Here is a 169641-nt window from a genome sequence, read left to right as displayed (position 1 = left end):
CTACTTGCCATTTCGGCAATAGTGTAGGAAAGAGAAAAACCGATTTGGTTAGGGAAGCTTCTTTGTCAGACCTTCGTTTTCGCTCAGGCGCGGCACCGGGCCACTCCCCCTCCCGGCCTCCCACAGGGTACACTTATTGGGAGGCCGGGAGGGGGAGTGGGCCGGTGCCGCGATTTCCCGATAGGGAAGGTCTGACAAAAGATTCCGGAAACCTTTGTCACCCGTCCGACAGACTCTGAGAAGCGGAGAGACTTGACCCAATGATCACCGCCATCCGCGAAATCCGCAAAGCCAAGGGGCTGACCCTGCAGCAGGTCGCCGATCGCTGCGAACCGCCGACGACGGCCCAGACAATCGGCCGGCTGGAGACGGGCACACGCACGGTATCCGTCGACTGGCTGAACCGGATCGCAAAGGCGCTCGATGTCGAAGCCGGCGATCTCGTCACCCTGCCCGAACAGCCCGATCTGCCAGTGGCCGCCATATTAGGCGCGCAAGGCGTCGAAGCGCCGGCGCATATGACGCGGCTGACGCCGCCCCGCCCCGGTGGAGGAACGGTCGCGGTACAGGTGGAGGCAGGTGTCGGAGATTATCGCGCCGGCGACGAGCTATGGTGCGAGCGGATCGCTCCGGACGAATATGCCGGCGCGCTCAACCGCGATGTGCTCGTGCCCCGGCCCGCCGGGCGTTTCCTGTTCGGCCGGCTGATCGGACGCGAAGGCGAGCGAATTCAGATATTGCCGCTCGGCGCGGGCGGCCGGCAGCAGATCGTGAACGATCCGGCATGGATTGGCGTGGCGACCCGGCTCGTGCGAGCCCTCTAGGTCACGCCTTTTGCGAGGTCCGGTGCGCCGTCAGGCGTTGAACAGCATCAGAGCGAGTAGCGCGAAACCGACAGCGACGGCCTGAAGCAGGACGCGGCCTTGCATGGCCTTGTTCTGCGCTCGCGCGCCTTCGCTCGGCCCGTCGCCGGCCAAATCCTCCTTGGTCGTTGCGAGAAAGGCGACGATGCCGCGCACGAAAAAATAGACGGTGCCGCCAATGGCGGCAAAGACGAGCAAAAGCGTAAACCAGAACATGATTGTAATTTCGGTATTCCCGCTACCGCCTGCACCATGACCCATGGTGCATGTCGCCCGGCCCGCGCATCGCTTGCAGCCTGTTCGCCAAGACGCCTATAAACGATCCGGGAGGAAAGAGAGTGCAAGAGCAAGGGAAAGAGGCCGACGCGCCGGTTCCCCTGGAACCCGATCCGGAGCTGATGACGCTGATCGACAACAGCCCTGTCGCATCGGTGATCAGCAATCCCCGGCTGCCCGACAATCCGATCGTCGCCGTGAACGAGAAGTTCATGGAGCTCACCGGTTACGATCGTGACGAGATTATTGGCCGCAATTGCCGCTTTCTCGCCGGGCCGGGTACCGAACCCTGGCTGACCGAGGAAATCCGCCGCGGCGTACGCGAAAAGACCTCTGTGCTCGTCGAGATCCTGAACTACAAAAAGGACGGCACGCCATTCCGCAACGCGGTGCTGGTCGCGCCGATTTACAATCAACAGGACGAACTCGACTATTTCCTCGGTTCGCAGGTCGAAATTCCGGACGGCGCCGCCAATATCTCCACCGCGCGGCGCACGAGCGCGGTCGAGGCGGTGAAAAACCTCTCCGAGCGACAACGCCAGGTGCTGCAATTTGCGGCCAAGGGCCTGCTAAACAAGCAGATCGCCTATGAGCTCGGCGTCACCGAACGGACGGTAAAAATGCATCGCGCGCTCGTCATGGAACGGCTTAACGTCCAAACCGCCGCCGACATGATCCGGGTCGCCGTGGAAGCCGGACTTTAGCCGCGCGCAAACGGAGAACCCGTCGTATGTCCCAAGGGACATGTAGGCGAATCGGCGGCGAAAGAGGATACCAACGATCGTTGCGGTGACTGGCGCTTTTGACTCTGCCACCCTCCCTAACTTGGCTCTGTCCTCCCCAGTGCCGTCATCGCAACATTCTGATCCGATGGAGAGATGGTCCGCTATGTCCCGCCGCAGCGAAAGCATGAAATCTATCGGCGCGGACAATGCGATCGGCATTCGCAGTCTCATCGCCCGCAAGAACGAGAAGCAGAAGCGTCTGCCGCGCTTTTTCTTCAGCAAACGCGGACATATGAATCTCCGCCGCGATGCGTCGCAGCATCGCCGCTTCGCCTATCTCTACGAAGATATGTTGACCTGATGCGTGACGGTCGATCGCACCGCCCCCTCGGTCATGTCTGAAAACGCCCGCACGATAGTGATTTTCGGCGCCGGCGGCACGACTGGCGCGGCCACGGTTGCGATGGCCCGCGATCGCGGTTTGACGGTCCGCGCCGTCGAGCATGAATGGCCGCTCGACGCGCCTGATGGCGAGGCGGTCTCCCACCATAGCGCCGATGTCATGGACGACGATCTTGCCCCGCTCGTCGATAGCGCGGATGCAGTGATCTCTGCGATCGGGCTCAGCATGTCGGTGCGCACTGTCGCCAATCCGCCGCCGCTTTACACGAAAGGCACCGCGAACATCGTGCAGGCGATGCAGAAGACCGGCGTGCGCCGTCTGGCCGTGATTTCGGCGACTTTCGTCGAAGACGCCGATGCCGGGCCGCTCTGGTTCCGCGTCACCGCCATGCCGGCGCTCGCCAATATCTATGCGCAGATGGCACGGATGGAGGCGGAGCTGGCCCGGGCGGAGGGCATCGACTGGACGGCGGCGCGGCCCGGATGGCTCTTGGATCGACCCTATACCGGCGACTATCAGGTGACCGATGAAAAGATCACGCATGGCCTGCTCAGGACGCGCCACGCCGACCTCGCCGATTTCCTGCTGCGCTGCGTGACCGAAGACCTGCATATCGGCGAAACCCCGGCCATCGCGCGTCGCGAGTCCGAGCTCGACGAGAGCCCGCTCGCGCTCAAAAACGAACTGGTCTGATGCAAGCGGCGCGGGCCGCGCGCCAGAAGAGGGCCCTCTGCCCGTCTAACTATCTGAAATTGCGGGAAATGGTGGGCGCTGACAGGCTCGAACTGCCGACCCTCTCGGTGTAAACGAGATGCTCTACCAACTGAGCTAAGCGCCCGCACCAAATGTGCGCCATGCGCCCTGCCAAATCCCGGCGCGCCGCGCAAGCGGAAGATTGCGCCGTGCCGCGATTATCCCGACAGCAAGTCGCCCTTTTGCCGAGCCGCGGCGAACCATCTTTCCAGCGCATGCGCGGCTTCGTCCGACAGTTCGATGAAGACGCGGCGGCCGTCCCGTGGGTCCGATCGGCGCACGAACAGGCCACGATCGGTCATCGTCCGGATCCAGCGCAGTGCCGTTGTCGGCGGAACCGCCGCGGCGATGCACAGGCTCGACACGGCAACCTGACGTCCTTCCAGCCGCGCCGCCATGAGATCGAGCAGCATGTCCCAGGCCGGGTCCGCGAACAGCTCGCGATCGAAGAAGCGTTCGCGCAACCGCCGCATGCGGATCATCGTCCGGATATCGTCCGCCCGCAGCGCCTCGGCCCGCACCGGCTCGGCATGGAAAGCGTGCGGCGCTTCGGCGAGGCGATGATCGTCACCATTGGGCTGGGCGCGTTCATCATGCGACAGTTCTGCAAGCGCGCGGGCAATGCGCCCCGCCTCCTCGCTCAGCCGCCGCAATCGCGCATCGTCGCGCTCGCTGTTGATATCGTGAAACGCGTCCCGCCTGTTCGCCAGCATCAGGCCTAGCGCCGCCGCCTGATCGATCGCCTTGGGCGCGCAGAGCATCGCGATATCGCCATGGGCGATCTGGGCATCGACGATATCGACCAACTCGATCGGTACGGAGATCACGCTGCGATGCCGGCCGGCGCGGGCATTGCCCTCGATCGCCGCCAGCAAGCCATCCAGCATACGCCCATGATCTTCCGACAGATCGACAAGCGCCACGTCAAGCGCAATCTGTTCGCCCATCCGCTCGACAGCGTTTTCCGGTTCGGCCACGCAGACGACGCGCCCGCCAACCGCATCGACGGCGTTCCGACACCGCGCCTGCCCGGCCGGATTGTCCGCGACGATCAGTATCGCAGCGGGCTCCCCCGTGTTCCGCTCGCCGCTCACCGGTTGCGTCATGGCCACTATCTCCGTTCTGCCTATGTTCGCTATATTCGCGCCAAAGCGGACCGAGAAGCCCGGAATGCATCCGTAACGGGGACTACACAGAGCTGGTTTTCAGGTCACTTCGCAGGCGGATTTGGCTCAAGCTTAGGAAAAGCAGTCATTCCATATCTCTGCGCGCGACACGGCAATCCATCCATATCGGAGTCAAAATGGTGGGATCGCGGCCTAAGGCGGCTATTCCGCCGCGAGTATCCAGTCCAGCGCGGCATCGGCGTGCAGCGACGTCGTATCGAATATTGGCAGAACGTTGCTGTTGGTTTTCACGACCATGACGAGCTCGGTGCATCCGAGCACGACGGCCTCGTTTCCGGCTTTCTCCAGATTGGTGATGAAGGTTTTCATCGTGCGCTTCGATTCGACCGGCGCCTCGCCCATTACGAGTTCGTCGAATATGATCCGGTCGATCTCGGCCATACGCTCCGGGTCCGGAATGGCGAGATCGATGCCATGTTCCCGGAGCCGGTCGCGCAGGAAACCCTCGCTCATCGTGAAACGCGTTCCGAACAGAGCGGCACGGCTGATATTCTCGGCGCGCATCGCGGCCGCCGTCACATCTCCGATATGCAGAACGGGAATATCGACCGCATCGGTCAGATAGCCATATAGCTTGTGCATCGTGTTCGAGCAGAGGACGAGGCCCTCGGCGCCGGCATGCTGCAATCGTTGCGCGCTTTCCGCGAGCTGATTTCCCAGCATATCCCAATCGCCGCGATTCTGGGCCTCGGCAATCGGCTCGAAGTCCAGGCTTTCGATCAGCAGATGCGCGCTGTGCCGTCCGCCCAGCCGCTGGCGGACACCGCGATTGATCTTTTCATAATAGATGGCGGTCGAGGCCCAGCTCATCCCGCCGATCAGGCCCAGTGTACGCATACCGAAATCCTTCTTCGTCGGGTCGCCATGGCGACACAACGGCGCATATCCGCAAACGTTCCCTTTTGCGGCACGATTATCGAATTGGGATTAGCCCAGGCTCTTGTTGATTTCCTCGACCATCTTCTTGGCGTCCGACAGCAGCATCATGGTGTTGTCGTTATAGAAGACCTCGTTATCGACGCCGGCATAGCCGACCCCGCCCATCGAGCGCTTGATGAAGAAGACGGTCTTCGCCTTGTCCACGTCGAACACCGGCATGCCATAGATAGGTGAGCTGGAATCCGTCTTCGCGGCCGGGTTTACGACGTCATTGGCGCCGATGATAAAGGCGACATCGGCTTGGCTGAACTCGCTGTTGATGTCTTCGAGCTCGAACACCTCGTCATAGGGCACATTCGCTTCGGCGAGCAGCACATTCATATGGCCAGGCATACGGCCCGCAACCGGGTGGATCGCATATTTGACCGAAACGCCCTCTTCCTTGAGCAGGTCCGCCATCTCCCGCACGACATGCTGGGCCTGGGCAACCGCCATACCGTAACCCGGGATGATGATGATCTTCTCGGCCTGTTTCATCAGGAAGGCCGCGTCGTCCGCCGAGCCGGCCTTCCACGGCCGCTCGACCCGCTCGCCCTTGTCACCGCCCCCGCCGCCATCAGAGCCGAAGCCGCCCGCAATCACAGACAGGAATTTCCGGTTCATCGCCCGGCACATGATGTAACTCAGGATCGCGCCCGAAGAACCGACAAGCGCGCCGGTAATGATCATCGCCGTATTGCCGAGCGTGAAGCCCATCGCGGCGGCCGCCCAGCCTGAATAGCTGTTGAGCATCGAGACGACGACCGGCATGTCAGCCCCGCCGATCGGGATGATCAGCAGGAAGCCAACGGCGAAAGCGAGGATCGTGATCGTCCAGAACAGCCAAGGTGTATCGACGCGCGGCGAACCGACGAAATAGAAATAGACGATCAGTCCAAGAATTACGGCTATCGTACCGAGATTGATGACATGGCGGGCCGGCAGCAGGATCGGCGCACCCGACATATTGCCGTTCAATTTGGCGAAAGCGATGACCGAGCCGCTAAACGTAATCGCGCCGATCGCCGCGCCCAGCCCCATTTCGACCCGGGTAATCGGCAACAACACGCCGGCCGCATCCGCAATCCCAAACGCTCCGGGATTGAGATAAGCAGCCGCGGCCACCAGCACAGCCGCCATACCGACAAGACTGTGGAAACCCGCCACAAGCTGCGGCATCGCCGTCATCGCAATGCGCCGCGCGACGACGAAGCCGATGCTGCCGCCGATTGCGATGGCGATGGCGATCTCGACAAGACCGGCAACCTCATGTGTGACGAGCGTCGTCGCCACGGCGATCACCATGCCGATCATGCCGAAACGGTTGCCCGCCCGGCTAGTTTCGGGCGACGAAAGACCGCGCAGCGCGAGAATGAACAACACGCCGGCGGCGAGATAGGCGAGCGCTACCCAGGCCGGTACATCCTCGCCGATCGTGGCGGCATGGGCCGGGCTAGAGATCGCCAGCAACGGCAGCGCGCCGGCGAGACCGGCGGCAGTACGAAGAAGCGTTTTCACTATTTGCGCTCCTTCTTCTTATACATTGCAAGCATGCGCTCGGTGACGGCGAAACCGCCAAAGATGTTGACTGAGGCGAGGACGACACCGGCCAGACCCAGCCATTTGGCTGCCTCGGCGTCCGCAGCCCCACCAGCAGCCGCAGCAATCAGTGCGCCAACGATGATCACGGACGAAATCGCGTTGGTGACGCTCATCAGCGGCGTATGCAAAGCCGGCGTCACCGACCAGACCACATAATAACCGACGAAACAGGCCAGCACGAAAGTCGAGAGGATTGAGATAAAGTCCATGGTAAGCCCCTAATTCGCCGTTAGCCGTTCGTTGACGACTTCGCCGCCGCGGGTCAGCGTTACGCCCTGCACGATCTCGTCATCTTCGGGGAGAACCGGCTTCTTCGCCTCCTCGTCCCAGAAAGCGCTGAGGAAATTGTAGAGATTGCGCGCGAACAGCGCCGAGGCGTCGGCGGCCAATCTGCCCGGCACGTTGCGGTGACCGACAATCTTCACGCCGTGCTTCTTGACAACCTCACCGGCAACTGCGCCCTCGACATTGCCGCTCTGCTCGACCGCGAGATCGACGATCACGCTGCCCGGCCGCATCGTCGCGATCTGCGCGTCCGAAATCAGCCGCGGCGCGGGCTTGCCCGGGATCAGCGCGGTGGTGATGACCACGTCCTGCTTGGCGATGTGCGAAGAGACCAGTTCGGCCTGCGCCTTTTGATATTCCTCTGACATCTCAGTCGCGTAACCGCCCGTGCCCTCGCCTTCGATGCCCTCGACATCTTCAACGAAAATCGGTTTCGCGCCGAGACTTTCGATCTGCTCCTTCGTCGCCGCCCGAACATCGGTCGCAGACACTTGCGCGCCCAGCCGGCGGGCAGTCGCGATCGCCTGGAGTCCGGCGACGCCGACACCCATCACGAAGCAGCGTGCGGCGGATACCGTTCCCGCAGCCGTCATCATCATCGGAAAGGCGCGGCCATATTCTGCGCAGGCATCGAGCACCGCCTTGTATCCGGCGAGATTCGACTGGCTGGAGAGAATATCCATCGACTGCGCGCGCGTTATCCGCGGCATGAATTCCATGGCGAGAGCGTCCACGCCGGCCTTGGCATAGGCATCAACGCGTTCGCGTTCCCCGAACGGATTCAAGCTGCCGATCAGCCAGACGCCCGATTTGGCGCCGCTCAGGTCGGCAGGATCGGGACCGCGAATACAGAAGATTGCATCGGCATCGGCGATGGCCGAGCTGCGACCGGCAATTGTCGCGCCCGCTTCGGTATAGTCGGCATCGGCGATACCGGCATCGTCGCCAGCGCCCTGCTCGACGGCCATTTCGGCACCGAGATCTATGAATTTCTTAACCGTTTCGGGTGTTGCGGATACGCGCGGTTCGAGCGGATCGGATTCCTTAAGGACAGCGATTTTCAATAGCTTCGCCCCCGATTACGTAACGGCAATGACGGCTGCGATCGTCGCAATGGCCGACAGGATCGTTCCCCATTTCAGCAGCCCCAGAAAGCCTGAATAGGTGCTGTTATGGGCCTTATAGTCCATATCGGGATGGCCATTTTCCTCAGTCATTTATTACCCCTGCGCATTATCGGTAATTGCTCGTGACCCGTGTCTAACCACCGGAACTGCGCGCCTCAAGCGATTTTCGGCATCATTTTTCTGTTGCGGGCGAAAGTCTGGCTGTGCGCCCTCCTTAAGCTGGTTTTTACTCCACTCGCTCTATGGGTGTGGGCTGAATGCGATACGGGGTTTCGAATGCCGACTGACCGGCCGAAAACATTGCTGCTTGTCGACGATGAGCCGGCCCAGGGGCGGCTCATCGCGGCGATAGCCACGCGCACCGGCTGGAAGAGCCTGCGTGCAGAATCGGGCAAGGATGCGATGCTCCTGCTCGATTCGCCGGACGGTAAGACCGTGGATGCGGTCCTCATCGATTATTGGGCGCCGAGCTCCGGCGATGTCGACTTGATCCGCCAAGTCGCCGAGCTCCGGCCGGAACTGCCGATTCTCGTCATCACGGCACAGTCCAAAGTATCGATTGCCGTCGAAGCCATGCGTGCCGGCGCGACCGATTTTCTCGCCAAGCCGATTGCACCGGAGCGGTTGGTCGCCGCGCTCGATGCCGCCACGGAAGGGCAGACCCATCGCGGCGAGCTGCGCCCGCTCAGCGAAAAGGTGTCGCAAACCCTGCCCTTCGACGAGATTGTCGGGTCCGCACCCGAGTTTCGCGCGGCGCTCGCCATCGCCGCCAAAGCGGCGCGGTCCCGCGTTCCCGTACTCATCGATGGCGAGCCGGGCGTGGGCAAGGAAGTGTTCGCGCGCGCCATCCACGCCGCCAGTCCGCGATCGAAGCGCCCGCTCTACACGCTCAATTGCGGCGCCACCGCCGCGAACCTGATCGAGTCCGAACTGTTCGGCCATGAAAAGGGCGCGTTTGCCGGTGCGTTCGAGAAACATGTCGGCAAGCTTGCCGAGGCCGACGGCGCCACGCTGTTCATCGACGAAATCGCGGCCTTGCCGCCGGACGTGCAGGCGAAGCTCGCCCGAACGCTCGAAACAGGTATCATCCGTCCGATCGGCGCCGCGCGCGGGTTCGAAGTTGATGTCCGGCTGATCAGCGGCGCGAATAGTGACCTGCTCGAGCAGGTCGGCGCCGGCAATTTCCGCGAAGACCTTTATTACCGTCTCAACATAGTGGGCCTGACGATCCCGCCGCTGCGCAAACGCTCGGGCGACGTGCCGCCACTCGCCCGGCATCTGTTGGCGCGGATCGCCGGTCAGCCGGGCATGCGTGCGCTCGGCATTACCGACGATGCGCTCGCTATCCTCATGCGCTATGACTGGCCGGGCAATGTCCGCCAGCTGCAGGACACACTGTTCCGCGCCGCGATCGAATGCCAGGGCGCGGCGCTCACATCCGCCGATTTCCCGGAAATCGCGGAGCTTGTCCGCCAATCCGAAACGCAGGGCAATGGCAACACGTCGAGCGTCCACGCCTTTGCCGACGGGCCGGGCGTAGCGCTGTATGAACCGGACGGCAATCTGCGCCCGCTTTCGGATATTGAAGCTGATGTGATCCGCCTTGCCATCGGCCATTATCGCGGCCGGATGACCGAAGTCGCCCGCCGCCTCGGCATCGGCCGCTCGACGCTCTACCGCAAACTATCCGAACTGGGTATCGACAGCGCCGCTTAGTGCGTCGCCGCTTGCCGGTTTTGCCTTCTGTTCAGTAGCTTGAGCGAGGGTCTTCCAGCACCGGGCTGCTAGGTGCGGGCGATTTTACTTTCACGCGTTTGTTACGTTTCTTATATCTGCTTTGGTACTCGCGGCGCTGTTTGGTGACTTCATAGAGCACGATTCCGGATGACGTCCCTAAATTCAGACTTTCGATCATCCCATACATTGGAATGTTCACACACAGCTCGCTGCGCTCAACCGCAAGGTCGCTAATCCCGATGGCTTCGCTACCGAACCATACCGCTAGTTTAGCATGCTTCGTGTAATCGCCCTCATGCAGCACAACATTCTCCCGGCTCTTAATGTGCGGCGAGGTCACGATTGACACAAAATTGTTCTTTTCGAGATGCGCGAGGCACTCACCTGTACTGTCAAATCGCTTCACGAAACTCCACTTGATTGCGGACACGGATGTCTTGGACAGTGACCTTGTTTCGCGCATTTCCTGCCAATCATCGGGTAGAGCTTTTCGAGGATCGACAATATAGACCTTCTCGACGCCTAAGGCGTTTACGTTTCGAACCACTGTTCCGATATTCTTGATATCACTCGGATTTTCAAGAACTGCGATGAGATTCTTGCAGCGATAAGGCTTGATTTGATCAGCACGCTGCCGGGCCGAACTCTTTTGCTGGATTTCCTCGTCAGCACTCACGCTTGTATTCCTCTCAACGGCAATTCGTTCGAGTTTATACCTATAAGCCATGTCGATTGCGATGCGCCACTTACACTGAGCCGCACAAGGGCAGTTAGGTAATAGGTACTAGCGCAGCGTCCCGCAAACCACGCCACACATGGAGCGCCTGTACGCTTTCGGGCACATCGTGGACCCGCAGTAGCTGCACACCCTGCACCGCGCCGAGCGTCACCAGTGCAACCGAACCACCGAGCCGATCCTCGACCGCCGCTTCGTTCGACAGCGCGCCGACAAAGCGTTTGCGGCTCGCGCCGAGCATGATCGGGCAGCCAAGGCCGTGGAAAAGGCTGAGGCCGTTGATGAGCGCCAGATTGTGCTGCACGGCCTTGCCAAACCCGATGCCCGGATCGACGACGATCCGCTCGCGCTCGATCCCCGCCGCCTCCAGCGCCACTATCCGGTCTTCGAGCCAGTCGTAGACCTCGACGAGCGGATCGCGATATTCGGGATCGGCGTGCAGTTCGTTCCCCTTCCCGGCATGGTGCATGATGATCGCCGGACAGTCTGCATTTGCGACGAGCTCAAGCGCGCGGTCGTCGTAGCGCAACGCGCTGACATCGTTGACAATCGCAGCGCCCGCGGCCAGCGCCGCCTCCATCACGGCGGCTTTGCGCGTGTCGATCGAAATCGCCACGCCTGAGGCCGCCAGCTTCTCGATCACGGGTACGACCCGCGCGATCTCATCGCCTTCCCAGACATCCTCGGCGCCCGGGCGGGTCGATTCTCCGCCGACATCGATCAGCGCCGCGCCTTTGGTGCTCATCGCGAAACCGGCATCGGCCGCGCCCTGTGGATCGTCGCTATACTGGCCGCCATCGGAAAAACTGTCCGGCGTGACGTTGAGTATGCCCGCGATCCGCGGCTCATCGAACCGCAGGACGCGCTCGCCCAGTTCGAACGCCGCGCGCGGTGCCGTGACCCGCGCGATCGTCTCCCGCGCGCGCTCCGCCTGTTCGTCCGACAGCGTGGCGAGAAAATCGCCCATGCCATCAATGGTCACAAGGTGCGGCGCAAGACGCTGGCCGCCCTCAACAGCGATGACTTCAAATGCGCTAAACCAGAGCAGTCCGCCCGCAAGCCGTTCGACCTGGCCGTTCAGATCGAACGGCGCATCGACGAAACCGGTCGGACGAAAATAGAGACTGGCGCTCGGCGGAATATCGGTCATGCCTGCTCCTTAGCCGAGCGGAGAGGGAAAGCCACCTGATGACGGAAACTCAGGGAAAATGGGCGAGCCGATATTCGGCGCGCAGATCGTCGATCGACTTCAGCCCATCGTCCGTTTCGAAATGCCAGAAGGTCCAGCCGTTGCAGGACGGTGCACCCTGGAGCAGCGCGCCGAGCTTGTGGATCGACCCCTCTTTGCCGTTCTTGGTGACGAGCGAGCCGTCGACACGGACCTCGGCCTTCCAGCGCCGTTTTGTGTCCATCAGGATCGTGCCGGGCTTCAACATCCCGGTTTCGATCAGTGACCCGAACGGGACCTTGGGCTGGGCAGCATTGGATTTCATGATGGTGAGCGCGGACTCGTCGAGCGGCAGCGCGGCGTCGATCCGCTCGCGCGCCACGCGGCAATAGCGTTTCTCGCGTTCGATACCGAGCCATTTGCGGCCCAGGCGGCGCGCCACAGCGCCCGTCGTGCCCGTGCCGAAAAAGGGATCGAGCACGACATCGCCCGGCTTCGTGCTGGCGAGCATCACGCGATAGAGCAAAGCTTCGGGCTTTTGCGTCGGATGCGCTTTCTTGCCGCCATCCTTGAGTCGTTCCTGCCCCGCGCAGATCGGTATCAGCCAATCCGATCGCATCTGCAGTTCGTCATTGAGCGACTTCATGGTTTTATAGTTGAACATATATTTCGCCTTCTCGCTTTTGGATGCCCAGATCATCGTTTCATGGGCGTTGGTAAAGCGCGTCCCGCGAAAGTTCGGCATCGGATTGGCCTTGCGCCAGACGATATCGTTGAGGATCCAATAGCCTTCATCCTGCAAGGCAGCACCGACCCGGAAGATATTGTGATAGCTGCCGATTACCCAAAGCGTGCCGTTCGGTTTCAGGATACGCCGCGCCTCTTTGAGCCAAGCGCGAGTGAAGGCGTCATAGGCGCCAAAACTGTCGAACTTGTCCCAATCGTCATCGACCGCATCGACCTGGCTGCCTTCCGGCCGATAGAGGTCGCCGCCAAGTTGCAGATTGTAAGGCGGGTCGGCGAAGATCATGTCGATACAGGCATCCGGCAGGGTCGCCATCGCCGAAACGCAATCGTCCTGCAGGATGCGATCCGTCTCGACAGCAACGGGTTTTTTTCGCCGCGCCGCTTTGGTCGTTTTCGTCGTCTCGACTTGCCCTGCAACCGCCATTCGCCATGCCCCTTGCGCAAAGAGACCGGAGCCTGAGTCAGCGCGGCTCCCGGGTCAAGGGCGGTATGGTCGCGAAACAAAATGGAAATATGGTTAACGAAGCGGGAACGAAATGAGTCCGCTACCAGATATGGCCCGTCCGAGGGCGAAATGGACTCAAGATGCTGGGGTGTGGCGGGAAAGACTCAAAGGTCGAGCAATGCCTGCGCAACCGGTCCGAAGCTGCGGCGGTGCAGATCGCATGGGCCGTGAGCGCGCAGCGCGTCGAGATGCACCCTGGTCGGATATCCTTTGTTGCTCGCCCAGCCATAGTGCGGATGGTCCTGGGCGGCCGCGCGCATGATCCGGTCGCGCTCCTCCTTGGCGATAATCGATGCGGCCGAAATGCAGGGGTGCAGAGCATCGCCACCGATCACCGCTTCGGCTGAATAGCCCCAGTCCGGCAGGCGGTTACCGTCGACAAGAACGCGATCCGGAACGGTATCCAGCGCGTCCACCGCCCGCCGCATCGCGACCAATGTCGCCTGCAGAATATTGATGCGATCGATCTCGTCCGGTTCGGCAACACCGACACCGACACGGCATCGTTCGCGGATCAGCGCTTCCAACTCGGACCGGCGGCGCGGGGTGAGCTTTTTGCTATCGTCGAGCCCGTCGATACCGCCCTTACAGAGAATGACGGCCGCGGCGACAACCGGCCCAGCCAAAGGCCCCCTGCCCGCTTCGTCGACGCCGGCGACGATCTGCGTCACGGCCAGAACTCGCCCATTCTTGCAAAGCCGAGCGGGCCATTACCTTTGCCGAGACCCGGGGGCGCTTTCAGCGCCGCGCGGACGAAACCGCGCGCCTGGCTGATCGCGTCGATGGGCGCCATGCCTTGGCCAAGGCCGGTCGCAAGCGCGCTCGACAGGGTGCAGCCCGTGCCATGGCTGTGCGCGGTATCGATGCGGCTCGCCTTCCAGCGATCGACTTTGCCATCCGGCTGCACGAAAATATCAGTGACGAGATCGCCCTCGAGATGCCCGCCCTTGGCGAGAATCATGCAGTCGGCATCGCGCGCCAGCCTGCGGGCTTCGCGCTCCATCTCATAAGCCGAGGCGAGCCGCGACGATGTCAGACGCGCCAGTTCCGGCAGGTTCGGCGTCGTAATCGTCGCCACGCGCATCAGCGCATGAAAACCAGCAATCGTCGCTTCGTCCGCCAGGGTCGAGCCGCTCGTGGCCACCATGACCGGATCGAACACGATCGGCACGTCGATATCGGGCAGTTTCGCGGTCAGCGCGGCCACCAACTCGCTGGCACCGAGCATGCCAATCTTGATCGCGTCGATCCCGATATCGCTCACCACGGAGTCGATCTGGGCCAGAACCAGATCAGGGCTGACCGGCTCGACAGCCTGCACGCCCAGCGTGTTCTGGGCCGTTATCGCCGTGACCGCCGTCATGGCATGGCCCCCGAGCAGCGTAATCGTCTTAACATCGGCCTGGATGCCCGCGCCGCCGCCGCTATCCGATCCCGCTATGGCGAGAATACGGGCCGGCTTCGTCATGCGTTTGCCTTATACTTCCGGTCTGCCGACGTCGGAAAGCGCGCGCGCAATGCCGTCGCGCGCGCCGTGCGCTGCTTCAGACCGACGCTGCAACGCTCGCTATCAGGCCGCAATTCGAGCATCAGGCGGCTGCCTCGACGGCAGCGCAAATATCGTCGACGACGGACTCGATAAGATCCTTATCCTCGCCCTCCGCCATGACTCGGATTAATGGCTCCGTACCCGATTTGCGGATCAGCACGCGGCCGCTTTCGTCAAGCCGCGCCTCGCCCTCCGCGATCGCGGCCTTTACAGGCTCCGCTTCGAGCGGATCGCGGCCATCGTACCGCACATTTTTCAGGAGCTGCGGATAGGGGTCGAACAGGTGGAGCAATTCGCTCGCCGGTTTTCCGCTCGTCACGAGCGCGGCCAGAATCTGAAGCCCCGCGATCAGGCCGTCGCCGGTCGTCGCATAGTCGGTCAGGATGAGATGGCCGGATTGCTCGCCGCCGACATTGCAGCCCTTGGCCCGCATCATCTCCAACACATAGCGATCGCCGACCTTCGCTCGCTCCAGCGCGATCCCCTCGCCATCGAGAAATTTCTCAAGGCCCATATTGGACATCACCGTGGCGACGATCGCATCGCCTTCCAGCTTACCGCGCTTTTTCCAGTCGCTCGCGATCAGCGCCATTAGCTGGTCGCCATCGACAATCTTACCTTTCTCGTCGACCACGATCAGCCGGTCGGCATCCCCATCCAGCGCCAGCCCGATCGCCGCGCCCTCCTCGACGACCGTCCGGCAGAGTTCCTCTGGATAAGTCGAACCGCAATTGTCGTTGATATTCGTGCCGTTAGGCGTGACGCCGAGCGTCACAACTTCCGCGCCCAGTTCCCAGAGCGCAGAGGGGGCGACCTGATAGGCGGCACCATTCGCGCAATCGATTACGATCTTCAGCCCGTCGAGTCGCAACCTCGGCGGAAACGTCCGCTTCGCATCGTTGATATAGCGTCCGCGCGCATCTTCTACCCGCCGCGCGCGCCCGATATTTTCGGCCGATACGACCTTTGGCGGATTTTCAAGCAATGTCTCGATGGCCGCTTCGGCCGTATCCGAGAGCTTGAATCCATCCGGCCCGAACAGCTTGATACCGTTATCGACATAGGGGTTGTGGCTCGCCGAGATCATGACGCCGAGATCGGCGCGCATGCTCTTCACCAGCATCGCAACCGCCGGCGTCGGCATCGGCCCGACCATGATGACGTCCATTCCGACGCTCGTGAATCCGGCTACCAGCGCCGATTCCATCATATAGCCCGAAAGCCGCGTATCCTTGCCGATCACAACCCGGTGCCGATGGTCTCCGCGTAGGAAATGCGCGCCCGCCGCCTGGCCGACCCGCATGGCGATATCGGCGGTCATGGGCGGCGTGTTGGTGAGCCCCCGAATGCCATCAGTGCCGAAATAGCTGCGCGTCACGATATGCGTTCCCAAAAATGATTTCGCTTGTGCCTTCCCTAGCCGCCGCCCATGATCGTGTGAAGCGCGGGGACGAACAGGCGGGGACATTCCGGAATGATTGCATGGCTCGAGACGGCGCTGGCCGATCTCAACGCACTGGTTTTCACCAAAGTCCCGATCTTTGGCGTCGACGTCACGCTGATCGTCATCTGGCTCGCGCTGCCGATGCTCATCTTCACCATCTGGCTCGGCTTCATCAATATCCGCGCCTTCCCCTATGCGCTGCGGATATTGGCGAAGCCCGGGCACAATATCGACGCGCCGGGGCAAATCAGCCAGTTCGGCGCACTGACGACGGCGCTTTCGGGAACTGTCGGTCTCGGCAATATTGCGGGCGTTGCTGTCGCAATCGCGACGGGCGGCCCGGGCGCGGCTTTCTGGATGTTCGTCATCGGCTTTTTCGCGATGACGCTGAAATGCGTCGAGGTGACGCTCGGCCACAAATATCGGGTGGTGAACGATAACGGCACGATCCGCGGCGGCCCGATGTATGCGCTGAAGAACGGGTTGGCGGCGCGGGGCTGGCCGAGAATCGGCCTGATATTGGGCGGCATCTACGCCTTCTTCGCGCTGGGCGGCGCGATCCCGCTGGTCCAGGTCAATCAGAGTTTCGCGCAGGTCGAGAACGTCACCGGCTTCACCAGCGGCGCCGGATATGGCGCGATCCTCGCTGTGCTGGTCGGGCTCGTCGTGATCGGCGGTGTACGCTGGCTCGCCCGGGTTACATCGGTTCTCGTGCCTGGCATGGCGGCCATCTATCTGATCGGCGTATTCGCCATCATCTTTATGAATTTCGGCGAACTGCCCAACGCCATCGCTATAATCGTCGGCGATGCGTTCAGCGGGGAGGCGGCGGCTGGCGGCGTCCTCGGCGCGTTCGTCGTCGGCATGCAGCGCGCGGTCTATTCGAGCGAGGCCGGTGTTGGTTCGGCGGTCATCGCCCATGCGCAGGCGCGCACGCACGAGCCGGCATCGGAAGGCCTGGTCGCGCTGCTCGAACCCTTTATCGACACCGTGATCGTCTGCTCGCTCGGCGCCATCGCCATCGTGCTCGCCGGTACCTATCAAAGCGGGCTCGACGATATTTCGATCACGTCGGCCGCCTTCGCGCAGATTTCGGGCTGGTTCCCGGTACTGCTCGCCATCGCCGTCTTCCTGTTTGCCTATTCTACGCTCTGCGCCTGGGGATTTTACGGTTTGCAAGCATGGGGATATCTTGTGGGCGAAGGCCCGATCCGGAGCATGACGTATAAAATTCTCTACGTCCTGATGCTGCCCATCGGCTCGATCCTACCCGTGCAGGCCGTGTTCGATCTCGTCGACAGCGCCTTTTTCCTCATGGCAATTCCCAACGTGATCGCCATCTATATCTTCGGGCCGGAGATCAAACGCGAGATCACCGGCTATCTGGAACGCCACCGCGCGGCAAAAGAGGAGACCGCACCATGAAGACCCGAACGCTCGGCAAAGACCTGACCATATCGGCGCTCGGCTTGGGCTGCATGCCGATGGCCGGCATCGGCAAGGGCATGTACGGCATGGCCGACGAGACGGAATCGATCGCAACGATCCACCGGGCGATCGATCTGGGCGTGACCTTTTTCGACACCGCCGAAGTCTATGGCCCGCACAAGAATGAGGAACTGCTCGGCCGGGCGATCAAGGGCAAACGCGATGGCCTGGTCATTGCCACCAAGTTCGGCTTCGCCTTCGACGAGACCGGTTTTCGCGGCGTCGATAGTTCGCCCGAGAATGTCCGCAAGGCGTGCGAGGGTTCGCTTATGCGGCTCGGGATCGAAACCATCGATCTCTATTATCAGCACCGCGTCGACCCGAACGTGCCGATCGAGGAGACGGTGGGCGCGATGGCCCGGCTCGTCGAAGAGGGTAAGGTGCGTTATCTCGGCCTTTCCGAAGCCGGTCTTGAGACGATCCGTAAGGCCGCAGCGACTCATCCGATCGCCGCGCTGCAATCGGAATATTCGCTCTGGGAGCGCGATATCGAAGCGGAAATCCTGCCGCTATGCCGCGAACTCGATATCGGTTTCGTGCCCTATTCGCCGCTCGGCCGCGGTTTCCTGACGGGACAGGTAACCTCGCGCGACGATCTGCCAGAGGGCGATTATCGGTTGAACGATCCGCGCTACAGCGAAGAGAATTTCGCGAAGAATATGAAAATCGTAGACGTGGTGAAAATGATCGCCGACGCGCATGGCATCTCGCCCGCACAGATCGCGCTCGCTTGGCTACTCCATCAGGGCGACGATATCGTGCCGATCCCGGGATCGAAACGGCGCGTGACGCTGGAGGATTCGATGGCGGCAGCGGACGTATCGCTAAGTGATGAGGATCTCGCGAAACTCGATGAAGCCGCGCCGGCCGGGCAAACGGCAGGCCCGCGCTATCACGAGCCAATGATGAAGATGGTGCGTATCTAGCCGGTCCAGGCGATCGGGCCGACCGGCATCGCGTGCAGCCAACTCGCGCCGAACCAGAGTAGCCCACCGAAGACCAGCGGTACGACGCCGGGCCATGCGGCACGCAGCGGCACCCGGCCGTCGATAATCGCGCCGAACGGCATGAAGGAGGTCCGCGATTCCCAGCCGCGCCAGGCATCGCCCATCAGCCGTTCTTTCTTCCGGTCCTGCCCCATCGAGCCGAAGAAGGTGAGTATCAGGATGCCCGTGGCGATCACGAGGTTCACGGGACTGCCGCTGAGCGCAATATGCGTGACCGCCCAGACGATGAACGCCCAGTTCATCGGGTGCCGGGTGATCGCGAAAACCCCGGTCACTGGCCGTACGGGCCGCGATTTCGCCGTCGGATCGGGAAAGGCCGGGTTACCGAGAAAGGACCCAGCGAGCAGGATCATCGATATCAGCATCAGGATCGGCGCGCCCCAATCGAAAAACCATGGTGGTGCGATCCAATAGGCCGGCATTGGCGGGACGGACCGTGCGGCCCAGACCATCCAACCCAGGCTGGCCGCCGCGATCAGCGAATAGACGCCCATAAAGACGGTCTCGCCGAGACGTGCGACCATCGGCGCGCGCAGCGGGTGCGACAACAGAAAATGGAAGCCGACAAAGGCTATGGTGGCGACTATCAGCTGTGTCAGCGGGTCCATCGCACTCCTACCATTCATATGCCTGTGGCAATTGCCGTTCTTCGATCGATAGATAGCGATCGCGCAACCGCGTCTGCCGCGAGGTCAAAGGCTGCTCGACGCCGTCGATCAACATCATATCGACATTGGACGTCACCTCAAGCGGGTCGCCGTCCCAGATCACGACATCGGCACGGCGGCCCGGCCGGAGTGAACCTATCTCGCCGCCGAGCCCCATAATCTCAGCCGGATAGGAGCTGATCGCCGCGAAGGCCTCGCCCCAGCTCAGGCCCGTAGCGCCCGGGACATTATTCAGTGCCACGAGGTTGCCCGCATATTGCGCCGAATAACGGATCTGATGTGCGTCATTATCGTCGATCATGCCGATCGCGACCTGCACGCCGGCCGCGCGCATCCGCCCGATATTGGATTGCGTTGCGGCCAATTGCTCGAATTGCGCGGGAAGGTCGTTGAGCGCGGATGCGATTACCGGCACGCCAGCCGCCGCGATCTCATTGGCGACCGTCCAACCTTCGCTGACGCCAACGAGTATCAGGTTCAACCGCGGATAGTTTGCCCGCAAACTGATAACGTTCAGGATATCGCGCGCCTGTTCGACATGGACGATGAGCGGCACGCGCCCTTGCACGACCGGTACAAGCGCCGACGCATCGACGCGGTTCAACAGCGCATCACTCGTCTGGCCGCCATAAGCATTCGGGTTCGCCGCATAGCGGCGAGCCTGATCGAGCGCGTTGCGGACCATCGCGAAACTGGCCGCGCGGCTGCCGCCCGCCCGCGCTGCGCCGCGCTCGCCCAATTCCACGAACTGGAAGGCGCGCGGGCGCATCACGGCGTCCATATCCGCGCCAAGATCGATGATTGCGCCCTGCCCGCCAAAGATGCTGTTGCTCGTACCGGGGGCGACGACGGCGCGCGTTATCCCGCCGGTCCGGTTCGTAGCGATTGCTGCCGAGCGCGGATTGACGGCCGGGGCGATGTCGAGCCCCGCCGAGAAATCCGACCCCGCGGCCACAGTGTCGTTCGTCGGGGCAACGGCGTCGACTTCTACAAGTCCAAGCCGGGTAAACCCGCCCACAATGCCAGGCGACACCCATTTGCCGGTAGCGTCGACAATCTCTGCGCCGGACGGGACCACAACATTGGCGCCCGCCGCCACGACACGGCCATTCCTGACGACCACCGTACCGCCCGGTATCGGTTCAGAACCATCGCCAATGACCAGCGTACCTCCGGTGACCGCCACCGTCTGCGCAGATGCGGGAAGCGCGATCAAAAAAGCTGCGACGAGCGCGATAAGCTTTTTCATCGCACGCTCCCCTCGCCCGGCTGGCCGAGCTCAAAATCGGATATCGGGCGCAGCTGCGGATTGTTCATATCGTAGAGCAAGGCGCCGTCGATCCAGACCATTTGCGGTCGCGAATAGACGCTGAACGGATCGCCGTTCCACAGCACGATATCGGCGCGCTTGCCCGCGACGAGGCTACCGGTTTCGTCGGCGATGCCGAGTGCGCGCGCCGGATTGATCGCCAGCCATTGCCAGGCTTCGGCATCGCTGATCTCGATCCCCGCCCGCCGGCCATCGGCGAGCGCCTTTGCCGCCTCTTGATTCAGCCTTTGTATCTGGTTCTGATCGTCCGAATGCACAATCGCGCAGGCGCCCCCGTTGTGGACCATCGGCACATTTTCGAAGACCGTATCATAGGCCTCCATCTTGAAGCCCCACCAGTCCGCCCACATTGCCGCGCAGATATCATTCTCTCGCAGCAGGTCCGGAATTTTGTAGGCTTCTACGGCATGATGGAAGGTCGAAATCGTATAGCCAAACTCGCGCGCCATATCGATCATGATCGCCATCTCGTCGGCGCGATAGCAGTGGTTATGGACCAGAATTTCGCCATCCATGACACCGGCCAGTGTCTCATGCCGCAAATTGCGCGCCGGGCGGTTGCCGCCATTCTCCCGGTAACTGCGCCATTGGTTGCGATAACGCTCAGCGTCGATCCACGCCTGCCGCGCAACGGCGATATTGGCCATCCGGCTGGCCGGCGTCCGGTTTCGGCTCCCATAAACACGCTTCGGATTCTCGCCACACGCCATCTTCAGGCCATAGGGCGCACCAGGGAATTTCATCTCCTGCATTGTGCGCGACGGCACGTTGCGCAGCGTGACCGTGCGACCACCGAACAGGTTAGCTGAACCGGGCAGGACATTGAGCGTCGTTACCCCGCCATTGGCGAGCGCGCGGCTGAAGCCCGGGTCTTGCGGCCAGATGCTGTGCTCGGTCCAGACGTTCGCGGTGTTGGGGCCGGTAATCTCGTTGCCGTCCTGATGCGCGGCGACGCTTGGGCTCGGATAGTTGCCGAGATGGCTGTGAATATCGATAATGCCCGGCGTCACCCAGAGCCCGGTACCATCGATCACGGTCGCGCCTTCCGGCACATCCAGCGTCTGGCCGATCGCCTGGATTCGCCCATCGGCAAAATAGACCATGCCGTTATCGATCTGGCCGCCCTCGCCATCATAGATCGTCGCGCCGCGAATAACGGTCGGTACGCCCGGATAGGGCTGATAGGTCGACGGAAAAGGATCGGGGTCGAAAACGCTTATCATGCTGCGATCCGGCGCAGCAGGAACACCACTCGCGCTTTCACTACTCGTTGTCGCGCATCCAAAAAGTGCCAGCGTAGCCGCCAGCAGGACGGCGGCTATCCTCATGTCCGCACTTCTCCGCTGGTGTTGACGCCGGCCGCATCGGGCGCGCCCAGTTCGGACTGACCCAGCATATCGTCATCGACACTGTCGTCCTTGAGCGTATCGAGATGCATGAGGCGCTTAACCAGCGGACTGACAAGGACGACGACGAACCCCACACCGACGGCGACCAGTCCCATCGTCCAATAGACCTCCAGCGCCGCCTCTCGGGTCATGTTGCCGCCTTCTCCTTCGCCCATCAGCGAACCGAGGAAACCGGCCACATATTGTCCACCGGCGGTGCCGAAGAAGAAGGCGGCCATCATCAGGCTCGCCATATGTTTGACCGAGAGGCGATTCATCGCGCTGAGGCCAACCGGCGAGAGGCAGAGCTCGCCGGTGGTCGAAAGCAGATAGAACAAGAACAGGAACAGCACCGGAAGAAGGACCACCATTTCGCCTTCGATCTCGCGGCTGATGCTGAAATTATTGGCGCCCCAGACGAGCACGACGAAAGCGAAGCCCATCTGGACGATGCCAAGGCCCATCTTCGCCGGAGTCGAAGGCTCCCTGCCCGAGCGACCGAGCCACTGCCAGAGCACCGCGAACAGCGGCGCGAGCAGGATGATGATGATCGGGTTCAGGGACTGGAAGAAGGTGGTCGGAATGCCGCCGCGATCGACAAAGCGATCAGTGAACAGATTCATCGAGCCGCCCGCTTGCTCGAACAGGCCCCAGAAGAGTGGCATGAGCAAGATGAAGAAGATCATCGCAAATACCCGGTCGCGCGCCTCGTTATCGAGCTTGAACGCCTCCCTCAGAACGTAAAGTAAGAGAATGATACCTGAGCTCAGCAGCAACCATCCGACAAGCGACTGATACTGGATCAGAAGCCAGATCACCGCGACGCCAGCAAAGCCGACACCATAGAGCAGCCATTCGAGATTGACGCCCGCGACCTTCTCTTTGAGTTTCGCGGGGACGGGCGGCTCGCCATTGCCGCGCAGCAGCGCCTTTCCGAATATGAAGACGATCAGGCCAAGCAGCATGCCGATGCCCGCAAGGCCGAAGCCGAGCGCCCAGCTGACCGTCTCGCCGAGATAGGCCGCGATCAGTACGCCCGTCGCCGCGCCGAGGTTAATCCCCATGTAGAAAATCGTATAGGCACCATCGCGGCGGACATCGGTGCGCGGATAAAGCTGCCCGACCAACACCGAGATGTTCGCCTTGAGAAAACCCGATCCCACGATGATAAAAGCCAGAGCGAGCCAGAAGATGTTGAGCGTCGGATCATTTTGGTACCCGGAACCGTCGCCCTCAAAGGCCATGAAGAAGTGCCCCGCGGTGAGCAGGATCGCCCCAAACAGCACCGCCTTGCGTTGGCCGAGATAACGGTCGGCAAGCCAGCCGCCCAACACCGGCGTGATATAGACTAGAGACCCATAGGCCCCGTAAATCAGATTCGCGCTGCCATCAGAATAAAGCCAGTGCTTGACGAGATAGAGCGTGAGCAGCGCGCGCATGCCGTAAAAGGAGAAGCGTTCCCACATCTCCGCGAAGAACAGCATGTAGAGGCCCTTGGGATGCCCCAACACCTCCTCGCGCGGGCGGGTTAGCGCGAACGCGCCCGCAATCAGAAATCCTGCGAGAACCAGCGCCGCAATCAGCGCCGCCCAGTCGGCATAGTTCCACATCGATACTGCTTTTAACTCGGTCAAACTACGCCCCCTCCGAACATGATTTATCAGCCTTGCCGGTCTCTTATGGCGGCGCAGACTAGCGCCGAAATCGTCGCTGTGAAGGGGCTGGCGCATTTACCAGCGGATGCTAGTAGCTTGAGCTATGTTCAACGATCTCTCCTCGCCGCTCGACTTCCTAGCAACGCGCCGCTCAAGCCGGCCGCGCGACATGGTGGAGCCCGGACCCGAACCGGCGGAATTGCAACGGATATTGGAGATCGCCACGCGCACGCCCGATCATGGCAAGCTCGCGCCGTGGCGGTTCGTGGTGGTGGACGCGGCGCTCCGGGCACGCTTCGCCGAAATTCTGCACGCCGCATATCGGATCGACCGGGAACAGCCGGGCAGGCTGGAGATCGAGGCGATAGACCAGTTCGCCTATCAGGCGCCGACGCTTATCGTCGCGCTGCACTCTCCGAAGACATCGAGCAAGATTCCGCTCTGGGAGCAGGAGCTTTCGACCGGCGCGGCCTGTTTCAACCTGATCTCTGCGGCGCACGCCCATGGTTATGTCGGCGGCTGGATCACGGGCTGGGCCGCCTATTCGGACGCCGTGCGCGATGCGTTCGGAGCGGCGCCCGAACGGATCGCGGGCTTCATTTTTCTAGGGACAGCGGGCACGGAACTGACCGAACGGCCGCGGCCCGAATTCGATGCTGTCGTGAGCGATTGGGATGGCGCATAGCGACTAATCGAATAAATTCGCGCAACCCCCTTGACGCGACGCAGTGTTTTACGACACTATAGCGCGATGTCGAAAGCCGAAAAACCCGTCTATCTGAAATTGCGCGAGAAGATCGCCGCGGCGATCCTCGATGGTCACTATGGCGATGGCGATCCCCTCCCCTCGGTCCGCGCCTTCGCCGCCGATGAAGGCGCCAATCCGCTAACCGTCGCAAAAGCCTATCAGACGTTTCAGGACGACGGGATCGTCGTGGTCCGGCGCGGCGTCGGCATGTTCGTCGCCAATGGCGCATCGGAAAAACTGCGCACGCGCGAGCGGGAAAGCTTCCTCAATGAGGAATGGCCGAAGATCGTCCGGCATATCGACCGGCTCGGCCTCGACACCGCCGAACTGCTGGATCGCGAAACCGCCTAGGCGGCAAACGTCTCTTCATCCACTGAATAGAGAATATCGGCCTTAGCCGTCGCCGCGGCCTTGAGCCCGCTGGCTTCCGGCACGATCTGGTCGAGATAGAAGCGCGCGGCGGCAATCTTCATTTTCAGGAAGTCGCTATCGCCTTCGCCTGTATCGAGTTGCGCCTGCGCAATCCGGTTCTGACGCGCCATCAGCCAGCCGCAGGTCGCGACGGACAGCATGGTGAGAAACGGATAGCTCGCCGCGAGCCGGTCATCTACGTCCGCTTCGCCCGATGCAAGCCAATGGACAACAGCTTCGCAATCTGCCGCGAGTGCCGCGAGATGCGGCTCGCCTTCCGCACCGTTCGCAATGTCCGATAGCAGCGATCGCATCGCATCGCCGCCGGCGAGCCCCAATTTGCGGCCGACCAGATCGGCGGCCTGAATGCCGTTCGTGCCCTCATAGATCGGCGCGATGCGGATATCGCGAAAATATTGGGCGGCGCCCGTTTCCTCAACAAAGCCCATGCCGCCATGAACCTGCACGCCAAGGTCGGCGATTTCGCAACCGGCATCGGTGCCATAGGCCTTGGCAAGCGGCGTCAGCACTTCGGACCGCGCCTTGGCCGCTTCATCGCCGAGCGTCGCCGCATCGACCTGCCCGGCGGCGTAATAGACGAGCGCGCGCCCGGCCATGGTCAGCGATTTCATGCGGAGCAGCATGCGCCGCACATCGGGATGACCGACAATCGCGACGGGTTCGCGCGATCCCGAACCCGCGCGCGCCGACTGGATGCGTTCGCGCGCGAAATGTACCGCCCGTTGCGTCGCCCGTTCGCCGATCTGGACGCCCTGTAACCCGACATTGAGCCGCGCATTGTTCATCATCGTGAACATCGCGCGCATACCGCCATTTTCCGGGCCGATCAGCCAGCCATGGCAATCGTCATTATCGCCGAAGGACATGGTGCAGGTCGGCGAAGCGTGAATGCCGAGCTTATGCTCCATCGACACGCAGCGGACATCATTGGCCGCGCCTGGCGCTCCATTGTCATCGAGCCGGTACCGCGGCACGAGAAAGAGCGAGATGCCTTTGGTACCCTCGGGCGCGCCCTGCGTCCGCGCGAGCACCAGATGGATTATGTTGTCGGCGAGATCATGCTCGCCAAAGGTGATGTAAATTTTCTGGCCCTTGATCCGCCAGCTTCCATCGCTTGCCGGTTCGGCTTTGGTTTTGAGTGCGCCGACATCCGAACCGGCCTGCGGTTCGGTGAGGTTCATCGTGCCGCTCCATTCGCCAGTCGAAAGCTTGGGCAGATAGGCGGCCTGCTGCTCGGAACTGCCATGATGGGTCAACGCTTCGATCGCACCGACGCTGAGCATCGGGCAGAGGCTGAATGCCATATTTGCGGAACCCAGCGATTCGAGGATCGCCGCCGCCAGGCTGAACGGCATGCCCTGCCCGCCGAAATCCGCCGGTGCCGCAATGGTGCCCCAGCCGCCTTCGACATAGGCGCGATAGGCCTCACGAAACCCGTCGGGCATCACGACGCCTTGATCCGTCAATTTCGCGCCCAATTCATCGCCGACCCGATTCAGCGGCGCCCATTCGCCCGCCGCAAGCTGACCGGCCCCGTCGAGGATCGCGTCAACCATATCGGCCGAGGCTTCCGCAAAGCGCTCGCTTTCCGCGAGACCGGCAATATTGGCGATATGCTCGAGCACAAAACGCTGTTCGGTAACGGGCGGCACAAAGCTCATAATCACATCCTGATCTTGCGGAGAATCTGCGCGGCCTATAGCCCGGCCGCATGCCGACGCCAAATTCCGCGACAGAGACGGCGATCAAGCCCTTTGATGCGGACACGATCGCCGATGCGGCGGCGCGCATTGCCGCTGGCGAATGCGTCGCGATCCCGACGGAAACCGTATACGGACTCGCGGCGAATGCTACGGACGGCAAGGCGGTGGCCGGCATTTACGCTGCGAAAGGACGACCGTCTTTCAACCCGCTGATCGTGCATGTCGCAACGATGGACGAAGCACGCAAAATTGCCCGTTTCGATTCTGCTGGGGAAAACCTTGCCGCCGCCTTCTGGTCAGGCCCGTTAACGCTGATCCTGCCGCTCGCCGAGAACGCGCCAATCGCCGATCTCGTCACCGCTGGTCTGGATACGGTCGCGATCCGTATCCCGGCTCATCCGGCCATGCAGGCGCTGTTGAAGGCGTCCGGCCTGCCGCTTGCCGCGCCCTCGGCCAATGCCAGCGGCAGTATTAGCCCGACCCGCGCGGAGCATGTCGCACGCAGTCTCCGCGGCAAGATCGGCTTGATCGTGGACGCCGGGCCGACGGGCCATGGTATCGAGTCGACGATCGTCGCGTCCCGCCAACACGGTCTGACGCTACTCCGGCCCGGCCCGATCACGGCCGAGCAGATCGAAACGGCGGCGGGCACGCCGATATCGACCGCCAAATCCGAGACGATCTCCGCGCCCGGACAGCTGGCCAGCCACTACGCACCTTCGAAGCCGCTCCGTCTCGATGCAACCGATGCCGAACCGGACGAGTGGCTGATCGGGTTCGGCGATATCGCGGGCGATTCCTCGCTCAGCCCGTCGGGCGATCTCGTCGAAGCCGCGGCCAATCTTTTCGCCGCACTGCACGAGGCCGATGCGAGCGCCCGACCGCAGATCGCCGTCGCACCGTTGCCAGATAAGGGTATCGGCCAGGCCATCACCGACCGATTGGCTCGGGCAGCCCATCGCGACTAATCGGCCGGCATTGTCCTTCGCCATCAAAGCACTTAGGCTGATGCCAGAGAGTTATTGCAAAGGGGAGCAAGATGGGCATCGTTCAACGGTCCGGGGCCGAATTTCTCGGTACATTCTGGTTGGTTTTCGGCGGATGCGGCAGCGCGATTTTCGCGGCCGCCTTTCCGGAAGTCGGCATCGGCCTGCTCGGCGTATCGCTGGCCTTCGGCCTTACCGTGCTCACCATGGCCTATACGCTCGGTCATATCTCCGGATGCCATCTAAACCCTGCGGTGACGCTCGGCTTGTGCGCAGGCGGCCGGTTTTCTTTCTCTGAAGCCCCTGCCTATATCGTCGCGCAGGTGCTCGGCGCGATTGCGGCCGCTGCCGCGCTCTACACAATCGCAAGCGGCGGACCCGATTATGCGGGCGGCTTGGCGTCGAACGGTTTTGGCGAGCATTCGCCCGGCCAATATACGCTGATGGCGGCGCTGCTGATCGAGATACTGCTGACCGCTTTCTTCCTGTTCATCATCATGGGCGCGACCGACGGACGGGCGCCGGCCGGTTTCGCGCCGATCGCCATCGGCCTCGCGCTAACGCTCATCCATCTGATCAGCATTCCGATCACCAATACGTCGGTCAATCCGGCGCGTAGCACTGGCCCGGCGCTGCTCGAGGGCGGCATCGCGCTCGAACAGCTCTGGCTGTTCTGGCTGGCGCCAATTGTCGGCGGGATTATCGGCGGCGTGATCTACAAGATTCTCGGCAGTGAGAAACCGCCGATCGAGGGCGAAGCCGCCAGCTGATCCGAAGCGTGACCATTTAGCTTACTGCGGACCGCTTCAACCGCGCCTGATAGCTTTTCCGGAATTTCTGGAGCTTGGGCGCGACGACGGCCATGCAATAGGGATTGCGGCTGCCTTCCCGCTCGAAATAGTCCTGGTGATAGTCCTCGGCCTTGTACCAGTCTCCGAGCGGCTCGATCGTGGTGACGACCGGATCGTCCCATTCAGTCGCTGCCTGTTCGATCGCCGCTTCGGCCAGCGCCTTCTGCTCGTCGGAATGCGGGAAGATCGCTGAGCGATATTGCGTTCCGACATCGTTGCCCTGGCGATTGAGCTGGGTGGGATCATGCACGTGAAAGAAGATATCGAGCAGATCGGCATAGCCGACCACGTCGCTGTCAAAAGTCAGGCGCACCGCCTCGGCATGGCCGGTATTCCCAGAGCAGACAGATCGATAGTCGGGATTCGCCGTCTCGCCGCCGATATAGCCACTTTCGACCCGGGATACGCCGATCACATCGGTGAAGACCGCTTCGGTACACCAGAAACAGCCGCCAGCCAGAGTCGCTTCTTCCATCGCCATCGCCAATCTCCTTTGCGCCCGATAGGCAGGAGATAGGCGCGTCAAAGCTGGGATCAAGCCTGCACAGCAGGCGAAGGCTGGCTGGGGCGGCAGGGATCGAACCTGCGAATGGCGGCACCAAAAGCCGCTGCCTTACCACTTGGCCACGCCCCAGCAGCCGCGCGCTTATATAGCGAGCGATTTCGCCAGCGAAACCCCCCTGCGCGCTGGCCATGTTCATGCCCCGAAGCTAAGGCGGGCGGGATCACAGGGAGTGAAGAATGGCTGTCCTCGTCACCGGCGCCGCAGGCTTTATCGGAATGCATCTGTGCCAGCATCTACTCGCGCGCGGCGAGCAGGTCATCGGTATCGACAATCTCAACGATTACTATTCGGTGCAGCTGAAGAAGGATCGGCTGGCGACGTTAGCAGGCGACGCCTTCACATTCGAAAAGGTCGATTTTGCCGATCACGCCGCGCTCGAAGAATCTTTGTCCAGCAAAGAGTTCGACCGGATCGTTCACCTCGGGGCGCAGGCGGGAGTGCGGTACAGCCTGACCAACCCGCGCGCCTATATCGCCGCGAATATCGCCGGCCATCTCAATATGATGGAAATCGCGCGCAACCGGCACACGGCGCATATGGTCTATGCGTCCTCCTCGTCCGTCTATGGCGGCAATGAAAGCTTCCCGTTCCGGGTCGAGGACCGGGTCGACCAGCCGGTATCGCTCTATGCCGCGACGAAGAAATCCGACGAGCTGATGAGCGAGACTTATGCGCATCTCTACCGGATCCCGATGACGGGGCTGCGTTTCTTCACCGTATATGGACCCTGGGGCCGCCCGGACATGGCGATGTGGCTCTTCACCAAGGCGATCCTCGCCGACGAGCCGATCGCGGTGTTCAACCATGGCAAAATGCAGCGCGACTTCACCTATATCGACGATATCATTGCGGGCGTGATCGCGGCGCTCGACAGCCCGCCGGCCGATGACGGCGAGGAAAAGGCGGGCGGCAGCACAAAACCGCACGCGCTTTACAATATCGGCAACAACCGCTCCGAGGAGCTGAGCCATATGATCGACATACTCGAAGATGCGCTGGGCAAGAAAGCGGTGCGCGACCTGCAGCCGATCCAGCCCGGCGATGTGCCGGCGACCGCCGCCGATATCAGCGCGATCCGACGCGATCTCGGCTTCGAACCGACCACGACGATCGAGGACGGTATCCCCAAATTCGTCGATTGGTATCGCGACTATCACGGGATCGCCGGATAAGCGGGCTGGCCGATTGACACTGGTTGACACGGTCCCAGCAAGCCCCCCGCCTTTCCCACCAAAGTTGACAAAGTAGGCACTGCGCGCGGGCCACAGGTGCCGTTTTGTTGCGCAAATGCATCCAACATCGAAAGCGATAGACAGGTTTCAAAGAGCGGTGAGGCCGTAACACGGCCACCGTTCGAAGCTCGCAGACATTTTCCAACTTTTGAACTTTTACCGGCGGAAGGCTGGATCCCCCTCCCCTTGATGGGGAGGGGTTAGGGGTGGGGTGATCTATCGGCTAGCGAAATCCTTTGCGGATGGGTCACCCCCTCCCAACCCTCCCCCATCAAGGGGGAGGGCACAAGATCGCACATTGACGGGCAGTCAGTTTGCAATGTTCGTACCAGGCTCGTCCTGCGGTCAATCCGAGCGCAAACCTTGATGCCGCGCCCGACTTGTTGCATTTTCAGCCCGTGTTTCCAGTGGGAGGGAAATGCCATGGCTAAAGTCGAAGAAGCCCAGGTCGCCCCGGCACGGGTCGCGAAAGACCTGACCATCGCCGATCTGCGTACGGCGATTGCGGCGGGATGGGGCGATTTCAAAGCCCATCCGGCATTCGGCCTGTTTTTCGCGTCCATCTATGTGGCGGCCGGGCTGTTTCTCTATTTCGCGCTGTTCACTCGCGGCGAGATCGCCTGGCTGGTGCCCGCGGCCGCCGGCTTTCCTATTCTCGCACCGTTCATCGCGGTCGGACTTTATGAGGTCAGCCGCCGGCGCGAGGCCGGCATGCCGATGCGCTGGCCCGCGATCCTTGGCGCGCTGCGCGGACGCGGCGGCGATCAGATCACGAGCATGGGCGTGATCGTTTTCGTCGCTTTCGGATTCTGGCTGATGGTCGCGCACGGCATATTCGCGATCTTCCTGGCCGAATCCGGCCTCGCTTCGGAATCCTGGGAACTGTTCCAGACGAGCGCGGGCATCGCGATGCTGATCGTCGGCAGCGCCGTGGGCGGCCTGATGGCCCTCGCCTTCTACTCGATCACGGTAATCAGCCTGCCGATGCTCGTCGATCGCGATGTCGATTTCATCACCGCCATCATTGTAAGCCTTGCCGTTGTGCGCTCGAACACGGTCGTGATGCTGGCCTGGGCCTTCATCATCGCGATCACGCTGTTCATCGCCATGCTGCCAGCGTTTCTCGGGTTGCTGGTAGTACTACCGGTACTCGGGCATGCGACATGGCACCTGTTCCGGCGTTCGGTGAGCAATGCGGGGACCTAGAGAGAAAGGTCGGCATTAACGCAAACGCCTTACTTTCGCTGCCATGTCAGACGTCTCCAGCCATGCGCGCCGGAGAGGGTCTACCGAAATGCTCCTGCATCGCGTTCGACCGGAACAGAAAAATTGTGAATACAATATACATCACTATTTCCCTGCCATAGGCGGCATAGCGTCCGTCATTCGTCATCATATCGAACGTCTGGATTGTACACATCATCGCGAGCATGCCGAAAATCACAGCCATGGCGATGGGGGTCCCCGACCATCTCGTAAAATAGCCGGTCAGATAGACCGCGCCGGAAACAAAGATGATGATGAAATGCACCAGTTGCGTGGCCGGTAGGAAATCAGGATTTTTGAGATCCAGCAAGACGAACCCCGCGTATTCCAGCAGGCCCAGTAAGCCCCAGCCCAGCATGAACAGGGCAGATAGAAGCAGAAAATACCGCATGGCCGTTGAGAGCAGCGCCATATCGAATCTCCAAAAATAGAATCAGCGTTCTAATAGTTGACATGACACACATGCTCTGTCAATAAACTGAACATATATTCTATTTTATGAGACACGGAATCATGGGCAAAAACCCCTGGCAATCGGAACTGCATTGGCGCCGCGAAGGTCAGCAGGACCGGGCGCACAAGACCCAGAATCGCGTCCTCGATGCGGCGGAAACCCTGTTTTTCGAGCAAGGCTATGACGCCACGTCCGTGCAGGATGTCGCCAAGCAGGCGAAATGCTCGATCGGTTCGGTCTATCATCATTTCAGGGATAAAAAGGCGATCGCCCTTGCCCTGTTCGACCGGATGACCCGCGAGTTTGAACTGACCATGCGCGAAGCGATGGATCCGGCGCGGTGGAACGGCGCGGGGATCGCGGATATCCTGCATGAATTCATTGAATTCTCGATCATCAACAACAAGACACGCCCTGGCTTCAAGACGGCCGCGCTGGAGGCTGTCCGGCTAGACCCCTCTTTGGGCGACCATTTCCCGCAAATGCAGCGCAAGGCCAACAAGCAGCTCAAGGCGCTGCTGCTCGCCCGGCGACGGGAAATCGGCCACCCCGATCCGGCTTTTGCCTGCGGCTATGTGCTCGATCTGCTAATCGCGTTGCTACGCGCCCGGTTCGATCCCCATGTGCAGAAGTCGCAACTATCCAGACTTTCGAACAAGAAATTCGCCGAACGGGCGCTGTCGCTTGCCTGTTCCTTCCTCCAGCTTGAACGACAGGAACAGGCCAATCATGCGTGAACCGAGAATCGCCATCGTCACCGGGGCCAATAACGGTATCGGATTTGAAACCGCCATCGGGATGGCGAAGGCAGGCTATCATACCGTGCTCGCCTGCCGCAGCGAGGCCAAGGGCCAGACCGCCATGGCGGACATGAAAAAACGCGTGCCCGACGGACAGTTTACGCTGCTGTTGTTGGATCTCAGCGATTTCGACTCAGTGCGCAGTTTTGCGGCCGCTTTTCGCGAGCAATTCGATCATCTGGACGTGCTGATCAACAATGCCGGGGTTCTGGATTATTCCGGCCGGAAAGCGGGTAACGGGTACGAACTGCAATTGATGACCAATCATCTGGGACACATGTTGCTGACATCGCTGCTGCTAGACATGATGCCCGACATGCGGGAATCGCGCATCGTTTCGCTGAGCAGCGTAGCGCACAGAGGCGCGAAGATTCACTTCGACGACATCCACTGCGAACATGTCGAAGGCGTGGCCGCCTACAGCCAGTCGAAGCTGGCCTGCCTGTTATTCGGTGACGAACTCGATAAAAAATTGCGGGCGGCGGGCCGGGAAATTCTCTCGTTGTCGGTTCATCCGGGTGGATCGGACAGTGGTCTGTTCGACGACATGTCGCGCATGCAATATTATTTGATGAAAATCATCGCCCCCTTGATAACCCACAGCAACGCATCGGCGGCACAGCCCGCACTCCATGCGGCCTTGTCTCCCAATGTGAAGGGCGGCGACTATTATGGCCCGCAGGGATTTAAGGAGCTGCGTGGCAAGGTCGGGCCAGCCGAACGCGATGCATCCGCAAAGGATCCGGCGGCGGCCAGAAGACTCTGGGAGGTGTCGGAAGAGCTGATCGGCGAGAAATTCCGGCTGTAACGGGCTTTTTGCTGGGAGGGCATAGTGTCCGCTCCAAATCGGCAGCGGAGCGCTAAACCAGCCGCGACTAGCTGTTACTGAGCTGCCCCCGCACCAGTTTCGAATAATCGTTCATCAGGTCGAGCGTCATTTCGCCCACCTCGAAATTCCACGGGCCGGCTTCGCGCACGGGCGTCACCTCGGCGGCGCTGCCGGTTAGGAAGAATTGTTCGAAGCTTTCCAGCTCCTCGGGCCAGATATCACGCTCGACGACCTTAATCCCGCGCTTCTTGGCAAGGCCCATCACGGTCTGCCGCGTGATGCCGTTGAGGAAACAATCGGGTGTCGGTGTATGAATGATACCGTCCTGGATGAAAAAGGCATTGGCCCCGGTCGCTTCGGCCACCTGTCCGCGCCAGTCCATCATCAGCGCATCGTCATAGCCGCGATCGGATGCATGATGCTTGGACATGGTGCAGATCATATAGAGCCCGGCCGCCTTGGCATGAACGGGCGCGGTATAGGGCGCAGGTCGCCGCCAGGGCGCTATGTCTAGGCGGATGCCGCGTTCCTTGTTTTGAAAATAATCGCCCCATTCCCAGGCCGCGACGGCGACATGCGTTTTCGTCGCCTGCGCCGCGACGCCCATCTGCTCGGGCCCGCGCCAGGCCACCGGCCGCACATAGGCGTCGACCAGATTGTTGGCGGCGAGCACATCGCGGCAGGCCTGGTCGATCTCTTCGACGCTGTAGGGCATCGGCATGCCGAGAATTTTAGCGGACGTGTGGAGCCGCTCGCTGTGCCGGGTGAGTTCGAAAATTTCGCCGCCATAGGCGCGCTGGCCTTCGAAAACGGACGACGCATAGTGCATCGCATGGGTCAGGATATGGACGTTCGCGCCGCGCCAATCGACGAGCTGGCCGTCGAGCCAGATCTTGCCGTCGCGGTCGTCATAGGGTTGGGGTTCGGCCATCGAAATTGCCTCTTGGATCGGTGTCAGCTGGATATTGCACCCGGTTAGGCGCGCTGCCAAAACGGGTCAATATGGCATCCGATCCGCGCAACCCTTCGTCCGCCGCCTCCCCGCTCTTTCTGCGCGAAGCCGAGATACGGCGCGGGATCGAGCTGCTCTTTTTCGGCCATGCCGAGTTGATGCGCAGCGGCGACGATATTCTCGCCGCCCACGAACTCGGGCGCGCCCATCACCGCGCACTGTATTTTATCGCGCGCAAGCCCGGCCTGGCCGTCGGCGAATTGATGACATTGCTCGGCGTTACGAAGCAATCGCTTGGCCGGACGCTCGGCGATCTCGAGACGCGCGGACTTATCTCGCGGCACAAGGGCCAGCGCGACCGGCGGCAGGTGCTGATCCGGCTGACGCCGTCGGGCGAAGCGCTGGAAGGCGAGCTCTTCGCGGCCTTTCGCGAAAAGATGATTGCCGCCTATCGCGATGCCGGACCGGGCGCGGTGACGGGGTTCTGGGCGGTGCTGGAACAGCTGCTGACCGAGGATATGCGGGACCGGGCGGCCGATCTCTCGCGCCGCGGCGGCTAGGGTCAGGGCCTAGCGCTTCGCCTCTTCCGCCATCTCGCGATTGCGCCGGGTCGCCGCGTCGAGCGTGCGCGCGAGCAAGTCCGCCAGCGCATCGCCATCGTCGAGAATATCGAGACCCTTGCGCGTCGATCCACCCGGGCTGGCGACGCGATCCGCCAAGCGGCCGGGATCCTCGTCCGATGTCGCCGCCAGCTCCGCTGCACCTTGCACGGTCGCAATCGCCAGCCGCTTTGCGATATCCGCGTCCAACCCAAGCGAGGCGCCGCCTTGGGCCAGCCCATCGATAAAGCGGAACAGAAAGGCCGGACCGCTGCCCGACAGAGCGGTCACGACGTCGAACAGCGCTTCGTCCGCGATCCACTCAGCAAGCCCGAGCATAGCCATTAGTTCGGCGACGCTCCGGGCGCGCGGATCGGCGCGATCCTCGGCAAGCAGACCCACCGCGCCCTTGCCGAGCGCGACCGGCGTGTTGGGCATGATTCGCACAATTTGACCCGCTACCGGAAAGGCCGCGCGCAGTGTCTCCAGTTCAACGCCCGCAAGGATCGACAGCAGGATGGTCTCTGCGCCGATCGATGGCCGCAAGCCCGGCGCGATATCGGCCAGCATATGCGGCTTGAAGCCCAGCTGGACCATCGTATCCCCGAAACCCTCGGCCGGCGGCGCGGCGACGAGTTCGACACCATCGGGCAGATCGGGGCCTGCCGGATCGATCACGTGGAATCGCTTGGGGTTTTCTCCGGCGGCCAGCCAGCCGGTCAGCATCGCGCCGGCCATATTACCGCAACCGATTAGCCAGACCGGGCGCCCGGCCATCGCGTCAGGCCTCGCCCGCGGTATCGACGAGCGCGGCTTCGAGCGCCTCTTCGGGCGTCTTGTCGCCCCAGAGCACGAACTGGAAAACGGGATAGAAGCGCTCGCATTCGTCGAGCGCCGCCTCGATCAGCGTTTCGGCCTGTTCGAGCGTCAGCCCTGCTTGACTCGACGTATCGAGCAAGGCCGCATGGCGGAACAGGATCATGCCGGACGCCGCCCAAAGCTCGAAATGGCCGAGCCAGAGCTGTTCATTGATCAGGCCGAATGTCTCATAGACGAGCTGCCGCTTTTCTTCGGGAACACGGATATCGGGCAGCGCGAGAAACTGGAGCACGCGATCTTCGGACCGCCAGACCGCGCGCAGCTCATATTGCGTCCAGCTGCCCTTGACCGCGGCGACGATTTCCTCGTCGCCATTGCGTTCGGACTGCCAGTCATGCGCGGAAAAATACTCCTCGAGAATATCGAGGGGTGCGCTTGCCAGCGATCCTTCGCTATAATCTTCGAGGTTCATCCTGCGCCCGATTCCCGACCATGTGCCATGGCCCGGAGGTGAAGAATCAGCCGCTATCCTGCAAGCGAGCCAGCCAGAAAACTGTGGACGAGCGCGCGACTCGCCGCCCCCGCTTTCTATTTAGAATCGCTGGCCTTTTTCGTTGTTTTTGAGGCAGATGCCTTGCGCTTCGTACTGGTATTGCCAGCTTCGAGCGCGTCGAGCCGGGCTTTCAGAGCGTCCGCTTCGTCGCGCGCCGCGGCCGCCATTTCCTTCACCGCCTCGAACTCTTCCCGGCTCACAAAATCCATGCCGCCGACGAAATCCTTGGCCTTTTCGCGCATCGAAGCTTCCGCCTCTCGCCCGACACCGGCCAGCGTTCCGGCGGCACTGTTCACCATTTTCACGAAATCTTCGATCAGCTTGTTTTCGGTCTGCATAGTCTCTTCCCGGGTGCGTTAATGGTGCAATACAGCTATATCTGGGTGCTCGTTTCGCCCACGACAAGGGTTTCCGCATCGGGGTTCATCCGGTCAATCTCGAAATTGAGCGCCGCGGCGAAACATATCCAGGCGATGTAAGGCAGCATCAGCCCCGCCGCGAGCTTGCGGATGCGCCAGAAAACCAGGGTCGTCGCCACAGCCAGAACCAGCATGAGCAGAATCCACCAGAAGGCGAAGCTCACCTGATGCATGCCGAAGAAGATCGGCGACCAGAGCAGATTGACGATCAGTTGGCCAATGAAGAGCCCGATGGCGAGGCCGCGCAAGCGCGATCCGCGCGCCTGGATTACCATCACCAAAGCGAATGCCATCAGCGCGTAGAGAATCGGCCAGACAATGCCGAACAGATAGGATGGCGGCTGGAAGGGCGGCTTTTCGAGCGCCTCATACCAACTCGTCTGGCCCGAACCGGACAGCGCGCCGGCCAGCGATCCCGCCAGCACGATCAACGGCACCAGCACCAGCGCCCAGCGCAGGAATGACATTCGCAGCTGCCCTTTGGTGGCGATGCCGACCATATTGCGACTCCCGATTACGGCTTTCGTTTCTTCGTTAGCGTCAACGGCCCGTGCTTTCCAACCGTTCCGCACCCACAAGGAATTCGACATTGCCCTGCGGTCCCGTAATGGGACTTGGCGTGATACCCAGGACGCGCCATCCGGCGCTTTCCAGCCAATCCGAAACTTCCCTGCAAACCCGCTCATGAATGGCGGGATCGCGCACCACGCCGCCCTTGCCTACCTCGCCGCGCCCGGCTTCGAATTGCGGCTTGATCAGCGCCACTAGGCGAGCGCCGGGCCGCGCAAATTTTAGCGGCGTTTCTAGCACCTTGGCGAGCGATATGAAGCTTGCGTCGCAGACCACCATGTCGATCGGCTCGGGAAGCTGCTCGGCCGACAGATGGCGCGCATTGGTGCGCTCATGGACGATTACCCGATCATCGTCGCGCAGCTTCCAGGCGAGCTGATTGGTACCCGAATCGACGGCGTAGACGCGCACCGCACCCTGGCTCAGCAGCACATCGGTAAAGCCGCCGGTCGACGACCCGATATCGAGCGCGACAACGCCCTCCCCCGTCCAACCGAAATGTGCCAGACCATGGGCGAGCTTGATTCCCCCGCGCGACACCCAGGGATGATCGCGGCCGCGCACTTCGAGCGGCTGGTCCGGCTTGACCGGCTGGCCCGCTTTCTCGACGCGGCGTTCACCCGAGAAGACCTTGCCGGCGAGAATCAGCGCCTGCGCCTTGGAGCGACTTTCGACGAGCCCGCGCTCGACCAGCGCCTGATCCGCCCGTGATTTGGTCATGGGGTGTCCTCGTCTGCCTTTAGCTTTTTCCTATTGGTTCGCGTCGAGCTTGTCGAAGAGGAGATTCCTTTTGTCAGAATTTTCCTGGCGGAAAATCGCGGCACCGGCCCTCTCCCCCTCCCGACCTCCCACTGAGTGTACCCTGTTTGGGAGGTCGGGAGGGGGAGAGGCCCGGTGCCGCGCTCGACCGCTAGGTCGAGTCTGACAAACAAACTCCCGGTGCCGCGAACTTCCGCAAGGAAGTTTCTGACAAACACGCTCACGATCCTTGTGAACATAATCCATTGCGCTTGCCGACCGTTTCCGGGCAATGGAGCGCCATGAGTTTCCCGGTCAAGACCGATTACCGCCGCTGGCGGCAGAAACAGTATCGCTATTCCCCGCAAGACTTTCTTGCGCTCGATCGCCTGCCCTCTGGCCTGATCCTCATCGAGTATGGTGCGGTCGAACTCGCCATGCTCATCAAGAACCGGCATGCCGAAGCGAGCTTTTTCGGGTTTCACGCCGCGCAGAGCCCGGTCATGCGTCAGCCCGTGCCATATTTTCAGGGCCGCAAGGTCGCGCCCAAGCGGCTGAATCAGATTCTGGTCTGCGATCCCTCACTCTATCTGGATGAGGATGTCCGGGTCGGCTGGTTCTTCGGCAACAAATATTGCAATCTCGTCGAGGAGTTACCGCCGATCATGGACAAGATCGACGCGCTGACCGGCGCGACCCGTCGGTTGCTTTGGGGCAACAGCGCGGGCGGCACGGCCGCTTTGCGCTATGCCCGGGACCAGGATGTCAGCGTCGTCATGAACCCGCAGATCATCCTGCGCAATTTTACCTGGAGCCGGGTTGAGCCTTGGCTGCTCCACGCCTGGGACCTCGACGAATATTGGGAAGGCCGCGATTATGGCGCGCGGCATTGCGACCTGCGCGATACGCCGCCCAAGGGCCGGATCGTCTATTGTCAGAATGAGCATGACGATCATGTCGAGCTGCAGCTCGAGCCGCTCGCGGAGATCCTGGGCGTATCGACCGAGCCGGGCGATGACGGCCGGTTCAAGCTGATCCTCGGCGATTGGGGCAAGGGCCATATTCCGCCACCATCCGAAGTACAGCAGCGGATTGTCGGTGAGGAAGTCGCGCGGATGCTCGGCAAACCGGACGGCCTACTGGCGCGACTGGGGTTTGGGCATTGATCTCTGAACATCAAAAATGTCTTATCTTCAATGCCCTAGGCGTTTACAGTAATCGCTGACACCATCTTCCGGAGTATCCCATGCCTGCCGCCACCGACCGTGAAGCGCTGCTCGCCGTTCACGACAAGGAATATGCCAAACTCATCAAGACCCTGGACAGAATCGATGCGCAAACTGCTTTGCTTGCAGCACCCGATGACGATTGGCGGATCAAGGATATTGTTGCACACCGCGCCCATTGGATCGGGCTGTTCTTCACCTGGTACGACGGCGGTAAGGCCGGCGAAGCCGTTGAAACGCCGGCTCCCGGTTACAAGTGGAACAAGCTCAAATCATACAATGCGATGGTAAAGGACACTTATAGCGGCCTCGATTGGGTCGAGGTGCGCAGGACACTCGGAACGCGGGAGAAGAAATTGCGCGACTTTATCGCGGCTCAGGACGATGCCAAACTCTACACACAGCACCTTTATCCGTGGTTGAACAAGTGGACTTTGGGGCGTTGGGCGGAGGCCTCGGGCGCGAGCGCATTCCGTTCGGCCACAAAAGTTATCCGTTCGATACTACGCAAGGCCGAGCATTAGGGCCCAGCCTATTCTCCGTCCTCATCCTTCTTCTGCATCGCATCGGAAAAGGCGGCGGCGAAGATGCCGGTCGGCATGGCGATCACGCCGATCCCGCTGATCGCGATCAATGCGGCGCAGGCGCGGCCGAGCAGGGTCACCGGATAGACATCGCCATAGCCGATCGTGGTCAGTGTCACGACCGCCCACCACAGCGCGCGCGGCACCGATCCGAAGGCTTCGGGCTGGGCTTCGGCCTCCGCGAAATAGAGTAGGGTCGCGCTGAACAGCATCAGCAGCAGCGCGATGATGACCGCGACCGCGAGTTCGAAGCGGCGCTCGAACAATGCGACCATCACATTGTCGAACGCCCGGCTCATACGGCCCAGCCGAACGACGCGCAAAATCCTGAGAATGCGCGCAAAACGCAACCAGTAGAGGCTTGTCGAGGCCAGCGTCAGGAACAGTGGCAGCAGCGCCAGCAAGTCGATAATCGCCGAGGGCGTCATCATCCAGCGCAGCCGGCCCAGCGGCTTGCCGGCAAAACGCGGGTCCTCTGCGGCTACCCAAAGGCGCAGCAGATATTCGATCAGAAAAATAACCCCGAGAATGAGTTGGATCGTTAGAAATGTATGCGCATAGGGATCGCGGAGCGTCGGCTCGGTCTCGAGCACCGCAACGATCGCGGCCATCACGATCAGGACGGCGATAATGATGTTTACGCGCGATAGCCCTTCGGGCCGCGCCCGGGGTTCGAGATCGTAATAGAAGCGGGACCGGATCGACATCGCCCGCCTTTTGCCTAGGCCCGCTCGCCGAGTTCCTCGACATTGACGCTGTTGTGGCGCAGCGCCTTGAGCACGGTTTCGACGATACCGTCGGCATCGAGGCCGGCCATCGCATATTGCTTGTCGGGCTTGTCCTGATCGATGAATGCGTCAGGCATCCGCATCGTGCGGACGGTAAGACCCGCATCGGTGAGTCCGTCATCGCTGGCCATGGTCAGCACATGCGCGCCAAACCCGCCGACGCTCGCCTCCTCGATGGTGATCGCGACCTCATGACTGGTCAGAAGCTGGCGGATCAGGTCGTCGTCGAGCGGCTTGGCGAAGCGCAGATCGGCGACGGTGGTGCTAAGCCCCATGGCGTCGAGCCGGTCGGCCGCCTTTTTCGCCTCTTCGAGCCGCGCGCCCAAGGACAGGATCGCAACCTTGCTGCCATGCCGCACGATACGGCCCTTGCCGATTTCGAGCTTTTCGGGCGTCTCCGGCAACGGAACGCCGACACCGGCGCCGCGCGGATAGCGCACGGCTATCGGCCCGCTATCATGCTCGACCATGGTATAGACCATATGCGCCAGTTCGGCTTCGTCGGCCGCTGCCATGACGACGAAATTCGGCAATGTCGCCAGATAGGCGAGATCGAAACTGCCGGCATGGGTCGATCCGTCGGCGCCGACGAATCCGGCCCGGTCCATCGCGAACCGCACAGGCAGGTTCTGGATCGCCACATCATGGACGACCTGATCATAGGCGCGTTGCAGGAAGGTCGAATAAATCGCGCAGAAGGGCCGCATACCCTGCGCGGCCAGCCCCGCTGCGAATGTCACCGCATGTTGCTCGGCAATGCCGACATCGAAGGCGCGATCGGGATGCGCAGCGGCGAATTTGTCGACGCCTGTGCCGCTCGGCATGGCCGCTGTAATGGCGCAGATACGGTCGTCCGTCTCGGCAAGCTTGGCGAGCGTCTCGCCGAAGACATTCTGATAGGCAGGCGGACCGCCGCCCGGACCCTTGTCCTGCTTGCCGGTCACGACGTCGAACTTGGCGACGCCATGATATTTGTCGGCCGATTCCTCGGCGAAGGAATAGCCCTTGCCCTTTTTCGTCACGACATGGATCAGGCAAGGGCCTTCCGCCGCATCGCGCACATTTTCGAGCACCGGGATCAGATGATCCATGTCATGCCCGTCGATCGGGCCGACATAATAGAAGCCGAGTTCTTCGAAGAGCGTGCCGCCGGTGACCATGCCGCGCGTATATTCGTCCGCCTTTTTCGCCGTGGTCTGCAACCGCTTGGGCAGCTTCTTCGCGACCTTCTTGGCAATATCGCGCAGGCCCAGAAATTCGCGCGACGATATTAGTCGCGCCAAATAACCAGACAGGCCGCCGACCGGCGGCGCAATCGACATATCATTGTCGTTGAGGATCACGACGAGCCGGTTTCCCGCAGCCTCGGCGTTGTTCATCGCCTCATAGGCCATGCCGGCGCTCATCGCGCCGTCGCCGATTACAGCAATCGCCTTGCCGGGTTTGCCCGCCAGCTTGTTGGCGGTCGCAAAGCCGAGCGCCGCCGAAATCGAGGTCGAGCTGTGTGCGGCACCGAACGGATCATATTCGCTTTCGGACCGCTTGGTGAAGCCGGACAGGCCCCCACCCTGCCGCAGCGTGCGGATGCGTTCGCGGCGGCCGGTAAGGATCTTATGCGGATAGCATTGATGGCCGACATCCCAGACCAGCCGGTCCTCAGGCGTATTGAACACATAATGGATGGCCGCCGTCAGTTCGACGACGCCGAGTCCCGCGCCGAGATGCCCACCGGTCACGGACACGGCGGAAATGACTTCCTGCCGTAACTCGTCCGCGAGCTGAGTCAGCTGTTCGGATTTGAGTTTCCGGAGATCCGCCGGATATTCGACTTGGTCGAGCAACGGGGTATCGGGGCGATCGGACATAGGAAGTGCAACCTTTCTCGATTCGCCGTTCTAATGTCTGGAATCCGTGCTGTCGAACCCGCTAGGCAGTTGAGATCAGCCGCATTCGGCGCACAGGCCGCGCACCTCGATCACCGGACGTTCGGGATTGAACCCCTGCTGCTTGGCTGCCGCGCGCACGCCATCGGCCAGCCTGTCATCATCCAGATGCGTCGTTCCGCCGCAATTATCGCATACGAGAAAGATACAATCGTGCAGACATTCGGGATGCCGGTTCACCATATACGCGTTCTCGCTTTCGATCCGGCGCGCGACATTGGCCGCGGTAAAAAGATCAAGAATTCGGTACACACTGTTCGCCGCGACCCGGCGATCCTGCGCCTTGGACACCGCCTCGGCGATGTCATAGGCCGAGGCCGGGCGTTCGAACGCCGCGAGCGCATCGAAGACGGCGGCGCGCATCTTCGTCCATTGCTCACCGGAAGCCTCAAGCGCCGATCGCGCCGCAGAGACGAGCGCCTCCCCTTCATGGAGTATATGCGTATGATGTGGGTCAGACATATGCGGAAAATACGGCGAATCGGGCGCTTTCGCAATCCCTGTAAGCCTGGTTTATCAGGCTCGATCTGGCGGTCGCCAGCCCATCGCGGACTGATCACTTTTCGAGGCTGCAATATCATGCAGCGGAAAAGCATGTGCCCCGGCACATGTTGGCAATCGGCATAGGGAAGCATATCTGCGCTGCATCATGACGAGTGTTGCCCTGCCCCAACCCAGCGAAACCATCGGACGCCCCAGAGCTATCGCCTGGTGGCTGCTCGGCGTGGCCGCGCTGGTGTTCGTGATGGTCGTCGTCGGCGGGATCACGCGGCTGACCGAATCCGGACTCTCCATGGTGCGCTGGGAGCCGATTTCGGGGATCATACCTCCGCTTAACGCCGAACAATGGGAAGCCGAACTCGAAGCCTATCGCACCTCGCCCGAATACCAACAGATCAATCGCGGCATGTCGATGGCCGAATTCCAGGCGATCTTCTTCTGGGAATATGTCCACCGCGTGCTTGGCCGGCTGATCGGCCTCGCTTTCGCCATCCCGCTCGCCTGGTTCTGGATCAAGAAGGCGATCCCGACCGGCTATCATTTCCGTCTTGTCGCGCTGCTCGCGCTTGGCGGGTTCCAGGGCGCAATCGGCTGGTGGATGGTCGCGAGCGGCCTCGTCGACCGCCCAGATGTCAGCCATATCCGGCTCGCCGTGCATCTGATGACGGCGCTCTTCATTCTCGGCGGGCTCGTCTGGACGGCGCTCGACCTGTTCGCGCTCGATCGCAATGCGGAGGCGCAACCGGCGAGAATGACCGGCTTTTCGCTCGGCGTACTGCTCGTGCTCGCCATCCAGATCATGCTCGGCGCGTTCGTCGCCGGCCTTAAGGCGGGCTACGCCTTCGCGACCTGGCCGCTGATGGGCAACGAGTTCTTCCCGGCCAATACGCCGATGCTGGAAACCGCCTGGCGCAATCTCGTCGACAATCCCATCGTGGTGCAATTCGCGCATCGCTGGTGGGCGGTCGTTACCGTGATCGCGCTCGTCTGGATGGCGCGGAAGGTCCGCAAAGAGCATCGCATGGCTTCGGTCGCGATCCACACTGCCTTCGGCACCCAGTTTCTGCTCGGCATCGCCACGCTGCTCTCGGGCATGAACATCGTGATCGCTACCTCGCATCAGGCGGTGGGCGCACTGGTCGTCATCACCGCCGCATGGGGCGCGCATCTGATCGGCCGGCGGGAACCGGCATGAGCGATATCGCGACCGTCTATGCGGTGTTCGGATCGCGGGACGAAGCCGAGCGGATCGGCCGCGCGATGGTCGAGAAGCGCCTCGCCGCCTGCGTCAATATCCTCGGGCCCGCCAAATCGATCTACCGCTGGGACGGCGATATCGAGACGGCAGAGGAGGTCCCCACGCTATTCAAGACGACCATGGACGCGGCCAACGCGCTGATCGCTGGCATCACGCAAATGCACAGCTATGACGTCCCCGCGGTCTGTCTCTGGCCGATCGCGCGTACGCTCGAAAGCTATGCGGAATGGGTCAATTCGGAGACCGATGATTGAGCGCGGCGTAAGCGATGGTATCATAATACCCGTCAGCAAAGCCCCGCTCTGCTTGACGTAGCGCGCATTAGTCGCCATTAGGCCGCTCGAAACGCCGCTCCTCACGGGGTGGCGTATCTGTTTTTTACGCAAGCCGGGGCGCAGAGCCCCTTATGGAGGTTGAGGCCATGAAGGCGCTCACGAAAACCACCCGCTCGGCGAACAAGACCGAAGTGGAAAAGAAATGGGTGTTGGTCGATGTCGACGGTCTCGTCGTCGGTCGCGCCGCAGCCGAAGTCGCGAAGATTCTGCGCGGCAAGCACAAGCCGATTTTCACGCCGCATGTCGACTGCGGCGACAATGTCATCGTCATCAACGCCGCGAAAGCCCGCTTCACCGGCAACAAGACGACCGACAAGATCTATTACAAGCATACCGGTTATCCGGGCGGCCTGAAGGAAACGACGCCGGAACGGATTTTCGAGGGCAAGTTCCCCGAGCGCGTGTTCCAGAAAGCCGTCGAGCGGATGATCCCGCGTGGCCCGCTGGGCCGTCAGCAGATGCGCAACCTGCGCGTCTTCCCGGGCGCCGAGCATCCGCATGAGGCGCTCAAGCCCGAGACGATCGATCTCGCTTCCCGCAATCGCAAGAATAAGGTGAGCGCATAATGGCCGACAAGAAATCCCTGTCAGATCTCAAAGAGATCACCGAAGCCGCTGAAGCGGAGACCAAGACGGAAGAAAAGCCGGCCGCCGAAGCCGAAGCCGCTGCGGACACGCCTGCGGAAGACACCACTGACTCTGCTGAGGAAGCCGCGCCGCCCGTCGAAGAAACGCCGCTGCGCGAACAGGAGATCGACGATCTCGGCCGCGCCTATGCGACCGGCCGCCGCAAGGATGCCGTTGCGCGCGTCTGGCTGAAGCCGGGCAAGGGTATGATCACGGTCAATGGCCGGGACCAGTCCAAATATTTCGCGCGGCCTTCGCTGCGTCTCATCATCAACCAGCCCTTTGATATCTCGGAGCGGCGCGGCCAGTATGATATCGTCGCTACCGTCAAAGGCGGCGGGCTTTCGGGCCAGGCCGGCGCGGTCAAGCATGGCATCAGCCAGGCGCTCGCCCGGTACGAGCCGAAGCTGCGCGGCACGATGAAGGCCGCCGGGTTCCTGACCCGCGACAGCCGCGTCGTCGAGCGTAAGAAATATGGCCGGGCCAAGGCGCGCAAGAGCTTCCAGTTCTCGAAGCGCTAGGGCGTTCGATCAATTCGACACTTTGGAAAGGCGGTCTTCGGGCCGCCTTTTCTTTTGAGCCACGCCGCGTAGAACTGCGGCATGCTCTATTCCGATCTTGCCGGGCGCTGGGCGCTCGTAACCGGCGCAGCCGATGGCATCGGCTTCGCCCTCGCCCGTTCCTTCGCCGAAGCCGGCGCCAATATCGTCCTGCTCGATATCCGGGATGACGCGCTCGCCGAAGCCGCTGCGAAGCTGGCCGATACGGGCGTATCCGTCCGCACAGAAACCGCCGATGTCAGCGATCGCGATGCGATGATCGCGCTGGCCGATCGACTCGCGGCGGACGATGTCGTCCCATCCATGCTTTGGATCAACGCGGGAGTCGGTGCGGCGGCGAAACTGTCGGACGGCAAGGAAAAGGCGATCCGCTGGGTCTATGATGTAAACCTCTTCGGTACGATCTGGACGGCCCAGGCTTTCGCACCGAAGATGATCGCGCGCGCGGGCCCCGCCCATATCGGCGTGACCGCATCGAGCGCGACATTGGTACCGATAGACGGCCCCTTCCCGCTCTACGCGGCCTCCAAATATGCGACCGCCGCCGTCGGCGAGGCCCTGCTCAACGAAATGCGCGAATATGATATCGGCGTGACGATCCTGTGTCCGGGCCTGCTGAACACCGGCATCTGGAACAGCGGCCGCGCACGGCCCGAACGCTATGGCGGCGAACGGCAACTCGACGACAGCGTTGGCGAGTATTGGCGCAAGGCGATGACGCCGGAGGTGATCGCCGGACCCGTGCGTGAAACGGTCGAGGCCGGCGGCGGCTGGTGCGTCGTCCAGACCGAGGGCGATACGCGCGACAAATTCGAAGCGCGCCATACCGCGCGTGCGGCCCAATGGACGGACCTCTCCCATGATTGACGGCGCTACGGCGGACATCCCCAATTTCGTCACTCATCTCGAATGTTCGAAGACGGGCGAGCGGATCGAAGCGCATACGCTGCAGAATCTGTCATCGGCCGGAGTGCCGATCCTCGTACGCTACGATCTCGATGGCGTCCGCGCGGCACTGACGAAAGACGCGCTCGCAAAGCGCGCGCCCAATTTCTGGCGCTATCGCGAATTGGCGCCGGTGCGCGATGCCGCCAATATCGCATCGCTTGGCGAGGAGATGACGCCGCTGATCCGTCTGCACCGCAGCACCGACGGCCATGCGCTCGTCAAAGATGAAGGCCGCCTGCCGACCGGCTCGTTCAAAGCACGCGGGCTCGCCATGGCGATCGCGATGGCGAAGGAGCTGGGTGTCACCAAGGTTGCGATCCCAACCAACGGCAATGCGGGCGCGGCGACGGCCGCCTATGCGAGCCGGGTCGGCATCGAAAGCTATGTCTTCTGTCCGTCGGACACGCCGCCGATCAACATCCAGGAAACCGAGTTGCAGGGCGCGCGCGTCTGGAAAGTCGACGGGCTGATCAACGATTGCGGCAAGATCGTCGCCGATGGCGAAGCGGAAATGGGATGGTTCAACCTGTCGACGCTCAAAGAGCCCTATCGGATCGAAGGCAAGAAAACGATGGGGCTCGAACTGGCCGAACAGCTGGGCTGGGAGATGCCCGATATCATCTTCTATCCCACCGGCGGCGGCACGGGCCTGATCGGCATGTGGAAGGCGTTTGAGGAACTCGAAGCCATCGGCTTCATCGGATCGAAACGCCCGCGCATGGTGGCCGTGCAGGCGACCGGCTGCGCGCCGATCGTCAAAGCCTATGAGGCCGGCGAGGAGCATGCCGAACTCTGGCAGGATGCGCATACGGTCGCAGCCGGTATCCGCGTGCCCGTGGCGATCGGCGATTTCCTGATCCTGCGCGCGGTCCGCGAGTCCGGTGGCTATGCCGCAGCTGTGGAAGATGAGGCGATCCTCGACGCCCGCGCCCGGATCGGCCGCGAAGACGGGCTCTTGCTCTGCCCCGAAGGCGCGGCGACGGCGGCCGCCTATTTCCAGGCGCTGGAGGACGGCACAGTCGGTAAGGACGAACGCGCCATTCTCTTCAATTGCGGCAATGGCCTTAAATATCCGATGCCCGATGCGGGTGCGCCGCTGGATATCGCGCAGCCAATCGACTGGAACGCCTTGCGCTAGGCGCCCTTGGTTAACGCCTTTTTTACTCGCGGCGCGCTACTTTCACAGCTCGTCAGACGGGGCAGATCATTGGCAGAAGATAGCGCCATATCGACGCAAAAATACTGGTCGGGTAACCCCCGGTTCCTGCTGCGCGAGCTCTTCCGGGTCAGCGCGAAAAGCGGTTCGCTGCGCCATCGCGCTTTTCAGAACCAGATCCGCTCGGCCTCGCGCTCCTACTATGCGCTGCTGCCCGCCGCCCTGATCTTCGCGCCGTTGCTCACCTTTCTCTATGCCGAAACGCCCAATTTCAATCTGGTCGTAGTCGGCGCAACGCTCGTCGCCGGGAGTTCGATCTTCGGCTTGATGAGCTTCTCGCAAAAGCGGATCGAAACCGGGATCGAAAATCCCAAAAAGCTCGCTCTCTTCATCTGCGCCAACGCCTTTGTCGCGGCGATCGGCTGGAGCCTGATGCTGAGCGCGCTTCACACCGGCAGCTCGGCTGAGGAAGCCCGGCTTCTCGTCCTCACGCTGCAGGTCGGCCTGATCAGCACGGGCGCACTGATGTTCATCACCCTGCCCTCGGCGTTCGCGAGTTTCTCGGTGCCTATCGCGATCGACCTGATCATCAATATCGCCCTGCGCGACGCGCTCGGCCATTGGATCATGTTCCCGCTGCTCATCATCCTGATGGTCATGTTGGCGCGGACGGTCGTCGACCAGTCGAGCCAGCTCGTCGCCAATCAGATGGCGATGGAGAAGCTCAGCGAATCCGAAAATGAGCGCAGGGCACTGATCGAGACGGAGAGCCGGCGGCTTGAAGCCGAACGCAAGCGCGAGGTCGACAATGCGCAAGCGCTGCTGGCCGAGCGCGAAAAGATGGCGAAGGAAAAGCATGAAGAGCTGCTGGCGCTGGGTGAGCGATTCAAGCAATCGGTCGTCAAGGTTGCGAATGGTGTCGGCGAAGCGATCGCAATGCTCGACCTCTCTTCGTCGGACCTCGCCCGGCTATCCGGCGAAACCAGCGCGGTTGCTTCCAAGGTATCGGAGCGCGCATCGGGCGCAAACAATGCGGTCCAGCTTGTCGCCAGCGCCGTCCAGCAGCTCGATTCCTCGGTCAGCGAAATCTCCGAGCAGATCGGCAACGGCCTCTCGCTCAACACCATGGTCGCCGAAGCCGCACGCGAGAGCGATACCGCGATGCAGTTGCTGCTCGAACGCACACAGGGGATCGGCAAGATCGTCGCGGCAATCTCCGAAATCGCCGGACAGACCAATCTGCTCGCGCTGAACGCGACGATCGAGGCCGCGCGCGCCGGCGAAGCAGGACGCGGATTCAGCGTCGTCGCGCAAGAGGTGAAGTCGCTTGCGCAGCAGACGACCGACGCCACCGACAATGTCGACCGCCAGTTGCGCGAGATCGACGAAGCCGTGCGGCAGGCGGCCGACGCCATGACCAAGGCGACGCGCGAGATTGGCGGGATCACCGATATGTCGAACTCGATCGCCTCGGCCGTGATGCAGCAGCGCGAAGCGACGCGGAATATCGGCGATAACAGTATTCAAGCCGCACACGATACGGACGATGTGCAGCAGCGGATTCAGCGGGTGGCCGAGGCCGCGCGCAACAGCGGCACATTGAGCGCCGATGTCAGCCGGACAGCCGAAAGCCTGGCTGCCCAGGCCGACGCGCTGCGCGATGCGACAGCCGCATTTCTCGATGAACTGCGCGCCGCCTGACGCGCGGGAAGACTAGCCGGCCGTCGCGGTTTCGAGATCAGCCAGGAACGCCCGGATACGCTCCGCATTCACGCCGATATCGCTCACCCCAACCCGGCTCACCGAACGCATATGGACGATGCTGCCCTCGCCGTCCGGATTGGGCGTGATGCGTAGCACGACATCGTCCTTGAAGCGGTAGATCGACACCGTATCGGTGGCTTCGAGACGCCCGGTCGCGGGATCGGCCGCCGCCAATTCCCAGCCGCGCTCTTCGACAAGCTGTTCGGCCGCCGCCACGGCATCGGGCACCGAAACCGGGACGATGATCGGCTGAATGTCTGCATAGGCCTCTTCGTGCCAGCGCCGCCAACGCGCGGCATTGTCGAGCGCCGCGAGGTCCGCGCGGCCGCCATCCGGGACGACCTCCCGATTATCGGCGCGCAGTGTCAGCGTTTCAAACGCGGGCGGATTGGAGAGATCGGTCGTGATGTCGTGAATCGGCGGGACGGTCGCGGCCTTGCCGAAGCTGTAGGACGCATAGCCGACGAACCCGCCTGCAAGCAGGATCGCGACTAGCGGCCAAAGGATGCGGCGCATATGCTTTCCGATCAGCAGTGCGATAATGCCGATCAGCGCAAGACCGCCGCCGGCCATTGCGGCATAGGTGAGCGGCCGCAGCGAACCGAGGCTAGTCTGCCAGTCCAGCATGCCGGCGCCTGTTGCGAGCGCCATGGCAACTGCGGCGACCGGCGCGCCGATCCCAAGGATCGCGCCGATCCGCGCAATCCAGCTCACAATGGGGTGCGGCGTCCGCATAACCGCTTCGCTCATCTCGTCTCTCCTGCTTGGCGGCTGTCTAGCAGCGGTGGACTGGTAGGCAAAGCGCGTCGGCGACGCCCATGGACAAGCATAACTCATTTTGCCAAAGAGCCGCTCCGGCGCGCGGGTGTAGCTCAATGGTAGAGCAGCAGCTTCCCAAGCTGACGACGAGGGTTCGATTCCCTTCACCCGCTCCAGAACCGCAAATGGCGGCCGAAGTGCCCGTTGCAGCCGGAACGCAAAATCCTCGTTCTTTTCGTGCAGACGGCTGGGCAAGCCCAGCCTGCGGGGTTCGATGCCCTTCACCCACTCCAGATAATCTGTCTTGGCTTTAGTTCCCCAATCAACCTAAGGCTCGGCCATGGACGATCGCCAAGCCAGAGCCGCTACGCGCTTCGTGCTCGCCGCGATTTTCGTCTTTGCCGTCGGCTTCGGGATCATCATGCCCGTGTTACCGCAACTGGTCGTCACGCTGGGCGATACGACGCTGTCCGAAGCCGCGCGGATCGGAGGCTGGCTGATCCTGGTTTACGCCGCGTTCCAGTTTCTCTTCGGCCCGTTGATCGGCAATCTGAGCGACCGGTTCGGCCGGCGCCCCGTACTGCTTCTCTCCATGGCGGGTTTCGGGATCGACTATGCAATCATGGGTTTCGCACCGACGCTGGCCTGGCTGTTCGCCGGGCGGATGATCGCGGGCATGTTCGGCGCGGCGTTCGCCACCGGGTATGCGACCCTATCGGACATTTATGGCGAGGAGGACCGCGCCCGCGTGTTCGGGCTGATCGGGGCGGCCTTCGGGATCGGCTTTATCGTAGGCCCGGCAATCGGCGGGGTCGTTGGCGAATTCGGCACGCGCCTGCCTTTCTTCATCGCCTCCGGGCTGGCCATTGTGACGCTGATATATGGCTTTTTCGCATTTCCGGAGACGCACGCTCCGGAAAATCGCCGGCCGTTCCGCCTCGCGCGTGCCAATCCGCTCGGTGCATTGCTCAAGCTGCGCACGGTGCCGGGCATATTGCCGATCGCCGCGATATTCCTGCTCTGGACGACTGCGATGAATATCTATCCGTCCATCTGGGCCTATTTCACGCAGCTGAGATTCGGTTGGTCGGAAGGGCTGGTCGGCCTCTCGCTGGCCTGGGTCGGCATGCTGATGGCCCTCGTCCAAGCGCTGGCGATCGGCCCGCTGGTCAAGCGGTTCGGCGAGCGGCGAGCGGCGATGATTGGCATAGCGAGCGGCACGACGGGTTTCTTCCTCGTCGCGCTCGTCTCCACCGGCTGGGTGACCTATGCGATCATGGCGGTCACGGCGCTGCACGCGCTGGCCGGACCGTCGCTGATCGCGCTGATGAGCCGCCGCGTTCCGGCCGAGATGCAAGGCGAGCTGCAGGGCTTCAACAGCAGCTTGACCGCTTTGGCCGCCATCGCCGCGCCGCTTATTTTCAATCCTTCGCTTGCTTATTTCACGAGTCCCGAAGCGCCGACGCAATTCGCAGGCGCGCCGTTCGTGATCTCGACATGCATCGGCGCTTTCGCGCTGCTGATGCTGATGGTCTCGCGGCGTTCGACGGCTGCGGCGCCCTAGATCCCGCCGGGCGTTACCGCCTGGCCATTATCCGTCAACGCTTCGCTAAGGGCTGTCACGCATAGTGCAAGGCGATCGGCATCGGTGGAGCGGACGACGAAGTTCGCGCCAACCCGGCCTTCTCGAAAAAACGGATAGCTGCCGATCTGGCAGTCGGGGTGCGCGTCCTCAATCGCGCCTAATATATCGGCGACTTCGCTTTCGGCCGTCCAGCAGCCGATCGTTTCCGAAATCAGCGGATCGCCGCCTTCAAGCTGGCCGGTCAGCGCATCCATCATCTGTTCGGCGATATGCGGGATGCCGGCCATGATGAAGACGTTGCCGTGCCGGATGCCCGGCGCGCCCGACATCCGGTTTTCGATCAGCTCCCCGCCGTCCGGGACGCGCGCCATGCGCAGCCGCGCTTCGGTGAGACCGCCCTTGTCCGCATAATAGCCTTCGAGCATGGCGCGCGCGCGGGGATGGACGATCACGTCCACGCCGAGCGCAGCGGCGACCGCATCAACCGTGATATCGTCATGCGTCGGACCGATCCCGCCGGTCGTGAACAGATAGTCAGTCGACGCGCGGACAGCGTTCACCGCCTCAACGATGCGCTCCAATATGTCGGGCACGATTCGCACCTCGACAAGGCGGATTCCCTGCACATTCAACCACTTCGCAAGTGCAGCAACATTCCGGTCCTGGGTCCGCCCGGACAGGATTTCGTCGCCGATGACGATAAGGCCGGCGCGCCAGATTTTCGTGTTTTCCATGATACAAAGCTTAGCCGCTCGAACGCACTTGCGCAAAGAAACACCGCCTTATGGAAAAGTGTCGCATGATTCACACAGGTGACGAAAAACCGTGCAACATAGGTTGCTGCGGACTCCGCAAATGCGGGCAAATGTAACATTAGTGACATGCCGAGTATGTAGATGGCGTTTCGGAAGATCGATAGCGCACCACAAGTCGTTGTCGATTGGGGTACACATAATTCCATCGGGGATCATCATGCGATTTTTCAAAGCTTTTCTGGCCGCCAGCGCGGCCTCCGTGTCGGTTGCTGGCGTAGTCGCCACCCCTGCTGCGGCGCAGCAAATTACGTCCGGTGTGCAGGGCCGAGTCGTCGACGATGCCGGGAATGCGGTTCCCAATGCATCGGTGTCGGTAACCGATACGCGCACGGGTTCGACGCGCCGGCTGGTAACCGGTTCGGACGGTTCGTTCCGCGCAGGCAACCTTGTCACAGGCGGCCCATACACCGTCACCGCGACAGCGTCGGGCTTTGAAGGGCAAACGGTCGAGAATATCCGGATCAATCTTTCGGGCGATACGTCGCTCGCGTTCGAACTGACGCGCAGCGCACAGGAAGCAACGATCGTCGTTACCGCGGCGCGCGCCAACCTGACTCAGCTCGCACTCGGCCCCGGCAACTCTTTCAACGAGGAAGTGCTCGAAAGCTTTCCGTCGATCACGCGCGACGTTCGCGACCTGATTCGTATCGACCCGCGTGTCAGCCTCGATCGGTCTAACGAGGTTGATCGCATCTCGTGCCTCGGCGGCAATGACCGGTCCAACACTTTCACCGTGGACGGCATCGTTCAGGCCGACGTATTCGGCCTGAACGGCACGCCCTTCGCAGCGCGTAACGCGCTCCCCATTCCATTCGACGCCATCCGCGAAACGTCGATCGAGTTCGCGCCGTTCGATGTCGAATATTCTGGCTTCACCGGCTGCGCCGTCAATGTTGTGACCCAATCGGGTACGAACCGCTTTTCGGGTTCGGCCTTCTTCACCTTCCGTAACGAAGACCTGCGCGGCGATACGGTCGATGGTCAGGACTTCACGCCTGCCGCCTTCGAAGAGAAGCGCTGGGGCGTTACGCTCGGCGGTCCGATCATTCCCGACCGTCTCTTCTTCTTCGGCGCTTATGAGGAAACCGATCTTGGCGACGCCAATGACTTTGGTCCGACCGGCGCCGGCTTCCCGAACGAAGCGGAATTTGTGACCCAAGCTCAGTTCGACGAGTTCCAGCAGATCGCCCAGAATGTTTATGGCATCGATATCGGCGGCTATCCTCGCGCCCTGCCCGAATCGAGCGTACGCTATTTCGGCCGTCTCGACTGGTATGTGAATGACGATCATCGCGTCGAAGCCACCTATCAGCGGCTTGAGGAAACCAATGTCGAATCCGACACGGGCGATCAGGAACTGACCGGTTTCAACAGCTTCGAGGACGAAGGAACGGTTTCCGACTATTATTCGCTGCGTGTCTATTCAGACTGGAGCGACAACTTCTCCACCGAACTGCGCCTCTCGCGATCGGACGTCACGGACGTGCAAGGCCCGGTCGGCGGCGGTGAAGCGCAAGACGGCAACCCGATCCCGCGTCTTTCGGTCGGGGTTGTCGGCCCGTCGCAAAACGGCGTGCTGAGTACGGGGCCCGGTATTTTCCGGTCAGCCAACGCGCTTGAAACGCAAATCGACGTGATGCGCCTCACTGCCAACTGGACGACCGGTGATCACGACATCAAGTTTGGCGCCGAGATCAATGATCTCGAAGTGTTCAACCTGTTCGCCATCAACGCGACCGGTACTCTGTTCTTCCGCAACTTGGATGACTTCCGGAACGGGATCGTCGCAAGTGGCGACTTCTCGAGCGTCTTCGGCGATACCGCTGATAATCTGATTGATGGGAGTCTTAACAGGGACGGAGAGCTCGAGTTTCTCGGCGGCGGCACCATCCGTGCAACGCCCACCGGCGACATCAACGAAGCAGCCGCGCAGTTCAATCGTCGGATATACGCCATCTACGCACAAGATGATTGGCAAGTCACCGATCAGCTCAGCGTGCTGGCGGGCGTTCGCGTGGAGTGGTTCGATGGTAGTGCACCGCGAAACAACCCGGCGTTCCAAGCACGCTACGGTTTCGGTAACAATTTTTCGTTTAGCCAACTCGACCCGATCATTTTGCCGCGCATAGGTATTACCTATGATTTCGATGACTTCGAAGGTCTCATTCGCAACAGTCAGTTGACCGGCGGTGTCGGCGTGTTCTCGGGCGGCGATCCCGTTGTCTATTTCTCCAACGCGTTCTCGAACAACGGCTTCTCCACTGGCGAAGACAATACGTTCGATGGACTGTGCGCAGGCTTCACCAACCCGGACGGTAGTTTCAGTGTTCTGGACGCAAACGGCAATTTCACGGGATTTCCTACCTGCGCCACTCAAGCAGCTTCAGCTCAGGCCGCGGCGGGTGAAGCGGATACGCAATCGACCGATCCGAATTTCGACGTACCGACCGTGTTCCGCGCCAATATCGGATTCTCGACGGAATTCGGCTGGGGCGACGGCTTCTTCGATAACTGGCAGCTGCAATTCGATTACATCTACAGCCACTTCATCGATCCGTTGAATTTCGTCGATCTGTCTCAAACGATTGATTTTCGCCGGGGTCTGAACGGGTTCACCATTGACGGTCGGCCAATATATGCCGCCATCGATCCCAGAGCGACTGACATTGACCCCGACACAGGATTAACGGTTCCGTGTACGGCTCAACTGCAAGGTACTGGTGGGACACCGCCTACATATACGAATGTGAATTTCGCCTGCTTCAACACCCGCCGCGACGACGAGATTCAGCTGACCAATGGCCGGTCCTATGACAGCCATGTCTTCTCCTTCACCATGTCGAAATTGTTCGACCGCGGTGTCTTCACCGAAAATGGCAGCGTGTTCGTGAACTTCGGTTACGCTTTTACGGACTCGAACAACTTCCGAAACAATAACAGCTCGACGGCAACGTCCAGCTTCGATGAATCGGGAGCTTTCGACCGCCAGAACCCGGCGAACTCGACCTCGAACTATGAAACACGGCATCAGTTCACTTTCGCGGTCAACTTCACGGAAGAGTTCATCGACGGCTACGACACGCAGCTCGGTATGTTCTTCAGTGCCCGTTCGGGTCGCCCCTACAGCCTCACCTTCGACGGTGGCGGCGTCTTCAACGATAGTTCGTCGGGTAACGACAACGCGCTAATCTATATCCCCACCGGGGTGGACGATCCGAACGTCTCGCCGCAGTCAACTATGTCTGAAGTTGCCGAACTCGTGAACTTTGCCCAGCAATGGGATTGTGCCCGCGATGCCATCGGTACGACGGTCCGTCGCAACACCTGCCGGGAGGACTGGACCTATGACATGGACATTCGAATCAGTCAGGAAATTCCGGGACCCGGCAGCTGGTTCGGCATTACCCAGGACCGGATCGAATTCTTCGCGGATATCGATAACTTCCTGAACATGCTCGACAGCAGCTGGAACACCTTCAAGACGCGTGGTGCATTCGGTGACGGTCAGGTTGTCGACCTGGTCGATCTCGACGGTATCGACGACGAGGGCCGGTATATAATTTCGGGCTTTAACCCCGATATCGACCAGAACGTCTCGACCTCGGCGTCGGTCTGGCGGATCCAGCTCGGCGTGCGCTACGAGTTCTAGGATGACCGCAGATAACTGCTAGAAGAAAGGGGCCGGTGGCGATCATGCCGCCGGCCTTTTTCATGTGACCAAAGAAGTGGGACGCAAATGACGATGAACCGAACCAAGACCGCCCTATTCGCCGGAATGGGCGCACTGTTGCTCGGCGCATGTACGATGGCTAGCGCGCCGCCTCCGCCGCAAAGCGCTGTCGAAGCGCTGCGGCCCTATTATGCGACGCTGACCGGCGAACTGCCGCGGGCGAACCCCGGCCCAGCCATCGATACGAGCCAGGCGATCAGTCGCATCGCCTTTGGCAGTTGCAACCATCAGCACCGGCACCAGACCATCTGGCCGGTGATCGCCAACCATAACCCCGATCTCTTCCTGATGATCGGCGACAATATCTATGGCGACTATGGATATCGCGGCGAGGCCGATCTCGGCACATTCGCCCATGGCTATCGGCTACAGGCCTCACATCCGGAATTCCGGGCGTTCCGCGAACAGGTCCCGATGCTCGCAAGCTGGGATGATCATGATTTCGGCCCGAACGATTCGGGCGGCAATTTCGCATTCCGCGAACGATCCGAAGATCTGTTCGAGAGCTTCTGGGGGTCGAGCGCGGAAGTGCGCGCCCGCCCTGGCATCTATGACAGTATGGTCGCCGGCCCCGAAGGCCAGCGCATCCAGATCATCATGCTCGACACGCGTTTTTTCCGCGATCCGCTCGTATCCCAACCCTATAGCTATGAACGCCGCCCGCTCGGTCATTATGGCATCACCGACGATCCCGGCGCGACGATGCTTGGCGCGGCGCAATGGGCATGGCTGGAGCAGGAGCTCGCCGAACCGGCCGATCTGCGGCTCATCGTCTCCTCGATCCAGATCCTGACCGACGCGCATAATTACGAGAAATGGGGCAATATGCCGCTAGAACGCGAACGGCTCTACCGCGCGCTCGCCACGCGCAATGGCGGCGGCATGGTGTTCCTGTCGGGCGACCGGCACAGCGGCGCGATCTATCATGGCGAACCCGAAGCGCTCGGCGAAGGGGTGTGGGAACTGACCTCCTCGTCGCTCAACTTCTCCTTTGCATCGGGCGACAATAGCGAGCGCGAACCCGATCCGCTGCGCCGCTCGGGATTCATGTCTGACGAAAATTTCGGCTTCGTCGACATCGACTGGGCGGCCGGGCGGGTAACGCTAGACCTCAAAGCCGCCGACGGCAGCTCGTTGCATGCGGAGACGATAGCGTTTCGCTGAGCCGCTAGCGATACTGTGGCGAAGCGCCTGTGAAAACGCTATATAGCCCCGCATGAACCAGTATCAGACGATAACCGCCGCCGATTCCGTCGCCCGGGACGGCACGATCAAATTGCATGACGCAGCCGGTTTCGAAGGCATGCGCGCCGCCGGGCGCCTCGCTGCCGAGATTCTCGATGCACTTGTGCCGCTGGTCCAGCCCGGCGTGATGACCGAAGAGCTCGACGATTTCGTGTTCGAACGCATGAAGGCGGGCGGCGGCATTCCCGCAACGCTTGGCTATCGCGGCTATACGAAAAGCTCCTGCACCTCGATCAACCATGTGGTCTGCCACGGCATTCCGGGCCCCAAGGCCCTCAAGAAAGGCGATATCGTCAATATCGACGTCACGCCGATCCTCGATGGCTGGCACGGCGATACCAGCCGCATGTTCACGGTTGGCAAGGTGCCGATCAAGGCGCAGCGGCTGATCGATGTGACCTATGAAGCAATGATGCTCGGTATCGCGGAAGTGAAACCCGGCGCGCGGCTGGGCGATGTGTCCAACGCGATCCAGACCTTTGCCGAATCGCACCGCTATGGCGTCGTTCGCGATTTTTGCGGCCATGGCCTTGGCAGGCTGTTTCACGATGCGCCCGAGGTCATCCATGCGGGCCGGGCTGGCACTGGCCCCGAACTCAAGCCCGGCATGTTCTTCACCATCGAACCGATGATCAATATCGGCAAGCCGGGTGTGAAGGTGCTCGAAGACGGCTGGACCGCTGTCACGCGGGACCGGAAGCTGTCGGCACAGTTCGAACATTCCATCGGCGTGACCGAAGACGGCGTCGAGATTTTCACCACGAGCCCGGCAGGGTTGGACAAACCGCCCTACGACTGACCGCGCCGGACGCATAGCAGGATATTTGCAACGCGCCCGATGCTGCGCCAATAAGAAGGCGTATCGGAGGGAGTGACTTATGCGTGCTTGGATCGGACTGGTCATGATACTCGGTCTGGCGGCCTGTTCCGCGGGAGCCGGCGAGACAAACACCGATAGCGCAGCCGAAGGCGCGGCCAAGATTGATGGCGAGTTTCTGATCACCGGCGGCGACGGCAGCGACTGGGCGGCAGCCAGTTACAGTTACTCCGAGCAGCGTTTCAGCCCGCTCGATCAGATTACTACTGAAAACGTTTCCAATCTTGGCATCGCCTGGACCGCCGAACTGCCGGATGCGCGCGCGCAGGAAGCGACACCACTCGTCGTCGATGGCGTCATGTATGTGACCGGCCCTTGGTCCAAAGTCTTCGCTTTCGATGCCAGCAATGGCGAACCGCTCTGGACCTTCGATCCGGAAGTGCCGCGCTCGGTGTTGCAGAACACTTGCTGCGACGCGGTCAATCGCGGCGTCGCCATATGGCGCGGCAAGCTCTATCTGGGCACGCTCGACGGGCGGCTGATCGCGCTTGATGCGATCACCGGCGCGCAGCTCTGGTCCGAACAGACGACCAACCGGGACCGGCCCTACACGATCACCGGCGTCCCGCGCGTCGTGAACAACAAGGTGATCATCGGCAATGGCGGCGCGGAGTTCGGCGTGCGCGGCTATGTCTCGGCCTATGATGCGAACACCGGCGCGCTCGAATGGCGCTTCTACACCGTGCCCAATCCCGATGGCGAAGCCGACAATGCGGCGTCGGACGAAGTACTCCAGACCGCCGCACGCACCTGGTCCGAGGAAGGCCAGTGGCGCGAAACCGGCGGCGGCGGCACCGTCTGGGACTCGATCGTCTACGACCATGAACTGAACCAGCTCTATATCGGCGTCGGCAATGGCAGCCCATGGAATCACGGGACGCGCTCGAACGGCCAGGGGGACAATCTCTTCCTTTCCTCCATCGTCGCGCTCAATCCCGATACCGGCGAATATCTCTGGCACTACCAGCAGACGCCCGGCGAAACCTGGGACTATACGGCGACCCAGTCGATAATCCTCGCCGATCTCGAGCTCGATGGAGAGAGCCGCCCGGTCATCCTGCACGCGCCGAAAAACGGCTTCTTCTTCGTCATCGACCGCGAGACCGGATCGCTGCTGTCCGCCGAACCCTTCGTCGAGGGCGTGAACTGGGCGACGGGCTACGATCTGGCGACCGGCCGGCCGATCGAGAATCCGGAGGCGCGTTTCTACCGCACGGGCGAGATGTTCATCGCCAATCCCGGGCCGATCGGCGCGCATAACTGGCAGCCCATGGCGTTCAGCCCGATGACGGGCCTCGCCTATATCCCGGCCAACATCGTGCCATCGGTCTTCCTCCCGCCAACGACAGACGATCATTCGGCGCTGAGTCCGATCGGCTTCAACACCGGAACCAATATCGAGGACACTGCTCTCCCCCGCGACGAAGCGGCGATGCGCGCGATGATCTCGGCCGTGCGCGGCCAGCTGGTCGCTTGGGACCCGGTCGCGCAGGAAGCGCGCTGGACGATCGATTACGACACGCCCTGGAATGGCGGCATTCTGACGACGGCTGGCAATCTCGTGTTCCAGGGCACGGCGACCGGCCAGTTCAAGGCCTATGCCGCCGATACGGGAGAGGAGCTTTGGTCGATGGACGTCCAGTCCGGCGTGCTCGCCGGCGCCTCGACCTTCCTGATCGACGGCGTACAGCATATCGGCTTCACGACCGGCCGCGGCGGCGCCTTCCAGATCACGGCCGGCGCGGCCGATATCACGGCCGGCCAAGTGCCCAATGTCCCGCGCCTCATCGTCCTCCGGCTCGACGGAACAGGTGTGCTGCCGGCGGCGCCGGATATGGAGCGAGAGCTGCTCGATCCCCCGGCATCGACGGGCACGCCCGAACAGATAGCGCGCGGCGAACAACTCTATCTGCGCTACTGCATGGTCTGTCACGGCGAAGGCGCGGTCGGCGGCGGCATCAACCCGGACATGCGCTTCTCCGGCTATCTGACGAGCGCGGAAGCCTGGCAGGATGTGGTGCGCGGTGGTTCGCTCGCTGAAAACGGGATGCCGAGCTTCACCAGCGTCCTGCCGGCCGAACTGGCCGAGACTATCCGGCTCTATGTCATCGACAAGGCGAGCGAAGATATTGCCCGCCTCCGCGCGCGGCGCGAGGATGCCGAGGGCGAGTCCTAAACGCCCTATCGTTGCACCGGTAACAAGGCTAGCCGCCGTCAGGCGCTGCCGGATCCTCCGGCTCCATATCGTCCTCTTCCGGAAGCTCGTCTTCCGTCATCGCCGGGTCTTCGGGCATTGCCTCGCCAACATCCTCTTCGAGCATATCGGGCGGCGGCATGCCGATATCGTCTACCGGGTCTTCGACGACCGGATCGACGAGTTCGGGCGCCGCATCGAGCGTATCTTCCTCCGCTGTGTCGGCCGTCTCCTGAGCCGGTCCGCACGCGGCGAGCAATAGGCCGAAACTGGCCGGCCAAATCAAATATCGCATGGTATCTATCCTTGAAATGCGCCGCCGGGAGATGGAGCCCGGCGGCGCCTAGGGTGGTCAGGGCCTAGCCCGCTATTGAGGATCGTCCGGCTGGCCGTCGCCATCCTGATCGAAGACATCGGGTCGGCCATCACCGTCCATGTCCCAGCTATCGGCCCGGCCATCGCCGCGCTGATCCCAGGCGTCCGGCGTACCATCGCCATCCGTGTCGATCGTGGGTTCGGGGATCGCCTGTTCTTCGGGCGGCATCGGCTCGCCTTCCGACTGTGCGACCGCCGGGGTGGAGAGAATGGCACCAGCAAAAGCTGCGGCGCCTAACATAGTGAATTTACGCATGTTCAGGTCCTTACTCTATGTCCCCGCCTCTCTAAGCATCGTGGCTTTTCCGCTACGGCATAGGGACTTGGAGACGGACGGACCGGAAAACAGGACGGGCGCGATATCGGGCGCGACCCATCCCGCGCGCGCTTCGATCCGTCTCTGACTCTCTTGGACCCGGGATATGTTCGGCGGTCGAAAATCCCGTTTCCCGCGAGACGATGCCGCTTGCGAGTCGCCCCTCCGCCCGCTTATGTCTGTCGGACAGCATAGGATCGCAGCCAGAGGACATTGCGCGCATGAAAAAGATCGAAGCGATCATCAAACCGTTCAAGCTCGACGAAGTGAAGGAAGCGCTGCACGATGTCGGCGTAACCGGCATGACCGTTACCGAGGCGAAAGGCTTCGGCCGCCAGAAAGGCCATACCGAACTGTATCGCGGCGCCGAATATATCGTCGACTTTCTGCCCAAGGTGAAACTGGAAGCCGTGGTCGATGACGGGCTCGCCGATCGCGTCGTCGAGGCGATCCAGAATGCCGCCCAGACCGGCCGAATCGGCGACGGCAAGATATTCGTATCGACCATCGATCGCGCGATTCGCATCCGCACCGGAGAACAGGATTCCGACGCCGTCTAGCGGTTTATAGCGCAGTGCAAAAAAATTTTGTGCAGATGCGAAGAATAGTATAGGTTTGTTTCTCTGATTCCCAGCGAGAGGAAGGCAAAGTTCCATGACGACCACCGCCAAAGATATTATCAAACGCATCGAGGAAGAAGAGATCGAATGGATCGATCTCAGATTCACCGATCCGAAGGGCAAATGGCAGCATCTGCAAATGTGCTCCGGTGTCATGGACGAAGACGCTCTCGAAGACGGCCTGATGTTCGACGGCTCGTCGATCGCCGGCTGGAAAGCGATCAACGAATCCGACATGATCCTGCGGCCCGATCTCGACGCGGTCTATGAGGACCCCTTCTCCGCCACGCCGATGCTCGCGGTATGCTGCGACATCGTCGAACCCGGCACCGGCGAACTCTATGGCCGGGATCCGCGCTCGACCGCAAAACGCGCCGAAGCTTTCGTGAAGGCATCGGGCGTCGGCGACACCGTCTATGTCGGCCCGGAAGCCGAATTTTTCATGTTCGACGATGTGCGCTTCGAAGACGGCTATGACACCAGCTATTTCAAGATCGACGATATCGAGCTGCCGACCAATTCGGGCCGCGAATATGAGATGGGTAATATGGCCCACCGTCCGCGCGCCAAGGGCGGCTATTTCCCCGTGCCGCCGGTCGACAGCGCCATGGATATCCGCGCCGAGATGGTCTCGACGATGATGGAAATGGGCCTGCCCATGGACAAGCATCATCACGAGGTCGGCGCGGCGCAGCATGAACTCGGCCTCACCTTCGGCTCGCTCGTCGAGACGGCGGATCGCATGCAGGTCTATAAATATGTCGTGCACATGGTCGCCCAGGCCTATGGCAAGACGGCGACCTTCATGCCCAAGCCGATCAAGGAAGATAACGGTTCGGGCATGCATACGCATATGTCGATCTGGGATGGCGACAAGCCGCTCTTCGCCGGCGACGGCTATGCGGGGCTCAGCGAAACCTGCCTCTATTATATCGGCGGCGTGATCAAGCACGCCCGCGCGCTCAACGCCTTCACCAACCCGACGACGAACAGCTACAAGCGCCTCGTCCCGGGCTATGAAGCACCGGTGCTGCTCGCCTATTCGAGCCGCAACCGCTCGGCCTCCTGCCGCATTCCGTACGGCACGGGCGACAAGGCGAAGCGCGTCGAGTTCCGTTTCCCCGACGCGACGGCCAATCCCTATCTCTGCTACTCGGCGCTGCTGATGGCGGGCCTCGACGGAATCGAAAACCGTATCCATCCGGGCGACGCGATGGACAAGAATCTCTACGATCTGCCCCCGGCGGAACTCGAAGGCGTACCGACCGTCTGCGGCTCGCTCCGCGAAGCGCTCGAAGCGCTCGAAGAGGATCACGACTTCCTGACCAAGGGCGACGTCTTCTCGGTCGACCAGATCGAAGGCTATGCCGAGCTCAAATGGGAAGAGAATGACCGCTGGGAAACGACCCCCAGCCCGGTCGAGTTCGACATGTATTATTCGGCCTGATCACCGAACCAATATGCGAAAGGGCTCGGTGGCGACACCGGGCCCTTTTTCTTTTCCGTGTTCTGATCGCTCGAAATTGGCGGCCCGGCGCGGTTTGCGTTGAACCAGCGCCTCCCTTCCCCTATCTTCGTTGCAAAGACGAACCCAAAATCATCGAATCATAGGAGCGGACTGCCATGCACAGCTATCTCAAGCATTATATCAACGGCGAATGGGTGGAGAGCGATGGCGGCACACGCCATGAGGTAATCAACCCGGCCACCGAAGAACCGTGTACGGAAATCACGCTCGGCAGCCAGGCCGATACGGACAAGGCCGTCGCGGCCGCCAAGGAAGCGTTCAAGACCTTCTCCCAGACCAGTGTCGAAGAACGCATCGCGATGCTCGAGCGGATCGCCGAAGAATATAAGAAGCGGATTCCCGACATAGCCAATGTGATGGCCGACGAGATGGGCTGCCCAATCGCCATCGGCAATGCGGCCCAAGGCCCGGCGGGCCTCGGCCATATCGCCAAGGCCGCCGAAGTGCTGAAAGAGTTCGAATGGGAAGAGCAGCTCGGCCCGGCGCGCGTCGTGCATGAGCCGATCGGCGTTGTCGCGATGATCACGCCGTGGAACTGGCCGCTGAACCAGATCACCGCCAAGGTCGCCCCGGCGCTCGCCGCGGGCAATACGATGGTGCTGAAGCCGTCCGAGGAAACGCCAGGCTCAGCCGCCATCTTCGCCGAGATCATGGATGCCGCGGGCGTGCCGGCTGGCGTGTTCAACCTGGTCCAGGGCGACGGCCCGGGCGTCGGCACGATGCTGACCAAGCATGACGATGTCGACATGGTGAGCTTCACCGGCTCGACCCGCGCCGGCATCATCATCGCCAAGAACGCCGCCGACACCGTCAAGCGCGTGCACCAGGAGCTGGGCGGCAAGACGCCGAACATCGTACTCGAAGGCGCGGACCTTTCCGAAGCCGTGCCGAACGGCCTGCAGGGCGTCATCATCAATTCCGGCCAGAGCTGCATCGCGCCGACGCGGATGCTCGTTCATGAATCTCAATATGACGAGGCCGTGCAGATCGCCAAGGGCGTGATGGAAAGCGTGCCGGTCGGCGATCCCAAGGAGATGGGCGGCCATATCGGCCCCGTCGTTAATGCCGCGCAGTATGAAAAAATTCAGGGCCTTATCCAGAAAGGCATGGATGAGGGCGGCAAGGTCGAAACCGGCGGCACGGGCCGTCCGGATGGCGTCAATCAGGGCTTCTACGTCAAACCGACCGTCTTCTCGGACATCACGAGCGACATGACGATCGCACGCGAAGAGATTTTCGGGCCCGTTGTCACGCTGATCAAATATGAGAATGACGACGAGGCGGTCGAGATCGCCAACGACACCGATTACGGCCTCTCGGCCTGTGTCTACGGCCCGGCCGAGGAAGCCAAGAAGTTCACGGGCAAGCTCCGCGCCGGTCTCGTCGGCGTCAATAACTGGGGCCCGATCCCCGACGCGCCGTTTGGCGGCTACAAACAGTCGGGCAATGGCCGCGAAATGGGCAAATATGGCCTGCGCGAATTCATGGAAGTGAAGACGATTATCGGCGAACCCGCCTGATCGGGCGCATCTATCTCAATCGTTAGAAGGGCGGCGGGAGCAATCCTGTCGCCCTTTTTTCTTTCGTCATCCCAGCGAAAGCTGGGATCTCTGGCGGTTTGGCACAGCGTTTGCGGCCTGAGATTCCAGCCTCCGCTGGAATGACGACGCATGGTCAGTCGGTCGGCTCGCGCTCCTTCATGCGAGCCGCCGCTCTCTCCGCAACCTCCCAGCGCGCTTCTTCGATATCAGCCAGCCGCGCAGTCAGCATGGCGACCAGCTCTTCGGACTCGCGGCTCGGATGGCCGCCGTCGAAGGGCGGATCGGGGTCATATTCGATACCGAGCTGGATCAGCCGCGCGACAGGCTCGCCATAGACTTCAGCGACCAGCGAGAGCGCCATATCGATACCCGCTGACACGCCTGCCCCGGTAATCCGGTTGCGGTCGATCACCACGCGCTCGCTGACGGGCTCCGCGCCGAACAGTTTAAGCTGGTCGATCCAGTGCCAATGGCTGGTTGCGCGATAACCATCGAGCAGCCCCGCCGCGGCCAAAACCAGCGAGCCAGTGCAGACTGACGTGACATATTTCGCGCCTTCGGCTTGCTGCCGCAGCCAGCCTAGCACCTCGTCATCTTCCATCAGCGCGGCCTGACCGAAGCCGCCGGGCACGAACAGCAAATCGGCCTGAGGCGCATCGGTAAGGCTGGCGCTTGGCACGATCATCAGACCGTTCACGTCGCACACCGGCTCAGTGTCTTTCCAGACGAGATCGATCTCGGCATCGGGCAGCGCGGCGAACACCTCAAACGGCCCGGTAAAATCGAGCTGGGTCATATTGGGGTAGAGCAGAATAACGATCTTCATGGGCGTCTCCCTGATTGTGCGGTGATGCCCAGGCGAGCGGCTGTCTGAGGTCCGCACTTCCCGATGGTCACCCATCTCGAATCACCAGTCAAGCGGACAGGCCGATCATAACAGCGCTGCGCTCAATAATCCCGGCTGATCTGGATATCGCCACCGACGCGGCCGACGGTGCTGATGCTGGAGAGCAGTGAGAGCCAGCGCGTGATCCGGAATTCGGTTTCCGTCGCCGAATAGCCCTGTCCGTCCGTGATCACCTCGACAAACAATCGCCGTGTCACATAGAAGCCGGCTGCCACGGCCGTGCCGCGATCTTCGGCGGGATCGGCCGGCAGGATGCGCAGCCGATCAAGCCCGATCGCATCGCGCACAGCGTTGATCGGATTGAGGCCGTTACCCCCGCCCTGCAATGACGCGAGCGCTACGCCGAGCTGAATGGCTTCGGGCGCCGACAGATCGGTAATGGACGTCCCGAACAACAGGCGGCTCAGCAATTCGCTCTGTTCGAGCGCGGGAACGCTGGTGAAGGTGATCTCGGGACTGAAGCCCGTACCGCCGATATTGATCGTAGCCTCCAGACCCTCAACATCCGCCTCGGCGACAATGTCGAGCACGGGATCGACAGGCTGGTTGCCATAGAATTCGATCCGGCCACGTTCGAGTTCGAACCGCCTGCCGGCGAATTGATAGCCGCCCCGGATGAGGTTCATCTGACCGAGTATCTGGAACTCGGTGAGCGGCCCGCGCACATCGATATCCGCGTCCCATTCGCTGTCCAGCCCCAGGCCCCTCGCCATGAAGCGGTTGCGCGCGTTCACATCGATATCAAGCGTCCAATCGATCGGTTCGGCCCGGGGGTCGGGATCGTCGATCCGCCGGTTGACCTCGACGACGTTCAATTGCGGGACAACGATGGAAGGAGCGGCTTGGCCCAGCATGAACTCACCGCGGACCATCTCGAATTCGCCGCTGATCGTGCCGACAGGCCGGGCCGCGGCGGTGCCGATTGCCGTGCCCGCGGGTACTTGGAGCTGGATACGGAGCGGGCCAGTGACCTGGGCGGAGATATCGTCGCGGCGCAGCAGCCAGGCCTCATCCGCTCGCAAATCGATGTCCATGCCGAAGCCCGTGGCGAGGCCCAGGTCGAACGCGGCCCGGCCCGATACCGTGCCGCCGCCCGGCGTCGTGCCGGAAAGCTCGGCAAATTCGAGACGCGCATTGCGGAAGGTGCCGGTAGTCGTCACCCCTTCGACGACCGTCCCCGTCAGCGCACTTTCGAGACGCGCATTTTCGGTTTCCAGCGCGCCCGTGATGCGCGGCGTTTCGAGCGTGCCCTTGATATCCATTCGCGCAAGCAACGGGCCGGACAGGCTGAACAGCTCGTTACCCGTTAGCTGCCAGAGCGTCTCCGATGGTCCGTTATAGCGCAGTTCGGCAAGCAGCGGCGCGGTAGCCAGCAGGTCGCCGAAATTGCCGGCGCCCGCGATCGGATCGATCCGCGACTGGAAGCGCAGGATTTCCTCGCCATCGCTTTCCATGATCGCGCGGGTCGCCAGCCGCTCATCCTCAACGCGCACGTTGAGGCCGAAATTAACTGGCCGCGGCCGGAGCGCAAAACCCTCTCGGGTCAGGCTGCGGATGCGGAGCTCCGCATTGGCCGTCGGTACGACTTCGTCAGCCGTCTGGCGATAGCGCAGCGTGCCGGTCGCCATGCCGCCGAGGCCGGTCTCGGGATAGAAGATATCGACCACCGAAAGCGGGATGCTGTCCAGCGTAGTCTCGACCTCGGTAACCGGACCGCCGAAGCGCGCCGCCACGGTCGCGCCGCCGCCAGCATAGCCGATCGTGCTTTCGGGGACGACCCAGCCCTCTTCCTCCTTGCGCAGGACGAGCGGCGTGAGGGTAATCGGTTCGTCGCGGAACGATCCTCCACCTTCGACGGTAATGAGGCCCGGTGCGATCTGCGCGACCGCTTCAAAGTCGAAATCGCGGCCGCGGGCGCCGCCGACATCGAAATCGGCCTCGCCATAGCCATTGTCGATTTGGACCGCCGCGCCGAACCGCGCGAGGGAAATGCCGCGCCTGCGAAAGCCGGTCAGCTCCACGCCAGCCTGTAGCGTGGGTGCCTCGCGCAGCGGACGCCAGCGCAGATCGAGAAGCGCCCGCCGCATCGTCGCGTCGATTTCGCCGCCCAGCCGGGCATTTTCCGCATCGATATCGACGACGACCAGCTGCTCGCCGCCGTCCATCGTCAGTTCTATATCGCCGGTGACGCCCGGACCTTCGAGATCGAGCACGCCGATAATGCCGCCATCGCGAAAAGCGAAGCGTCCTTCGGTCCGCGTGTCGGCAACCAGCAACTCGCCCACATTGACCCCCGCCGGCGCATCGGCGGGCAGCAGGAGCTGACCAACCGATGTAAACGGCCCGGCCATCGAGTTGCCACGCGCCATATAGGAATAGCCATTCGCATTCGGATCGAGCACGGCATCGACATTGGCGATACCCGCCGCAGGAACCGGACTGGCCAGCGTAAGTTCGACGCGCGGCCGTGATGGCTCGCCCCGGGCGGTCAGCGTCACCGGCCCATATTGCGTCTGCTCCCCCGACCCCGCGACCGAAAGCTGGCCATCGCCGTCGAGATAGCCGGAGCCGTCGAACCGCAAGGCCGGCGCGCGGACCTGCATGTTCGAAAAGCTGAAACGGCCGTCCGGCCCATAAGCGATCGCCGTGTCGACCGTCGTCGCGCCGCCGGCTAGCGATTGGAAGAAATCGTTGTCGAGCGTGGGTGTTACGGCACGCGCTTGCCCAGCAATCTGAAAGCCGCCGCCGGGCGCGGGCTGAACCTCTACCCGCGTGCGAATGTCGAAAACACCAAGGCCTGGCAGCGCGAAGCGATCGATAGCGCCATCCCATCCGGCGGCATAATCGCCGCTCGCCAGATCGTAGACGATGGACGCGTCGCCCCGGACACGATCGGACCGCAACCGCAGATCGTCGCCGACAATCTGATCGGCGGTAATCAGCAAGTCGCCGTCGAGCGCGACGTTGCGGACGATCTCAGAGAATGTATCGGGAAGTCCGGTGATCGCGCTCGCCGTTGCACCGACTGGCAATACGAACGGCGGTTCGCCCCAGCGCCCCTCCCCGGCCACGCGCAAATTTTCGAACCCGGTCGTCGCGATAGATGCGCGCGGCGCGGTCAGTTGATAACGGAACCGCGCGCCGTCGAACGGACCGTCCAGACCCAAGTTCATGCGAACATCGGTGCCGCGCATATCGGTGACGAGCGCCGATGGATCGAGCAGCCGGATATCGGCGACGAACCCGTCGAACGCGTTTTCCGCCAGATCGAGCGTCCCCCGCCCCTCGATCAGGGCCGCCGCAGAGCGGATATCGAAATCGCCGGCAAGGCGCCGGTCTTCCAGCGTCGCCCGCGCGGTCAGATTCAGTTCCGGCGCGGTGAGTCGCTGGACGATGCCCGGATCGAACAGCGCGGCCGAGCGCATGACGCCGCCGAGCAGGAAATCGCCGTCGCGCGCTTCGAGATTGAGATCAATCACCCGGGCATCGCCGCTATCGACCTGGGCGCGGCCGTCCCAGCGCTGCCATGTTCCGCTGCCCGCGATATCGACGGCCAGCGACCGTTCGATCCCCGTCAGCCCGGCGAGAATGCCATCTTCCGGCGCATAAAGCTGCATATCGACATCGAAGACGTCGCCATCGGGCTCGGCATCGAGCAGGAGTTCCAGCCGCTCGCCGCCATCCAAAGCATTCGCCCGCGCTTCGATCTGCGCGCGCCCCAGTTGAATATTCGCATTGGCGGCGAGCGAGATATGCTGGCGCTCCCCCGCGATCGCCTCCTCGAAACGGAACCGCTCGATAGCCAGATTGCCCAGATAGATGTCGAAATCGGGCAGGATGGGCTGCTCTTCTTCCGGCGGAATCAGCGCCGGGGCGCGGTGGAGGATGACAAGGTCCGATATCAGGCTGCGAATGTGCAGCTCATTATCGAACGGATACATAAGCGGCTGCCAGTCTACCTCCAGCTCCGGCGCTTCAAAGAAGAGGCCGTCGGGATCGTAGAGCCGCAAATCGGATATCGTCATCTGGCCGTAGATCGATCCGTCGATCCGCCCGATCCGTATGCGCAGACCGTTCGCCGGTTCCAGCGCCTCGATCCGGTCGATGATGAACCTGCGACCGGGCGGCGTATCGAGCGCGAATATCGTAACGATCAGCAGCGCCAATATACCGGTGAAACCGAGCAGCACCCACCGGGTTATCTGGCGGCGGCGCGGTGTTGCCGAAATGAAATCGACATCCTCTTGCCCCTTCTCGACAACCGTCTCCGCCATCAGAAAGCCTGACCGAGCGAGATGTAAATGGCGATGACGGGATCGCCGGGCTGCGGGTTGATCGGCGTGCCGACGTCGAGCCGGATCGGCCCGAAACTGCTATAATAGCGCACACCGAGACCGGCGCCGAAACGCAGATCGCTGAAGTCCGGATAGAGATCGGTATAGATCGCGCCGGCGTCGATAAACGGCACGATGCCGAAACTGCCGAACCGGTAGCGCGCCTCCAGCGCCAGCTCGACTAGGCTGCGCCCGCCGATCGGATCGTTATTCGCATCACGCGGCCCGATCGATTGATAGCCATAGCCGCGCACCGATCCGCCGCCGCCCGCATAGAAACGCCGCGAGGGCGCGATATTGTTGGTCGATGCGCCGGGAATTGCCCCGAGGCGGACGCGGCCCGCCAGTACCGTCGAATCCATCAATTGCAGATAGACGCTGCCGTCGATCTGCACGCGCGCATAGGCGAAGGTGCCATCCTGCAGCGAGAGCTCGGGCGAAACGAAGGCGGACAGCCGGAAACCATCGGTCGGATTGAGGAGGTCCGTCGTGCCGTCATAGCCGAGGCTCAGCGGAATTGCGCCGATGAGAAAGGTCTCGCGCGCACGCAGTCCGGCCATGCCGACGACATCGCGCTCGTCGGATGCGATCAGTTCGAGGCCAGCCGACCAGACCCATCTTTTCTGCCAGAGCTGATTGGATATCCGCTCGATCCCGAATGTCAGGCCCGCCGTGCGCGCATCAAACGCGTCGCGGTTCGTGTTGCCGGCGAACAGTTGAGCGGTGAGGACTTGGTCGCGCGCGAGAAAATTGCTGCGCCGGAAGCTCGCGCTTGCGAACTGTTCGTCGGTGCCGAGTATCCCCCGCAATCTGATGGCGCCCTCGGGCCGGATCAGGTTGCGATGTTCCCAGCCGACTTCGACGCGGGCGCCCTCACCCGTGCTATAGCCGAGCTGGCCCGAAATCGTGCGCGGCGGGGCTGGTTGCATTGCTACGGCGAGATCGACCAGCAACGGGTCCGCATTCTCGACCGGCGTCAGCTCTACCCGCGATACCAGACCGGTCTGGATCAGCGCGCGGCGCAAATCCTCCACCATCATGGTCGAATAGAGTTCGCCGGGTTCGAACCGGGCGATTGTCGCGACATGATCGGCGCCGAAAATCTCGTCTTCGCCTTCGGTCACGCGGATTTCGCCATAGTTGCGCTCGCCGCCCGTTTCGACCGGCACTGTCAACGACGCGACGCGGTTCGCATGATCGATAACGACTCGCTCCTCGCTGACTTCGGCGAAGGGATAGCCGCGATTGCCCAGTTCCGCCGCCAGATTGGTTTCGGCGGCCGTTACCGCGGTGGCGTCGACCGGATCGTCGACCTCCACCGGGAACTGCGCGCGCAGTTCGTCCGTCCGCTCGCCCGCCGCCGCGAGACCGGGCAGCTCAACGCTGTCGAACCGGTAAAGCGGCCCCGCATCGATCTCGAAGACGACCTCGATCCGCTCCCCGCCAGCTTCGCCGGACACTATGGCAGCAACGCCAGCGTCGTAATAGCCGTGCGAGCGCAGCAGTTCGTTGAGCAGATCACGATCGATATCCGCGCGGCGATTGATCTGCGCGACGACGGCCGTGTCGCCATCATTCTCTTTCAGCACGGAGAGCGCGTCGAACTGCGAGCGGATTTCGTCGGCTGCATCGAGGTTATCGATACCGCGTAGGGTGACGGAATAGCGCTGTTCGGTACCGATCGCCGCGGCCGCGCGGCTGCTCGCGGTTTCGGTGTCGGCGACTTCGGACATGTCGGGCCATGCGACGCCGAAATCGGTCATCTCGGTCATCGGCGCCGAAGCGCGAAACTCGTCGCTGCTCTCCAGCGGTTCGAGCTCTTGCGTGGAAAGGGATTCGACCTCGTCCGCCACGTCTTCGGCAATTTCATCGGACGCGGACTGCGCATGGAGTGCGCACGGTGTCCCCAGCGCGCCAAGCAGGAAAAGGGAACAGATACACGCCCTGCCCGATTTAGTCGCGGCCGTCATGGAGCGGCTCGTAGCGCGAAACCCCGGTATGCGCCAATCAAATTGCGCTGAAATTCAACGGCGTGGCGGATGAACCGCACACCGTATCAGTGGCGCGTGGCCTCGTTCTCAGCACTGTCCATCCAATCGACGAGCCGCTCGATCTGGCGCCAGCGGCAGAAATGCACGACATTGCCCTTTTCCCGGCTGCGCGACGCGCGCGCCGCCGCTTCCATGCCCGCATGCGCGCCGAACTCGGCGATAAGGTCAGCGGCATCGAACACAGCCTGACGGTCTTCGAGGTAAAAATTCTCGTACATATGGTGCATATCCTGGAGCGATCACGGGCGCGTATGAGCATCTGCCATTAGGCGAAAAGCCTTTCATATATCGCGCAAAAACAGAGTGAAGATTGGATTAGCCATAGGAACAGGTGACAGAGCCGGGTCGCGCTGCCATAGGGCGGTCATGAATGACAACAGCCGGGAAAACCGCCTCGGCGGCGGAATATTTGTCGCAATCGGACCATTGGCGGGGCTCGGTATCGGTTTCCTTATCGGCGAGCCGGCAATGGGGATAATCGGCGGAATCGTTGCCGGTGCGCTGGCCGCAACGGCGGTTTGGGCGCTGAACCGTTAGGCCCTAGGCAAGCCGCCGCCCCGCCCAGACCACGCGCCCGATCACCTCAAGCGAATCCGGATCGCAATCGGGCCAGTCCGGATAGCCATCATTGTCGCTCTTGATCGTGAAGCGGCGGTTCGCCGGGTTCATGGCGATACGCTTCACCATCAGCGCATTGTCCACGCGCAGCACATAGATGCCATCGCGCAACCGGTCCGCGCCATCGTCACCACTCACCAAAATCTCATCGCCGTCCGACAGGGTCGGCTCCATCGAATCGCCGGACACGGTGATGATCGAGAGCCGGGCCGGGTCGCCACCCGCCAACCGGCGCAGCCAGCGCTCGGGAAAAGCGATGCGCGACAGCTCTTCCTCTTCGCCGGTCAGCGCGCCGGGGCCCGCCGACGCGTTCACGGCATAGTGGCTGACAGCGACCATCTTGCCCGCTGCGCTATCGTCCGAAAAAGGATTTTTCCTTGACGCCTTGCCCGTCGGCGCGCCGAGCAGCTGTTCGTCGATGCCGTAATATTCGGCGAGAATGCGCCGATCTTCCTCGGCAAGCCGCCGCGGCGTGCCACGTTTGATAAATTGCTGGATATAGGCCGCATTTCGGCCGATAAGCCGGGATAGCGCGGCATAATCGTCGCCCCGCTCGCGCGCCAGACGCTCCAACACCTGTTGGGGATTATCTCCATCCATATTGGCACAATAGCAATAGGATTATTCCTAGACAAGTAGGAAATTACCTTTGAGATAGGAAAAAGCTTATCGGTGATTCGCCGGTCAGCATCAAGTTTCAAAGGAGAAAAGGATGAGCCTGCTGATCGAAATCGACCGTTTCTTGCGCAAGACCGATATGCCGCCGACCCGCTTCGGCCGCGAAGCCGTCAACGATCCGCGCCTGGTGTTCGATATCAGGCGGGGGCGCGAATGCGGGGCCAAGGTTCGCGCGCGCATTCTCGCCTATATCGCGGCCCAGATGCAGGCGCGCTCATGACGCGTCCGGTGCTGATTTTCGGGCTGGCCGCACTCGTCCGCGCCCTCGCCGTGCGGGCAGGCGACAGGCCCGTCGTCGACACCATTAGCGCCAAGCCTTGGTCGAGCATCACCTTTACGGGCATGCGGCATCGCTTCGCATTGACGTTCGCGGGAGAGCATGCGGCGGATACCGTCAACCGGCTTTCGCAGAATCTCGACTATGCCGAATTCGATCTCGGACGGTGTATTCTCGTCGATATCGCAATCGTCGAAAGCGATATCGACGACGATCAGGCACGCATCGAGCTCGAAGCGCTGATCCTCGCCAACGACTGATGGCTCAGCCCTGTTTGGCCGCCACTTGCTGTAGTGTATCCAACGCGTCGCGTAGCGCGGCATCGCGGTCTGCAGCCGGCCGCGTCTCGCGTCGCTGCGTCGCCTGCCCGGAAACCTGATCGCCCGTCTCTGCCCGCTGATGCTGCTCGCGCGCCTTTTTGCGCTCGAGCCCAGCCTCCAGCCGATCGACGAGCTTCGTCAGTTCCGTACGGGTATCTTCCGGCAGCGTGAAGCTATCGACCTTCTCCGCCGGAGCCGCTTCCTCCGCAACCGGATCATCGCGTCTCGGCAGCGGCACTTCGAATACGGGTTCGGCTGGCGGCGCCTCTGCTTCGGTTTCGACTGCTTCAAAGTCTTCTGAGTCGCCCGTATCGACATCCTCTACAGTCGCGATAGGCTTCTCTTCCGCAACGATCTCTGCCACCGCGCCAAGGTCCAGTGGTTCATCCGCCACTTCGGCTTCCGACATATCCTGCGGCGCAATATCGACGAGATCTAGCGGCGTGCCGAGATCGTCCTCGGCCATAATCGGCCGGCGATAGGGTGCGTCCGGATGCGCATCGGCCTGGCGCAATGCGCCGGCCCTGCTGCCATAGCGCTCTTGGGTCTCATCGAAATCTTCGGCATGATAGTCGGCCTCGGCCGCGGCGCGCTGTTTGCGGTTCAGAATGAACGACAGGATGACCCAAGCAGCGCTGGTAACGATCAGCGCGGCGACGAGCGCGAACACGATGCGCGCCCGTGCGCCAAGCGGCGGCTGCGCCGCGCCAAGTACGCTCGGCAAACCGGTTTCTACGATAAAAGCTTCGAACCAGGGGTTCGGCGTCATCAGGATCAACGCGGCGACGATCAGTCCCGAAACCGCCGAAGCTGTCGGAATCTTGGGCAGCCGGCCCATCAGTTCCTTGAGCGGAGTGCCGCTCCGGATCGCATCGAGATTCACATTCATAGCCTAAACCGCCTTGCCGGTGAGTTTTTGGTAAACAGGGGCATAACGCGAAATGTTTGACGACCAGTTACGATCGCGTTCGACGAATTCCCGGGCGATTTTCCGTCGTTCGTCCCAAATCTCGCGATTGTCGAACATCTCGGCGAGCGCCGCGGCCAGAGCATCGGGATCGTCGGGCGGGAAGAGTGTGCCCGTGACCCCGTCCTCGATCAGCTCGCGATGCCCGCCGACATCGGACGCGGCAACGAGCCGTTTCTGCGCCATCGCCTCGAGCGGCTTGAGCGGCGTTACAAGATCGGTCAGCCGCATCTTCTTGCGCGGATAGGCGAGAATATCGATCAGGCCGTAATAGCGCTCCACCTCCTGATGCGGCACGCGGCCGGTAAAGCGGATATGATCGGCGACATCGGACTGCGCGGCCTGGTCGCGTAGCGCAGCATCCATCGGCCCGCCGCCAACGAGCAGCAGATGGGCATCGGGCCGCGCCATTACGAGCCGCGGCATAGCGGCGATCAGATCGTCGAGCCCCTCATAATCATAGAAACTACCGACGAAGCCGACCACTTCCTTGCCGGCTAGCCCGAGTGACTGGGCCAGATCGGCATCGGCAGGCGCCGGATCGCCGAACAGCGCCATATCGACGCCGTTCGGCGCGACCATGATCTTGTCACCGCTCACCCCGCGCCGGATGAGATCCTGCCGCAACCCCTCGCAAATCACCGCCACGGCATCCGCCTGGTTGGCGGCATGCGTTTCGAGCATCCGCGTCAGCCAATAGCGCGCGGAATTGACCCGGCCCTTGCCGTTGCCGACAGCGGCATCCTCCCAGAAAGCGCGAATTTCGTAGATCAGGGGCAGCTTACGGCGCCGCGCCACCCGCAGCGCCGCCATCGCGTTCAACACCGGCGAATGGACGTGGAGCTGATCCGGTTTCCACTCCTGCACGACTTCGTCGACACGGTCGGCCAGCAATGCGATTTCGCGCCATTCGCGCATCGGCGTCGTCATCGTCTCGGGCGCTTTGGTGCGATAGAAGGTCAGCCCGTCGACCGTCTCGACGTCAGGCCCGTCCTCCGTGTGGCGCGAGCCAGTGACTCCCGCCACATCCCAGCCATTGGCCAGCTGCGCTTTCAGAATGGCCCGCGTGCGAAAGCTGTAGCCGCTGTGGAGCGGCATCGAATGATCGAGAATATGCAAGATCCGCATGTCCGGCGCTTGCCACAAACTGCTTAACGCGCCGTCAACCGCTACTGTTCTATCAAGAAAAACCAAATTCTGCTGGAGTGCCGGAATGAAGAAGCTCGCTTTGCTCGCCACCTGCCTGACGCTGTCGGCCATCGCCGTCGCACAGCGCCCGGCTCCGTTCGTGATCGCCGAAACGGGCCAGGGTTTCGGGACGCTCAGCGATGCCGTGCGCGCAATCGGCAACGGTTCGGGCACGATCCGCATTGCGCCGGGCCGTTATCGCGATTGCGCGGTGCAGGAAGCCGGCAGTATCGCCTTCGTGGCGGCGGAAGCGGGCACAGTCGTGTTCGACGGCGGTGCATGCGAGGGGAAAGCGACCCTCGTCCTACGCGGGCGCGGCGCTTCGGTGGACGGGCTGACATTCGCCAATATCAGCGTGCCGGACGGCAATGGCGCGGGCATCCGCATCGAAGAGGGCAATCTGGACGTCACCCAGACGCTGTTTACGGATTCTCAGAGCGGCATCCTGTCAGCGAACGACCCGTCTTCGGCGATCCGCATCGATCATTCGACCTTCCGCCGGCTTGGTCGGCGGCCCGACGGGGACGGTGCGCACTCGCTCTATATCGGCTATTATGGCGAGCTGATCGTCACCAATTCGCGCTTCGAACAGGGTCAGGAAGCGCATTATCTGAAGAGCCGCGCGCCCGTCGTGCAGATTCTGAACAACAGTTTCGACGACAGCCGGGGCCGACAGACCAATTATCATATCGATCTTTCGGTCGGTGGCAGCGGCCGGATCGCCGGCAATACCTTCGTGCAAGGCGCAGACAAGGAAAATTACAGCACAATCATCGCCGTCTCGCCCGAGGGCAATGATCACAGCACCCGCAATCTCGTCGTCGAGAACAACCGCGCCTGGGTGGCGCCCGGCTTTCGCTGGGACACTGTTTTCGTGCGGGACTGGGGCGGCGAAAGCATGACGGTGCGCAATAACGATCTCGGCGAACAGATCACCGAATTCGCGCTGCAATAACGCTCAGCCGCGCAGCTTCGATCCGAGCCGCTGCCCAAGATATTCGAGATTGGCGATCCGGCGCATGACGGCGCTATCGCCGATTTCCCCGATCCGGAAGAAGCGCCGCATGATCGGGTAATCGAGATCGATGACCCGTCTCAGATACGCGTCCGTCTCCAGCCCACCATGTTCGTCGCCCATCGGCCCAAGCCGGCGCTGGATGGCATAGCTTCTATGGCGCAGCGCAATGGGCCGCCGCCGCGTCGTCCACTCGCTAAACCGATGCCGAAGACCGGGCGGACCGGAAAAATCATGGCCGTAGCAGGATGGCATGGCCGCCAGCTCTGGATCGATCGCTGCAAGCAACGCGGCTTCGAACCGGCCCGCATTCTTCATGGACAGCGGCAACTTTAGCGCCTGCGCGACGACGAGTTGTTCCAGAAACGGCATCAGATACGCGCCCTGCCGCGCTTCCAGACTGATCTCATGGCCGAACAGCGAACGGCACCGCACGGTCGGGTAGATCCGCTCGACAGCCGCGCGCGGCAATGCGCCGCGATCGCCCTCTCGCCCCAGCCCGGCCAATATCTTGTCTTCGATTCCGCGCAGAAACGCCCTTTCGTCAAAGGTCTCAGTCACATCGCCAAGGCTGTATCGGGCGTAAAATGCGCGGGCGACATCGGCCGCCGTGAAGCGGCCATCCGGCAGGAAAAAGAAGTTGCGAAACACCTCGCCACAACCGCCTGAGACCGACAGCGCGCCATCGGTGTGCCGCTTCTTGCGTGCATGATAATCGGCGCCGTTATCGAAGATGCTGCCGAAGTTCGGCAGGCCATCATGGTCGTAAAAATTGCGCTCGACCTGCGCCGGAAACGCATCAAGCGCGACTTCGCGATACACATCCTTGTCCAGCACATCGACCTCGGTGCCGAGCGCTGCGCAGATTTCGCGCGCGACACGCACATCGCATTCGTCCTCCGCGCCATAGCAGAAGACCGACGGCAAGATGTTCTGTTCTCGCAGCAGCGCAAGCGCGAGGCGCGAGTCCAGACCGCCGGACAATGCGCAGAAAATACGGTCGCCGAAATGCTCGACCCAAGGCCGGACGGCACGGCCAAGCGCCTCTCGCTGCGCCTCGATATGCGCGCCAGTGTCGCGCGAACCGAAACCTTCCTGCATCGGCTTTTCGATCGGGTGCGAAGCTGCGCCGTCTTGGCCGAGTTCGACCACCTCGAAAGGCCCCAGCCGTTTCAGTTCATTGAACACCGTATCATCGCCGATCGGCAGGACATTGAAGACATGTTCGTAAACACCCTGCGGATAGAAACTCAGCTTCGGCAGGCAGGAGACTGCGGCGAGCAGCGATGTCGAGAATATCCGCCGGTCCGCGTCATGGTAGATTTCGAACGCACCGAACCAGTCCGTGAAGAGGAAGGTTTGACCGCTTTTGCGAACGACCATGACGAACTGCCCGCCGACCCGGCTCCAGTCGATCGCCACGGGATCGAGATCCTTGAGTGCGGCTTCGAGCGCCGGTTTGCCGATCTTGCCATCGAAGACAAAACTGCCGGCGAAACCGATAAAATCTTCGCCCGCTTGCAGGAAGTTAACCGGCCCGCCCTGAATATAGGGCGCATGGAGCAATCGCCAGCCGGGTATCGCCAGTTCCTCCATCGCGTCGAAACCCTGCTGTGCGAATTCGGCGCGCGCATCGGCAATCGCCGGCCCGGCGAAGCTCTCATCGTCATTCCGGACCAGAAAAAGCGCGGTCATACAGTGCCCTTAGCGCAGGATATTTAAGATATTACGCATTAGGCTTAATACATCCTCAACTCGGCATGGCTAAGCCCTGAAGGGCCATGATGGAGGGCTTGCGCCGGTAATGATCGATAAGTTCGCGCTCTTGGTGACGCACGGGCTCATGCTGCTTGCGGCATGGCGGCTGTTGTCGCGCCCGGACCTTGACGACGATATGGCGGACAACACACCCAAGCCCAAAAATCTCGATCCGAAGGCTGAGCGACCGTGACCGATCTCGCCTTTGCCGGATTTCTCGCCGCGATGCTTGTGCTCGGTTTGCGCCGCCCGTTCATCTGGGTGCTCGCCTATGCCTATGTCGACATCGTCTCGCCGCATGAGCTTACCTATTATATTTTCGACAGCATCCCGCTCTCACTCGTAGTCGCACCGCTGGCGATCATGGGGTGGCTGATCTTCGACAAGGAAAAGTCGTTCCAAATCAGCACCACGCAATGGCTGATCGGCATGCTTGGGCTATGGTGTGGATTCACGACGCTTTACGCCGAATTTCCGGTCGAAGCGCAGTTCAAATGGGACTGGGTCTGGAAGGGCATGATCTGGGCGATGTTCCTGCCCTTCGTGCTCAGGACGCGGCTGCGCATCGAGGCCTATGTCCTGTTCATGGTTCTGGGGCCGGCGCTCATCATGATCGCGGGTGGCATCAAGACGGTCCTGTCGGGCGGCGGCTACGGCTCGCTCGCCATTATGGTCGATTCCAACAGCGGCATTTACGAAAGCAGTACGGCGGCAACCATCGCGATTGCGATCATCCCGCTGATCCTGTGGGTCGGCCGTTTCAACACCATTTTTCCGCAAGACTGGAAGGTGAAGGTTTTCGCCGGCTGCCTTGTCTTCGCCTGTCTGCTGATCCCGATCGGCACCGAAGCGCGCACCGGCCTCGTCTGTATCGTCGTTCTCGCCGCGCTGATGCTGCGCGACAACAGGCGGCGCTTGCTCTTTATCGGCCTCGCCGGCTTCGGCGCCATCGTCTCCCTGCCCTTCCTGCCGCAAAGCTTCTCCGACCGAATGGGCACGATCTCCACCTATCAGGCGGACATGTCGGCGATGACGCGCATCGCCGTGTGGCGCTGGACACTCGAATATGTGAGCGAGAATCCCACGGGCGGCGGCTTCGGTATCTATCGCGGCAACAATATCCAATACACGACGACCGAGACGCTCGAATCCGCGGGCGCGACCTCGGTACAGCAACGCGTCGTCGTCGACCGGGGCCGCGCCTATCATTCCGCCTATTTCGAAGTGCTTGCGGAACAGGGTTGGATCGGTCTCGCGCTATGGCTCGCCCTGCATGGCATCGGCCTTTTGCGCATGGAAATCGTACGCCGGCGTTACCGGAAGGAGCGCGCGCCACCGGGTTATGAATGGGTGTCGCCGCTCGCCACTGCGCTCCAACATTGTCAGATCATCTATCTGATCGGCGCCCTGTTCATCGCGATCGCATTCCAGCCCTTCCCGCTGATGCTGCTCGCCGTGCAGGCCAGCCTCGACATGTACCTCTCGCGTCTACGGAAACGCGAGGGCTTCAAGCCGGTCGCCGAAGCGCTCAAGGAACCGGGCACGCCGCGCATGGGCAAGCCCTTGCCGGGCAACCTGACATGACGGCCAAACCTGATCTGGCAGCACTGACCGCGCTGCGCGGCATCGCGGCCTGGTATGTGGTGCTGTACCATATACGCACGTCATCGGCCGATTTGCTGCCGCCTTTCCTGCTCGACATCTTTGCAAAGGGCTATCTGGCGGTGGACTTCTTTTTCCTGCTCTCCGGCTTTGTCATCTGGCTCAGCTATCGGGACCGGATTGCCGAAAACGGAATCGCCGCGATACCCGGCTTTCTCGCGCGGCGCTTCGCTCGCATCTATCCATTGCACTTCGTAATCCTGTGCGGTGCCATGGTCTTCGCCCTGGTGCTGGCCGCAACCGGGCGATCCAGCCCAGAAGCCTATCCATGGCAGGAACTGCCGCTGCACCTGCTGCTCATCCAGAATTGGGGATTCACCACGGCGCTAAGCTGGAACGATCCGGCCTGGTCGATCAGCGTCGAAATGGCGGCCTATCTGCTATTCCCGTTGATCGCGCTCGGTACGGACTGGCGCGCGATCTCGACGCCGATATTGCTGGCGCTGATCGGCCTGTTCGCGCTCGCATTGCATAGCTTTTTTGTGGCGATGGACGCGCCGATCCTAGACGCCAATATCACGCAAACCGGGCTTTTGCGCTGCCTGATACAGTTCACCATCGGCACGATCCTCTGCGCGCTCTGGCTGCGCTGGCGGGACCGGGCGATTGCAATGGCGGCACTCTCGGCGGCTGGCGGTATCGCAGTCGGTGCATTGGCCCTTACCGGCGTGATCGCCGAAACGCTGGCTGTCCCGCTCGCCTTTTCCGGCCTGCTTTTGACCGCGGCGTTGACCGCCACAATGCCGCGTAACCCGCTCGCCGCGCGGCCGCTGCATTATCTCGGCGAAATCAGCTATGCGACCTATCTGGCGCATTTCCTCCTGTTCGTGCTCTTCAAACTGCTGTTCGTTGACGATAGCGGTCAGATCGGTGCGGGCGGACTGGCCGGGTTCCTTGTGTTGACCTTCATCGTGTCCGCGCTGCTCTATCATCTGGTCGAAAGGCCGGCCCAACGGACGCTCAACAAACAGTTCGAAAAGCTCTTCGCGCGGAAACCACAGACCGCATAGCGGCTGCGCTCGACAAGCGAGGCGCTAAACGCTTAAGAGCCGTTTCACGATGACTCAGCCCAGCGAAGCTGCCGAAATCCTGCCCGATATGGGCGATACGAACCTGGGCGATCGGTTCCGGACGTTCGCAGATGACGGCATAGCCTGGGTGGAGACCCACTCTGTGGAGATCCTGATCGGTCTGGGCGTCGCCTTTCTAATTGTGCTCGTCCTGATCGGAATTCGACGGTTCGGACGTCGCCTGTACGAGCGCAATACGAGCCTCGACACGTGGCAATCGGTTGTCGGCCGAGCGATTGCAAAGACGCGCACCTGGTTCATGATTGCGCTGGCGCTGGAAATTGTCGCGGTCCTCTCCGCCGCGCCGAGCCTGATCGCGCAGTCGATCGCTTTCCTGTTCTCGATCGCGATGATTGTTCAGGTTGCGATCTGGACGCGGTCGATCATTCTCGGCTTCGTCGAACACCGTACCCGGACCGACGAAAGCTCGAGCGAAGCGCTGGGCAGCGCGATGAAGCTGATCCGCGTGCTCGTCACCTTCGGCGTCGTGGCAATCGCGACGATCGTCGTCCTCGATAATCTCAACGTCAATGTGACAGGTCTGATCGCCGGTCTCGGCATCGGCGGCATCGCTATCGGCCTGGCCGCGCAGGGCATCTTCTCCGACCTTTTCGCCGCGCTCTCGATCATCTTCGACAAGCCGTTCAAGGTCGGTGACACGATCAACTATGACGGGACCTTCGCGACCGTCGAGCAGATCGGGCTGAAATCGACGCGGCTCCGGTCGGTAACGGGCGAGGAAGTGATCATCTCGAACACCAATCTGCTCGACAAGGAGATATTGAACCTGACCCGGCTCAACCGCCGCCGCATAATTTTCGCTGTCGGTGTGATCTACCAGACCGATGCCGAAAAGGCGAAGCGCGTGCCCGATATCCTGCGCGATGTCGTCAATGCCGAGGGCCATACTTTCATCCGCTCGGGCTTTACCGGATTCGGCGATTCCAGCCTCGATTACGAGCTGCAGTTCGACGTGCAGAGCGCCGATTATGAAGTCGTCTACAATGCCCGTCACGCGGTCGGTGTCGCAATCTTCAAACGCTTCGCTGAGGAAGGCCTTGAATTCGCCTATCCGACGCAAACGACCTTCACCGCAGCGCCGGATGGCGAGATGATCCTGCCCTATCCGGAGGGCGGCTGGAGCGGCGCGCAAGAAGCGAGCTGATGGCGATCGACGCGAAGCTCGTATGACGGAGACTGACAGCCGCGCCGAAACCAGGGTCTCGCGCATCCCTGACGTGCTTATTCTCCTGCTGGCGCTGGCGCTGATCACCTTCGCCGCGACGTGGATTTTCGCGCCGGGCGTCTATGACTATATTCCCGGCACCGATCGCATCGATCCGGCCAGCTACCGCGCACTGAGCGAAGCGCAGGGCGCACCCTGGTTCGGGTCGGCGGAACGCACCGGTCTGATCGACTTTCTATACAACGGCCTGGTCAGTGGCGGACGGGAGAGCGGCGTGGTCGCGCTCGGCGCTTTCATCCTGATCATCGGCGGCGTGTTCGGGATTATCATGCATACAGGCGCGATCGAGCGCGGGATCGCCGCGCTGACGTCGAACGCCGAGAACCCGAGCGATCTGATGATTCCGGTGCTGTTCGTGATCTTCTCGCTATGCGGCGCGGTGTTCGGTATGGCCGAGGAAACCATCGCACTGACCCTAGTGCTCACGCCGGTGCTTATCCGCGCCGGCTATGACGGGATCACGGCTTTGCTTGTCTGTTTCTGTGGCAGCCAGATCGGGTTCGCGACCTCCTGGATGAACCCGTTCAACGTCATCATCGCGCAAAGCGTCGCTGGCGTTCCGGCGATGTCGGGCATCGAAGTCAGGCTCGCGATGTGGCTTCTGTTTACAACGCTCTCGGCCGCCTATGTCTGGCGCTATGCACGGCGCGTGCGGCTCGCCCCTGAGACCTCGCTCGTTTATGGCACCCATGGCGATCTTGAAGAGATCGCAGACGGCGGTCACCAACCGCGGTTCGGTATCGGTGACGCGCTGATCGTCGCGATACTTGTCGCAGGCGTGGCATGGGTCGCATGGGGCGTCGCCGCCGAGGGCTATTATTTTGCCGAAATGGGCGGGCAGTTCTTCGCCATCGGACTCGCGGCAGCGCTGGTCGCATGGGCATTCCGTCTCAACGATCTCGACGCGGGCCGATTGGCCGGAGCCTTTCGCGATGGCGCCGCGCAAATGGTGCCGGTGATCCTGATCGTCGCGGCCGCAAAGGGCATCGTCTTGTTAATGGGCGGCGACGACCCGACCGTGCCCAGCCTGCTCAACGCGACCCTCAATGCGCTCTCCTCGGTAACATTGCTGCTGCCCGAATGGTTGACCGCCTTTGGCATGTTCTTGGCCCAGAGCTGTATCAACTTCTTCATCCCATCGGGATCGGGCCAGGCGGCGGTGACCATGCCGTTGCTCGCGCCGCTCGGCGACATCTCGGGCGTGACGCGGCAGGTGACCGTGCTCGCCTTCCAGCTTGGCGACGGCCTTACCAATCTCGTCGTTCCCACGAGCGCCGCGCTGATGGGTTGCCTGACCGCCGCGCGCGTGAGTTTCGGTACCTGGCTCACCTTTATCTGGCGGCCGCTCATCGCCCTGTTCGTGATGGCGACCATCTTTCTGCTTGGCGCCCAAGCAGCCGGGTTCAGCTAGAGCCCCAGCCCGACATCTTCGAGGCTTAAGAGCGCCGCATTGCCGCCCGCGCTCGTCGTGTCGATGCTCGTCACGCGCTCGGCGCAAAAACGTGGCAGGTAATGCGGCCCGCCGGCCTTGGGGCCAGTGCCGGAAAGCCCCTCCCCGCCAAATGGCTGGGAACCGACGATCGCGCCGATCATCGAACGATTGACGTAGAGATTACCGACCCGCGCTTTCGCCTCGACGAGATCGCCCGCGCGCGCAATCCGGCTGTGCAGCCCCATGGTGAGGCCAAAGCCCTTGGCGTTCACGCGGCGCACCGTCTCTTCAAGCTTGCCCGACCTCCATGTCGCGACGTGCAGCAGTGGGCCGAACCATTCGGTGGTAAGGTCGTCCATGCTGTCGAGCCGGATCAGCGTCGGCGGCACGAAGCGGCCCTGTTCGGGCACATCCAGCGTCTTTAGCCATCGATCCTTCATCGCCGCGCGATACGCCATCAGCTTCTCGTACGCCGCATCGTCGATGACCGGGCCCACATCGGTCTCGTGATCGGCCGGATCGCCGACGATCAGCGCGTCCATCGCGCCGGTCAGCATCTCGATCATCTGATCGGCCACTTCTTCCTGCACCAGCAGCAGCCGCAAGGCGGAGCAGCGCTGCCCGGCGGAGCCAAAAGCGGAGAGCAGCACGTCCGCGACGACCTGCTCCGGCAAGGCCGTGGAATCGACGATCATCGCATTGACGCCGCCCGTCTCCGCGATCAGCGGGACGATCGGCCGATCCTCGCCTTCGAGCAGGCTGTGCGCGATCTTCTTCGCTGTGGCTGTCGAGCCCGTAAACGCAACACCTGCAATGCGGGGGTCGCCGGTCAGCGCCGCGCCCACTTCGGGACCGCCCGGCGCCAGGATCAGCGCATCCTTCGGTACGCCGGCCTTGTGCGCGAGCCGCACAGCTTCGGCCGCGATCCGCGGCGTCTGCGGTGCGGGCTTGGCGATAACCGTGTTGCCGGTGACGAGCGCGGCGACGACTTGGCCCGTGAAAATCGCCAACGGAAAATTCCATGGCGCGATGCAGGTCCAAACGCCCCGCCCTTCCATCCGCAACACATTGCTCTCGCCGGTCGGGCCCGGCAGCTCTTCGGGCTGCAACTTCTCGACAGCTTCGCCCGCATAATAGCGGCAGAAATCGATCGCTTCGCGCACTTCGGCCAGCGCGTCGGGGATCGTCTTGTTGGCTTCGTGCACGGCGAGCGCCATCAGCTCGCCGCGCCGCTCCTCGAACAGATCGGCCAGCCGGATCAGGCAGCCGGCGCGCTCCTCGACCGGCAGGGCGGACCAATCCGGAAAGGCCGCGCTCGCCCGGTCGATCGACGGTGCGACATCGGTCACGGGATCGGGTTCGGGGCCGATATCGGAGCGCTTGGCTATGCCCTCCTTCACGCGTTTCAGAACCCGCCAATCTTCGAGGTCCAGCCCCTGGCTGTTCGGCCGTTGCGGCATGAACAGATCCTTGGGCAGCGGGATGCTCGGATGCCGCGTGCCGCGGACGGCGACGATCTTGTCGACCGGATCGGCCAGCAGCTGATCGTCGGTCAGTTGCTCGTCGGCGAGCTGGTGAACGAAGCTCGAATTCGCGCCATTCTCCAGCAGGCGCCGCACGAGATAGGCAAGCAGGTCGCGGTGCCCGCCCACGGGCGCGTAGATGCGGCAGCGATAGCCCTCGTCGCGCACCAGCCGCTCGAACAGCCCCTCGCCCATGCCGTGCAGCCGCTGAAACTCGAAGCTCCTTTTGTCCGGCGCCCATTCGATGATCGTCGCGGCGGTCAGCGCATTGTGGGTAGCGAAGGCCGGGCGGATGGACTTGGCCTCGAGCATGTCCTTCGCGCAGGCGAGATAGCAGACATCGGTCGCGGCCTTGCGCGTGAACAGCGGATAGTCGGACAGGCCCATCTCCTGTGCATGCTTGATCTCGCTGTCCCAATAGGCGCCTTTGACAAGCCGCACCGGCATCGAACGCCCCGTGCGGCTGGCCAGCGCTTCGGCCCAGCCGATAGTCCGCTGGGCGCGCTTGCCATAGGCCTGGATCGCCATGCCGAAGCCGTTCCAGCCTTTGAGCGACGGCAGCCCGGCAATCGCTTCGATAATATCGAGGCTCATCTCCAGCCGCTCGGATTCCTCGGCATCGACGGTCAGTCCGATTTGGGCCTTGGCGGCCGCTTCCGCCAAAGCTTCGAGCATCTCGGTCAGCGCGGGCACGCACCGACCCCATTGCGCAACCTCATAGCGCGGATGCAACGCGGACAGCTTCACCGAGACCGAATGATTCTCCTCGGTCGTCCCGTCGCCGCGCGCCTTGCCGACGGTTTCGATCGCGCGGAGATAGGACTCGAAATAGCGGTCCGCATCGGGGAAGGTCCGCGCCGCTTCGCCGAGCATGTCAAAGCTCGCGGTAAAGCCTCTATTCTCCGGCTTCTTCATCCGGCGGATCGCTTCGTCGATCGTGCGACCCATGACGAAGATCTCGCCCATCATCCGCATCGCCGCACCGACCGCCTGGCGGACGAAAGGCTCCCCGGAGCGCGAGATCAACCGTTTCAGCGCATTGGCCTGTTCCTGCTGCCCTACCAGCGCGCGGCCGATCACCAGCCCCCAGGTCGCCGAGTTGACGAGCTGCGAATGCGATTGACCGCGATGCGAGCGCCAGTCGCCATCGCCAAGCTTGTCCGAGATCAGTCGGTCCGCGGTATCGGGATCGGGCACGCGCAGAAACGCCTCGGCGAGGCTGAGCAGCGCGACGCCTTCGGAACTGTTGAGCCGATATTCCTGGAGGAACTGATTGACCCAGCCCGTGCGCTGCCCCTCGCGCAGATCGGCGAGCAATTCGAGCGCCGTCGCTTCGACCCGCGCGCGCTCGTCCGGCGCGAGTCGCGCCCGCTCGACCAGCGGTAGCAGCACTTCCGGCTCGGGCGCGTGATGCACCTCTTCCATATGCTCCCACGCGGCTGACGTAGCGGAATCGGGATCGTGCATCTGGCTGGGCATGGACGGGCCTTGCGGTTAGAGGATTTGGCTTCCACTATACGCTGGCACTATGAGCGGGAAGCCCGCTCCATTTAGCAGATAATCACAAAGAGGAAACGTATATGAGCACCGTCAGCATCGACGAAATGATGAACATGGCCGGACAGGATCTGGGCACATCCGAATGGATCACAGTCGACCAAGACATGATCAACAAATTCGCCGATGCGACCGGGGATCACCAGTTCATCCATGTCAACGAAGAGGCGGCGAAGATGACGCCGTTCGGGACGACGATCGCGCATGGTTTTCTCACGCTTTCGCTGTTTCCGGTGATGATGGCGAAATCCGATTGCCCACGCCCCGAAGGCGTGAAGATGGGCGTCAATTATGGCGGCAACAAAACGCGCTTCCTCGCGCCGGTAAAATCCGGCAAGCGCGTGCGCGGCCATTTCAAGCTGCTCGAACTCATCGAAAAGCGCCCGAACCAGTATCAGCAGACGCTGGAATTTACCGTCGAGATCGAGGGCGAGGAGAAGCCCGCCCTGATCGCCGAATGGATCAGCCAGTTCTTCACATGACGCGGATTGCGCCCCTGTCCGAACCCTATCCCGAAGCGCTGGCGCCGGCTTTCGATGCACTGACGCCCGACGACGTCCCGCCGCCGATGCTGTTCCGTATCATCGGCACGTCCGAACGCGCGTGGAAGAAGTTCGCCGACGGGTCTTTGCTCGACAAGGGTCCGCTGCCGATGCGCGAGCGCGAACTCGTCATCTTCCGGACGGCAGCGCGGATCGGTTCGGAGTATGAGTGGGGCATGCATGCCGCGCTCTTCGCCGAGCGTTGCGGTATCGATGCCGAACAGCTTGAGGCGCTGGCGAAGAAGGACACGGAATCGGGCGGTTGGTCCGATGCCGATGCGGCGCTGATCGCCACGGTTGATATCCTCATCGAGCGCCGCCATCTCGACGATGAAGAGTTTGCGCGGGTTTCGGCGCATTTCACATCGGACCAGCTGTTCGAAATCGTGCAGCTTGTCGGTTTTTACCAGGGCGTCGCAATGATCATCGGCACTTTCGATATTCCGCCGGAAGCCGGCACGCCGCCGATCCCGGCCTGACCTAACACCGTAATTCAACAAGGAGTTTCACCATGCGTGATGCAGTTATCGTTTCCACCGCCCGCACCCCGATCGGCAAGGCCTATCGCGGCGCGTTCAACAATACGCAGGGTCCGACGCTCGGCAGCTTCGCGGTCAAGGCCGCAGTCGAGCGCGCCGGCATCAAGGGGGGCGAGGTCGACGACTGCATCATCGGCGCGGCGCTACAGCAGGGTTCGACCGGCACCAATGTCGGCCGGCAGATTGCGCTGCGCTCCGGCCTGCCGGTCGGCGTTTCGGGCATGACGATGGACCGGCAATGCTCGTCCGGCCTCATGACGATCGCCACTGCGGCCAAGCAGGTGATCGTCGATCGGATGGATATCGTGGTCGCCGGTGGGCTCGAATCGATCTCGCTCGTCCAGACCAAGGAAATGCGCGTCCAGCCCGACCCCGAGCTCGTGGCCATGCACAAGGACGTCTATATGCCGATGCTCGGCACGGCGGAGACCGTCGCAAAACGCTACGACATCAGCCGCGAGGCGATGGACGAATATTCGCTCGAATCCCAGATGCGCACCGCCGCAGCTCAGGAAGCCGGCCATTTCGACGACGAGATCGTCCCGACGACGACCACAAAGATCGTAGTCGACAAAGCGACCGGCGAGACGAGCCAGGAAGAAGTCACACTGTCCCAGGATGAGGGCAACCGTCCCTCGACCACGCTGGAAGGCTTGGCTTCGCTGCAGCCGGTGATGGGCCCGGAAATGACGATCACCGCGGGTAACGCGTCTCAGCTTTCCGACGGTTCGTCGGCGAGCGTCGTGATGGAAGCGTCTGTCGCCGAAAAGAAGGGCCTGACCCCGCTCGGCCGCTATGTCGGCATGGCCGTCGCCGGCACCGAGCCTGACGAGATGGGCATCGGCCCCGTCTTCGCCATTCCGAAGCTGCTCGAACGGTTCGACCTGAAGATGGACGATATCGGACTCTGGGAACTCAACGAAGCGTTCGCCGTGCAGGTCATCTATTGCCGCGACCGTCTCGGCATCCCGAACGATCTCCTGAACGTCAATGGCGGCTCGATCTCGATCGGCCACCCCTATGGCATGACGGGCGCCCGCTGCACGGGCCACGCCCTGATCGAAGGCAAGCGCCGCGGCGCGCAATATGTCGTCGTCACGATGTGCGTCGGCGGCGGCATGGGCGCGGCCGGGCTGTTCGAAGTCCTCTAAGGGCCAGCGGATAAAAAGAAAAGGGCGCCGGATTTCGCCGGCGCCCTTTTTCGTTTACGCAACCGCGATCAATCGTGCGTCGCGATCCAGTCCTCTACGACGGGCGCGATGCGCTCGCGCCATTTGCGGCCGTGAAAGATGCCGTAATGGCCGACTTCTTCCGCCATATGATATTTCTTTTTCTTCTTCGGCAGCTTGGACGACAGCTTCAGCGCGGCCTTGGTCTGACCGAGGCCTGAGATATCGTCGCGCTCGCCCTCGATCGCCAGCATGGCGATGTCGGTGATCGCGGACGGATCTATCAGATTGCCGCGATGCCGAAACTCGCCTTTCGGCAGGAGATGGTTCTGGAACACGACATCGATCGTCTGCAGGTAGAATTCGGCCGTCATGTCGCAGGTCGAGCGATACTCGTCGTAGAAATCCTTGGTCGCATCGGCACTATCGCCGTCGCCCTCGACCAGATGTTTGAACATCTCCCAATGGGTAATCATGTGGTTGCCCAGATTCATCGACATGAAGCCAGCGAGCTGGAGGAAGCCGGGATAAACCTGCCGACCCGCCCCCTGATAATAGAGCGGCACGGTCGCGATGACATTCTGCTCGAACCAGGCATGCGGGCGCTGCGTCGCCAGCGTATTCACCGATGTCGGCGCCTCGCGGGTATCAATCGGCCCGCCCATCATGGTGAGCGTGCGCGGTCGGTCCGGATGCTTGTCCGTAGACATCAGCGCCGCCGCTGCATAACAAGGTACGGATGGCTGGCAGACGGCCAGCATATGCGCGCCCGGCCCAATATGCTCGAGAAATTCGATCAGATAATCGATATAGTCATCGAGATCGAAATGCCCGTTGGCTAGCGGTACGGTTTTCGCGTCGCGCCAATCGGTGATCCAAACATCATGGCTCGGCAGCATTCGTTCCACCGTGCCGCGCAGCAGCGTCGCATAGTGGCCCGACATCGGCGCGACGATCAGCAGCTTGGGCTGACCCGAAACCCCGTCTTTCACGAAATGTTTGAGCTGGCCGAACGGCTTGCGCGCCTCGATCTCGATGGAAACGGGCACCGTTTCACAGTCCAGCTCCACCGATTCGATGCCGAATACCGGCTTTCCACGCGGCGCGGACGCGTGAGAGAAGACATCGAGCGCCGAGGCGACAATCGGCCCCATGCCCATATAGGCGAAGGGGTTCACCGGATTCTGCAGCAGTTCGGCGCTCCATCCCGCCATCGCGCTGGCCCCCGCCAGCATGGAGCGCTGCATTTCGTACATGTTGTAAAGCATCAATATCCCCGCATGCGCGACACCATGGCCGCTTGGCGGAGCGTTCTAGGCGCTTTTCATGTCACGTTGCAATGCAGCAATTTGCAATGTGCCGTGTTGAGCCGTTCGGGCCGCGCTGCTAGGCGATTGCCATGGACGAGAGCGATACCGAAACCCCGAAATCCAAGAATCTCGGCAATTTGGCGCTGATCTGGCGCTTCGCAATCCGCTATCCGGGCCGCATATTCGGCGCGGCGATCTCGCTGCTCCTCGCGGCCGCGGCCACGCTGGCAATCCCGGACGGTTTTCGCCGCGTGATCGATCAGGGATTCAGTGGAACGGCGGGCGATATCTCGCAATATTTCTACTATCTGCTGCTGATCGTCGTCGTGCTGGCGCTGGCGACGGCGATGCGCTTCTATTTCGTGTCCTGGCTTGGTGAGCGCGTCGTCGCCGATCTGCGCGTCGCGGTACAGCGGAACCTGCTCGCGCTCGACCCCAAATATTTCGAGGAAAACCGCCCCTCCGAAATCGCGTCGCGGATGACGTCCGACACGTCCGTGATCGAGATGATCGTGGGCACGACCATCTCCGTCGCCCTGCGCAATATCGTGATGGGTATCGGCGGGATCATCTATCTGCTGACCCTCTCGCCCAAACTCGCGTTGATGCTGCTGCTCGGCATACCGCTGGCGATCGTGCCGATCGTCATATTGGGACGGAAACTGCGTAACGTATCGCGGCACAGCCAGGATCGCATCGCCGATGTCGGTGCGATGGTCGCGGAAACGCTGGGTGCGATGAAGATCGTTCAGGCCTTCGGGCAGGAGCGCCGCGAGGGTGATCGTTTCGATACAGCCGTACAGAGCGCGTTCAAAACGGCCCGCCGGCGGATCACCATTCGGTCATTCATGACAGCGATCGTCATCACGCTAATTTTCGGCGCGATCACCATGGTGATGTGGCAGGCTGCATCAGACGTGATCAACGATCGGATAACCGGCGGCGCCGTCGCGGCCTTCGTGCTGACCGGCATGATCGTCGCCGGGGCGTTCGGCGCACTGACCGAAGTCTATGGCGAGTTGATGCGCGGCGCCGGAGCCGCCGGCCGCCTGAGCGAATTGCTCCAGGAAGTTCCTGAAATTCGCGCACCGGACAGTCCAAAACCGCTCCCCGAGCCGGCGCGCGGCGCGCTCCATTTCGACGATGTCACCTTCTACTATCCGACGCGCCCGGAGACGGCGGCGCTCGAAGATTTTACCCTGCATGTCGACCCGGGCGAGCTGGTTGCCGTTGTCGGTCCCTCCGGCGCGGGCAAGTCGACCCTGTTCCAGCTCGCCCAGCGTTTCTACGACCCGCAAAAGGGTGCGGTGACGCTTGATGGCGTCGATGTGCGCGATGCGGATCCGGGCGCGGTTCGCAACCGGATCGCCATGGTGCCGCAGGATACGGTGATCTTCGCCGCCTCGGCGCGGGATAATCTGCGCTATGGCGATTGGGACGCGAGCGACGAAGATCTCTGGACCGCTGCCGAAGCGGCCAATGCGGCCGAGTTCATCAAGAAGCTGCCGGACGGCCTCGATACCTATCTCGGCGAAGGCGGCGCCCGGCTCTCCGGCGGCCAGCGCCAGCGGCTGGCCATCGCCAGGGCTCTGTTGCGCGATGCCCCGCTACTCCTGCTCGACGAGGCTACTTCCGCGCTGGACGCGGAATCTGAACGGCTCGTGCAACAGGCACTCGACCGCCTGATGCGCGACCGCACGACGATCGTCATCGCGCACCGTCTGGCAACCGTGCGATCCGCGAACCGCATCATTGTGATGGACGAAGGGCGGATCGTCGAACAGGGCGATCATGCGACACTGACGGGCAGGGACGGCCTCTATGCCAGGCTGGCGCGCCTGCAGTTCGAAGGCGTAGCAGCCTGAGTTAAGGGACCGCGGACGACATCATCAGGCAAGAGACAGTCATGCGCTCGTCTCTGCTCGAAGAGACAAGATGATTCTCACTTGGTGATGCATCTCCCGTTAGTCCTGAGCCTGTCGAAGGAGCGGTCGGGTCGGATCGTCCCCCGGAAGATCCTGAAACATTCGGGGAATGTTTCACCCGATCCGCCTCCGCCGATAGACGCCCTTCGACAGGCTCAGGAATAACGGTTCTTGTAAGACTGCTGTGCTGAATATCTCTGCGGAAGAATGACCGCAAAAAAGAGAAAGGGCGGCGCGCATCATGCGCACCGCCCTTTTCTATTCGAGAGGTATCGGCCCTACCAGGTGCGATACTGATCGTTGCCGATAAAACCCATATTGGTGACCTGCGCACGCTTGGTGATCGCAAGTATCTCGTCGACCGTGTTATAGCGCGCCTGCGCATCCGGGAACATGTGGAGCTCGGGAACCGGGTTCATCGTCACCGTGATATCCAGGTACTGGCGCAGCGTCTGACGCGCCACCGGTTCGCCGTTCCAAAGAATCTGATCCGTCGGCGAAATATAGACTTCGTTTTTGATCGGATCGATCGCGTCTTCCGGCGGATCGCTATCGTCCGAGACCGGAAGGTCGATCTTAACCGCGTGCGTCTGAATCGGAATGGTGATGATGAACATGATGAGGAGCACCAACAAGACGTCGATCAACGGCGTCGTGTTGATGTCGATCATCGGATCGTCTTCGCCGCCAGCAGGCCCTACTCTTCCACCCATTTCATACTACTCCTAAAATCGTCTGGCCTAGAGGCGCTGAATGCCTTGACCCGGCGCCGGTTCGGAAATGAAGCCCACACGGGTGAAACCCGCCTGCTGCATCACAAAAATCGGACCACCGATGCAGCGCCACGGTGTGTTAACGTCACCGCGAATGTGCACCTCGGGAAGATCGTCTTCGGTCATATTTTCCGCACCGCCGAACCGCTCAATCTCGTCCTCGATATGCTGGACGGCGCGCGTCAGCATCTCGTTCGAACTCACAGGCGTCATACCCCAAAACACTTCGCACGTGCCGTCATCAGCCGCGCGGATTGAGAGCGAAACATTTTCCGGCTTCGTCGTCGTCGGCAGCAACCGAACGGATGGCAGGTTGACCTCGACCGTCTGGATCACAACGGGCACCGCGATCAGGAAGATGATGAGCAAGACCAACATGACGTCCGTCAGCGGGACGACGTTGATCTCGGACATGGTTTCTTCTTCTTCCCCTTCGCCGGTTCCGACACTCATACCCATGGAATCAATCCTATCCTAAGCTATAATCAAAACCGACGCTTCCGCGCCATGTTCTGTTGTCAGCCAAGAGCGGAAGCAGCGACAGGCCGCTTCCGCTCTTGCAGACCATTACGACTTCGTCGCGGGCTTTGCAGCCGTTGTCGCTGCGGCAGCCGGCTTCTTCGCCGCCGAAGCGGAGGCAGAAGTAAGCGACGGACGCACCTTACCATCGGAGACGATATAGCCGTGGATTTCGTTTGAGAATTTCTGCAACTCCTCGACCACCGTCTTGTTGCGACGGACCATCCAGTTGTACGCCATAACCGCCGGGACGGCCACGATCAGACCAAGCGCGGTCATGATGAGAGCCTCGCCAACCGGACCGGCAACCGCGTCAATAGACGCCTGACCGGCAGCACCGATCTTCACCAGCGCGCGATAGATACCGACCACCGTGCCGAACAGGCCGATAAACGGCGCCGTGGAACCGACGGTCGCGAGAATGGCGAGACCTTCTGTCAGTTTCGAGGCCACCGAACCGACCGAACGCTGGAGCGCGTTGACGGTCCACTCATGCGCTTCGACCGGATCGGTCAGCTTGTCATGCGTTTCGCGGGCTTCGATACCGTCCTCGACGATCTGGCGATAGGCACTGTTCTTTTCCAGCTTCGCCGCGCCTTCGCGCAGGCTGTTGGACCGCCAGAAGTTTTCGCGGGCGCGCTGGCCCTGTTTCAGGATTTTCTGCTGCTCAAACCATTTGGTGAACAGGATGTACCAGGAAACGGCCGACATAAGCACCAGGATACCAAAAGTCGCCTGGGCCACGATGCCGCCTTCTTCAAGCGCCGCACGGAGACCGTAGGGATTTTCCGCCGGTGCTTCAGCTGCTTCAGTAGACATGATTTACATTCCTCTCAAATAAACTTGCTGCAATTGGATCGAACGCAAACGCTCGAAAAAACTAACCTGGAATTTCCCAACGGATACTGCTGGAATAGGTACCGGTCGTTGGGTTCCCGGCATCGTCGAGCGCTGGTCTGAAACGCGCCCTGCGCTGCAATTGCCGACACGTTTCGTTGTCGAGCCTCGAATAGCCCGTGGACGATGTTATCTGACAATTCGTGACCCGGCCGTTGGTTCCGACCGTTAAACGGAAACTCGCGGTTCCCTGCTCCTCGTTCCGGATGGACGCCGACGGATAATCGGCGTTCGTCACCCAGCGGCCAGGGTTGCCACGCGGTTGTGCAGCCTGCGCCTGACTGGGCGGCGGCGGTGGCGGTGGCGGTGGTGCCGGTGGCGGCGGAGCTGGTGCTGGCGCCACCGGACGCGGCGCGACTGTCGGTCTCTGGATGACCACAGGTGGCGGCGGCGTGACGACGACCGGCGGCGGCGGCAAAGGCTGCTCCGGCGGCGGCGGCGGCAATTCTTCTTCGGGCGGCGGCGGCTCGTCCTCAACGTCGAAAACGGTGAGGTCTTCCTGTACCGCCTGGGCGACCCTGACGGCCAAACCCGAAACCAGCGCATAAGCGAGAGCCACGTGAAGGATGATAACAGCGACGATCGCCGTCAGCCTTCGTGTGCTCATCTTCTGATCAGCATAGGCCATTAAACTAAGAAACTCCCTCCAAAGCCCGGTGTCCATAAAGCGCCAGTTCATCTGGCATCGCGAAGGACGCGTCATCGATGCAAAATTATCGCTGTGCGACGACCCGCGATTCCCTACAATCGACAATCGCGTTACGCAACAGTTACCCTATTGGCCGGATACGACACAAGAGCATAGTGTCGATATTATGTTTCGAAGGAGGAAGTTCGTGCCCAGAATCGCCCTTGTGCTGATGGCTTTTTGCGCGACCCTCGCACCTGTCGACGGCGCGGAATCTCAAGAGTTTACGCCGCAAAGAGAGTTGAGCTACGCCGACATCGCGGACCTTGCGCTCGGCGCTCCGATTGTCGCGCTGGCCCAGGTCGACCGCACGCGCAGAGTGGACGAAGAGCGGGCGACGGGCCTCCCGCCGAACCATGTCCGCTATTATGTCGAGGCCGAATTGCAAACGCTGATTCGCAGCGCCAACGCCGTGCCGGCCCGCGTCACCTATCTTGTCGACATGCCACTCGACGCCGATGGCAGACGGCCACGCATTCGGGATCGTCAGATGATCCTGCTCGCCGCACCGGTGCCCGGTCGCCGGGGCGAGCTCCAGCTGATCGCACCCGATGCGCAACTCGAATGGACTGAGAGCCGGGAGCAGACGATTCGCGCATTGCTGTCCGAGGCCGCATCGGACGATGCGCCGGGCACGGTCACCGGTGTCGGCAACGCGTTCAGTGTGCCCGGAACACTTCCGGGCGAGAGCGAGACGCAGATATTCCTTGCGACAAGCGATGGACGCCCGGTCTCGCTGAGTATCTTGCGACGCCCGAATCAGGAGCCGCGCTGGATGGTGTCGATGAGCGAAATCGTGGACCGGGCCTCGCCGCCGCCTGAACGGAACAGCTTGCTATGGTATCGTCTGGCCTGTTTCCTTCCCGAGCGCTTGCCCGACGCCAGCATGGAAACGACCGACCGCAACCAAATCGCCATTGCGCGCCAGGACTACGCCATGGTCATGCGCGACTTGGGCGAATGCACCCGCTATCGGAGCTAAGTGTCGGGAAGCACCGCCGAAGCCCGGTCATTCCGAAAATAGATGCGGGAAATCGCGCGCGAACGAAACAAGGTGCGCGCCGCTGTCGACGAATATCGTCTGCCCCGTCACCACTTCGGCTTGAGCCAGCCAGGCGACGGCATCGGCAATCTGGGCCGGTGCGGGCAGCGTTTCGAGTGGCATCTCTTTTCGCGTGTTTTCCAGCATCGCCTCGTCATAATCGGCTGTCGGGATCGTAAGGCCGGGCGCTACCGCGTTCACTCGGATCGTCGGCGCCAGCTCCCGCGCGAGAATATCGGTGAGCCCAGCTAACGCCTGCTTGGATAGCGTGTAGCTGAACTGATCGCTATGCGGCTGGGCCAGTCGCTGATCGAGAATGTTGACGATTGCCGCCGGCCCCTTGCGCCGTATGGCGGCGAAGGATTTTGCAAGTATGGCCGGGGCCGCGCAGTTCACGGCATAATGCGAGAGCAGCGCATCCATGTCGACGGTTTCGGGGCGATCGCCGCCGAATTTTGCCGCGCTGTTGACGAGCAGGCGCGGCGCCGCGCCGAAATCGTCCGCCACGGCATCGACGAGATTTTCGGTTTGGAGCGGATCGGAGAGATTGGCGGTGATCCCGCGCCACTGGACGCCGGCTTCTTCGATGACCGCCAGCAGGTCCGGTTCCGGTTCGGGATTCTCAGACGCATGAAGCGCGAGCGCATAGCCTTCGCGCGCCAGGCGTGCGGAGATCGCCGCGCCGAGCCTGCGACATCCGCCCGTGACGAGCGCCAGTTTCATCGCCGGTTCCGCGTCATGGTAATGCCGATCTCCTCGCCATTTTCAGAGATGGCGAGTTTCACGATCTCGATCGTGACCCGCAAGACCCGATCATCCTGCAAAAAGATCGTGTCGGCGATATGATCGGCCACCGCCTCGATCAGCGTGAAATGCCGATCCTTGGGGAGCGCGTCGGTCATCGCATGTTTGAGGTCCATATAGTTTTTCGAACGCGAGAGCGGCGTGTCCGGCTCGAAATGCTCCTGCGCTTCCATGTCGGCCGCGACGGATATGCGGAGCGGCTGCGGCAATTTGGTTTCTTCAGAGTAGATGCCGGTAAGAATCATCACCTCGACATCGCGCACTTCGAGCCGCAATGCGTCAGCGATCTGCCCTGTCCTGTGACCTGTCATAAATGATTCGTACTTTCCTTTTGCCCGCGAACCGCTAATCGCCACGGCCTTCAACGTAAATGGCCCTTGGTATATGGTGACTGTCCTTCATCCCCTTTCCGCCGTTTCGCCAGACGCCATCGAAGCGCTGCTCGATCTGGCGTTCGGTACCGATCGACACGGGCGGACGGCCTATGCGGTACGTGCGGGGACGGAGGTCATCGACGAACTCTCGTTCGTGGCGATGGACGGTGATGCGCTGATCGGCTCGCTGCAGAGTTGGCCCGTGACATTGCGCACAGCGGATAATGGCACGCGCCCGCTCGTGATGGTCGGTCCCGTCGCTGTGCACCCGGAGCGGCAGGGTCAGGGCGTGGGCAAGCATATGACGCGGGTCGTCGCCCAGAAGCTCGACATCGCAAAACTCTCGGCGATGATGATCGGCGACCCGGAATATTATGAGGCCTTCGGCTTCCGCTCCGGCCCGGCCGCGCAATGGGCGCTGCCCGGCCCGGTCGAGCCGCATCGCATCCTGCTGCGCGCCGCGTCGGCAAGCGAATGGCCGCCCGACGGCACGCTCGGCTCCGCTCTTTTGCGCTCGGGCGAGGGATTGCCTAACTAGCGTCCATGCCGTCCCCTGCTCCGCCCGACAATCTCGCTACGCTCTCGCTCGACGCCATCGCCGAGCTGGCTGAGGACCGCAGCCTGCCGCCCGTCGAGAAATGGCATCCGGAACGCGCGGGCAAGATCGACATCCGCATCGCGCGCGATGGCACTTGGTATCATGAGGACGATCCCATCGAGCGCCCGGCGCTCGTCCGCCTGTTTTCGACCATCCTGCGCCGCGAACCGGACGGCGGGCATGTGCTCGTCACGCCGATTGAGAAGCTCGCGATCGAAGTCGAGGACGCGCCGTTTGTCGCGGTCGAGATGAAGCTCGTTGACGATCCCGTTTACACCCAAAGGACCGTTTTCCGGCTGAACACGGGCGACATAATCGTTGCCGGTCCGGAACATTCTCTCGAACTGCGCGGCGCGGGCGAGAACGCCCTCCCCTATCTCCATGTGCGCGGCGATCTCTGGGCACTGCTCGCCCGGTCCGTCTATTATGCGCTGATGGACGCGGCGCTCGAACAGGACCCGGTCGGGATCACGAGCGACGGTACATTTTTCCCACTTGCGCCGGAGGGCATGGCCGCATGAGCCTTGCCGCGTCTCTGCGCGATACGCTCGAAAAGTCGCTGGCGCTCGATGTGCCCGTGCTCGACGCCGACATCCGCGGCGAGCGGCTGCTTGCCAATGGCAATGCCGTCGATGCCGCCGTCCTGATCCCGGTCGTCGACCGCGACAGCCCGACCGTCATCCTCACTCAGCGCACCGACGCGCTGCCCAGCCATCCCGGCCAGGTCGCCTTTCCCGGCGGCAAGGTCGATCCGCACGATGACGGCCCGGTCGCCGCCGCGCTCCGCGAGGCCGAAGAGGAAATTGCGCTGTCCCGCGAACGCGTCGAGCTTGTCGGCACGACCGATCTCTACCTGACCGGTACCGGGTTCCACATTACACCCGTCATCGGCGTCGTCCCGCCGGGCCTCGACCTCACCCCCGAGGAAGGCGAAGTCGCGGCGATCTTCGAAGTGCCCTTCGATACGCTGTTCGATCCCGCCAATTACGACGAGCGCGAGATCGAATGGGAAGGCCGGATGCGCCGCTATTACGAGATGTATTGGGAAGAACGCCGCATCTGGGGCGTGACCGCCTCGATCATCATGAACCTCTCGCGCCGGCTGCGGGCAGCGGCATGAGCTATTTCGGTGACAGCTATTTCGGTGACAGTGCACTTAATTCGGCAACAGTGCATTACCGCCGAAACGACGTGACTGGAATTAAGTGCACTGTCACCGAAATAGCCGGGGAGGATTTGGGATGACGCTGCCCGACGCGCCTTGGCGGCAGTGGCCGGGGATGGAGGCGCTGCTCGCAGCGCTCGACGCAGCGGAGGGCAAGGTGCGTTATGTCGGCGGGGCGGTGCGCGATACGCTGCTCAAGATCGATGTGCAGGATGTCGACTGCGCGACCGTCTTCCCGCCCGAGGAGACGGCGCGGCGGATCGAGCAAGCAGGCCTCAAGGCCGTGCCGACCGGGATCAAGCATGGCACGATCACCGCCATACTGCCCGAAAAGCGCACGATCGAGGTGACGACCCTGCGCCGCGATGTCGCGACCGATGGCCGCCACGCCGAGGTCGAATATAGCGAAGACTGGCGCGAAGACGCCGCGCGCCGCGATTTCACGATCAACGCGCTCTCCGCCGATCCGCTGACCGGCGAGATTTTCGACTATTTCGGCGGCAAGCCAGATCTCGAAGCCCACCGCGTGCGCTTTATCGGCGATCCGGCAGAACGCATCGCCGAGGACCATCTGCGGATATTGCGTTTCTTCCGCTTCCATGCGCGCTTCGGCAGTGGCGCGCCCGATGCCGAAGGCCTCGCGGCGGCCGCCAAACATGCGAACAGCCTGATGGCGCTCTCGCGCGAGCGCATCGCGGACGAGCTCTTGAAGACGCTCGCCCTGCCCGATCCGTCCGAGACCGTCGCGCTGATGATCGACCAGGGCATTTTCGCGCCCGTGCTGCCGGAGATCGCGAGCGCCGATGCGCTGGCCCGGCTGATCCGCCGCGAGGAGAAATTTCAAGAGCGCCTAAATACTACATCCGCTCGTCCTGAGCCTGTCGAAGGGCGGGTGCACCACGCCCTTCGACAGGCTCAGGACGAGCGGAAGGGAGGTGTCATCGCCGCCGATCCCATCCGCCGGTTCGCCGCCCTTCTGCCGCCCGAACCCGACACAGCACGCGCCATCGCTACACGCCTCAAACTCTCGCGCGCCCAGCGCACCCGGCTCGCCACGGCTACGGCGCGCATCCCCGGCGATACGGCCGAACCGCGCGCCCTCGCCTATCGCCATTCGATGGACGGCGCGATCGACCGGCTGCTGCTCTGCCCGACCAACGATACCGTCACCGGCAACGCCCTTGCGGATTTGGTCTCCAGCCCGCCACCCACGATGTTGCCGATCAAGGGCGGCGAACTGATCGAGATGGGCATGGAGGCAGGCCCAGCCGTGGCGGCGAAGCTGCACGAGATCGAAGAGGCCTGGATCGCCGAAGATTTTCCCGATGAGGCGCGGGTGCGGGAGATTGCGGCTGAGTTGCTGGCATAACTATCATGCCAAACGTGTTTCGGGATGATCTCTTTCCGAACGTCCATTGTGGAAATGCGATCACGTCATTCCAGCGAAAGCTGGAATCTCCGGCCATATACGCTTTGCCTAGCCGCCTGAGATCCCAGCTTTCGCTGGGATGACGGGTGTTATTTGTTTGAGCGGGATCAGCTCGAAATACATTCAGCATGACACCGAAAAACCAATGAACCTTTTCCCCTCCCCCGCCGACTATATACGCGTAACGGGAGGTTTTCTGGATGGATCGAAGCGGGCGGGTATTTGACGAGCTGCTCGTGCTGCATGTCCAGAATGGCGACCGGCGGGCGCTGGAGCGGCTGGCCAGCCGCTGGCATCCGCGGCTGTTGCGCTCGGCGCGGCGCTTTACCGGCGATGACGAGCTGGCGCGCGAGGCCGTGCAGGAAACCTGGCTCGGCATTGTCGCCGGGCTGAAGAAGCTCGGCGATCCGGCGAAATTTCCGGCCTGGGCCTTCACGATCCTGCGCCGCCGTTGCGCCGACCGGATCCGGGCCCATGCCGTGCATCGGCCGCGTTCGGACGAACTGACCGAGGCCAATGCGCCCGTCATTTCGCCGCGCGGCGAGGACCAGGCGGCCATCGCCGAAGCGTTCGGCCGGCTGCCCGACGACCAGCGGATCGCCGCAACGCTCTATTTCGTCGAGCGGTTGAAGCTGGACGAGATCGCGGCGGCGACCGGCGTGCCGCTCGGCACGGTGAAATCGCGGATTTTTACCGCGCGCAAGACGCTCAAGACCCTATTGGAAGGAGAAGACTGATGACCGAATTCGACGACAGGCTCCGCGCTGCACTCGACGCGGACGACGAGGCGTTCCTCAAAGAGCTGGACAGCGAGCGCGGGCTTTTCGCGCAGATCGGCGACACGCTGAGCGGGCCGCTCGGCGGCTGGGCGAAGCTGGTGTTCGTGATCCTGTTCCCGATGTCCGCCTTCATGTTTTACGCAATCTGGCAGATGTTCACCGTGGAGGGCACGCGCGAAATCATCCTCTGGAGCGTTGGCGCGCTCGCCGCCCTGGTCGGCGTGGGCATGACCAAGCAATGGTTCTTCGAGCGGATGAACCTGATGGCCGTGCTGCGCGAGCTGAAACGGATCGAACTGCGCGTGGCGCGGATGGAGGAGCGGGGCTGATTGGCTCGCCCAATACAAACTGCTAATCGGGCAGCCATGACGCAGCCCCTCGCCGATTTCGCTGTCGCTATGGACCGCTGCTGGCAAGATGGGCGCTTTGACGATCTGAAGGACTATCTGGACGAGAATATCGTGATCGTCGCGCCGCGCGGCAGTGCCCGGATCGTAGGCATCGAAGCCGCAATCGAGAGCTATCGCGGTTTCATGGCCCGCGCCGAAGTCGAACGCTACGAAACTGGCGACACCATCATAACCGAGAGCGGCAACACCGCGATCCTCGAATATCGCTGGTCGATGACCTGGAAAACAGAAGACGAGCGCCACGAGGCCGATGGCCGCGAAGTGCTAGCTCTGAACCGGAGCGGCAACGCGTGGAAAGCCGTCTGGCGGATGCAGATCGCCGACTAGCCGAACCGGTTATCCTGAGGGAAACCCCGGGGCGGCAACCGGCCCGCCGTCCCGCGATTGCCGATCCAGTCGCCGAGCTCGGTCTCGGTGCGCGTGCGGCCCGTATCGCCGCCCATCGCCCAGCTCAGGCCGTCGTCGAGTACGAAAGCCAGCGCGTCCGATAGTCCGCCGTCCTTGTATTTCTGCAGCATGATGCCCTGGCCGCGCGCCATTTCGGGGAGCGCTTCGAGTTCAAAGATCAGCAGCTTGCGGTTCTCGCCGATCGCCGCGATGTGATCCGCGCCCGCAGGGATCGCGCGGACGACGCGGAGCTTGGCCCCGGCCTTGACGTTCGCCACGACCTTGCCCTTGCGCGTCGTGCTGACAATCTCCTCCGCCCTGGCGACGAAGCCCTTGCCTGCCGTGCTGGCGAGCAGCAGCCTGCCGCCCTCCTCCACCTTCACGAGACCGGCGATCTCCGCGCCGTCTTCTACATCGACCATCGAGCGCACGGGATCGCCGAAGCCGCGCGCGCCGGGCAGCTTGTCGGCGGCGAGCGTGTATATGCGGCCATTGTCGGCGGCGAGCAGCAGCTTGTCGGTCGTCTGGGCGTGGAAATCGAAAGCCGGGCCATCGCCTTCCTTATACTTCAGCTTGGCGAGCCCGGCGGTGTCGACATGACCCTTCATCGCGCGGATCCAGCCCTTTTCGGACATGACGACCGTGATCGGCTCCTTCTCGATCATCGCCTCAAGCGGGATTTCCTTGGGCGGAGCGGCCTCTTCGAGCGAGGAGCGACGGCGGCCGAGCGCGGTGTCCGCGCCATAGGTCTTGAGCAGGCCGGCCAGGTCCTCCTTCAGCCGCGTCTTCTGCCGCGCCTTGGAGTTGAGCAATTTATCCAGCTCCGCGCGTTCTTTCAGCAGATCCTCGCGCTCCTGCCGGAGCTCCATTTCCTCGAGCTTGCGCAGGTTGCGGAGGCGCATGTTGAGGATCGCCTCGGCCTGGCGGTCGGACAGCTTGAACTCCGCCATCATCACCTGTTTCGGTTCGTCCTCATAGCGAATGATCTCGATGATCCGGTCCAAGTTCAGGTACGCGACGATATAGCCGTCGAGCAGCTCGACCCGGTCGTCGATCTTGCCGAGGCGGAACTCGGAACGGCGGACCAGCACCACAAATTGATGCGTCAGCCATTCCTTGAGCACCTCTTTGAGGCTCATCACGCGCGGTGTGCGGTCCGCATCGAGCACATTGAGGTTGAGGCCGATGCGCGTCTCGAGATCCGTCAGCCGGAACAGCGAGTCCATCAGCACGTCGGGCTCGACCGTCCGGCTCTTGGGTTCGAGGACGATGCGGATCTCTTCGTCACTCTCGTCGCGCACGTCCGCGAGGATCGGCAGTTTCTTGTCGGCAATCAGCGCGGCGATCTGTTCGATCAGCTTGCCCTTTGCGACCTGAAACGGGATTTCGGTGATCACCGCTTCCCAAGTGCCGCGCCCGAGATCCTCCTGATGCCAGCGCGCGCGGACGCGGAATGCGCCCCGCCCCGTGCGATAGGCCTCGGCGATAATCTCCTTGCTATCGACGAGAATACCGCCGGTGGGGAGGTCCGGCCCCTGCACGAAATCCATCAGCTCGGCCTCTTCGGCCCTGGGATTATCGATCAGGTGGGTGGCGGCATCGATCAGCTCGGCGACATTGTGCGGCGGGATCGATGTCGCCATGCCGACCGCGATGCCGCTCGCCCCGTTCGCGAGCAGGTTCGGAAAGAGCCCCGGGAAAATCTCCGGCTCTTCCTCCTCGCCATTATAGGTCGGACGGAAATCGACCGTGCCTTCGGCCAGCCCGTCCATCAGGTCGATCGCCGCCTGGGTCAGCCGCGCTTCGGTATAGCGCATGGCCGCCGCGTTATCGCCGTCGATATTGCCGAAATTACCCTGCCCGTCGACGAGCGGATAACGCATCGAAAATGGCTGGGCGAGCCGGACCATCGCGTCATAGACGCTCTGATCGCCATGCGGATGATATTTCCCGATCACATCGCCAACGACGCGCGCACATTTTTTGTAGGCGCTGTCGGGGCCGAGCTTGAGCTGCCGCATCGCCCATAACAGGCGGCGATGGACCGGCTTCAGCCCGTCGCGCAGGTCGGGCAGCGAGCGCGCGGTGATCGTCGAGAGCGCATAGACGAGATAACGTTCAGAGATCGCCTCATCGAACGGCGCATCGACGATCCGATCGAACGGATCGTCGGCGGGTTCGGGCGGATCGGCGGTATCGGTCGTCATGGCTCGCGGATTAGCAGCGGAGTGCGATCCGGGCGACCCGGATTTCCACAGCAAATCGATTTTGCAGCACAGTATCTTGGCCTTTGAACATGGCCCCGACTGTTCATGCCAGAATGGTATCGCAGGGTTTGAACCCGTGGTTCGTATTTAGGCCGGGACACATGACTCCCGGCAACCGTCATCGAAAGGCGCGCTTTATCGGCGCACCACCTGCCCAAAAAGGCCTTGCGGTAAAGCCAACCCATCGAGTTTTTTTTGGAGCTTGTGAGGATCTTTGAGCCTGACGGCATATTCGACCGTCATCAGCTGCATGAACAACAGCAGTTGCGAAAGGCCTAGCGCAGCTCCGGGGCAGGTACGCGGCGCCCAGCCAAACGGCACATATGCGCCGTTTTCCTTTACGGTCTTCCGCGAACTCCAGCGTTCCGGATCGAAATGCTCCGCATTGTCCCAGAATTGCCGGTTGTGATGGGTCACATAGGAACTCAGGCAATAGTGCCCGTCTTCCGCGACAGAAAAGTCCCGGACTTCGATCGGACATGAGGCGCGCCGGACTGTGATAAGCGGAAAACTCCACAGCCGAAGGACCTCTCGCGCGAACTGATGGGCTATCGGCACGCTACGCGGCAGATCGTCATAAAGTTCGTCCTCGCTTAAACTCCGAAATTCCTCGGCGATCATATCCGCCCAATGCGGATGCCGGATCAGCTCGAACAATGCGCCGGCCGCCACAGTACCGGGGGCGCCAACAATCGCTGTCAGAATGGTCGTGACGAGATACGCTGCGCGATCGGCTGTTAGATTCTCGTCGAAATCCAGAACTGCCCGAGCAAAATCATCCCTTTGACGGACGGAACCGTTACGGAGTTTCACCATGTGTGCCTTGATCGCACGGCCTGCACTGATCTGGATCAACGCTTCTTTCAACTTATCCGACAAGCCACTTGTTGCGTGCGCGTTGCTTATCATGGTTTCGACTTTGTGGATGCGGTCGCGTTCCACGGCTTGCGCACACTTACGGCCCATCCCGTCAACCACCAGGGGAATAAGGCTTTCGGAGATCATTTTTCCGACCAGCATCGTGAGATCTTGATCGGCATTCGCATTGGTTGCCAGATCCAATGATGCCCGCATCCGACGATGCAGCGGCTCGAGAAATTTCCGGCAGTTCTGCTGTCGGCTCCGTATTTGCAGCGCTTGTCTTATGTCTGTCCAAAGGGGGGGCTCTTGATGGCGCTGCCCGGGCAGGAAATCCGATAACCTATGCGGCAGAGTGGCGTTCTTCGAATTTGCCGCCTCGATATCAGTAACGGTCGCCGGGCAAAACACGCCGAGCAGTCCGTTGGACACTTCGAATATGGGGCCGTCGCTTTCCACCCTCTTGACAAGCGAGGCGACCGTATTGGTTTCGCTCATGGCGCCGATTCCGATAACACAGCGCAGCACGAAAGAGTGCTGCGCTGTGCATCCGAAGAAACCTAAACCTCGATGTAGTACCACCAGCTCCAGCCAGCGGGACACGCCGTAGGCCTCATGTTCATCTTGGACCGTATTGTACGAAATAGTTTCTTCATTTTTTCTCTCCGCAGACTTGAAACCCCCAGCAAATGTAAGTAATCGCACTTAAGAGCAAGAAATGTCAATTATTTAACAAAAGCTTAACATTGGCAAGAATCATGGGTATTCAGTATTTGTTACGGAAGTTAAATAAAAAGTGGCGCTTTATTTGAGGTAAAATGGTAAATTTTCGGGACGATCCGTTAACATGGCTTGGCAGACTTGCAACGGACGGCAAAAAAGCCGATTGGATTGCGCCCGATCAACTCTGCATAGCTGATGCTGAAGTCGGGCGAGCCGTCCTGCACAACAAGGATCATCGATTCAAAGAGCGGTCCGACTTTTTCAAAACCCGCAACGGAGAGTTCGGGCCGCGCGATGCCCAGATCGCAATCGGGCGCAAAGCAAAAGCATTCATCACTGCCGGGATATCTTTGTGTGATTTCGATGCCATTGTCGAAGGGCTTGGCGCCGAAAGTCTTTGGCCGCAAGGAGGCTGCATGCTGATCGGGAAAGCAAGCAGATCTCTTCTGGCCAGCGACGAACGTTCCAAACGATTCAATGTTTTACTGGACGAAATCATTCAGGTCAGGATTTACGATCGCGATCTAAAAAGGCCGCACCTCATCAAAGCATTTTTCCGGCGGAGAGCGTTCATGAGAGCTTTTGCGCGTGAACGAGACGCGCATGTTGTGCGAATGAATGGCGAACCCCGCGATGTGCTCGACATCGTCTTCGACCATGGTGGAGGCGCCAACCACGCTCAGTTGGCGGAAGTTTTCCTTGGTTTCGCCTTCAGCCTCAATAGCTCTGTCGGCCTGGCTCTAAGCTGGACGCTCATGCTCACACTCAAGCATGGACGCACGTTTGAGTCTTCCCGCAATCTGACGAGCGAGAGTTTGCGCCTGTTTCCGGTCGCGTGGCTGTTCGACAGGCAACCGGAAGCACCAATAGATATACTCGGGCACCAAGTAACACCGCAGCAAAGCGTCATAGTCAGCCCCTATGCCATTCATCGAAATGCTGAATATTGGCCCGATCCCGAGAAATTTCTCCCCGAACGCTGGAACGACCAGCCAGATCAATCCGCATGGATACCCTTCGGCGCGGGCCCGCACAGCTGCGTTGCTATGAGCTTAACATACGATCTGATCGAAAAGATATTGCACCGACTATGCGCCCCTACAGCGCCGAAGATCGAAATAATCGGTGAAAAACCGTCGATCGGTGTGGCTCTTGCGCCGCCAATGTTTCGTATTCGTCGCTGATCGATCAACCGTCGAAGCCATATCCCATCCAGCCACAGCGGAAATGCGCCGCGCAAATGAGAACCTCCCCGTAACACCATCCGGCGCCGGGGAGGCTGGGCGGGGACTTTGGCCCCCGTCAATGTCGCCCGGGCGTTTATCCCCGAGTGGTGCGACTCGCATAGCAGATTTCTGAGCACGTTGCACTCCGACGCCAGCGCGCCGTAGCGTCAGCCAACACTCACCGAAACACCACCGTCCGCGCCCCGTTTACCAGCACCCGCCGCTCGCCGATCCATTTTACCGCCCGAGCCAGCACCTGCGCCTCGATATCGCGTCCGATCCGGATCATATCGTCGACGCTGGCGCGGTGATCGACGCGTTCGACGGCCTGTTCGATGATCGGGCCTTCATCGAGATCCGCGGTTACGAAATGCGCGGTCGCACCGATCAGTTTGACGCCGCGTTCATAGGCGCGGTGATAGGGCCGGGCCCCTTTGAAGCCGGGCAGGAAGCTGTGATGGATGTTGATGCAGCGTCCGGCCAGCTGCTCGACGAGCCCGGGCGACAGGACCTGCATGTAGCGCGCCAGCACCAGCGTTTCGGCCTCCGCCTCGGCCATGATCGCGAGAATTTGCCGCTCCTGTTCCGCGCGATTGCCGTCGCTGACAGGGAGATGGTGGAAAGGCACGCCATGCCATTCGGTCAACGCGCGGCAATTCTCGTGATTGGAAACGACCGCCGCGATCTCGACGGGTAGCGCGCCGGTCTTCCGGCGATGGAGCAGATCGTTCAGGCAATGGCTGGCCTTAGATACCGCGACGACGATCGCAGGCGGCGCATCGCTCGCATCGAGATGCCAATGCAGATCATACCGGTCGGCCACGTCCGAAAATTTGGTCTGCACCGCTTCGATCGTCTCCGGAAAATCCACGCCTGCGCTCTTGAACTCGACCCGCATGAAAAAACGCTCGGTATCCAGATCGGCATATTGCTGGCTGTCCAGAATAAAGCCGTCATGCTTGGCGAGAAACCCCGTCACCGCCGCGACGAGGCCGACCCGGTCCTCGGCCGTCAATGTCAGAATATAGCTCGTCATAGCCCACCCGCCTAAATTTGATCTGTCGCGCTCAAGTAGAGCGCAGTATCGATATCGCCGAAATCCATTCTGTTCTCCTAGAAACCAATGGGCATCCTTCAAGTCACCTGTTCCAACTCGCGCTGCGGATCGTGCGGATCCAGCCGGATGATCCTCCGCATCGGATGCGTCTCGGCCTCGCGCACCAGCCAGTCGCGAAACGCTTTGATCTTGGGCTGGTTGCGCTGATGGTCGGGGCAGACGATCCAGACCGACGCCTGGCCGTAGATCGCCGGGCCGATCTGCACTAGTCGACCATCGCCCAGCTCCTCCGACCATAAAGCAGGATCGAGCATGGCGATCCCCTGCCCCGCCAGCGCGGCATTGCCTTCGACCATCTGGGAATCGAGCCGGATCGCCGGGGTGGGCGGCGCGTCGGCGATCCCGAAATGGCGCGACCAGCGGCTCCACCAGCGATCGTCCGGGCTGAGCAGCCGCGAGGCCATGATGCTGTCCGGCACATCGAACGGGCCGTAACTCTCGACGAAGCCCGGGCTCGCCATCGGTCCATATTGTACGCGCATCAGGAACTGGCTGTGGAGGCCCGGCCAATCGCCCCAGCCGGTGCGAATCGCAACGTCGATATCGGCGCGTGCAAAATCGATCATCCGGTCGTTGACATCGAGCCGCACGGCGAGATTGGGATGATCGAGCTGGAAACCGCCGAGCCGGGGGGCCAGAAAGCGATTCGAGAAGGTGGCGTAGCTGCTGATCGTGAGCAGCGCTTCGTCCGCCGCGCGGACACGCGCCACGGCCTCATTCAACAGATCGAACGCCGCCGACGCCTGGGTCGCCAGTGGCGCCGCCGTATCGAGCAGCGCGACGCGCCCGCGTTCGCGCCGGAACAGCGGCACGCCGAGCCAGGCCTCGAGCGATTTGACCTGATAGCTGACGGCCGCCTGGCTCATGCCGAGTTCCTCGGCGGCGGTCGTGAAATTCTCATGCCGGGCTGCGGCTTCGAACACGCGAACGGCGGCAAGAGGCGGCAGGTTACGCATAGTCCAGTCATAAGCTATACTTATACTATAAGTCGAGTATTTAGTTGGGAAAGACCAGTTTACTGTCCTAAACCCCTCTCTGTCATCAGCCCCTCATAAGGAGATTCAACATGCGCGACGAAATGGATTGCCGGCTATGGAACGATTATAACGACAGCGCGGGTGACGCGCTAACGCGGATCGGCGAAGATTGCGCCCGCTGCCTGGAGACCGCGCGCACGACCTTGCTGCGCAAGGTACGCGACGCCAGTATCCGCGGCACGATCATGATCGCCGCCCTGTTGGTCAGCAGCACCTCGATCCTGCTGACGGTCACGCCGGTCGGCGCCGCCTGACGGCCCGCTCCGCCCGGCCGCGCCCGATTGCGCGGACCCGCGTCTTTCGCTATAGGCCCAATACTCGCCCCGGCCCGCGCGCGACTCCAGCCGCCGCGTCCGGGGCGCGTTTCTTTTTTCGGAGTCACGCCCATGTCCCGCCGCCGCCAGATTTACGAAGGCAAGGCCAAGATCCTCTATGAGGGCCCCGAACCCGGTACGATCATCCAATATTTCAAGGATGACGCGACCGCGTTCAACAATCAGAAAAAGGGCACGATCAACGGCAAGGGTGTGCTTAATAACCGGATTTCGGAGCATATCTTCACGCGGCTCGGCCATATCGGCGTGCCGCATCACTTCATCCGCCGCCTCAACATGCGCGAGCAACTGGTGCGCCAAGTGGAGATCGTGCCGATCGAGATCGTCGTCCGCAACGTCGCGGCCGGATCGCTGACCAAGCGGCTCGGTGTCGAGGAAGGAACACCCCTCCCCCGCACGCTGATCGAATATTGCTACAAGGACGATGCGCTGGGCGACCCGCTGATCGCCGAGGAGCATATTGCGTGCTTCGGTTGGGCCAGCCAGGACGAGATGAACGAGATCGCCGACATGGCGATCCGCGTGAACGATTTCATGTGCGGGCTGTTCGCCGGCATCAATATCCGGCTGATCGACTTCAAGCTCGAATTCGGGCGCATCTGGGACGGCGACTATTCGCGTCTGCTGCTGGCCGACGAGATCAGCCCTGACGGTTGCCGGCTCTGGGACATGGAATCGGACGAGAAGCTCGACAAGGACCGGTTCCGCCGCGATATGGGCGGCGAGGTAGAGGCCTATCAGGAAGTCGCCCGGCGGCTGGGGCTGTTGCCCGAAGGCACAGCGAACGAGGTGCTGGACCTGGAACAGCATCGAAAGAAGCGCGGCAAGTAAGTCGGTAATTCCCCGTTGATCAGCGGTTTATCGGCCGATCTTGTTACCGCATATGATACCGAAAACGAAGGTCGCGACAAGCGCAAGCCGCACCATCCCGCTGGGGTCCCGATAACCGAGAATCTCTCCGCCAAAAGCGAACAGCGCAATAAACATACCGAGCGCCAACGCGACCATGATATCTGCCTCCCAAACAATCCGCGCACAGCACATGCCGTGCCGAGGCCCCAATTTGCGATCGAGATTTTGAAATCCGGTTAACGCGGCTTAAGGATTTTGGCAGCCATGTTACGCCGTTTAACAGTAAACGCATCCGGATATCGCAGTGCACATGTTCGCGCTGTCCGGCCCTTGCAACCTGCCCCGCTTCAAACCATAGAGCGCGCGACTGCAGGAGACCGGCCCCATGAAAACCCGCATCCATGTGACGCTGAAGAACGGGGTCCTCGACCCGCAGGGCAAGGCGATCCATCATGCGCTTGAATCACTGGGCTTCGACGGCGTCAACGATGTGCGCCAGGGCAAGCTGATCGAACTCGATCTCGATGAGAGCGTGTCCGACGACGACATCGAGGCGATGTGCCGCAAACTGCTCGCCAATATGGTCATCGAGAATTTCGAGATCGAACGCGATCATAGCGAGGCCGCCTGATGAAGAGCGCGGTCATCGTCTTTCCCGGTTCCAATTGCGACCGCGACATGGCGGTGGCGCTCGAACAGGCGACCGGCGCAAAGCCGCAAATGGTCTGGCACCGGGAGACGGAGCTGCCCGACGGTCTCGGCCTGATCGCCCTGCCCGGCGGCTTTTCCTATGGCGATTATCTGCGCTCGGGCGCGATCGGGGCGAACTCGCCGATCATGCGGGAAGTGAAGGCGGCCGCGGATCGCGGCGTCGCCGTACTCGGCGTGTGCAACGGGTTCCAGCTGCTGACCGAGGCGGGCCTGCTGCCTGGTGCGCTGCTGCGCAATGCGGGCATCGATTTCATCTGCCGCGACGTGGCGCTGACCGTCGCTTCGAGCCAGACGGCCTTCACCAGCCGCTACGCAGCCGACGAGGCGATCACGATTCCTGTCGCACATCATGACGGCAATTACTTTGCCGACGCGGATACGCTCGACCGGATCGAGGGCGAGGGCCGGGTGGCCTTCCGCTATGGCGAGAGCGTCAACGGCTCGGCCCGCGATATCGCCGGGATCGTCAACGAGGCGGGCAATGTGCTCGGCATGATGCCGCACCCGGAGCGGATGATCGAACCGGCCCATGGCGGCACGGACGGCAAGCGGCTGTTCGACGGGCTGGTGGAAGCGCTCAGCTAGCGTTCGAAGAGGCCGGTAAACCGTGCCAGCAGCATGATCGCGATCGGCCAGAACATCGTATTCCAGATATCGTGCCAATTGCCCGCATAGACCTGCGGCGCGCCGATCGCGTTCGTATCATGGATATCCCAAGCCTCGCCAACCAGCGCAGCGAGCAGCACCGCCAGCACCGGTCGGATATCGCGTAGCGGCAGGCGGAAGAGCAACGCCGTGCCGAAAAACACGATCAGCCCGACATAGACGTGCAGCGCATCCTTGGAGAGACCGAACGTATCAAGCAGCAGGAGTTTGAAGTCCTGAAAGACGCTCATCAGATGCTCGTCTTGAACGGCGTGAAGCCCGTATGTGCGTCATACACGTCAAGCCCCTCGCGGCGCTTGAGGAAGCCGACCACGGCATAGGTGACGGGCGTCAGCAGCGCCTCCCAGGCGACTTTGAGCAGCCAGTTGGTGATCATCACGGTGATGACCAGCTCCGTCTCCCAGACGCCGTAAAAGGCGAGCGGGTAGAAGATCAGGCTGTCGACGCCCTGTCCGAACACGGTCGAGCCGATCGTCCGCGTCCATAGATATTTGCCCTGGGTCCAGACTTTCATCCGGGCCATGACGTAGCTGTTGACGAACTCGCCGGCCCAGAAGGCGATGATCGAGGCGAAGACGATCCGCGGCACCTGGCCGAACACGGCTTCATAGGCGGCCTGGTTCGGCCAGTCTGGATCGGGCGGCATCGCGACGACGACGGTCGCCATCAGCGCCATGAACAGCATCGCGACGAAGCCCGCCCAGATACAGCGCCGCGCCCGGGCGTAACCGTACACCTCGGTCAGCACGTCACCGATCACATAGGAGAGCGGGAAGAAGAGGATGCCCGCGCCGAACGCATAGGCGCCGATTACCGGCAGATCGACATTCGCGACCTTGCCCGCGCCGATCACGTTGGAAAGGAGCAGGATCACCACAAAGGCGACCATTACATAGTCGAAATAGCGCATCCGCCGCCCGCCAAGGTCGGCCGCGTCGATTTTTTCGATGCCTGTTTGCTCGCTGGTCGTGTCGCTCATATCGCACCCCCTGCCCCATATCGATCTTGCATTCCAGCCGATTTTGGCGTGAAAGCGCGCCCATGTACTCGATTTTCACATCGATGAAGGTGTTCAGCGACCACTGGGTCGGCCATCCGAGCCTCAACAAATATGGATTGCATCGGAAACGGCTGAAGGTGGCGCAGGCTATTTCCAACTTTCGGCGCGCGCAAACCGTGCGCGTGCGCGATGCGCATGAACAGCGCCTGATGGATGACGGCTTTGTTGCGATTGAGAATTTCCTGCCCGATGCGGAGTTTGCCGCGCTGCGCGACGAATGCCATGCCGCGGCCGAAGCCGCCGAAACAGCCAATCCGCCGCCGGAAAAACCCGAAGTTATGGGCTTCGGCGATAGCGACCGGCATGATTGGGGGTTCGACCGGTTCGACGGCAGCACGCTCAACCGGTTCATCAATCCCGGTCCGATTGCCGCGGCCTTCCCGCGCAACGGGCGGTTCAAGCGGCTGGCGCGGCTAGTGTGCGGCAAGACGATGTCGGCACGGCGGAATTGGCTGTACCAGACGATCAATGGCGATGAGCGCGAGTTCCACGATCAGCAGCGCGAATTCCATCGCGACACCTTTTTCAACTGTATGAAATATTGGTACTTTATCGACCCCGTGACCGAGGATGACGGTCCGTTCGTCTATGTACCGGGCAGCCACAAGCTCACGCCCGAGCGCATGGCCTGGGAAGAAAAGAAGGCGGAAGCGGCCGTCGAGGCGCGGGTCGAATGGGAACGACGCACCGCCGCAGGAGAAAGCAGTCCCACGCGTGCCGGGATGACCGGCTCTTTCCGGATCGAGGAAGAAGAATTTGCCGAGATGGATCTGCCCGAACCGCAAGCCTATCCGGTACCGGGCAACACGCTGGTCGTCGCCAATGTCTTCGGATTCCACAGACGGGGCGACGCCGTGCCGGGAACACGCAGGCTATCGCTCTACGGCAATCACCGTCCCCAGCCTTTTATTCCCATCGGCTCCTAGCTACAGGGAGCCGGCGCGCGCCCGTAGCTCAGCTGGATAGAGCACGAGACTTCTAATCTTGAGGCCGCAGGTTCGACTCCTGCCGGGCGCGCCACACAGTCTCCCTTGCTGAGACTTTCGGAGCGCTTTCCATTCCCGACTCCTCAAACGGCGCAATTCTGCGCCGTTTCTAGAGAGTATCAATTTTCGTATTCGCGCCTGAGACGCTCTTGGCGTCGCATTTTTCGCGATTGTCCTGACAGTCTCAGACTCCGCAAAAACTGTCCACCAAAGTGATACGTTCACTTCGCGCTTTGTAGGTTGGCATTGGCGAAGCTTTCCCATCGATATGGGAAACTAGCGGGAAAACACGCTGAATCGGCTTGATATCGCAATATCCGCCCTAGCGGATCGCCACTTTGCAGCGCCCATTGGCATCTCTTTCCATATCGCATCGCGATGCGAAGAAACGAACAGTATCACGGGTAGTAGTGCGAGTCCTTGTGAACCGGTATAGACGCTACATCGGGCTGGGCACCTTAAAACCGGCTATAGTATCAAGAGAGTCGTCTGCATTGGCGTCTGCGATCTTGCAGTCCCAAACCCGGTAATGGCGATTATGCAAAGCCCGCAGTCGACCCATAGTGACCATTCAAACCGCGTAAGTTTGACAAGGCCATTCTCAATCAAGTGCATTTTCCATGCCAGCGCTTGCGTCCTTCGCGTCGACGGCACAGCGCGTCCGGTAAGTCAACTAAGCAAGCCATCGCTGGAGAATGATGCTTCCTCGGCGATCTTGCGCAAGGTGGCATGCGCTCCGGATTTCTCTGTCACCGAAAGGCGGCTTTCGTGTCCGATGACGCCGATCGCGGCGCTCAGTCGGCCTTGGAAGTCGTAAATTGGCGCGGCGATAGCGTTGACGCCGGGTAATGCTCGCCCCTCCACAGATACGGCACCGAAACTTTTCAGCTGACTTGCGATCATCTTGCGGTAAGCTGCCGGCAAAGTTTTCCAATCGCTATGTGTCGAGCAGGTAGAAAGCTGATCGGCCGGAACGAGAGACGCGAAGACGTGGCCGATCGCCGTGTCGGCCAGCGAGAGAATTGATCCGATCCGAACATTCATGGTGATCGGCCGCAAGGATTCCTCGAGACCTATCACGATCGGCCCTTGTTCGGCCCAAATCGCCAAGGCTGATGTCTCGCCGAAAGTGTCTCGCGCTCGCGCGAGCGCCTCGATAGCTGGCTTGAGCGGTTGAAATGTTCTCAACCCCGCAAGGCCGATCGAGATCGCCATGGGGCCAATGCGATACGCTCCCATGTTTCCGTCCTGCGACACGAGCCCCGCACGCGACATGCTAACCAGATAGCGGTGAACTTTGGCTGCCGGCATCCCGGTCCTCTGAGCCAATCCGGTCAGCGAAGAGGTGCCGCCAAGCGCAGTCAACGCCGAAAGGATTTGTCCCCCGGTTTCGATCGCCTGGACTCCGCCACGACCAGCTTTTTCGCCCTCACCGTCAGCCATGCGTCAAAGACCTATTGCCAGCTTGGACTTCGCTCAACAGCAAATCTCTTCGCGACCCGTCTGAACAGAGGATGGAGCTTGAAGCCAATATCGTAATTTGTTACGCTATACGTAAATTACAGCATTTTCTACGGAGAAGATGATGGCGACCCAAGTCAAAGAAGAGGCAGCCAATGCAAGCCAGCTTTCGGCAGACGCGGCAGAGTTGAATTTGGTGGAATTCTGGAAACAGCGCGCTGCGCTTGAGGGTCTTGAGCCGCGCGCGGATGCACAGGCATATCGATGGAAGTGGCGCGATCTCGAGCCGCGTTTGCGGCTCGCGGGCGAAACTGTGCCGATCGAGGATTGCGAACGTCGCGCCCTCGTTTTCGCCAACCCGGGCCTCGGGGGTATGCCGCATGTGACTGACAATCTCTTTGCGGCCTTTTCGCTCTACAAGGCTGGCGAAACCGCACCCGTCCATCGGCACACGCCATGCGCGAGCCGCTTCGTGGTCGAAGGCGACGGTGGATTCACAGTCGTCGAGGGTGAAAAATGCAAGATGAACCGCGGTGACCTGATCATTACGCCAGCCGGGACATGGCATGATCACGGCAACGAGGGTTCAGAATCCCTGATTTGGATGGACGTGCTCGACCTGCCGATAGTGAGCAAGCTCAACCTGACATTCTTCGAATTCGACTATGGAGAGGCCAAGGCTGACAAGAGCGGCGCACACCCTATCGCCACCGGCTATCAGGAGGTAACCGAGGCCGACGACATTTCCCAAAAGCTGTATTCCGCTGGTGGGATGCTGCCGCTCTTCGCGCCCGAGCGGCGCGGCTTGACCGGCAATCATTCGCCGCAGTTCGTCTATCGCTGGCAGGCAGCTCGCCGGGCACTCGAGAACCTGGCCGGCCATCCGGGGAGCCTCCATGACGGTCTGATCATGGAATATGTCAATCCAACCAATGGCCGCCCGGTCATGCCGAATATGTCATTTCGTGTGCAGATGCTGCGACCCGGTGAAGAGACGGCTCTGCGGCGGCGCCTCTCGACTGCGGTCTATTTCTGCCTTGAGGGAGAGGGATTGGTCGAGGTCGACGGGGAGCAGATCGAATGGGGCCGCAATGACGTCTTTGCGATGCCCAGTTGGCGCTGGTCGAAATTCAAGAACACCGGCAGCGAAAACGCCTTCCTCTACTCGGTGACCGACGAGCCCGTCGTTCGCGCTACCGGTTTGTATCGCGAAGAACGCGAAACGGCAGATGGCGGGCGTGAGTTTGTCGTCTTCACCAGTCACGGCGAGCGAGTCGTAGAACTCTGACGCGGCTGTTTGTTCCATAGCAAAAAGTGAGAATCCAATGACCGCTTTGAATGCGAAGATCGCCACGGATGATGGTGAAATGGGCGCCTATGTCGCACAGCCTTCGGAGACCCCGTCAGGCGCTGTGGTGCTGCTTCAGGAGATATTTGGGGTGAACGCGGCGATGCGCGCGGCTGCTGATGACCTCGCGACTGATGGGTTCCTCGTGGTGGCGCCTGACCTCTTTTGGCGGCAAGAACCTGGCGTAGACTTGGGATATTCAGACGAAGAACGCGGCAGGGGTTTCCAGCTCATGCAAGGCCTCGACTTTCAGAAGGCGATCGGGGACTGCATCGCCGCCATGAATTTCGCCAGGGATCATGAGGCGTCTAACGGAAAAGTCGCCTATCTCGGCTTCTGCCTTGGCGGCAAGCTCAGCGTGTTGGCAGCCAGTAACAGTGCCGCCGACGCATGCGTCTCCTTCTACGGCGTCAAGCTGGAAGACAATCACGAGCAACTGAAGAATCTCTCCTGTCCATTTCAAATGCATGTCGGCACGCAGGATGAGCATGTTCCGATTGACGTGGCGGAGGGAATCGAGGCTTTGCTCGCAAACGAGGACGAAAAATCGGTCTTCCTGTATGAGGGCGCACAGCACGGTTTCTTCAACAAGAGACGTGACGATGTTTTCGATGCACGAGCCTATGAAACTGCCAATCGCCGTGTTTCGGAATTCCTCGGCCAGAACCTGAAATGACCGGGCTGCGCGGATATGCCACGCGCTCCGATCACTGCATCCTCGCTTCGGACATAGGCTTCTTGAACTGATTGAGACGCAGTTCGGTAGCCGGGCTCGGATAAAAGTATCGAGGGCGCGTCACCGAGTAGTGCGCCTCTTGAGAGGAATAGCGATGGCGGATGTGTCAGATACACGAACTGAACCCGATGAACCGGATCGCCTCACGTCGCGCCAATGGCGGGTGTTCGTGATTTGCGGGATCATTGCAATGTTGGACGGATTCGATGTTCAAGCCCCGGCCTTTGCCGCTCCAGCCATCGCTGAGCAATGGGGCATAGAGGTGTCGGCCTTCGGCATCGTTTTCACTGCCGGACTGCTCGGCCTAACGATTTCATCGCTGGTCATGGGCGCGGCTGGCGATCGGATAGGTCGCAGGCCAGCGCTTCTCATTTCACTGGTCATCATGGCTATCTTCTCGATAGCGTCTGCGTTCGCCACGGGTCTGACCGAATTGGCCGTCATGCGCTTTCTGGTAGGGCTGGGTCTCGGTGGCGCTGTTCCGAACGTCATCGCGCTCACGTCCGAATATGCTCCTCCCCGCATACATTCGACCGTTGTCACGCTAATGTTTGTCGGTTTTCCTTTTGGCGCGGTAGTGGGCGGTTTGGCGTCTAGCTACATGATCGGTGTCTATGGCTGGGAATCGATATTCATTCTGGGAGGCGTATTGCCAGCATTGCTATTGCCGGTGGTCTGGAAACTACTCCCGGAATCGCCAGACTATCTCGCCGCGCGCACCCACTTACACGAGAGCACGAGAAGACCGGACGGCAGTGTTCCGAACCATCTGGACGACAGCACGGATATGCGACCGACCAAGCCCAGCCAGAACAGCATAGCCCTGCTTTTTCAACGAAGCCGTCGTACGCTTACCCTTTTGATGTGGGTCGTTTTCTTCTGCAACCTAATGTCGATGTACCTGCTGATCAGCTGGCTACCAGTCTTGCTTGAAAGCATCGAGTTCGATCGAAGGGTAGCGCTCATGGGGACCGTTCTGCTCAACCTTGGCGGAGCGATTGGCGGCATCGTGATTGCACGCTGCCTCGACAAGGGATTTGGCCGTCCAGCTCTGTTCGCTGCGTTCTTTGGAGCGGCCGCGTTTATCGCAATGTTGGGCATTGCACCGCAAGTTCCCACGGCGATCCTGGGCGTCATCTTTCTGGCAGGATTCGCTCTAATTGGCGCGCAATTCGGGATGAATGCCTTTGCAGCGCTTTGCTACCCGACTGCGATCCGTTCGACAGGTGTCGGATGGGCGTTAGGCGTAGGCAGGATAGGCTCAATCGCTGGTCCAGGGGTCGGTGCGCTCTTACTGTATTTCGATTTCGAGTTTGCGATGATCTTCCTTTTGTTGGCCATCCCAAGCTTGATTTGTCTCTTGAGCTTTGTCGGCCTTCGTCCATCTCGTTCATATCCGAACAGCTAGGCCTTGTGGACAAACTTGCTGCACGATCTGTACTGAATATCCTGAGGACTGACAAGCACGCGATGATCCTCACTCAGGCGCTGCCTCCACGAAAGCAGGATGCTCGCGCAGGAAATGGTCATACTCGACCAGTTTTGGAAATGGACCCAAGTCTGTATTGAAACGGCGTGCATTGTACATCTGAGGCACCAGACACACATCTACTGCCGTGAGATTATCGCCGTAGCAGAATTTTCCGCCAAATTTGCCGACCCGGCATTCCAGTGCCTCGAACCCGCGCGCAATCCAGTGGCGATACCACGTCTCCTTGGCATCCACATCCGCCGCAAGTTCGCCTTGCAGATAATTGAGCACACGCAGATTGTTCAAGGGGTGGATATCACAGGCGATGTCGAGAACCATCGACCATATCTGCGCCTGATCCAGGGGATTTGCGCGTGGAAAAAGCAGCGGCTCCGCGATGCTATCCAGATATTGGATAATCGCTACGGACTGCGTCAGTGTCTGGCCTTCGGTTGTTTGAAGGGCAGGCACAAGGCCGGCAGGCGCTCGAGCCAGGAAATCCGCCGATCGTTGTTCATCCTCTCGAAAATTGACCAACCGCTTTTCATATCTCAGTCCCTTGAGCGCCAGAGCTATCCGAACTCGATACGATGACGAAGAGCGCGGGAAGTCGTAAAGGGCCAGATCGGCCATCAGCCCACTTCCACTGTCAGGTCAGGCAATCCATCAATTGTTAGTTTGATCGTATCCCCAGTCACGACCGGCCCGACCCCTGCAGGAGTGCCGGTAAAGATGAGGTCGCCCGGCTGCAGTGTGACATAGGCGCTCAGTTCGGCGACAATCTCTTCGCATGACCAGATAAGCAGATCGAGGTCGGTCTGCTGCTTGATCTCGCCATTCACAGCCAGCGTGAGCGATCGGCCCGCAAGTCCACCATCAACCTCCCCAGCGCGGCGAATAGGGGTCAGGATTGCCGCTTGATCGAAATTTTTACCCATGTCCCATGGGCGGCCTTTGTCGCGCGCTGCCAATTGGAGATCTCGCCGCGTCATGTCGAGCCCTCCTGCATAGCCGAAGATTACATCGCTCGCGTCTTCCAGGGTTCCGTTTTTCAGGTCCTTGCCAATCGCAAGAACCAGTTCGCCCTCATAGTGATAATTTGACGTCCGCGGCGGATAGAGCACCTTTTCCTTGCCGGTCAGCAAGGTGTCGGGAAATTTCGTAAAGAAAAAGGGCGGATCCCGCTCATCTGCGCCCATTTCGGCCGCGTGAGCCGCATAGTTGCGCCCAACGCAATAGATCCGCCGGACGGGAAACACATCGGAGCTGTCGCAGATTTCCACTCGCGGATTGGGTGCCAGCTCAAAGAGATCGCCCATTGTGGTTTTGCTCCTTTGATCTCGTTCTCTAGATTTACGCGGCACGAACAACCGGGATGCCATCGGCCATCGAATTGCAGATCAACGCGGTTGGAGACAAGCGGGCTGGCTACCTAGCCAGCCCGTTTATCGACGCGGACATCACGCGCTCAATAATTAAAGCTGATCCGAACTCCGTAACGTTCCGGCCTGATGACGGCTTGGAATCCGCTCAGATAATTGTCGACTCGCAGTTCAAACACTTCATTGGCGCCAATGTTTTCCGCGAATGCGAAAACAGACACGCGTTCGCCGCGAAATCCAGCCCGAAAATTGAAGAAGTCTGTGCTGCCAATGTTGATGCGATCCGTGATCGTCCCAAATTCGGAGCCCGGCGCTATCGGCTCTGAATTATAGGCAATGGATTGGGTGAAGTCGCTGGCATAGAAATATTCCGCACTAATGAATGCATCGATACCGTCATCGATCGGGTGCTCATACTCTCCGGTCAGCGCAAACTGCCATTCCGTGGACCGCGGGATCCGGTCTCCGGTAGCGTCCACGATCAGACCATTTTCAGCGACCGCTCCGGGAAAGCTGACAAAATTGGCGTCATTCCATGCTCCAACAAATCCAAATTCCAATCCGTCGGCTGGCCGTGCAGTGGCCTCGACTTCAATCCCCCTGATCCTGGCTTTCGCTGCGTTCTGAGTGAAAGTGAACAAGAACAGGGTATCGGGATCGCGGAAGAGCGAACGAACCTGAATATCGGTCCAGTCAAGCTGATACGCCGCCATATTGAGCGTTAGAGCCCTGTCGAGAAGCTGCAACTTGGCGCCGATCTCATAGTTCCAGGCCGTTTCCTCGCCGAAAGTTGTCGGTGCGTTCGGGATGTTCTGGGCATTCAGGTTGAAACCGCCCGCTTTGTACCCTCTTGATACCGACGCGTAGAAGTTTGTGTTGTCGTTCGGTTGAAACGATACGGTGACGCGCGGCTGAAACGCTTCGAACACCTCTGAGTCTTCAAGCAGCCCGATAGGAGCCGGAGGAGCTCCGAACAACACGCCGAAACCGGGAGCCTGGTCGTCAAGCGATGAAAAAACGCGGTCACGAGTATATCGCCCAGATACATCTATAGAGAAGCGCTCATCTTCACTGGTCCAGCCAATCTGTCCAAACCCTGCGATCGACCTGATCTCGCCGCGTGCGACGAAATCCTCGACAAGAAAGGGGGAGTTCGCCTGGGCTATGGCTGCGGCGACAGGTTGCGGAAGCCCATTGCCAATCAGGACAGGCTCAAGAAGAGCAGCGCGAAACGTGGAGGCAGCCCGTCGCCCAGTCCTGTCGATATTGCGAGCGACACCTACGAGCCAGTTTATCTGGCCGTCTCCCGGTGACTGCAGCCGGGCTTCATAGGTTTGCAACCTTTCAAAGGTCCCGCGATCCTCCACAACGATAAAGTCCGTCGCGGTGCGATCAAAGTCCTCGCCCGACAAATCGAGACTGTTGGTCTGATATCCCGCAAGCAGGATCAGGGTTGCAAAGTCGAAGTCGAATTCGGCGCGACCGATATAATTTGTGAACTCCCGGGTTCTTTCGGTATCGAGATTGGTTGACACCCGGCTGCGATTTTCGGGGAAGAAGCCTTGACCGTCATCAATGCCCACGGGGAAGCCAACCCCTGCCACGCCAACCGAAACTGCTCCGGTCGGCACCTCTGTCGGAAGTCCACTTCTGCCGTTAAAGTGCATCACCGATGCATCAAGGGTTAGACGGCCTGTGGTGAGCCTGGCAGCAAATCTTCCGCCTGCTTCCAGAAGATCATCCTGTGAGGCACCGTTAATATCGGTCAGAAAACCGTCAGAAATCCTGCCATAGCCCCCAAAGCGGACCGCGAAACCATCGGCAATCGGTAAATTGACGACAGCACGCGCCAGTCCGGACGGACCATTGGCGAATTCGAGATCGCCAATTATTCCAAAATCGTCATCCGGTGTGTTGAGAACGATGTTGACCGCACCAGCAATGGTATTGCGACCGAACAGGGTTCCCTGCGGACCGCGCAAAACCTCGATGCGCTCGACGTCAAACAGGTTGAAAGCGGCGCCGAGGTCTCCGATCCCAATCTCATCCTGATAAACGACAACCGATGATGCCTGGCCCCCAATATTGGTGACGCCTCGGATGGATATGCCCGAATCTTCGAAACCGATCGAAGTTCTGAAACTGGGAACGCGATCGCCATAGTCCTCAAGCGTCTCAATCTGGCGCTCGGCGATGAGTTGCTCACCGAACGCAGAGACTGCAACGGGAACGTCCTGAATACCCTCCTCTCGTCTTTGCGCCGTGACAACAATCCCAGCCGATGCCGTTGGCTCATCGGCGTTGGCGGAATCCGAATTCTCGTTGGTGGTTTGAGCCGCAACCGCCTGTGGAACCGTGAAGACCGCAATCGTCGCTACCGTGTTTAGTAGGTTTTTCATGTCGCTTCCCCTGAACGAACGGCCAAGCCGGAGCAGATGCTCGGCCCTGTGCGGAACCGGTCACAACTCCCCCAGAGTTGTAATCACCGACTGAGCCATGGAAGCTACGCTGCTCTGCTATGTTGACCAATCAAAGGAATTTATAGCTGGTATGCTCGGATCCGCGCCTGGAGGCGCGTTAGGAGTTCGCAGCGAACGCTCACGCATCGTTCAAGCCGAGGGCAGCGCCAATTGCTTCAGATCACGCGATTATGACCGAGATTGATCGGAAGATGATCCAACGAAATAACGACGCGGAAAGGTGGCACGACTGGCAGGCCGGGCCGTGGGCTCCCACTCTCCCGCGATGATCGCTCTGAACTGCGCGGGATCGACAGCGTTACCGGTCAAGAGCATGACGACAGGACCGTCCGGCATCTCGGCATCGGCAGCCTGGAAGGCGCAGATACCGATGGCCGCACCGCCCTCGGCCATCAACTTTTCGCTTTCGTACAAATAGCGCATGGCCTCGGCGATCTCTTCGTCAGAGAATATGCGCACCTCATCCACATACTGGCGAACCAGGTCGAAGCTCCATCGATTGTTCAATCCGATGCCACCGCCAAGACTGTCGGCGAGGCTCGGTTCTTCTTCAATCTCCACTGGTTCGCCCGCCATCAGACTCGCAAGCATGGCCGGTCCGCGATCGCTGGAAACCGCGATGATGCTAATCGATGGCTTGATAGTTTTCGCAGCCAGCGCTGTCCCTGCCGCCAGACCGCCGCCGCTCAACGGAACGACGATGGTTTCAACATCCGGCCGCTCCAGCATTATCTCAAGCGCAGCCGTGCCCTGGCCCGCAATCACATATGAATCGTCATAGGGGCTGACATAGAACAATCCTTCATCCTGCGCGCGCTCCATTGCACGGACAGTCGCGACGTCTTGGCTCGCACCCCCAATGTCGAGTTCCGCCCCGATGCGCTCCAGAGTGTCACATTTGTTTTGCGGAACGAGGTCGGACAGGCAAACAACCGCGCGCTTGCCGACGGCGCGGGCCGCATAGGCCAGAGCCCGCCCATGATTGCCGGTGGAGGCGGTGACGAAGCCCTCACACGGTCCCTCTTCCATCCGTGCCAAGACGGCATTCGCGGCGCCGCGCAGTTTGAACGCACCGCTGGGCTGCAGCATTTCCAGCTTTAACAGCATTTCGCTGGCCGTTTCGTCGCTAAGACCTTCGGCGCGTCGCAAAGGTGTGCAGGCTGCAATCGCTGAAATTCGCCGGCGCGCTGCGAATATATCGGCAAGCCCAAGGGGCTCGACGCCACTCACAGGTCAATCCAGTGACCGGCCTTGCGCGCCCCTGCCGTAGCAAGTGCTGCCGAGGCAATCACCGTATCCTGCATTCCCGTCCCTGTCAGGTCCGCGATGGTGATGTCTTCTGGTTTGCGCGCAAAGGGCTTCTTGCCGCTGATGATGTCGCCAAGCTCCGCGCAGCTGGCGCTGTCGAATGCTTCGTCGATCCACTGCAGTTCCCCATTGGCGCGGCATTGCTCCAGCCGGTCGGCTACCACCAGGCTGGCGCGCGCCAGCGCGTCGCCATCCAGTTCGCGCTTACCTGGCAAATCCGACCCGACAGCGGTGACATGTGTATCGGGACGCAGCCATCTGCCCTCCAACACCGGCTCGCGTGCCATTGTCGTGGTCACAATAAGGTCGCTGCTAGCGCATAGCTGCTTAATGTCGCGGGCGACCGTCACCTCTTTGCCATAAGTCTGTTGCCATTCGCGAGCGAGTTCGCGCGCGCGCTCTTCGCTGCGGTTCCATATAGTGATCGAGGCGATTTCTCGCACGAGCGCAATGGCCTGCAACTGATGTCGTGCCTGTACGCCCGCTCCGATCATACCGACACGTGCGGGACTGGTATTGGCCAGCGCATCGGCGGCAACTGCGCCTGCCAGCCCGGTGCGCAGATCGGTAAGATAGGCATTGTCGAGCAGCAGCGCCCGACAGATCCCCGTTTGCGCATCGATCGCGACCATCATGGCGGGAGAAGTCGGCAGGCCCAGCGCGCGATTGCCCGGAAAGCCGGCCCCCACCTTCACCGCAACGACATCAATCCCCTCGACATGTGCGGACTTGATATCAATGTCACCTGTCTTGCCGACAGTAACGTGCTGGATCGGCGGCATGTCAACGCCGCCAGCGCTCAGCGTCGCAAAGCCGTCCGCAATCTGCTCGACAAGATCACGGCTTGGCTGGAGGAGGGTGCGTAACTCCTGCTCTTTCAGGATCAGGACCTTGCGCGCATCGCCCTCCATTCTCTCTCGCTCCATCTCTTCGATCAGATGGCTGCCAGTGCCCGGTCTAGCTGCGTGATAAGATCGTCTGCGTCTTCGATACCACAAGAATAGCGCAGCAGCGTTTCGGGAATACCAAGCGCAGCACGCTCTTCCGCCGTGCATTCGACATGGCTGGTGGTTGCGGGCGGGCCGATCAACGTGTTCACCGAACCCAGGCTAGCCGCGCGATGGACATATTCCAGCTTGCCAATGAATGTCTTTAGCGTGTTGAAATCGCCTTTGATCGCAAAGCTGAGCATCCCGCCAAAGCCGCGCATCTGACGCTTGGCCACATCATGTTTGTCGTGCGTTTCCAGGCCTGGATAGAAGACGCTCTCCACCTTCTCATGTCCGTCGAGAAAGCGGGCGACTGCCATGCCGGTAGCGTTCTGCTTCTGAACCCGCAGATCGAGCGTCTTCATGCCGCGCAGCAGCAGATAGGCGGAAAACGCAGGCAAGAGAGCGCCGCAGATCTCGCGATACTGATACACTTGGCGCACCAGATCCTCGCGTCCCGCTAACACGCCGCCCATCGCGTCGTCATGGCCGCCCAGATATTTGGTCGCACTGTGAACGACTAGGTCGGCGCCCATCGCGATCGGGCTCTGATTGATCGGTGTGGCGAAAGTATTATCCACGATCGTCATTGCGCCGGCGCGCTTGGCCGAGGCAATAGCGCGGTCGAGGTCGATGATCTTCAAGGTCGGGTTGGTGGGCGTTTCGAGATAGGCTATCTTACAACCCTTCGCAATTGCCGCGTCGATCGCGTCGCCATCCGACGTATCGACCAGATCGACATCGATGCCCATTTCGGGAAGGATGTTGAGGAAGATCACGCTGGTCCCGCCATAGGTGTCCTTGACCGACACAACCCGGTCTCCGGGACGCAGGAAAGCGAATAGCGAATTGGAGATGGCCGCCATACCGCTGGCAAAGGCGATCGCCTTCTCAGCGCCTTCCAGCAGACGGCACTTTTCTTCGAAAACGCCGACAGTCGGATTGGTGTTTCGGCTGTAGATATGGCCTGGCGCCTTGTTGAGCGCCACGGCCGCCCATTCGTCCAAATCACGATAGGCGAAAGGTGCGCTCTGCACGATCGGCACTTGGGCTGCACCGAATGCCAGTGGTTTTTCTTCACCACCCCAGACGGCAATGGTGGACGGCTTTTGATTCTCAATGGACATACCGGCCCTCTCCAGCATGAAAACGGATTCTTGATCGAGAAGAATTGATGAAGTGAGAGTATCGGAAAGAGGCGACCGAATTTCTCGTTGTTTGGTGGTCTAGCGACAGAAACAGCGCTTGTGCCGGTCAGATCTGCGAAAATATGGCCACTGACGCAGCGCTCTCGCCAACACCGCACTCACTGGGTTCATCGCAGCAGTCAAGAAAGGCCAGCGGGCGGGTGAGCACGGACGGGGCAGCCCTGCCAGTCAGGCTCGCACACTCGCAAGCTCCCGATATCTGAATAGACCTCAAATGCAGCCTTAGGTTTGGCGGCGAACTTGCCGCCAGAGAACCCAGACAAAACCAGCGCAAATGCTTGCGGGCAATGCCAGCAGCGTGAAGATGCTCGTCCCGGAAAAACCGACAGTCATCACCACCCCGCCAAGCAATGGACCAAGGATCGCGCCTATACGTCCCACACCAAGGGCGGCGCCCAGACCGCTGCTGCGTATCCTGGTCGGGTAGAATGCCGCTGCCAAGGCATTCATGGCCAGCTGGGGACCGGCGACCCCGGCGCCGGTAAGGAACATGAGCAGGTATAGCGTCGCGGCGTTCGCTCCCATCACGCCCAGATAGAGAACCATCGCCGCCGCAAAGACATAAGTCCCGATCATCCATGGATATGGAGACATGCGGTCGAGCGCGCGGCCCAGTGCGACACTGGCCAGGATACCACCGCAATTGAAGGCCGCCACCGAGAAAATGGCGGCCTCAATGCCAAAACCTGCTTGAGTAAGGAGGCTGGGCAACCAATTGATCAGGAGATAGAGCATCAGCAGATTCGTAAAGAAAATGCCCCATAACAAGAGGGTGCCCCGTGCGCGTCCCTCGGTAAAAAGACTGCGCATAGACCGGTCCGCCTCAGGCTCGCTTGGCTTGTCGATCGATATTGCAAGCTCCGCCGAAGTGCTTGGCGCATAATCCCTGTCCACCTTCTTGAGCAGACGATCCAATTTTGCCTTCATGTTCGGCCGTGTCGCCAAATACTGGATGGATTCAGGCAATATGAAGATGATCAGGACGGCGACCATAAGCGGTGCCAGTCCGCCGACCACAAATACCGTTTGCCATCCTAGGTCCGCGATAATCGGTGCAACGACCAGCCCGCCAACCGCGCCTCCCAGAGGAAACCCTCCAGCGACAAGCGCGACCATCGTTCCGCGATGACGCGACGGTGAGTATTCAGACACGAGAGCAATTGCATTCGGAATAGACCCGCCCAGGCCGAGACCGGTCAAGAATCTGAAGATCATGAGTTCGAAAACGTTTTCGGAAAACGCAGTCGCCAAGCAGAATGCCCCGGCCGCAGCAAAGCTGATAATCAGCGGCCATTTTCTTCCGTATCGATCTCCGAGCGCGCCAAGAACGACCGAGCCAATCATCAAACCAACAAGTCCGGCAGCGAATACCGCCGCGAATGCCGTTTGGCTGACAGACCATTCCGCCATGATCTGCGGCGCAGTGAAAGCGATGACCTGTAGGTCAAATCCCTCCAAGACTGCGATCAGGATACAAAGCCCGATAACCCGTTTTTGAAAGCCGCCGATTTTGTTGCGGTTGATCAGCGTTTCGACGTCGATGGTTTTTTGGTCGGACACATCCGTTCCCCCGATGATGCGACACTAACCGAATAACGGCCGCAAAAAATGTGATCTCAATCTTCTCTCTGGCGATGCGCGGGTGACAGCGTGATGCCCTGTCAAACGCATCGGTAACGCCTCGATCATGCCCAGCCCCAACGGTTCACAGACGGCAGCTGAGCGTGGTCAAAATCTGGACAACAGACTTTGTGTTGCTTGCGCGGCATCGGCCATCACCTTCTCTTCATCAACAACGCACAGCGTCTTGTCGGCCATCAGAATCTTCCCCTCGACGATGACCGTGTCCACATCGCCGCCATGGCCTGCGCGCATTAATCCGAGCAATGGGTGCGGCAGTGAGGCATAGCGCAGGTTATCAAACGAAATCAGTGTAAGGTCTGCCTTCTTACCGACTTCGATCGTTCCAATCTCATCATCCCAAAGCAAAGATTTGGCTGCGCTTCTTGTCGCCATATCCAGCACTTCATAGGGCGAGAATATCAGGTCATCTTGCGCCGCATCCTTGTGCCCATAATAGGCGAGCTGCATCTGCTGGATCATGTCGCCCCATTGCGGAGAGTCTGACCCCAAGGCGACCGTTACCCCGCGATCCACCATCTTGGGGATTGAGCCAACGCCAAATATCCCTTTCCCGCTCCCCATTGATGTCGCGGGACAATGCGCGATGCTGGCATCAGATTCTTTCAGAATCTCAATCTCTTGATCATTAACAAAGCCCATATGAATGCCCTGCCAATTCGGGCCCAGAACGCCAAGGTCCGCCAATCGGGGAATGCCGCGCTTGCCGAACATCGCCATCGACATTTCATCATGCGTCGCAACGGTGGCTACATGGCTGCTGATCCCAACCTGACGAGCCTCAGCCAGTCGCTTAACTTCGGTCCAATACTCATCGCTGCCATTCAAGTCTGTTGGAACGTTGAACCAACACCGGATCCTTCCGCCATAGGAACCGTGCCAGCGGTCAAACTCCTCAAGGATATCGCCGAGAAGCACGTCCACATCGCCCATGCGGGTAGGCGGGCTTCCGTCCGCGCCATGCGCCAGATCGCCACCGCCTCCATAGGTGGCAATTCCACGCAAACCACTGTCCTGGATTGCGTTTGCAATTCCCGTGAGTTTGCCGAAGCCGCCGTCGTTCACACAGGTGGAGCCGGTGCGAAGCATGCGAACAAGCCCGGCTAAAGCGCCAAGATAGGTCTCGTCCTCGGTGATTCCGATATGATCGACGCGCCCAAAAAGAGCGAGGAACTGCCCCATTTTTCCACCGCGGGAGAGCAGGCCGGGCTCACTCTGATCCAGAGAAGCGAACTTCGGGGTCACTAGATAGAATGCCGGATGCATATGGGCATTGATCAACCCAGGCAGACACATCTTGCCACCGGCATCATGGACCTGTTCAGCTTCGAACTTGCCTTCGAGTTCCTTGCTGGCGCCGACACCGACAATCTGCCCGTCATCGACGGCGACATAGCCATCCGCATATTCTTTCAGATCGGCATCAACGGTGATGACATGTGCGTTGCGGATGAGAAGGGCGACCTTGCGCGGCCGAATATCCGATGTGTTTGCCCCCATATCGGCGCTCATGTTCAATTCCCTACCTGTTGAGGTGCAAATAGTTCGAGGAACGCTTCGCAATACAGTTCGGGGTCATCCCGATGAACTTCGTGGCCTGATCCTTTGCAGTAAATGTGCCGCACGGTTTCCGTGCCGATGACATCGAGAATTCTGGAAGCCGTATCTTTTTCTATGATTGGCGAGAGGTCGGTATCCGCTTGCAATATAAGCGTCGGGCAACGCACCTGCTCAAGCGCGCTCTCGTGATCGAAATTTTCATTGAACGCGCTTGAGCCCGCATCCGCCGGTACAGCAGCGGCGACACGATAGTCTTTTCGTGCTCTTGCCTCGACCAGAGGCGGCGGCAACACTTGCGCCCAACTTGGCGTTGAAGCCCGATGCGCACTGGGACGATCGTTGAGCCACGCAGCCATCTGCAGGTCCGATGAGTTGTCAGTCAGCGGCTGTAAGCGGATTTCAATATCTTCCAAAAAACTCTGCTTCTCCTGGGCTGTTAAGTCAGGGGGCAGAGGAAATGGCAGTTCCCCAAGGCGTTCAACAAATTCCAGGAACTCCATTCCTCGCGTGTCACGGGCGAGCAGCAGTCTATGAAGAGGCTTGAACCGTTTGGCAGCAACCCAGTGATGCTCCCAATCTTCCCCTTCGGTGAAGAAGAACGGCCCATCTTCGAGAACCAACCCTCCCACGCGCTCAGGAAATTCGGATGCGATACGGACGGCAACCAGCGACCCCAACGAGTTACCCGCAATTATGGCGGGTTCTCGAACGACGCTGCTTATGACGGCTTCGACATCTTTAGCGTAATCGATAACGCGAAAACTGGAATGTCCGCCGAATTGTGACATGCCGTGGCCGCGCCACTCCATCATGATGAGGCGATAATGCGCAGACAATTTCGCTACAACGGGAGCGAAAGAGTGCCATGGCTCATTCATTCCAGGCAATAATAGTATCGGAGGTCCATTTCCCTCGGTCATTGCAAAGTTAACTTCACCGGAAGAGCCGGTTATTGACTGTACTTCGATTTCAGAAACCAGTGCATCATCTTCGAACCACAAAGGCGAACTGCGCGAAACTCGATCGTCATGCATTGGTCGTTTCCGTCTGTTGCGTCGTTCGAGAATTAGCAATTGCTCAGCGGCCAGGGATTATCGACCGGGTGACTAGACCGCTCTCGCGATCACAAAACCAAGCGAAGATCGGCCCCTTCTACAAAAGTTTACGGCAGAGTGCCTGATCACCCGACGGCTTCAAATGCTGATCGCGAATAGCAACCATAAACAGATTCGATACGCGATAGTTTTCGGTCGCTGCTAAGCTTTCGTGACCATCAGAAATACAGGCGCTCCCCATTTGTGGAGTTGGGTCTCTTGTGAAGGATGTGTGAGAATGACCACTATGTCCGTCGGACAGATCGGATTGGGGAAAATCGGCTCAATCTATGCTCGGCACCTGATTAACTCAGGCGCTGAACTGACGGTGCATGATGCCGATCCGTCGCGCCGAGAGCGCTTCGGTGATGACCATTGGCGGGATACCGCCGCAGAGACGGTGAAGGACGCAGAGTTCATCTTGGTTTCCCTTCCCGATCCCGATGCATCGCACCGGGCCATGATGGGGGAAGGTGGCATCATTGATCTGGCAAAGCCCGGAGCGTTGATCCTGGACGTTAGCACGATCGATCCATCGACCGCCCGCGCGCTGTGCGATCACGCAAACGTTCGGGGTATCGACTATATCGAGGCCCCGGTCAGCGGTGGGGAGCCCATGAGCGCCGGGACTGATGGTGCCGAGAACGCCAACATCACCTTCATGGCAGGCGGTGAACCAGACGCATTCGAGCGTGCGAAACCGTTGATGAAAATATTGGGTGAGCACTGCCTGCTTCTGGGTCCGGCAGGGACCGGAAGCACGGTCAAGCTGATTAGCAACCACATCTCCGGTCTCCATAACCTGGTCGCTGCGGAAGCTTTTGCACTTGGCCGTGCGGCCGGCATCGATCCCGAAGACCTGTTTGCGGTTTTCGCTCATACCGACGCGAACAGCTATTGGTTGTTCAACTATTTCGCGCCTCGAATTCGCAATCAGAATTTCGAACCCGGCTTTTCGGTTGACCTACAATATAAGGACCATCGGCTCGCCGAAGACCTTGGCCGCGAATTGAAAGTCCCCATGCCACTGAATGCTGCGGCCATGCAGCTCTACCAGATCATCAGGGCCAAAGGTGCAGGCGGCAAGGACGTCGCTGAAGCGGCCAATCTGTTTGCCGAATTTGCGGGGGTTGCGAGATATGATGGCTGAGCGGTGCCGTGCGGCAGTCCGGGTGCTGATCAATGAGACCGGTCAGTGAGACTTGAGGGCAAGCGAGCCGTCATAACTGGCGGTGCCAAGGGGTGCGGCAGAGCGGCCGCCCTCTTGTTCGCCAAGGAAGGCGCCTCGGTGGCGATCCTCGATATCGATGATGCGAATGGCAGCCGCGTTTGCGAAGAAGTCGCGTCCTCGGGACGCCCCTCACTATATCATTCGACAGACGTGAGCCGGGCCGAGATGGTCGATGCCGCTATTTCCGACATAGCCGCGAAATGGGGAGGCATCGATATTCTCCTGAACCATGCGGGTATCGTTATGGTGAAGGCGTTTGACGAAATGGACGCATCCGAATGGACGCATATGTTTGAAACCAATGTGTTGAGCATGGTGCATGCGACCAAAGCCGCTTTGCCGCACATGCTTTCAGCCGGAGGCGGTGCGATTGTTAACACTGCGTCGATCTCTGGACTGACGGCATCTTCTTTTCAGAGTGCATACTGCACAACCAAAGGCGCTTGCATTCAGTTTACCCGCTCGATCGCCGTGGAATATCGGGACAGGCATATCCGATGCAACGCTGTTTCACCCGGATTTATCGATACAGACCATGGTCGCCGCGAAGTCGCATGGCTAAGCGAGCTTGAAACCGGATCCCCGGAAGAGGACATCGCGCAATCCCAGGGACGCATGTGCACGCCGGAGGAAGTCGCGCAAGTCATGCTCTTCTTGGCAAGCGATGACGCCAGTTTCGTAAACGGAGAGTGTCTCGTGGTTGACAATACCGCGATGGCGCGCACCTAACCGACAACCCGCCTACTCTTAGAGGTAGAGCTCTATTTGCTTTTGCGTGAATGCTTCGCGAAAATCGATACGACCTCGTTCCTCAGCCATAAATGGGCTGGGTCCGAGTTTCGGCGTGGATGCCAGAACAGTGATAATTCGATTGGCGGTATCTCTATGGGCGGATCACAGTATTCAATCTCACCATATTCGATAAATTTTTCGACCAATGTTTTTTGAATAAGCGATACATATTCCGTGTTTGCAACAATAAGCGGAATGGCAAGATAATACGGTATAACCGCAATGTTATTTTGTTTTGCTCTCAGTTCGTCGAGCTCAGGGATTACACCAGTAATCGGAGAGTCGTTAGCATAGTCGATCGTTGAAACTATGTGAGTGCGATCCAGATAACCCTCTAGGTCCACTGGTGGCTTTAAATCCGTCTTCGCGCTGTAGATACAAACAAAATGATCTGAGAACAGGCTGCGCCGTATGAGTGATGCATTTTGGATAAGCCCTTCAGGGGCGATCATCAAATCGATCTTATCAAGCTCCAATTGCTTGAGCGAACGTCGTGTCAGGTTTGTAAATCGAATCGTCAGGGCCGGCGCCACCTGACTGACTTTCTTCAAAAGCGGGGCGAGTAACGAATTACAAATTTGGTCGGCGGTAGCGATAACTACTTCGCCCTGCCAATTTTCCGGATCGACATTTTTGAGCTGATCAAGTGTGTCCACGTTAGCCAGGATATCCTGAAGCGGCTCCTGCAGCTTTCGGGCCATAGGCGTTAGCTTCAATTCGCGGCCCACCATTATGAGGAGCTCATCGTCAAATGCTTGCCGAAGTTTCGAGAGCGCATGACTGACCGCCGGTTGGGTTAGACCCAATCGCTCCGCCGACCTGGTGACGCTGCGCGTTTCCAGCAGCACCGAGAGCACGGGCAGGAGATTGAGATTCAGGTTCGAATGCATTGGATCAGAAACCCGGGGTTCTCTTGCGTGCCTGGCATCGAAAAGATCGGCATTTCATGATGGCCGATTGTAGTGGATCAGAAGTGCAAGACATGATCAAAATGTCGGCGGCGTCGCGGCTGTGACGAGTTCACAGACTTCGGCCCCTTCGTTCTTAAATTGATGCGGCAACTCACTGCGGAAATAATAGGCTTCACCAGCACATAATGTTTGACTGCGATCTCCAACGCTCACGGTGAGCTCTCCGCGGATCACGAGACCGCACTCCTCTCCCTCATGTGTCAGCGGATGACGACCAGTGCTGGCCCCCGGTTCATAGCGTTCCCATAAAAGCTGGATGGCCTTGCCCGCCAGATTGCCGCCGATTTGTCGATAAGAGACGCGCCCCTTGGAGATTTCGGTAAGCTCGGACCGGCTGTAGAAAATCTTGTCGTTGGCAGCATTCGGCTGGTCGTCGAAAAAGGCCGAAAGCGTCATTGGAAGGCCGCCAAGCACCTTGCGAAGGGTACCGACCGTCGGATTGAGTCGTCCCAATTCAATCTGTGAAATGGTCGCGTTGGCCACTCCCGATCGACGCGCTAGCTGACGCTGGGAGAATCCGTGGGCGTGCCTGATCTGGGCCAGCTTACGACCCAATCCGGCAATGCTGCGTACGTCATTCCCTTCTACGACAGCCAAGCGAAGCTCCAGCACGTTCACCCGCCCCGGCACAAGAGGCATTGTATAGTATGCTAAACATTAGCGCGATGAGAAGCAAGGGAAACGGCCATTCTCGCGTTGCTGCTTGACGGCTTGCAATACAGTCGCGCGCCCTTGAATCTCGGGAACCTGAGACTGGCGTACGATTGGGAGCGGCCATCATCGTGCAATCCGACAATTCGACCTTGGATTCGTATTGGATGCCGTTCACCGCCAATCGCGACTTCAAGGCCGCTCCGCGTCTCGTCGTGGCCGCAGATGGGCATTACTACCGATCCGAAGACGGGCGACAGATCTACGATGCCTTTTCGGGCTTGTGGACTTCGGGCCTCGGCCACTGTCACCCACACATTGCGGACGCGGTGCGGGCGCAAGTGGCTGAGCTGGACTATGCGATCTCCTTCCAGGTGGGACACCCCAAGGCGTTCGAACTCGCACATCGGCTGGCTGACCTCGCGCCGGACGGCATCGATCATGTTTTCTTCTGCAATTCCGGGTCGGAAGCGGCCGACACCTCACTCAAACTGGCGCTTGCCTATCATCGGGCCAAAGGCGAAGCGAGTAGAACCCGCCTCATTGGCCGAGAGCGCGGCTACCATGGCGTCAACCTGGGCGGGATATCGGTGGGCGGCATCGTCCCGAACCGCAAGGCGTTTAGTGGCGCGCTCCTGCCCGGTGTCGATCACCTGCCTCACACCTTCGATCTTGGCCGCAACGCTTTCTCGCGCGGACTGCCAAAACATGGGGCGCACCTGGCTGATGAGTTAGAACGGCTCTGCGCCCTGCACGATCCGAGCAACATTGCCGCCGTGATTGTTGAGCCGGTCGCAGGGTCGGCTGGTGTGCTGCCACCGCCCGAGGGTTATCTCCAGCGTCTGCGCGACATCTGCACGCGTCATGGCATTCTCCTCATTTTTGACGAGGTGATCACTGGTTTCGGACGCGTGGGTGCCGCCTTCGCGGCAGAACGCTTTGGGGTGACGCCCGACATTATCAATGTCGCCAAAGGACTCACCAATGGCGTCATCCCGATGGGCGCCGTTCTGGTACGTGCCGAGATTTACGACGCTATCGTGCAGGGGCCGCCGCACCTTATCGAACTCTTCCACGGTTACACCTATTCCGGTCACCCGGTCGCCGCGGCGGCCGGTTTGGCGGCACTTGACGTGTATGAGGAAGACGGTTCCTTCGCCCAGGCGCGTGTGCTCGAACCGGTGTTTGAAGAGGCAATTCATTCGCTGGCGGATCATCCGAAGGTGATTGATGTGCGCAATATCGGGTTGATGGGCGCTGTTGAGCTTTCTCCCGGACCTGACGGGCCGGGTGCGCGGGCGCTCGAGGCTCACAAATTGTGCTTTTGGGAGGAAGACCTGATGGTCCGCAACGGCGGAGAGACTCTCCAATTCTCGCCCTTCCTGAATTCCAAACCAGAAGACATCCAGCGCACCTTCACCTCCGTCCGCCGCGCACTGGACAGGGTTCAGTAACGTCTAGCGGCTTGCCGGACAAAGATACTCGCATTGCACCGACCCGCCCGCTGGCGCGACCGCGCTCGGGGTCGCGCTGGCTTAGCGAGGGAAGACCGTGCGGGAGATCGAGGCTATTGGGACGAAAGCCATTTCATCGCATCGGCACCTGCGCTCGTTCGAACGCCTCTTGATCCAGTGTCGGAAGCCGGACCGAACCACCGCACTCGCCGCCGAAACACAATGTCACCGATGCATCAGGGTCGAGACCGCCTAAAGTCGGGGGCAATCTTGCCAGCTCACTAGCGTTGAATGGCAGTAGAGTAACCCGGATCTTCGAGCCGGCGTTAAAGCGATTGAATGCGAGCGAAAGCGGAATCTCGACCACAGAATTGTCATCGATGCGCGCCACCCCGGTAGCACATGAAGATCTACTGGGGCCCGATGGTTCCAAAGTCACGCCACCTTCAGCGACATAATTTGAGCGCCCTTCACGATCGATCTCCTGCAGGAACACATAAACCATCGCCCTTTCACCCTCCAATGAGGCCCTTAGAGAGAGGGTCGCAGAACCTTGAACCAGCAGATCCTGATCCAGCCTGGCGGAATCGAAGGTAATGCCGCGCGCATCGTTTGATGACAGATCGCCATACCATCTGGGATCTGCCGTCGAGGCGGTTCGTGTCGGCCTGTCCTCATCGCTCCCAGCCGATGGCCGGAAATCGACCGGCAAGCGGAGAATGCTTTGACTGGAGTTTGACTCTGCCTGAAGGCCATTAGGAAAGGCGAGCGGCGCTTCCCCGCTTTCACGGGCGTTCAAGAAGAATTCTCTCTCTGTCGAACCGGGCAAGGGAAAGGACGAACCTGCGACATAGTCTATGCCAACATTGCTATAGCCCTCACCAACCCAGGATTGATCGAGGATTGGCGCATGTACGCGCGGCTCATCGAGCATCCCTGTATCGATGTCCTTCAGCCAGTGATCGAACCAGCGCACCGCTTCGGAAGCCAGTATCTGGCGAGATGACATATTGCGAGGGTCATCACGGTCGAAACCTTCCGGGCCATGCGCTGCCGGGTGCCAAGACGCCCTTAGAACATTCGGGAGCGAGAGAGCCTTGCTGGACGATTCTTCTATACCGAGCCAGTCATTCGCCCCACTCATCATATATATGGGAATGTTCGATTCACTCAGGGCGGCGAAGTTTTCTTCGAGAGGCATGTAGTCGCGTATCATGATGTCCGGATCGTCGCCGGTTACGGTTTCGCAACGACGCAATCCGAAGAAGAGGTCTGCCGCGACCAAGCTTGCCATGTTCCGCGCATATTGTGATCCTTGTTCAAGGCGAGCGGCGTGCAACTCGTCTTCCGAATTCACAGGCGCGACCGGTAGGACTGGCGGTCTTCCGCCTTGCAACGGCGGGACAATTGTCTCGGCTTCCGTTTCGGCGCCTTGAAATGTCAGCCCGTACACGAAATTCGCTTGCCAATGCTGGAGTTGCCCGTACCGCAAATTTCCAATGTCGAGGGCTGGGCTGATCGCGAAAATCGCCCTGAGAGGTTCCGGTGCTTCCCCGATCGCAGGTAGCAAACTGGCTCCCGCTTCCCAAGAATAGCCGGTCGTCCCGACCCTGCCGTTGCTCCAGGGCTGGTCCGCAATCCACTCGATCGTGTCGACGATGCTCTGGCGCTTCAATTCATCAAGATAGCCAAAGCTCGGGCCGAAGGAAGCGCCCGTACCGCGAACGTCCAGCGTCACCACCACATAGCCATGTTCGAGCAATGCCGTTCGAACAGGGTCAAAGCCAATCTCACGAAGGGCTGCGATCGATCCGGACAAGGGCGGACGCCGGGAGCCATCGCCGTTCCGGGCACGGCCATACACACTCGTGTGAAGAACCGTAGGATAGCTTACACTTTCCTCTTGGTGCGACATCTCGGGAATCTGGACGTCGATGGCCAGTCGCGTGCCGTCGCGTGCGCGAATGAATGTACTGTACCCCTCATACTCGGATACCGTTTCGTAGGTCGCTACATAGTGTCCGAAGTTGGACTCAGCTGCATGCTGACCGAGTGAGGGCGCCGAGAGAGAGAACGACAGTGCGAAAAAGACTGCTACAAGAATTCTAGCCATGATCATTCTACCTCTCTGGTGTCATGCAGCCAGGTCCAGTCGACGGGAAACGAGCGGTCAATTGCTGAACAGATCAACGTCCTCGCCCTTCAGTTCGTTGAGAAAATAGGACCAAACCACGCGGTCGTAATAAGGCGAAGTCCACGCATCGTGCCGGTAGTCCGGCAACACAACCAGATCATATTGCCTGTTGTGTTCGATCAGCGCGTTAATCAAATGGAACGTGCCCATTAGCGGTACGTCATCGTCGATACCGCCATGAACGAACAGCAGCTTGCCTTGCAGCTGGTGCGCCAGCGAGGCATTGTCCTGCGCGTCGTAGCGTTCGGGAAACTCGTCTGGGCCACCGCCAATATAGCCGTATATTTCGGCCGGGTGGGTGTAGCGCGCATCATGGTTCCCGGCTCCCGATACGGAGACATGAATGTCATTCGGAAATTCCAGGATCGCGCGGCTGGCGCAATTGCCGCCTTGCGAGAAACCGTAAACGCCGACGCGGTCCAGATCGATATATGATCGGTCCGCGGCCAATTCCCTTAACAGCATCACCGAATCCTCAGTGCCGCCGCATTGATGGCCAGCGCTATGCGCCGCTTCCAGGAAACTGCGCGTGCGGCCGACATTGCCCATGCCATCGGTGGCGATCACGATAAAGCCCAAGTCGGCGAACTCCTGGCGAGAAGCGGCACGCCTGTCATGACCCATGGACGCCCACAGGAATCCGACCGTACCGTGAACGTGATGGATCACCGGATAGGTTCGCGACGGGTCGAAATCGGTCGGTCTGTGTATCGATGCCCAAACGGGATTTTCCGGATCGCGCGTGACAGCGGAAACGCGTTCGATGGACTGCTCGCCCGGCCTCAGCCGCGGCATGGTCAGCCGCCTGACGACTGAACCGCTATTGTCGATTACCAGATGCGCATTAGGCGCATCCAACCGCTGCTCTTCGATCAAAAAGTGCCGCATATCCGGCGAAGCCACGACATTGCTCACATGCACCAGATGATCGGTCAGTATTTCCTGCACCGAACCGTCCATGCGCGCGCGGAAAAGATGATAGCGATAGGGATCGGTGCTGTTGTCCACCTGCGATGCAGTGAAATAGGCCCAACCGTCTTCAATGCCGAACATCCTGGCGATGTAGAGTTCGCCGCTCGTGATCTTTTGCAGATCGCCGCCATCTTCCGCGTCAATGGTGTAGAGATGGCGATAGCCGTCGCGGTCCGAAACTAAGGCCAAGCGGCCATTGGAAACATGCGCAGGTGGTATCTCGCGCCAATGCCCGCGGAAATGGCCGCTCTCGCCATAGATGCTCGTCGCCGTACCCATCCGCGCATCGATGCGATAGATGTTGTATTCGGTCTCCGAAATATTGCCGTAGGAAATGTAGAGGTGGTCACCGGAGCTGGTCCACGAGGCATAACCTGCTCGCAACGGATCGGCGCCGCGATGATAGGGCTCGGGGATGGCGAGCGGTGTCATCCGCCCGCTTTGCGTATCGATGACGACGAAGTCGGCCTGCGTCAGATGTTCGTCGCCGGCCATGGCGTGCCGTATGGCGTAACTCGTCATGTCGGGCGCCCCGCCCGGTGCGGCACTGGGGGCGACATGGGTCTTGACCCGCACACCACGCGTATTCGCGGCGAAGGTCAGTACATGCCTGTTGTCCGGCGACCACAGAACCGATGGCGGTACGTTGAAGTCCTCCCGTTGTATGGCGACCTGCCCACTCCACGCCAGCAAAATACCATCTCCATAGGCGTAATCTGGTTGGCCATCGGTGGTCAGGGCTGCCTCAGCGCCGGTTCCCAAGTTCACCAGTTTCAGATTGTAGCCGTCGCGCACGATGCCGAGCTCGCCATCGGGGGAGGTCGGAACATTCGGACCCACTGGCCCGCCGATATCGACGCCCCTTGGCCAGCTGCGTTCGCTTTCCGGCCACTCTTCCAATGCCATGGATGAGATGGATCCATCGCGCAGGTCCAGCACCTGCCTTACCGGCTCTCCGTCACCATCCACCGTCGCGAAAGCCAGCAGACTGTCGGAAAGCCAAGAATGGTCCACCAGCATCTCGCCATCGTAAGAGACATGCTCGCCCGCGGCGCGGGCCAGTGCAAGCTGGACTCCGGGAGGCAGATCGGTGTCGATTGCGGCCTCGTTTTGCACGGAGGCACCAATCCATGAGGGAGAGATCATTGCACAGGCCAGAACCAGCGCCGCGAACGTTCGTTTCATGCTTTTCCTCTCCCATTCGCGCAGGCGTCGCCGCTGTTCATATCAGGCGACAACGATCCCGCGCGGCACGTGGCTCAGCACTTCATGTCCGTCCTCCGTGACAATGAAGGCTTCGCTGATTACGGCCCCGAAATCCTCTTCCAGCCAGGTCCCGAGCATCAGGTGGAATGCCATGCCTGCCTTGAGTTCCGTTGGGTCGTCCACGCGCAGGCTGCACGATGTTTCCAGCCAGTTGATGCCAATCGGATAGCCGCAGCGGCTGTCTTTCCAATAACCGCCCTTGTCCAAGATCTGGCAATATTTGCGCGCGACATCCGCGCAGGTGACGCCTGGACGCACGGCGGCAAGCGCTTCGTTGCACCCATCGACCATGTAACCATACATGCGATCGAGTTTGTCTGACGGCTTGCCGATCGAGATCGTTCGCATGATCGGCGCGTGGTATCTGTGATGGGCACCGGCATATTCAGCGTTGTAGTGGCTACCCGGCTCGATCATGCGATCCCGCCATGTAATGTGCGAGGTGCCCGATTGCGCACCGCCCGGCATAAACACTGTGTCGGTGGGCTCACCGGGTATGTCGGGCAGGCCGCGCATCAACGCTGCCTGGACATCCGCTGCCGCCTCGCATTCGTGCCGGCCGGCCCGGAACGATTCGGCCAGTTGCAGCGTCACGGCCTCGGTGATTTTGCCAGCCTTGCGTAGGCAATCGAGCTCAGCCGGCGACTTTACGAGCCGGATCAGTTCGATTTCGCCTGCCATGTTAGTAAAGGTGAGATCGGAGAACCGATTGCGCAGCGTTTCGAGGCTGGACGCCGCGATCGAACCGAATTCAAGTCCTACCGATCTTATTCCGCCATGTTCGCGGAGAGCATCAATAATATAGTCAAACCCCGAAACCCTGTAATCGCCGATATAGCGCTCGGGATAGCCGTGAATGCGATCATTCGAGATACCGGTCATATACATCGCGGCCGGCGCATCTTGTCGGCGCAGAAAAAAGTGCGGTTCCCCCTCGTCCGCAAAAACCACCAGCCCTTGCGCGACATAGGCAGACGAAGCGGCATAGCCGCTGAGATAACAGATGTTTGCCGGGTCGGTGACGATCAGCGCGTCCACTCCATGCCGGCCCATCGCCTGCTTGGTATCGGCGAGGCGTTTGGCGTATTCCTCTCGGGAGAAGGGCATATTACGCTTCGCGATACTGCCCGGAAAGGCACCGGGATTCACGCCGTTGTACTCGTAGTAATCCATCGTGCATCCTGCGCGAATATAGGGCTGAGACCCCCCATACTGATCTGTCATTTCGGCCTGCGATGATGGCAGCCATTGATGTTATTCCACAAAAACCAGGCTGCTTTTCTGCAAAATGGCGGAAAAATTTGCCTGATTTTGTTTTCAAGTGACTGCTAGACGACGTCGGCGGGCGCAGAAATCGCATAGGATTGGCGAGCAAGCGGCCGAGGGAGAAATCGCCAATGATCGAGGGAGTTTTTCTCGCGTGCTTGGCGTTGTTGCTGGTGATAGGCTTGGCTGCCAATCGTCGGGCCAAAGCGACAGAGAAAGACTATCTGATCGCCGGGAGCAACCAACCGGCGTGGCTGGTCGCGGTATCCGCGCTGGCGACGCTTAATTCGGGCTATGTCTTCACCGGCTTTGTCGGCTTTGTCTATGTCGTGGGACTGCAGGCCATCTGGTTATCGATCGGCTGGATCGTCGGCGATTTCATGGCGTCCCTGTTCATCTACAGGCAGCTGCGCGGCGCCAGCGGGCGCACCAGTGGCCTGACCTTTGTCTCGGTGCTGGCCGGTTGGCACAATCCAATGTTCCGCCGCTGGCGGCTGATTGCCGGGCTGATCACATTGGTCTTTCTTACCTCCTATGCCGCAGCGCAGATCTCTGCCGGCGGCAAGGCGCTGTTTGCGACGCTCGACATACCCGTCGCCTTGGGATCGACGCTGACGGTCGCGCTCTTGCTGGCCTATTGCTTCAAGGGCGGCATCCGCGCTTCCATGTGGACAGACGCCGCGCAGTTCGCCGTGATGTTCATTTCGATGAGCATCCTTGCCTGGATCAGCTTGGATTTCGTGGGCGGGTGGGCGAACGCGATGGACCGGTTGAATGCCATCCCGCGCTACATGGACTGGTTCCCCTCAGACACTGCAGTGCCAGGCGGGATGGGCGCATTTCTTTTTGCGCTGGGCTGGGTGTTCGCCGGCTTTTCGGTGGTCGGTCAGCCGCACATCATGGTGCGCTACATGACATTAGAGCATGAGGACAAGATCACCGAAGTGCGGATATGGTATTACAGCCTGTACGTCATCTTCACCGCGCTCAATATCGTCGCTGCCCTGATCGCGCGCATCGCCTTGCCGGACCTTTTGAACGGCGATCCGGAAGTCGCCCTGATCACGCTTGCGCGCGACCTTCTGCCTGGCGCTCTTGTTGGTATCATCCTGGCCGGGATTTTTGCCGCGACGCTATCCACTGCCGCCTCCCTAACCCTGGCAAGCGCCTCAGCACTGAGCAACGATTTGCTACCGGAGAAGTGGCATAGCCCCTGGGTCGTAAGGGGCGCCACAGCAGCGGTTGGCTTGGGCGCGCTGGGCATCGCCCTGCAAGGCTCGCAAAGCGTGTTCGATCTCGTCATTCTCTCTTGGTCAACGCTCGCCTGCGCATTCGCGCCGCTATTGACCATCTATGCCCTTGGCCGCCGGATTTCCGAGATTGGCGCGATCGTTGCAATGATAACAGGGGTCTCCATCGCTCTCATCTGGCGCTGGATGGGTCTGCACACCGACATTTACGAAGGCTTTCCCGGGATCGTTGCCGGCTTGATCCTGGCTTATCTACTGTCGAAACCCGGCGAAGCAGTCAGAGATCGATCGGAATAGGTCCCAACCTCTTGACCTCACTGAGAATCACTGACGTCTTCACCGTCTCGATCCCATGTTGATTGTAAAAAAAGTCGCGCGTGAACTCTTCGTAATCGGCCATGTTTTTAGCCGTGATGAGAAGCAGGAAATCCATCTCACCAGTAACAAAAAAACCGTCCAGTATCCGCGGCTCCTCCCGGATGGCGCGCTTGAAGCGATCCACAATTTGGCTGCTCTCTCGTGCTAGACTGACCGCGACGATCATCTGAACCGACTGGCCAAGCGCGTCAGCAGAAACCAGCGCGACATCGCGCTTTATGGTGCCATCTGCACGGAGTTTCTTGAGACGCTTTAGTGCTGCTGTCGGCGACAGCCCGACCTGCTCCCCCAATTGCGCGGCCGTCAATCGCGCATCTTCCTGAACCGCAGCGAGGATGCGGCGATCAATATCGTCCTTTACCTGTTTCATTCAAAGACCATGAGAAAGAGGACCAATTATAGCGTTTTAGCATAAAGAATCGACAGTCTCTGTCTTGCTACATGGAGTTTAGTGGACGATCAATCAGCGCCGGTCTCTTCAAACGAGGCTGGCGCCACACTCAGGCTGTCGGTCTGTGGATTTAAGCCTGCTGAGATCCGGTGCGGATACCATAAACCTAACGTTGAACAAGCAGACCTATGCAGAAGCGAGTTTGCGTCTCAAAAACTCAGAACTCATACGCTGCGCGAATGCCGAATTCGCGACGCACAAGTGCGATAACCTGTCCGGCCAAGCTGATCTGATATCGGATGCCGATAGGCGTGGTCTCATTGAGGAGATTCTCGCCATAGACGCTTATGCGAAAATTGTCGCTGCGGATCCCCAGGCGAACGTTCACGAGAGTATAACCGTCGACCTCTTCGAGCTGCAGCGGTGCGCCGGCTTCGGTGAAGGACGACTCACCGTTGTCAATCTGTTCGAAGAAGCTGGACCGGTAAGAGCCCTCTACCCGGAAGAAGCCATCCAGATCAGAGCCAATCGGCACCGTATACTCGCCTGCCAGGTTCAGCGTCCATCTTGGCGCACGCGGTAGGCGGTTTCCATCGATGCTGAACTCGTTGCCGTTAAGGTCGATCGCAGGAGCCACCTCTTCTCCCTCGCCAACCTGCGCGTCGAGATATCCAATACCGCCCTGGATACTGAAATTGTCAGTGACGGATGCGGCAAAATCGAGTTCCACGCCCTTTACCGTCGCTTGGCCCGCATTGAGCACGATGATTTCAGGCGCGATACGATCGTCCGGACGAAAAGCGGTGTTGAACTGGATATCAGTCCAATCCATGTAAAATGCTGACAGCGAGAAATTCACTCTGCGATCAAACAGCGTTCCTTTCACGCCAGCCTCGTAATTCCACATGGACTCGCTGCCGAACGTGTCGGGTACGTTCTGCTGACCGACCGCAAAGAGATTGAAGCCGCCCGGCTTCGTGCCGCGCGCGATGGTGGCATAGAGATTGATGTCCGGTGTCGCCTCGAACAACAGCGAAGCGCGCCCAGTGATCGCATCGAACGTCGCTTCTTCCGGCCCAATAGTGTCGATAGTGCAATTGGGATTGTTTTCTGGCGTGTCACCGATGAAGCAGCCGGTGTTCCCGTCGGGTCCTCGGGTCAATCGGCCGGTGACCTGGTCGGTCGAGTAGCGGGCGCCCAGATCGAGCGTCCACCGATCATCCGCTCCGAACGGGATGGTAACGTTGGCGAATACACCAAAGGATTCGATCTGATCCAGGAAGTCGTCGGTACCGACGTTAAACACGGTGAAATTGGGATCGACATCGAGAGGGTCGAACCCAAACGCCTCTATTATGATGTCGCGTCCTCCAGGCTGTAGGCCCGTAAACCTATTCTCATCAAAGGCATAGTTGGCGCCGATGAGCCAGTTGATCCCGCTGGCATTGTCAGACTGGATGCGCGCCTCGACACTAGTGGATTGGAGCGCTTCGGTTTGGAACTCTCCAAAAAACTCGCCGGGAACGAGGTCAACGTCTTCGCCATCTTCAAACCGGTCGATGTCGATGTATCCGACGTTCAAAATGCCAACTACGCCGCCGAAATCATGCTCGGCCCGCACGGTCCCGATAAACGTATCGCGGCCTTGCCTGTAGTCCCCGGTCGTAAGAACCGTATCATCATTCTCCGGATAAAACCCGATGCCATCATACGCACCGCGCGGATCGGCCGGAATGGGGACGGTGAAGCGGAAAAATTCGGCAGTAAAACCGGAAGGTATGACATCATTGAGCCCGCCTCTGAACTCCGAGTAGGAGGCAGTGAGATCAATCACGGTGTCGACAGACGGCTCCAAGCGAAGCGCGCCTCGGAATCCATAAGATTCACGGTCGTTCGTCGTTCCAGGATTGGTCGGGTTGTTTATCCAACCATCTCGTGCGTCATAATATGCAGTGCCGCGCACGTAGACGCCGTCAGTTAGCGGCACGTTGAGCGAACCGCGAAGCCGCCGCCTATCGAAACTTCCGTAAGCCCCCTCGATGCGTCCACCGAACGTATCGGATGGCTTAACGGTGGTGATGTTCACAGCCCCGCCCAACACATTGCGGCCGAACAGCGTCCCTTGCGGCCCTCGCAAAATCTCGATCCGTTCCAGATCGACCAAGTTGCTGTCATACGCAAATGCGACGTTCAACGGGGTTAAGTTGACTTCATCGACATAGATCCCAACGGCGTTCACATCGCCACCGATATTCTCAACGCCGCGAATATTCAGCGCCTGCTCAAGAGGTGTTCCGCCAGAAGAGATGCCGACATTGGGCGAAAGTTGCGCGTAATCGTTCAAGTCGGTGATATTGTAGTTCTCAATATCATCCGACCCGAACGCAGTAACTGAGAACGGGACTTCGTCGAGTGCTTGCTCTCGCCTTTGTGCGGTGACAACAATAACGCCGCTATTCGAGTTTGAAATGGATGCTTGATCATTACTCTGTGCTAAAGCTCTCGTATCAAGAACAGCGCAAGCTCCAACAGCTGCAACGGTTTGTAGTAAAATTATTGCACGCACTGTACATCCCCCAGTTACAGCAGAGGTTCTGCCCGCATTTATAGAGCATTTAGTTATTTTCGATTGCCAAACGCAAAATCATTGAAAGATTTTGACGTTACTGATAGCCTTGTGGGAATTTAATACTTCCCGGGGAGCGGTGCATCAAGGCTACGGAGGCAGCTTCGGGTTATAGCTAAAATCAAATTGATTCATGCCATATCACTGCAACGGCCTACTTCTGGAGAATTGGAATATGGTGAGTGCGGGAAGAACCGCCATGTCAAGAAGGACTTGGAGTGATACCATGGCGAACGAGACCGCACACTACGCAACATGCGCCGCCGCTCGCAAATGAGTGTCGTGAACGCGATCCATGCCACTGCTTTGGCTATGGCGTCTGCAGTTTGTTCCGGCACGGTTGACGGACAAAAGGCTGAAAGCGCCGTTGCCGCCAATTAGCGCCGGGTCACTCGCGAACCTTGACCTGCAATTCCTTTAACCCGCGGAACCGCGCGTTCCGATTGAACTCGGGGTCGCGCGTGATCTCTATATGGGAAAAAGCATTGAGAAACTTTGGCAGAATGGTGCTGATTTCCATCTTGGCCAAAAGCCGCCCGATGCAAAGATGGACGCCGCCACCAAAGGCATAGTGGCGGTTTGCTTTCCGATGGAGATTGAGCCGATCGGGCTGATCGAACTTCTCAGGATCGCGATTGGCCGATGCCGGGCAAAGGATGATTTCGGTCCCCTCAGGTAATACGGGCCCGGACGGAATCTCGAGTGGTTTGGTGAGCCGGCGACCCTGAAGCTGTATCGGAGTTATGAACCGGATGAGCTCATCGGGCCCGGTCCGGCCCACCTCCGGATCGTCGCGCATCATCGCCAGACTCTCAGGGTCATTGACCAGCGACAACAACCCCACCGCCAATGTATTGGTAGTCGTTTCGTGCCCGCCATTCAGCAGCAATATGCACATATGCAAGATTTCGAGATCGCTGATCTCGCTTCCGTCACGCTGAGCCTGTGCCAGCGTGCTGATGATGTCCGCTTCCGGGTCAAGAGACGCAAGAGCGCGCCGTTTCTCAAGATGCTGGAGCAGATAGTCCTTGAACTCAGCGACCGCCTCATGGCCTTCGCGAACGACTTCATCAGAGACGTTCGGATTAAGGGGGAACAGAATCTTCATGCCGATTTCATGAATACGCTCGGCATCTTCGCGCGGGACACCGAGAATATGCGCTATCACGGTCATTGGTACCTTGAAGGCGAAGTCTTTGACATAGTCGAACTCCTCCTTCTTCCGGACGTTTTCGACCAACTGGTCGCCCAAGTCCGCCACGAACTTCTCCATCCGGTCGACATTTTTCTTCGAGAAGAACGGATTCACGATCTTGCGAAGCCGGTCATGATCGGGAGGGTCCCGAAAAAGCATCGTGTGCGTATGATGTTCGAGTAGTGGCCCAGGGCCGAACTTCTCTGTAAACATTTCGGTCTTGTCGACAGAACTCGACAAATCCATCCAGACCTTCGAAACATCGGCATAGCGAGACAACAAGACGCTGCCATCCGCGTTTTCATGGACAGGGTCGTGCTCACGCAACATTGCAAAGTAGCGTTGCGGGGAAACGTAATAATCTTCGGGAAGATCGAAGAGGTTGAATTTTTGGGCGGCCATGCGGTCGGTCATGATACGCCCACCTCACGGTTCTCAGCGACCTGCCTGAAAAACCCAAGCTTTTCCTGTGCTGCGCGATCAGAAAAGGAAAAGACGAAAGCGTCCGTTTCTGCCTCCATCAGGAACTCCGTCCATGCGGGAATGGCAAAAACGTCCTTCGGCCCCCAGACAAAGGATTGCCCGCCGAGACACACTTTGCCTTCACCCTCTACGGCAATGCACACGCGACTCTCGGTTGAACGATATGGCTTTGAGGAAAAACCGGACTGAAAATACGTCATATAGGCGGCGATGGTCGGCATCGCCCACCCGCCGGTGCTCGGATTCGTGTATCGCATCCGATAACCGTGACAGGGATCAGGCGCGCCCGAATCTGCCAGACCAGTCAATGCCTCTCGCACCCGAGCAAAGGGATAATGAAATTGCGGAGATGAAAGATCGTCCCATTGTTCATCCACGGGCGAAAGACCACTTCCATGGCGCCATTCGGAGTAACCGCTGGGACGAGAAGTTTCTTGACGCATCTCGGTATGCCGCTGAGCGAATGTCGCCTTGAACGCGTCCACGATTGGAATATCCAGCCCATCCAGCCAGATCATGGGCGCATCGGTTTCATTGCCGTGATCGTGCCAACGCCAGTTCGCGGTGACGATGAAATCGCCCGGCTTCATGATTGCGCGTTCGCCATCGACCGAAGTGAAGGCTCCCTCCCCCTCGACCACGAAGCGCAGCGCGGATTGTGAATGACGATGTGCTGGGGCTGTTTCTCCAGGAAGGATAAGCTGCATGCCAGCATAGAGGCTATCGACGATACGCACCTCCCCTTGCATCGCCGGATTCTCAAGCACCAAAACCCGGCGCTCAGCCTCCTCCGCCGAGATCAGTCGGCCAGCTTCCTCCAACAACGGCGCAACATCGGAGAATTCCCAAATCGCAGGGATCGCGACTGGTGCAGGCTCTGGAAGTACGATGTTGCTCATGACATCCCATAGCGGGCGCATAGACTTCTCCGACAATGCCGCCCGGAACTCCTCAGGCTTAACCATCGCCTTTCTCCGTTCTTGCAGGCGCCCTAAAGGGTGCGCGCGACAGGCAGTTATTGCGCGTAGCGAATGCCTTCATCGATGCGGCGAAATCGCCGCGCTCTTGAGCTGTCAGTCGTTCAAACATCCGCGCCTCGACCATTGCTGCGCATTTGTGCAGGCTGGGCATGATCGTGCGTCCCCGTGCAGTTAGACCGACCAGCCTACGGCGTTGGTCCTTATCTCCTCTGCAAGTTTCAACGAGGCCCCGATCTTCAAGTCTTCCCACGACACGAAAACAGCTGGCGTTGTCGATCGCTGCCGAACCGGCGACACTGGACATGTCGAGCGTCCCCAAGGCCTCGAGCGTGCCCAAGATCATGTACTCAACCGGCGACACACCCATCTGCGAAAAAGAGCTCTCAAAGATCGAAATGAAGATTTGATAGGACCGGCGCAAAAGATGTCCGCTATGTCCGACCAGATGGGAAATCTCGTCAGGCACAGTCCCGTCCGTTTCTTCGCTGTTGCTGGCTTCTGCTCGTTCAGACATCGCGATAATACTCCACGGAGGGACGCAAACCCTCATATGCTGCGCTGAGAAGGCGCTTCATTGACGGATGGGTAATGGGGCGTGGATTTCGCGGGTTCTTGGCAACAATCGCTTGGGTCACTTCCGCAATTCCCGTCTCAGGCATACCAAGCTCCTTCAGACTTGTGGGTGCATGTATCTTTTTCGCAAAATCGAATATCGCTTCGCCTGGATCGGCCACCTCGAAACGATCAGAGATGACTTCTTCTACCCGTGGTACGGCGGTGGCGTTGAATGCGACCACGTGTGGCAACACCGCCGAATTGTAATCGCCGTGATCGAGGTCGAACAAACCACCCAAGACATGGCCAAGCGCATGGTGGAGGGCGACGCCAACCATCGACACTAGGACCCCGCCGAGAAAGCCGGCACGCAGGGCATCGATACGCGCGTCGATGTTACGCCCGTCGGCAACGCAAAGCGGCAAGGCGCGCGCGTGCAATCCGATCGCTTCGCCGGCCAGATTCCACGCAATCGGATTAGGATGTTCCGGATACAAGGCCTCAACAGCATGAGCGAGAGAGTTCATGCCTGTTGAAGCGGTCTGATGCGCAGGCAGGCCAAGTGTCAATTCCGGGTCATAGACGACCATGTCGGGGAGAGCGGCTGCATCGACCTTAGTGCGCTTCTGTCCTTCGATCTTGCGTCCGTAAATGGGGGTCATCTCCGAGCCGGTATAGGTCGTCGGCACCGCAATGAACTTCGCGCCATGTTCGGCCTTCAGGATCTTGCCGAGACCCAATGTCGAACCCCCGCCGATAGCTACAATGGTATCGGCACCGCTTTCCTCATACGCGTCGATCGAGGCGTCCACGACAGGCAGCGGGCAATGTGCCTGTACTTCATCGAACTGGGTAAGCGAAGAATCCGATACCGGTTCGATAACGCTGGCGTGTCGGACAAAGGCGGCCCCGGTAGCAATAACGAAAGCTTTGTCGCCTCCGGCTTCTCTAATGAACTCTGGGAGATGCGCGCTCGCCCCGCATGCGAAGCGGACATTGGCAGCAACTGCCTTGTAAGAGAAATTGGACTGCTGATCGCCGCACATTTATTTAGCATACTAAAGAAACAAGCTGCTGTCACGCCACAATCTGTGCTTGATGTGTTTACGGCGGACAGTCCTGTTTCCAGCAAATTTTTGCGCCTCATGCTGACACCAACGCTGCAGCTAACTTGCAGGAGAAAAATCGGACACCAGGTGATAGAGATCGCCCGGAAAGATCTGCGTTGCATAGGTGACGCCCTTGCCCGCACGCCATGTCCAGCGTTCGACCTGTAGACAGGGATTGCCGCGCCCTAAGGCCAGCCGGCGGGAGAGGCTTGCATCGGCGGCGATCGCCGTGATCCGATGCCGGGCGTCGGTCCATGGCACATGACCGAGAAGCCATGTGCCGGGCGCATTATGCGCAAAATCGACATTCGCGGCGGCGGCGATGGTGGCAAGGGCGATCACGCGCCGCTCCCAAACGAAAGGCCTCCCCTCGCGCTGGTGCAACCCTTCGAGCGCGAGCGCTTCTCCGCCGACGGCCAGTAAGGCCTCGTCGGGGTCGTCGGGATCGAGCGGACGAATATCGCGCGAAAGCAACGAAAATTCATAGTCCTCCCCACGCGCCGCAACGATCGCAGGAATATCGGGAATTTCTAGCACGGCCGAACGGACGCGCGGCGACGCGACGAACGAGCCGGCGCGCTTGCGGCGCTTGATCAGCCCCTCATCGGCCAGCGCTGTCATCGCCTTGCTGACGGTCGCGCGCGCGCAGCCATAACGGCTCGCAAGCTCGTGCTCCACCGGCAGGCGGTGACCCGGCTTCCACCGACCCGTCCGGATCTTCTTCTCGATATCGCTGCGAATGCGCCGGGCAATCGTCATCCGCCGAGCCTCTCCATGACGGCGCGATAGCGCTGTGCGATGCGCTCTGCGTCACGGTGACGCCCGCCACGCACCTCCTCGCGGCCGAAACACCAGACGCCGTCGACGACACCGCGCCCGCCGGAAAAAACCCAGGCGTCGAGCAGCGCATCGCTGTCGAGGCCGGCGAGCGCGGGATGGCCCGGATCGAGCGATACGATATCCGCGGGCGCGCCCGGCTCCAGTCCCACGGTCTCCGAACACATGCTGCGGTGACCGCCCGCCAGCGCGGCGCGGAAAAGATCGCCGCCGGTCGAACCCCCTTTTTTGCCTGCGCCGATATTGCGCGCATTTTCGGCCAGCCGCTGACCATATTCGAGCTGTTGCAGCTCGAGAGCAGCGTCGATCATCACATTGGAATCGCTGCCGATCGCGATCGCGCCGGCATGATCGAGAAAGGCGCGCAGCGGAAAGAGACCATCGCCGAGATTGGCCTCGGTGATCGGACACAGCCCGGCCACCGCGCCGCTTGCGGCAATGGCCTCGATCTCGCTGGGCGTGACATGCGTCGCGTGGATCAGGGTCCAGCGCCCATCGATAGCGAGCCTGTCGAACAGCCATTCGACTGGGCGATGGCCCGACCAGGCGAGGCACGCCTCGACTTCGGCCTCCTGTTCGGCGATGTGGATATGCATGGGGCAATCCGCATCCATCGTAGTGAGCGCGACAAGCTCTTCTTCCGTCGCGGCGCGCAGACTGTGCGGGGCAATACCGATATTGCCGCCGTCGAGCTTTCGTACGGCGCCACGGGAACCTTCCAGCAGCGCTGCATAGCCGTCGAGATCATTGAGAAAGCGACGTTGGCCTGGACTCGGGTCCGCGCCGCCAAAGCCGCCATGCGCGTAAAAGACGGGGAGCAAGGTCAGGCCGATGCCGGTCGCCCCGGCGGCTGCGGCGATCCGCGCCGCGATCTCGGCGCGATCGCCATAGGCCGCGCCATCGGCATCGTGGTGGAGATAGTGGAACTCGGCGACGCGGACAAAACCGGCTTCGAGCATCTCGGCATAGGCCTGCGCCGTGATCGCTTCGACATCGTCGGGCGTCAGCCGGTCCAGAAAGCGGTACATGACCTCGCGCCAGGTCCAGAAACTGTCCGACGACGGGCCGCGCCGCTCGGTTCGTCCGGCAAGCGCGCGCTGAAAGCCATGGCTGTGGACGTTGACGAGGCCGGGGATTGCGATGCCATGCGCCTCGTCGTCCGGCTTGCGCTCCGTATTCGCCTCGACGGCCATGATCCGGCCCGCATCCAGCCTGAGCCGGACGTGCCGTTCCCAGCCCCCGGGGAGCAGAGCCGTTTCGAACCAGAGCTGTGTCATCGCCGAGTCCCTTTCGCCGGATAAAATGTCTAGACATTATTTGCGCGAGAGCCAACTATGTGCGCAACGGGGACTCGGAGTCGGCGATGCGCTGCGATACAATCTGGACTGATGCGCGCCTCGCAACGATGACGCAGGGTATGTCCGGCCTCGACGAAATAGAAGACGGAATGGTCGCGGCGGATGGCGGCCGGATCGTCTATGCGGGCTCAGTCGCCGACGCCCCAGCCCTTGAAGCCGCCGAAACAGTCACATGTGACGGACGCTGGATCACGCCGGGGCTTATCGATTGCCATACGCACCTCGTCTATGCCGGGAATCGCGCGGCCGAGTTCGAACAGCGGCTTGCCGGTGCGGATTATGAGGACATCGCGAAAGCCGGCGGCGGCATCCTCTCCACCGTTCGCGCGACCCGCGCCGCGAGCCGCGAGCAGCTGGTTGCAGATTCGCGGCCAAGGCTCGCCGATCTCGTCGCCGAGGGTGTCACAACGGTCGAGATCAAGTCAGGCTATGGCCTCACTCTCGCCGATGAGAGCAAGCAGCTCGAAGCCGCGCGCGCGCTCGGCGAAGCGATGGACTGCCGCGTCGCAACGACCTTTCTCGGCATGCACAGCCTGCCACCCGAATTCACCGACGACACCGACGGTTACGCCGCCCATGTTTGCGAGGAGATGCTGCCGGCAATCGCCGAAGCGGGCCTTGCCGACGCCGTCGACATATTTTGCGAGACGATCGGCTTTACGGCAGCGCAAACGCAGCGGCTATTCGAGGCCTCGACTGCGCTCGGCCTGCCGGTCAAGATCCACGCTGAGCAGCTTTCGGATAGCGGCGGGGCCGCGCTCGCCGCTGGGTTCGATGCGCTCTCGGCCGATCATCTGGAATATGCCGGCGAGACGGCGGTCGCCGCGATGGCTGAATCCGGAACCGCTGCCGTGCTCCTTCCCGGCGCTTTCTATTTTCTGCGCGAGACGAAGCTGCCGCCGGTGGAGCTGTTGCGCGCGCATGGCGTCCCGATCTCCGTTGCGACGGATTGCAATCCGGGCACGTCGCCGCTGACCTCACTGCTGCTGACGATGAACATGGCGGCGACACTGTTCCGCTTGACGGTCGAGGAGTGCCTCACCGGTGTGACGCGCAATGCCGCCGGTGCGCTCGGGCTATCGGACGAAATCGGCACGCTGGAGGCTGGCAAGGCCTGCGACCTCGCCATCTGGGACGTCGAACGCCCTGCCGAGCTGGTCTATGCGATCGGCGCTAATCCGCTTCACCAACGAATCAGGAACGGCCGATGACGGTAGTTTTGATCGCTCCCGGCAACGTCTCGCTCGCCGAATGGCGCGCCGTGTACGACGGCGCAGCGATCAAACTGGCCGAGAGCGCCTGGCCGCACATCGCCGAAAGTGCGGCGGCGGTCGAACGCATCCTCGAGGCAGGAACGCCGGTCTACGGCCTCAACACAGGCTTCGGGAAACTTGCCAATGTGAGCATCGGCGCCGACAGTCTCGCGACCTTGCAGCGCAACCTCGTACTCTCGCACGCGGCAGGCGTGGGCGAGGCGATGTCCGAGCGCATGGTCCGGCTGATGATGGTGCTGAAGCTGGCGAGTCTCGGCCAGGGCGCGTCGGGCGTCCGTCCGCAAACCGCGCGGCTGATCGAGGCGATGCTCGCGGCCGGGCTCGTTCCCGTCATCCCGACCCAAGGCTCGGTTAGCGCGAGTGGCGATCTCGCGCCCCTCGCGCATCTTGCCGCTACGATGATCGGCACCGGCGAGATCGTCTATGAGGGCAAGACCCTGCCCGCCGCCAAGGCACTCGCGGCCGCCGGTCTCGAACCTGCCGAACTCGCCCCCAAGGAAGGACTAGCCTTGCTTAACGGGACCCAGTTTTCGACTGCCTATGCGCTTGCGGGTCTGTTCGAGTCGGAAAATCTCTATCGCACCGCTCTCGTCGCCTGCGCGCTTTCGACCGAAGCGGCGAAGGGATCGGACACGCCTTTCGATCCGCGTATCCACGAATTGCGCCGCCATCGGGGCCAGATCGAGACCGCTGCGGCGCTGCGCGCGCTGATGGCGAAGTCGGAAATCCGCGCTTCGCATGCCGTAGACGACGAACGCATCCAGGATCCCTATTGTCTGCGCTGTGCACCGCAAGTGATGGGCGCAGCGCTAGGCCTGATGCGTCAGGCGGGCGAAACGCTTGCCGACGAAGCCAATGGCGTGTCCGACAACCCGCTGATCTTCCCCGAAAGCGACGAAGCGCTGTCGGGCGGCAATTTCCACGCCGAACCCGTTGCCTTCGCCGCCGACACGATCGCGCTGGCGCTGTGCGAAATCGGATCGATCTCCGAACGGCGCACGGCGATGCTCGTCGATCCGGCACTTTCGGGTCTGCCCGCTTTCCTGTCGCCGCGTCCCGGTCTCAATTCCGGGTTCATGATCCCGCAGGTCACCGCCGCCGCATTGGTGTCCGAGAACAAGCAACGGGCTTATCCGGCGAGTGTCGATTCGATCCCGACATCAGCCAATCAGGAGGATCATGTGTCGATGGCGGCGCATGGAGCGCGGCGACTGTCCGCTATGGCCGCCAATGCGCGCGCCGTAGTCGCTATCGAACTGCTCGCCGCCGCGCAGGGCTGCGACTTTCACAAGCCGCTGAAATCGAGCGAGGCGCTCGAAACTGTCCGCGCGCTGATCCGCGACCGCACTCCAGAACTAGCCGACGATCGTTTCTTCCAGGCCGATATCGATAGCGCGACGGCGCTCGTCGCGTCGGGCGCAATCGCCGGAGCGGTCAGCGATGGCCTGCTGCCGGGTCTTGCCGCATGAGCGATTGGGTCGAAATCCATCGCGGCGAGGAACCGCTGATCGTTTCTTTCCCGCATACGGGATCCGATATCCCGGCGGAGATCGAAGCGCGTATGGCCTCGCCCTGGCTCGCCCGCAAAGACGCCGACTGGCATGTCGAGAAACTCTACGATTTCGCCGCAGCGCGCGGCGCGACGACGGTACGTACCCCGTTCAGCCGCTCGGTGATCGACGTCAACCGCGATCCTTCGGGCGCCTCGCTCTACCCGGACCAAGCGACGACGGGCCTGTGTCCGGTCGAGACCTTCGACGGCGAACAACTCTATCGCGACGGCGAAGAACCGAACGAAGCGGAGATCGCCGTGCGCCGCGCGCAATGGTTCGATCCCTATCACACCGCTATCTCGGCCGAGATTGAGCGGCTGCGGACCGCGCATAGCCAGGTCGTTCTCTATGACGCGCATTCGATCCGAAGCCGCATCGGCCGCCTGTTCGACGGCGAGCTGCCGCATCTCAATATCGGCAGTTTCGACGGTACGAGCTGTGCGCCCGAACTGACGGCCACGGTCGAAGAGCCTTGCGCCGCAAGTGCCTTCAGCCATGTTCTGAACGGCCGCTTCAGGGGCGGCTGGACGACACGGCACTATGGCGCTCCCGATAGCGGGATCCACGCCATCCAGATGGAGCTGGCCTGTCGCGGCTATCTCGACGAACCACTGGAAGCCAAACCTGAAAACTGGCCCGCCGACTACGACCCCGGCCGCGCCGCACCGATGTGCGCGCTGCTCGCGAAGATCCTCGACGCTTGCCTCACCTACGCAAGGAGCACCCCATGAACCGCACGGACAATCAGCGCCGGATCAAAGCGCCGCACGGCACCGAGCTGACGGCGAAAAGCTGGACGACCGAGGCGCCGATGCGGATGCTGATGAACAATCTCGATGCCGAGGTCGCCGAACATCCCGAAGAACTTGTTGTCTATGGCGGCATCGGCCGCGCGGCGCGCGATTGGGACTGTTTCGACACCATCGTCGGGTGTCTCCAGAGGCTCGAGGAAGACGAAACCTTGCTCGTCCAGTCGGGCAAGCCCGTCGGCGTCTTCAGGACGCACAAAGACGCGCCCCGGGTGCTGATCGCCAACTCCAACCTCGTCCCCGAATGGGCGACCTGGGAGCATTTCAACGAACTCGATCGCGTCGGACTGATGATGTACGGCCAGATGACCGCCGGATCGTGGATCTATATCGGCACCCAGGGCATCGTGCAGGGTACATATGAGACCTTCGTCGAGGTCGGCCGCCGCCATTATGACGGCGATCTTTCGGGCCGCTGGATCCTCACCGCCGGATTGGGCGGCATGGGCGGTGCACAGCCACTCGCCGCGGTGATGGCCGGCGCCTCCTGCCTTGCGATCGAATGCCAACCCTCGCGGATCGAGATGCGGCTCAAGACCGGCTATCTCGACAAGGCTGCGAACAGCCTCGACGAAGCGTTGGCGATGATCGAGGAGTCCTGCGCTGCGAAGACGCCGCTCTCGGTCGGCCTGCTCGGCAACGCCGCCGAACTCTATCCCGAACTCGTTCGCCGCAGCGTTAGGCCCGACGCAGTCACCGACCAGACCTCGGCGCACGATCCGATCAACGGCTATCTTCCAAAGGGTTGGACGCTCGACCGCTGGCAAACGGCGCGCGAGAACGCGCCCGGCGAGGTCGAGGCGGCGGCAAAGGCGTCGATGGCCGAACATGTCCGCGCGATGCTCGACTTTTATCACGCCGGGGTGCCGACACTCGATTACGGCAACAATATCCGCCAGATGGCAAAGGACGAGGGCGTCGCAGACGCGTTCGATTTCCCCGGCTTCGTCCCCGCCTATATCCGCCCACTCTTCTGCCGGGGCATCGGCCCGTTCCGCTGGGCGGCGCTGTCGGGCGATCCCGAGGACATCTACAAGACCGATGCGAAGGTGAAAGAGCTACTGCCCGACAACACGCACCTCCAACGCTGGCTCGATATGGCCAAGGAGCGCATACACTTCCAGGGCCTGCCCGCGCGTATCTGCTGGGTCGGGCTCGGCGACCGCCACCGGCTCGGCCTTGCCTTCAACGAGATGGTGGCGTCAGGTGAACTCAGGGCGCCAGTCGTGATCGGCCGCGACCATCTCGACTCAGGCTCGGTGGCCTCGCCCAACCGCGAGACGGAGGCGATGCGCGACGGTTCGGACGCAGTGTCGGACTGGCCGCTCTTGAACGCTATGCTCAATACCGCCTCGGGCGCGACATGGGTGTCGCTCCATCATGGCGGGGGCGTCGGCATGGGCTATTCGCAGCATGCCGGCATGGTGATCGTCGCCGACGGCACCGCGGACGCGGCCCGGCGGCTCGAACGCGTGCTGTGGAACGACCCGGCAACAGGTGTTATGCGCCACGCCGATGCCGGCTATCAAGACGCCATAGAATGTGCGCACGACAACGGCCTAAACCTCCCGATGGCCGATGCGAATTCAAACTAATCATGCAGAGGTCATAGGATACCTAAAATCGCAAGTGGCTGGCGACGAACCTTAAGGCCGTTGCTTTACCGAAGATCGGTTCGAGCAGAATCGCGGCCATCGGCAAGATTAGTACGGCTTGCCGAATTTCCACTTTGCACGCAAAGTAGGACTTTGTCGCAGTTCGATTAACGCACCCTCTTTCCCTGCTTCTCAAAAGCCAATACCTGTGTCGCGAAAGCGATTCCTTGTTCCATCGAGCAGGGAATTTTCTCCGAAGAATCTCTGAAACTCTGGCCTCCAACATCTGAATCCGTCGACAAACCGACTGAGTCCTAGCATTTTTCCCACAAATTCCCTGATAACAGGGAAATCTCTGCTAGAGATCAGTTTGCACGAGACTGTACGGCGCGCCAAATCATTTGGACATCCGACGCTTCGGAAGGCGCCAGACCGCGCCTCGGCAACGCATTCAACCTAGTGCTCCGCACGCTGCCGAAGAAACATACGGTAAAGGCGCGTCATCATCTTCAGCGGATCGCCATCGGGCGGCACGACAAGGCCCTTGTCGCGTAGCATCTGGGACAGGATAGGCACGGTTTGCGCTGTCAAAACCTCCAGATCGGCCTCTCCCGAGACGCCCTCGCCTTCCACTGGTGCAGCGTCAGGCATTAGCCTAATGCCGCTTTCCTGCTCCATCCAACGAATATCCTCCTCGTCCAGTTTGCGGCGTATGATGGCGTCGGATAATCTGAATTTGCCATCGAAATGCGGCGACAACTCCCGGATCAGCAAACGCCGCGCCACGACTGTGTCTTGCGAATTCACGATCGAAGCAGGGTGCTGATTCCAGAAAAAGAGGATGGCAACGAGCGGGGCGGCAATACTCTCATTCGCGGTTCGCTCCTTTATCGAGCCCAGGTCCAGGTTCAGCCTTCGGGCGAAATCGCGAACGACCGATCCTTGGTCGAAATCGGCGCGGGAGAATGGCAGAAACCGCACGCCCGACCGGCCGAAAACATCCAGATAGGATTCGAAACGGAATCTGTAATGGGGTTGCGCTACGCCGAATTTGGCCAGACCGGATTTGATACGCTGCTGAAGTGCCGACGACGCGAAACCGATAGGTTCCCGGACATAGGCGATGACTTCGACCGCGATGTCCCGCGCTTCGAAATAGGCTTTGAGGTTTTCGACCTCCCGATGATCGAGCATGCACAACTCTTCAGCCGAGAGGATGAAGGTCCGCCTGTCGTGAGACAGCTCGGCGTCGAGCTGGTCCCGAAACTTGTTGCGCGCTGCCCGTATTTTCTCGGACGGTGCGCCGATTCTCTTCCAGTTTACCGAGTTTTCCGGCCTCTCCATGAATATCGTCGACAAGGGTTGGCTGTGATTGGGAGCCGATAAACGCGCATATCGCGATACGCCGTCATCATAACCAGTCAACGAGTGCTGGATGGATGTCGACCCGGTTTTGTTCATGCCGATATGGAGAATGGCTCGTGGCATATATGGGCTTCCTTCAAGCCAAAACGGATCGATGACAAAGATGTTCAGTCGCGCCTTGCGAGCAGCACTGGTTTGGACACGGAACGTCTTCGAGGCCCGTATATGGGATCGAAAGATGGAGCAACCGATATACCGGCAGAAAGAACCGCACATCTCCACGATATCGCGTTTTGCTTTGACGCCGCCGTTGGCATATGCGCTAATTCGACCTCAGCGCGGAAAATCACTGCCGCAAACAAATCAGGAAAGAGTGAATAGATGAAAGCCACGGCTATTGTTCGCAAGGGCCGCGTACCGGTGCCGGATCGTTTCGCCAGACAGTGCGAGTGGGAGGCCGGTGACAAGGTGCACCTGTCGACGGACGCACCGGGCAGACTGATCGTGTCGCGGACCAAACCCTCGGACAACCTCCTGCGCAGCTATCCTGCGCCGCAGAACGGCACCGTCCTGACGGGCGGCGCCGTCCTCAGAAAAGCCGGTCTGGAAATCGGCGATGTTGTCGCCATCGAACTACGCCGCGACGGGAAAGTGTCTCTAGAACGCGTCGACCCGCGATCCGAACAGGGTTTCGTATCGCCCGAACGGGACGAGCATGACATGCCGATTCCACCGGGCTGGCTCTGCCAGGCGTTTACGAGCATGCCGGATCCGCGCCGCTATCTGCGGAGCGGCGAGCGTTCGGCCAAGCTCATTCTGGAACTGGCCGAAAAACACGGACAGGAACTATCGCCGGAATCGCGCATTCTGGATTTTGGATGTGGAAGCGGCCGCGTCGCCCGATTCCTGCCGCGCCTGACGCCCGGTCAGGTGCTCGCGTGTGACCTGCATCCCGATGCGATCGAATGGTGCCAGCGGCATATGGGCTTCGGTGAGTTTTTCCAGGGCCAGCTCACGCCGCCAATGCATATCGAAGATGACAGCATCGACCTGATGTATGCGGTTTCCGTGCTGACGCATCTGGATATGGACCATCAATTGGCATGGCTGAGCGAATGGGCGCGTATATTGAAGAAAGGCGCACTAGCCATCGTGACCTTCTCTGGCGACGATTTCGTCGAGAAAGTGCTCGCGCATGCTCCCGGGTATCAGGACGCTATCCGGGAGACATGGGCGGCCAATGACGGCTTCGCATTTATCGACGACGATGGCTGGCGGGGCGTATTCCCGGACGCCTATCAAAACGCGTATCAGACATGGGATTCAGTGCGGAAGATATGGGGCGAATTCTTCACTGTCGAAGACATCCTCGCCTCCGGCGAATTTTCCAACCGGCAGAATTGCGCCATTTTGCGCAAGCCGTGACGGCCTGGACCCGATAATCGCAACGCTCCGTCGCAAACACGCGCTTTGCGCTTGATCCGGCGATCAATTCCCGGTTCATGTCGCTCTGTTAAGGCGTTGGCAAGATGACCGAATCCGTAATCGCATTGAACCGCTTCGGCCTTGGAGCACGGCCCGGGGAAAGCGATTTGCGCGCCCCGCGCCAATGGCTCGCGGATCAGCTCGATGCCTTCGACCCAAGCCCCGCCGCGTTGCGGAATGCCCCATCGCGCGAGTTGCTCACCGGAGAGATATTCGATTATCGCGCCGAAATTTCCGAACTCACCCGCCAACGACGCGAAAGACGTAGGGGTGAGCGCACGTCCTCCGAAGGCAATGTCGACGCGCAGCTTATGGACACGCGGCGAATGGCCAACCGGTCGGGCCGCGCCCGCCACCGGGAATTGATCAATGCCCGGGTCCGCATGGCCCTAACCACGTCGACACCTTTTGCCGAACGGCTCGTCCATTTCTGGACCAATCATTTCGCAATTTCGGTCAATGGGCCCGAGCTGCTCCGGCTTGGCGGACTGATGGAGTTCGACGCGATCCGTCCGAATGTCATGGGCCGGTTTCACGATATGCTGCTCGCCGTGACGCGCGACCCGGCGATGCTGCTCTATCTCAATCAGGCGCGGTCTATCGGGCCCAATTCGCCTTTCACCCAGCGGGGCCGCGGCCGCCGCAGGCGCGAGATGGGGCTTAACGAAAACCTCGCACGCGAGATCATGGAGCTGCATACGCTCGGCGTCGACGGCGGCTACTCGCAAGCCGATGTTACGGAATTTGCGCGCGCATTGACCGGATGGACGATCGCCGGGCTCGTCCGTGCGGTGCCGGATCGCATGTTCGACACGTCGGTCCAGCCGGGCGGTTTTGGCTTTGCCGAGTCTTTGCACGAACCCGGCGCGCGCCGACTGATGGGCCGCACCTACGCGCAATCCGGACGGGCGCAGGCCGAGGCGATACTCGCCGACCTCGCCGCGCATCCCTCTACGGCGCGGCATCTCGCGACCAAATTGGCCCGGCATTTCGCCGGAGACGAACCGCCCGCTGCCCTCATCGACCGACTTGCATCGGCCTATCGCAACAGCGGCGGCGATCTACCGGCAATGTATCGCGTGCTGATCGACGCCGAAGAATGTTGGGTCGAGGCACCTCTCAAGTTCAAAACGCCCTGGGAATGGACGATATCGACCTTTCGGGCGCTGGGCGAACGTGGTGCCGGCCAGCTGACGCGACGCTTCGTCAACGAAATGGGTCAACCGACCTGGAGGCCAGGATCGCCTGCCGGTTTTGACGATGTGGCGGACAGCTGGACCGGGGCAGCGGCGCTCGCCTCGCGCGTCGAGATCGCACAGCGCGTCGCGGAAGTCAGCCGGGACCGGATCGATGCGCGCACGCTCGCGCCCCAGCTTCTTGGCACCATGTTGAGCAGCCGGACAGCGCGGATCATCGCCGGGGCCGAAAGCGCCGACCAGGGGCTTGCGTTGCTTCTCGTGTCGCCCGAATTCCTGCGGAGATGAGACCATGATCGATCGTCGACGATTCTTGCGGAACGGCGCGGCCGGTGCGGCCAGCCTGGTGTTCCTGCCGCATATCGCCTGCGCCCAGGCGGAAACCGACAGGCGGCTGGTCTTCATCATTCTGCGCGGTGCGGCCGATGCGCTGTCGATGGTCGCGCCGACCGGTGACCCGCAATATGAGACCGCGCGCCGCGATTTCGCCGGGCATAGTGAGGGCGGCGCGCGACTGGACAGTTTTTTCACTTTGCATCCGGCCTTGGCGGAAACTGCCCGGCTCTACGCATCCGGCGACGCAGCCATTTTCCACGCCGTCGCATCGGCCTATCGAGATCGCTCCCATTTCGATGGACAGAATATTCTCGAAACCGCCGGTACGACACCCTATGGCCTGCGCGACGGGTGGATGAACCGGCTCGCCGGCCTGCTATCCGGGCAGCAAGCCGAAGCCCTGGCCCTGTCGTCCAACATGCCGATGGTTCTGCGCGGCGAAGCCGAGGCGTCGTCTTACGCGCCCTCCCGATTGCCCGAACCCGATGTCGGGCTGCTGTCACGTGTGGCGATGCTGTATGAAGGCGATGAAGAATTGCATGCGGATTGGGAACAGGCGACCGAAACCCGCGAACTGGCGGGCGATGTCGAAGGCGCACGACGCGGCGAAGCGGCAACCGGGGAATTGGCGGCCCGCTTTCTTTCAGATCCCGAGGGACCGCGGATCGCGGCGATGGAAATGGGCGGCTGGGACACGCATCGCGATCAACGCCGCAGGCTGAACCGCCGGTTCGAAGCGCTCGACGCGGTGCTCGCTGCATTGCACTCGGGGCTCGGGCCGATCTGGTCGAACACGCTGGTGATCGTGGCGACCGAATTCGGCCGCACCGTCCGCCCCAACGGCACCCAGGGATCGGATCACGGAACCGGCTCGGCGGCGCTGGTGCTCGGCGGCGCGTTGCGCGGCGGCAGTGTCGTTGCGGATTGGCCCGGCCTCAGGCCCGCCGACCTCTTCGAGGGCCGCGACCTGCAGCCGACCCGATCGCTCGACCGGCTTTTCGCCGACCTGGTCGCCGACCATTTCGCAATCGAACCGGGCCTGCTCCGCCGCACAGTATTCCCAGCAGCCGGAACGACGCCCGTTGCGAACGGACTGATCCAGACCTGATCGCGATCTAGTGCTTTCACTCGGAAGTTTTTCATTAGGCCCTTTTGTGCGATCTCAGAATAGTTAGAAATTCCTCACCATTCGGCGAGATGGCGCCTGTCCGATTCAACACGGTTTCTGGCGGCGGCCGATCGTTATGTACATATTGGCCAACTATCGGATTGTATTTCTGCCAGAGCATCCGATTTTTCGGTTTCAAACGTCCAACGACCAGCAAGCCGGTCGGCCACGAGTTCACCAGGGTCAGTTGAAGGTCCGGTCGAAAGCGTTTCAGGCAGTCATATATTTTCCAGACATCACCGGCCCAAGCACCGGTATTCCGCTCCCGCGTCGCCTGTTCGGCAAGATTCGGCAGAACGTCGTCGATCACGACGAGCGTGTGCGGCCCTGCGATTTCTTCGACATGCATGAAGTCTCGCAGCACATTCTCGAATAGATGCATGCCGTCAATGAACACAAGATCGGGCTGCGCCTCGAGTATCGGATGTTCTTTCCACCCGAAAAAATCATCGCTCGTCTGGCGGACGATTTCGGCCTTTTCTGAGAGTGTTGCCGTGACATCCGGATCAGGGTCCACACCGACGGCTTCGCAGTCCGCCAGCGCCAGGCTCTTACCCTCGCGGACACCGATTTCGAGATAGCTTTGCGGCTCCAGCTCCTTGTGCAGCATTGCCAGAACGTCGAGATATCGAGATTCGCCCTGCGCCGCACTCAGCTCTGGCGGAGGCCGACTGCCAACGAAGCGGTTGTTTATCGCCTTTGCGGCCGAATCGTCTGACGTCTTCGGACGTTTGGCCTTCTGTTTCGTCTTGCTGAATATGCCGACGAGGTCATTCCACGGACCGCGGCGATCTCGCCACAGATCGACGAGATGGCAATCGGCATATTTGGCGAGCGCGCGATACGCGTCCGGATAGAAGCGGTAGCAATCCACCGGATGTCGATGGATCGGACCCGAAGACGGCGCGATCAAGAAGAGATAGCCGTCGGACTTCGTAACGCGCATCATCTCCGCGAACGATAGCCAGAACATCTCGCAATGTTCGAGCATCTGGCCAGAGATCACGAGATCGAAAGCATCGTCCGGGAAGGGCAGCGCATAGGGGTCGTCTAGCACCACGCCGACCCCGGGACCCGGCTCCAGATCAACGGCTAGATAGTCGAAGTCGGGCTTGCCGAACAAATCGGCATAAGAACCGTTAACATCGGCGCCGCCGATATCGACGATTTTAAGCGGCGACGAGGCTTTTGCGACCATGTCCGCAGCGTATCGGCGATGGCATTCACGCATATTTTCCATCGAACTGGCATGCATGATCAATCTCGTTCGTTACGGCTGGTCGGTCGGATGACCACCGCATATCTGGTGACCGAAATCGAGTAAACGGCGCAAGCGCCAATATGTCCGTATCAATCCGCTAAGGATGATCGCGATTTTTGCTAAACCATCACAATATGATGCTATTGAAATAGCGCTTCGACGCGACCAAATATGTATCGGCTTAAAGGACTTAATCCATGACCGAACAGCGGAAAGACCAATCGGCTTGGTCACGGGTACGCAAGTATCTCGCGCCTGAATCTGACAATGAAACCGGAAAAGCAGACGAAGGGCCTCAACCGATGTCAACTGCACCCACCGAAACCGGAGCAACCGCTGAGCAAGAAGCAACCGGAACAGATTCGGCTTGGGAATTGCTACACATGCGCGATGGGAAGTTTTTCTTCGCGAGCCCCGCAGACTGGAACGGCGATAATCCGATCGCCGAAGGAATGGGCGAAACGCGGAAACTGAGCAACACGGGCGAATTGCTTCAATCGGTCAATCTGATCGAGGATCCCGCTTTCCGGGACGGCGATACACACTGGCGGACAAGCTTTCAGGGTTTTGAAAATGTTGCCACATCTCCGGCGGCCGAGAAAGACAGCGTTGTTGCACCGACAAGCGGTCGAGCGCTGAAATCCGTTATTACGGTCGGGAAGGACGCGCGACAGGGGCGCCTCTTCCTGATCTATGCCGATCCGGTCTGGGGTAAAAACATCCCGGTCACCGCCGGCGAAAAGTGCCAGTTGAGTTGCCGGTGCCAGATTGACGGTCCGCTTCGAAACAAACCCGCGAGCGTAAAGGTGGCGCTCGAGTTTCGAGATGCGAATGACGCGATTATCGGCGCGGAAGCGCATGAATTTGCGACCGTTCCCGGTGAGGATGCGAACGGCTTTGTCGAGGCCGTATCAGTTCAGGCAGTCGCGCCTCCCGGAGCACAGTATATGCTTTTCGTTATCCGTCTGTCGATCGAAGCCGTAGACACGGATCACGGAGAGATCGAATTCCGGATAGCCGAACCAACTTTGATGCGCGGCACCGAATTCCTGGACCCGGAATGGAGCGTCGATCCCGTCGACCTCGACCCGATACGCAGGTTTATTGCCGATCCGAACCGCCCGGTCTATGTCGCTGATACCAGCCTTCGCGCCATGGATCGGCCGTTATCGAAGATCATATTGCGGGACGACCAAAATGCCGCCCCGTTGCTGGAATATGACGTTCCGAAACCGAAGGGATCGCCGGTCGCGCAGGTTTTTGCGATCGAAACGCCGACCCTGAAGATCAAGGTCCGGCAGTTTTTCGGAACGATCGCTGTCCGGATTGACGGCGAAACCATCGGCACGAAATCCGTTCGGAGCTTCGAAGGGTTCCGGACTTTCTTGTTTACCATGCCGACCCACTATCTGGACGACAACTATCACGTCATTGAGGTGAGCGACTATAAGACCGGCAAGGTCATGGCGCGCGATTGTTCGATCATCGCCGACAACGCCACACCATGGTCGGCAATCGAAACCTATTGCATGCCGCCCTTCGAACGCCGGATTTCGCCGCGCGCAAATCAATGGATGCGCGCCTATGAAAGCCAGCTGGAATATTTTGCCAAACTCGACCGGCTCTCGACGCAGGACAAATGGCTGATGCAGTCCCTGCCGCGTATCAGGGACGTCATCACGCGCGGTTTCGAGAATAATACCGACTTTTTCCCGTTGGAGTTCCAGCAGCCGAAAGAACCGCTCGTCAGCGTTATCATCCCGGTGCATGGCAAATATTCGGTGACGTTCCATTGTCTTTGCTCGCTACTGCTCGCCCGCAATAATGTCGAATTCGAACTGATCGTCGTGAATGATGGTTCGCCGGACGATACAGCGGAGCGGCTCGCCGAGCATAAAGGGATAACGGTGGTCTCCCGCGAGGCGGCAGGCGGCTTTATCGATGCCTGCCATGACGGCGCGGACCACGCTTCGGGCGAATATCTGCTGTTCCTCAACAACGACGTTGAAACGACGGCTGGCTGGATCGACGAGCTGGTCAAGGTGTTCGAGATTTTCCCGGGCACCGGCGCAGCGGCGTCCAAACTGCTCTTCCCGGACGGGCGTCTGCAGGACGCGGGCGGCATCGTCTGGAACACCGGCACGCCGGCGAATTACGGCCGCGGAAAGAACGCGCTTGACCCGCGCTTCACCTATTCGCGCGACGCGGATTATCTGTCGGGCGCCGCGCTGATGACGCCCGTCGAAGTGTGGAATGAGATTGGCGGTTTCGAGGACTCACTGCGACCCGCTTATTTCGAGGACACCTGGTACAGTTTCGCTGTGCGCGAACTGGGCCTGCGAACCATCTATTGCGCGCCATCCAAAGTCTATCATGTTCAGGGCGTTTCCAACGGCGTCGACACCGATACCAATACCGGCCTCAAGCGCTTTCAGAAAATCAACCACCCCAAGTTCAAACAGCGCTGGGCGAAAGCCTATGCCGCACATGGCGACGAATGGGATCGGGAAGATTTACAGAAGGACCGCACGGCAAGCGGCCGCGCGCTGGTCATCAGCTGGACCCTGGCGCGCCCGGATCATGATGCCGGCAGCTTCGCGCTCTTGCAGGAAATGAGGATGCTCCAGTCGCTGGGCATGAAAGTAACGCATCTGCCAGGCAACTGCGCCTATATGGGGCGCTACAACGAAGATCTGTACCGGCAGGGTATCGAATGCATCCATGCGCCCTTTGCGAGCAGTGTCGAAGATTTTCTGATCCAGCGCGGTTCCGAATTCGATATGGTCTATGTTTGCAACTACACCACGCTCGAACCGCTGATCGACCCGATCCGGAAATATGCGCCGCAGGCTAAGCTCGTACTCAACATTATGGACCTCCATTTCCTGCGCGAAATGCGTAAGTCTCTGTTCGCCGGTGATGCGGAGGCCGAGGAGAATGCGCACCGGGTACGAGATGCGGAACTCGCTGTTATCAAGCGCACCGATATGGCGCTCAGCTATAGCGATCTCGAGGTCGAAATGATGCGCGCGCTGGTCGGCAGTGCCGCAAAGGTCAAGCTGCTCCCCTGGGTGCAGGAAACAAATCCCGGCGATGCGACTTTCAAGGAGCGGTCGGGCCTGTGTTTTGTCGGCAGTTATCGCCATCCGCCCAATGTGGACGCGGTGCATTATTTCGCCGAATCCATCGTGCCGATACTGCACGAGCCAGACGCAAAGAACAGGCTTCATGTATACGGTTCAGGCTGGGACAAGGAGGCGCAGGCTCTGTCCCAGGAAGGCGTCGACATCGAGGGCTTTATCGAAGATATCGCGGACGCCTATGCGCACCACCGGATATTCGCGTCACCGCTCACGAGCGGCGCCGGGATCAAGGGCAAGGTGATCTCGGCGATGGCGCATGGCATACCGACGATCCTTTCGAACGTGTCCGCCGAAGGCATGGCGCTCAGACATATGGACCATTGCCTGATCGCCAACAGCCCGCAGGAATGGGTCGAAGCGATCGAATTGCTGCAGACCGACGAGCAACTCTGGCAGAAAATTCGTGATAATGCCCTCGAATTTGTTGACGCCAATTTCTCCTTCGAGCGCGGCAGCAAGGAGATGCGAGATATCGTGAGTGCCGTCGACATTTACGTATAAACTCACTGCCTAAGCCGCTGAAATAAAGCATATAAGACAGTCGGATCGCCCGAATTCTCGGGATTGCAGATCGGGGCCTCCCGTCCGGAGAATGAGTGATTATTCACCGATCGGCACAGTGAAAACTTTTGTGAAGGACCTTTTTGGCATAGGAGATGCCGGTTTCCGGCACGCAT

The 169641-nt window shown here is 60.6% G+C and carries 156 protein-coding genes, 4 tRNA genes and 1 riboswitch; of the genes, 77 read left to right on the top strand and 83 right to left on the bottom strand.

The window, feature by feature from the left end; all coding sequences use genetic code 11:
- Positions 1-260 precede the first annotated feature (260 nt).
- A complete protein-coding gene (locus tag Q0974_RS05890; RefSeq protein WP_299323718.1) occupies positions 261-824 on the top strand; it encodes a helix-turn-helix transcriptional regulator in 564 nt (187 codons plus the stop codon).
- A gap of 30 nt (positions 825-854) precedes the next feature.
- Here Q0974_RS05890 and Q0974_RS05885 read toward each other — a convergent pair whose 3' ends face one another.
- The gene (locus tag Q0974_RS05885; protein ID WP_299323717.1) at positions 855-1079 is read right to left on the bottom strand and encodes an HIG1 domain-containing protein; all 225 of its coding nucleotides are present in this window, start codon (positions 1077-1079) and stop codon (positions 855-857) included.
- Between the two features lie 182 nt (positions 1080-1261).
- Here Q0974_RS05885 and Q0974_RS05880 point away from each other — a divergent pair, with 182 nt between their 5' ends.
- From Q0974_RS05880 to Q0974_RS05870, 3 genes are all read left to right on the top strand, one after another.
- Entirely contained in the window at positions 1262-1843 is a 582-nt protein-coding gene (locus tag Q0974_RS05880) for a LuxR C-terminal-related transcriptional regulator (RefSeq protein WP_299323743.1), read from the top strand.
- Between the two features lie 205 nt (positions 1844-2048).
- Positions 2049-2225 carry a hypothetical protein gene (locus tag Q0974_RS05875; RefSeq protein WP_299323715.1) on the top strand — a complete coding sequence of 59 codons (177 nt, stop codon included), beginning with the start codon at positions 2049-2051 and terminating at the stop codon, positions 2223-2225.
- Positions 2226-2228: 3 nt separating this feature from the next.
- A complete protein-coding gene (locus Q0974_RS05870) occupies positions 2229-2960 on the top strand; it encodes an NAD(P)-dependent oxidoreductase (RefSeq protein ID WP_299323713.1) in 732 nt (243 codons plus the stop codon).
- A 69-nt stretch (positions 2961-3029) separates the two neighbouring features.
- Here the strand turns inward: Q0974_RS05870 and Q0974_RS05865 are convergent.
- The 7 genes from Q0974_RS05865 to Q0974_RS05835 all read right to left on the bottom strand — a co-directional run bounded on the left by Q0974_RS05865 (position 3030) and on the right by Q0974_RS05835 (position 8229).
- A tRNA-Val gene (locus Q0974_RS05865) sits at positions 3030-3105 on the bottom strand.
- Between the two features lie 73 nt (positions 3106-3178).
- Positions 3179-4126: a winged helix DNA-binding protein gene (locus Q0974_RS05860; RefSeq protein ID WP_299323711.1), complete on the bottom strand. Its 948-nt coding sequence runs from the start codon at positions 4124-4126 to the stop codon at positions 3179-3181.
- 222 nt (positions 4127-4348) lie between these two features.
- Positions 4349-5044 (bottom strand): amino acid racemase, encoded by a 696-nt coding sequence (locus Q0974_RS05855; protein ID WP_299323708.1) that lies wholly within the window; start codon positions 5042-5044, stop codon positions 4349-4351.
- Between the two features lie 90 nt (positions 5045-5134).
- Positions 5135-6559 carry an NAD(P)(+) transhydrogenase (Re/Si-specific) subunit beta gene (locus Q0974_RS05850; protein WP_299323740.1) on the bottom strand — a complete coding sequence of 475 codons (1425 nt, stop codon included), beginning with the start codon at positions 6557-6559 and terminating at the stop codon, positions 5135-5137.
- Between the two features lie 83 nt (positions 6560-6642).
- Positions 6643-6936 (bottom strand): NAD(P) transhydrogenase subunit alpha, encoded by a 294-nt coding sequence (locus tag Q0974_RS05845; protein WP_299323705.1) that lies wholly within the window; start codon positions 6934-6936, stop codon positions 6643-6645.
- Positions 6937-6945: 9 nt separating this feature from the next.
- A complete protein-coding gene (locus Q0974_RS05840; RefSeq protein ID WP_299323702.1) occupies positions 6946-8076 on the bottom strand; it encodes a Re/Si-specific NAD(P)(+) transhydrogenase subunit alpha in 1131 nt (376 codons plus the stop codon).
- Positions 8077-8091: 15 nt separating this feature from the next.
- A complete protein-coding gene (locus Q0974_RS05835; protein ID WP_299323699.1) occupies positions 8092-8229 on the bottom strand; it encodes an aa3-type cytochrome c oxidase subunit IV in 138 nt (45 codons plus the stop codon).
- A 186-nt stretch (positions 8230-8415) separates the two neighbouring features.
- Between Q0974_RS05835 and Q0974_RS05830 the strand changes: the two genes are divergently transcribed.
- Positions 8416-9855: a sigma-54 dependent transcriptional regulator gene (locus tag Q0974_RS05830; protein WP_299323697.1), complete on the top strand. Its 1440-nt coding sequence runs from the start codon at positions 8416-8418 to the stop codon at positions 9853-9855.
- Positions 9856-9886: 31 nt separating this feature from the next.
- On the opposite strand, the gene Q0974_RS05825 is transcribed toward Q0974_RS05830, so the two are convergent.
- From Q0974_RS05825 to glmM, 6 genes are all read right to left on the bottom strand, one after another.
- Complete coding sequence (locus tag Q0974_RS05825; RefSeq protein ID WP_299323693.1) at positions 9887-10552, bottom strand: RNA methyltransferase; 666 nt, start codon at positions 10550-10552, stop codon at positions 9887-9889.
- Between the two features lie 94 nt (positions 10553-10646).
- Complete coding sequence (folP, locus tag Q0974_RS05820; protein WP_299323691.1) at positions 10647-11762, bottom strand: dihydropteroate synthase; 1116 nt, start codon at positions 11760-11762, stop codon at positions 10647-10649.
- A gap of 49 nt (positions 11763-11811) precedes the next feature.
- Positions 11812-12951, bottom strand: coding sequence for a site-specific DNA-methyltransferase (locus Q0974_RS05815; RefSeq protein WP_299323688.1), 1140 nt, complete (start codon positions 12949-12951; stop codon positions 11812-11814).
- Positions 12952-13136: 185 nt separating this feature from the next.
- On the bottom strand, positions 13137-13709 hold the full coding sequence (locus Q0974_RS05810) for a ribonuclease HII (protein ID WP_299323738.1): 573 nt from the start codon (positions 13707-13709) through the stop codon (positions 13137-13139).
- Entirely contained in the window at positions 13700-14500 is an 801-nt protein-coding gene (thiD, locus tag Q0974_RS05805) for a bifunctional hydroxymethylpyrimidine kinase/phosphomethylpyrimidine kinase (protein WP_299323687.1), read from the bottom strand. The genes Q0974_RS05810 and thiD overlap by 10 nt, the downstream gene beginning before the upstream one ends.
- A 121-nt stretch (positions 14501-14621) precedes the next feature.
- Positions 14622-15959 carry a phosphoglucosamine mutase gene (gene glmM, locus Q0974_RS05800; protein ID WP_299323735.1) on the bottom strand — a complete coding sequence of 446 codons (1338 nt, stop codon included), beginning with the start codon at positions 15957-15959 and terminating at the stop codon, positions 14622-14624.
- A gap of 96 nt (positions 15960-16055) precedes the next feature.
- On the opposite strand from glmM, the gene Q0974_RS05795 reads away from it, so the two are divergent.
- Together Q0974_RS05795 and Q0974_RS05790 are read left to right on the top strand one after the other, a co-directional pair.
- Positions 16056-17450, top strand: coding sequence for a sodium:alanine symporter family protein (locus Q0974_RS05795; RefSeq protein WP_299323685.1), 1395 nt, complete (start codon positions 16056-16058; stop codon positions 17448-17450).
- The gene (locus Q0974_RS05790; protein ID WP_299323684.1) at positions 17447-18439 is read left to right on the top strand and encodes an aldo/keto reductase; all 993 of its coding nucleotides are present in this window, start codon (positions 17447-17449) and stop codon (positions 18437-18439) included. The genes Q0974_RS05795 and Q0974_RS05790 overlap by 4 nt, the downstream gene beginning before the upstream one ends.
- On the opposite strand, the gene Q0974_RS05785 is transcribed toward Q0974_RS05790, so the two are convergent.
- From Q0974_RS05785 to Q0974_RS05770, 4 genes are all read right to left on the bottom strand, one after another.
- The gene (locus tag Q0974_RS05785) at positions 18436-19128 is read right to left on the bottom strand and encodes an NnrU family protein (RefSeq protein WP_299323682.1); all 693 of its coding nucleotides are present in this window, start codon (positions 19126-19128) and stop codon (positions 18436-18438) included. The two genes, Q0974_RS05790 and Q0974_RS05785, sit on opposite strands and share 4 nt — an antisense overlap.
- 7 nt (positions 19129-19135) lie before the next feature.
- Positions 19136-20437, bottom strand: a complete 1302-nt coding sequence (locus tag Q0974_RS05780; protein ID WP_299323680.1) for an amidohydrolase family protein — start codon at positions 20435-20437, stop codon at positions 19136-19138.
- The gene (locus Q0974_RS05775) at positions 20434-21741 is read right to left on the bottom strand and encodes an amidohydrolase (protein WP_366943577.1); all 1308 of its coding nucleotides are present in this window, start codon (positions 21739-21741) and stop codon (positions 20434-20436) included. Before Q0974_RS05775 ends, Q0974_RS05780 begins: the two co-directional genes overlap by 4 nt.
- Positions 21742-21842: 101 nt before the next feature.
- On the bottom strand, positions 21843-23516 hold the full coding sequence (locus tag Q0974_RS05770; RefSeq protein ID WP_299323732.1) for an oligopeptide:H+ symporter: 1674 nt from the start codon (positions 23514-23516) through the stop codon (positions 21843-21845).
- A 148-nt stretch (positions 23517-23664) separates the two neighbouring features.
- Between Q0974_RS05770 and Q0974_RS05765 the strand changes: the two genes are divergently transcribed.
- Positions 23665-24246, top strand: a complete 582-nt coding sequence (locus tag Q0974_RS05765) for a nitroreductase (RefSeq protein ID WP_299323675.1) — start codon at positions 23665-23667, stop codon at positions 24244-24246.
- 66 nt (positions 24247-24312) lie between these two features.
- Positions 24313-24660, top strand: coding sequence for a GntR family transcriptional regulator (locus Q0974_RS05760; RefSeq protein ID WP_299323672.1), 348 nt, complete (start codon positions 24313-24315; stop codon positions 24658-24660).
- Here the strand turns inward: Q0974_RS05760 and Q0974_RS05755 are convergent.
- Positions 24657-26402 (bottom strand): acyl-CoA dehydrogenase, encoded by a 1746-nt coding sequence (locus tag Q0974_RS05755; RefSeq protein ID WP_299323670.1) that lies wholly within the window; start codon positions 26400-26402, stop codon positions 24657-24659. The genes Q0974_RS05760 and Q0974_RS05755 overlap by 4 nt on opposite strands.
- A gap of 50 nt (positions 26403-26452) precedes the next feature.
- Here Q0974_RS05755 and Q0974_RS05750 point away from each other — a divergent pair, with 50 nt between their 5' ends.
- Both Q0974_RS05750 and aqpZ read left to right on the top strand, forming a co-directional pair.
- Entirely contained in the window at positions 26453-27412 is a 960-nt protein-coding gene (locus tag Q0974_RS05750) for an L-threonylcarbamoyladenylate synthase (RefSeq protein WP_299323668.1), read from the top strand.
- Between the two features lie 71 nt (positions 27413-27483).
- On the top strand, positions 27484-28200 hold the full coding sequence (gene aqpZ / locus Q0974_RS05745; protein WP_299323666.1) for an aquaporin Z: 717 nt from the start codon (positions 27484-27486) through the stop codon (positions 28198-28200).
- 16 nt (positions 28201-28216) lie between these two features.
- On the opposite strand, the gene msrA is transcribed toward aqpZ, so the two are convergent.
- A complete protein-coding gene (gene msrA / locus Q0974_RS05740; RefSeq protein ID WP_299323663.1) occupies positions 28217-28762 on the bottom strand; it encodes a peptide-methionine (S)-S-oxide reductase MsrA in 546 nt (181 codons plus the stop codon).
- Positions 28763-28840: 78 nt separating this feature from the next.
- Positions 28841-28915: transfer RNA gene (locus tag Q0974_RS05735), tRNA-Gln, on the bottom strand.
- Between the two features lie 107 nt (positions 28916-29022).
- Between Q0974_RS05735 and Q0974_RS05730 the strand changes: the two genes are divergently transcribed.
- Complete coding sequence (locus Q0974_RS05730) at positions 29023-30018, top strand: GDP-mannose 4,6-dehydratase (protein WP_299323661.1); 996 nt, start codon at positions 29023-29025, stop codon at positions 30016-30018.
- 483 nt (positions 30019-30501) lie between these two features.
- Positions 30502-31284, top strand: coding sequence for a DUF2189 domain-containing protein (locus Q0974_RS05725; protein WP_299323659.1), 783 nt, complete (start codon positions 30502-30504; stop codon positions 31282-31284).
- Positions 31285-31330: 46 nt separating this feature from the next.
- On the opposite strand, the gene Q0974_RS05720 is transcribed toward Q0974_RS05725, so the two are convergent.
- Positions 31331-31756, bottom strand: coding sequence for a hypothetical protein (locus Q0974_RS05720; protein WP_299323658.1), 426 nt, complete (start codon positions 31754-31756; stop codon positions 31331-31333).
- 86 nt (positions 31757-31842) lie between these two features.
- Here Q0974_RS05720 and Q0974_RS05715 point away from each other — a divergent pair, with 86 nt between their 5' ends.
- Complete coding sequence (locus tag Q0974_RS05715) at positions 31843-32535, top strand: TetR/AcrR family transcriptional regulator (RefSeq protein ID WP_299323656.1); 693 nt, start codon at positions 31843-31845, stop codon at positions 32533-32535.
- Positions 32504-33406 (top strand): oxidoreductase, encoded by a 903-nt coding sequence (locus tag Q0974_RS05710; protein ID WP_299323655.1) that lies wholly within the window; start codon positions 32504-32506, stop codon positions 33404-33406. The genes Q0974_RS05715 and Q0974_RS05710 overlap by 32 nt, the downstream gene beginning before the upstream one ends.
- A 67-nt stretch (positions 33407-33473) precedes the next feature.
- Here Q0974_RS05710 and Q0974_RS05705 read toward each other — a convergent pair whose 3' ends face one another.
- Positions 33474-34358: a branched-chain amino acid aminotransferase gene (locus tag Q0974_RS05705; protein WP_299323652.1), complete on the bottom strand. Its 885-nt coding sequence runs from the start codon at positions 34356-34358 to the stop codon at positions 33474-33476.
- A 71-nt stretch (positions 34359-34429) separates the two neighbouring features.
- Between Q0974_RS05705 and Q0974_RS05700 the strand changes: the two genes are divergently transcribed.
- Positions 34430-34939 carry a MarR family transcriptional regulator gene (locus tag Q0974_RS05700; protein ID WP_299323650.1) on the top strand — a complete coding sequence of 170 codons (510 nt, stop codon included), beginning with the start codon at positions 34430-34432 and terminating at the stop codon, positions 34937-34939.
- 9 nt (positions 34940-34948) lie between these two features.
- On the opposite strand, the gene proC is transcribed toward Q0974_RS05700, so the two are convergent.
- The 5 genes from proC to Q0974_RS05675 all read right to left on the bottom strand — a co-directional run bounded on the left by proC (position 34949) and on the right by Q0974_RS05675 (position 38059).
- Positions 34949-35755, bottom strand: coding sequence for a pyrroline-5-carboxylate reductase (gene proC / locus Q0974_RS05695; protein ID WP_299323647.1), 807 nt, complete (start codon positions 35753-35755; stop codon positions 34949-34951).
- Between the two features lie 4 nt (positions 35756-35759).
- Positions 35760-36269, bottom strand: a complete 510-nt coding sequence (locus Q0974_RS05690; RefSeq protein ID WP_299323645.1) for a YbjN domain-containing protein — start codon at positions 36267-36269, stop codon at positions 35760-35762.
- A gap of 116 nt (positions 36270-36385) precedes the next feature.
- Positions 36386-36688, bottom strand: coding sequence for an accessory factor UbiK family protein (locus Q0974_RS05685; protein WP_299323642.1), 303 nt, complete (start codon positions 36686-36688; stop codon positions 36386-36388).
- A 35-nt stretch (positions 36689-36723) separates the two neighbouring features.
- Positions 36724-37269, bottom strand: a complete 546-nt coding sequence (locus Q0974_RS05680) for a TspO/MBR family protein (RefSeq protein ID WP_299323640.1) — start codon at positions 37267-37269, stop codon at positions 36724-36726.
- 40 nt (positions 37270-37309) lie between these two features.
- Positions 37310-38059, bottom strand: coding sequence for a TlyA family RNA methyltransferase (locus tag Q0974_RS05675; protein ID WP_299323638.1), 750 nt, complete (start codon positions 38057-38059; stop codon positions 37310-37312).
- A 320-nt stretch (positions 38060-38379) separates the two neighbouring features.
- Here Q0974_RS05675 and Q0974_RS05670 point away from each other — a divergent pair, with 320 nt between their 5' ends.
- The gene (locus Q0974_RS05670; RefSeq protein ID WP_299323636.1) at positions 38380-39243 is read left to right on the top strand and encodes a hypothetical protein; all 864 of its coding nucleotides are present in this window, start codon (positions 38380-38382) and stop codon (positions 39241-39243) included.
- A gap of 80 nt (positions 39244-39323) precedes the next feature.
- On the top strand, positions 39324-39827 hold the full coding sequence (locus Q0974_RS05665) for a ClbS/DfsB family four-helix bundle protein (protein ID WP_299323634.1): 504 nt from the start codon (positions 39324-39326) through the stop codon (positions 39825-39827).
- A gap of 8 nt (positions 39828-39835) precedes the next feature.
- Here Q0974_RS05665 and Q0974_RS05660 read toward each other — a convergent pair whose 3' ends face one another.
- The 3 genes from Q0974_RS05660 to Q0974_RS05650 all read right to left on the bottom strand — a co-directional run bounded on the left by Q0974_RS05660 (position 39836) and on the right by Q0974_RS05650 (position 43080).
- Positions 39836-40594 carry an ion transporter gene (locus Q0974_RS05660; RefSeq protein ID WP_299323631.1) on the bottom strand — a complete coding sequence of 253 codons (759 nt, stop codon included), beginning with the start codon at positions 40592-40594 and terminating at the stop codon, positions 39836-39838.
- Between the two features lie 14 nt (positions 40595-40608).
- Complete coding sequence (gene dxs, locus Q0974_RS05655; RefSeq protein ID WP_299323629.1) at positions 40609-42540, bottom strand: 1-deoxy-D-xylulose-5-phosphate synthase; 1932 nt, start codon at positions 42538-42540, stop codon at positions 40609-40611.
- Positions 42541-42615: 75 nt separating this feature from the next.
- On the bottom strand, positions 42616-43080 hold the full coding sequence (locus Q0974_RS05650; RefSeq protein WP_299323626.1) for a transcriptional repressor: 465 nt from the start codon (positions 43078-43080) through the stop codon (positions 42616-42618).
- 187 nt (positions 43081-43267) lie between these two features.
- Between Q0974_RS05650 and Q0974_RS05645 the strand changes: the two genes are divergently transcribed.
- The 7 genes from Q0974_RS05645 to Q0974_RS05615 all read left to right on the top strand — a co-directional run bounded on the left by Q0974_RS05645 (position 43268) and on the right by Q0974_RS05615 (position 49703).
- On the top strand, positions 43268-44314 hold the full coding sequence (locus tag Q0974_RS05645) for a COX15/CtaA family protein (protein ID WP_299323625.1): 1047 nt from the start codon (positions 43268-43270) through the stop codon (positions 44312-44314).
- Positions 44311-44631 carry a divalent-cation tolerance protein CutA gene (cutA, locus tag Q0974_RS05640; protein WP_299323623.1) on the top strand — a complete coding sequence of 107 codons (321 nt, stop codon included), beginning with the start codon at positions 44311-44313 and terminating at the stop codon, positions 44629-44631. The genes Q0974_RS05645 and cutA overlap by 4 nt, the downstream gene beginning before the upstream one ends.
- A 167-nt stretch (positions 44632-44798) precedes the next feature.
- Positions 44799-45278: a 50S ribosomal protein L13 gene (rplM, locus tag Q0974_RS05635; protein ID WP_299323622.1), complete on the top strand. Its 480-nt coding sequence runs from the start codon at positions 44799-44801 to the stop codon at positions 45276-45278.
- Positions 45278-45859: a 30S ribosomal protein S9 gene (gene rpsI / locus Q0974_RS05630; RefSeq protein ID WP_299323619.1), complete on the top strand. Its 582-nt coding sequence runs from the start codon at positions 45278-45280 to the stop codon at positions 45857-45859. Before rplM ends, rpsI begins: the two co-directional genes overlap by 1 nt.
- 81 nt (positions 45860-45940) lie before the next feature.
- Positions 45941-46765, top strand: coding sequence for an SDR family oxidoreductase (locus Q0974_RS05625; RefSeq protein ID WP_299323618.1), 825 nt, complete (start codon positions 45941-45943; stop codon positions 46763-46765).
- The gene (locus tag Q0974_RS05620) at positions 46758-47984 is read left to right on the top strand and encodes a threonine synthase (RefSeq protein ID WP_299323615.1); all 1227 of its coding nucleotides are present in this window, start codon (positions 46758-46760) and stop codon (positions 47982-47984) included. Before Q0974_RS05625 ends, Q0974_RS05620 begins: the two co-directional genes overlap by 8 nt.
- Before the next feature lie 69 nt (positions 47985-48053).
- Complete coding sequence (locus Q0974_RS05615) at positions 48054-49703, top strand: methyl-accepting chemotaxis protein (RefSeq protein ID WP_299323614.1); 1650 nt, start codon at positions 48054-48056, stop codon at positions 49701-49703.
- A 12-nt stretch (positions 49704-49715) separates the two neighbouring features.
- Here the strand turns inward: Q0974_RS05615 and Q0974_RS05610 are convergent, their stop codons facing one another.
- The gene (locus Q0974_RS05610; RefSeq protein WP_299323612.1) at positions 49716-50516 is read right to left on the bottom strand and encodes a DUF1499 domain-containing protein; all 801 of its coding nucleotides are present in this window, start codon (positions 50514-50516) and stop codon (positions 49716-49718) included.
- A gap of 111 nt (positions 50517-50627) precedes the next feature.
- On the opposite strand from Q0974_RS05610, the gene Q0974_RS05605 reads away from it, so the two are divergent.
- Together Q0974_RS05605 and Q0974_RS05600 are read left to right on the top strand one after the other, a co-directional pair.
- A tRNA-Gly gene (locus Q0974_RS05605) sits at positions 50628-50701 on the top strand.
- A 164-nt stretch (positions 50702-50865) separates the two neighbouring features.
- On the top strand, positions 50866-52089 hold the full coding sequence (locus tag Q0974_RS05600; protein WP_299323609.1) for a TCR/Tet family MFS transporter: 1224 nt from the start codon (positions 50866-50868) through the stop codon (positions 52087-52089).
- Here Q0974_RS05600 and Q0974_RS05595 read toward each other — a convergent pair.
- Complete coding sequence (locus Q0974_RS05595) at positions 52086-52847, bottom strand: molybdopterin-binding protein (protein ID WP_299323731.1); 762 nt, start codon at positions 52845-52847, stop codon at positions 52086-52088. The genes Q0974_RS05600 and Q0974_RS05595 overlap by 4 nt on opposite strands.
- Before the next feature lie 235 nt (positions 52848-53082).
- Between Q0974_RS05595 and Q0974_RS05590 the strand changes: the two genes are divergently transcribed.
- From Q0974_RS05590 to Q0974_RS05575, 4 genes are all read left to right on the top strand, one after another.
- Positions 53083-56574 (top strand): TonB-dependent receptor, encoded by a 3492-nt coding sequence (locus tag Q0974_RS05590; RefSeq protein ID WP_299323607.1) that lies wholly within the window; start codon positions 53083-53085, stop codon positions 56572-56574.
- A gap of 87 nt (positions 56575-56661) precedes the next feature.
- The gene (locus tag Q0974_RS05585; protein ID WP_299323604.1) at positions 56662-57819 is read left to right on the top strand and encodes an alkaline phosphatase D family protein; all 1158 of its coding nucleotides are present in this window, start codon (positions 56662-56664) and stop codon (positions 57817-57819) included.
- A gap of 52 nt (positions 57820-57871) precedes the next feature.
- Positions 57872-58699 carry a type I methionyl aminopeptidase gene (gene map, locus Q0974_RS05580; RefSeq protein ID WP_299323601.1) on the top strand — a complete coding sequence of 276 codons (828 nt, stop codon included), beginning with the start codon at positions 57872-57874 and terminating at the stop codon, positions 58697-58699.
- A gap of 79 nt (positions 58700-58778) precedes the next feature.
- A complete protein-coding gene (locus tag Q0974_RS05575) occupies positions 58779-60953 on the top strand; it encodes a PQQ-dependent dehydrogenase, methanol/ethanol family (RefSeq protein ID WP_299323599.1) in 2175 nt (724 codons plus the stop codon).
- A gap of 28 nt (positions 60954-60981) precedes the next feature.
- On the opposite strand, the gene Q0974_RS05570 is transcribed toward Q0974_RS05575, so the two are convergent.
- The gene (locus Q0974_RS05570; RefSeq protein WP_299323596.1) at positions 60982-61266 is read right to left on the bottom strand and encodes a hypothetical protein; all 285 of its coding nucleotides are present in this window, start codon (positions 61264-61266) and stop codon (positions 60982-60984) included.
- A 72-nt stretch (positions 61267-61338) separates the two neighbouring features.
- Positions 61339-61602 (bottom strand): hypothetical protein, encoded by a 264-nt coding sequence (locus tag Q0974_RS05565; protein ID WP_299323594.1) that lies wholly within the window; start codon positions 61600-61602, stop codon positions 61339-61341.
- Positions 61603-61883: 281 nt separating this feature from the next.
- Between Q0974_RS05565 and Q0974_RS05560 the strand changes: the two genes are divergently transcribed.
- The 3 genes from Q0974_RS05560 to Q0974_RS05550 all read left to right on the top strand — a co-directional run bounded on the left by Q0974_RS05560 (position 61884) and on the right by Q0974_RS05550 (position 65330).
- Positions 61884-62222, top strand: coding sequence for a P-II family nitrogen regulator (locus Q0974_RS05560; RefSeq protein ID WP_299323591.1), 339 nt, complete (start codon positions 61884-61886; stop codon positions 62220-62222).
- A 94-nt stretch (positions 62223-62316) separates the two neighbouring features.
- Positions 62317-63729, top strand: a complete 1413-nt coding sequence (glnA, locus tag Q0974_RS05555; RefSeq protein ID WP_299323589.1) for a type I glutamate--ammonia ligase — start codon at positions 62317-62319, stop codon at positions 63727-63729.
- 176 nt (positions 63730-63905) lie between these two features.
- Positions 63906-65330 carry an aldehyde dehydrogenase family protein gene (locus tag Q0974_RS05550; protein ID WP_299323586.1) on the top strand — a complete coding sequence of 475 codons (1425 nt, stop codon included), beginning with the start codon at positions 63906-63908 and terminating at the stop codon, positions 65328-65330.
- Positions 65331-65484: 154 nt separating this feature from the next.
- On the opposite strand, the gene Q0974_RS05545 is transcribed toward Q0974_RS05550, so the two are convergent.
- The 4 genes from Q0974_RS05545 to Q0974_RS05530 all read right to left on the bottom strand — a co-directional run bounded on the left by Q0974_RS05545 (position 65485) and on the right by Q0974_RS05530 (position 72861).
- On the bottom strand, positions 65485-66177 hold the full coding sequence (locus tag Q0974_RS05545) for a DJ-1/PfpI family protein (RefSeq protein WP_299323584.1): 693 nt from the start codon (positions 66175-66177) through the stop codon (positions 65485-65487).
- A 19-nt stretch (positions 66178-66196) separates the two neighbouring features.
- Positions 66197-66279: riboswitch (ZMP/ZTP riboswitch) on the bottom strand.
- Between the two features lie 20 nt (positions 66280-66299).
- Positions 66300-70532 (bottom strand): translocation/assembly module TamB domain-containing protein, encoded by a 4233-nt coding sequence (locus tag Q0974_RS05540; protein WP_299323581.1) that lies wholly within the window; start codon positions 70530-70532, stop codon positions 66300-66302.
- The gene (locus Q0974_RS05535) at positions 70532-72562 is read right to left on the bottom strand and encodes a BamA/TamA family outer membrane protein (RefSeq protein ID WP_299323579.1); all 2031 of its coding nucleotides are present in this window, start codon (positions 72560-72562) and stop codon (positions 70532-70534) included. The genes Q0974_RS05540 and Q0974_RS05535 overlap by 1 nt, the downstream gene beginning before the upstream one ends.
- Positions 72563-72648: 86 nt before the next feature.
- Entirely contained in the window at positions 72649-72861 is a 213-nt protein-coding gene (locus Q0974_RS05530) for a hypothetical protein (protein WP_299323577.1), read from the bottom strand.
- 148 nt (positions 72862-73009) lie between these two features.
- Between Q0974_RS05530 and Q0974_RS05525 the strand changes: the two genes are divergently transcribed.
- Positions 73010-73180 carry a hypothetical protein gene (locus tag Q0974_RS05525; protein ID WP_299323576.1) on the top strand — a complete coding sequence of 57 codons (171 nt, stop codon included), beginning with the start codon at positions 73010-73012 and terminating at the stop codon, positions 73178-73180.
- 3 nt (positions 73181-73183) lie between these two features.
- On the opposite strand, the gene Q0974_RS05520 is transcribed toward Q0974_RS05525, so the two are convergent.
- Complete coding sequence (locus Q0974_RS05520) at positions 73184-73861, bottom strand: S24 family peptidase (protein WP_299323574.1); 678 nt, start codon at positions 73859-73861, stop codon at positions 73184-73186.
- A gap of 112 nt (positions 73862-73973) precedes the next feature.
- On the opposite strand from Q0974_RS05520, the gene Q0974_RS05515 reads away from it, so the two are divergent.
- Positions 73974-74159, top strand: a complete 186-nt coding sequence (locus tag Q0974_RS05515; protein ID WP_299323573.1) for a hypothetical protein — start codon at positions 73974-73976, stop codon at positions 74157-74159.
- Positions 74156-74476, top strand: a complete 321-nt coding sequence (locus Q0974_RS05510; RefSeq protein ID WP_299323571.1) for a hypothetical protein — start codon at positions 74156-74158, stop codon at positions 74474-74476. Before Q0974_RS05515 ends, Q0974_RS05510 begins: the two co-directional genes overlap by 4 nt.
- A gap of 4 nt (positions 74477-74480) precedes the next feature.
- On the opposite strand, the gene Q0974_RS05505 is transcribed toward Q0974_RS05510, so the two are convergent.
- Together Q0974_RS05505 and Q0974_RS05500 are read right to left on the bottom strand one after the other, a co-directional pair.
- Positions 74481-75425, bottom strand: a complete 945-nt coding sequence (locus Q0974_RS05505; RefSeq protein WP_299323569.1) for a hypothetical protein — start codon at positions 75423-75425, stop codon at positions 74481-74483.
- 3 nt (positions 75426-75428) lie between these two features.
- Positions 75429-76631 (bottom strand): TIGR04063 family PEP-CTERM/XrtA system glycosyltransferase, encoded by a 1203-nt coding sequence (locus tag Q0974_RS05500; RefSeq protein ID WP_299323567.1) that lies wholly within the window; start codon positions 76629-76631, stop codon positions 75429-75431.
- A gap of 85 nt (positions 76632-76716) precedes the next feature.
- Between Q0974_RS05500 and Q0974_RS05495 the strand changes: the two genes are divergently transcribed.
- Entirely contained in the window at positions 76717-77646 is a 930-nt protein-coding gene (locus Q0974_RS05495; protein WP_299323565.1) for a right-handed parallel beta-helix repeat-containing protein, read from the top strand.
- Positions 77647-77649: 3 nt separating this feature from the next.
- Here Q0974_RS05495 and Q0974_RS05490 read toward each other — a convergent pair whose 3' ends face one another.
- The gene (locus Q0974_RS05490; RefSeq protein ID WP_299323563.1) at positions 77650-79401 is read right to left on the bottom strand and encodes an asparagine synthase-related protein; all 1752 of its coding nucleotides are present in this window, start codon (positions 79399-79401) and stop codon (positions 77650-77652) included.
- 109 nt (positions 79402-79510) lie between these two features.
- Here Q0974_RS05490 and Q0974_RS05485 point away from each other — a divergent pair, with 109 nt between their 5' ends.
- The 5 genes from Q0974_RS05485 to yfcC are packed head-to-tail and all read left to right on the top strand — an operon-like array spanning position 79511 to position 84853.
- A complete protein-coding gene (locus tag Q0974_RS05485) occupies positions 79511-79657 on the top strand; it encodes a hypothetical protein (protein ID WP_299323561.1) in 147 nt (48 codons plus the stop codon).
- Complete coding sequence (locus Q0974_RS05480) at positions 79654-81048, top strand: putative O-glycosylation ligase, exosortase A system-associated (protein WP_299323558.1); 1395 nt, start codon at positions 79654-79656, stop codon at positions 81046-81048. Before Q0974_RS05485 ends, Q0974_RS05480 begins: the two co-directional genes overlap by 4 nt.
- A complete protein-coding gene (locus Q0974_RS05475; protein WP_299323556.1) occupies positions 81045-82136 on the top strand; it encodes an acyltransferase in 1092 nt (363 codons plus the stop codon). Before Q0974_RS05480 ends, Q0974_RS05475 begins: the two co-directional genes overlap by 4 nt.
- A 49-nt stretch (positions 82137-82185) precedes the next feature.
- Complete coding sequence (locus Q0974_RS05470) at positions 82186-83361, top strand: mechanosensitive ion channel family protein (RefSeq protein WP_299323553.1); 1176 nt, start codon at positions 82186-82188, stop codon at positions 83359-83361.
- Between the two features lie 22 nt (positions 83362-83383).
- A complete protein-coding gene (gene yfcC / locus Q0974_RS05465) occupies positions 83384-84853 on the top strand; it encodes a putative basic amino acid antiporter YfcC (protein ID WP_299323551.1) in 1470 nt (489 codons plus the stop codon).
- On the opposite strand, the gene Q0974_RS05460 is transcribed toward yfcC, so the two are convergent.
- Complete coding sequence (locus Q0974_RS05460; RefSeq protein ID WP_366943576.1) at positions 84850-87876, bottom strand: L-glutamate gamma-semialdehyde dehydrogenase; 3027 nt, start codon at positions 87874-87876, stop codon at positions 84850-84852. The two genes, yfcC and Q0974_RS05460, sit on opposite strands and share 4 nt — an antisense overlap.
- Before the next feature lie 101 nt (positions 87877-87977).
- Between Q0974_RS05460 and Q0974_RS05455 the strand changes: the two genes are divergently transcribed.
- The 3 genes from Q0974_RS05455 to Q0974_RS05445 are packed head-to-tail and all read left to right on the top strand — an operon-like array spanning position 87978 to position 90186.
- Positions 87978-88436, top strand: coding sequence for a MaoC family dehydratase (locus Q0974_RS05455; RefSeq protein WP_299323549.1), 459 nt, complete (start codon positions 87978-87980; stop codon positions 88434-88436).
- Positions 88433-88975, top strand: coding sequence for a carboxymuconolactone decarboxylase family protein (locus Q0974_RS05450; RefSeq protein WP_299323547.1), 543 nt, complete (start codon positions 88433-88435; stop codon positions 88973-88975). The genes Q0974_RS05455 and Q0974_RS05450 overlap by 4 nt, the downstream gene beginning before the upstream one ends.
- Before the next feature lie 32 nt (positions 88976-89007).
- Positions 89008-90186, top strand: coding sequence for an acetyl-CoA C-acyltransferase (locus tag Q0974_RS05445; RefSeq protein WP_299323545.1), 1179 nt, complete (start codon positions 89008-89010; stop codon positions 90184-90186).
- 68 nt (positions 90187-90254) lie between these two features.
- Here Q0974_RS05445 and phaZ read toward each other — a convergent pair whose 3' ends face one another.
- Positions 90255-91472, bottom strand: coding sequence for a polyhydroxyalkanoate depolymerase (phaZ, locus tag Q0974_RS05440; RefSeq protein ID WP_299323543.1), 1218 nt, complete (start codon positions 91470-91472; stop codon positions 90255-90257).
- Positions 91473-91603: 131 nt separating this feature from the next.
- Here phaZ and Q0974_RS05435 point away from each other — a divergent pair, with 131 nt between their 5' ends.
- Positions 91604-93379: an ABC transporter transmembrane domain-containing protein gene (locus tag Q0974_RS05435; RefSeq protein ID WP_299323540.1), complete on the top strand. Its 1776-nt coding sequence runs from the start codon at positions 91604-91606 to the stop codon at positions 93377-93379.
- A gap of 338 nt (positions 93380-93717) precedes the next feature.
- Here Q0974_RS05435 and Q0974_RS05430 read toward each other — a convergent pair whose 3' ends face one another.
- From Q0974_RS05430 to Q0974_RS05415, 4 genes are all read right to left on the bottom strand, one after another.
- Entirely contained in the window at positions 93718-94152 is a 435-nt protein-coding gene (locus tag Q0974_RS05430) for a biopolymer transporter ExbD (protein ID WP_299323538.1), read from the bottom strand.
- Positions 94153-94179: 27 nt separating this feature from the next.
- A complete protein-coding gene (locus tag Q0974_RS05425; RefSeq protein ID WP_299323728.1) occupies positions 94180-94665 on the bottom strand; it encodes a biopolymer transporter ExbD in 486 nt (161 codons plus the stop codon).
- A 114-nt stretch (positions 94666-94779) separates the two neighbouring features.
- Complete coding sequence (locus Q0974_RS05420) at positions 94780-95550, bottom strand: MotA/TolQ/ExbB proton channel family protein (protein ID WP_299323536.1); 771 nt, start codon at positions 95548-95550, stop codon at positions 94780-94782.
- A gap of 61 nt (positions 95551-95611) precedes the next feature.
- Complete coding sequence (locus Q0974_RS05415) at positions 95612-96235, bottom strand: energy transducer TonB (protein WP_366943575.1); 624 nt, start codon at positions 96233-96235, stop codon at positions 95612-95614.
- 229 nt (positions 96236-96464) lie between these two features.
- On the opposite strand from Q0974_RS05415, the gene Q0974_RS05410 reads away from it, so the two are divergent.
- The gene (locus tag Q0974_RS05410) at positions 96465-97298 is read left to right on the top strand and encodes a hypothetical protein (RefSeq protein ID WP_299323530.1); all 834 of its coding nucleotides are present in this window, start codon (positions 96465-96467) and stop codon (positions 97296-97298) included.
- A 27-nt stretch (positions 97299-97325) separates the two neighbouring features.
- Here Q0974_RS05410 and Q0974_RS05405 read toward each other — a convergent pair whose 3' ends face one another.
- Entirely contained in the window at positions 97326-98081 is a 756-nt protein-coding gene (locus Q0974_RS05405) for an SDR family oxidoreductase (RefSeq protein ID WP_299323526.1), read from the bottom strand.
- Complete coding sequence (locus Q0974_RS05400) at positions 98078-98473, bottom strand: dihydroneopterin aldolase (RefSeq protein WP_299323525.1); 396 nt, start codon at positions 98471-98473, stop codon at positions 98078-98080. The genes Q0974_RS05405 and Q0974_RS05400 overlap by 4 nt, the downstream gene beginning before the upstream one ends.
- Before the next feature lie 73 nt (positions 98474-98546).
- Between Q0974_RS05400 and Q0974_RS05395 the strand changes: the two genes are divergently transcribed.
- The 7 genes from Q0974_RS05395 (at position 98547) to Q0974_RS05365 (ending at position 103244) form a co-directional block, all read left to right on the top strand.
- Positions 98547-99074 (top strand): GNAT family N-acetyltransferase, encoded by a 528-nt coding sequence (locus Q0974_RS05395; RefSeq protein ID WP_299323522.1) that lies wholly within the window; start codon positions 98547-98549, stop codon positions 99072-99074.
- Positions 99075-99079: 5 nt separating this feature from the next.
- Positions 99080-99655, top strand: a complete 576-nt coding sequence (locus Q0974_RS05390; RefSeq protein WP_299323521.1) for a DUF1285 domain-containing protein — start codon at positions 99080-99082, stop codon at positions 99653-99655.
- Positions 99652-100254, top strand: a complete 603-nt coding sequence (locus Q0974_RS05385; RefSeq protein ID WP_299323519.1) for a CoA pyrophosphatase — start codon at positions 99652-99654, stop codon at positions 100252-100254. The genes Q0974_RS05390 and Q0974_RS05385 overlap by 4 nt, the downstream gene beginning before the upstream one ends.
- A 121-nt stretch (positions 100255-100375) precedes the next feature.
- The gene (locus Q0974_RS05380; RefSeq protein ID WP_299323518.1) at positions 100376-101668 is read left to right on the top strand and encodes a CCA tRNA nucleotidyltransferase; all 1293 of its coding nucleotides are present in this window, start codon (positions 100376-100378) and stop codon (positions 101666-101668) included.
- 260 nt (positions 101669-101928) lie between these two features.
- Complete coding sequence (locus tag Q0974_RS05375) at positions 101929-102465, top strand: sigma-70 family RNA polymerase sigma factor (protein WP_299323516.1); 537 nt, start codon at positions 101929-101931, stop codon at positions 102463-102465.
- Positions 102465-102836 carry a DUF6768 family protein gene (locus tag Q0974_RS05370; RefSeq protein WP_299323514.1) on the top strand — a complete coding sequence of 124 codons (372 nt, stop codon included), beginning with the start codon at positions 102465-102467 and terminating at the stop codon, positions 102834-102836. The genes Q0974_RS05375 and Q0974_RS05370 overlap by 1 nt, the downstream gene beginning before the upstream one ends.
- Before the next feature lie 36 nt (positions 102837-102872).
- Positions 102873-103244: a nuclear transport factor 2 family protein gene (locus tag Q0974_RS05365; protein WP_299323512.1), complete on the top strand. Its 372-nt coding sequence runs from the start codon at positions 102873-102875 to the stop codon at positions 103242-103244.
- Here Q0974_RS05365 and parC read toward each other — a convergent pair.
- Both parC and Q0974_RS05355 read right to left on the bottom strand, forming a co-directional pair.
- Positions 103241-105511, bottom strand: coding sequence for a DNA topoisomerase IV subunit A (parC, locus tag Q0974_RS05360; protein ID WP_299323510.1), 2271 nt, complete (start codon positions 105509-105511; stop codon positions 103241-103243). The genes Q0974_RS05365 and parC overlap by 4 nt on opposite strands.
- 195 nt (positions 105512-105706) lie before the next feature.
- Positions 105707-107134, bottom strand: coding sequence for a cytochrome P450 (locus Q0974_RS05355; RefSeq protein WP_299323507.1), 1428 nt, complete (start codon positions 107132-107134; stop codon positions 105707-105709).
- A gap of 113 nt (positions 107135-107247) precedes the next feature.
- Here Q0974_RS05355 and Q0974_RS05350 point away from each other — a divergent pair, with 113 nt between their 5' ends.
- Positions 107248-108336, top strand: a complete 1089-nt coding sequence (locus Q0974_RS05350) for a cytochrome P450 (protein ID WP_299323504.1) — start codon at positions 107248-107250, stop codon at positions 108334-108336.
- Between the two features lie 220 nt (positions 108337-108556).
- Here Q0974_RS05350 and purU read toward each other — a convergent pair whose 3' ends face one another.
- The gene (gene purU / locus Q0974_RS05345) at positions 108557-109414 is read right to left on the bottom strand and encodes a formyltetrahydrofolate deformylase (protein ID WP_299323502.1); all 858 of its coding nucleotides are present in this window, start codon (positions 109412-109414) and stop codon (positions 108557-108559) included.
- A gap of 98 nt (positions 109415-109512) precedes the next feature.
- Positions 109513-110451, bottom strand: a complete 939-nt coding sequence (locus Q0974_RS05340; RefSeq protein WP_299323499.1) for a LysR substrate-binding domain-containing protein — start codon at positions 110449-110451, stop codon at positions 109513-109515.
- Between the two features lie 110 nt (positions 110452-110561).
- Here Q0974_RS05340 and Q0974_RS05335 point away from each other — a divergent pair, with 110 nt between their 5' ends.
- Positions 110562-110786, top strand: a complete 225-nt coding sequence (locus Q0974_RS05335) for a hypothetical protein (RefSeq protein ID WP_299323497.1) — start codon at positions 110562-110564, stop codon at positions 110784-110786.
- Between the two features lie 132 nt (positions 110787-110918).
- Positions 110919-111698, top strand: a complete 780-nt coding sequence (gene purC / locus Q0974_RS05330) for a phosphoribosylaminoimidazolesuccinocarboxamide synthase (protein WP_299323494.1) — start codon at positions 110919-110921, stop codon at positions 111696-111698.
- Between the two features lie 27 nt (positions 111699-111725).
- Here the strand turns inward: purC and Q0974_RS05325 are convergent, their stop codons facing one another.
- A complete protein-coding gene (locus Q0974_RS05325; RefSeq protein WP_299323493.1) occupies positions 111726-111875 on the bottom strand; it encodes a hypothetical protein in 150 nt (49 codons plus the stop codon).
- A 229-nt stretch (positions 111876-112104) separates the two neighbouring features.
- Between Q0974_RS05325 and purS the strand changes: the two genes are divergently transcribed.
- Both purS and purQ read left to right on the top strand, forming a co-directional pair.
- On the top strand, positions 112105-112350 hold the full coding sequence (gene purS / locus Q0974_RS05320) for a phosphoribosylformylglycinamidine synthase subunit PurS (protein WP_299323490.1): 246 nt from the start codon (positions 112105-112107) through the stop codon (positions 112348-112350).
- Complete coding sequence (gene purQ / locus Q0974_RS05315) at positions 112350-113015, top strand: phosphoribosylformylglycinamidine synthase subunit PurQ (RefSeq protein ID WP_299323488.1); 666 nt, start codon at positions 112350-112352, stop codon at positions 113013-113015. Before purS ends, purQ begins: the two co-directional genes overlap by 1 nt.
- Here purQ and Q0974_RS05310 read toward each other — a convergent pair.
- Together Q0974_RS05310 and Q0974_RS05305 are read right to left on the bottom strand one after the other, a co-directional pair.
- Positions 113012-113326, bottom strand: coding sequence for a hypothetical protein (locus Q0974_RS05310; protein WP_299323487.1), 315 nt, complete (start codon positions 113324-113326; stop codon positions 113012-113014). The two genes, purQ and Q0974_RS05310, sit on opposite strands and share 4 nt — an antisense overlap.
- The gene (locus Q0974_RS05305; protein ID WP_299323484.1) at positions 113326-114075 is read right to left on the bottom strand and encodes a queuosine precursor transporter; all 750 of its coding nucleotides are present in this window, start codon (positions 114073-114075) and stop codon (positions 113326-113328) included. Before Q0974_RS05305 ends, Q0974_RS05310 begins: the two co-directional genes overlap by 1 nt.
- Positions 114076-114137: 62 nt before the next feature.
- Between Q0974_RS05305 and Q0974_RS05300 the strand changes: the two genes are divergently transcribed.
- Complete coding sequence (locus tag Q0974_RS05300) at positions 114138-115082, top strand: phytanoyl-CoA dioxygenase family protein (protein ID WP_299323483.1); 945 nt, start codon at positions 114138-114140, stop codon at positions 115080-115082.
- Between the two features lie 17 nt (positions 115083-115099).
- Positions 115100-115176: transfer RNA gene (locus Q0974_RS05295), tRNA-Arg, on the top strand.
- A 635-nt stretch (positions 115177-115811) separates the two neighbouring features.
- Here the strand turns inward: Q0974_RS05295 and Q0974_RS05290 are convergent.
- Positions 115812-116585, bottom strand: coding sequence for an IclR family transcriptional regulator (locus Q0974_RS05290; RefSeq protein ID WP_299323482.1), 774 nt, complete (start codon positions 116583-116585; stop codon positions 115812-115814).
- Positions 116586-116724: 139 nt separating this feature from the next.
- On the opposite strand from Q0974_RS05290, the gene Q0974_RS05285 reads away from it, so the two are divergent.
- From Q0974_RS05285 to Q0974_RS05275, 3 genes are all read left to right on the top strand, one after another.
- Complete coding sequence (locus Q0974_RS05285; protein WP_299323480.1) at positions 116725-117891, top strand: cupin domain-containing protein; 1167 nt, start codon at positions 116725-116727, stop codon at positions 117889-117891.
- 37 nt (positions 117892-117928) lie between these two features.
- Positions 117929-118627 (top strand): dienelactone hydrolase family protein, encoded by a 699-nt coding sequence (locus Q0974_RS05280; protein WP_299323478.1) that lies wholly within the window; start codon positions 117929-117931, stop codon positions 118625-118627.
- Positions 118628-118781: 154 nt separating this feature from the next.
- The gene (locus Q0974_RS05275) at positions 118782-120095 is read left to right on the top strand and encodes an MFS transporter (RefSeq protein ID WP_299323476.1); all 1314 of its coding nucleotides are present in this window, start codon (positions 118782-118784) and stop codon (positions 120093-120095) included.
- Positions 120096-120164: 69 nt separating this feature from the next.
- Here the strand turns inward: Q0974_RS05275 and maiA are convergent, their stop codons facing one another.
- The 9 genes from maiA to Q0974_RS05230 form a co-directional block, all read right to left on the bottom strand.
- On the bottom strand, positions 120165-120791 hold the full coding sequence (gene maiA / locus Q0974_RS05270; RefSeq protein WP_299323474.1) for a maleylacetoacetate isomerase: 627 nt from the start codon (positions 120789-120791) through the stop codon (positions 120165-120167).
- Complete coding sequence (locus Q0974_RS05265; protein ID WP_299323472.1) at positions 120791-121477, bottom strand: fumarylacetoacetate hydrolase family protein; 687 nt, start codon at positions 121475-121477, stop codon at positions 120791-120793. Before Q0974_RS05265 ends, maiA begins: the two co-directional genes overlap by 1 nt.
- 149 nt (positions 121478-121626) lie before the next feature.
- A complete protein-coding gene (locus tag Q0974_RS05260) occupies positions 121627-123939 on the bottom strand; it encodes a TonB-dependent receptor (protein WP_299323471.1) in 2313 nt (770 codons plus the stop codon).
- Between the two features lie 249 nt (positions 123940-124188).
- Entirely contained in the window at positions 124189-125250 is a 1062-nt protein-coding gene (locus Q0974_RS05255) for a pyridoxal-phosphate dependent enzyme (protein ID WP_299323468.1), read from the bottom strand.
- Positions 125247-126239, bottom strand: a complete 993-nt coding sequence (locus Q0974_RS05250) for a hypothetical protein (protein WP_299323466.1) — start codon at positions 126237-126239, stop codon at positions 125247-125249. Before Q0974_RS05250 ends, Q0974_RS05255 begins: the two co-directional genes overlap by 4 nt.
- 23 nt (positions 126240-126262) lie before the next feature.
- Entirely contained in the window at positions 126263-127444 is a 1182-nt protein-coding gene (locus Q0974_RS05245) for a cystathionine gamma-synthase family protein (RefSeq protein ID WP_299323463.1), read from the bottom strand.
- 303 nt (positions 127445-127747) lie between these two features.
- Entirely contained in the window at positions 127748-129085 is a 1338-nt protein-coding gene (locus Q0974_RS05240; RefSeq protein WP_299323459.1) for an MFS transporter, read from the bottom strand.
- Positions 129086-129253: 168 nt separating this feature from the next.
- The gene (locus Q0974_RS05235; RefSeq protein WP_299323457.1) at positions 129254-130678 is read right to left on the bottom strand and encodes an amidohydrolase family protein; all 1425 of its coding nucleotides are present in this window, start codon (positions 130676-130678) and stop codon (positions 129254-129256) included.
- A 2-nt stretch (positions 130679-130680) separates the two neighbouring features.
- Entirely contained in the window at positions 130681-131760 is a 1080-nt protein-coding gene (locus tag Q0974_RS05230; protein WP_299323455.1) for an alpha/beta hydrolase, read from the bottom strand.
- A 298-nt stretch (positions 131761-132058) separates the two neighbouring features.
- Here Q0974_RS05230 and Q0974_RS05225 point away from each other — a divergent pair, with 298 nt between their 5' ends.
- Both Q0974_RS05225 and Q0974_RS05220 read left to right on the top strand, forming a co-directional pair.
- Positions 132059-132970, top strand: coding sequence for an NAD(P)-dependent oxidoreductase (locus tag Q0974_RS05225; RefSeq protein WP_299323454.1), 912 nt, complete (start codon positions 132059-132061; stop codon positions 132968-132970).
- A 45-nt stretch (positions 132971-133015) separates the two neighbouring features.
- Entirely contained in the window at positions 133016-133780 is a 765-nt protein-coding gene (locus Q0974_RS05220; protein WP_299323451.1) for an SDR family NAD(P)-dependent oxidoreductase, read from the top strand.
- 32 nt (positions 133781-133812) lie between these two features.
- On the opposite strand, the gene Q0974_RS05215 is transcribed toward Q0974_RS05220, so the two are convergent.
- Together Q0974_RS05215 and Q0974_RS05210 are read right to left on the bottom strand one after the other, a co-directional pair.
- A complete protein-coding gene (locus Q0974_RS05215; RefSeq protein ID WP_299323449.1) occupies positions 133813-134733 on the bottom strand; it encodes a LysR family transcriptional regulator in 921 nt (306 codons plus the stop codon).
- Positions 134734-134829: 96 nt separating this feature from the next.
- Positions 134830-135411 (bottom strand): cupin domain-containing protein, encoded by a 582-nt coding sequence (locus Q0974_RS05210; protein ID WP_299323447.1) that lies wholly within the window; start codon positions 135409-135411, stop codon positions 134830-134832.
- A gap of 221 nt (positions 135412-135632) precedes the next feature.
- On the opposite strand from Q0974_RS05210, the gene Q0974_RS05205 reads away from it, so the two are divergent.
- Positions 135633-136919, top strand: coding sequence for an aspartate aminotransferase family protein (locus Q0974_RS05205; protein ID WP_299323445.1), 1287 nt, complete (start codon positions 135633-135635; stop codon positions 136917-136919).
- A gap of 133 nt (positions 136920-137052) precedes the next feature.
- Here Q0974_RS05205 and Q0974_RS05200 read toward each other — a convergent pair whose 3' ends face one another.
- The 3 genes from Q0974_RS05200 to Q0974_RS05190 are packed head-to-tail and all read right to left on the bottom strand — an operon-like array spanning position 137053 to position 142524.
- Positions 137053-139032, bottom strand: coding sequence for a CocE/NonD family hydrolase (locus Q0974_RS05200; protein ID WP_299323443.1), 1980 nt, complete (start codon positions 139030-139032; stop codon positions 137053-137055).
- 57 nt (positions 139033-139089) lie between these two features.
- Positions 139090-141270: a prolyl oligopeptidase family serine peptidase gene (locus tag Q0974_RS05195; protein WP_299323441.1), complete on the bottom strand. Its 2181-nt coding sequence runs from the start codon at positions 141268-141270 to the stop codon at positions 139090-139092.
- A 42-nt stretch (positions 141271-141312) separates the two neighbouring features.
- Positions 141313-142524 (bottom strand): Xaa-Pro peptidase family protein, encoded by a 1212-nt coding sequence (locus Q0974_RS05190; RefSeq protein WP_299323438.1) that lies wholly within the window; start codon positions 142522-142524, stop codon positions 141313-141315.
- A gap of 224 nt (positions 142525-142748) precedes the next feature.
- On the opposite strand from Q0974_RS05190, the gene Q0974_RS05185 reads away from it, so the two are divergent.
- Positions 142749-144164 carry a sodium/proline symporter gene (locus Q0974_RS05185; protein ID WP_299323436.1) on the top strand — a complete coding sequence of 472 codons (1416 nt, stop codon included), beginning with the start codon at positions 142749-142751 and terminating at the stop codon, positions 144162-144164.
- On the opposite strand, the gene Q0974_RS05180 is transcribed toward Q0974_RS05185, so the two are convergent.
- From Q0974_RS05180 to Q0974_RS05145, 8 genes are all read right to left on the bottom strand, one after another.
- Positions 144145-144615, bottom strand: a complete 471-nt coding sequence (locus Q0974_RS05180; RefSeq protein ID WP_299323433.1) for an Lrp/AsnC family transcriptional regulator — start codon at positions 144613-144615, stop codon at positions 144145-144147. The two genes, Q0974_RS05185 and Q0974_RS05180, sit on opposite strands and share 20 nt — an antisense overlap.
- A gap of 238 nt (positions 144616-144853) precedes the next feature.
- Positions 144854-147202, bottom strand: coding sequence for a TonB-dependent receptor (locus tag Q0974_RS05175; RefSeq protein WP_299323429.1), 2349 nt, complete (start codon positions 147200-147202; stop codon positions 144854-144856).
- A gap of 448 nt (positions 147203-147650) precedes the next feature.
- Positions 147651-148871, bottom strand: coding sequence for a cytochrome P450 (locus Q0974_RS05170; RefSeq protein WP_299323428.1), 1221 nt, complete (start codon positions 148869-148871; stop codon positions 147651-147653).
- Positions 148868-149905 carry a gentisate 1,2-dioxygenase gene (gene gtdA, locus Q0974_RS05165; protein WP_299323427.1) on the bottom strand — a complete coding sequence of 346 codons (1038 nt, stop codon included), beginning with the start codon at positions 149903-149905 and terminating at the stop codon, positions 148868-148870. Before gtdA ends, Q0974_RS05170 begins: the two co-directional genes overlap by 4 nt.
- Positions 149898-150434 (bottom strand): MarR family transcriptional regulator, encoded by a 537-nt coding sequence (locus Q0974_RS05160; protein WP_299323425.1) that lies wholly within the window; start codon positions 150432-150434, stop codon positions 149898-149900. The genes gtdA and Q0974_RS05160 overlap by 8 nt, the downstream gene beginning before the upstream one ends.
- On the bottom strand, positions 150427-151521 hold the full coding sequence (locus Q0974_RS05155; RefSeq protein ID WP_299323423.1) for a maleylacetate reductase: 1095 nt from the start codon (positions 151519-151521) through the stop codon (positions 150427-150429). Before Q0974_RS05155 ends, Q0974_RS05160 begins: the two co-directional genes overlap by 8 nt.
- A 120-nt stretch (positions 151522-151641) precedes the next feature.
- Positions 151642-152343, bottom strand: a complete 702-nt coding sequence (locus Q0974_RS05150) for a UTRA domain-containing protein (protein WP_299323421.1) — start codon at positions 152341-152343, stop codon at positions 151642-151644.
- Positions 152340-153698 (bottom strand): formimidoylglutamate deiminase, encoded by a 1359-nt coding sequence (locus Q0974_RS05145; RefSeq protein ID WP_299323419.1) that lies wholly within the window; start codon positions 153696-153698, stop codon positions 152340-152342. Before Q0974_RS05145 ends, Q0974_RS05150 begins: the two co-directional genes overlap by 4 nt.
- Before the next feature lie 86 nt (positions 153699-153784).
- On the opposite strand from Q0974_RS05145, the gene hutI reads away from it, so the two are divergent.
- From hutI to hutU, 4 genes are read left to right on the top strand one after another with little or no spacing between them, the layout of a single operon-like run.
- Positions 153785-154990 carry an imidazolonepropionase gene (hutI, locus tag Q0974_RS05140; protein ID WP_299323417.1) on the top strand — a complete coding sequence of 402 codons (1206 nt, stop codon included), beginning with the start codon at positions 153785-153787 and terminating at the stop codon, positions 154988-154990.
- A complete protein-coding gene (hutH, locus tag Q0974_RS05135; protein ID WP_299323415.1) occupies positions 154987-156522 on the top strand; it encodes a histidine ammonia-lyase in 1536 nt (511 codons plus the stop codon). The genes hutI and hutH overlap by 4 nt, the downstream gene beginning before the upstream one ends.
- Positions 156519-157337 carry an N-formylglutamate deformylase gene (hutG, locus tag Q0974_RS05130; RefSeq protein WP_299323413.1) on the top strand — a complete coding sequence of 273 codons (819 nt, stop codon included), beginning with the start codon at positions 156519-156521 and terminating at the stop codon, positions 157335-157337. The genes hutH and hutG overlap by 4 nt, the downstream gene beginning before the upstream one ends.
- Positions 157334-159010 carry a urocanate hydratase gene (gene hutU / locus Q0974_RS05125; protein WP_299323411.1) on the top strand — a complete coding sequence of 559 codons (1677 nt, stop codon included), beginning with the start codon at positions 157334-157336 and terminating at the stop codon, positions 159008-159010. The genes hutG and hutU overlap by 4 nt, the downstream gene beginning before the upstream one ends.
- A gap of 456 nt (positions 159011-159466) precedes the next feature.
- Here the strand turns inward: hutU and Q0974_RS05120 are convergent, their stop codons facing one another.
- A complete protein-coding gene (locus Q0974_RS05120) occupies positions 159467-160651 on the bottom strand; it encodes a hypothetical protein (protein WP_299323409.1) in 1185 nt (394 codons plus the stop codon).
- Positions 160652-160756: 105 nt separating this feature from the next.
- Here Q0974_RS05120 and Q0974_RS05115 point away from each other — a divergent pair, with 105 nt between their 5' ends.
- The 3 genes from Q0974_RS05115 to Q0974_RS05105 all read left to right on the top strand — a co-directional run bounded on the left by Q0974_RS05115 (position 160757) and on the right by Q0974_RS05105 (position 164500).
- Positions 160757-161800 carry a class I SAM-dependent methyltransferase gene (locus tag Q0974_RS05115; RefSeq protein ID WP_299323407.1) on the top strand — a complete coding sequence of 348 codons (1044 nt, stop codon included), beginning with the start codon at positions 160757-160759 and terminating at the stop codon, positions 161798-161800.
- 104 nt (positions 161801-161904) lie between these two features.
- Positions 161905-163344, top strand: coding sequence for a DUF1800 domain-containing protein (locus Q0974_RS05110; RefSeq protein ID WP_299323405.1), 1440 nt, complete (start codon positions 161905-161907; stop codon positions 163342-163344).
- 4 nt (positions 163345-163348) lie between these two features.
- Positions 163349-164500 (top strand): DUF1501 domain-containing protein, encoded by a 1152-nt coding sequence (locus Q0974_RS05105; protein ID WP_299323403.1) that lies wholly within the window; start codon positions 163349-163351, stop codon positions 164498-164500.
- A 34-nt stretch (positions 164501-164534) separates the two neighbouring features.
- On the opposite strand, the gene Q0974_RS05100 is transcribed toward Q0974_RS05105, so the two are convergent.
- Positions 164535-165758 carry a methyltransferase domain-containing protein gene (locus Q0974_RS05100; RefSeq protein WP_299323401.1) on the bottom strand — a complete coding sequence of 408 codons (1224 nt, stop codon included), beginning with the start codon at positions 165756-165758 and terminating at the stop codon, positions 164535-164537.
- A 446-nt stretch (positions 165759-166204) separates the two neighbouring features.
- Here Q0974_RS05100 and Q0974_RS05095 point away from each other — a divergent pair, with 446 nt between their 5' ends.
- Entirely contained in the window at positions 166205-169465 is a 3261-nt protein-coding gene (locus Q0974_RS05095) for a glycosyltransferase (protein WP_299323399.1), read from the top strand.
- Positions 169466-169641: the final 176 nt, after the last annotated feature.

This window comes from Parasphingopyxis sp. (genome assembly GCF_028279465.1).
Classification (GTDB): Bacteria; Pseudomonadota; Alphaproteobacteria; order Sphingomonadales; family Sphingomonadaceae; genus Parasphingopyxis.
The sequence above is the reverse complement of the archived record's forward strand: the minus strand, read 5'-3'. Positions and strand labels throughout refer to the sequence as shown.

Excerpts from the sequence above, each read along its gene's own strand:
- Q0974_RS05890 (WP_299323718.1), top strand. The coding sequence starts at position 261 with ATGATCACCGCCATCCGCGAAATCCGCAAAGCCAAGGGGCTGACCCTG.
- Q0974_RS05885 (WP_299323717.1), bottom strand. The coding sequence starts at position 1,079 with ATGTTCTGGTTTACGCTTTTGCTCGTCTTTGCCGCCATTGGCGGCACC.
- Q0974_RS05880 (WP_299323743.1), top strand. The coding sequence starts at position 1,262 with ATGACGCTGATCGACAACAGCCCTGTCGCATCGGTGATCAGCAATCCC.
- Q0974_RS05875 (WP_299323715.1), top strand. The coding sequence starts at position 2,049 with ATGAAATCTATCGGCGCGGACAATGCGATCGGCATTCGCAGTCTCATC.
- Q0974_RS05860 (WP_299323711.1), bottom strand. The coding sequence starts at position 4,126 with ATGACGCAACCGGTGAGCGGCGAGCGGAACACGGGGGAGCCCGCTGCG.
- Q0974_RS05855 (WP_299323708.1), bottom strand. The coding sequence starts at position 5,044 with ATGCGTACACTGGGCCTGATCGGCGGGATGAGCTGGGCCTCGACCGCC.
- Q0974_RS05845 (WP_299323705.1), bottom strand. The coding sequence starts at position 6,936 with ATGGACTTTATCTCAATCCTCTCGACTTTCGTGCTGGCCTGTTTCGTC.
- Q0974_RS05835 (WP_299323699.1), bottom strand. The coding sequence starts at position 8,229 with ATGACTGAGGAAAATGGCCATCCCGATATGGACTATAAGGCCCATAAC.
- Q0974_RS05830 (WP_299323697.1), top strand. The coding sequence starts at position 8,416 with ATGCCGACTGACCGGCCGAAAACATTGCTGCTTGTCGACGATGAGCCG.
- folP (WP_299323691.1), bottom strand. The coding sequence starts at position 11,762 with ATGACCGATATTCCGCCGAGCGCCAGTCTCTATTTTCGTCCGACCGGT.
- Q0974_RS05815 (WP_299323688.1), bottom strand. The coding sequence starts at position 12,951 with ATGGCGGTTGCAGGGCAAGTCGAGACGACGAAAACGACCAAAGCGGCG.
- thiD (WP_299323687.1), bottom strand. The coding sequence starts at position 14,500 with ATGACGAAGCCGGCCCGTATTCTCGCCATAGCGGGATCGGATAGCGGC.
- Q0974_RS05795 (WP_299323685.1), top strand. The coding sequence starts at position 16,056 with ATGATTGCATGGCTCGAGACGGCGCTGGCCGATCTCAACGCACTGGTT.
- Q0974_RS05790 (WP_299323684.1), top strand. The coding sequence starts at position 17,447 with ATGAAGACCCGAACGCTCGGCAAAGACCTGACCATATCGGCGCTCGGC.
- Q0974_RS05785 (WP_299323682.1), bottom strand. The coding sequence starts at position 19,128 with ATGGACCCGCTGACACAGCTGATAGTCGCCACCATAGCCTTTGTCGGC.
- Q0974_RS05780 (WP_299323680.1), bottom strand. The coding sequence starts at position 20,437 with ATGAAAAAGCTTATCGCGCTCGTCGCAGCTTTTTTGATCGCGCTTCCC.
- Q0974_RS05775 (WP_366943577.1), bottom strand. The coding sequence starts at position 21,741 with ATGATAAGCGTTTTCGACCCCGATCCTTTTCCGTCGACCTATCAGCCC.
- Q0974_RS05770 (WP_299323732.1), bottom strand. The coding sequence starts at position 23,516 with ATGTGGAACTATGCCGACTGGGCGGCGCTGATTGCGGCGCTGGTTCTC.
- Q0974_RS05765 (WP_299323675.1), top strand. The coding sequence starts at position 23,665 with ATGTTCAACGATCTCTCCTCGCCGCTCGACTTCCTAGCAACGCGCCGC.
- Q0974_RS05760 (WP_299323672.1), top strand. The coding sequence starts at position 24,313 with ATGTCGAAAGCCGAAAAACCCGTCTATCTGAAATTGCGCGAGAAGATC.
- Q0974_RS05755 (WP_299323670.1), bottom strand. The coding sequence starts at position 26,402 with ATGAGCTTTGTGCCGCCCGTTACCGAACAGCGTTTTGTGCTCGAGCAT.
- Q0974_RS05750 (WP_299323668.1), top strand. The coding sequence starts at position 26,453 with ATGCCGACGCCAAATTCCGCGACAGAGACGGCGATCAAGCCCTTTGAT.
- aqpZ (WP_299323666.1), top strand. The coding sequence starts at position 27,484 with ATGGGCATCGTTCAACGGTCCGGGGCCGAATTTCTCGGTACATTCTGG.
- msrA (WP_299323663.1), bottom strand. The coding sequence starts at position 28,762 with ATGGCGATGGAAGAAGCGACTCTGGCTGGCGGCTGTTTCTGGTGTACC.
- Q0974_RS05730 (WP_299323661.1), top strand. The coding sequence starts at position 29,023 with ATGGCTGTCCTCGTCACCGGCGCCGCAGGCTTTATCGGAATGCATCTG.
- Q0974_RS05725 (WP_299323659.1), top strand. The coding sequence starts at position 30,502 with ATGGCTAAAGTCGAAGAAGCCCAGGTCGCCCCGGCACGGGTCGCGAAA.
- Q0974_RS05720 (WP_299323658.1), bottom strand. The coding sequence starts at position 31,756 with ATGGCGCTGCTCTCAACGGCCATGCGGTATTTTCTGCTTCTATCTGCC.
- Q0974_RS05715 (WP_299323656.1), top strand. The coding sequence starts at position 31,843 with ATGAGACACGGAATCATGGGCAAAAACCCCTGGCAATCGGAACTGCAT.
- Q0974_RS05705 (WP_299323652.1), bottom strand. The coding sequence starts at position 34,358 with ATGGCCGAACCCCAACCCTATGACGACCGCGACGGCAAGATCTGGCTC.
- Q0974_RS05700 (WP_299323650.1), top strand. The coding sequence starts at position 34,430 with ATGGCATCCGATCCGCGCAACCCTTCGTCCGCCGCCTCCCCGCTCTTT.
- proC (WP_299323647.1), bottom strand. The coding sequence starts at position 35,755 with ATGGCCGGGCGCCCGGTCTGGCTAATCGGTTGCGGTAATATGGCCGGC.
- Q0974_RS05690 (WP_299323645.1), bottom strand. The coding sequence starts at position 36,269 with ATGAACCTCGAAGATTATAGCGAAGGATCGCTGGCAAGCGCACCCCTC.
- Q0974_RS05685 (WP_299323642.1), bottom strand. The coding sequence starts at position 36,688 with ATGCAGACCGAAAACAAGCTGATCGAAGATTTCGTGAAAATGGTGAAC.
- Q0974_RS05680 (WP_299323640.1), bottom strand. The coding sequence starts at position 37,269 with ATGGTCGGCATCGCCACCAAAGGGCAGCTGCGAATGTCATTCCTGCGC.
- Q0974_RS05675 (WP_299323638.1), bottom strand. The coding sequence starts at position 38,059 with ATGACCAAATCACGGGCGGATCAGGCGCTGGTCGAGCGCGGGCTCGTC.
- Q0974_RS05670 (WP_299323636.1), top strand. The coding sequence starts at position 38,380 with ATGAGTTTCCCGGTCAAGACCGATTACCGCCGCTGGCGGCAGAAACAG.
- Q0974_RS05665 (WP_299323634.1), top strand. The coding sequence starts at position 39,324 with ATGCCTGCCGCCACCGACCGTGAAGCGCTGCTCGCCGTTCACGACAAG.
- Q0974_RS05660 (WP_299323631.1), bottom strand. The coding sequence starts at position 40,594 with ATGTCGATCCGGTCCCGCTTCTATTACGATCTCGAACCCCGGGCGCGG.
- dxs (WP_299323629.1), bottom strand. The coding sequence starts at position 42,540 with ATGTCCGATCGCCCCGATACCCCGTTGCTCGACCAAGTCGAATATCCG.
- Q0974_RS05650 (WP_299323626.1), bottom strand. The coding sequence starts at position 43,080 with ATGTCTGACCCACATCATACGCATATACTCCATGAAGGGGAGGCGCTC.
- Q0974_RS05645 (WP_299323625.1), top strand. The coding sequence starts at position 43,268 with ATGACGAGTGTTGCCCTGCCCCAACCCAGCGAAACCATCGGACGCCCC.
- cutA (WP_299323623.1), top strand. The coding sequence starts at position 44,311 with ATGAGCGATATCGCGACCGTCTATGCGGTGTTCGGATCGCGGGACGAA.
- rplM (WP_299323622.1), top strand. The coding sequence starts at position 44,799 with ATGAAGGCGCTCACGAAAACCACCCGCTCGGCGAACAAGACCGAAGTG.
- rpsI (WP_299323619.1), top strand. The coding sequence starts at position 45,278 with ATGGCCGACAAGAAATCCCTGTCAGATCTCAAAGAGATCACCGAAGCC.
- Q0974_RS05625 (WP_299323618.1), top strand. The coding sequence starts at position 45,941 with ATGCTCTATTCCGATCTTGCCGGGCGCTGGGCGCTCGTAACCGGCGCA.
- Q0974_RS05620 (WP_299323615.1), top strand. The coding sequence starts at position 46,758 with ATGATTGACGGCGCTACGGCGGACATCCCCAATTTCGTCACTCATCTC.
- Q0974_RS05610 (WP_299323612.1), bottom strand. The coding sequence starts at position 50,516 with ATGAGCGAAGCGGTTATGCGGACGCCGCACCCCATTGTGAGCTGGATT.
- Q0974_RS05600 (WP_299323609.1), top strand. The coding sequence starts at position 50,866 with ATGGACGATCGCCAAGCCAGAGCCGCTACGCGCTTCGTGCTCGCCGCG.
- Q0974_RS05590 (WP_299323607.1), top strand. The coding sequence starts at position 53,083 with ATGCGATTTTTCAAAGCTTTTCTGGCCGCCAGCGCGGCCTCCGTGTCG.
- Q0974_RS05585 (WP_299323604.1), top strand. The coding sequence starts at position 56,662 with ATGACGATGAACCGAACCAAGACCGCCCTATTCGCCGGAATGGGCGCA.
- map (WP_299323601.1), top strand. The coding sequence starts at position 57,872 with ATGAACCAGTATCAGACGATAACCGCCGCCGATTCCGTCGCCCGGGAC.
- Q0974_RS05575 (WP_299323599.1), top strand. The coding sequence starts at position 58,779 with ATGCGTGCTTGGATCGGACTGGTCATGATACTCGGTCTGGCGGCCTGT.
- Q0974_RS05570 (WP_299323596.1), bottom strand. The coding sequence starts at position 61,266 with ATGCGATATTTGATTTGGCCGGCCAGTTTCGGCCTATTGCTCGCCGCG.
- Q0974_RS05565 (WP_299323594.1), bottom strand. The coding sequence starts at position 61,602 with ATGCGTAAATTCACTATGTTAGGCGCCGCAGCTTTTGCTGGTGCCATT.
- Q0974_RS05560 (WP_299323591.1), top strand. The coding sequence starts at position 61,884 with ATGAAAAAGATCGAAGCGATCATCAAACCGTTCAAGCTCGACGAAGTG.
- glnA (WP_299323589.1), top strand. The coding sequence starts at position 62,317 with ATGACGACCACCGCCAAAGATATTATCAAACGCATCGAGGAAGAAGAG.
- Q0974_RS05550 (WP_299323586.1), top strand. The coding sequence starts at position 63,906 with ATGCACAGCTATCTCAAGCATTATATCAACGGCGAATGGGTGGAGAGC.
- Q0974_RS05545 (WP_299323584.1), bottom strand. The coding sequence starts at position 66,177 with ATGAAGATCGTTATTCTGCTCTACCCCAATATGACCCAGCTCGATTTT.
- Q0974_RS05540 (WP_299323581.1), bottom strand. The coding sequence starts at position 70,532 with ATGGCGGAGACGGTTGTCGAGAAGGGGCAAGAGGATGTCGATTTCATT.
- Q0974_RS05535 (WP_299323579.1), bottom strand. The coding sequence starts at position 72,562 with ATGACGGCCGCGACTAAATCGGGCAGGGCGTGTATCTGTTCCCTTTTC.
- Q0974_RS05530 (WP_299323577.1), bottom strand. The coding sequence starts at position 72,861 with ATGTACGAGAATTTTTACCTCGAAGACCGTCAGGCTGTGTTCGATGCC.
- Q0974_RS05525 (WP_299323576.1), top strand. The coding sequence starts at position 73,010 with ATGAATGACAACAGCCGGGAAAACCGCCTCGGCGGCGGAATATTTGTC.
- Q0974_RS05520 (WP_299323574.1), bottom strand. The coding sequence starts at position 73,861 with ATGGATGGAGATAATCCCCAACAGGTGTTGGAGCGTCTGGCGCGCGAG.
- Q0974_RS05515 (WP_299323573.1), top strand. The coding sequence starts at position 73,974 with ATGAGCCTGCTGATCGAAATCGACCGTTTCTTGCGCAAGACCGATATG.
- Q0974_RS05510 (WP_299323571.1), top strand. The coding sequence starts at position 74,156 with ATGACGCGTCCGGTGCTGATTTTCGGGCTGGCCGCACTCGTCCGCGCC.
- Q0974_RS05505 (WP_299323569.1), bottom strand. The coding sequence starts at position 75,425 with ATGAATGTGAATCTCGATGCGATCCGGAGCGGCACTCCGCTCAAGGAA.
- Q0974_RS05500 (WP_299323567.1), bottom strand. The coding sequence starts at position 76,631 with ATGCGGATCTTGCATATTCTCGATCATTCGATGCCGCTCCACAGCGGC.
- Q0974_RS05495 (WP_299323565.1), top strand. The coding sequence starts at position 76,717 with ATGAAGAAGCTCGCTTTGCTCGCCACCTGCCTGACGCTGTCGGCCATC.
- Q0974_RS05490 (WP_299323563.1), bottom strand. The coding sequence starts at position 79,401 with ATGACCGCGCTTTTTCTGGTCCGGAATGACGATGAGAGCTTCGCCGGG.
- Q0974_RS05485 (WP_299323561.1), top strand. The coding sequence starts at position 79,511 with ATGATCGATAAGTTCGCGCTCTTGGTGACGCACGGGCTCATGCTGCTT.
- Q0974_RS05475 (WP_299323556.1), top strand. The coding sequence starts at position 81,045 with ATGACGGCCAAACCTGATCTGGCAGCACTGACCGCGCTGCGCGGCATC.
- Q0974_RS05470 (WP_299323553.1), top strand. The coding sequence starts at position 82,186 with ATGACTCAGCCCAGCGAAGCTGCCGAAATCCTGCCCGATATGGGCGAT.
- yfcC (WP_299323551.1), top strand. The coding sequence starts at position 83,384 with ATGACGGAGACTGACAGCCGCGCCGAAACCAGGGTCTCGCGCATCCCT.
- Q0974_RS05460 (WP_366943576.1), bottom strand. The coding sequence starts at position 87,876 with ATGCCCAGCCAGATGCACGATCCCGATTCCGCTACGTCAGCCGCGTGG.
- Q0974_RS05455 (WP_299323549.1), top strand. The coding sequence starts at position 87,978 with ATGAGCACCGTCAGCATCGACGAAATGATGAACATGGCCGGACAGGAT.
- Q0974_RS05450 (WP_299323547.1), top strand. The coding sequence starts at position 88,433 with ATGACGCGGATTGCGCCCCTGTCCGAACCCTATCCCGAAGCGCTGGCG.
- Q0974_RS05445 (WP_299323545.1), top strand. The coding sequence starts at position 89,008 with ATGCGTGATGCAGTTATCGTTTCCACCGCCCGCACCCCGATCGGCAAG.
- phaZ (WP_299323543.1), bottom strand. The coding sequence starts at position 91,472 with ATGCTTTACAACATGTACGAAATGCAGCGCTCCATGCTGGCGGGGGCC.
- Q0974_RS05435 (WP_299323540.1), top strand. The coding sequence starts at position 91,604 with ATGGACGAGAGCGATACCGAAACCCCGAAATCCAAGAATCTCGGCAAT.
- Q0974_RS05430 (WP_299323538.1), bottom strand. The coding sequence starts at position 94,152 with ATGGGTGGAAGAGTAGGGCCTGCTGGCGGCGAAGACGATCCGATGATC.
- Q0974_RS05425 (WP_299323728.1), bottom strand. The coding sequence starts at position 94,665 with ATGAGTGTCGGAACCGGCGAAGGGGAAGAAGAAGAAACCATGTCCGAG.
- Q0974_RS05420 (WP_299323536.1), bottom strand. The coding sequence starts at position 95,550 with ATGTCTACTGAAGCAGCTGAAGCACCGGCGGAAAATCCCTACGGTCTC.
- Q0974_RS05415 (WP_366943575.1), bottom strand. The coding sequence starts at position 96,235 with ATGAGCACACGAAGGCTGACGGCGATCGTCGCTGTTATCATCCTTCAC.
- Q0974_RS05405 (WP_299323526.1), bottom strand. The coding sequence starts at position 98,081 with ATGAAACTGGCGCTCGTCACGGGCGGATGTCGCAGGCTCGGCGCGGCG.
- Q0974_RS05400 (WP_299323525.1), bottom strand. The coding sequence starts at position 98,473 with ATGACAGGTCACAGGACAGGGCAGATCGCTGACGCATTGCGGCTCGAA.
- Q0974_RS05395 (WP_299323522.1), top strand. The coding sequence starts at position 98,547 with ATGGTGACTGTCCTTCATCCCCTTTCCGCCGTTTCGCCAGACGCCATC.
- Q0974_RS05390 (WP_299323521.1), top strand. The coding sequence starts at position 99,080 with ATGCCGTCCCCTGCTCCGCCCGACAATCTCGCTACGCTCTCGCTCGAC.
- Q0974_RS05385 (WP_299323519.1), top strand. The coding sequence starts at position 99,652 with ATGAGCCTTGCCGCGTCTCTGCGCGATACGCTCGAAAAGTCGCTGGCG.
- Q0974_RS05380 (WP_299323518.1), top strand. The coding sequence starts at position 100,376 with ATGACGCTGCCCGACGCGCCTTGGCGGCAGTGGCCGGGGATGGAGGCG.
- Q0974_RS05375 (WP_299323516.1), top strand. The coding sequence starts at position 101,929 with ATGGATCGAAGCGGGCGGGTATTTGACGAGCTGCTCGTGCTGCATGTC.
- Q0974_RS05370 (WP_299323514.1), top strand. The coding sequence starts at position 102,465 with ATGACCGAATTCGACGACAGGCTCCGCGCTGCACTCGACGCGGACGAC.
- Q0974_RS05365 (WP_299323512.1), top strand. The coding sequence starts at position 102,873 with ATGACGCAGCCCCTCGCCGATTTCGCTGTCGCTATGGACCGCTGCTGG.
- parC (WP_299323510.1), bottom strand. The coding sequence starts at position 105,511 with ATGACGACCGATACCGCCGATCCGCCCGAACCCGCCGACGATCCGTTC.
- Q0974_RS05350 (WP_299323504.1), top strand. The coding sequence starts at position 107,248 with ATGGTAAATTTTCGGGACGATCCGTTAACATGGCTTGGCAGACTTGCA.
- purU (WP_299323502.1), bottom strand. The coding sequence starts at position 109,414 with ATGACGAGCTATATTCTGACATTGACGGCCGAGGACCGGGTCGGCCTC.
- Q0974_RS05340 (WP_299323499.1), bottom strand. The coding sequence starts at position 110,451 with ATGCGTAACCTGCCGCCTCTTGCCGCCGTTCGCGTGTTCGAAGCCGCA.
- Q0974_RS05335 (WP_299323497.1), top strand. The coding sequence starts at position 110,562 with ATGCGCGACGAAATGGATTGCCGGCTATGGAACGATTATAACGACAGC.
- purC (WP_299323494.1), top strand. The coding sequence starts at position 110,919 with ATGTCCCGCCGCCGCCAGATTTACGAAGGCAAGGCCAAGATCCTCTAT.
- Q0974_RS05325 (WP_299323493.1), bottom strand. The coding sequence starts at position 111,875 with ATGGTCGCGTTGGCGCTCGGTATGTTTATTGCGCTGTTCGCTTTTGGC.
- purS (WP_299323490.1), top strand. The coding sequence starts at position 112,105 with ATGAAAACCCGCATCCATGTGACGCTGAAGAACGGGGTCCTCGACCCG.
- purQ (WP_299323488.1), top strand. The coding sequence starts at position 112,350 with ATGAAGAGCGCGGTCATCGTCTTTCCCGGTTCCAATTGCGACCGCGAC.
- Q0974_RS05310 (WP_299323487.1), bottom strand. The coding sequence starts at position 113,326 with ATGAGCGTCTTTCAGGACTTCAAACTCCTGCTGCTTGATACGTTCGGT.
- Q0974_RS05305 (WP_299323484.1), bottom strand. The coding sequence starts at position 114,075 with ATGAGCGACACGACCAGCGAGCAAACAGGCATCGAAAAAATCGACGCG.
- Q0974_RS05300 (WP_299323483.1), top strand. The coding sequence starts at position 114,138 with ATGTACTCGATTTTCACATCGATGAAGGTGTTCAGCGACCACTGGGTC.
- Q0974_RS05290 (WP_299323482.1), bottom strand. The coding sequence starts at position 116,585 with ATGGCTGACGGTGAGGGCGAAAAAGCTGGTCGTGGCGGAGTCCAGGCG.
- Q0974_RS05285 (WP_299323480.1), top strand. The coding sequence starts at position 116,725 with ATGATGGCGACCCAAGTCAAAGAAGAGGCAGCCAATGCAAGCCAGCTT.
- Q0974_RS05280 (WP_299323478.1), top strand. The coding sequence starts at position 117,929 with ATGACCGCTTTGAATGCGAAGATCGCCACGGATGATGGTGAAATGGGC.
- Q0974_RS05275 (WP_299323476.1), top strand. The coding sequence starts at position 118,782 with ATGGCGGATGTGTCAGATACACGAACTGAACCCGATGAACCGGATCGC.
- maiA (WP_299323474.1), bottom strand. The coding sequence starts at position 120,791 with ATGGCCGATCTGGCCCTTTACGACTTCCCGCGCTCTTCGTCATCGTAT.
- Q0974_RS05265 (WP_299323472.1), bottom strand. The coding sequence starts at position 121,477 with ATGGGCGATCTCTTTGAGCTGGCACCCAATCCGCGAGTGGAAATCTGC.
- Q0974_RS05260 (WP_299323471.1), bottom strand. The coding sequence starts at position 123,939 with ATGAAAAACCTACTAAACACGGTAGCGACGATTGCGGTCTTCACGGTT.
- Q0974_RS05250 (WP_299323466.1), bottom strand. The coding sequence starts at position 126,239 with ATGGAGGGCGATGCGCGCAAGGTCCTGATCCTGAAAGAGCAGGAGTTA.
- Q0974_RS05245 (WP_299323463.1), bottom strand. The coding sequence starts at position 127,444 with ATGTCCATTGAGAATCAAAAGCCGTCCACCATTGCCGTCTGGGGTGGT.
- Q0974_RS05235 (WP_299323457.1), bottom strand. The coding sequence starts at position 130,678 with ATGAGCGCCGATATGGGGGCAAACACATCGGATATTCGGCCGCGCAAG.
- Q0974_RS05230 (WP_299323455.1), bottom strand. The coding sequence starts at position 131,760 with ATGCATGACGATCGAGTTTCGCGCAGTTCGCCTTTGTGGTTCGAAGAT.
- Q0974_RS05225 (WP_299323454.1), top strand. The coding sequence starts at position 132,059 with ATGACCACTATGTCCGTCGGACAGATCGGATTGGGGAAAATCGGCTCA.
- Q0974_RS05215 (WP_299323449.1), bottom strand. The coding sequence starts at position 134,733 with ATGCATTCGAACCTGAATCTCAATCTCCTGCCCGTGCTCTCGGTGCTG.
- Q0974_RS05205 (WP_299323445.1), top strand. The coding sequence starts at position 135,633 with ATGCCGTTCACCGCCAATCGCGACTTCAAGGCCGCTCCGCGTCTCGTC.
- Q0974_RS05200 (WP_299323443.1), bottom strand. The coding sequence starts at position 139,032 with ATGGCTAGAATTCTTGTAGCAGTCTTTTTCGCACTGTCGTTCTCTCTC.
- Q0974_RS05195 (WP_299323441.1), bottom strand. The coding sequence starts at position 141,270 with ATGAAACGAACGTTCGCGGCGCTGGTTCTGGCCTGTGCAATGATCTCT.
- Q0974_RS05190 (WP_299323438.1), bottom strand. The coding sequence starts at position 142,524 with ATGGATTACTACGAGTACAACGGCGTGAATCCCGGTGCCTTTCCGGGC.
- Q0974_RS05185 (WP_299323436.1), top strand. The coding sequence starts at position 142,749 with ATGATCGAGGGAGTTTTTCTCGCGTGCTTGGCGTTGTTGCTGGTGATA.
- Q0974_RS05180 (WP_299323433.1), bottom strand. The coding sequence starts at position 144,615 with ATGAAACAGGTAAAGGACGATATTGATCGCCGCATCCTCGCTGCGGTT.
- Q0974_RS05170 (WP_299323428.1), bottom strand. The coding sequence starts at position 148,871 with ATGACCGACCGCATGGCCGCCCAAAAATTCAACCTCTTCGATCTTCCC.
- gtdA (WP_299323427.1), bottom strand. The coding sequence starts at position 149,905 with ATGGTTAAGCCTGAGGAGTTCCGGGCGGCATTGTCGGAGAAGTCTATG.
- Q0974_RS05160 (WP_299323425.1), bottom strand. The coding sequence starts at position 150,434 with ATGTCTGAACGAGCAGAAGCCAGCAACAGCGAAGAAACGGACGGGACT.
- Q0974_RS05155 (WP_299323423.1), bottom strand. The coding sequence starts at position 151,521 with ATGTGCGGCGATCAGCAGTCCAATTTCTCTTACAAGGCAGTTGCTGCC.
- Q0974_RS05150 (WP_299323421.1), bottom strand. The coding sequence starts at position 152,343 with ATGACGATTGCCCGGCGCATTCGCAGCGATATCGAGAAGAAGATCCGG.
- Q0974_RS05145 (WP_299323419.1), bottom strand. The coding sequence starts at position 153,698 with ATGACACAGCTCTGGTTCGAAACGGCTCTGCTCCCCGGGGGCTGGGAA.
- hutI (WP_299323417.1), top strand. The coding sequence starts at position 153,785 with ATGCGCTGCGATACAATCTGGACTGATGCGCGCCTCGCAACGATGACG.
- hutH (WP_299323415.1), top strand. The coding sequence starts at position 154,987 with ATGACGGTAGTTTTGATCGCTCCCGGCAACGTCTCGCTCGCCGAATGG.
- hutG (WP_299323413.1), top strand. The coding sequence starts at position 156,519 with ATGAGCGATTGGGTCGAAATCCATCGCGGCGAGGAACCGCTGATCGTT.
- hutU (WP_299323411.1), top strand. The coding sequence starts at position 157,334 with ATGAACCGCACGGACAATCAGCGCCGGATCAAAGCGCCGCACGGCACC.
- Q0974_RS05120 (WP_299323409.1), bottom strand. The coding sequence starts at position 160,651 with ATGTGCGGTTCTTTCTGCCGGTATATCGGTTGCTCCATCTTTCGATCC.
- Q0974_RS05115 (WP_299323407.1), top strand. The coding sequence starts at position 160,757 with ATGAAAGCCACGGCTATTGTTCGCAAGGGCCGCGTACCGGTGCCGGAT.
- Q0974_RS05110 (WP_299323405.1), top strand. The coding sequence starts at position 161,905 with ATGACCGAATCCGTAATCGCATTGAACCGCTTCGGCCTTGGAGCACGG.
- Q0974_RS05105 (WP_299323403.1), top strand. The coding sequence starts at position 163,349 with ATGATCGATCGTCGACGATTCTTGCGGAACGGCGCGGCCGGTGCGGCC.
- Q0974_RS05100 (WP_299323401.1), bottom strand. The coding sequence starts at position 165,758 with ATGGTCGCAAAAGCCTCGTCGCCGCTTAAAATCGTCGATATCGGCGGC.
- Q0974_RS05095 (WP_299323399.1), top strand. The coding sequence starts at position 166,205 with ATGCGCGATGGGAAGTTTTTCTTCGCGAGCCCCGCAGACTGGAACGGC.